General features: G+C 72.6%; 217 protein-coding genes, 2 tRNA genes and 1 riboswitch (2 of these 220 running past the window's edge). Of the genes, 133 read left to right on the plus strand and 86 right to left on the minus strand.

Annotated features, from left to right (window positions below):
* The 3 genes from OG989_RS08405 to OG989_RS08415 form a co-directional block, all read right to left on the minus strand.
* On the minus strand, positions 1-215 hold the start of the coding sequence (locus OG989_RS08405; RefSeq protein WP_151456970.1) for an SAF domain-containing protein. The gene continues 445 nt to the left of window position 1, outside the view; 215 of the gene's 660 nt are visible here — the first part of the coding sequence; it begins with the start codon at positions 213-215; its stop codon lies beyond the left edge, outside the window.
* Positions 216-329: 114 nt separating this feature from the next.
* A complete protein-coding gene (locus tag OG989_RS08410) occupies positions 330-1,313 on the minus strand; it encodes a hypothetical protein (RefSeq protein ID WP_442791945.1) in 984 nt (327 codons plus the stop codon).
* Positions 1,310-1,876 (minus strand): hypothetical protein, encoded by a 567-nt coding sequence (locus OG989_RS08415; RefSeq protein WP_327030183.1) that lies wholly within the window; start codon positions 1,874-1,876, stop codon positions 1,310-1,312. Before OG989_RS08415 ends, OG989_RS08410 begins: the two co-directional genes overlap by 4 nt.
* A gap of 579 nt (positions 1,877-2,455) precedes the next feature.
* Between OG989_RS08415 and OG989_RS08420 the strand changes: the two genes are divergently transcribed.
* The gene (locus OG989_RS08420) at positions 2,456-3,232 is read left to right on the plus strand and encodes a prepilin peptidase (RefSeq protein WP_442791914.1); all 777 of its coding nucleotides are present in this window, start codon (positions 2,456-2,458) and stop codon (positions 3,230-3,232) included.
* 99 nt (positions 3,233-3,331) lie between these two features.
* Here the strand turns inward: OG989_RS08420 and OG989_RS08425 are convergent, their stop codons facing one another.
* Positions 3,332-3,970 (minus strand): phosphatase PAP2 family protein, encoded by a 639-nt coding sequence (locus tag OG989_RS08425; protein ID WP_151457589.1) that lies wholly within the window; start codon positions 3,968-3,970, stop codon positions 3,332-3,334.
* 262 nt (positions 3,971-4,232) lie between these two features.
* Between OG989_RS08425 and OG989_RS08430 the strand changes: the two genes are divergently transcribed.
* On the plus strand, positions 4,233-6,548 hold the full coding sequence (locus OG989_RS08430) for a glycoside hydrolase family 65 protein (protein WP_327030184.1): 2,316 nt from the start codon (positions 4,233-4,235) through the stop codon (positions 6,546-6,548).
* Between the two features lie 32 nt (positions 6,549-6,580).
* Positions 6,581-7,072 (plus strand): GNAT family N-acetyltransferase, encoded by a 492-nt coding sequence (locus tag OG989_RS08435; protein WP_327030185.1) that lies wholly within the window; start codon positions 6,581-6,583, stop codon positions 7,070-7,072.
* Here the strand turns inward: OG989_RS08435 and OG989_RS08440 are convergent.
* Positions 7,016-7,522 carry a hypothetical protein gene (locus tag OG989_RS08440; protein WP_132232336.1) on the minus strand — a complete coding sequence of 169 codons (507 nt, stop codon included), beginning with the start codon at positions 7,520-7,522 and terminating at the stop codon, positions 7,016-7,018. The two genes, OG989_RS08435 and OG989_RS08440, sit on opposite strands and share 57 nt — an antisense overlap.
* Before the next feature lie 115 nt (positions 7,523-7,637).
* On the minus strand, positions 7,638-8,255 hold the full coding sequence (locus OG989_RS08445; RefSeq protein WP_327030186.1) for a TetR/AcrR family transcriptional regulator: 618 nt from the start codon (positions 8,253-8,255) through the stop codon (positions 7,638-7,640).
* Between the two features lie 119 nt (positions 8,256-8,374).
* On the opposite strand from OG989_RS08445, the gene OG989_RS08450 reads away from it, so the two are divergent.
* From OG989_RS08450 to OG989_RS08465, 4 genes are all read left to right on the plus strand, one after another.
* Positions 8,375-9,241: an SDR family oxidoreductase gene (locus OG989_RS08450; RefSeq protein ID WP_327030187.1), complete on the plus strand. Its 867-nt coding sequence runs from the start codon at positions 8,375-8,377 to the stop codon at positions 9,239-9,241.
* 222 nt (positions 9,242-9,463) lie between these two features.
* Complete coding sequence (locus tag OG989_RS08455) at positions 9,464-10,963, plus strand: SulP family inorganic anion transporter (protein ID WP_151452553.1); 1,500 nt, start codon at positions 9,464-9,466, stop codon at positions 10,961-10,963.
* Positions 10,963-11,460 (plus strand): MerR family transcriptional regulator, encoded by a 498-nt coding sequence (locus OG989_RS08460; RefSeq protein WP_151452554.1) that lies wholly within the window; start codon positions 10,963-10,965, stop codon positions 11,458-11,460. Before OG989_RS08455 ends, OG989_RS08460 begins: the two co-directional genes overlap by 1 nt.
* A gap of 165 nt (positions 11,461-11,625) precedes the next feature.
* On the plus strand, positions 11,626-12,303 hold the full coding sequence (locus OG989_RS08465; RefSeq protein WP_327030188.1) for a hypothetical protein: 678 nt from the start codon (positions 11,626-11,628) through the stop codon (positions 12,301-12,303).
* 58 nt (positions 12,304-12,361) lie between these two features.
* On the opposite strand, the gene OG989_RS08470 is transcribed toward OG989_RS08465, so the two are convergent.
* Both OG989_RS08470 and OG989_RS08475 read right to left on the minus strand, forming a co-directional pair.
* Complete coding sequence (locus tag OG989_RS08470; RefSeq protein ID WP_151452556.1) at positions 12,362-13,384, minus strand: zinc-dependent alcohol dehydrogenase family protein; 1,023 nt, start codon at positions 13,382-13,384, stop codon at positions 12,362-12,364.
* Between the two features lie 119 nt (positions 13,385-13,503).
* Entirely contained in the window at positions 13,504-14,223 is a 720-nt protein-coding gene (locus OG989_RS08475; RefSeq protein WP_151452557.1) for a TetR/AcrR family transcriptional regulator, read from the minus strand.
* Between the two features lie 105 nt (positions 14,224-14,328).
* On the opposite strand from OG989_RS08475, the gene OG989_RS08480 reads away from it, so the two are divergent.
* From OG989_RS08480 to OG989_RS08495, 4 genes are all read left to right on the plus strand, one after another.
* Positions 14,329-15,312 carry an NAD(P)-dependent alcohol dehydrogenase gene (locus tag OG989_RS08480; protein ID WP_327030189.1) on the plus strand — a complete coding sequence of 328 codons (984 nt, stop codon included), beginning with the start codon at positions 14,329-14,331 and terminating at the stop codon, positions 15,310-15,312.
* Between the two features lie 87 nt (positions 15,313-15,399).
* Positions 15,400-15,756 (plus strand): hypothetical protein, encoded by a 357-nt coding sequence (locus OG989_RS08485; protein WP_151452559.1) that lies wholly within the window; start codon positions 15,400-15,402, stop codon positions 15,754-15,756.
* The gene (locus OG989_RS08490) at positions 15,753-16,202 is read left to right on the plus strand and encodes a MerR family transcriptional regulator (protein ID WP_151452560.1); all 450 of its coding nucleotides are present in this window, start codon (positions 15,753-15,755) and stop codon (positions 16,200-16,202) included. Before OG989_RS08485 ends, OG989_RS08490 begins: the two co-directional genes overlap by 4 nt.
* A gap of 28 nt (positions 16,203-16,230) precedes the next feature.
* Positions 16,231-16,503 carry a hypothetical protein gene (locus OG989_RS08495; RefSeq protein WP_151452561.1) on the plus strand — a complete coding sequence of 91 codons (273 nt, stop codon included), beginning with the start codon at positions 16,231-16,233 and terminating at the stop codon, positions 16,501-16,503.
* A 101-nt stretch (positions 16,504-16,604) separates the two neighbouring features.
* On the opposite strand, the gene argS is transcribed toward OG989_RS08495, so the two are convergent.
* The 3 genes from argS to OG989_RS08510 form a co-directional block, all read right to left on the minus strand.
* Positions 16,605-18,323, minus strand: coding sequence for an arginine--tRNA ligase (gene argS, locus OG989_RS08500; protein ID WP_327030190.1), 1,719 nt, complete (start codon positions 18,321-18,323; stop codon positions 16,605-16,607).
* 303 nt (positions 18,324-18,626) lie between these two features.
* On the minus strand, positions 18,627-19,031 hold the full coding sequence (locus OG989_RS08505; RefSeq protein WP_327030191.1) for a hypothetical protein: 405 nt from the start codon (positions 19,029-19,031) through the stop codon (positions 18,627-18,629).
* Between the two features lie 409 nt (positions 19,032-19,440).
* Positions 19,441-19,638 carry a hypothetical protein gene (locus OG989_RS08510; RefSeq protein ID WP_327030192.1) on the minus strand — a complete coding sequence of 66 codons (198 nt, stop codon included), beginning with the start codon at positions 19,636-19,638 and terminating at the stop codon, positions 19,441-19,443.
* An 80-nt stretch (positions 19,639-19,718) separates the two neighbouring features.
* On the opposite strand from OG989_RS08510, the gene OG989_RS08515 reads away from it, so the two are divergent.
* Complete coding sequence (locus tag OG989_RS08515) at positions 19,719-20,276, plus strand: SGNH/GDSL hydrolase family protein (RefSeq protein WP_327031133.1); 558 nt, start codon at positions 19,719-19,721, stop codon at positions 20,274-20,276.
* Positions 20,277-20,447: 171 nt separating this feature from the next.
* On the opposite strand, the gene OG989_RS08520 is transcribed toward OG989_RS08515, so the two are convergent.
* From OG989_RS08520 to OG989_RS08545, 6 genes are all read right to left on the minus strand, one after another.
* A complete protein-coding gene (locus tag OG989_RS08520; RefSeq protein WP_120328095.1) occupies positions 20,448-20,705 on the minus strand; it encodes a Txe/YoeB family addiction module toxin in 258 nt (85 codons plus the stop codon).
* A complete protein-coding gene (locus tag OG989_RS08525) occupies positions 20,702-20,977 on the minus strand; it encodes a type II toxin-antitoxin system Phd/YefM family antitoxin (RefSeq protein WP_327030193.1) in 276 nt (91 codons plus the stop codon). Before OG989_RS08525 ends, OG989_RS08520 begins: the two co-directional genes overlap by 4 nt.
* A gap of 807 nt (positions 20,978-21,784) precedes the next feature.
* Positions 21,785-22,171 (minus strand): hypothetical protein, encoded by a 387-nt coding sequence (locus OG989_RS08530; protein WP_327030194.1) that lies wholly within the window; start codon positions 22,169-22,171, stop codon positions 21,785-21,787.
* Positions 22,172-22,779: 608 nt separating this feature from the next.
* On the minus strand, positions 22,780-23,040 hold the full coding sequence (locus OG989_RS08535; protein ID WP_327030195.1) for a GntR family transcriptional regulator: 261 nt from the start codon (positions 23,038-23,040) through the stop codon (positions 22,780-22,782).
* Positions 23,041-23,600: 560 nt separating this feature from the next.
* A complete protein-coding gene (locus OG989_RS08540) occupies positions 23,601-23,774 on the minus strand; it encodes a hypothetical protein (protein WP_327030196.1) in 174 nt (57 codons plus the stop codon).
* Complete coding sequence (locus tag OG989_RS08545; RefSeq protein ID WP_327030197.1) at positions 23,771-23,989, minus strand: flavin reductase; 219 nt, start codon at positions 23,987-23,989, stop codon at positions 23,771-23,773. The genes OG989_RS08540 and OG989_RS08545 overlap by 4 nt, the downstream gene beginning before the upstream one ends.
* Before the next feature lie 370 nt (positions 23,990-24,359).
* On the opposite strand from OG989_RS08545, the gene OG989_RS08550 reads away from it, so the two are divergent.
* Positions 24,360-24,767: a winged helix-turn-helix domain-containing protein gene (locus tag OG989_RS08550; RefSeq protein WP_327030198.1), complete on the plus strand. Its 408-nt coding sequence runs from the start codon at positions 24,360-24,362 to the stop codon at positions 24,765-24,767.
* A 49-nt stretch (positions 24,768-24,816) separates the two neighbouring features.
* Here OG989_RS08550 and OG989_RS08555 read toward each other — a convergent pair whose 3' ends face one another.
* The 3 genes from OG989_RS08555 to OG989_RS08565 all read right to left on the minus strand — a co-directional run bounded on the left by OG989_RS08555 (position 24,817) and on the right by OG989_RS08565 (position 29,108).
* Positions 24,817-25,215: a hypothetical protein gene (locus OG989_RS08555; protein ID WP_327030199.1), complete on the minus strand. Its 399-nt coding sequence runs from the start codon at positions 25,213-25,215 to the stop codon at positions 24,817-24,819.
* A gap of 571 nt (positions 25,216-25,786) precedes the next feature.
* Positions 25,787-27,970 carry a KAP family P-loop NTPase fold protein gene (locus OG989_RS08560; protein WP_327030200.1) on the minus strand — a complete coding sequence of 728 codons (2,184 nt, stop codon included), beginning with the start codon at positions 27,968-27,970 and terminating at the stop codon, positions 25,787-25,789.
* 82 nt (positions 27,971-28,052) lie between these two features.
* Positions 28,053-29,108 carry an IS110 family transposase gene (locus OG989_RS08565; RefSeq protein ID WP_327030201.1) on the minus strand — a complete coding sequence of 352 codons (1,056 nt, stop codon included), beginning with the start codon at positions 29,106-29,108 and terminating at the stop codon, positions 28,053-28,055.
* A gap of 909 nt (positions 29,109-30,017) precedes the next feature.
* Here OG989_RS08565 and OG989_RS08570 point away from each other — a divergent pair.
* The 4 genes from OG989_RS08570 (at position 30,018) to OG989_RS08585 (ending at position 34,039) form a co-directional block, all read left to right on the plus strand.
* Complete coding sequence (locus OG989_RS08570; RefSeq protein ID WP_327030202.1) at positions 30,018-30,497, plus strand: Imm1 family immunity protein; 480 nt, start codon at positions 30,018-30,020, stop codon at positions 30,495-30,497.
* Positions 30,498-31,059: 562 nt separating this feature from the next.
* A complete protein-coding gene (locus tag OG989_RS08575; protein WP_327030203.1) occupies positions 31,060-32,628 on the plus strand; it encodes a replication initiator in 1,569 nt (522 codons plus the stop codon).
* The gene (locus OG989_RS08580; RefSeq protein ID WP_113973362.1) at positions 32,625-32,822 is read left to right on the plus strand and encodes an excisionase family DNA-binding protein; all 198 of its coding nucleotides are present in this window, start codon (positions 32,625-32,627) and stop codon (positions 32,820-32,822) included. The genes OG989_RS08575 and OG989_RS08580 overlap by 4 nt, the downstream gene beginning before the upstream one ends.
* Entirely contained in the window at positions 32,822-34,039 is a 1,218-nt protein-coding gene (locus tag OG989_RS08585; protein ID WP_327030204.1) for a tyrosine-type recombinase/integrase, read from the plus strand. Before OG989_RS08580 ends, OG989_RS08585 begins: the two co-directional genes overlap by 1 nt.
* An 86-nt stretch (positions 34,040-34,125) precedes the next feature.
* Here OG989_RS08585 and OG989_RS08590 read toward each other — a convergent pair.
* A tRNA-Lys gene (locus tag OG989_RS08590) sits at positions 34,126-34,197 on the minus strand.
* 522 nt (positions 34,198-34,719) lie between these two features.
* Between OG989_RS08590 and OG989_RS08595 the strand changes: the two genes are divergently transcribed.
* From OG989_RS08595 to OG989_RS08630, 8 genes are all read left to right on the plus strand, one after another.
* On the plus strand, positions 34,720-35,865 hold the full coding sequence (locus tag OG989_RS08595) for an ROK family transcriptional regulator (RefSeq protein ID WP_327030205.1): 1,146 nt from the start codon (positions 34,720-34,722) through the stop codon (positions 35,863-35,865).
* A gap of 73 nt (positions 35,866-35,938) precedes the next feature.
* Positions 35,939-37,459 carry an ABC transporter substrate-binding protein gene (locus OG989_RS08600; RefSeq protein WP_151452570.1) on the plus strand — a complete coding sequence of 507 codons (1,521 nt, stop codon included), beginning with the start codon at positions 35,939-35,941 and terminating at the stop codon, positions 37,457-37,459.
* 81 nt (positions 37,460-37,540) lie between these two features.
* Positions 37,541-38,482, plus strand: a complete 942-nt coding sequence (locus tag OG989_RS08605) for an ABC transporter permease (protein WP_327030206.1) — start codon at positions 37,541-37,543, stop codon at positions 38,480-38,482.
* Positions 38,479-40,260: a dipeptide/oligopeptide/nickel ABC transporter permease/ATP-binding protein gene (locus tag OG989_RS08610; RefSeq protein WP_327030207.1), complete on the plus strand. Its 1,782-nt coding sequence runs from the start codon at positions 38,479-38,481 to the stop codon at positions 40,258-40,260. The genes OG989_RS08605 and OG989_RS08610 overlap by 4 nt, the downstream gene beginning before the upstream one ends.
* The gene (locus OG989_RS08615; protein WP_327030208.1) at positions 40,257-41,099 is read left to right on the plus strand and encodes an ATP-binding cassette domain-containing protein; all 843 of its coding nucleotides are present in this window, start codon (positions 40,257-40,259) and stop codon (positions 41,097-41,099) included. Before OG989_RS08610 ends, OG989_RS08615 begins: the two co-directional genes overlap by 4 nt.
* Before the next feature lie 30 nt (positions 41,100-41,129).
* Entirely contained in the window at positions 41,130-42,017 is an 888-nt protein-coding gene (locus OG989_RS08620; protein ID WP_327030209.1) for a sugar phosphate isomerase/epimerase family protein, read from the plus strand.
* Complete coding sequence (locus tag OG989_RS08625; protein ID WP_327030210.1) at positions 42,014-43,075, plus strand: Gfo/Idh/MocA family protein; 1,062 nt, start codon at positions 42,014-42,016, stop codon at positions 43,073-43,075. Before OG989_RS08620 ends, OG989_RS08625 begins: the two co-directional genes overlap by 4 nt.
* 22 nt (positions 43,076-43,097) lie before the next feature.
* Positions 43,098-44,180 carry a Gfo/Idh/MocA family protein gene (locus OG989_RS08630; RefSeq protein ID WP_192581231.1) on the plus strand — a complete coding sequence of 361 codons (1,083 nt, stop codon included), beginning with the start codon at positions 43,098-43,100 and terminating at the stop codon, positions 44,178-44,180.
* A 118-nt stretch (positions 44,181-44,298) separates the two neighbouring features.
* Here the strand turns inward: OG989_RS08630 and OG989_RS08635 are convergent, their stop codons facing one another.
* The gene (locus OG989_RS08635; RefSeq protein WP_151452577.1) at positions 44,299-44,490 is read right to left on the minus strand and encodes a DUF397 domain-containing protein; all 192 of its coding nucleotides are present in this window, start codon (positions 44,488-44,490) and stop codon (positions 44,299-44,301) included.
* Positions 44,477-45,283: a helix-turn-helix domain-containing protein gene (locus tag OG989_RS08640; protein WP_327030211.1), complete on the minus strand. Its 807-nt coding sequence runs from the start codon at positions 45,281-45,283 to the stop codon at positions 44,477-44,479. Before OG989_RS08640 ends, OG989_RS08635 begins: the two co-directional genes overlap by 14 nt.
* A 242-nt stretch (positions 45,284-45,525) precedes the next feature.
* Between OG989_RS08640 and OG989_RS08645 the strand changes: the two genes are divergently transcribed.
* On the plus strand, positions 45,526-45,786 hold the full coding sequence (locus OG989_RS08645) for a hypothetical protein (protein WP_327030212.1): 261 nt from the start codon (positions 45,526-45,528) through the stop codon (positions 45,784-45,786).
* The gene (locus tag OG989_RS08650) at positions 45,783-46,037 is read left to right on the plus strand and encodes a flavin reductase (protein ID WP_327030213.1); all 255 of its coding nucleotides are present in this window, start codon (positions 45,783-45,785) and stop codon (positions 46,035-46,037) included. Before OG989_RS08645 ends, OG989_RS08650 begins: the two co-directional genes overlap by 4 nt.
* A gap of 30 nt (positions 46,038-46,067) precedes the next feature.
* On the opposite strand, the gene OG989_RS08655 is transcribed toward OG989_RS08650, so the two are convergent.
* The gene (locus tag OG989_RS08655) at positions 46,068-47,390 is read right to left on the minus strand and encodes a M23 family metallopeptidase (protein WP_327030214.1); all 1,323 of its coding nucleotides are present in this window, start codon (positions 47,388-47,390) and stop codon (positions 46,068-46,070) included.
* A 130-nt stretch (positions 47,391-47,520) separates the two neighbouring features.
* Here OG989_RS08655 and OG989_RS08660 point away from each other — a divergent pair, with 130 nt between their 5' ends.
* The 3 genes from OG989_RS08660 to OG989_RS08670 all read left to right on the plus strand — a co-directional run bounded on the left by OG989_RS08660 (position 47,521) and on the right by OG989_RS08670 (position 49,320).
* Complete coding sequence (locus OG989_RS08660) at positions 47,521-47,823, plus strand: DUF1772 domain-containing protein (protein WP_327030215.1); 303 nt, start codon at positions 47,521-47,523, stop codon at positions 47,821-47,823.
* On the plus strand, positions 47,820-48,122 hold the full coding sequence (locus tag OG989_RS08665) for a hypothetical protein (protein ID WP_327030216.1): 303 nt from the start codon (positions 47,820-47,822) through the stop codon (positions 48,120-48,122). Before OG989_RS08660 ends, OG989_RS08665 begins: the two co-directional genes overlap by 4 nt.
* A gap of 115 nt (positions 48,123-48,237) precedes the next feature.
* Complete coding sequence (locus OG989_RS08670; protein WP_327030217.1) at positions 48,238-49,320, plus strand: NAD-dependent epimerase/dehydratase family protein; 1,083 nt, start codon at positions 48,238-48,240, stop codon at positions 49,318-49,320.
* A 23-nt stretch (positions 49,321-49,343) separates the two neighbouring features.
* On the opposite strand, the gene OG989_RS08675 is transcribed toward OG989_RS08670, so the two are convergent.
* From OG989_RS08675 to OG989_RS08695, 5 genes are all read right to left on the minus strand, one after another.
* Positions 49,344-50,543 (minus strand): GNAT family N-acetyltransferase, encoded by a 1,200-nt coding sequence (locus tag OG989_RS08675; RefSeq protein ID WP_327030218.1) that lies wholly within the window; start codon positions 50,541-50,543, stop codon positions 49,344-49,346.
* Between the two features lie 100 nt (positions 50,544-50,643).
* Positions 50,644-51,336: a hypothetical protein gene (locus OG989_RS08680; RefSeq protein ID WP_327030219.1), complete on the minus strand. Its 693-nt coding sequence runs from the start codon at positions 51,334-51,336 to the stop codon at positions 50,644-50,646.
* A complete protein-coding gene (locus OG989_RS08685) occupies positions 51,333-52,151 on the minus strand; it encodes an ATP-binding cassette domain-containing protein (protein ID WP_311412189.1) in 819 nt (272 codons plus the stop codon). The genes OG989_RS08680 and OG989_RS08685 overlap by 4 nt, the downstream gene beginning before the upstream one ends.
* Positions 52,148-52,486 (minus strand): PadR family transcriptional regulator, encoded by a 339-nt coding sequence (locus tag OG989_RS08690; protein ID WP_151452587.1) that lies wholly within the window; start codon positions 52,484-52,486, stop codon positions 52,148-52,150. The genes OG989_RS08685 and OG989_RS08690 overlap by 4 nt, the downstream gene beginning before the upstream one ends.
* A gap of 80 nt (positions 52,487-52,566) precedes the next feature.
* Positions 52,567-53,286, minus strand: a complete 720-nt coding sequence (locus OG989_RS08695) for a PP2C family protein-serine/threonine phosphatase (protein WP_151452588.1) — start codon at positions 53,284-53,286, stop codon at positions 52,567-52,569.
* A gap of 63 nt (positions 53,287-53,349) precedes the next feature.
* Here OG989_RS08695 and OG989_RS08700 point away from each other — a divergent pair, with 63 nt between their 5' ends.
* Positions 53,350-54,387 (plus strand): helix-turn-helix domain-containing protein, encoded by a 1,038-nt coding sequence (locus tag OG989_RS08700; RefSeq protein ID WP_327030220.1) that lies wholly within the window; start codon positions 53,350-53,352, stop codon positions 54,385-54,387.
* Positions 54,388-54,442: 55 nt separating this feature from the next.
* Here the strand turns inward: OG989_RS08700 and OG989_RS08705 are convergent, their stop codons facing one another.
* On the minus strand, positions 54,443-54,910 hold the full coding sequence (locus OG989_RS08705) for a helix-turn-helix domain-containing protein (protein WP_327030221.1): 468 nt from the start codon (positions 54,908-54,910) through the stop codon (positions 54,443-54,445).
* Between the two features lie 150 nt (positions 54,911-55,060).
* Here OG989_RS08705 and OG989_RS08710 point away from each other — a divergent pair, with 150 nt between their 5' ends.
* Positions 55,061-56,320 (plus strand): benzoate/H(+) symporter BenE family transporter, encoded by a 1,260-nt coding sequence (locus OG989_RS08710; protein ID WP_327030222.1) that lies wholly within the window; start codon positions 55,061-55,063, stop codon positions 56,318-56,320.
* A 286-nt stretch (positions 56,321-56,606) separates the two neighbouring features.
* Here OG989_RS08710 and OG989_RS08715 read toward each other — a convergent pair whose 3' ends face one another.
* The 4 genes from OG989_RS08715 to OG989_RS08730 all read right to left on the minus strand — a co-directional run bounded on the left by OG989_RS08715 (position 56,607) and on the right by OG989_RS08730 (position 58,601).
* Positions 56,607-56,981 carry a hypothetical protein gene (locus OG989_RS08715; RefSeq protein WP_132232266.1) on the minus strand — a complete coding sequence of 125 codons (375 nt, stop codon included), beginning with the start codon at positions 56,979-56,981 and terminating at the stop codon, positions 56,607-56,609.
* 105 nt (positions 56,982-57,086) lie between these two features.
* Positions 57,087-57,323: a hypothetical protein gene (locus OG989_RS08720; protein WP_151452591.1), complete on the minus strand. Its 237-nt coding sequence runs from the start codon at positions 57,321-57,323 to the stop codon at positions 57,087-57,089.
* Between the two features lie 81 nt (positions 57,324-57,404).
* Positions 57,405-57,878, minus strand: a complete 474-nt coding sequence (gene mscL, locus OG989_RS08725) for a large conductance mechanosensitive channel protein MscL (RefSeq protein WP_151452592.1) — start codon at positions 57,876-57,878, stop codon at positions 57,405-57,407.
* A 39-nt stretch (positions 57,879-57,917) separates the two neighbouring features.
* Positions 57,918-58,601: a FadR/GntR family transcriptional regulator gene (locus OG989_RS08730; RefSeq protein WP_327030223.1), complete on the minus strand. Its 684-nt coding sequence runs from the start codon at positions 58,599-58,601 to the stop codon at positions 57,918-57,920.
* A 50-nt stretch (positions 58,602-58,651) separates the two neighbouring features.
* On the opposite strand from OG989_RS08730, the gene OG989_RS08735 reads away from it, so the two are divergent.
* Positions 58,652-59,989 (plus strand): MFS transporter, encoded by a 1,338-nt coding sequence (locus OG989_RS08735; RefSeq protein WP_327030224.1) that lies wholly within the window; start codon positions 58,652-58,654, stop codon positions 59,987-59,989.
* Between the two features lie 10 nt (positions 59,990-59,999).
* Here OG989_RS08735 and OG989_RS08740 read toward each other — a convergent pair whose 3' ends face one another.
* Positions 60,000-60,356 (minus strand): STAS domain-containing protein, encoded by a 357-nt coding sequence (locus OG989_RS08740; protein WP_091624489.1) that lies wholly within the window; start codon positions 60,354-60,356, stop codon positions 60,000-60,002.
* 162 nt (positions 60,357-60,518) lie between these two features.
* Between OG989_RS08740 and OG989_RS08745 the strand changes: the two genes are divergently transcribed.
* The 10 genes from OG989_RS08745 (at position 60,519) to OG989_RS08790 (ending at position 69,593) form a co-directional block, all read left to right on the plus strand.
* Positions 60,519-61,376, plus strand: a complete 858-nt coding sequence (locus tag OG989_RS08745; protein ID WP_327030225.1) for an STAS domain-containing protein — start codon at positions 60,519-60,521, stop codon at positions 61,374-61,376.
* A complete protein-coding gene (locus OG989_RS08750) occupies positions 61,376-61,789 on the plus strand; it encodes an STAS domain-containing protein (protein ID WP_101413704.1) in 414 nt (137 codons plus the stop codon). The genes OG989_RS08745 and OG989_RS08750 overlap by 1 nt, the downstream gene beginning before the upstream one ends.
* Positions 61,786-62,205: an ATP-binding protein gene (locus OG989_RS08755; RefSeq protein WP_151452596.1), complete on the plus strand. Its 420-nt coding sequence runs from the start codon at positions 61,786-61,788 to the stop codon at positions 62,203-62,205. The genes OG989_RS08750 and OG989_RS08755 overlap by 4 nt, the downstream gene beginning before the upstream one ends.
* Positions 62,193-63,221 (plus strand): SpoIIE family protein phosphatase, encoded by a 1,029-nt coding sequence (locus OG989_RS08760; RefSeq protein ID WP_442791915.1) that lies wholly within the window; start codon positions 62,193-62,195, stop codon positions 63,219-63,221. Before OG989_RS08755 ends, OG989_RS08760 begins: the two co-directional genes overlap by 13 nt.
* A complete protein-coding gene (locus tag OG989_RS08765; protein ID WP_151452597.1) occupies positions 63,212-64,579 on the plus strand; it encodes an ATP-binding protein in 1,368 nt (455 codons plus the stop codon). Before OG989_RS08760 ends, OG989_RS08765 begins: the two co-directional genes overlap by 10 nt.
* A gap of 1 nt (position 64,580) precedes the next feature.
* Entirely contained in the window at positions 64,581-66,119 is a 1,539-nt protein-coding gene (locus OG989_RS08770) for a SpoIIE family protein phosphatase (RefSeq protein WP_151452598.1), read from the plus strand.
* 52 nt (positions 66,120-66,171) lie between these two features.
* Complete coding sequence (locus OG989_RS08775; protein WP_327030227.1) at positions 66,172-66,747, plus strand: TIGR03086 family metal-binding protein; 576 nt, start codon at positions 66,172-66,174, stop codon at positions 66,745-66,747.
* 85 nt (positions 66,748-66,832) lie between these two features.
* Positions 66,833-67,369 carry a PadR family transcriptional regulator gene (locus OG989_RS08780; protein WP_327030228.1) on the plus strand — a complete coding sequence of 179 codons (537 nt, stop codon included), beginning with the start codon at positions 66,833-66,835 and terminating at the stop codon, positions 67,367-67,369.
* The gene (locus OG989_RS08785) at positions 67,366-68,067 is read left to right on the plus strand and encodes an ABC transporter ATP-binding protein (protein WP_151452601.1); all 702 of its coding nucleotides are present in this window, start codon (positions 67,366-67,368) and stop codon (positions 68,065-68,067) included. Before OG989_RS08780 ends, OG989_RS08785 begins: the two co-directional genes overlap by 4 nt.
* Complete coding sequence (locus OG989_RS08790; RefSeq protein ID WP_327030229.1) at positions 68,064-69,593, plus strand: FtsX-like permease family protein; 1,530 nt, start codon at positions 68,064-68,066, stop codon at positions 69,591-69,593. The genes OG989_RS08785 and OG989_RS08790 overlap by 4 nt, the downstream gene beginning before the upstream one ends.
* Before the next feature lie 29 nt (positions 69,594-69,622).
* Here OG989_RS08790 and OG989_RS08795 read toward each other — a convergent pair whose 3' ends face one another.
* Together OG989_RS08795 and OG989_RS08800 are read right to left on the minus strand one after the other, a co-directional pair.
* A complete protein-coding gene (locus OG989_RS08795; RefSeq protein WP_151452603.1) occupies positions 69,623-69,811 on the minus strand; it encodes a hypothetical protein in 189 nt (62 codons plus the stop codon).
* A gap of 62 nt (positions 69,812-69,873) precedes the next feature.
* Positions 69,874-70,833 carry a helix-turn-helix transcriptional regulator gene (locus tag OG989_RS08800; RefSeq protein WP_327030230.1) on the minus strand — a complete coding sequence of 320 codons (960 nt, stop codon included), beginning with the start codon at positions 70,831-70,833 and terminating at the stop codon, positions 69,874-69,876.
* A gap of 61 nt (positions 70,834-70,894) precedes the next feature.
* Between OG989_RS08800 and OG989_RS08805 the strand changes: the two genes are divergently transcribed.
* The 3 genes from OG989_RS08805 to OG989_RS08815 are packed head-to-tail and all read left to right on the plus strand — an operon-like array spanning position 70,895 to position 72,889.
* A complete protein-coding gene (locus OG989_RS08805; RefSeq protein ID WP_151452604.1) occupies positions 70,895-71,479 on the plus strand; it encodes a DinB family protein in 585 nt (194 codons plus the stop codon).
* A 1-nt stretch (position 71,480) separates the two neighbouring features.
* A complete protein-coding gene (locus OG989_RS08810; RefSeq protein ID WP_151452605.1) occupies positions 71,481-71,918 on the plus strand; it encodes a VOC family protein in 438 nt (145 codons plus the stop codon).
* 29 nt (positions 71,919-71,947) lie between these two features.
* The gene (locus OG989_RS08815) at positions 71,948-72,889 is read left to right on the plus strand and encodes a threonine ammonia-lyase (protein ID WP_327030231.1); all 942 of its coding nucleotides are present in this window, start codon (positions 71,948-71,950) and stop codon (positions 72,887-72,889) included.
* A gap of 49 nt (positions 72,890-72,938) precedes the next feature.
* On the opposite strand, the gene OG989_RS08820 is transcribed toward OG989_RS08815, so the two are convergent.
* A complete protein-coding gene (locus tag OG989_RS08820; RefSeq protein WP_151452607.1) occupies positions 72,939-75,035 on the minus strand; it encodes a S9 family peptidase in 2,097 nt (698 codons plus the stop codon).
* Positions 75,036-75,125: 90 nt separating this feature from the next.
* Here OG989_RS08820 and OG989_RS08825 point away from each other — a divergent pair, with 90 nt between their 5' ends.
* Positions 75,126-76,475 (plus strand): FAD-binding oxidoreductase, encoded by a 1,350-nt coding sequence (locus OG989_RS08825; protein WP_327030232.1) that lies wholly within the window; start codon positions 75,126-75,128, stop codon positions 76,473-76,475.
* 64 nt (positions 76,476-76,539) lie between these two features.
* On the opposite strand, the gene OG989_RS08830 is transcribed toward OG989_RS08825, so the two are convergent.
* The gene (locus OG989_RS08830; RefSeq protein ID WP_327030233.1) at positions 76,540-76,971 is read right to left on the minus strand and encodes a hypothetical protein; all 432 of its coding nucleotides are present in this window, start codon (positions 76,969-76,971) and stop codon (positions 76,540-76,542) included.
* Positions 76,972-77,132: 161 nt separating this feature from the next.
* The gene (locus tag OG989_RS08835) at positions 77,133-79,208 is read right to left on the minus strand and encodes a SpoIIE family protein phosphatase (protein ID WP_327030234.1); all 2,076 of its coding nucleotides are present in this window, start codon (positions 79,206-79,208) and stop codon (positions 77,133-77,135) included.
* A gap of 309 nt (positions 79,209-79,517) precedes the next feature.
* On the opposite strand from OG989_RS08835, the gene OG989_RS08840 reads away from it, so the two are divergent.
* Positions 79,518-83,885: a HAMP domain-containing protein gene (locus OG989_RS08840; RefSeq protein ID WP_327030235.1), complete on the plus strand. Its 4,368-nt coding sequence runs from the start codon at positions 79,518-79,520 to the stop codon at positions 83,883-83,885.
* Positions 83,882-84,436: a response regulator gene (locus OG989_RS08845; RefSeq protein WP_151455014.1), complete on the plus strand. Its 555-nt coding sequence runs from the start codon at positions 83,882-83,884 to the stop codon at positions 84,434-84,436. The genes OG989_RS08840 and OG989_RS08845 overlap by 4 nt, the downstream gene beginning before the upstream one ends.
* 125 nt (positions 84,437-84,561) lie before the next feature.
* On the opposite strand, the gene OG989_RS08850 is transcribed toward OG989_RS08845, so the two are convergent.
* Positions 84,562-84,897 carry an STAS domain-containing protein gene (locus tag OG989_RS08850; RefSeq protein WP_121397135.1) on the minus strand — a complete coding sequence of 112 codons (336 nt, stop codon included), beginning with the start codon at positions 84,895-84,897 and terminating at the stop codon, positions 84,562-84,564.
* Positions 84,898-85,121: 224 nt separating this feature from the next.
* On the opposite strand from OG989_RS08850, the gene hemL reads away from it, so the two are divergent.
* The 7 genes from hemL to OG989_RS08885 all read left to right on the plus strand — a co-directional run bounded on the left by hemL (position 85,122) and on the right by OG989_RS08885 (position 92,136).
* The gene (hemL, locus tag OG989_RS08855) at positions 85,122-86,459 is read left to right on the plus strand and encodes a glutamate-1-semialdehyde 2,1-aminomutase (protein WP_132232220.1); all 1,338 of its coding nucleotides are present in this window, start codon (positions 85,122-85,124) and stop codon (positions 86,457-86,459) included.
* Between the two features lie 6 nt (positions 86,460-86,465).
* On the plus strand, positions 86,466-87,113 hold the full coding sequence (locus tag OG989_RS08860) for a histidine phosphatase family protein (RefSeq protein ID WP_151455012.1): 648 nt from the start codon (positions 86,466-86,468) through the stop codon (positions 87,111-87,113).
* Positions 87,113-87,688 carry a TlpA family protein disulfide reductase gene (locus OG989_RS08865; protein WP_151455011.1) on the plus strand — a complete coding sequence of 192 codons (576 nt, stop codon included), beginning with the start codon at positions 87,113-87,115 and terminating at the stop codon, positions 87,686-87,688. The genes OG989_RS08860 and OG989_RS08865 overlap by 1 nt, the downstream gene beginning before the upstream one ends.
* Positions 87,688-88,554 (plus strand): cytochrome c biogenesis CcdA family protein, encoded by an 867-nt coding sequence (locus OG989_RS08870; protein WP_151455010.1) that lies wholly within the window; start codon positions 87,688-87,690, stop codon positions 88,552-88,554. The genes OG989_RS08865 and OG989_RS08870 overlap by 1 nt, the downstream gene beginning before the upstream one ends.
* A complete protein-coding gene (gene resB / locus OG989_RS08875) occupies positions 88,554-90,218 on the plus strand; it encodes a cytochrome c biogenesis protein ResB (RefSeq protein WP_151455009.1) in 1,665 nt (554 codons plus the stop codon). Before OG989_RS08870 ends, resB begins: the two co-directional genes overlap by 1 nt.
* Positions 90,218-91,195 (plus strand): c-type cytochrome biogenesis protein CcsB, encoded by a 978-nt coding sequence (gene ccsB / locus OG989_RS08880; protein ID WP_327030236.1) that lies wholly within the window; start codon positions 90,218-90,220, stop codon positions 91,193-91,195. The genes resB and ccsB overlap by 1 nt, the downstream gene beginning before the upstream one ends.
* A gap of 134 nt (positions 91,196-91,329) precedes the next feature.
* Entirely contained in the window at positions 91,330-92,136 is an 807-nt protein-coding gene (locus OG989_RS08885; RefSeq protein ID WP_327030237.1) for an AAA family ATPase, read from the plus strand.
* Positions 92,137-92,166: 30 nt separating this feature from the next.
* Here the strand turns inward: OG989_RS08885 and OG989_RS08890 are convergent, their stop codons facing one another.
* The 3 genes from OG989_RS08890 to OG989_RS08900 form a co-directional block, all read right to left on the minus strand.
* Positions 92,167-93,495 (minus strand): hypothetical protein, encoded by a 1,329-nt coding sequence (locus OG989_RS08890; protein ID WP_327030238.1) that lies wholly within the window; start codon positions 93,493-93,495, stop codon positions 92,167-92,169.
* Positions 93,495-93,866: a hypothetical protein gene (locus OG989_RS08895; RefSeq protein WP_151455005.1), complete on the minus strand. Its 372-nt coding sequence runs from the start codon at positions 93,864-93,866 to the stop codon at positions 93,495-93,497. The genes OG989_RS08890 and OG989_RS08895 overlap by 1 nt, the downstream gene beginning before the upstream one ends.
* A gap of 442 nt (positions 93,867-94,308) precedes the next feature.
* Positions 94,309-94,785: a MarR family winged helix-turn-helix transcriptional regulator gene (locus OG989_RS08900; protein WP_151455004.1), complete on the minus strand. Its 477-nt coding sequence runs from the start codon at positions 94,783-94,785 to the stop codon at positions 94,309-94,311.
* A 115-nt stretch (positions 94,786-94,900) separates the two neighbouring features.
* On the opposite strand from OG989_RS08900, the gene OG989_RS08905 reads away from it, so the two are divergent.
* The gene (locus OG989_RS08905; RefSeq protein ID WP_327030239.1) at positions 94,901-95,458 is read left to right on the plus strand and encodes a carboxymuconolactone decarboxylase family protein; all 558 of its coding nucleotides are present in this window, start codon (positions 94,901-94,903) and stop codon (positions 95,456-95,458) included.
* Positions 95,459-95,543: 85 nt separating this feature from the next.
* On the opposite strand, the gene OG989_RS08910 is transcribed toward OG989_RS08905, so the two are convergent.
* On the minus strand, positions 95,544-96,893 hold the full coding sequence (locus OG989_RS08910) for a hypothetical protein (protein WP_327030240.1): 1,350 nt from the start codon (positions 96,891-96,893) through the stop codon (positions 95,544-95,546).
* Between the two features lie 247 nt (positions 96,894-97,140).
* Between OG989_RS08910 and OG989_RS08915 the strand changes: the two genes are divergently transcribed.
* A complete protein-coding gene (locus OG989_RS08915) occupies positions 97,141-98,601 on the plus strand; it encodes a menaquinone biosynthesis decarboxylase (protein WP_327030241.1) in 1,461 nt (486 codons plus the stop codon).
* On the plus strand, positions 98,601-99,512 hold the full coding sequence (gene mqnP / locus OG989_RS08920; protein WP_151455000.1) for a menaquinone biosynthesis prenyltransferase MqnP: 912 nt from the start codon (positions 98,601-98,603) through the stop codon (positions 99,510-99,512). Before OG989_RS08915 ends, mqnP begins: the two co-directional genes overlap by 1 nt.
* A gap of 4 nt (positions 99,513-99,516) precedes the next feature.
* On the opposite strand, the gene OG989_RS08925 is transcribed toward mqnP, so the two are convergent.
* Entirely contained in the window at positions 99,517-100,521 is a 1,005-nt protein-coding gene (locus tag OG989_RS08925) for a terpene synthase family protein (RefSeq protein WP_327030242.1), read from the minus strand.
* A gap of 195 nt (positions 100,522-100,716) precedes the next feature.
* Here OG989_RS08925 and OG989_RS08930 point away from each other — a divergent pair, with 195 nt between their 5' ends.
* Positions 100,717-101,346: a UbiX family flavin prenyltransferase gene (locus tag OG989_RS08930; protein ID WP_327030243.1), complete on the plus strand. Its 630-nt coding sequence runs from the start codon at positions 100,717-100,719 to the stop codon at positions 101,344-101,346.
* Between the two features lie 66 nt (positions 101,347-101,412).
* On the opposite strand, the gene OG989_RS08935 is transcribed toward OG989_RS08930, so the two are convergent.
* On the minus strand, positions 101,413-101,679 hold the full coding sequence (locus tag OG989_RS08935) for a BldC family transcriptional regulator (RefSeq protein ID WP_132232190.1): 267 nt from the start codon (positions 101,677-101,679) through the stop codon (positions 101,413-101,415).
* Between the two features lie 268 nt (positions 101,680-101,947).
* On the opposite strand from OG989_RS08935, the gene OG989_RS08940 reads away from it, so the two are divergent.
* The 3 genes from OG989_RS08940 to OG989_RS08950 all read left to right on the plus strand — a co-directional run bounded on the left by OG989_RS08940 (position 101,948) and on the right by OG989_RS08950 (position 104,476).
* Positions 101,948-102,406, plus strand: a complete 459-nt coding sequence (locus OG989_RS08940; RefSeq protein WP_151454997.1) for an Lrp/AsnC family transcriptional regulator — start codon at positions 101,948-101,950, stop codon at positions 102,404-102,406.
* A gap of 128 nt (positions 102,407-102,534) precedes the next feature.
* Positions 102,535-103,362 carry an SDR family NAD(P)-dependent oxidoreductase gene (locus tag OG989_RS08945; RefSeq protein ID WP_327030244.1) on the plus strand — a complete coding sequence of 276 codons (828 nt, stop codon included), beginning with the start codon at positions 102,535-102,537 and terminating at the stop codon, positions 103,360-103,362.
* Positions 103,363-103,384: 22 nt separating this feature from the next.
* Positions 103,385-104,476 (plus strand): PLP-dependent cysteine synthase family protein, encoded by a 1,092-nt coding sequence (locus OG989_RS08950; RefSeq protein WP_151457415.1) that lies wholly within the window; start codon positions 103,385-103,387, stop codon positions 104,474-104,476.
* Positions 104,477-104,574: 98 nt separating this feature from the next.
* Here OG989_RS08950 and OG989_RS08955 read toward each other — a convergent pair whose 3' ends face one another.
* From OG989_RS08955 to OG989_RS08965, 3 genes are all read right to left on the minus strand, one after another.
* Positions 104,575-105,195, minus strand: coding sequence for a putative glycolipid-binding domain-containing protein (locus OG989_RS08955; protein ID WP_442791946.1), 621 nt, complete (start codon positions 105,193-105,195; stop codon positions 104,575-104,577).
* A 109-nt stretch (positions 105,196-105,304) separates the two neighbouring features.
* A complete protein-coding gene (locus OG989_RS08960; RefSeq protein WP_442791916.1) occupies positions 105,305-107,149 on the minus strand; it encodes a DEAD/DEAH box helicase in 1,845 nt (614 codons plus the stop codon).
* 196 nt (positions 107,150-107,345) lie between these two features.
* Positions 107,346-107,819, minus strand: coding sequence for a hypothetical protein (locus OG989_RS08965; RefSeq protein WP_327030247.1), 474 nt, complete (start codon positions 107,817-107,819; stop codon positions 107,346-107,348).
* Here OG989_RS08965 and OG989_RS08970 point away from each other — a divergent pair.
* The gene (locus OG989_RS08970) at positions 107,782-108,276 is read left to right on the plus strand and encodes a hypothetical protein (RefSeq protein ID WP_327030248.1); all 495 of its coding nucleotides are present in this window, start codon (positions 107,782-107,784) and stop codon (positions 108,274-108,276) included. The two genes, OG989_RS08965 and OG989_RS08970, sit on opposite strands and share 38 nt — an antisense overlap.
* A gap of 773 nt (positions 108,277-109,049) precedes the next feature.
* On the opposite strand, the gene OG989_RS08975 is transcribed toward OG989_RS08970, so the two are convergent.
* Positions 109,050-110,654 carry a C40 family peptidase gene (locus tag OG989_RS08975; protein ID WP_327030249.1) on the minus strand — a complete coding sequence of 535 codons (1,605 nt, stop codon included), beginning with the start codon at positions 110,652-110,654 and terminating at the stop codon, positions 109,050-109,052.
* Between the two features lie 241 nt (positions 110,655-110,895).
* Between OG989_RS08975 and mqnE the strand changes: the two genes are divergently transcribed.
* From mqnE to OG989_RS08990, 3 genes are read left to right on the plus strand one after another with little or no spacing between them, the layout of a single operon-like run.
* Positions 110,896-112,065: an aminofutalosine synthase MqnE gene (gene mqnE / locus OG989_RS08980; RefSeq protein ID WP_132232180.1), complete on the plus strand. Its 1,170-nt coding sequence runs from the start codon at positions 110,896-110,898 to the stop codon at positions 112,063-112,065.
* Between the two features lie 23 nt (positions 112,066-112,088).
* Complete coding sequence (locus OG989_RS08985; RefSeq protein ID WP_327030250.1) at positions 112,089-112,511, plus strand: hypothetical protein; 423 nt, start codon at positions 112,089-112,091, stop codon at positions 112,509-112,511.
* 43 nt (positions 112,512-112,554) lie between these two features.
* Complete coding sequence (locus tag OG989_RS08990; RefSeq protein ID WP_327030251.1) at positions 112,555-112,830, plus strand: DUF4229 domain-containing protein; 276 nt, start codon at positions 112,555-112,557, stop codon at positions 112,828-112,830.
* Between the two features lie 478 nt (positions 112,831-113,308).
* Here the strand turns inward: OG989_RS08990 and OG989_RS08995 are convergent, their stop codons facing one another.
* From OG989_RS08995 to OG989_RS09005, 3 genes are all read right to left on the minus strand, one after another.
* Positions 113,309-114,343, minus strand: a complete 1,035-nt coding sequence (locus OG989_RS08995; RefSeq protein WP_327030252.1) for a hypothetical protein — start codon at positions 114,341-114,343, stop codon at positions 113,309-113,311.
* Positions 114,343-114,849 carry a SigE family RNA polymerase sigma factor gene (locus OG989_RS09000; RefSeq protein ID WP_327030253.1) on the minus strand — a complete coding sequence of 169 codons (507 nt, stop codon included), beginning with the start codon at positions 114,847-114,849 and terminating at the stop codon, positions 114,343-114,345. The genes OG989_RS08995 and OG989_RS09000 overlap by 1 nt, the downstream gene beginning before the upstream one ends.
* Before the next feature lie 143 nt (positions 114,850-114,992).
* Positions 114,993-116,351: a C39 family peptidase gene (locus OG989_RS09005; protein WP_327030254.1), complete on the minus strand. Its 1,359-nt coding sequence runs from the start codon at positions 116,349-116,351 to the stop codon at positions 114,993-114,995.
* 212 nt (positions 116,352-116,563) lie between these two features.
* Here OG989_RS09005 and OG989_RS09010 point away from each other — a divergent pair, with 212 nt between their 5' ends.
* The 4 genes from OG989_RS09010 to OG989_RS09025 all read left to right on the plus strand — a co-directional run bounded on the left by OG989_RS09010 (position 116,564) and on the right by OG989_RS09025 (position 121,715).
* Positions 116,564-118,441, plus strand: coding sequence for a M14 family metallopeptidase (locus OG989_RS09010; protein WP_327030255.1), 1,878 nt, complete (start codon positions 116,564-116,566; stop codon positions 118,439-118,441).
* 167 nt (positions 118,442-118,608) lie between these two features.
* A riboswitch (cobalamin riboswitch) is annotated at positions 118,609-118,688 on the plus strand.
* Positions 118,689-118,799: 111 nt separating this feature from the next.
* Positions 118,800-119,738: an ABC transporter substrate-binding protein gene (locus OG989_RS09015; RefSeq protein WP_327030256.1), complete on the plus strand. Its 939-nt coding sequence runs from the start codon at positions 118,800-118,802 to the stop codon at positions 119,736-119,738.
* 13 nt (positions 119,739-119,751) lie between these two features.
* Positions 119,752-120,855, plus strand: a complete 1,104-nt coding sequence (locus tag OG989_RS09020) for a FecCD family ABC transporter permease (RefSeq protein ID WP_327030257.1) — start codon at positions 119,752-119,754, stop codon at positions 120,853-120,855.
* 44 nt (positions 120,856-120,899) lie between these two features.
* Entirely contained in the window at positions 120,900-121,715 is an 816-nt protein-coding gene (locus OG989_RS09025) for an ABC transporter ATP-binding protein (RefSeq protein ID WP_327030258.1), read from the plus strand.
* 84 nt (positions 121,716-121,799) lie between these two features.
* On the opposite strand, the gene OG989_RS09030 is transcribed toward OG989_RS09025, so the two are convergent.
* The 4 genes from OG989_RS09030 to OG989_RS09045 all read right to left on the minus strand — a co-directional run bounded on the left by OG989_RS09030 (position 121,800) and on the right by OG989_RS09045 (position 126,621).
* Complete coding sequence (locus OG989_RS09030) at positions 121,800-122,561, minus strand: VOC family protein (RefSeq protein ID WP_327030259.1); 762 nt, start codon at positions 122,559-122,561, stop codon at positions 121,800-121,802.
* Between the two features lie 97 nt (positions 122,562-122,658).
* Positions 122,659-123,396, minus strand: coding sequence for an ABC transporter permease (locus OG989_RS09035; protein ID WP_132232160.1), 738 nt, complete (start codon positions 123,394-123,396; stop codon positions 122,659-122,661).
* A gap of 15 nt (positions 123,397-123,411) precedes the next feature.
* A complete protein-coding gene (locus OG989_RS09040) occupies positions 123,412-124,329 on the minus strand; it encodes an ABC transporter ATP-binding protein (protein WP_327030260.1) in 918 nt (305 codons plus the stop codon).
* A 57-nt stretch (positions 124,330-124,386) separates the two neighbouring features.
* Positions 124,387-126,621, minus strand: a complete 2,235-nt coding sequence (locus tag OG989_RS09045) for a HelD family protein (RefSeq protein WP_327030261.1) — start codon at positions 126,619-126,621, stop codon at positions 124,387-124,389.
* A gap of 244 nt (positions 126,622-126,865) precedes the next feature.
* Between OG989_RS09045 and OG989_RS09050 the strand changes: the two genes are divergently transcribed.
* The 3 genes from OG989_RS09050 to OG989_RS09060 are packed head-to-tail and all read left to right on the plus strand — an operon-like array spanning position 126,866 to position 129,705.
* A complete protein-coding gene (locus tag OG989_RS09050) occupies positions 126,866-127,450 on the plus strand; it encodes a helix-turn-helix domain-containing protein (RefSeq protein WP_327030262.1) in 585 nt (194 codons plus the stop codon).
* A 41-nt stretch (positions 127,451-127,491) separates the two neighbouring features.
* Positions 127,492-128,820: an MFS transporter gene (locus OG989_RS09055; RefSeq protein ID WP_327030263.1), complete on the plus strand. Its 1,329-nt coding sequence runs from the start codon at positions 127,492-127,494 to the stop codon at positions 128,818-128,820.
* A gap of 33 nt (positions 128,821-128,853) precedes the next feature.
* Positions 128,854-129,705 (plus strand): menaquinone biosynthetic enzyme MqnA/MqnD family protein, encoded by an 852-nt coding sequence (locus OG989_RS09060; protein ID WP_132232150.1) that lies wholly within the window; start codon positions 128,854-128,856, stop codon positions 129,703-129,705.
* 31 nt (positions 129,706-129,736) lie between these two features.
* On the opposite strand, the gene OG989_RS09065 is transcribed toward OG989_RS09060, so the two are convergent.
* Positions 129,737-130,684 (minus strand): hypothetical protein, encoded by a 948-nt coding sequence (locus tag OG989_RS09065; protein WP_327030264.1) that lies wholly within the window; start codon positions 130,682-130,684, stop codon positions 129,737-129,739.
* Positions 130,684-131,640 carry a hypothetical protein gene (locus tag OG989_RS09070; RefSeq protein ID WP_327030265.1) on the minus strand — a complete coding sequence of 319 codons (957 nt, stop codon included), beginning with the start codon at positions 131,638-131,640 and terminating at the stop codon, positions 130,684-130,686. Before OG989_RS09070 ends, OG989_RS09065 begins: the two co-directional genes overlap by 1 nt.
* Before the next feature lie 360 nt (positions 131,641-132,000).
* Between OG989_RS09070 and paaA the strand changes: the two genes are divergently transcribed.
* The 5 genes from paaA to paaE all read left to right on the plus strand — a co-directional run bounded on the left by paaA (position 132,001) and on the right by paaE (position 135,813).
* Positions 132,001-133,068, plus strand: a complete 1,068-nt coding sequence (gene paaA, locus OG989_RS09075) for a 1,2-phenylacetyl-CoA epoxidase subunit PaaA (RefSeq protein WP_327030266.1) — start codon at positions 132,001-132,003, stop codon at positions 133,066-133,068.
* Complete coding sequence (paaB, locus tag OG989_RS09080) at positions 133,065-133,385, plus strand: 1,2-phenylacetyl-CoA epoxidase subunit PaaB (RefSeq protein ID WP_121397098.1); 321 nt, start codon at positions 133,065-133,067, stop codon at positions 133,383-133,385. The genes paaA and paaB overlap by 4 nt, the downstream gene beginning before the upstream one ends.
* Positions 133,386-133,452: 67 nt before the next feature.
* Positions 133,453-134,178, plus strand: a complete 726-nt coding sequence (gene paaC, locus OG989_RS09085; RefSeq protein WP_151456470.1) for a 1,2-phenylacetyl-CoA epoxidase subunit PaaC — start codon at positions 133,453-133,455, stop codon at positions 134,176-134,178.
* A 52-nt stretch (positions 134,179-134,230) separates the two neighbouring features.
* Positions 134,231-134,707: a 1,2-phenylacetyl-CoA epoxidase subunit PaaD gene (paaD, locus tag OG989_RS09090; RefSeq protein ID WP_151456469.1), complete on the plus strand. Its 477-nt coding sequence runs from the start codon at positions 134,231-134,233 to the stop codon at positions 134,705-134,707.
* A complete protein-coding gene (paaE, locus tag OG989_RS09095; RefSeq protein WP_151456468.1) occupies positions 134,704-135,813 on the plus strand; it encodes a 1,2-phenylacetyl-CoA epoxidase subunit PaaE in 1,110 nt (369 codons plus the stop codon). The genes paaD and paaE overlap by 4 nt, the downstream gene beginning before the upstream one ends.
* Before the next feature lie 86 nt (positions 135,814-135,899).
* On the opposite strand, the gene OG989_RS09100 is transcribed toward paaE, so the two are convergent.
* Positions 135,900-136,664: a peptidoglycan recognition protein family protein gene (locus OG989_RS09100; RefSeq protein WP_327030267.1), complete on the minus strand. Its 765-nt coding sequence runs from the start codon at positions 136,662-136,664 to the stop codon at positions 135,900-135,902.
* A gap of 277 nt (positions 136,665-136,941) precedes the next feature.
* Here OG989_RS09100 and OG989_RS09105 point away from each other — a divergent pair, with 277 nt between their 5' ends.
* The 22 genes from OG989_RS09105 (at position 136,942) to OG989_RS09210 (ending at position 163,515) form a co-directional block, all read left to right on the plus strand.
* On the plus strand, positions 136,942-138,789 hold the full coding sequence (locus OG989_RS09105) for an FG-GAP-like repeat-containing protein (RefSeq protein ID WP_327030268.1): 1,848 nt from the start codon (positions 136,942-136,944) through the stop codon (positions 138,787-138,789).
* 144 nt (positions 138,790-138,933) lie between these two features.
* Positions 138,934-140,124 carry a cyclic dehypoxanthinyl futalosine synthase gene (gene mqnC / locus OG989_RS09110; RefSeq protein ID WP_327030269.1) on the plus strand — a complete coding sequence of 397 codons (1,191 nt, stop codon included), beginning with the start codon at positions 138,934-138,936 and terminating at the stop codon, positions 140,122-140,124.
* A gap of 351 nt (positions 140,125-140,475) precedes the next feature.
* Positions 140,476-141,681 carry an LPXTG cell wall anchor domain-containing protein gene (locus OG989_RS09115; RefSeq protein WP_327030270.1) on the plus strand — a complete coding sequence of 402 codons (1,206 nt, stop codon included), beginning with the start codon at positions 140,476-140,478 and terminating at the stop codon, positions 141,679-141,681.
* Positions 141,682-141,904: 223 nt separating this feature from the next.
* A complete protein-coding gene (locus tag OG989_RS09120; protein WP_327030271.1) occupies positions 141,905-143,146 on the plus strand; it encodes a cell wall anchor protein in 1,242 nt (413 codons plus the stop codon).
* Between the two features lie 115 nt (positions 143,147-143,261).
* The gene (locus OG989_RS09125) at positions 143,262-143,972 is read left to right on the plus strand and encodes a demethylmenaquinone methyltransferase (protein ID WP_151454888.1); all 711 of its coding nucleotides are present in this window, start codon (positions 143,262-143,264) and stop codon (positions 143,970-143,972) included.
* Between the two features lie 65 nt (positions 143,973-144,037).
* Positions 144,038-144,268, plus strand: a complete 231-nt coding sequence (locus OG989_RS09130; protein ID WP_121397089.1) for a hypothetical protein — start codon at positions 144,038-144,040, stop codon at positions 144,266-144,268.
* A 148-nt stretch (positions 144,269-144,416) separates the two neighbouring features.
* Positions 144,417-145,694 carry a geranylgeranyl reductase family protein gene (locus OG989_RS09135; protein WP_132232124.1) on the plus strand — a complete coding sequence of 426 codons (1,278 nt, stop codon included), beginning with the start codon at positions 144,417-144,419 and terminating at the stop codon, positions 145,692-145,694.
* A 192-nt stretch (positions 145,695-145,886) separates the two neighbouring features.
* On the plus strand, positions 145,887-146,252 hold the full coding sequence (locus OG989_RS09140; RefSeq protein WP_111134310.1) for an NADH-quinone oxidoreductase subunit A: 366 nt from the start codon (positions 145,887-145,889) through the stop codon (positions 146,250-146,252).
* Between the two features lie 14 nt (positions 146,253-146,266).
* Positions 146,267-146,944 carry a NuoB/complex I 20 kDa subunit family protein gene (locus tag OG989_RS09145; RefSeq protein WP_132232122.1) on the plus strand — a complete coding sequence of 226 codons (678 nt, stop codon included), beginning with the start codon at positions 146,267-146,269 and terminating at the stop codon, positions 146,942-146,944.
* Entirely contained in the window at positions 146,941-147,678 is a 738-nt protein-coding gene (locus OG989_RS09150; RefSeq protein WP_151454889.1) for an NADH-quinone oxidoreductase subunit C, read from the plus strand. Before OG989_RS09145 ends, OG989_RS09150 begins: the two co-directional genes overlap by 4 nt.
* Positions 147,679-147,730: 52 nt before the next feature.
* On the plus strand, positions 147,731-149,056 hold the full coding sequence (locus OG989_RS09155; RefSeq protein ID WP_151454890.1) for an NADH-quinone oxidoreductase subunit D: 1,326 nt from the start codon (positions 147,731-147,733) through the stop codon (positions 149,054-149,056).
* Entirely contained in the window at positions 149,053-150,210 is a 1,158-nt protein-coding gene (gene nuoE / locus OG989_RS09160) for an NADH-quinone oxidoreductase subunit NuoE (RefSeq protein WP_327030273.1), read from the plus strand. Before OG989_RS09155 ends, nuoE begins: the two co-directional genes overlap by 4 nt.
* Entirely contained in the window at positions 150,207-151,523 is a 1,317-nt protein-coding gene (gene nuoF / locus OG989_RS09165; RefSeq protein WP_132232114.1) for an NADH-quinone oxidoreductase subunit NuoF, read from the plus strand. The genes nuoE and nuoF overlap by 4 nt, the downstream gene beginning before the upstream one ends.
* Complete coding sequence (locus OG989_RS09170; protein ID WP_151454891.1) at positions 151,523-154,039, plus strand: NADH-quinone oxidoreductase subunit G; 2,517 nt, start codon at positions 151,523-151,525, stop codon at positions 154,037-154,039. Before nuoF ends, OG989_RS09170 begins: the two co-directional genes overlap by 1 nt.
* Positions 154,036-155,391, plus strand: a complete 1,356-nt coding sequence (nuoH, locus tag OG989_RS09175; RefSeq protein WP_132232110.1) for an NADH-quinone oxidoreductase subunit NuoH — start codon at positions 154,036-154,038, stop codon at positions 155,389-155,391. Before OG989_RS09170 ends, nuoH begins: the two co-directional genes overlap by 4 nt.
* Position 155,392: 1 nt before the next feature.
* On the plus strand, positions 155,393-156,034 hold the full coding sequence (gene nuoI, locus OG989_RS09180; protein WP_089002426.1) for an NADH-quinone oxidoreductase subunit NuoI: 642 nt from the start codon (positions 155,393-155,395) through the stop codon (positions 156,032-156,034).
* Entirely contained in the window at positions 156,031-156,801 is a 771-nt protein-coding gene (locus tag OG989_RS09185) for an NADH-quinone oxidoreductase subunit J (protein WP_327030274.1), read from the plus strand. Before nuoI ends, OG989_RS09185 begins: the two co-directional genes overlap by 4 nt.
* Entirely contained in the window at positions 156,798-157,097 is a 300-nt protein-coding gene (gene nuoK / locus OG989_RS09190) for an NADH-quinone oxidoreductase subunit NuoK (RefSeq protein ID WP_132232104.1), read from the plus strand. Before OG989_RS09185 ends, nuoK begins: the two co-directional genes overlap by 4 nt.
* Positions 157,098-157,108: 11 nt before the next feature.
* Positions 157,109-159,067: an NADH-quinone oxidoreductase subunit L gene (gene nuoL, locus OG989_RS09195; RefSeq protein ID WP_192581415.1), complete on the plus strand. Its 1,959-nt coding sequence runs from the start codon at positions 157,109-157,111 to the stop codon at positions 159,065-159,067.
* 64 nt (positions 159,068-159,131) lie between these two features.
* Entirely contained in the window at positions 159,132-160,667 is a 1,536-nt protein-coding gene (locus OG989_RS09200) for an NADH-quinone oxidoreductase subunit M (protein WP_132232102.1), read from the plus strand.
* Between the two features lie 118 nt (positions 160,668-160,785).
* Positions 160,786-162,339, plus strand: coding sequence for an NADH-quinone oxidoreductase subunit NuoN (nuoN, locus tag OG989_RS09205; RefSeq protein WP_151454893.1), 1,554 nt, complete (start codon positions 160,786-160,788; stop codon positions 162,337-162,339).
* 90 nt (positions 162,340-162,429) lie between these two features.
* Positions 162,430-163,515 (plus strand): polyprenyl synthetase family protein, encoded by a 1,086-nt coding sequence (locus tag OG989_RS09210; protein WP_132232098.1) that lies wholly within the window; start codon positions 162,430-162,432, stop codon positions 163,513-163,515.
* Positions 163,516-163,526: 11 nt separating this feature from the next.
* Here the strand turns inward: OG989_RS09210 and OG989_RS09215 are convergent, their stop codons facing one another.
* The gene (locus OG989_RS09215) at positions 163,527-164,708 is read right to left on the minus strand and encodes an MFS transporter (RefSeq protein ID WP_327030275.1); all 1,182 of its coding nucleotides are present in this window, start codon (positions 164,706-164,708) and stop codon (positions 163,527-163,529) included.
* Positions 164,709-164,862: 154 nt separating this feature from the next.
* Here OG989_RS09215 and OG989_RS09220 point away from each other — a divergent pair, with 154 nt between their 5' ends.
* Entirely contained in the window at positions 164,863-165,645 is a 783-nt protein-coding gene (locus OG989_RS09220; protein ID WP_151454895.1) for an IclR family transcriptional regulator, read from the plus strand.
* A 128-nt stretch (positions 165,646-165,773) separates the two neighbouring features.
* On the opposite strand, the gene OG989_RS09225 is transcribed toward OG989_RS09220, so the two are convergent.
* Positions 165,774-167,885, minus strand: a complete 2,112-nt coding sequence (locus OG989_RS09225) for a PhoX family protein (protein WP_327030276.1) — start codon at positions 167,883-167,885, stop codon at positions 165,774-165,776.
* Positions 167,886-168,135: 250 nt separating this feature from the next.
* On the opposite strand from OG989_RS09225, the gene OG989_RS09230 reads away from it, so the two are divergent.
* Positions 168,136-168,630: a sigma-70 family RNA polymerase sigma factor gene (locus OG989_RS09230; RefSeq protein WP_255474788.1), complete on the plus strand. Its 495-nt coding sequence runs from the start codon at positions 168,136-168,138 to the stop codon at positions 168,628-168,630.
* Complete coding sequence (locus OG989_RS09235; protein ID WP_327030277.1) at positions 168,627-169,319, plus strand: anti-sigma factor family protein; 693 nt, start codon at positions 168,627-168,629, stop codon at positions 169,317-169,319. The genes OG989_RS09230 and OG989_RS09235 overlap by 4 nt, the downstream gene beginning before the upstream one ends.
* Before the next feature lie 10 nt (positions 169,320-169,329).
* On the opposite strand, the gene rarD is transcribed toward OG989_RS09235, so the two are convergent.
* The 4 genes from rarD to eccE form a co-directional block, all read right to left on the minus strand.
* Positions 169,330-170,259 (minus strand): EamA family transporter RarD, encoded by a 930-nt coding sequence (gene rarD / locus OG989_RS09240; RefSeq protein ID WP_327030278.1) that lies wholly within the window; start codon positions 170,257-170,259, stop codon positions 169,330-169,332.
* Positions 170,256-170,756, minus strand: a complete 501-nt coding sequence (locus OG989_RS09245; RefSeq protein ID WP_327030279.1) for a GNAT family N-acetyltransferase — start codon at positions 170,754-170,756, stop codon at positions 170,256-170,258. Before OG989_RS09245 ends, rarD begins: the two co-directional genes overlap by 4 nt.
* 67 nt (positions 170,757-170,823) lie before the next feature.
* Positions 170,824-171,210 carry a phage holin family protein gene (locus OG989_RS09250; RefSeq protein ID WP_151457240.1) on the minus strand — a complete coding sequence of 129 codons (387 nt, stop codon included), beginning with the start codon at positions 171,208-171,210 and terminating at the stop codon, positions 170,824-170,826.
* A gap of 54 nt (positions 171,211-171,264) precedes the next feature.
* On the minus strand, positions 171,265-173,244 hold the full coding sequence (gene eccE, locus OG989_RS09255) for a type VII secretion protein EccE (protein WP_442791917.1): 1,980 nt from the start codon (positions 173,242-173,244) through the stop codon (positions 171,265-171,267).
* A gap of 225 nt (positions 173,245-173,469) precedes the next feature.
* On the opposite strand from eccE, the gene OG989_RS09260 reads away from it, so the two are divergent.
* Together OG989_RS09260 and OG989_RS09265 are read left to right on the plus strand one after the other, a co-directional pair.
* A complete protein-coding gene (locus OG989_RS09260; RefSeq protein ID WP_132232452.1) occupies positions 173,470-173,790 on the plus strand; it encodes a WXG100 family type VII secretion target in 321 nt (106 codons plus the stop codon).
* 26 nt (positions 173,791-173,816) lie between these two features.
* A complete protein-coding gene (locus OG989_RS09265; protein WP_132232078.1) occupies positions 173,817-174,107 on the plus strand; it encodes a WXG100 family type VII secretion target in 291 nt (96 codons plus the stop codon).
* Between the two features lie 149 nt (positions 174,108-174,256).
* On the opposite strand, the gene mycP is transcribed toward OG989_RS09265, so the two are convergent.
* A complete protein-coding gene (mycP, locus tag OG989_RS09270) occupies positions 174,257-175,534 on the minus strand; it encodes a type VII secretion-associated serine protease mycosin (protein ID WP_327030280.1) in 1,278 nt (425 codons plus the stop codon).
* A gap of 152 nt (positions 175,535-175,686) precedes the next feature.
* Here mycP and OG989_RS09275 point away from each other — a divergent pair, with 152 nt between their 5' ends.
* Both OG989_RS09275 and OG989_RS09280 read left to right on the plus strand, forming a co-directional pair.
* Positions 175,687-179,040 carry an SseB family protein gene (locus OG989_RS09275; protein ID WP_327030281.1) on the plus strand — a complete coding sequence of 1,118 codons (3,354 nt, stop codon included), beginning with the start codon at positions 175,687-175,689 and terminating at the stop codon, positions 179,038-179,040.
* Entirely contained in the window at positions 179,037-179,402 is a 366-nt protein-coding gene (locus OG989_RS09280; RefSeq protein WP_101413782.1) for a hypothetical protein, read from the plus strand. Before OG989_RS09275 ends, OG989_RS09280 begins: the two co-directional genes overlap by 4 nt.
* A gap of 1 nt (position 179,403) precedes the next feature.
* Here the strand turns inward: OG989_RS09280 and OG989_RS09285 are convergent, their stop codons facing one another.
* The 4 genes from OG989_RS09285 to acs form a co-directional block, all read right to left on the minus strand.
* On the minus strand, positions 179,404-180,336 hold the full coding sequence (locus OG989_RS09285) for an alpha/beta fold hydrolase (protein ID WP_327030282.1): 933 nt from the start codon (positions 180,334-180,336) through the stop codon (positions 179,404-179,406).
* Between the two features lie 207 nt (positions 180,337-180,543).
* Complete coding sequence (locus tag OG989_RS09290) at positions 180,544-182,940, minus strand: immune inhibitor A domain-containing protein (RefSeq protein WP_151454934.1); 2,397 nt, start codon at positions 182,938-182,940, stop codon at positions 180,544-180,546.
* A 423-nt stretch (positions 182,941-183,363) separates the two neighbouring features.
* The gene (locus tag OG989_RS09295; protein WP_327030283.1) at positions 183,364-186,153 is read right to left on the minus strand and encodes an immune inhibitor A domain-containing protein; all 2,790 of its coding nucleotides are present in this window, start codon (positions 186,151-186,153) and stop codon (positions 183,364-183,366) included.
* Between the two features lie 266 nt (positions 186,154-186,419).
* Entirely contained in the window at positions 186,420-188,384 is a 1,965-nt protein-coding gene (acs, locus tag OG989_RS09300) for an acetate--CoA ligase (RefSeq protein ID WP_327030284.1), read from the minus strand.
* Between the two features lie 255 nt (positions 188,385-188,639).
* On the opposite strand from acs, the gene OG989_RS09305 reads away from it, so the two are divergent.
* Positions 188,640-189,386 carry an oxidoreductase gene (locus tag OG989_RS09305; protein ID WP_327030285.1) on the plus strand — a complete coding sequence of 249 codons (747 nt, stop codon included), beginning with the start codon at positions 188,640-188,642 and terminating at the stop codon, positions 189,384-189,386.
* A 116-nt stretch (positions 189,387-189,502) separates the two neighbouring features.
* Here OG989_RS09305 and OG989_RS09310 read toward each other — a convergent pair whose 3' ends face one another.
* From OG989_RS09310 to OG989_RS09330, 5 genes are all read right to left on the minus strand, one after another.
* The gene (locus OG989_RS09310) at positions 189,503-190,309 is read right to left on the minus strand and encodes an HAD family hydrolase (RefSeq protein ID WP_151454927.1); all 807 of its coding nucleotides are present in this window, start codon (positions 190,307-190,309) and stop codon (positions 189,503-189,505) included.
* A 108-nt stretch (positions 190,310-190,417) separates the two neighbouring features.
* Positions 190,418-190,837: a hypothetical protein gene (locus tag OG989_RS09315; RefSeq protein WP_327030286.1), complete on the minus strand. Its 420-nt coding sequence runs from the start codon at positions 190,835-190,837 to the stop codon at positions 190,418-190,420.
* Between the two features lie 41 nt (positions 190,838-190,878).
* Positions 190,879-191,283, minus strand: coding sequence for a hypothetical protein (locus OG989_RS09320; RefSeq protein WP_327030287.1), 405 nt, complete (start codon positions 191,281-191,283; stop codon positions 190,879-190,881).
* Between the two features lie 100 nt (positions 191,284-191,383).
* Complete coding sequence (locus OG989_RS09325) at positions 191,384-191,632, minus strand: hypothetical protein (protein ID WP_327030288.1); 249 nt, start codon at positions 191,630-191,632, stop codon at positions 191,384-191,386.
* A gap of 69 nt (positions 191,633-191,701) precedes the next feature.
* Complete coding sequence (locus tag OG989_RS09330) at positions 191,702-192,274, minus strand: hypothetical protein (protein ID WP_327030289.1); 573 nt, start codon at positions 192,272-192,274, stop codon at positions 191,702-191,704.
* A 148-nt stretch (positions 192,275-192,422) separates the two neighbouring features.
* Between OG989_RS09330 and OG989_RS09335 the strand changes: the two genes are divergently transcribed.
* The gene (locus OG989_RS09335; protein ID WP_225852023.1) at positions 192,423-192,680 is read left to right on the plus strand and encodes a hypothetical protein; all 258 of its coding nucleotides are present in this window, start codon (positions 192,423-192,425) and stop codon (positions 192,678-192,680) included.
* A 103-nt stretch (positions 192,681-192,783) separates the two neighbouring features.
* On the opposite strand, the gene OG989_RS09340 is transcribed toward OG989_RS09335, so the two are convergent.
* Entirely contained in the window at positions 192,784-194,082 is a 1,299-nt protein-coding gene (locus OG989_RS09340; protein ID WP_327030290.1) for an MFS transporter, read from the minus strand.
* A gap of 528 nt (positions 194,083-194,610) precedes the next feature.
* Between OG989_RS09340 and ssd the strand changes: the two genes are divergently transcribed.
* From ssd to OG989_RS09380, 8 genes are all read left to right on the plus strand, one after another.
* Positions 194,611-195,714, plus strand: a complete 1,104-nt coding sequence (gene ssd, locus OG989_RS09345; RefSeq protein ID WP_327030291.1) for a septum site-determining protein Ssd — start codon at positions 194,611-194,613, stop codon at positions 195,712-195,714.
* Positions 195,711-196,922, plus strand: coding sequence for a TadA family conjugal transfer-associated ATPase (locus OG989_RS09350; RefSeq protein WP_151453419.1), 1,212 nt, complete (start codon positions 195,711-195,713; stop codon positions 196,920-196,922). Before ssd ends, OG989_RS09350 begins: the two co-directional genes overlap by 4 nt.
* A 422-nt stretch (positions 196,923-197,344) precedes the next feature.
* Entirely contained in the window at positions 197,345-198,319 is a 975-nt protein-coding gene (locus OG989_RS09355; RefSeq protein WP_442791947.1) for a hypothetical protein, read from the plus strand.
* Positions 198,319-199,107, plus strand: coding sequence for a type II secretion system F family protein (locus OG989_RS09360; RefSeq protein ID WP_442791918.1), 789 nt, complete (start codon positions 198,319-198,321; stop codon positions 199,105-199,107). The genes OG989_RS09355 and OG989_RS09360 overlap by 1 nt, the downstream gene beginning before the upstream one ends.
* 63 nt (positions 199,108-199,170) lie before the next feature.
* Positions 199,171-199,299 (plus strand): DUF4244 domain-containing protein, encoded by a 129-nt coding sequence (locus OG989_RS09365; protein WP_208418639.1) that lies wholly within the window; start codon positions 199,171-199,173, stop codon positions 199,297-199,299.
* Entirely contained in the window at positions 199,296-199,694 is a 399-nt protein-coding gene (locus OG989_RS09370) for a TadE family type IV pilus minor pilin (protein WP_327030292.1), read from the plus strand. Before OG989_RS09365 ends, OG989_RS09370 begins: the two co-directional genes overlap by 4 nt.
* On the plus strand, positions 199,691-200,089 hold the full coding sequence (locus OG989_RS09375) for an Rv3654c family TadE-like protein (RefSeq protein WP_151453421.1): 399 nt from the start codon (positions 199,691-199,693) through the stop codon (positions 200,087-200,089). The genes OG989_RS09370 and OG989_RS09375 overlap by 4 nt, the downstream gene beginning before the upstream one ends.
* 324 nt (positions 200,090-200,413) lie before the next feature.
* A complete protein-coding gene (locus OG989_RS09380) occupies positions 200,414-200,869 on the plus strand; it encodes a DivIVA domain-containing protein (protein ID WP_327030293.1) in 456 nt (151 codons plus the stop codon).
* 79 nt (positions 200,870-200,948) lie between these two features.
* Here OG989_RS09380 and OG989_RS09385 read toward each other — a convergent pair whose 3' ends face one another.
* The 4 genes from OG989_RS09385 to OG989_RS09400 form a co-directional block, all read right to left on the minus strand.
* Positions 200,949-201,503, minus strand: coding sequence for a hypothetical protein (locus OG989_RS09385; protein ID WP_151453423.1), 555 nt, complete (start codon positions 201,501-201,503; stop codon positions 200,949-200,951).
* A gap of 87 nt (positions 201,504-201,590) precedes the next feature.
* Complete coding sequence (locus OG989_RS09390) at positions 201,591-202,169, minus strand: hypothetical protein (protein ID WP_151453424.1); 579 nt, start codon at positions 202,167-202,169, stop codon at positions 201,591-201,593.
* A 242-nt stretch (positions 202,170-202,411) separates the two neighbouring features.
* Positions 202,412-202,618 carry a hypothetical protein gene (locus OG989_RS09395; protein WP_151453425.1) on the minus strand — a complete coding sequence of 69 codons (207 nt, stop codon included), beginning with the start codon at positions 202,616-202,618 and terminating at the stop codon, positions 202,412-202,414.
* 90 nt (positions 202,619-202,708) lie between these two features.
* On the minus strand, positions 202,709-205,276 hold the full coding sequence (locus OG989_RS09400) for a DEAD/DEAH box helicase (protein ID WP_442791919.1): 2,568 nt from the start codon (positions 205,274-205,276) through the stop codon (positions 202,709-202,711).
* 132 nt (positions 205,277-205,408) lie between these two features.
* Here OG989_RS09400 and OG989_RS09405 point away from each other — a divergent pair, with 132 nt between their 5' ends.
* From OG989_RS09405 to OG989_RS09435, 7 genes are all read left to right on the plus strand, one after another.
* Positions 205,409-205,765 (plus strand): STAS domain-containing protein, encoded by a 357-nt coding sequence (locus OG989_RS09405; RefSeq protein WP_151453426.1) that lies wholly within the window; start codon positions 205,409-205,411, stop codon positions 205,763-205,765.
* Entirely contained in the window at positions 205,765-206,199 is a 435-nt protein-coding gene (locus OG989_RS09410) for an ATP-binding protein (RefSeq protein ID WP_151453427.1), read from the plus strand. Before OG989_RS09405 ends, OG989_RS09410 begins: the two co-directional genes overlap by 1 nt.
* 345 nt (positions 206,200-206,544) lie before the next feature.
* Entirely contained in the window at positions 206,545-208,899 is a 2,355-nt protein-coding gene (locus OG989_RS09415; protein ID WP_151453428.1) for a sodium-translocating pyrophosphatase, read from the plus strand.
* A 114-nt stretch (positions 208,900-209,013) separates the two neighbouring features.
* Positions 209,014-209,556, plus strand: a complete 543-nt coding sequence (locus OG989_RS09420) for a hypothetical protein (protein ID WP_151453429.1) — start codon at positions 209,014-209,016, stop codon at positions 209,554-209,556.
* A complete protein-coding gene (locus tag OG989_RS09425) occupies positions 209,547-210,257 on the plus strand; it encodes a hypothetical protein (protein WP_370518914.1) in 711 nt (236 codons plus the stop codon). The genes OG989_RS09420 and OG989_RS09425 overlap by 10 nt, the downstream gene beginning before the upstream one ends.
* A gap of 343 nt (positions 210,258-210,600) precedes the next feature.
* On the plus strand, positions 210,601-213,432 hold the full coding sequence (gene topA / locus OG989_RS09430) for a type I DNA topoisomerase (RefSeq protein WP_151453430.1): 2,832 nt from the start codon (positions 210,601-210,603) through the stop codon (positions 213,430-213,432).
* A gap of 138 nt (positions 213,433-213,570) precedes the next feature.
* Positions 213,571-214,533: an endonuclease domain-containing protein gene (locus OG989_RS09435; protein ID WP_327030295.1), complete on the plus strand. Its 963-nt coding sequence runs from the start codon at positions 213,571-213,573 to the stop codon at positions 214,531-214,533.
* Positions 214,534-214,638: 105 nt separating this feature from the next.
* Here OG989_RS09435 and OG989_RS09440 read toward each other — a convergent pair whose 3' ends face one another.
* A complete protein-coding gene (locus OG989_RS09440) occupies positions 214,639-215,955 on the minus strand; it encodes a D-arabinono-1,4-lactone oxidase (RefSeq protein ID WP_327030296.1) in 1,317 nt (438 codons plus the stop codon).
* 222 nt (positions 215,956-216,177) lie between these two features.
* Between OG989_RS09440 and OG989_RS09445 the strand changes: the two genes are divergently transcribed.
* Entirely contained in the window at positions 216,178-216,750 is a 573-nt protein-coding gene (locus OG989_RS09445) for a TetR/AcrR family transcriptional regulator (RefSeq protein ID WP_151453433.1), read from the plus strand.
* Positions 216,751-216,892: 142 nt separating this feature from the next.
* Here the strand turns inward: OG989_RS09445 and OG989_RS09450 are convergent, their stop codons facing one another.
* The gene (locus OG989_RS09450) at positions 216,893-218,101 is read right to left on the minus strand and encodes an amino acid deaminase/aldolase (protein WP_327030297.1); all 1,209 of its coding nucleotides are present in this window, start codon (positions 218,099-218,101) and stop codon (positions 216,893-216,895) included.
* Between the two features lie 334 nt (positions 218,102-218,435).
* Between OG989_RS09450 and tmk the strand changes: the two genes are divergently transcribed.
* The 6 genes from tmk to OG989_RS09480 all read left to right on the plus strand — a co-directional run bounded on the left by tmk (position 218,436) and on the right by OG989_RS09480 (position 224,195).
* Positions 218,436-220,499: a dTMP kinase gene (tmk, locus tag OG989_RS09455; RefSeq protein WP_370518917.1), complete on the plus strand. Its 2,064-nt coding sequence runs from the start codon at positions 218,436-218,438 to the stop codon at positions 220,497-220,499.
* Positions 220,499-221,770: a DNA polymerase III subunit delta' gene (locus OG989_RS09460; protein WP_151453435.1), complete on the plus strand. Its 1,272-nt coding sequence runs from the start codon at positions 220,499-220,501 to the stop codon at positions 221,768-221,770. Before tmk ends, OG989_RS09460 begins: the two co-directional genes overlap by 1 nt.
* A gap of 181 nt (positions 221,771-221,951) precedes the next feature.
* Complete coding sequence (locus tag OG989_RS09465; protein ID WP_121397041.1) at positions 221,952-222,281, plus strand: YbaB/EbfC family nucleoid-associated protein; 330 nt, start codon at positions 221,952-221,954, stop codon at positions 222,279-222,281.
* Position 222,282: 1 nt separating this feature from the next.
* On the plus strand, positions 222,283-222,588 hold the full coding sequence (locus OG989_RS09470) for a hypothetical protein (protein WP_132232038.1): 306 nt from the start codon (positions 222,283-222,285) through the stop codon (positions 222,586-222,588).
* Complete coding sequence (locus OG989_RS09475; RefSeq protein ID WP_151453436.1) at positions 222,588-223,274, plus strand: hypothetical protein; 687 nt, start codon at positions 222,588-222,590, stop codon at positions 223,272-223,274. The genes OG989_RS09470 and OG989_RS09475 overlap by 1 nt, the downstream gene beginning before the upstream one ends.
* An 81-nt stretch (positions 223,275-223,355) precedes the next feature.
* Positions 223,356-224,195, plus strand: a complete 840-nt coding sequence (locus tag OG989_RS09480) for a PSP1 domain-containing protein (protein WP_151453437.1) — start codon at positions 223,356-223,358, stop codon at positions 224,193-224,195.
* Positions 224,196-224,238: 43 nt separating this feature from the next.
* Here OG989_RS09480 and OG989_RS09485 read toward each other — a convergent pair whose 3' ends face one another.
* Positions 224,239-225,972, minus strand: a complete 1,734-nt coding sequence (locus tag OG989_RS09485) for a metallophosphoesterase family protein (protein WP_327031137.1) — start codon at positions 225,970-225,972, stop codon at positions 224,239-224,241.
* Positions 225,973-226,120: 148 nt separating this feature from the next.
* Here OG989_RS09485 and OG989_RS09490 point away from each other — a divergent pair.
* Positions 226,121-226,194: transfer RNA gene (locus OG989_RS09490), tRNA-Thr, on the plus strand.
* Positions 226,195-226,382: 188 nt separating this feature from the next.
* Here the strand turns inward: OG989_RS09490 and OG989_RS09495 are convergent.
* On the minus strand, positions 226,383-226,614 hold the 3' portion of the coding sequence (locus tag OG989_RS09495; protein WP_327030298.1) for a multicopper oxidase family protein. Its footprint extends 1,232 nt past the window's final position; 232 of the gene's 1,464 nt are visible here — the last part of the coding sequence; the start codon falls outside the window, past its right edge; its stop codon occupies positions 226,383-226,385.

Here is a 226,614-nt window from a genome sequence, read left to right on the forward strand (position 1 = left end):
ACCTGCCGGCCGACCTCGACCGGCCGGGCCACCGCCAGGTAGCTGCCGGTGGCGCGTACGGAGGTGACCGCGAACGCCGCCCCCAGGCCGCCGAGGGCGATCAGCAGCACGGCCAGGCCGAGCAGCCCGGGCCGCATCCGCCGCTGCCGCACCACCCGGGGCGGGGCGACCGGCGCGTCCACCGGCCCGGTTCCGTTCCGGGTCGCCACACTCACCGGACCATCTCCGTTCGCGACTGCGGGGCTCGCAAGATCGGCTCACTCCTCGCGCTCACCGGACCATCTCCGTTCGCGACTGCGGGGCTCGCAAGATCGGCTCACTCCTCGCGCTCATTGGGCCACCACCTGTAGTTCGTTGATTCGGACCGGGACCGTTCCCGTGGTCCGGTTGACCGGGATGACGCCGCTCTGGCCGCCGCCCTGCCAGGTCACCGTCCAGTAGGTCGTGGCCCGCACCCGGTAGTCGCCGGCCTTCGGGTAGCCCTGGTAGCCGCAGTCGGGGGAGGGGCGGCCGGCGAGCGGGCCGTCGGCCCGGTACGGCGTACCGGCGCCGGAGCAGGTGACCTTGCGGCCGTTGCCCATGTTCCAGACGATCCGGTCGAACTTCGCCGTGATCCGTACGGTCAGGCCCCGCTCGCTCTCCGAGGCCCGCTGGGTCGGCCCGAAGTACTTCCGGTCGTCGTTGCGGCCCCACATCCAGACCGGCAGCCCGACCAGGCCGGGGCCGTTGCTGCGGCGGGGGGCGACCGCGATCCGGGGCGCCGCGATGGTGATCTTGGCCAGCGCCCGCCGGGCGAGTTCCTCCGGGTCGGGCGGCGCGCCGAAGCCGGGCGGTGGGGCGTCGCGCAGGACCGTGGTCTGGGAGCCGAGGTGGCCGCCGTTGCAGGTGCGCACGTACCACTGCTGGCCCTCCGGGGCCTCGGGCTGCGGTTCGGCGAGCTTGTAGTAGCAGCCGTCGCCGTTGTTGAACCAGCCGAGCACGCTGTCGTAGCACTTGACGGTGCGGCCGTTCCACTGGCACTTGGCGGCGCCGCCCCCGCCGCCCGAGTCGCCGCCCCCGCCGTCGTCCCCGCCGCCGCCGGGGTCGCCCGGGGTGCCGGGATCGTCGTCCCAGACGCTGCAGTCGCTCTGCCCCGGCGGGCACTCCGCGCCGGGGTCCGCGCGTCCTGCGGCGATCGCGGGCACGGCCGCCCCGAGCGTCAGCAGCAGGGCCAGGGCGGCGCCCGCGAGCGACCGGCGGGCCGTTCCATCCCGGCCGCCACCGTCGGCGGTACGGGCGTGGGCCGCCCCGGCGTCCCGTCCCGCCCGCGTCAGCACGGCTGGTCCTCGTGGGCGGCGCCGGCGCTGATCAGCCAGCGGCCGTCCGGGTAGCGGGTGGCGGTGGCGGTGGCCAGGTGCCGCGTCCCGCCGGTGCCGGGCACGACCCGCTTGTCCCTGGCGTAGACCAGCCGGTAGCCGGTGGCGTCCAGGCAGTCCTGGATCTCCACGGCGGGTGGGCTCGAATCCAGGCTCACCGAGGTCACGGTCGGGTCGGAGACCAACGTGCCGGTACGCATCGCGCCGTGCTCCTTCGCCTTGCGGATGGTCAGCCGGACCCGGGTCAGCAGTGGGTCGGCGAGGAACCGGGACAGCTCCGGATGGTGGGGGTCGCCGCGCCCGCTCGCCTTGCGGGATGCGGCGAGATATCCGGCGTACGCGGCCAGCGCCGCCTTCCTCGCCGCCTGCTCGTCGGCGGCCCGGTGGGTGGGGGCGGGGGCGTCCCCGGGGGTCGCCGCCCGGGGGGTCGGTCCGGGCTCGGCGCCGCAGGCCGGCGCCGCGCCGAGCGTCGCGATGGCGAGCAGGCAGGTTGCCCATCGGCTGAACCGCCGTCCGCGCACGTCGTGCCTCCTCGGTGGCGACCCGGGGCCGGTTTCGGCGGCCTCCGGGCATGCGGCGGCGTGACCGGACGGGGTCGTCCGGACCTGTCGGAAAGCGCCGACGCATTTGCCGTTACGGATCTCTACAAAAGCGTTGTCCCGCGTCGTCCCTGTCTTTTCGCTGTGGGTTGCACCACACCCAAGGGGCGAGCATAGGCTGACGCTCGCCGATGCAACAGAGGCAATTCGTTCGAACACGCTGAGTGATGACAGGTGGTGGCAGCGGGTGGTCGGGGCCGGTGCGGGCGGGTCGGGCGGCGGGGATCGGTGGGGCACAGGCGTGGGAAGCGCGCGCGGCGGGCGAGGCGTCGTCGAGGCGGCCGGTGCGTGTCCCGGACGTGGTGTCTGGTCCGATCCGTCCCCCGCGCCGACGTGTCGCTATTTCGCCATGGTGGGATTCCCGCCTATTCGGATGCGCCATTTCCGCGCCCAACGCCGCGCATTGCGGGGGAGGGGTGCGGGCCGTTTCGCCCGTTACCGGAAGTCGTCCATGGCGCTACCCTGCGTGGTTGTCGTCGGTGCGGGCCTCCGGGGGCGGTCATGGCGATGACCGGGCCGCCGGCGGTGGCGGAGCCGGCCGCATCGAAGGTCGCCGCGCGCGGGCCGCGGCTGCTGGCCGTACTTGTGCTCGCCCCGGTGCTCCGGCTCGCCGTGCTCCGGCACGCCGTACCGCCGGGGGTGGCGACCCGGACCGGGTGCGACGCGTGCGGCGCCCCGGTCGGGCTGGCCCGGCCGTGGCCGGCGCTGGGCCCGACGGCGCGGTGCGGGCGGTGCGGGGCGCGCGTCGGCCCGCCGCCCGGCACGGTGGAACTCGCCCTCGCGGCGGCCGTCGGGGCGTTGGTGCTGCTCGGGCCGCCCCCCGCCGTGCTGGTCGCCACGGCCTGGTGGCTGGGCTGGGCGATCCCGCTGGTCCTCGTCGACGCGGCCGTGTGCCGGCTGCCGGACCGGCTCACCTGGCCCGCCGCGGCCGGGACCTGGCTGCTGCTGGGGCTGGCCGCCCTTGCCGGGGCCGGCCCGGCGCCGTGGCTGCGCGCCACCGTGGCCGGCGTCGCGCTGGCGCTCTTCTTCGCCACCACCACGCTGCTGCTCGGCCGGCGCGGCTTCGGCCTCGGCGACGCCAAGCTGGCGCTCGGCGTCGGCGCGCTGCTGGGCTGGTACGGCTGGGCGGTCCCGGTGGCCGGGCTGGTGCTCGCCCTGCTGCTCTCCGGGGCGGTCGGCGTCGCGCTGCTGGCCGCCCGCCGCGTCGGCTGGCGCAGCCACCTCCCCTTCGGCCCGTTCCTCGTCCTCGGCGCCCTCGCCGCCCTCGTCCTGCTCTGATCCTGCGGGCGCAGGCCGCCCGCGCTGGCCCTCCTGTCCGGGCCGGCCTCCCGTCCGCGCTGGCCCTCCGTGCGGGCGGGTTCCGCCTTCCGCGAGCGGTCAGCGGCGGGACGTCGGGGTGGCCGGATCGCGGACGGGGCGCTCGGCCTGGCGGGCGCGGCGGTGCAGCAGCCCGGCGGCGGGGCGGGCGAACAGCGGGGTGAGCAGCGCGGCGAACAGGGCGCCGAGCAGGACACCGGCGACCACGTCGTGCGGGTAGTGCACGCCGACGAAGGTGCGGGAGAACGCGGCCAGCGCCGCCAGCGGCAGCGCCACCAGGCCGACCCGGCGGGACAGCAGCAGCGTCGCCACCGCCAGGCCGCCCGCGATCGTGGAGTGGTTGCTGGGGAACGACCAGTCGCCCGTCGGCGGGCACTCGCCGGCGATGATGGCGAGTTCGGTGGCGATCGCCCGGCAGGGGCGTTCCTGGTCCACCACGGTCTTCAGCAGCTCGCTGCACCCGTACGCGAGCACCACCGGCGCCGGCGACACCAGGGCGTACGCGCGGTCGCGCGGCCCGCCCCCGAGCCGGGACACGGCCGCGATCAGCCACAGCGCGCCGAGCAGCAGGATTGCGCCCTCGGTGAAGTGCTCGGCGAACCACTGCACCGGTTGCGGGGTGTCGGCGGCGAAGTCGACGATGTCCTGGTACCACTCGACACTGATCTTCGGAACGTCCGACGTGTCCGCATCAATCATGATTCACCTCACGGATCGTTCATACCTCGTTTAGCTCCCAGACAACCCTGGAATACCTGGAAGTCGGGCGCAGTGTGCATTGGTCGGGTGGTGGCCCCGACTTTCGTCTCAGCGACCTCTCAGCCCCATCTGCTTCGATTGACCCGGTACGTCGGACTTCCCTGGAGGCGCTGTGCACGAAACCCCCATCACCGATCGGCCGCCGACCGGGCAGGTCACAGGGGGCGACGAGGCCTGGCGGATTCGGCGTACGGAGGCGGACATGGACCGCCTCGCCGAGACCGAGTCGATCTTCGCGTTGGGCAACGGCTGGGTCGGCTGGCGCGGCAACCTGGACGAGGGCACTCCCTACGGCATGCCCGGCACCTACCTCAACGGCTTCCACGAGCGGCGCGAGCTCGACTATCCCGAGGACGGGTACGCCTTCCCGCAGTTCAGCGACACGGTGATCAGCGCGCCGAACGCGGCCCTGATCCGCCTCTGGGTCGACGGCGAGCCGCTGGACGTGCGCACCGGCACCCTGCGCACCCACGAGCGGGTGCTCGACCTGCGTGCCGGGGTGGTCGAGCGGCACACCGAGTGGATCTCGCCGGCCGGCCACGGCGTACGCGTCCGCAGCGTCCGACTGGTCTCCCTGCCCCGCCGTCCGGTGGCCGCCGTCCGGTGGTCCGTCGAGCCGTTGGACGGCACGGTCGAGGTGCGGGTCTGCGCCGACCTGCTCGCCAACGAGCGGGTGCCGGAGCGCGCCGACGACCCCCGCGCCGCCTCCGTGATCACCGACCCGCTGGCCGCCGAGTACCGGCACTCCGACGGGCACGACGGCGTCCTCGTCCACCGCACCGGGCACAGCGGCCAGCGGGTCGCCGTCGCCGTCGCGCACGACGTGCACGCCCCGGACGGCTTCGCCCCCGGCGTCGACTGCACCCCCGACCGGCTGCGCCTCACGCTGACCGGGACGCTGCGCGCCGGCGAGCGGCTGCGACTGACCAAGTTCGCCGCGTACGAGTGCACCCCGGTGGATGGCCTGCCCCCGGAGGAACTGGCCCGACTGGTCGTCGCGGAGGCCGACGCGGCCCGCGCGGAGGGCTTCGGGGCCCTGCTGACCGGCCAGCGCGCGGCGCTGGACGCCGCCTGGCAGACCGCCGACGTCCAGCTCGACGGCGACGACGAGCTCCAGCAGGCCATCCGGTTCTCGGTGTTCCACCTGCTCCAGGCGGGCCGGGCGGACGGCGACCGGACCATTCCCGCCAAGGGCCTGACCGGCAACGGCTACGACGGGCACGTGCTCTGGGACACGGAGGGCTACGTCCTGCCCGTGCTGACCTACCTCGACCCGCCGCTGGCCCGCTCGGCGCTGCGCTGGCGGCACGCCCACCTGCCGGAGGCCCGCGAGCGCGCGGCGGAGCTGCGGCTGACCGGCGCGACCTTCCCGTGGCGGACCCTCGGCGGGCGGGAGTGCTCCGGCTACTGGCCGGCCGGCACGGCCGGGCTGCACCTCAACGCCGACATCGCCGACGCGGTGCTGCGCTACGCCGCCGCCACGGGCGACGAGGAGTTCCTCGCCGGGCCCGGGCTGGAACTGCTGGTCGAGACGGCCCGGCTCTGGCACGGCTTCGGCCACTGGTCCGACACCGGCACCTTCCACCTGCACGGCGTGACCGGCCCCGACGAGTACAGCGCCCTGGCCAACGACAACGTCTTCACCAACCTGATGGCCCGGCGCAACCTGCGCGGGGCCGCCGACGCCGCCGAGCGGCACCCCGGGGCGGCGGCCCGGCTCGGGGTCGAGGCGGCCGAGGTGTCGGCCTGGCGCGCCGCAGCCGACGCGGTCTACGTCCCGTACGACCGCAAGCGGGGGGTGCACCAGCAGTCGGCCGGCTTCACCGAGCAGCCGGAGTGGGACTTCGCGGACACCTCGGACGACGACTACCCGCTGCTGCTGCACTTCCCCTACCTGGAGCTGTACCGCAGGCAGGTGGTCAAGCAGGCCGACCTGGTGCTCGCCATGCAGCGCTGCCCGGGGGAGTTCACGGCCGACGAGAAGGCCCGCAACTTCGCCTACTACGAGGCGCGGACCGTCCGGGACTCGTCGCTGTCGGCCTCCCCGCAGGCCGTGCTCGCCGCCGAGGTCGGGCACCTCGACCTGGCGTACGACCTGTTCGCCGAGTCGGTGCTCCAGGACCTGGCGGACCTCGGCGACAAGACCGGCGACGGGCTGCACCTGGCGTCGCTGGGCGGGGCGTGGCTGGCCCTGGTGCAGGGCTTCGGGGGGCTGCGCGACGACCGCGGGGTGCTCTCCTTCGACCCCCGGCTGCCGGCGGCGATCGACCGGCTCGCGTTCCACCTGCGCTGGCACGGCCACCGGCTGCGGGTCACCCTCACCGCCGACGAGGCCCGCTACGAGCTGCCGGACGCCGACCCGGAGACCGGCATCGAGGTGTGGCACCACGGCGAGCCGCTCCGGGTCACCGGAGCCGGGCCGGTCACCCGGCCGATGCCCGAGGTGCCCGACCCGGGGCCGGAGCCGCCCTCCCCGCCCGGCCGCCGCCCCACCCGCCGCTCCGCCGGCGACCACTGAGGCGTATGGGCGCAGCTCGGTAGGGTGGCGCGGTGTCCGATCTTCAGCGGCTCGCCGCCCACCACGCCGACGCGCTGCTGCGCTTCGAGCGGGAGAACCGGGGGTGGTTCGCGCGGTCGGTGCCGGACCGGGGCGACGCGTACTTCGCCGACTTCGCCGCGCGGCACGCGGGGCTGCTCGCCGAGCAGGAGAGCGGCACCTGCCACTTCCACGTCCTGGTCGACGCCGACGGGGAAGTGCTGGGCCGGTTCAACCTGGTCGACGTCGCCGACGGCGAGGCCGAGCTGGGCTACCGGGTGGCCGAGCGGGCCGCCGGGCGCGGGGTGGCGACCGACGGCGTCCGCCGCGTCGTGGCACTGGCCCGCCGGGCGTACGGGCTGCGCCGGCTGACCGCCGGAACCACGCTGGACAACGCGGGCTCGCTCGCGGTGCTCCGGCGTACCCGGTTCACGCCGGTGGGCGAGGCGTCACTCGACGGGCGCCCCGGGCTGCGGTTCGCCCGCGGGCTGACGGCCGACGACTGACGCGCCCGACATCCGCTGCCGGACGGTCTCCAGCGCCTCGAAGGCGTACGCCCAGTTGTGGCACTTGAAGCTGCGCAGCCCCTCGATCGCGGTGCGGCAGTCGGTGCAGCGCACCCCGGCGATCGCGTCCGGGACCTCGGTGTTGACGTACCTGCGGTCGCCGAGGATGACCGTCGCGATCATCATCCGGTCGTGTACGCCGGAGAGGGCGGAGGAGACGATGTCGTACCAGTTCACCCGGCGGCCGCACTTCGGGCAGTCCGGCTCGTCGCCGCTGACCCAGAGCGGGGCGCCGATGCTGCGCAGCGGCATGCCGAGCAGCTTCTCGATCCGGCGTACGTCCGACTCCGGGGTCGTCCACCGGTGCCTGCCGGGCAGCGAGGCGGGCGAGTCGTAGACGGCACGGAACAGGACCGGGTCGACCTCCACGGTCTCGCGCTGACTGGTCATCGGCGTGCCTCCTCCACGGTCGGTGCCCGCGCCCGGTGGGGCGGGTACGACCGGATCAACGACGACCGGGGGTCGGGTGTTGTCCGCCCGGTGCCGCGGGATCCCCCGCGGGGGCCTACGGGTGGTGGGGCCCCAGGCCGCGCAGCGCCGTGTCCACCAGCTGGTCGGCGTACCCGTGCGTCAGCGGGCCGGTGCGCTGGAGCCACCGGTTGAGGACCGGCCCGAAGATCAGGTCGACGGCCACGTCGAGGTCGACGTCCTCGGCGAGCTGGCCCGCACGCCGGGCGGCGCGCAGGCGTTCCTTCTTCAGCTCCCGCATGGGCCCGTCCAGCCGCTCCGCGTAGTCGGCGGCGAGGGCGGGGTCGTGGACGATCTCGGTGTGCAGGGCGCGCATGGGCAGGTCGTAGCGCGGGTCGTTCAGCTCGTCGACGACGGCCCGCAGGACCAGCTTCAGGTCGGCGGCCAGGTCGCCGGTGTCCGGTAGGGCGCCGCCCTGGCCGTCCTGCCCGCCGTCGGTCGTGAGCGCGAGGAAGGCGTCGAACAGCAGGGCGCCCTTCGAGGGCCACCAGCGGTAGATCGTCTGCTTGCCGACGCCGGCGGCGGCGGCGATGCCCTCGATGCTGAGCTTCGCGTAGCCCACGTCGCCGACGAGGTCGAAGGCGGCGGCGAGGATGGCGCGGCGTGCCGTCTCGCTGCGACGGCTGGAGTCGGGGGCGACCTTCTGCGTGGGCACGGGCCCAATCTAGCAAGAGGATGAGACGAGACGGTCCGTCTTGACAGCGGGGCCCGGTCGGGTAGGGTCACTCCCGTCAACAAGACGAGACGGTCCGTCTCGTTAGGGAGGGAGTCCCCATGGAAGCCTCAGTCACCGCCGCACCGCGGGTCTGGTTCGTCACCGGGGCCAGCCGTGGTCTCGGCCGCGCCTTCACCGAGGCCGCGCTCGCCGCCGGCGACCGGGTCGTCGGCGCGGCCCGGGACGTCTCGCCGCTCGACGACCTCGCCGCCCGGCACCCCGACCGCCTGCTGGCGCTGCGCCTCGACGTCACGGACCGCGCGGCGGTGCTCGGCGTCGTCGACGAGGCGGTACGGCACTTCGGCCGGCTCGACGTCGTCGTGAACAACGCCGGGGCGCTCTACATGGGCATGATCGAGGAGTTCACCGAGGCCGAGGCGCGCGCCCAGCTGGACCTCAACTTCTTCGGCGCGCTCTGGGTCAGCCAGGCCGTCCTGCCGCACCTGCGCGCCCAGGGCGCCGGGCACGTCGTGCAGGTCTCCAGCATCGGTGCGCTCGGGGGCTTCCCCAGTACGGGGCTCTACAGCGCGAGCAAGTTCGCGCTGGAGGGCATGAGCGAGGCGCTGGCCGCCGAGGCCGCCGGCTTCGGCGTCAAGGTCACCATCGTCCAGCCGGGCGGCTACTGGACCGACCTCTACACCAGCAGCACAGCGGCCGCCCCGAACCCCGCTTACGACCCGCTGCGGGAGGAGTTGGCGCGGCAGTGGGCGGAAGGGTCGATCGACAGCGAACCCCGGCTGGCCGCCGAGGCGCTGATGAAGCTCGTCGCCAGCGACGACCCGCCGCTGCGGCTGCTGCTGGGCAGCATGGTCTACGACCTCGCCTTCGACATCTCCAAGCGACGCATGGACGTCTGGGCCGGCTGGGAAGAGGTGAGCCGCGCCGCCGAGCAGGCGGTCCCCGCCCCGGGCGCCGGGCCGGCCTGACCGCCGCCGGGCGCGGGAGGGCGGGGCGCACGGTCGCCCACGGTCGTGACGCTCACCACGCGCGTGGGAACTCTTCCGTGGCGGAAGAGTAGGGTTCGCCGCGCCGTGCGACCCTGGTGACCGGGCGACGACGGCGCTCCTGCGTCCGTACGCGATGCGACCCCGACCGACCCGTCTCCGCCGGGTGGGCGTGGTGCGCGCCCCCCGAGTGGAAATGGCTGTATGTCCTCTGTGTCGTCCCTGGTCGGCCGCCCGCGCCTGCCCCGCCCGTCCTGGCTGTCGCCGAGGGTGTTCCGCACCGAGGTCCTCGCCGGCCTGGTCGTCGCCCTGGCGTTGATCCCGGAGGCGATCTCCTTCTCGATCCTGGCCGGGGTCGATCCCCGGGTGGGCCTCTTCGCCTCGTTCACGATGGCGGTGACCATCGCGATCTGCGGCGGGCGGCCGGCGATGATCTCCGCCGCCACCGGCGCGGTCGCCCTGGTCGTGGCGCCCCTCGCCAAGGAGCACGGCCTCGACCACCTCGTGGCGGCGGTGATCCTCGGCGGCACGATCCAGATCCTGCTGGCGGTGCTCGGGGTGGCGAAGCTGATGCGGTTCATCCCGCGCAGCGTGATGGTCGGCTTCGTCAACGCCCTGGCCATCCTGATCTTCGTCGCCCAGGTGCCGCACCTGATCGGGGTGCCGTGGCTGGTGTACCCGCTCGCGGCGGTCGCGCTGGCGATCATGGTGGGGCTGCCCCGCCTCACCCGGGCCGTCCCGGCGCCGCTGGTCGCCATCGTGGTGCTGACCGTGGTCACGGTGGCCACCCACGCGGCGGTGCCGACCGTGGGCGACGAGGGGGCGTTGCCGGACAGCCTGCCCACGCTCGGCCTGCCACAGGTCCCCTGGACCATGGACACCCTGACCCTGATCGCCCCGTACGCCCTGGGCATCGCGCTGGTCGGGCTGATGGAGTCGTTGATGACCGCGAAGCTGGTCGACGACATCACCGACACCCCCTCCAGCAAGACCCGGGAGTCGTGGGGGCAGGGGGTGGCGAACATCGTCACCGGGTTCTTCGGCGGCATGGGCGGCTGCGCGATGATCGGTCAGACGATGATCAACGTGAAGGCGTCCGGCGCCCGTACGCGGCTGTCGACCTTCCTGGCCGGCGTCTTCCTGCTGATCCTGGTGGTCGCGCTCGGCGACGTGGTCGCGGTGATCCCGATGGCCGCCCTGGTCGCCGTGATGGTCATCGTCGCGGTGTCGACGTTCGACTGGCACTCGGTCGCCCCGGCCACGCTCAGGCGGATGCCGTACGGCGAGACGATCGTCATGGTGACCACCGTCGTCACCACGCTGGCCACCCACAACCTCGCCGTCGGCGTCGTCGCCGGCGTGCTCACCGCGATGGTCGTCTTCGCCCGGCGGGTCGCCCACCTGGTGGAGGTGACAAGCGTCCTCGACCCCGACGGGACGACCCGGATCTACTCGGTGCACGGCGAGCTGTTCTTCGCCTCCAGCAACGACCTGGTCGGGCAGTTCGACTACGCCAACGATCCCGACAGCGTGGTCATCGACATGACGCACGCCCACGTCTGGGACGCCTCCTCCGTGGCCGCCCTCGACGCCGTCACCACCAGGTACGCCGCCCGCGGCAAGACCGTGGAGATAGTCGAGCTGAACCGCCCCAGCGCGGAGATCCACGGCACCCTCGCCGGCCGGCTCGGCGTCGGCCACTGATGGCCCCCGACCGCCGTACGGCCGGGCCGGCACCCGCCCCCGGCCCGGCTGCCGAGTCCGCCCCCGGCCCGGCTTCGGCGCCCGCCCCCGGCCCGGTCGGAGGGCGGCTGATGCAGATCGGCGAGGTTGCCGAGCGGGTCGGGTTGAGCATCCGCACCATCCGGCACTACGAGGACGTCGGCCTGATCGTCCCGTCGGCCCGTAGCGACGGGGGCTTCCGCCTCTACACCGCACCCGACCTCGACCGGCTCGCCGTGGTCAAGCGGATGAAGCCGCTCGGCTTCACCCTCGACGAGATGCGCGACCTGCTCGGCGTCCTCGACGCCCTCGACACGGCCGAGGGCGCCGACCGGGTCGCCCTGCTCGACCGGCTCGGCATGTTTCACACCGCCGCCACCGCACGCGTCAGCGCGCTGCGCGACCAGCTCGCCACGGCCGAGGGCTTCGCCGGCACGCTCCGCGACAGGCTCGACCAGCACGGCGGTCCGTCCACCTGAGCCGGTTGCCGGCCCCGGGGGCGGGAGTGGCGACGCGGGCAGCTTCCCTTGCTGCCCGATCCGGCTGGCCCTCGTCGCTCCACTGAGGACGGTCTGCCATCCGCCGGCTGCCGGCCGTGGCGGAGGCGCACTACGCTCCGGGCCACACAAGGAGAGGGAAGATCAATGCGTAGGACCCTGCTGCCCGTCGCGGCACTCGCCCTGGTGGCGGCGCTGAGCGGATGCGTCACGATCAACACGCCGGCGGACGACCTGGACCCGGCCGCCTCGGCGCAGCCGACAGGCAGCACCGTCAGCGTGAACGACGAGACAGCGGACCCGGACAAGCCGGCGCCCTCGGCCGTACCCGACACGTCCGGAGCGCCCGCCACGCTCAAGGCGCTCACCTGCGCGCAGCTCAAGACCGCCGTGCTCGGAAACGGATCCGAGCGGTACAACGGCTACCCGGATCCGATCCCGCTGGTCGACGGCATGTGGTCCGGCGAGGACGGCACCGTCGTCCACATGCAACAGCCGTGCGCCGTCGGCGACCTGACCGGCGACGACGCGGCCGACGCGGTGGTCCCGGTGCTGATGGACGGCGGCGGGACCGGCAAGTTCTGGCAGATCGTGATGTACGGCAACATCGACGGTAAGCCCGTCTACGTCACCATGGTCGACATCGGCGACCGTACGCCTGTCGAGTCGGTCTCGATCACGTCGCGCCGGGCGACGGTGGTCTACCTGACCCGCCCCGAGGACGCGTCCTCGGCGGAGGTCGCCGTGCGGCGTACGGCCGTCTACGAACTCAGCGGCAGCCGGCTCGTCGAGATCAGCCACACGGACGCGCCGTACACCCCCTGAGCGGTCGGCCCCACGCGGTGGGCCGTTCCGGCGCGGAACGGCCCACCGGTCCAGTTGCTCAGGGATTGAGCAGGACCTTGATGGCCCGGCGCTCGTCCATGGCCCGGTACCCCTCGGCGGCCTGGTCGAGGGGGAGGGTGAGGTCGAAGACCCGGCCGGGGTCGATCTCACGCTTGTAGATCAGGTCGATCAGCTCGGGCAGGAAGCGACGCACCGGGGCGGGGCCGCCGTGCAGGTGCACGTGGGAGAAGAACAGCTCCTCGCCGGGCAGTTCGACGCCGTGGGCCACGCCGACGTAGCCGACGTGACCTCCCGCCCGGGTGGAGCGGATGGCCTGCAACATCGACTCCTGGGTGCCGACCGCCTCGATGACCGAGTGCGCGCCGAGGCCGTCGGTCAGGTCCTTGATCCGGGCCACGCCGTCGTCGCCGCGCTCGGTGACGATGTCGGTGGCGCCGTAGTGGGTCGCCAGCTTCTGGCGGGGCTCGTGCCGGCTGACCGCGATGACGCGTTCCGCGCCGAGCTGCCGGGCCGCCAGCACGGCGAGCAGACCCACCGCACCGTCGCCGACGACCGCGACGGTCTTGCCCGGGCCCGCCTCGGCGGCCACCGCGCCGAACCAGCCGGTGCCGAGCACGTCGGAGGCCGCGAGCAGGGCCGGGACCAGGTCGTCGGGAGGGAGGTCGGGCGTGGCGACCAGGGTGCCGTCGGCCAGCGGTACCCGCAGGTACTCCGCCTGGGAACCCAGCCCGCCCACCGGCTCCCGATGGACGCACGAGGACTGGTAGCCCGCGCGGCAGATGGGGCAGGTGTTGTCGGAGGCGAAGAAGGAGCCGACGACGAACTGGCCGGGCTTGATCTCCCTGACCTCGCCGCCGACCTCCTGGACGACGCCGACGTACTCGTGGCCCATGGGGGACGGCCCGTGGACCGTCTCGATGCCGCGATACGGCCACAGGTCCGAACCGCAGACGCAGGTGGCGGACAGGCGGATGATCGCGTCGGTCGGGAGGAGGATCCGCGGATCCTCGCGCTCCTCCACCCGTACGTCTCGGGGGGCGTGCAGGACGACACCACGCATCAGGCTCTTCCCTTCGGTCCGGTCCGGCTGCGACGAGGCGGCTAGCCTCTCGGCTTACCCAGTCCGGGCGTGGGATTGCCGCCGTGGGGCGAACAACACCGGGTGCCGCTACGGCGTGGTCATCGGACAGCCGATCGCGACGACGTCCAGTTCTGCTGTCGGAGCCGTTCGATGCCGTCCAGCAGCAGGTCCAGCGCGAACTCGAACTCGAACTGGTCGTCGCAGCCCTGTCCCACGACCGACGCGTCGTCGTGGGAAGCGGCCGTGGAGATCTCCGCGAGGTGCGGGAACCGGGCCGCGACCTCCGGCGGGAAGGCCTGCGGTGGTTCTGAGCTGGCCGTGCCGGAGCGGCCGGCGCGCCGGGAGGCGTCGAACAGCTCCTGACTGAAGCCCAGGATCCGGCTGCCCATCGCGTGCATCACGTGGTGGGCGAGGTCGGCGGAGAACCCGCCGGCCCGGAGGGTCCCGACCATCGAGTCGAGGTACGCGAGGACGGCCGGCGTCGCCATGTTCCGCGACTCGATCGCGAGCGGCGCCCAGGGGTGGCGCCGCAGCACCTGCCGCGCCGAGAGGATGCGGCTGCGGACGGCGTGCTTCCAGTCGGCATCGGGCACCGGCGGGTCGATCTCGCCGACGACGACGTCGATCATGCCGTCGAGCAGTTCGTCCTTGTTGGCCACGTGCTTGTAGAGGGCCATCGGCACGACGCCCAGATCCTGGGCGAGATTGCGCATGCTGAGGGACTCGATGCCGGCCCCGTCGGCGAGCGCGACGGCGGCGTGCAGGATCCGGTCCCTGCTCAGCGGCGCCCGGCGCAGCGTCTCAGCCTGCTCAGCCATCTCGGTCCTCGTCTTCTGGCGGCGGTTGAAACCATAACCGCCTTGACCGGTGTACGGCGTACACCTACATTGGGTGTACGGCGTACACCTAGAGGGAGGGCAAAGATGAAGGCGATAGTCCAGGACCGGTACGGCCCGCCGGAGACGCTCACGCTCGCGGACGTCGACGTGCCGGTGCCCGCCCCCGACGAAGTGCTCGTGCGGGTCGAGGCCGCCGCGCTCAACGCGTACGACTGGCATGCCATGCGTGGCGATCCGCGGATGGCGCGGTTGACGATGGGCCGGACGCGGCCCCGCGCGCGCATCCGGGGCCGCGACTTCGCCGGCCGGGTCGAGGCCGTCGGCAGCCACGTCCGACAGGTGCGCCCGGGCGACGCCGTCTTCGGCGACCTCGGCGACGCCAACGGCGCGTTCGCCGATTACGTGTGCGTGCCCGCGACCCTGGTCGCGCCGAAGCCGGCGAACCTGACCCCGCAGCAGGCCGCCGCGCTGCCGCTGGCCGGGGTCACCGCGCTCATGGGGCTGCGCGACGTCGGGCAGGTCGAGCCCGGCCACCGCGTCCTCGTCAACGGCGCCTCCGGCGGCGTCGGCACCCTGGCCGTCCAACTGGTCAAGGCGCTCGGCGCGACCGTGACCGCAGTGTGCAGCACCCGCAACGTCGACCTGGTCCGCTCCCTCGGCGCCGACCACGTCGTCGACTACACCCGCGACGACTTCACCCGCGGCGACCGCCGTCACGACGTCGTGTTCGACCTGGTCGGCAACCGCTCACTCACCGCGCTCCGGCGGGCGCTGACCCCCACCGGGACGCTGGTGCTCTCCGGCGGCGGCGTGTACGGCGGCGGCAGCCTCGTCGGACCGGTCTGGCTCCTCGCGCGCGGACGGCTGCTGGCGCCCCTCGTCCGCCAGCGCATCGTCACCCTCACCGCGACGCCCAGCCGGCAACACCTCGACACGCTCCGCGCCCACGCCGAGGCCGGCCGCCTCACCCCGGTCATCGACCGGACCTATCCGCTGCGCGAGGTGCCCCAGGCCGTCCGGTACCTCGAAGGTGAACACGCGCGGGCGAAGGTGGTCATCACCCTCTGAACTGCTGCGTTCTTCCGGGCTTGCAGATCGCCCGGGACAACCGTCAGGCTTGCATCCGGTACCTGGGTACAGGCTTACCGTCGGGGTATGAGTGACCACCAGAGCACGACGGACGGCGCCTGGGCGCCGGATTCCTGCACCCTGCCGACGGCCGAACGGCCACTGCGAGTCGCTGAGTTCGACCAGTTCTTCGCCGCCGCCGTACGGGGCGTCGACCGGCCGTCGGCACAGCATCTGCGGTTGCAGCTCGACGGCTCTGCGCAGGTCGAGGAGACGGCCCGGGACCTGACGGCCCGTGAGTCGTCCTGCTGCTCGTTCTTCGCCTTCGACCTCTCCCGCTCCGGCCCGGATGCGCTGGCGTTGGACGTCCGGGTACCGGCCGCACACGTCGACGTGCTCGATGCCCTCGCCGACCGGGCGGTATCCGTTCGGGATCAGGGATGACCGGGTCGGGACTGCGCAGCGGCCAACTGGCCGACGCGGCCGGGGTCAACCAGCAGACGCTGCGCTACTACGAGCGCCGGGGCCTGCTCGCCTCACCACGGCGGTCGCCAGGCGGGCACCGGCTCTACCCGGCCGAGTCAGTCACCCTGCTGCGGGTCATCAAGACCGCGCAACGCCTCGGCTTCACCCTCAACGAGGTTGCCGACCTGCTCGACGCCGGCCGGCACCAGCACGACCGTCGACCCGACAGCGGCCTCCAGGCACGGGCCAGGGAGAAGCTCATCGAGGTGGAGCAGAAGCTCGCTGACCTCACCATCATCCGTGACACCCTGCGGGCCGCCATCTCAGCCGGCTGCGACGACCTGGTCGCCTGCGCCGGAAGCTCCTGCTGCCCCCTGCCCTTCGCTGGACTGGTCGAGAGGACCGATCGTGCCGACACCTGCTGACCGGCTCCGCCGCCTACTCCCCTCCGGAATGACGGGACTCGCGGGAGCCGCCTGCGCTGCCTGCTGCCTGCTGCCGCTCCTGCTCGCCGCCGGGATCCTCGGTGGTGCCGGCTGGGCCGCGGTCAACCGCTTCCTTCCCGGCGCCGCCGTCGCCCTGGCCGTGCTCGCCGGCCTGTCCTGGTGGTGGGCCACCAAACGCCGCCACGCCACCGGCTGCGTAGGCGGCACCTGCTCCTGCGGCCAGCCCGACCAGCACGACCAGCACGACCGCGAGGTGATCACGCTACGGGCCGACGCATGACGGTTGCCGGACCGGGACGCGAATCGCTGGCTCTGCCTCGCGAACAGGGCGGCTTCGAGGTCGAGTGGGTTCGCCCGAGAGATGCGGCCACCCAGTTCCGATCACATGCGTTCGGGAGTCCTGATGCCGAGCAGGTACAACCCCTGCCGGAGCACCCGGGCGGTGAGGTCGCAGAGCGCCAGCCGGCTCTCCCGGACCGGCTCGTCGGCGCGCAGCACCGGGCAGCGCTCGTAGAACGCGCTGAACGCGACGGCCAGCCGGTACAGGTGTCCGGACAGGTGGTGGAACTCCAGGCTGTCCGCCACCTCGCCGACCACCGTCCCGAAGCCGACCAGTTCGAAGGCGAGCGCCCGTTCGGCCGGATCGGCCAGCGAGATCGCCGCCTCCGGCCGGGCCGCCATCCCGGCCCGCCGGAAGATCGACCGGATCCGCGAGTACGCGTACTGGAGATAGGGCGCGGTGTTGCCGTCCAGCGACAGCATCCGCTCCCAGTCGAGCACGTAGTCCTTGTGCCGGTCGCTGGACAGGTCGGCGTACTTGATCGCGCCGATGCCGACCGCCCGGCCCACCTCGGCCGCCTCCACCTCGCCCAGGTCCGGGTTCCGCTCCCGGGCCAGCGCCGTAGCTCGGACGATCGCCTCCTCCAGCAGCCCTACCAGCTTCACCGAGCCGCCGGCCCGGCTGCGCAGCATCCGCCCGTCCGGCCCGAGGATCGAGCCGAACCCGACGTGCTCGGCCCGGGCCGGCGGGGCCAGCCAGCCGGCCTGCGTGGCGGCGGCGTACACCATCTCGAAATGCCGCCGCTGCGGCAGGCCGACCACGTAGAGCAACCGGGTCGCGGCCAGCGTGCCGGTGCGGTGCCGGATCGCCGCCAGGTCGGTTGCCGGATAGCCGTACCCGCCGTCGGACTTGCGGACGATCAGCGGCAGCGGCTCGCCGTCCCGGCCCACCGAGCCGGGCGGAAACACGCAGGCCGCACCCTCGCTCTCCCGCAGCAGCCCCAGGCGGTCCAGCTCCTCGGTCACCGGTTCGAGCAGGTCGTTGTAGCTGCTCTCACCGTGGAAGTCCCGCTCGGTGAGGGTCACGTCGAGCAGGTCGTAGACGGTCATGAAGTACCGCTCGGACTGCTCCACCAGCAACCGCCACAGCCGCAGCGTCGCCGGATCGCCGCTCTGCAGGGCCACCACCCGCCGCCGGGACCGCTCCCGGAACGCCTCATCCGCGTCGAACGTGACCCGGGCCGTCTTGTAGAACGAGTCCAGGTCACCCATGGACAGCTCGCGCGCCGCCTCGGCCCCGCCCAGGTCGACCAGGTGCTCGATCAGCATGCCGAACGGCGTGCCCCAGTCACCCAGGTGGTTGGCCCGCAGCACCCGGTGCCCCAGCCACTCCAGCAGCCGGGCCGCCGCGTCGCCGATCACCGTCGACCGCAGGTGCCCGACGTGCATCTCCTTCGCCACGTTCGGCGCCGAGTAGTCGACCACCACCGTCTCCGGTTCGACGGCCACCGGCACCCCGAGCCGCGGGTCGGTGGCCAGCGCGGAGACCAGCCCGCCCAGGGCTTCGTCGGCGACGGTCAGGTTGAGGAAGCCCGGCCCGGAGACCTCCGCCGCGCTGCACACGTCGGCCAGTGCCGCGAGGTCCAGCACCTCGGCGGCGATCGCGCGCGGCGGCCGGCCGAGCCGCCGGGCCAGCGCCAGCGCCGCGTCGGACTGGAAGTCCGCGCGCTGGGAGCGCCGCACGATCGGATCCACCGGCCCGCCGGCCACCGTCGCGAACGCCGGCGCCAGCCGGTCGGCCAGCAGTTTCTCAAGGTCCATGGGTACGCCGATCTCGCTCGGATCCGCCGCGCGGATCACCGGATGGGGATGCGGGCGGACCGAGACGATCGACGATGACCGGCGGCTCGATCCGCCGGTCGCAGGAGAAGAAGAACTCAGCGCAGGCGGTCGCGGAACCGCCGGCGTCGCCGCGCGCCGATCTGGACGTCGGGGGACGTCATCGGGTACGCGGGCGAGCTGGTCATGGCAGCAGCCTAACCGGCCGGTCCGGGGGTTGCGCAACGCCGTTCCCGTAGCGAGCGGGCACACCTGGACGCAAGTACGCCCAGGTCACGACTTGTGTCAGTCGAATTTCGGGCGCAGCGCTTCGCGCATCTCCCGGTAGTTCGCCGGCTTCACCGCCCAGCGTTCCTCGTCTGTTTCCTCGAACGTCACCTGGTACCTGCCGGTCGTCCGGTCGAACTGCACGAGGATCTTCACGGGCAGCAGATCCCCGGGCTTGTAGTGGCTCCCCAGGTACGCCTGGACCGCCGATTCGATGCTCGACCAGCCACAGGACACGGCCGTGATGACGCCATCCGGCGAGTACGCGTACCCGTGCGCACTGCGATAGCCCTCGCCGAACTCCAGGATCATCGCCAGCGACTCCCAGCCCTCCACGGGCCCGCGCATCTCCCTGGCCAACGACGGTCCGTTCATGGCCTCGATCAACGACCGGATGAGGTCGACGGTGACGTCCTTCGACATGGTTCTCCCCGGATTCAGGTTCAGACGGTGAGCAAGACCCTGCCACGAGGTCACGCGTTCCTGACGCTCCGGTCGGCCAGGTGCGTCAACGACTCGCCCGCCTCGCGGAGCCGTCCTGCCAGTGGACCGGCTCTGTATCGCGGAGATCGACCACCGGGGGCACCGGGGTCACCGCCGGTCCAGCCCGTTCGGCTCACCCGTGACCAGTCCGAGGAAGCCGACGGCCGGGGCGGGACACGCCCGGTCGGCGTCGTTTCCGTAACACGACCCAACGATCGCCATCGACTGCTGGCAGCGATGATCGTCTAGTTCTACGCTCGCGGGTGACAATCGCTGCCCGCCCCGGACCAGCGGTTCGGCCGACGGCGGCAAGCCTTTTCGACCCACCTTCCGGAGCCCATGTGATCTCTCACCGGACCCTCCTCTCCAGTGTCGCGGCAGTGGTGACCGCCGCGGTCCTGGCCCCGTCGACCGCGGTGGCGGCAGTGCCCTCGAGCGCGCGGATGGTCGCGCTCGGCGACTCCATCACCCGGGCGGCCGTCGCCGACGGGACCCAGAACGCCCAGCCGCAGAACTCCTGGTCCACCGGCACCAGTACGGCGGTCAACTCGCACCTGCGGCGCCTGGAGGCGTACGGGGTCGACATGACCGGCGGCAACTACGCCAAGGGCGGCGAACGCTCGGTCCATCTGGCCACCCAGGCGACCAACGCCCTCGCCAAACGCCAACGCCGACTACGTGACCATCCTGATCGGCGGGAACGACATCTGCTACGCCTCGACCCCGTCGGGCACCACCCCGCCGGACGCCTTCGAGGCGAACGTGCGCAAGGCGCTCGACATCATCAGGGCCAAGAACCCGAACACCCGGGTGCTGTTGGCCTCGGTGCCGAGCATGATGTCGCTCTACCGGATCGGCCAGCAGAACTTCCTGATCCGGACGCGCTGGAACCTGATCGGCATCTGCGAGGTCATGCTGGCCAACCCGACCGACACCTCGTCCGCCGCGAACGCGCGGCGCGCCGCAGTGGAGGCACGGGTCGACGAGTACAACCAGCGGCTGGCCAAGCTCGCCGCGGAGCGGGCCAACGTGTTCTACGACAACGGCGCGGTGCACAACGCCGCGTTCACGGCGTCGGACCTGTCGGTCCTCGACGGCTTCCACCCGTCGATCAGTGGGCAGAACAAGATCGCCCAGGTCGCCTGGGACGAGGCCGTCCGACAGGGCGTCTTCGACGTCGACTGAGTCGCGTGATCCGTGGGTGTCGGCTGGCCGGCACCCACGGGTCGGCCAGCAGCCCCGGAACGGTCGGTTCGTGTCGGAAACGTAAGGCGCTAGACCCGGCAGTGCGCTCGACCGGTAGGACGTACGGACTCGGTCGGATAACGGCCGACGTTCCTAATTCCGCCTAGTCCGTTACCGGTCGCCGTAGTGGTACCGGCAGGCGATGATCTCGACGTCGTCCTTGGTGATCCGATAGACCAGCCGGTGTTCGCGATCGATCCGGCGGGACCAGAAGCCGGACAGCTCTCCCCGAAGGGGCTCCGGCTTGCCGATGCCCTCATATCCGTTGCGCATCACGTCCGCGATGAGGTCGTTGATGCGCTTGACCAACTTGCGGTCGGTGTGGCTGAGGTACTGGTTCCAGGCCGTGGCGGTGAAGACCAGCCTCACGCGACGTCCCGCACGGTGGCCGGGTCGACCAGGTCCCGCTCGGCCGCGTCGCCCTCCTCAAGCTCCGAGATCGAGCGGCGCAGGGCTGCGGCGTTGGCCGGGTTGCGAAGGAGGTACTCGGTCTCCTTCATCGCCTCGTACTCCGCAAGCGGCACGATGACCACCGGTTCGTGGCCCGACCGGGTCACCACCACTTCCTCCGCGTCGTTGATGACGCTGTCGAGTTCGGCGGCCAGGTTCTGCCGTAGCTGGGTGAAGTTCACGGTTCGCATGACCACCTCCGGGGTAGGTACAGAAAATTGTACCTCGGGTGGACCTGCGGCTCGCCCCTGGTCGACCCAGCGGTTGATCACGGGTGCTGCTGGACTTCGCTGCTGCACCGGCCGAGATCACGGCAACAGCGGCCCCAAAAGGGCCGCTGACCTGAGGAGGAGCGGGCCGCCAGAAACTCGAACCCTGAATGCCGGACGTCGCCGATAGATCATCCTGTATCGGGCAGATCCGGCCCCTGGCCAGGGCGGCAACCCTCATCGCTTCTCGACGTTTTACACACGTTTTCGGTCTCAGTTGTGCCGGATCTGTGCCCGACGATCATGGTCGAGCATCGAACTTGATCAAGGCACTCCAAGATCACTAGAGTGCTTGGCGTGGAGCGGGAAGCCCTCTCCAAACGGTGGCCCTGGGTTCTCCTGTCCCTCATCGTCATGGCGTGCACAGGTGTGCTGGCCGTTCAGGCCGCCGCCAGCCACACCGGAGCAATGGTCAACCTGGGTGTTCTGCTGGCCCTGCGTGGTGATGGCGAGGAGGCCGGGAGGTGGCACCACCCTTGCCCATCGACGAGCGAATGCCAGCGCTCGGATGCCTGGTCTCGGAAGTGGTTCAGAGTTTCTGTACGTGTCTTTTTCGAAGCAGCCCCCGGCAGTGCCGGGGGCTGCTCCTTGCTAGGTCGTCAGGGCGCGCGGCCGGTCGTTCCGCTCGTGCTTCAAACCGGCCGCGCCGATGCCCGACGACGGGCCCGCAGCGAGCTCCATCAGAGCATTATCGAATGCCTCCGAGTTGCCGGGGAGCCTCACATCGCGTCAGGAGTCAATATCTCGGCCGGTGCAGTTTTTCTGCACGCGCATTCCGCCGAAGTCTGGAATCCAGACCCAGTCGCAGACCGAGATCCGGAGCCGCTGACCATCGCCGACCCCGCCGGCTGCCTCGCAGCCGTTGAAGGCAGTCCGATCGACAATCACTTGCAGGTTGGCCGTGCTAACCACGCCCTTCGCCCCTTTTCCGTCACCGCTGACCACGTCGCATGTCACGAAGCGATTGTTGGCGTCGTCGTACCAGCCGTAGGAATCTCCGCTCTGCGACCACACATACTGGTCCGCGGCATGGGCTGGCCCTGCCACCATCACCGCGGCTGTAGATGCTGCGGCTGTGGCCACGGCCACCGAGACAAACCTCGAAGCCAATTTCATCGAGACCTCCTGCCGAGTGCGGGGTGCGAAGGCGCACCTCGTGAAGGATCGAAAGCGGGCGCACGAACGGCGGTGAGCCCTGACGGGACCCTACCTGTCCCTTGTAGCCCCCGCTAGTTTCGGGACTAGAAACAACTCCAACGCTGGTCAATGTGCGATGAAGATCCGAGTTACCGAGCGCTCGTCGGTGCCGCTACCAGGGATGACGTTATCTTCGGTCGGGAAACTACGGCGAGGCTGAGTCGTAGGGAGGACGGCGGGCTGCGCCGAGTGCTTGCCTCGGTTCGCCGTGACGAGCTGGTGAGTCAGTGGCGCGCCGACCGGGCCCAGATGTCAGGGGCCGCCATGCTGCCCAACAAGCTGGAATCGGGTCCGTTGCAGGTCGACCACGTCCGCGGCGGCGTGGTCCTAGTGGTCACCGAGGTCTACGCGGTTTGGTGGCACGACAAGCTATCGCAGTCGAGCAGCCAGCATCCGTGGCGCTTTGAGGTCCGAGAAGATCGGGGCGGGTGGCGGGTCTGGACGGTCACGGCTCCGGCTTGGTGTGGCGACTACATCCGGCCGGACCGGTGCTGACGGTTGGCGTCCCAGGGTGACAGGTTGATCAGTTACGCCTTGCTCGTCGGCTTCACGAAGGTTCCCCGCTGCGGCACCACGAACAACACGCCTTGGTCCACCAGTACCGCGATCGCTCGCCGCACGGTCGCCCGCGCGAGGCCATACTCCTGCACCAACTGAGACTCGGACGGGATCGCCCGGTTGGGCTGCCAGTCGCCACGCTCGATCCGGGCGGCAAGGATGCCGGCCAGTTGCCGATACGGCGGCAGCGGCGCCCCGTGGTCAATGCGGGCCTCCGGATCGATCTCCATGACTCGACGCTAGAAGTCCCCGGATGACCGCTCTCGACCTTCTACGTACCTAGACGTATGGCGGCCCATTCTGACGCCGGGGTACACGAGGGTTAACCCGGTCGGCCGGGGAGCTGTACTGCGGCTGTCAAGCGCTCCCCCTGATGCGCCGTGCGCCATGCTTCAGCAGGGTGTAGTCCCCGGTGCGCGACTTGCCTTCGCCAACTGATTTGCGCCGAACTCAACGTGCCGGGTGTGGGATCAACAGGTATCCGAGAAGGACCGGCCGCGCGGCCTGGTCGGCGGCCTCCTGCGGGACGCGGACAGCACCCGGCGGGAACCTCGCGCGGACCAAGATCGGAGTTGAGTTGTGCCCTGGTTGTGACCGATGATCTTCGTCCGGCGTTCTCGCAGCTCACAGGCGGTTTGTGGTGGGCCGCCAGGGACTCGAACCCTGAACCTATGGATTGCCGGCGAGCCGGCCTTCTGCGGTGTGGTCCGAGGTCATCCGGGCTGCTGGCGCGCTTCTCGACCGGGTTCGGCTGGCACGGTTGCTGTACTTCGCTGCTGTACTGCTGGCGTCAGATGAGGCGCTGGATGCGGACCTTGGGGTGCTCGTTCCTGAGGTGGCCTTCCTTGTGTTGGCGGACCTGCTCGTCCCAGACCTCTTGGTCGTAGTCGGGGTCGGGCGGGATCCACTTGTGGGAGCCGTCGCTGTAGTGGAACTTCTCGTCGCCGGGTCGCAGGATGCTCATCGGGTCCAGCCGAGGAATCGGTGGTGCAGGTGGTTGGCGGGGATGTGGGCCAGGTCCTGGGCGGCGTCGACGAGCTGGGCGGCCAGGTAGAGGGCCAACGACACCGGGGCGCGTTCGTACTCGGCTCGCAGCTCGCGCCGCCGGGGCTGGCAGGGCCAGTCGGCACCGCAGTCGCCGCACGCCCAAGCCGGTGTGACCGGAAGGTGTGTCGTCATCGCAGCGTCTTCCGCGCTGCCCGCCACTTCGATGCCGGGGCGCCTTGCCGGTCGTGGTCTGACGGCCAGTGCCCTCTGTTGATCGGGATTCGATGCCTGGTGTGGCAGGGCAGCTCGCCTCCACATCGGCAGACCTTCCGCCATCGCCGCCATGACCAGACCGGCCGGTGCCGCCTGGCGAGAGTGAGCGCGGCGGCTACCAAGTACTCGTCGTACGAGACGCGAGGCACCAGGTCTCTCCTGGGGTGTCGGTCAACATCGCGGACAGCACGTCGGGGCGGGCCCTCGGTGCAATGCCGCAGCTCACGCCACCATAATGACGTAGGACTGTAGATACAATAGGATGTAGGGCTGTTGGACGCATAGCGTCATGTTCGTGATCGACCCCAGTGCGGATCGTGCCGTGTTCCGGCAGCTCGCGGACCTCCTGCGGGACCGGATCACGTCTGGCGACCTCGCGCCTGGGGCATCGCTGCCCAGCGAGCTGCGGTTGGCTCAGGAGTACGGGCTGAGCCGCACGAGCGTCCGACAGGCGGTAGCGCTACTCCGGTCGGAAGGGCTCGTGATCGTGGAACCACCGCGCGGCACGTTCGTCCGTGCCGTCGAGCCGACCGAGACGGTGACTCTTCTCAAGGGCGACACCGCCACCGCTCGGATGCCTACACCCGTCGAGCGACGCGAGCTGGAGATGGGCGAGGGCATCCCGGTAATCGTGATCTTTCGCGCTGACGGCTCCCGCGAACTGTACGCGGCCGATCGCATCCGCGTAGGAAGGTAGAGGCGGCGACGGCCCATTGCGCCTTCGCGCCGTCGCGCTGGGCAGTCGGTCAGGCCTTGCCTGCAAACTGCCCGGCAACGCTGATTGCCGTCGCTACGATCGTCGAGAGCATCCCCACGATCGCGCCTAGGGTCGTCAGCCCCTCCCTGGGCGATGCCCAAAGCCCGAGGTTCATCTGACGCCACGCGTGCGGAACGAAGGTCATCCTGAGCTTCTGCCACTTGTGTTGCCGCTTGCTGCATCCAAGCAGCAGGCCAGCCGAGTTGTTTCGGCACAAGGTCCCGTCGCGGTTCACGGCGCAGCACCAGACAGGGGCCTGGAACAGGAAGAAGCCTGTCACCAGCAGCGACAGCACGAGCAGCGCCACTGGCCCCACGGAGCGAGTCCACCAAGCCGTGACGAGGATGACGAACGCCAGATAGCCCCAGTACCGCCCCAGACCCTTCATGGAGATCGACCGTAGTGGAGTGCATGCGGTCAGTAAGGGGTATCTGTCCGGCACCCGACAAGTGGTCTCGCAGCTTGGACGTGTAATCGTCCGTCGCAACTCGAACCGACTCACTCGTCGGGGGCCCCGGGGCTAGCCGCTGACTAGCTGAACCACCGCTACGAGGGCGTAGACCAACACCACCCACGCGGCCACTTGCCCGGCGCGAAAGAACCCCGTCCCGGCGAGGAGGAACCTGATCCTCGCCTGTTGCTCAGCCTCGTCTGGGGTCATAGTGATGCCTCCGCGTCTCCGGTGTTCCGGTCCGATGGCTGATCTTGCCGGTTCCGCCTAGCGGAGGTAACCACCGATCGTCCCGAGCCCTCTGCTGTGGCCTGACGGTCTCGCCCTAGGAACTGTCGGCGCACTGTCAGCTTGGGAATCAGATGAAAGACTCGGTCGGCCTCGGTCTTTCACTGTCGCTACAGCTCTTCCGCCCGGTCGCAGAGCGCCCATTATTTACCACTGTTGACCCTCGTAGGGGCACGCCACGGGCGCGACGTAGAGCTGCGGCATGGCCAGTTGCGTCCCTCTAAGCCTCCGCCTCGGGCTGCATGCTCGCCCTCCGTTCTTTCTCCAGCCTTAGCGTCCATAGTGCGTATGCCCGCCGGTTGTCCATGGTTGACGGTAAAGATAAGTGATCCTCAACCGGCTCTGCTCCATCTATCTCTGACCCGATTTCGTCAAGGACCCTCTCAATACCAAAAACCTCGTCAACAACCCCGAGGCTGAAGTCGCTAACGATTTCCCTACCGCCACTTCTGGTGACGCCCACCGTGACCAACCGCACCAAGGATTCCAATAGACCCCATCGGCCTGAGGTGACCTGATCCCTAAGCCAACTACTCGCCTCTTTAGGTTGAATCCTACGCCAGTACCAGAACAACCGAAACTCAAAGTCATTGACCTGATTGAGAGGCCTTCTAGACACTAATTCGAATTCACTTGCAATCGAATTCGCAGCTACCGTCACGACCGGATCAATCCAATCAGGGGTATCGACGTTGCTTTCCACCCTTCCAGCGACCTTCTTCGCTATTCGAGCAACACCAGCAGCGAATCGGAGACCGTAGCCGTTTTTGGCTAGGCTATTCAAGATGAGGGCTCTACTCGCCGGCGGGTCTATGTCAGATAGAAGGTCGAAAGCCAAGTACTCCGCATCAGAGCGTGGGTCGCCGAGGAAGGTTCCCGGCGAGGGTTCGAGATTCGGATACTCCAAAGCAACCAGTCGTAGGAGGAGTTCGGGTTCTTGCACCTCCCCGCTCGCCCTGCGCGCTCGCAGTTTGCGCATAACGCGCTCTGGCTGCTCCCGTAGGGCCTGCGCGAGTGCCCTAACATTAGGCGACTCCGAGAAGTGATGTAGTTCTTGGAGCCCTCGCGACACCAGACTGTCAGGCACGTCTTCCGCTGGTACCCCAAAAGCGAAGTAGCGGTCGAAATAGTCGACATGCCCAACGCCTTGGCGTGCTGCGAGATCCTCAGAGAATGAGCCGCTATACGTCCAACCCTCAACCGCCGATCGGATCGGGAGGAATAGCAGCGCAAGCAAATCCAAGACTCCATCCGCATGAGGGGGCGCGACGCCCGCCCCCCTCAGGCGCTCAACCCACGACTCCCGCTGCTCCTTGTGGTTCTCACGACGGCCCGGAGCCTTGGGCCAAGCGGTGCCGGTCAATTCGGACCGCGAGCGCTGGATTAAGGAGTAGAGCCGAGGCTCTGAGGTCCGCAGCCAGGTAACGCAAAGGAAGTCTACAAAATCGACCTCCTTGTCAACCAGGGAGTGAAAGGCGTCGACTTGCGCCAGGAAGCGATTAATTGCTCGCGGCGTCGTAAGCCGGTCGCGCAAAACGGAGGTGTATGCCTTACTCAGGCGCCCCTTCGCCTCGCTACCGAGGTGCACACGCCCGCGTTCCAGTACCTTGGACAGTCCCTCGTCCATGAGTTGCATAATCTGATGTTCTCGTAACGCCGGCAGGTCAAGTCGGATCTGGACAATTTTCTCCAGATAGTCGCGCGCCCGAGCCTCGCCTTCATTGCCAACGAGATCCGTCCTCTTCAAGACATCTAGAAGTGTCTGTTCATCGTAACAAAGCAGGTAGTAGAGATTCGGAAGCCGGCCGACATGCCTGACCAGCTTCATTACGAGCAGCAACTCATCGGGAGTAAGTCTGTCCAGATCGTCCAATACCAGCAGGATTGGTCGCCCCAGCTGCCTCAATGCCTCTTGCGCCTTCTGCTTAGTGCCGTTAGCGCTTACGTCACCGGCAAGGAAATCGCTTAGTCGCTGCATTGCAGACTCGGCGTCTACTCCGACTAGGCCGCCAATCTTGCCGAGAGGGCTTACTGCGCGGCTAAAGTCGCCAATCTTCTTGCGAGTCTCGCGCCATTGTCCATCCTCAGGCAACGCCGCGCGAAGCTCGGCAAAAAATCCCAACTGAAGGGATTCGATATCGCTATACGCCCAGGGATTGAACTCGGCCACCAGCCAGGTATCGTCTTGGCGCAACTCTCGCATCATCATTGCGAGCACACTCGACTTTCCCGACCCCCATGGTCCAATCATCGCTAGGACGCTCGACTCACTCTGTGCCCGAACTCGTTCGAGTAGAGGCAGTAGCTGAACAGCATACTTTCCGCGGTCTAAGCGGTCAGGGTGCTCATGACTACCATCGATTGGGTCATCCCCGAGTAGATGGTCCCCAAGCTCACCGGTCACCGCGCCCCCTCACCTCGACTTCAACCAAAGAGAAGTCAAGCAGCCAAGGGCAACTTCTGCCATCCCGATGCTCCTATGGAGGTCAAGGGGTGAGGGCGGCGAAGTCTGCGCGTAGGGCGGTGTAGACGTCGCGGACGATGTAGCGCTTGAGGCAGCGGAGGATCTCTTGCTTGCTGAGGCCTTCGGTGATGCGTCGTTGCTGGTAGGCGCGGGTGCGTGGGTCGTAGCGCAGGCGGCAGAGGGCGATGGTGTGTAGGGCGTGGTTGGCGTCGCGGTCGCCTCCTCGGTGGAGGCGGTGGCGGCGCACTCGTCCGGAGCTGGCGGGTATGGGTGCTGCGCCGCAGAGGTGGGCCAGGGCGGCTTCGGAGTGCAGCCGGTCGGGGTTGTCGCCGGCGGTGGTGAGCAGTTGCGCGGCGACGTCGGTGCCGACGCCGAACAGGGCGCTGGTGTGTGGTGCGGCTTGGCGGACCAGGGGTGCCAGCTGCCGGTCGAGAGTGGTGATCTCCTCGGTGAGTGCGACGACCCGTCGGGCGAGTCCGGCCAACGCGGCTGCGGTGGCGTGTTCCGGGTCGTTGAGGCGGGTCGGGTCGATGGTGAGGGCGGTGCAGCGTGTGACCAGGACGGCTCCGCTGAGCTTGGTCAGCTTCGCCCGCAGAACTTCCGGTGCGGCGGCGACCAGGCCGCGCATCTGGTTGATCGCCGCTGTGCGGGCCTTGACTGCCCCTTGGCGGGCTACTCGCAGGGCGCGGATGGCTTCGACCGGGCCGGTGCGGGTCTTGGGCGTGCCCATGGCGGTGCCCGCGAGGGTGGCCCGGGCGGCGGCGATGGCGTCGATCGGGTCGGACTTGCCTTTGGTCCGGCGGGTCCTGCGATCCGGGCGGTCGACCTCGACAACGGTGATCTTTTGGCTGTTCAGGTGGCGGGCCAGGCCGGCGCCGTAGCTGCCGGTGCCCTCGACCCCGACGGCTTTCAGCCGGCCGAACGAGCGCATCCAGGCCAGTAGGTCGGCATAGCCGGCGGCGGTCGCCGGGAACTCAGCGTCGCCCAGGAGCCCGCCCGTGCTGTCGATGACCGCCGCGTGGTGGGTGTCGCGGTGGGTGTCAACACCGCCGATGACCGATCGCTTCTTCGCTGCCATGCTGGTGAGGTCCGCCCTTCTCGGTCGCGTCGAGAACACGTGGACACGTCACCGGTCAGGCGATGCGGACAACACAGTGGTGGGCGCCTCTCGCACAGGCTCCTATCAAGTCACGACGCCTGGCCGGTGACATGCAGTTGTCGGGGTCACCGAGTCGGCCGACGAATCGGGATAAGGACAGCAAGCGTCGGTCTGCCGGTGAGTCAGACCAACCCGGCGACCCACCCCACCATCCTCACTGTCTGCCGTCGACCCGCCCGTTTGGGGAGCGGGCCGCCGCCCGGTCCGCCACGTCAAGCGGACCTTGACGGCTCGTACGGACGCTGGCGGGCCGGGCAGGGGTTTGCTCGGCTCGCCCGGGTCGATGGCAGGCGGGATGGCCTACCGCAACCACCCACGGACCGCGAGCCGCCGGCGGTGCCCCGGCCATCCTGGAGCCGGAGCGCCCCCGCCGGAGGCGCGGTAGCCGCAACCCCGGCGACCGCCGCCAGCTCGCCGACGCGGCCGGCGTGCGCTGTCCTACGCCGCGCGGGTCGTGGCCGCGCGGCCCGGCCGGCTGCCGGCCCACCACCACCCGGTCAACGGCCCTGTCGTGCTGCGGCGGCCCCTTGGGCTCCCCGCTCTCCGCGCCAGCCGCCGGGCGTTGTTGCGTGGCCGGAGCGGAGCGACAGCGGAGCGACGGACGCGCGCCCAGGCGGCGGCGCGTGCGGCCCGTTCAGGGCCGCCTTGATGGACGTACAGAAAGTCCTCCCACACCGGCCGGCAGCCGGCCCGTCGTGTTCGGCAGATACTTGACATGATCCTCAGAGTCCTTCGGGAGGATTCACGGTCCGCGACAGTGCGCGCATCACGGCAGACGGTGTTGGCCTACCTTTCGAGGGGCCTGGCTGGATCGCTACGGTGTCGGGCGTGATTCTGTCTGTGAGCAGTCGGGTGATCGCTGAGCCCTGGCGCCACGCGACGACGTTGGAGGAGAAGGCTCGGCTGGTTGGGCTCACGATGGAACGGCTCCCGTCTGATGATCTCGCCTGGTTCGGCGTCGCCGACCGGCCAGTCAGTTACGACGATCTGGCGTCGGACACCTGGCTCGCCGTCGCTGTCAACAAGACGGCTGGCTACGGGGCCTTGATGTGGTGTGTCGATTCCAGTAGCCCGAGACGCGGCGGCATCTATGAGCACGTCTGGCTGACCGACAATCCAAGCCCGCCGCAGGTCGACCCACAGGTCGTGGCGAACCCCGACTCCGGACTGATCCATAGCCCTCGCAGCACGCTGCCCGTACCCCAGATTCGGCTGGCCGTCGAGGAGTTCTGCTACGGGGTCACCGGCGACCGGCCGGAGCGAGTCAGTTGGGCACGCGGCGACCTGATCGGCCGCCGCCACGACTGAACGGCAGCGGATCGCCCTCGTTCCACCAGCGTTTCGAGCCGCGTCTACATCAGGTCCTGGTTATTTACGGCGGGTTGACGTGTCGGCACGCGGTGCTACTCTGGCGCTCGTCGAGGACGCCAGCGCGGCCTTCCCTCCGGATCGCTGGACTCGACTTCGGAGATGTCGGGCGGCCTTCCTGCCGCTGATGCGGGCCACGTCCCGCCGGCTCTCGATCTCGCCGGCCGCCGTGCCGGTTTCCCGAGTCCGCTGAGCGGCCCAGAACGGCCTTGCCTGCCGTCCATGGTGGCCCGGACTCGTACTCCACGGGTGGGGGCAGCCTGCGGCAACCCGCCGGATGCCGACATCCCAGGCTCCCCACCCGTGCCGGCCCACTCACCAGGTTCACGAGCGCGAAAGGACATGACCCATCGGCGGGACGTGGCACCACCACGAATCCGCCCTCCGGCGTCAGCCGCCCTTCCGGCGGTGCCAGGAGACACGACGAACACCACCACCGGACAGGCGTCCACGGCTGGTGGTGCTTCGTCTTTCGTCCCTGCCACCCCGTGAGGAGAGAGTCGTGTCCACACCCCTCGACCTGCACCGTCCTGGTCCCGCCGTCGGCCGTGACGCCCAAGCCCTGCACCGCGCTGCCATGCCGGAGTTCTCCGGCTGGCTGGAGCACACCCGTACCGCCGGCGGCTGCGCCCGCCCTGTTCGCCTCACCGGCACGATCGCCGCTGTCGAGCGGCAGACCGGCCGGGTCCTGGGCGAGCAGCACACCGACGAGCTGCCCGACCAGGTGCTCTACAAGGCGTGCGGCAACCGTCGCGAATCGCACTGCCCCGACTGCGCCTGGGTCTACCAGGGTGACGCCTACCAACTCGTCCGCTGCGGCCTGACCGGCGGCAAGGGCATCCCCGCCTCGGTAGGCCGGCACCCGGTCGCCTTCGCCACCTTCACCGCCCCGTCCTTCGGTGCGGTCCACCACCGCCACGTCCCACGCCACACCTGCCGCAACCGGCAGCGCTGCGACTGCCGCCCGGCTCCCTGCCGTGCCCGCCACACCACCGGCACCTGCCAGCACGGACAGCCCGCGGCGTGCTTCGCCCGTCATGACGCCGACGATCCGCGGCTCGGGCAGCCGTTGTGCCTGGACTGCTACGACCACGGCCACCAGGTCGTCTGGAACTACTTCTCGGGCGAACTGTGGCGGCGCACGAAGCAGGCCATCGAACGCCACCTCGCCGGCCTCTGCCGCAGACGCGGCATCCCCTTCGTCCAGGTCGTCACGGACTCCGGCAAGGTGCGCCGGCTGCCGCCGGTTCGGGTGTCGCACGGGAAGGTTGCCGAGATGCAGCGGCGGGCAGCCGTGCACTTCCATGTCCTGCTACGCCTCGACGGCGTCGACCCCGACGACCCGGACGCACTCGTGCCGCCGCCGGCCGGCATCACCGTCGACGACTTGGAGGCAGCCGTCCACGCCGCCGCCCGACAGATCACCGTCACCACGCCTTCGCACCCCGACCAGCAATGCGGCTGGGTCGTGACCTGGGGCGAGCAGGTCGACGTCCGGCGCATCAACAGCGCCAGCGGCGAGTTGACCGACGGCAAGGTGGCCGCCTACCTCGCCAAGTACGCCACCAAGGCAACCGAAGCCACCGGCCACCAATCGACCCGCCTCACCCCCGCCACCGTCGACAACTACGCCGATCCGGAAGGGGACCACCTCGCCCGCCTCATCGACGCCTGCTGGCACCTTGGACGGCCCACCCGCACCGACACCGCCAGCGGCGCCGCAACGGCCGGCGACCGTCAAGGCAGCCTTGACGCCAAACCGAACGCCTACGCCGGACTGCGCCGCTGGGCGCACATGCTCGGCTTCGGCGGTCACTTCCTCACTAAGGCCCGCCGCTACTCCGTCACCTTCGGCCTGCTTCGGGACACCCGCGCGACCTTCCGCCGCGCCGTGGACGACGACCCCACCGACACCGTGACGGTTGGCATTCTCACCTACGCCGGCTCCGGGTGGCTCACCGAAGGCGATGCGCTCCTGGCCAACACCGCAGCCGCCCAGCGCCGGCAGGCCAGAGGCATCGGCCGGGAAGAACTCGCCCACGAAGCCTGGCTCGTCGGGGCCGCCGCATGAGCAGAGACCTCACCCCGCGCTGGTACTCGCCCGCCGAGGTCGCCGTCCTGCTCGGTTTCGGCATCTCCAAGGTCAAGATGAAGATCGCCACCGGCGAGCTGCGCTCCATCAAGGATGGCAAGTACCGCCGCATCCTCCCCGAATGGGTCGACGACTACATCCGTGACCAGGTCGAGCGGCAGGAGGCGGCCTGATGCCGGGACGCAGTCGAGCCAACGGCGAAGGCTCGATCTTCCCGTACCGCAACGGCTTCGCCGCGTACGTCTGGGTGGAGAAGCCCGACGGCAAGCGGGGCCGGAAGTGGGTCTACGGCAAGACCCGCGAGGAGGTCCACGACAAGTGGATCAAGCTGCACGGGCAGGCCAAAGCTGGCCCGGTGGCGACGCGCTCTCCGACGGTGGGGGAGTACGCCAGCTACTGGCTGCGCGAGATCGTCAAGCCCAACCTCGCCCCGGGCAGTTACGTCACCTACGAGGTGGTGGTCCGGCTCTACCTCGTCCCGGGGCTCGGCCGAAAGCGCCTCGACAAGCTCCGGGTCAGCGACGTGCAGACCTGGATCAACGAGGTTGGGCGAACCTGCCAGTGCTGCGCCCAGGGCAAGGACGAGCGGCGCAAACCCGCCCAGCGTCGCTGCTGTGCCCTCGGCCGCTGCTGCCGGGATCTGCCCTCGGCAACGAGCGTCACCCACCTGCGGACTGTGCTCCGGACGCTGCTCTCCCAGGCGATCACCGAAGGGCTGATCACCCGCAACGTCGCGTCCCTGGTGAAGCTGCCACCGGTACGCAGGCGCAAGCGGAAGGCGTGGACGAGTGACGAGGCGCGGCGCTTCCTGGAGTCGGCCCGCGCCGACGACCCGCTCTACGCCGCGTACGTCCTGGTCCTGGTGCTCGGCCTGCGCAAGGGTGAGATGTTGGGGCTCACCTGGGCTGACGTCGACCTCGACGCGGGGGAGTTGACCATCGATCGGCAGCTTCAGCGGGTCGGTGCGGAACTGCTGCACCGGGAGACGAAGACGGCCGCCTCGGACGCCACCCTGCCGCTGCCGGACATCTGCACCGTGGCGCTCGACCGTCGTCGCACCGCGCAGAACGCTGCCCGGGACGCCGCCGGCCCGGCCTGGCAGCCGTCAGACCTGATCTTCACCACTCGCTACGGTCGGCCGCTCGAACCACGGAACTTCAACCGTTTCTGGGACCGGCGCTGCGATGCTGCCGGAGTCCGGCGGATCACCGTCCGGGACGCCCGGCGGACCTGCGCCTCGCTCCTGGCCGACCTGGACGTCCATCCCCGGGTGGCGATGCAGATCCTTCGGCACGCCCAGTTCGCCATCACGATGGAGATCTACACGGTGGTGTCGTCGGCGGCCACCCGCGACGCGCTCAAGCGGCTCGGTCAGGCGCTCGACCGGTGAAGGGGCCCACTGCTGTACTTCGCTGCTGTATCGGCCCGGAGCATGGCAAGAGCGACCCCCTAAAGGGCCGCTGACCTGCGGAGGAGTGGGCCGCCAGGGACTCGAACCCTGAACCTATGGATTAAAAGTCCACAGCTCTGCCATTGAGCTAGCGGCCCGCGCGCTCAGGTTACCGGAAGGCGGCCGGTTGCGACTCTCGGCTTTCGTGCCGTAGGCGGAACCGGCAGCTCAGGCGAGGAGCGCCCGTCCGCGACGGCGCTTCCGGGCGTACAGGAGGAATCAGGCCGGGCGGCGCGGAGGCCGCCGGAAGGTCAACTGCCCGGCCCTCGGGGGGATTTGATCTAGGCAGGCGGGGGCCGGTCGTGGTCCGACGATCGATCCTGAAGAAGGCTGGCGAGCCTCCGGTCGGACCTTATCGGAGAGCCGGCGCCCATGGTGTCCCTCCTCGTCGCCGTGTCGGCTCGCCGGCGTGCTGTCAGGCCCGTCCAGCGCCGTGGTCGGCGGCTCTACCAGGGGTGTTAACTGGCCGAAGCCGCCGCGAAAAGCGGGCCATGGGAATGTAACAACTTGGGAACAACGCGAGCCGCGTTCTTGTCCGCAGTTTGTTAGCCGCCTGTACTAACCGGGTGACCTGCATTGATGAGACGGGAACCACACCGCCGGAGCCCCAGGACCGCGCGGTGGGGGCCCTGCGGCGAGACCGGGTTCCGGCCCGGGTCCGCTCCGGCGAGAAGGTGCTCCCGGAGCAGGCCCGCGTGCACAACCGCGAGTTGCTGCTGCGCACGCTCTACCGGGAAGGGCCGCACAGCCGGGCGGATCTGGCGCGACGCACGGGGCTGACGAGAGTCTCGGTCTCGGACGTCGTGAGCGACCTCCTCGCGGACGACCTCGTGGTCGAGGTCGGTACGCGGGCGGGGACGCGGCCCGGGAAGCCGGCCATGATGCTCGAGTTCAACGAGCACGCCTGCCAGTCGGTCGCCGTGGACCTGAGCCACTCGACGCTCTACCGGGGGGCCGTGCTCGACCTCGGCGGCTCGGTGGTGGCACGCCAGCAGGTCGAGAACGAGGGCAGCACCGGAGCCGACGCGTTGGCGAAGGTCGTCGGTCTCGTCGGGGCGTTGCGCGAACAGGTGACGGCGCCGCTGCTCGGCATCGGCATCGGCATCCCGGGGATCGTGGACCTCGGCGGCGTCGTCCTCAGCGCACCCAACCTCGGCTGGAAGGACCTCAACCTCCGGTCGGTGCTGGCCGAGCAGTTCGGCTGCCCCGTGGTCGTGTCGAACGACGCCAACGCCACCGCGCTCGCCGAGCGCAGTTACGGCGAGAGCGCGGCGGACACCCTCCTCGTCCGGGTCGGTGTCGGCGTGGGGGCGGGTCTGCTGCTCGGCGGCACGCCCGTCCTGGGCAGCAGGTTCGCGGCCGGCGAGATCGGCCACGTGGTCGTGGACACCGGCAGCGAGCGGGCCTGTGTCTGTGGAAAGTTCGGCTGCCTCGAGACCTGGCTGTCGACCCGGCGTATCCAGGAAGACCTCTCGGAAGCGGGTACCGACGCGGAGCACACCCGGGTCCTCGCCGCCGCGGGCGAGGCACTCGGTTCGGTGCTGGCCCCGATCGTGGCCGCCATCAACGTCTCGGAAATCGTCCTCAGCGGGCCGCACCGGGTGCTGGAAGGACCGCTGGCCGCCGCGGCGATGGAAACCATCCGGCAGCGCGCCCTGACCGAGGTTCACGGCGACATCGTCCTGCGGCTCTCGGAGCTCGGCGACGACATCGTCCTGCGCGGCGCGACCGCCATGGTCATGAGCCAACAACTCGGGATCGCCTGATCCGCTGATCCGATCCCCGTCACTTACAGCGACGCCGACCGGCGCTGGCTTTGCAGCAATAGAAGGGAACACGGTGCAACTGACACGCACGCTGACGGCAGCGTTTGCCGTTGTCGCTCTCGCCCTCGCCGGTTGTAGCGGTGGCGGGCAGGCGAATGAAGCAGGCTCGTCCCAGCTCGTCCTGGGCAACAACGGCGACCTGCTGACCTGGGACCCCGCCGAGATGAAGGAAGGCGCGGTCATCCACTACGCGGAGGCTGTCTACGACCCGCTGCTCCGCAAGACGTCCGAGTCGAAGATCGAGGGCAACCTGGCCACCTCGTACGAGTACAACGCCGACCTCACCGAGCTCACCCTGAAGCTGCGCGACGGTGTCACCTTCAGTGACGGCGCCGCCTTCGACGCCGACGTGGTGAAGGTCAACCTTGAGGCGCGCAAGAAGGGGGCGGGCAGCGCCTCCGAGGGGGCCCGGGCGATCGAGCGCGTCGAGGTCGTGGACAAGGCCACGGTGCGCCTGCACCTCAGCGAGCCCAGCCCCGGCCTCCTGGCCGCCCTGGCGACGTACACGGGGTACATGGCGAGCCCCAAGGCGCTCAGCGCGGGCACCATCGCCTCGAACCCGGTGGGCTCCGGGCCCTACACGTACGACGCGGGCGCCTCCGAGAAGGGCGTCAAGTACACGTTCAAGGCGCGCGACGGCTACTGGAACCGCGAGGCGTTCCCCTTCGAGAACGTCGTGATCCGCCCGTACGAGGAGTTCACCGCCCGGTACAACGCGCTCGCCACCGGCCAGATCCAGTTCATGTACGGCACCCCCGACATGGTGCCGAAGGCCAAGACCGACGGGCTCACTGTCAAGACGGTGCCCGGCGAGTGGCAGGGCATCATCCTCCAGGACCGCGCCGGCAAGGCGTCGGCGGCACTCGGCGACGTGCGGGTGCGGCAGGCGATCAACCACGCGCTCGACCGCAAGGCCATCCTCGAGACCCACTACGGCGGCTTCGGCCAGGTCTCCACGCAGACCTTCAACCCGTCCAGCGAGGCGTGGGTGCCGGAGCTGAACGCGCGTTACCCGTACGACCCGGCGAAGGCGCGCGAGCTGCTGGCCTCGGCGGGCTACGGCAGCGGCTTCAAGATCAAGGTCTCGTACAGCGAGGGCTTCATGTCTCCGCTGGTGCCGATCGTCACCCAGTACCTGGGCGACGTGGGCATCACGGTCGAGCAGGTGCCGGTCAACGGCTTCGCCAACGGCGGGCTGGAGACCCTGAAGGGCCAGCCGGCCTTCATGCTCTCGTTCTCCACGAACATCCCGGCGTGGACGGACGTGCTGAACAAGCTCACCCCGACGTCGCTGTGGAACAACTTCAAGTACACCGACGAGACCGTCACCCGGCTGCTCAAGGAGATCCCGGCCGCGCAGGGTGACAAGCAGGCCGCCCTCTACAAGGAGCTGAACACCCACCTCGTCGAGCAGGCCTGGTTCGCGCCGATCGTCACGCAGGAGAACGTCTACCTGTTCAAGTCCGACATCGACGTGACCATGCAGCAGGCGCAGCTCATGCCGAGCCTCCGCTTCTTCGCCCCGGCGAAGTAACCGCCGATCGACCCCGGATGGGTCGGGCAACGGTCCGGCCCATCCGGTGGATCACTACAGCTCATCTAGGAGGTAGCAGGCATGCTGGGCTTCATCGGTCGGCGGTTGGCCACGGGCCTGCTGCTGGCGTTCTCCGTCGTGACGGGGATGTTCTTCTTCCTCATGCTCACCGGCTCCGATCCGGCCCGGGGCGCGCTCGGCCTCTACGCCACGGAGGAACAGGTCGCGGTCAAGCGGGAGCAGCTCGGCCTCGACCGGCCGCTCGTCGAGCAGTACCTGAGCTGGCTGGGCGGGGTCGTACGCGGTGACCTGGGGGTCTCGTCCGCGCAGAACACCGACGTGAGCGACCTCATCGTGACGAGGTTGCCGGTTACCGTCTCCCTGGCGTTGGGCGCCGTCCTGGTGGCCGCCGTCCTCGGCGTCGTGCTCGGACTGCTCGCGGCGACCCGGCCCGGGACGTTCGACCGCGTGCTCCAGGTGTTCATGGTGTTCGGCTTCAGCCTGCCGAACTTCTGGGTCGCGATCATCCTGGCCCTGGTCTTCGCCGTGCAGCTGGGCTGGTTCCCCGCCACGGGCTACGTGCACCTGAACGACTCACCCGGCGGTTGGATCTGGTCCATCACCCTGCCGATCGTCGCGCTGTCGATCGGGTCGATCGCCGCCATCGCCCAGCAGTTGCGGAACTCCGTGATCACCGTCAACAGCCAGGACTACGTCCGTACGCTGCGCAGCCGGGGCCTCTCGCAGCGCGAGATCCTGCTCACCCACGTCCTGCGCAACGCGGCTCCGCCGGCGCTGACGATGCTCTCCCTCCAGTTCATCGCGGCGATGAGCGGCGCCGCCATCATCGAGCGCGTGTTCGGCCTCCAGGGCATCGGCGCCGTCGCCATCAACGCCTCGGGCAACAGCGACATCCCCGTCATCATGGGCGTCCTGCTCTTCACCGTGCTCGTCGTCGTACTCGTCAATCTCGCGGTCGACATCCTCTACGCCGCACTGAACCCGAAGGTACGGAACGCATGAGCGCCGACGTGACGCCCCGCGCGGGCCTGACAGCCAGGAGATTCCGCTCGTTCCTGCGTAACCCCATGGGCGTGGTGGCGGGCGGCGTCCTGCTGGCCATCGTCGCGGCGAGCATCCTCGCGCCGCTGCTCGCCCCGCAGGACCCGAACCTGGTGGTGCTCTCGGAGGCGCTCCGCCCGCCGAGCGGCGACCACCCGCTCGGCACGGACGGCAACGGGCGGGACATCCTCAGCCGCCTCCTGTGGGGCGGCCGGGTGAGCCTCCAGGCGGGCGCGATCATGGTCGCCGTCGCCCTTCTGTGCGGGATTCCCGCAGGTCTGCTCGCCGGCTACCGCGCGAAGCGGTTCGACGGGGTGTCGAGCTGGATCTTCAACATGCTGATGTCGCTGCCGGAGATCCTCATCATCATCGTGGTGATCGCCTCCCTCGGCAGCGGCCTTGCCCCGACGATGATCACCCTTGGCGTGCTGGCGTCGCCGGACATCTTCCGGCTGACCCGGAGCGCCGTGATCGCGGTGCGCGAGGAGCTCTACCTCGACGCCGCCCGCGTCGCGGGGCTCTCCGACCTGCGCATCATCTTCCGCCACGTGCTCTCCGTGGTGCTGGGGCCGGTCCTCGTGCGGTCGTCGTTCATCTTCGGCATGGCGATCATCGTCCAGTCCGGCCTGGAGTTCCTCGGCTTCGGCGACCCGCAGCGCCCCAGCTGGGGTGGCGAGCTCAGCAACGCCTTCCAGAACTTCCACCGCGCGCCCGAGCTGGTCATCGCGCCCGGCGTCGCCATCGGCCTCACGGTCATGGCACTCGTGCTCTTCGGCACGGCCCTGGCGGATTCGCTGGGGGTCAGCCGCAAGCCCAAGGCCAAGCGGGCCGCGCGGTCCGCCGGCCGGGACGACACGACGGTCGTCCAGGGCGAAGCCGACCGTACGCCCGCGACCGCCCTCCCCGCGGACACCCTGCTCCGCGTCGAGGACCTGTCGGTGCGGTACGTGGCCGAGGACGGAGCCACCAAAGACGTGGTGCGGGGCGTGTCGCTGCACGTCGCGCGGGGAGAGGTGCTCGGCCTGGTCGGGGAGTCCGGCTCCGGGAAGTCCCAGACGTCCTTCGCGATCCTCGGACTCCTGCCACCCGACGCCTCCGTGTCCGCCCGGCACCTCTCCCTCGACGAGCGGTCCCTGATCGGGCTGCGCGAGGGCGAGTTGCAGAAGCTGCGCGGGCCGCAGATGGCCTACGTGCCGCAGGAGCCAATGTCCAACCTGGACCCGTCCTTCACCGTCGGCGCCCAGCTGACGAAGCCGATGCGGCGCAAGCTCAACCTGTCCAGGAAGGCCGCGCACGAGCGGGCCCTGCACCTGCTCGAACGCGTCGGCATTCCCGACCCCGCCCGCACGCTCGCCGCCTACCCCCATCAGCTCAGCGGCGGAATGGCGCAGCGGGTGCTCATCGCGGGCGCCGTCTCCTGCGATCCCGAGCTGCTCATCGCGGACGAGCCGACCACCGCCCTCGACGTCACGGTCCAGGTGGAGGTCCTCGAACTCCTCCGCGACCTGCAACGGGAGCGCAACATGGGCCTCATCCTGGTCACCCACAACCTGGGTGTGGTCGCCGACCTCTGCGACCGGGTCGCGGTGATGCGGGACGGCCTCGTCGTCGAGCAGCAACCCGTCGCCGAACTCTTCGCCAACCCGCAGCACGAGTACACCCGCATGCTCTTGGACGCGACCCTGGAGGACGCCCCTCCCCGGCGGTCGCGCGACGACCTTCAGGAGGTGCAGTCATGAGCACCCGCAACGATTCCGACGCTCCGCTGCTCGACGTCCGCGACGTCAACGTCGTCTATCGCGGGTCCGGGTGGCGCAGTCCGTCCTTCCACGCGCTGCACGACGTCTCGATGCAGATCCGGGCGGGAGAGACGGTCGGCCTGGTCGGCGAGTCCGGCTCGGGAAAGACGACCCTGGGCCGCGCGCTCCTGGGGCTCGCCCCGATCAGCGCCGGCACGGTCACGTTCGACGGCGCCGACATCACCCACGCGAACCGGCGCGCCCGCCGGGCCCTGAGCCGGGACATCCAGGTCGTCTTCCAGGATCCGTACTCGTCGCTCAACCCGGCGATGTCCGTCGAGAGCATCCTCGCCGAGCCGCTCAGGGCGCAGGGAATGCCCGGGGCTGAAGCCTCCGCGCGGATCGGTCAGCTGCTGGGCCAGATCGGCCTGGAAGCCGACGCCGGGCGGCGGTACCCGCGCGAGTTCTCCGGCGGGCAACGGCAGCGGATCGCCATCGCCCGCGCCCTCGCGCTGAAGCCCCGACTCATCGTCTGCGACGAACCGGTCAGCGCCCTCGACCTCTCCACCCAGGCACGCATCCTCGACCTGCTCATCGACATCCAGGAGCAGACCGGCGTCGCGTACCTCTTCATCTCCCACGACCTGTCGGTGGTCCGCTACATCTGCCACCGGGTCGCGGTCATGCTCAAGGGCCGCATCGTGGAGACCGGTGACGGTGACACCGTCACGTCACGACCGCGCCATGCGTACACGAACCGGCTGCTCATGGCGTCGCCCATCCCTGACCCGGCGCGGCAGGCGGAACGCCGCCGCCAGTACGCCGCGCTCTCCTCCTGACCCCGCCAACCCCGACCGAAGGAAGTACCCGTGCAGTTCGGCTTCAGCTCCTACTCCTTCTACCAGCACCTGCGCACCAACCGGATGAGCCTCTTCGAGGTCATCGACTGGATCGGCGCCAGCGACGCCACCCACATGGAGATCGCGACGGTGTCGCTCTCCCCGGAGATCTCCAACGACACCTCCACCCTCGACCAGGACCCCGGGTTCGTCCAGGAGATCAAGACCCGCGCGGCCGACCAGGGCGTCACCCTGTCCAACCTCGTCGTCCCGGCCGACCTCCTCGGCGAGGGCGCGGAGAAGAGCATGCAGCGGGTCAAGCGGCACATCGAGGTGGCTGCCGCCCTGGACATCAAGCTCTTCCGCCACGACGTCGCCAAGTGGGCCCACCGGGCGAAGGACATCGCCGAGTTCGAGGCGCTGCTGCCCCGCATGGTGGAGGCGTGCAAGGAGATCGCCCAGTACGCCGCCCCGTACGGCATCACCACCAGCGTGGAGAACCACGGGCTGCTCATGAACGGCGGTGAGCGCGTACGCCGGCTCATCCACCTCGTCGACGAGCCGAACTTCAAGACGACCCTCGACGTCGGCAACTTCATGTCGGTCGACGACAACCCGGTGGTGTCGGTCGCCGAGAACGCCCCGTACGCCAGCATCGTGCACCTGAAGGACTTCTACGTCCGCTCGCAGTACCCCGGCGACGGCTGGCACCACACCCCCGGCGGCACCTACCTGCTCGGCTCCATCGTCGGCTACGGCGACCTCGACATGCGCAGGATCGTGCGGGGCATCGTCGACGCCGGCTACGACGGCTTCGTGTCCATCGAGTTCGAGGGCATCGAGGAGTGCCTGATGGCCAACCCGATCGGTCTGGCCAACGCGAAGCGGCTCTTCGCCGAGGCGGAGGCGGCGAAGTGAGCCGGCTCGGTGTGGGCGTGATCGGCGTCGGGAGCATCGCGGAGATGCACCTGGGCGCGTACGCCGCCAACCCGGACGTCCACCTCGTCGGGGTGTTCGACGTCAACCAGGAGCGGAGCGCGCAGAAGGCCGAGACCTTCGGCGTGACCCGCGTGCACCCGACGCTCGACAGCCTGCTCGCCGACCCCGAGATCGACGCGGTGAGCATCTGCACGTGGAACGACAGCCACGCGGAGATCGCCACGGCGGCGCTCGACGCCGGCAAGCACGTGCTGGTGGAGAAGCCCTTGAGCCGTACGGCCGGCGAGGCCGAGGCGCTCGTCGAGGCCGTCGAGCGCAGCGGCAGGCACCTGGAGATCGGCTTCGTCCGGCGCTTCGGCGCGAACGCCAAGGTCCTCAAGTCGTTCGTCGACGCCGGGCTGCTGGGCGACGTCTACCACGCGCGCGCGACGAACATCCGACGGCTCGGCAACCCCGGTGGCTGGTTCGCGGACCACAAGCGGTCCGGCGGGGGACCGCTCATCGACATCGGCGTGCACGTGCTGGACCTCTGCTGGTACTTCATGGGCACCCCGAAGGCCGTCACGGTCAGCGCGGTCACCCACACCCGGCTGGGCAACCGGGCCAACGTCACGTCGCTGTCGCGGTACAAGGTCGCGGACTACGACCCGACCCAGAGCGACGTCGAGGACTTCGCCACGGCCCTCATCCGGTTCGACAACGGGGCGTCCCTGACGCTGGAGACCAGCTACTCCCTGCACGCCCTCGAGGACCGCCTCGAAGTGGCGGTCTTCGGCGAGCGCGGTGGCGCGGAACTCGAACCGAAGCTTCGGATCGCCACCGAGATGCACGACACCATCCTCAACGTGGGACCCCAGATCGACCACCTCAGCTTCGACTTCGCCGAGGGGTTCGCCAACGAGATCGCGCACTTCGTCTCGCTGTGCCTGGGAGAGGCCGAGCAGGTGGCCCCCGTCTCCCACGGCACGGAGGTCATGCGCATGCTCGACGGGATCTACGAGTCGGCGCGTGCCGGCCACGAGATCAGGCTCTCCTGACATGGTCCACGACGGAGGGTCCGTGCGGGTGGGGGTCGTGGGGTGCGGAAACGTCAGTTCCCGCTATCTGGCCAACCTCGCCGGGGACCCGGCGGTCACCGTCGTCGCCTGCGCCGACGCCGACCCGGCGCGCGCGCGGGCGCTCGGCGCTGCCCACGCGGTGCCGGAGGTGCACCCGGTCGACGCCCTGTTGACCCATCCGGACATCGACCTGGTCCTCAACCTGACCCCGCCCAGGGCGCACGCCGAGGTGACCCTGCGCGCCCTGGAGCACGGCAAGCACGTCTACACGGAGAAGCCCCTGGCGACCACCATGGCCGACGGGCACCGCATCGTCGAGGCCGCCCGGGCGCGGTCGTTGCAGGTCGGCACCGCGCCGGACACCTTCCTGGGCGTCGGGGCGCAGACCTGCGCGGCACTGCTCGCCGAAGGCGCGATCGGCACCCCGACCTCGGTGAACGCCGCCATGATGAACGCCGGGCCGGAACGGTTCCACCCCGAGCCGGAGTTCCTCTACCAGGAGGGCGCTGGACCCCTGTTCGACATCGGTCCGTACTACCTCACGGTGCTGACCGAACTCATGGGTTCCATCGTCCGGGTGGGGGCGCTGGGCGCGACCGCGCGTACCGAACGCGTCGTGTTGGCCGGGCCCCGCGCGGGGGCGACCTTCAGCGTGCAGACACCCACCCACATCAACAGCGTCCTGGAGTTCGCCAGCGGGGCCATGGGCATGCTGGTGACCAGCTTCGACGTCGTGGCGACGCGTACGCCGCACCTCGAGATCCACGGCACCGAGGGCACGATCGTCGCGGCGCAGGCCAACTCGTGGGGCGGCCCCGTGCTGCTCAGGGCGGCGGGCAGCACCGACTTCGTCGAGGTGCTCCCCGGCCCACGCGACTCCGACGGGTTCATGGGGATGGGTCTGGTCGAGATGGCCAGGGCCATCCTGGCGGGGCAGCCCGCGCTGGCCGCGGCGACACGGGGGCTCCACGTCCTCGAGGTGCTCACGGCCATCGCCGACGCCGCCCGCTCCGGCGGAGGCTTCACGACGATCAGTTCGAGGCTGGAGACCCCCGGTCGACGTGACACGGGTGTCGTCGGGTGAGGGCCGGCCGAGCGCAGGCAACCGCCGCCGGAGACGCCGGCCCGTCGTGGGCGGGCGTCTCCGGGCGTACGGGATGAGGCAGGCCCGGTGCGGGCACCTCCGGGCGTACGGGAGGAGGTCAGGCCCGACCGGCGGTGCGGGCGACGAACGCGCGCCACGCCGTGGGGGCGAAGGTCAGGGCGGGGCCGGTCGGGTCCTTCGAGTCGCGGACGGCGACCACGCCGGGCAGGTTGTCGGCCACCTCGACACAGTTCCCGCCGCTCGAACCGCTGCGGCTGGACTTGCGCCACTGAGCGCTACTGAGGTCCATGATGGCTCCACACTTCCTTCATGAGGTCAATGGACTGCCGACGCGGGAGCGCTTCGTTCCGCACGCCTTCCCACTTCGCCAGAAGACTAGCCACATCATCCTTACTGTCCGCAACAACTCCGCCCAGTTGGTTTTCCAGATGCCCGACCCAGCCGCCGTCGGCGGACCGAGCCAGCGCGAAGGGGCCGGACAGCCCGATGTGCAGGCCGGTCGTCGCTGGAATCACGTGCACGTGAACGTGCGGTAGTTCCGCCATCGCGACGAGGTGCGACACCTGCTCGGCCATGATGCCGCTGAATCCGTCGCCGGTCCGGCTCAGTGCCGACTCGTCCAGGACCGCGACCAGTTGCGGCGGGTTCTCGCCGGTCAAGATTCTCTGCCGGTCCATCCGGGCGCTGACCTGCTGGTCGACCTCCGTCGCTGACATGAGGTCGTTGAGGCGCATGACCACGCGGGCGTAGTTCTCGGTTTGCAGCAGCCCGGGAACCAACAGCGGCTCGAACAGCCGTAGTTGTCGTGCGGCGCGTTCGGCGTCGAGCCAGGGGAGGAACCAGGACGGGGCGCCGACGCTGGCGACGAGTCGTTCGAAGAGCCCGCCGGTCCTGAGGGCCCGGTCGGCTCCCTTGATGAAGTCCATCGTCAGCGCCCGGGTGCCGCCCTCGACGGCGCTGACGTGCGACGCGCTGAAGCCCGCGCCCCGGCCGAAGGTCTCCTGCGTCATGCCGGCGCCGCCTCGGGCGCGGCGGATCTCGCCCACGATGAAGGCGGCGAGCGGGCTCGGCACGTCGGCCATTCAGGGCCTCCCAATTTGAAGATCGACTACCCGCGGCGCCACCCGTCGGGCGCGGGCTCGGCCAGCCCGGCCCGAACGCGCGCGGAGCCTTCCGAGCGTAGTCGCCTCCACAGCAGAGTGTCACCAGCGAGGGCCGCTCGTGGAGCGTTGGCCGGGGGCGGTCCTCGCGGGGGCCGCCCCGGGCGGGCGTCCGTGGGCGGCCCCCTTCCACGTGACGGCCGGCCGACGGGCGGGAGGAAGACGTGACGGTCGACAGGCCGCGCGGGGAGCGCGCGATCGCGCCGGGCGAGGTGATCCGAGTCCCGGAGGACTCCTACCGGTTCGGGGTCGGGGCCCTCACGATGTACGTCACCGAGGTCCTCGACCGGGGCCCGTTCCAGGGCGCGGAGTGGGTCGAGCTGCGCGGCCGGGAGCTGAACCCGGACGGCACGCTTCGACCGCGCGAGCGGTACGCCTCCGTCCGGCTGGACCGGGCGACCGTCGTCGGGGTGCCGTCGCGGTGACCCGGCGACGCGACCACGTACCGTCCCGCCCGACCTGGCGCTGCGTGGCCTGCGGGATCGCCTGGCCCTGCTCGGCGGCGAAGCTGCGCCTGCTCGGCGAGTACCGGACCGACCGGACCGCCCTGCTGGTCCACCTCGCCACCCTCCAGGTCGAGGCCGCCGCCCAGCTCGCCGAGCTGGACGGCGGCGGTTCCCGCGTCGACCTGGCCGACCGCTTCACCGCTTGGGCCCGCCCCCGTCCCGCCTCCTGACCACCTGCGCGCTCTCCCTCAGGTAAGGCGTCACTGGTTGGCGAGGGCCACCTGCCGGGCGTTGACGACGACGTCCACCCAGTACGAGTTCAGGTTCGGTTCCTTCACCCGGGCCCAGCCGCCGGACACCACGGCGATCCGGTTGCCGGCGACGTCGAGATCCGTGGCGCCGGTGGCGACGTGGTCCCAGCTCCCGTTGAGCGGGCCGGCCTTCACGTAGGCGTTGCCGCTGTCGTCCCGTACGGCGATCCGGTAGCCCTCGACGACGACCTGCCGGCCCGCGGCCTGGTTCACCCAGGCCGCGTTGAGCGGCCCTTCCTTGACCTTGGCCGTGCCGCCCTCGACGACGCCGATCCGGGCCCCGTCGAGGGAGAGGTCGGTCGCGCTGGCCGCGACGGTGTGCCAGGACGCGTTGATCGGCCCCTCCTTGACCTTCGCGACGCCGTTCTCGATGACCCCGATCCGACCGTCGGCCGCGTCGATCACGGTCGTGTTGCTCGAGATGTGGGCCCAGTTGGCGCTGTAGAGGCCGTCCTTGGCCCAGGCCCTGCCGTCGGTGCCGAGCACGACGTAGCGGTCACCGTCGACGACGACGTCCCTGGCGTTGTGGAACAGCGTCACCCAGCCGGCGGTGAGGCCGCCGGCCTTCACCTCGGCGGCCCCGTTCGTGCTGATCACGGCGACGCGGTCGCGGTCGGCGGAGACCCTGGTGACGTTGGTCTTGAGTTCGTGCACGGTCCCGTTCAGCGACTCCTTGGCCGCGAGCGTCCCGTCGGTGCACACCACCAGGACCCGGTCGGGAACGGCGTTGACCGGCGTCAGGTCGGCGAACGGGAGGTTGATCGGGGCGCCCTTGGTGACCGTGCCGCCGCAGACGTACGCCGGGCGGATGTCGTACACCGCGCCGTGGCGGCGGATCTCGAAGTGCAGGTGCGGGCCCGTGGAGTTGCCCGTGCTGCCGACGTGCCCGAGCACCTGCCCCTGCCCGACCTGCTGCCCCACGGCGACCGACGCCGCCCCCACCATGTGCAGGTACCGGGTCTGGTAACCACCGGCGTGCGACAGCGTCACCATGTTGCCCCCACCCGAGGTCCAACCCGCGAAGGCCACCGTGCCCGGATACGCCGCACCGATCGCCATCCCGCTGTTGCCCGCGATGTCCACCCCGTAGTGATCGCTGTCGGTGGCACCACACCTGTTCGCGAGCACCCCCGTGACCCGCCCACCCACCGGCTGGATCATCGCCCCGGTCTGCGCGGACGCCGGCTGCGCCGGAACGACCGCGATTCCGAGCAGGACTCCTGCCGCTACTCCGATCGCCCGCAGTCGACCCCACGCGCTCACTCTGGTCACGTCTCCGCCCTCTCGCCGATATCGATCAACATCGGCATGGTGTGGCATCGCGCAGATGTTCACAAGGTCACGTCGACGAATCCGCGCCCGTTCAGCCGGGCACCGGCAGCGGTCGAACTCCCCGTCTCGGGTGACAGCCCGGTGGACGGGTGCTCATGGGGGCGAGCGGCTCGGCCATGGGCCGGAGGGGCAGCGCCCGGTTGACTGGTGGGACGACACGGGCGGCCCCGTCCTCGTCTGGACCGTCGCCGTGCTGGCCTGCTACCTGGTCACCGTCGGGGTGACCACGCGCCTCAACGTGCCGCTGAACGACCGGCTGGAGGCCGCCGGCCCGGCGCGGCTGACCGCCGGCCGGGCCGGGCCGGCCGTGTCGCCGCCCGCACCGACGCGGCAGGCATGGGCGGGTCGGCGTGGGGGAACCGTGCCCGTATGAGGATGAGCAGCACCCCGGCCGTGGCGGCCTCCAGCGAGGAGACGGACCCGGAGGGCGTACGGGAGCCGGCCGGCGAGGTGCACGCCTGGTTGCCGGGGCAGAACCAGACCGTCTGCGGGCTCCCGCTCAGCCGGACCCGGCTGCGCCGCTTCCCGCACGTGCGGTTCGAGTACACGTCGACGGACGTGCTCACCGAGGCGGACCCCGTCGGCCGGATCTGCCCGCGCTGCCTCGCCGCCTCGCAGGGCCGCCGCCGGGGCGGGCAGAAGAACTGGGTCCGCCACTCGCCCCGCCCCTGACGGCCCCTGACGGGTGTGCCGCTCGCCCCGCCCCTGACGGGCGCGCCGCTCGCCGTGCTCCCGACGGTGGGCGTGATCGGCGATTGAGCCGGGGCTGACCGGGTACGGGACGGGCATGCGGATCGTGGTGGTGGGGGCGACCGGCAACGCGGGCACCGCCCTGTTGCGCCGGCTGCGGCGGGAACGCGGAGTGGAACTCGCCGGGGTGGCCCGCCGGCTGCCCGGGCCGGACTGCGGCGAGCCGTACGATCAGGTGGAGTGGCACTCCTGCGACGTCGGCCTGCCCGGCGCGGCCGACCAGCTCGCCGAGGTCTTCGCCGGCGCCGACGCGGTGGTGCACCTGGCCTGGCAGATCCAGCCCAGCCACGACCAGCGGGTGCTGCACCGGACCAACGTGGGCGGCAGCGCGGCCGTGATCGACGCCGTGGTCCGCGCCGGCGTGCCGGCCCTGGTGTACGCGTCGTCGGTAGGCGTCTACGCGCCCGGCCCGAAGGACCACCCGGTCTCCGAGCGCTGGCCGGCGACCGGGGTGCCCGGCTCGTCGTACAGCCGGGACAAGGCCGAGGTGGAGGCGCTGCTCGACCGGGCCGAGCGCGAGCACCCGGGGCTGCGGGTGGTGCGGCTGCGGCCCGGCCTGAACTTCCAGCGGGCGGCGGCCACCGAGATCACCCGCTACTTCCTCGGCCCGTTCGCGCCCGTCCGGCTGCTGCGCTTCGGCCGGATCCCGCTCGTGCCGACGAACCCTCGGCTGCGGATGCAGGCGGTGCACACCGACGACGTCGCCGACGCGTACGCCCGGGCGGTCCTGGGCGACGCGCGCGGCGCGTTCAACGTCGCCGCGGACCCGGTGCTGACCCCGGAGCTGGTGGCCCGGCACTTCCACGGCTGGACGGTGCCCGTCGCCGCCCCGGTGCTGCGCGTCGCCGCCGCCCTGACCTGGCGGGCGCGGCTGCAACCGATCGACGCCGGCTGGGTGGAGCTGGCGCTGCACGCGCCGCTGATGTCGAGCGAGCGCGCCGAGACGGAGCTGGGCTGGCATCCGCGCCACGACGCGCTCAGCGCGCTGAAGGAACTCTTCGCCGGCATGGCCGACCGGGCGCACACCGCCAGCCCGCCGATGTCGGCGGCGCGCCACCTCCCGGGCCGCCCCACCGCCCTGCTCCGCGGTCGCGCCGCCGGCCACGGCAACCCCTACTGACCCACGCCCGCGGGAGGCGGGGGTCAGAAGTCGGCGAAGACGTACGGGTTCTGGCGGGGGAAGAGGCGGCGCAGTTCCGCCGCCGCGTCCGTCGACACGTCGCCCAGCCCTCGCAGGCCCACCTCGACCGGATCCAGGACCCCGTACGCCAGGGCGGAGAGGCCGGCGGCCGTCAGCGTGGCGGTCGGCGGCGAGCCGGCGGTGGCGGCGGCCCCGGTGACCAGCTCCAGCGCGCCGGTCGTGCCGTCCAGCAGGTACGACCCGGTCAGCCACCGGTCGCCGGTCAGCTCCACCCGCACCCGGCCCGGCCCGACGGGCAGCCCGGCCAGCGCGTCGATCGACAGCAGCCGGGCCATCGGCGCGGCGTAACTCGGTCGGGCCACCCGCGCCTCGACGTGCACGGCCAGATCGGTCAGCCACAGCTCCGGCACCTCGTCGACGGGCACCTGCACAGTCACCCGCTCCACCTGGTCGACGTGCCGCCCGAAGAACTGCAACATGAGTGCCCGGGCGAGCGGATCGGCGGCGAGCAGGTCGCCGGCGGCGAGCGTGCCGCCGTGGTCGTCGATGCGGTAGAGCACCGCGCCGGTGACCGTACCGCCCGTGCGGGCCGTCAGCAGCCAGTGCTCGTCGCGGTCGCGCAACCCCACGTCCCGGTAGCCGGGGAAGATCGCGAAGCCGTGCCGCTCGTTCAGGCACCGCTCGGTGAACGCGCGCCAGTCCCGGTAACCCTCGCCGATCCGCTCCCAGCCCACCTCGCCGGGCAGGTCGGCGCCGAGCAGCTCGCCCAGGTCGGCCGGCGAGAACGTGACCGTACGCGGCTTCGGCAGCCCCACGTAGCCGAACCGGGCGTAGAACGACGGCCGGAACGGGTAGAGCGCGCTCAACTGGTGCCCCTCGTCGCGCATCTCGTCGAGGAGTTGGTGCATCAGCGTGCGTACGTGCCCCTGCCGGCGGGCCAGCGGATGGCTCGCCACCCCGGCGACGCCGGCCATCGGCAGCACCTCGCCGCGCAGGTTCTGCCGCATCGGGATGGCCGAGGCGGCGGCCAGCGTGGTGCCGCCCTCCTCGACGACCAGCGTCCGGTTGCCCTTGTTGTAGGGCAGGTAGCCGCGGAACTCCTCCGCCCGGGCCACGCTGCGCGGCGACGCCTCGAAGGCGTACGCGCCGAGCGCGAAGCTGGTGGACAGTCTTTCTTCGGCGTTCACCCGGCGGACGGTCATCCGCCCATCCCATCCCGGCCCGGCGGTCGCCGCAACCGCAATCGCCGGTGACCCAGCGACGCCCGGTCAGCCGATCGGCAGGTGTGACGGCGACGCCCGGTCAGCCGATCGGCAGGTGTCGAAGGTGCCGGCGGCGGCGCAGCCGGACGCTGAACACGGCTGCCACGGCGCCGATCAGCAGCGCGGTGACGGCCAGCCCGTGCAGCGAACCCCGCGCCAGGTAGCCGGAGTCGGTGTGGTCCACCGCCCACGTGGCGATCTCCCGGCTGGACCAGAACGGGGTCAGCTTCGCGCCGGTGCCGGCCGGGTTGATCAGCATCTGCACCGCCACCACGGTGAGCAGCAGCAGCGTCCCCTCCAGCTCGCGGGGGAGCAGCGCGCCGATCAGCATCCCGAACGGCGCGGCCACCCCCACGCAGCAGAGCATCGCCACCGCCACCCCGCCGTGCCGCAGCTCGGGCGCGTCCACGACGGTGAGCACGAAGAACGGCACGGACAGGATGAGCCCGGCCGCCCACAGGCCGAGCAGCCGGCCGAGGTAGAGGTCGTGCGGGCGGTAGCCGGCCAGCCGCAGCCGGGGCTCCAGCTCGCGGGCCGCGCCGGTGGCGAAGAGGGCGGCGGTGCTGACGGCCCAGCTGATGCCGAGCAGCAGCGAGCGTACGGACTGCCCGACGTGCGAGTCCCGCCGGATCAGCCAGAACGCCAGCGGCATCAACAGCAGCAGCAGGAGCACGCCCCGACGGCGCAGCAGCTCCCGCAGGGTCATCTCGGCGACGGTGACGAGGCGGTTCACGCACGCCCTCCCTGGGTGGCCGGGGTCAGGTCGAGCACCAGGTCGACCCGGTCGAGCTGGTTGAGCAGGTGGGTCACCACGACGATCGCCCGGCCCTCGTCGCGCAGCCGGGCGAGCTGGTCCCAGAAGTTGACGTACGTGCCCTGGTCGAAGCCCTGGTAGGGCTCGTCGAGCAGCAGCACGTCCGGCTCGCTGAGGGTGGACATGGTCAGGTTCAGCTTCTGCCGGGTGCCGCCGGAGAGGTTGCGGGCGAGGACGTCGCCGTCGGCCTCCCAGCCGAGGTGGCGGGCCGCCGCCCGACCGGCGCGGCGGGCCGGCCCCCGGGCCACGCCCCGGCCGGCGCCGACCAGCACGAAGTGCTCGTCGGGCAGCAGGAAGTCGGCGGTGCCGCCCTGCTGGGGGCAGTAGCCGACCCGGCCGGAGACGGTCACGTCCCCGGCGTCGGGGGAGACCAGCCCGGCGCAGACGCGCAGGAAGGTGCTCTTGCCGCAGCCGTTCGCCCCGATCACGGCGGCGATCTGTCCGGCCCGGACGGTCAGGGACGCGTCGCGCAGGACGGTGCGTCGCCCGTACCGCTTGGTGATGCCCCGGGCGTGCAGCCGGACCGGTCCGGGACGCGCGGCGGGCGAGGTGCCGATGGTCTCGACGATCGCGGCGGCGTAGTCCTGCGGCCGGCCGAAGACGGCCCACGGGTCGCCCCCGCTGTCGCGCAGGTGCGTGGCGGCCTCGGCGACCACGTGCCGGGCGGCGTCCGCCCGGACCCGGCGCCGGTCCAACTCGGCCGCGAACACCCGCAGCCACTCGTCGGCGTTCATCCGTCGACCCCCTTCGTGACGAGGCCGGTCACCGGGGCGACGAACGCGAGCCAGGCGCTGCCGCCCTGGCGCAGGGTCGCCCGCCCGCTGTCGGTGATCCGGTAGTACTTGCGGGCCGGACCGGACGCGCCCTCCCGCCACTCGGCGGTGACCAGGCCGGTGCGTTGCAGGCGCAGCAGCACCGGATAGAGCGTGCCGCCCTGGATCGGCCCGATGCCGGCGGCCTCCAGCGCCTGGGCGAGCTGGTAGCCGTAGGACTCGCCCTCGCGCAGCAGGGCCAGGACGCAGAGGTCGAGCACCCCGCGCAGCCACTGCCCGCGCCGGTCGGAATCCACCCGAGGAACATAGCGGCACTACCTAGATGGCACAACTACCTAGCTGGCGGCGGCTGCCCGTGGCAGGAGCCGGGACGCGCTCAGCCGGCGACGACGTCCGAGACCACGACGGTCACGTTGTCCGGCGCGCCGGCCTGGTGGGCGAGCTTGACGAGCTGCTCGCCGCAGTGGTGACGGTCACCGTACGTGATCAGCGTCGCGGCGATCGTCCCGTCCTCGACGTAGTCGGAGAGCCCGTCGCTGCACAGCAGCAGCCGGTCGCCGGCGACCACCGTGAGCACCCCGACCGCCGGGGGAGTGTCCGAGCCCTGCACCGCCCGGGTCACCAGGGACCGCTGCGGGTGGTGCCGTGCCTGCTCCGGCGAGAGCGCCCCCTGGTCCACCAGCGCCTGGACGAAGGTGTCGTCGCGGGTGAGCTGGGTCAGCTCCCCGTTGCGCAGCAGGTAGCAGCGGGAGTCACCCACCTGGGCCAGCACCAGCGCGTCCCCGGCGAGCAGGGCGGCGGTCAGCGTCGTACCCATGCCGTCGCGCGCCGGGTCGACGGTGATGGCGGCGTGGATGCGCCGGTTGGCGGTGCTCACCACGGCGCGCAGCGCCGCGGCCGCCTCGTCGGGGGCGGTCGGCGGGCTCAGCTCGTCCAGGATGCGGATGACGATCTCGCTCGCCACCTCGCCCGCGGGCAGGCCGCCCATGCCGTCCGCGACCGCGACGAGGCGGTCACCGGCGAGGGCGGAGTCCTCGTTGTTGGTGCGAACCAGGCCGATGTCGTTGAGGATGGCCGAGCGGAGGATCAGCGTCATGGGGTCAAGCTTGCCAAGAACACCCTCCCGTCGTCTCTACGCACTACTGCGTAGGGTTGGGGAATGATGCCGGTGTCGATGGTCGGACGCACCGGCGAGCTGGTCGAGCTCGACCGGGCGTGGTCCACCGTGGTCGCCGGCCGACGGTCCGCGCCGACCGTCGCGGTGATCACCGGAGCCGCCGGGGTGGGCAAGTCCCTGCTGGTCGCGGCCGCCCTCGACGCGTTCGCCCCCCGACCGGCGGTGGTGCTCTCCGGCGCCGCCCGCGTGCACAGCCCCGCCCCGTACGACTGGCTGGCCGCCGTTCTCACGGGCCGGGACACGAGCCGGCTCGACCTGCCGGCGGACGCGCTGGCCTGGCTCGCCCAGCAGCCGACCGCGCCGCGCGAGCGCTACGCGCCGGGCACCCTGCTCCGCCTCGCGGTGCGGGTCGTCCGGCTGCTCGTCGGCGCCGGCCCGGCCGTACTGGTGGTGGAGGACCTGCACGCCCTCGACCCGGCCAGCCTGAACCTGGTCGGCGAGCTGGCGACCGCCGCCGACCTGCCGGCGCTGCTGGTGGTGGCGAGCCGGCCCGCCGAGGACGCCGTCGCGCCGGACCTCGCGGTCCGCGCCCTGGCCCGGCTCTGCGGCGTCCGGGGCGCCGTCCGCCAACACCTCGGACCGCTGCTCCCGGCCGAGGTCGCCGAGGTGCTGACCCAGGTGTACGCGGACCCGCGCCCGTCCGGCCGGCTGGTGCGCGCCGTCTGGCAGCGCACCGGCGGCAACCCGTACGCGCTGACCGAACTGCTCGCCGCCCACGCCGGCCGAGGGCCCGAGGCGCTGCTCCGCCCGCCACCCGCCCCGCGCCCGCCGAGGACGGCGTCGCAGTGGCCGGTGGATCCGGTGGACGCCGAGCTGACCGGGCGGGAGATCGAGGTGCTGGGCTGCCTGGTCGCCGGGATGTCCAACAAGCAGGCGGCGCGGGCCCTCGGCATCTCGGTGCGGACGGTCACCGTGCACGTGTCCAACCTGCTGCGCAAGACCGGGTCGGCGTCGCGTACGGAGGCGGCGATCTGGGCGGTGCAGCGGCGGCTGCCGGTGCCGACCCCCGTCGACGGCTGAGCCGACGCCCGACGGGGCCGGTGCGGGCCACGCGCGCGGTCCGGCCGGCGGGTGCTCAGGGGCGGGGGTAGCGCAGCAGGAGGCTGGCGGCGACCTCCTCGTCGCCGACGGCGGCGTACACGTGCGGCACGTCGGACGTCCAGCGCAGGTGCCCGCCGGCGGCGGCGGTCAGCGGCGCGTCGACCGGGCCGGCGCGCAGCACGCCCGAGAAGACGGTGACGTGCTCGGTGACCCCCCTCTGGTGGGCGGGGGAGAGCTGCTCCGGACCGGGCGCGACCAGCATCCGGTACAGCTCGTAGGTGGCGTCGCTGTCCTCGAAGACCTCCAGCAGGATGGCGCTGACCGCGGCGCCGCGGACGACCGGCCCGGCCGCCGGGCCGGAGAGCACGGCCGTCAGCGGTACGCCGAGCTGCGCGGTGATCGCGTAGAGCGTCTCCAGGGTCGGGTTGCGGGTGCCGTTCTCCAGGCCGGAGAGGGTCGCCTTGCCCACCCCGGCGAGCCGGGCGAGGGCGGACAGCGACATCCCGCGCTCCTCGCGCAGGGCGCGTACCCGGCGACCGACGGCCTCGGCGCCCGGATCGGGGGCCGATCGGTGGACTGGTGACGTCTGCGGCACCCCGCTATGGTGCTACAGGTTCCTGTTCCATAAACGGAACGGTCGGGGGAGGCGGGGATGGCGGGACGGTCGCAACCGGTGCTGGCGGGTGTGGTGACCGCGCTGGTCGGGTTCGCCAGCTCGTTCACGGTGGTGCTGGCCGGCCTGCGGGCCGTCGGCGCCTCGGACGCACAGGCCGCCTCCGGGCTGCTGGCGGTGTGCGTGGCCGCCGGGATCTCCGCCGTCTGGCTGGGCCTGCGGCACCGGATCCCGATGAGTGTCGCGTGGTCCACCCCCGGCGCGGCGCTGCTGGTCGCCACCGGCACGGTGCCCGGCGGTTGGCCCGTCGCCGTCGGGGCGTTCCTCGTCTCGGGCGCGCTGATCGTGGCCGCCGGGCTGTTCCCCGCCCTCGGGCGGGCCGTCGCGGCGATCCCCCGGCCGATCGCGGGCGCGATGCTCGCCGGGGTCCTGCTGCCGCTCTGCACCGCCCCCGTCCGCGCGCTGGTCGAGGTGCCCCGGCTGGCCGTCCCCGTGGTGCTGGCCTGGCTGCTGCTGCACCGGTTCGCCCGCCGGTGGGCGGTGCCGGGCGCGCTGGTCGTCGCGGTGGCGGCGATCGCGCTGACCACCCCGGTCTCCGGGCTCGGTGGCGCGCGGCTGCTGCCCGCGGTCGAGCTGACCGCGCCGGCCTGGAACCTCTCCGCGATGGTGGGCCTCGCGTTGCCGCTCTTCCTGGTCACCATGGCCGCGCAGAACGTACCGGGGATGGCGGTGCTGGTCGGCTACGGCTACCGGCCGCCCTTCGGCGCCGCGCTGCGCGCCACGGGACTGACCACCGTGCTCGCCGCGCCCGCCGGCGGGCACGCGGTCAACCTCGCCGCGATCACCGCCGCCCTGGCCGCCGGCCCGGACGCCCACCCCGACCCGGAGCGCCGCTGGATCGCCTCGGTCACCGCCGGGACCGGGCTGGCCCTGCTGGGGCTGGGCGCCGGTGCGGCCACCGCGCTGGTCGCGCTCGCCCCGCCGGTGCTGATCGAGGCGGTCGCCGGGCTGGCGCTGCTCGGCGCGCTGGCCACCGCGCTCACCTCGGCGCTGGCGGAACCGGCGGACCGGGAGGCCGCCGTGGTCACCTTCGTGGTCACCGCCTCCGGGGTGACCCTGCTCGGCGTGGGCGGCGCGTTCTGGGGCCTGGTCGCGGGCGGGGTGATGCTCCTGCTCTTCCGCCACCGCTCCGGCGGGCTGGCTGCGGCCGAACCGGGTGCGGCTGGGCCGGCTTCGACAGGACCGGATTCCGTCGCGGTCGCCTCGTCGCCGAGTGGCGGCCGGGCCGGCGGCACCTGACCCTCCACGCGCTGTCGAACTGAGTCGTTTACGACATCACGGCCTCGCCACTGTTGGCTGGCCGATCGGCACGTGGCTCGGCGACCGGAATCCGGCGTTTCGGAACCTGTCGTTCGGCACCCGCACGTCCGGCAGCCCGCTTCGGGCCGGCAGCGCGGGAGTTTGAATCGTCTACGACATCAGCTCGACAGCGTGCGGCGGATGTGTCCGGTGCTGACGCTGTGCCGCGCTGGACGGGCGCGCCCCGGCAGTGTGTTCGGGCGGGCACGCTGCGGCGGTGCGTCGCTCACTCCTCGGGCGGCAGGTCGCGGGCCGGGACGTCGAGGCGTACCTGGTCGTCGGTGACGGCGGCGATCTGCTCGGCGAGCACGTAGACCGCGCCGGTGCGGACCAGGTCGGTGGAGACCTTCAGGTAGCCGCTGTGCAGCAGCCGGGCCGCCAGGTCGGCCGGCACGTCCGGCTCCTCGACGGCCGTCGACTCGATCAGCTCGTCCAGGCTGCTGCCCGGGTCGGCGGTCGGCGCCTGCACTGTCACCGCGTTGGGATCACCCCGCTGGACCAGGTCGACGGTGCCGAACTCGGTGCCGTCGACGTCGATCACCCGCATGCCCGTGGTGACCCGGGAAACTGTCGCCTGCCGCTCGGTGCCCTGCTGCTCCATCCCGGGGCGGTTCCCGGCCCCCGCTTCGGCTAAACCACCGTCGAGATCTTGGACAGTTGTCGCTCGGGCCGAACGCCAACTGTCCAAGATCTCGGGCGGGGTCCCTCACCAGGACGTTGGAGGGCGGGGGGAGAGTTCGCGCCACGTGTCGGTGCCCTGGAGCAGCGCCCGGACCGTCTCCTCGGCCTCCTCGGCGGTGCCGTACTCGTAGAACCGGGAGACGCCCTCGGAGCCGCCGGCGCGCTGCTCGACGTGCCACCGGTCCGCGTCCACCCGGAGGAAGACGTCGCGCCGGGCCAGCCGGCCCCATTTCCCGTTCCACCAGTGCTTCCGCTGCTCCATGGCGGGACTCTATCGAACAGGCGTACGAAAATGTGTGGCCCCTGCGGGATTCCCGCAGGGGCCGATGTGCGTGCGCCGGGTTCAGCGCCCGGTGGGCGGTTCCTCCCGGCGGCCGAGCACGTCGTCGAGCGCGCCGCGCCGCTGCCCGGGGGTGGTGTGGCCGGCGGCGACCAGGGCGTCACGGATCTCGGTGAGCAGCCGGACCTCCTCGCTCGGCGCCTTCGGCGGCGGCTCCTCGCCCCGCTTGCGCCGCTCGGCCAGCTTGTTCATCGGGTAGACGACCAGGAAGTAGAGCGCCCCCGCGGTGAGCAGGAACGTGATCAGCGCGTTCACGAACGCGATCCAGTCGAAGGCGATGCCGCGGAACATCGGGGCAGTGCCGGCCAGGCCCTTGTCGCTGCCCGTGATGAGCAGCACGAAGACCCGGATCAGCGGTTCCAGGAACGACTTGGTGAGCTGGGTGACCACGCCCGTGAACGCGGCGCCGATGACGACACCGACCGCCAGGTCGACGACGTTGCCGCGCATGATGAAGTCTTTGAAGCCCTTGAGCATCCGTACTCCCGAGGTGTCCGGTCTTCCGTCCGGCACAACCTATGCCCCGGGCGAGGGCTCCAGAAAAGCGCCGGCCTCGATCGCCGCGCGGCCCGGGTCGCCGGCCCGGATCGCCTCGACCAGCCGGGAGTGGTCGACGTAGCGTTCCGGCTCCAGCGCGCCGCCCATCGACTGGGCGATCGTGCTGTGCAGCGCGGCCCCGACCGAGGCGTACAGCTCGGCGAGCATGCCGTTGTGCGCCGCCGCGACCACGGCGGTGTGCAGCGCCGCGTCGGCCGCCACGAACTCGTCGAACCGGCCGTCGCGCCAGGCCGCCTCGCGGGCGGCGAGCGCGCCGTCCAGGGCCGCCAGGTCCTCGGCCGTACGCCTCAACGCGGCGAGCCGGGCGGCCTCCACCTCGAAGGCGCGGCGCACCTCGACCACCTCGGCCATCCGGTCGGCGGTGAGTCGGCGGGCCACCACCGGGGCCAGCTCGTCGGTCGACACCACGTACGTCCCGGAGCCCTGCCGGCACTCCAGCACCCCGGCGTGCACCAGCGCCCGCACCGCCTCGCGGACCGTGTTGCGGCCCACGCCGAGCGCCGCGACCAGCTGCGGCTCGGTGGGGATCCGCCCGCCGACCGGCCACTCGCCGCCGAGGATCCGCTCCCTGAGCTGGGCGATGGTCTGCCGCACCCGGTGGCCCCTGGGCGGCGCGGCGGCGGAATCAACCGACGGTGGCACTGGTTACAACACCTGCCTGAAATTCATCCCATGATTGTAGGTTCGGACACATGACCCCGCCAACCACCGCTGCCGTCGACGCCGGAACCTCACCGCGTTCCGTGCGGGAGGCGATCGCCGGGCCGGACGACGTGCCCGCACCGACGGATGCGACGGCTCCTGCCGCCGGTCCCGTCGGCGCCACCCCCAAGCCGGCCGGACCGGTCGCCGGTGGACTGCTCGTGCTCGTCGGCATGCTGCTCGTGGCGCTCAACCTGCGGGCCGCGATCACCAGCCTCGGCGCCCTGCTCGACGAGGTACGCGGCGGCCTGGCCCTCTCCGGGGCGCTGGCCGGGGTCGTGACCACCCTGCCCGCGGTGGCCTTCGCCGTCTTCGGGTCCCTCACCCCCCGGCTGGTCCGCCGGAACTCCCCGGCCCGGGTGCTGGTGGTGGCGATGCTGATCCTCGCCGCTGGGCAGCTCGTCCGGGTCGGCACGGACTCCGCACTGGTCTTCATCGCCGGCAGCGCCCTCGCGCTGGCCGGGATCGCGGTGGCGAACGTCCTGCTCCCGCTGCTGGTCAAGCAGTACTTCCCGCACCGCATCGGACTGGTCACCGGGGCGTACTCGATGACGTTGACGGTGGGTGCGACGGTGGCCGCCGCGGCGGCGGTGCCGGTGGCGCACCTCTTCGGCACCTGGCGGGCCGGGCTCGCCGTGTGGGCCGGGCTGGCCCTGGTGGCCGTACTCCCGTGGGTGCCGCTGGCGCTGCGGGCGCGTGCGGCCCGACGGGCGGCGACCCCGGCGGCGGTGGCGCCCCGTCCCCGCCGGATCCGGCCGGGGCGGACCCGGCTCGGCTGGGCGATGGCGGTCTACTTCGGGACGCAGTCGCTGGGCGCCTACGCGATCATGGGTTGGCTGGCCCAGCTCTTCCGCGACGCCGGCTACCGGCCGCAGGACGCCGGCCTGCTGCTCGCCGGGGTGACGGCGCTGGGCGTGCCGATCGCCCTGCTGATGCCGACCCTGGCCGGGCGGCTGCGCACCCTGCACCCGCTGGTGCTGGCGCTCTCCGCCGCGATGGCCCTCGCCTACGTCGGGATGGCCGTCGCGCCGCACGACGGGGCGCTGCTCTGGGTGGTGCTGCTCGCGATCGGGCAGAGCGCCTTCCCGATGATCCTGGCCACCATCGGGCTGCGGGCCCGGACCACCGAGGGGACGGTGGCGCTCTCCGCGTTCAGCCAGAGCGTCGGCTACCTCATCGCCGCGCTGGGGCCACTGCTGGTGGGCATCCTCTACGGGACGACCGGCGGCTGGACCGTCCCGCTCGGGTTCCTGCTGGCGGCACTCGCCGTGCAGACCGGCGCGGGCATGGTGATCGCCCGTCCCCGACACATCGAGGACGAGGCGTGAGGAGGAACCGTCAGGAGGTGGCCGGCGTGGGATCGCCGGCCACGGCCTGGTCGACCGTCGGGTAGGTGTGCAGCACCTCGACGAGCCCGCTCACCTCGAGGATGCGCAGCACGCCGCGCTGCGGGGCGGCCAGTCGCACCACGCCGCCGGCCTCGTCGCAGCTGTTCTTGGCCCGGACGAACACCGACAGCCCCGTGGAGTCGCAGAACGAGACGTTCGCCAGGTCGAAGACGAGCCGGCTGCGGCCCTTGTCGAGCAGGTCGGTGATCTGGTCCTGAAGCTGCGGTGCGGTCGCCATGTCCAGCTCGCCCGCGACCGATACGACGACCACGTCGCCGCGCTGTTCCGTGTGCACCGTCAAGGACATTCGCCAGACCTCCTGTTATCGGGGAAACGGTATCCCACGATCGGGGTGGTACGCAGAACGGGAGGCGGTATCCGGTGGCCGTCCTCATTCGTTTGCCCTGCGACAAGTAGCGCTCCGACCTCCGGTGATAGAGTCCGCCGTCGAGGTCGAAGGGGGTCCACCATGGCGTTGAGCGCCGAGGAAAGCGGCCGGCTGGCCGGTCTGCTGACCGGTCACGCCGAGCGGATCATACAGCGCTGGACGGAGATCGCCGCGGGGTCACTGCGCGGGCGACTCAGTCAGGGCGAACTGCGCCGGCAGATGCAGGAGCTGCACTCCAGCATGATCACTGCCAGTGGGCAGGGGGCTGTCGACCTCGACTCCGAGCAGGCCACCGAGCTGCGCGCCGTGCTCTCCGAGCTGTCCCGGGGACGCGCCCGGCAGGGCTTCTCCGCCTCCGAGACCGCGGTCAGCGTGTTCTCGCTCAAGGAGGTGCTGCTGGAGCTGCTGGAGGCCGAGGGCGGCGCCGACACGCTCCGCGACTACGTCGCCTTCTCCGGCCTGATCGACCAGATGGGCCTGTTCACCTTCGAGAGCTTCGTGCGCACCCGCGAGAGCCTCATCGCCGACCAGGCGGAGCAGCTGCTGGAGCTGTCCACCCCGGTGGTGAAGCTCTGGGAGGGCGTGGTCGCCGTGCCGCTGGTCGGCACCCTCGACTCGGCCCGGGCCCAGGTGGTGATGGAGCGGCTGCTCCAGACCCTGGTCGACACCGGCTCGCCCTACGCGATCATCGACATCACCGGCGTGCCGGCGGTGGACACCCAGGTCGCCCAGCACATCCTCAAGACCGTGGTGGCCGCCCGGCTGATGGGCGCCGACTGCATCATCTCCGGCATCCGGCCGCAGATCGCGCAGACCATCGTGGCCCTGGGCATCGAGTTCGGCGACATCGCCACCAAGGCCAGCCTCGCCGACGCGCTGCGGCACGTGCTCCGGCTCACCGGGGTCGAGACCGGCCGCCGCCAGCGCCGGGAGGCCTGATGGAGCGGGTGCCGATCCTCAAGATCGGCGACATCCTGCTGGTCTCCATCCAGGTCGACATGTCCGACCAGACGGCCGTCCAGCTCCAGGAGGACCTCGCGGAGCGGATCGTCGCCACCGGCTGCCACGGCGTGATCATCGACATCACCGCCCTGGACATCGTCGACTCCTTCGTCGGGCGGATGCTGTCGACCATCGCGTCGATCTCCAAGGTGCTCGACGCGGAGACGGTCGTGGTCGGGATGCGTCCCGCCGTCGCCATCACCCTGGTCGAGCTGGGCCTGTCGCTCAACGGCATCCGGACGGCGCTCAACGTCGAGCGGGGCATGGAGCTGATCGCGGCGGCCCACGCCGACGAGCACGAGCTCGCGTTCGACGACGAACCGGACGCCGAGACGACGGCGTTGTCATGACCGCCGGAGTCGACCTGGGCCAGCCGCAGGCGCAGGCGATCCGCAGCGACGAGGACGTGGTACGCGTCCGGCAGTTGGTGCGTACGGTGTCGGTGGCGGTCAAGCTCTCGCTGGTCGACCAGACCAAGGTCGTCACCGCGGCGAGCGAACTGGCCCGCAACACCCTGGTGTACGGCGGCGGCGGCTCGGTCGAGGTGGCCACGGTGGACAACGGCCGGCGGCGGGGCGTGCGGATCGTCTTCGCCGACTCCGGCCCGGGCATCGCCGACCTCGACCTGGCGCTGACCGACGGCTACACCACCGGCGGCGGGCTCGGCCTCGGGCTCAGCGGCGCACGCCGGCTGGTCGACGAGTTCGACATCCAGACCGCCCCGGGTGAGGGAACCCGGATCACGGTCACCAAATGGTCCCGATGAACGACGACGCGGTCCCCGACCGTGGAGTCTGGTACCGGGTCGAGAACGGCAGCGCGGCCAGCACGGCGCGTCGGGCCGCCGAGCGGCTCGGCGCCCAGCTCGCCCTGGGCGACGCCCGGATCGCCGACCTGTCCATCGTCGCCGCCGAGCTGACCAGCAACCTGGTCAAGCACGCCGACGACGGTGTCCTGCTGCTGCGGCCGGTCCGGCGCGACGGGGAGGCCGGCGTGGAGCTGGTCGCCCTCGACACCGGGCCGGGAATGGCCGACCTCACCGCCTCCTCGCAGGACGGGCACTCCACCGTCGGGACCCTCGGCATCGGCCTCGGCGCGATCGTCCGACAGGCCAGCTGGTTCGACGGCTACTCCCGGCCGGAGCGCGGCACGGTCCTCGCCGTACAGGTCTGGCCGAAGCCCGACGGCGGGCACGAGCGGCCCTGGGTCGGCGCGCTCAGCCGGCCGCTGGCCGGGGAGTCGGTCAGTGGCGACGGGTACGCGTGGCGGATCGTCGAGGGCCGGCGCCAGGTGCTGGTCTGCGACGGCCTGGGACACGGGCCGCTCGCCTCCGCCGCCACCGACGCCGCGCTCGACGCGTTCCGCAAGGCGCCGGTGGGGGCGCCGTCGGCGGTCGTCGCCCACCTGCACCGCTCGATGTCGCACACCCGGGGCGCGGCGCTGGCCGTGGCCGAGCCAAACCCGTCGGCCGGGGTGCTGCGCTACTCGGGGCTGGGCAACATCTCCGCCGCCGTGATCGGCGCCGACGGCAAGCGGCGGGGTCTGGTCTCGCTGCCCGGCATCGCCGGGCACCAGCGCCCCTCGGTCCGGCAGTACGACTACCCCTTCGAGGCCGACGCCCTGCTGGTCATGCACAGTGACGGGGTGGTCGACCGCTGGCAGTTCGCCGACTATCCCGGTCTCGCCGACCGGTCGCCCCTGGTGGTGGCCGCGACGGTGCTGCGTGACGCCGGCACGCGCCGCGACGACGCCTGCGTCCTGGCCGTCCGGGCATGGTCGTGACCGGACCCACCGGGGCGCCGCTGCTGACGATGGCGCTGCGGGTCGAACACGACATCTTCGTCGTCCGGCAGCGGGGCCGTGAGGTCGCCGCCGTGGTGGGCCTGGAGCACCAGGACCAGGTACGCATCGCCACGGCGCTCAGCGAGGTCGCCCGGGACCTGCTGCACTCGGTCGGCGGGGCGGAGGTGGCATTCGTCCTCGTCGACGACGCCGTCGACGGCAGGCGTCACCTGCGGGTGGACCTCGTCCCGGTGCGCCCGCTGCCCGGCGGGCGGTACGAGCCGCAGTCCGGCGCGGTGGCGCGGTTGGTGGACAAGTTGGGCGTGGTGACCGGGGAGGGGGTTACGGTCGTGAGGATGTCCCGACGTGTCCCGGTCACCGCAGAGGTGCTGACCCCCGAGCGTCTCGCCGAGCTGCGCTCCGAGCTCGACCGGAACGCCCCGGGCAGCGCCCTGGACGAGCTGACCGCCCAGAACGCCCAACTGATCGCCGCCCTCGACGAGGTACGCAGCCAGCGCGACGAGCTGGCCGTCCTGAACGAGGAACTGGAGGAGACCAACCGCGGGGTGATGGCGCTCTACAACCAGCTCACCGAGGAGCTGGAGGAGACCAACCGCGGGGTGGTGGCCCTCTACGCCGAGCTCGACGAGAAGTCCGCCCAGCTGCGCGCGGCCAGCGAGTCGAAGAGCCGCTTCCTGGCGAACGTCAGCCACGAGCTGCGGGCGCCGGTCACCGCGATCATGGGCCTGGGCCGGCTGCTCGGCGACTCCGCCTCCGACCCGCTCACGGCCGAGCAGGCCCGCCAGGTCGGGCTGATCCGTTCCTCGGCGGGCGACCTCCTCACGCTCGTCAACGAGCTGCTCGACCTGGCCAAGGCCGAGTCGGGCCGGATCGAGCCCGACTGGACCGAGGTCGACCTGCGGCCGGTCTTCGGCCAGTTGCGCGGCACGCTACGGGCCCTGGCCACCCGGCCCGACGTGGAGCTGGTGGTGGAGGAGCCGCCCGTTCCGGCGACGCTGCGTACGGACGAGGTGCTGCTCGCCCAGGTCCTGCGCAACCTGCTGCACAACGGGCTCAAGTTCACCGAGCGCGGGGAGGTCCGGCTGCGGGCGGAGCGGCGGGACGAGCGCTGGTCGCTCATCGTCTCCGACACCGGCGCGGGCATCCCCCCGGAGCTGCACGAGCGGATCTTCGAGGAGTTCTACCAGGTGCCCGGCGCGACCCGGGTCGGCGGCACGGGCCTCGGCCTGCCGTACGCCCGACGGCTGGTGACCCTGCTCGGCGGCAGCCTCGTGGTGTCCAGCGAGCCGGGCCGGGGCAGCACGTTCACCGTCACCCTGCCCGTGGGAGGAGCGTGACGTGGAGGGCGGCCCGGCGACGGTCCTGGTGGTCGACGACAGCCCCACCAAGCGCTACCTCCTGGTGAGCTGGCTCTCCCGGGCGGGCTTCGCGGTGCTGGAGGCCGAGAACGGCGCCGAGGCGCTGGCCCGGGTCGGGGTGGACCCGATCGACCTCGTGGTGCTCGACGTGCGGCTGCCGGACCTGAACGGCTTCGAGGTCTGCGAGCGGATCAAGGCGGCGCATCCGGCGATGCCGGTGATCCACGTGTCCGCGCACGCGGTGGATGTGGTGGACCGGGCGCAGGGGCTCACCCGGGGCGCGGACGCGTACCTGGCGGAGCCGATCGAGCCGGAGGAACTGGTCGCCACCTCCCACGCGGTGCTGCGTTACTACCGGGCCCGACAGCGCGCGGAACTGCTCGCCGAACGGCTCCTCGGCCTGGCCGACACCACCGTGGCGGTGCACTCCGCGCCGAACTTCGCGCGGCTGCTGGAGGCGGCGGCGGCCGGGGCCGCGCAGATCTTCAGGAGCCCGGCCGCCGTGATCGCCGAGACGTTCGACGGCGACTGTCTCGCCGGGACCGCGGACGGCCCCGACGGCACGGCCACGATCGTCCCGTGGGTCGTCGACGACACCGGGGTGCCGACCGGGACGACGGTCCGGGTGGACGATCCGGCCGCCTGGGGCCTGGTCGACTGGCCGGCGGACGACACGGTCACGGTGGCCGCCACCCGGCTGCGCGAGGACCGGGCGCCGCTCTACGTCGTCGTGCCCACCGCCACGCAGACCGCCCACACCCCCGTGCTGCGGCAGCTCGCCCAGGCCGTGGCGGCGGCCGTGGAGGCGCAGCGCTCCTTCGACGAGGAGCACCGCATCGCGGTCACCCTCCAGCGCAGCCTGCTGCCCCGCCGGATACCGCAGGTCAACGGGCTCGACCTGGCCGTGCGCTACGAGCCGGCGAGCGCGCAGACCGAGGTGGGGGGCGACTTCTACGAGCTGGTGATGCTCGACGGTCACCTGCTGCTGGCGATCGGCGACGTGGCCGGGCACTCGCTGCACGCCGCGACGGTGATGGCCGAGCTGCGGCACGCGGTGCGGGCGTACGCGGTGGAGGGGCACCAGCCGGGCGAGATCCTGCACCGGGTCAACGAACTCATGCGCACCCTGCTCCCCAACGAGCTGGCCACGATCTGCGTGCTGCTGCTGCACCCGCCCAGCGGCCGGGTGCGGCTGGCCAGCGCCGGGCACCTGCCGCCGGCGCTCAGCCTCGACGGCAAGGTGGAGTTCGTGCAGCACTCGGCCCCGCTGCTCGGGGTCCGCGCCCCCCGGCCGCCCGACCTGGAGTTCGTGCTGCCGGCCGGGGCGACGCTGGTGTTCTACACCGACGGACTGATCGAGCGGCGGGACAACACCATCGACGACGGGCTGGCCGCCCTGGCCGTGGCCGCCACCCGGGTCGACGACGACCTGGACCGGTTCTGCGAACGGCTCCTGGTCGAGCTGGCTCCGTCGGAGATCCACGACGACGTCGCCGTGGTGGCCCTCCGCCGCAACTGAGCCGGCCTCGCGCGGGGCGGCGACGTCGGGGCCACCCTCGTACCCTGAGCTGATGGCCACGAAGACTGGTGATCTGCTCGCAGCCGCGGCACCCCGTGCCGTCGCGGTGGTCCGGGGCGTCTCGGACGACCAACTGGACCTGCCGACCCCGTGCAGCGACTACGCCGTGCGCGACCTGCTCAACCACCTCTACGACGTGGTGGTCAACTTCCAGGCCCTCGCCGGCAGGGGGCAACCGGAGTGGGCGGAGAAGCCCGACCACCTGGCCGAGGGCTGGCGGGACCGGTTCGAGGCGGAGACCGCGAAACTGGTCGAGGCGTGGTCGGACCCGGCCGCGCTGGAGGGCGTCTCGCCCGGGATGGGGCTGCCGCAGGAGACGGTCGGCACCATGGTGCTGCTCGACCTGACGGTGCACGCCTGGGACCTGGCCGTCGCCACCGGGCAGCCGTTCCGCCCCGCGCCGGAGGCGCTGCCCCCGCTGTACGCCCTGACCGAGCAGATGGGCCCGATGGCCCGGAAGCAGGGCGTCTTCGGGGAGTTGGTGGGGACGTCGTCGTCGGACGCCCCGGAGATCGACCGTCTGCTCGCCCTGACCGGCCGGGACCCGGGCTGGTCGGCGGGCGCCTGACCTCGAAGCGCCACCAGGCCCGCGCGGCACCCCCGCCGCGCGGGCCTCCTTGACAGTCACTATTCACCGGGTGAATAGTGACGCGGTGTCCACACCGCACGTGTTGCTGGGCCTGCTGGCCGCCGGCAACCGGCACGGCTACGAGCTGAAGCGCGCCCACGACGAGCGCCTGCCCCGCGCCAAGCCGCTGGCCTTCGGGCAGGTCTACTCGACCCTCGGCCGGTTGCAGCGGGACGGCCTGGTGGCACCCGCCGGGCAGGAACGCGAAGGCGGTCCCGACCGCACCGCGTACTCGCTGACCGCCGACGGCCGGGCCGCGCTCCAGCGGTGGCTCGCCGAGGTCGAGCCACCGATGCCGTACGTCACCAGCACGCTCTTCGCCAAGGTGGTCGTGGCGCTGCTGGTGGCCGACGCGGAGCGGGCCCGGACCTACCTCGTCGCCCAGCGGCAGGCCCACACCGAGCGGCTGCGCGAGCTGACCGCGGTGAAGACGGCGCCCTCGGCCAGCCTCGACGACATCGTCGCGGCCGACTTCGCCATCGCCCATCTCGACGCCGACCTGCGGTGGTTGCAGACCACCCTGGGCCGCGTCGCCGACTGGCACCGGGAGGTGCACTCGTGACGCAACTTCAGGCTCGCGGCGTGGTCAAGGCCTACGGGCGGACACCCGCGCTGCGCGGCGTCACCGTCGACGTCGCCGAGGGGGAGATCGTCGCCGTCACCGGCCCGAGCGGCTGCGGCAAGTCCACCCTCCTGCACTGCCTCGCCGGCATCCTGCGTCCGGACGCCGGCGAGGTGAGCTGGAATGGGCACCGGATCGACACCTGGTCCGAGGCGGCACGATCCAGGCTGCGGCGCACGGAGTTCGGGGTGCTCTTCCAGTTCGGCCAGCTCGTCGCCGAACTGACCGCCGCCGAGAACGTCGCCCTTCCGCTGCTCCTCGCCGGCACCCGGCGGCGGGAGGCGCGGACGGCGGCGCTGTCCTGGATGGACCGGCTCGGCGTGGCCGACCTGGCCGACGTCCGGCCGGGCGAGATGTCCGGCGGGCAGCAGCAGCGCTGCGCGATGGCACGGGCGCTGGTCACCGAGCCCCGGGTGCTCTTCGCCGACGAGCCGACCGGCGCGCTGGACACGCTCACCGGCGAGCAGGTGCTCATCCAACTGGTCCGGCTCGCCCGCGAGCAGCGGACGTCGGTCGTCCTGGTCACCCACGAGCCGCAGATCGCCGCGTACGCCGACCGCGAGGTCATCCTCCGCGACGGCATGGTCGACCACACCGGGCTCGGCCTCGACACCCCGCTGCCGGGCAGCCGCCGGTGAGACCGTCGACGCTGGTACGCCTCGCCCTGGCCGGCACCCGCACCGACACCGCCCGGGTGGCGCTGACCGCGCTCAGCGCCGCCCTGGCCACCCTCGTCGCCCTCGCCGCGTTCACCGTGCTGGCCATCCCCACCCCGCCCGCCACCGACGGCAACGGCAACGGCAGCCGTTGGTCCCACCAGTACGCCAACCAGCTGCTCGTCGAGCCGGGGCTGCGCGGCGGCACGGCCTTCGCCCTGCTGCTGCTCATGATTCCCGTGCTGGCGTTGGCCGGGCAGTGCGCCCGGCTCGGCGCCCCGGCGCGGGACCGCCGACTGGCCGCGTTCCGGCTGGCCGGCGCCACCCCCGGCCAGGTGACCCGGATCGCCGTGCTGGAGGCCGGCCTGGCGAGCCTGCTCGGCACGCTGGCCGGCGCGTCGGTCCACTTCGTCGGCCGGGAGCTGCTCGACCGGCCCGACGCCCGGGGCCGGCTCGTCCTCCCCACCGACGTGCTGCCCACCCCCGGCGTGCTGGTGGCGGTGCTGGCGGGGCTGCCGGTCGTGGCGGCACTGGCCACCGCGCTGATGCTGCGCCGGGTGAGCACGACCCCGTTCGGCGTGCTGCGTACGCACCGCCGGGAACGCGGCCCCCGACCCTGGGCGGGCGTCCTCATCGGCGCCGGGCTGGCCGCCTTCGTCGCCGTCGAACCGGTCACCCGCCTCTACGACCGGCGCGACACCGACCCGCCGTCCTGGCTGGTGCCGGCGCTGCTGGTCAGCGGCGGGCTGGCCGCGATGATCGGGGTGGTCGTCGGCACCGGCTGGATCTCCTGGACGGTCGGGCGGATGCTGCACCGCTACGCCCGAGGGCCGGCCGCGCTGCTCGCCGCCCGCCGGTTGACGGCCGACCCGTGGGCGGGCAGCCGCACCTTCGCCGCCCTGCTGGCCGCGGTGCTCCTCGGCGCGGGCGCGGCCGGGCTGCGGGAGTACTTCGTCGCGGCGGGCGAGCTGAGCCGCCGGACCGGTGGCGGACTGGCCGGCGACGACGGCTTCTACCTGCGGACCATGGACCTGGTGGACCTGGCGGTGGCGGTGGCCATGCTGGTCGCCGCCGGTGGGCTGGTCGTCGCGATGGTGGAGGGGATCACCGCCCGGCGGCGCGCGTACGCGGCCCTGGTGGCGACCGGGGTGCCCCGGCCCACGCTCGGCCGGTCCATCGCCTGGCAGTCGCTGGCCCCCGCCGTGCCGGCGGTGGCCGTCGCGCTGGCCGTGGGCCTGCTGCTGGCCCGGGGGCTGTTCCGCACGCCGACCGCAGAGCACTACAACGAGGTCTGCGACGCCACCGCGCAGCTCTGCGCCGACCCCGCCACCCGGGCGCGCCACACCCGGGTCGTGGCGATGCCGGACGTGACCGTGCCGCCCGACGTACCGCTGGAACAGCTGGCCCTGCTCGGGGCCGGCGCCCTGGCGGGGGTGCTGGCGACGGTCGGCGTCGGCCTGCTCTTCCTGCGCGCGAGCACGGCCGTCGAGGAACTGCGGGTGACCTGAGCCGGGCGCGGGACGGCCCCGGTGCCGCGTCAGGCGGCGAACAGGCCGGCGGAGAGCGCGAGCAGTGTCCCGGCGGCGGCGGAACAGCAGCACACCAGCAGGAACGCGACCACCGCGAGGATCGCCCAGACGCGCCGGTCGCGCGCCGCCGCCCGCCACCCCGACGCCGGTACGCCCTCGGCCGGCTCGTCGTCGTCCACCTCGCCGGCCCCGGTCACCCGGGCAGTCTAGGTGCTGCGGGGCCGGCGGTCCTGGCCATCGCCGTGCGGCGGCGGGCGGGTCAGCCGGTGCCGGCCATCGCCGCGAGGCGGCGGGCGAGCACGACGACGGACTCCCGCAGCTCCGGAGGCTCCAGCACCTCCGCCTCGAAGCCCAGCCGGGCCGCGTGCATGGCCAGCCAGTCCAGGTCGTCCCCGCCGATGGCGAGCACGCACCACCCGTCGCGATCGTCCTCGACGCGCCCCACCTGGGGCGGCACCAGCTTCCGCACCTGGTCGGGGTGGGCGCGCAACCGCACCCGGGCGAGATAGCGGTACGGCGCCCCGGTCACGGACCGCTGCACGTAGGCGACCGGATCCGGATGCTCCCTCGCGTGGAAGCGCCAGGTCGTCGCCGCCACCTCGCGCATCCGGTCCAGCCGGAAGGTGCGCCAGTCGGCGCGGTCGACGTCCCAGGCCATGAGGTACCAGCGGCGGCCGGTCGTGACCATCCGCACCGGCTCGACCGTGCGCTCGTGCTCCCCGCCGTCGCGGCCGGCGTACCGGAACCGGACCCGCACGGCGTCGCGGCAGGCCCGCGCGAGCGTCACCAGCAGCTCCGCGTCGATCTCGACCGCCGGGCCGACGAGGGTCTCGGTGGCGCCGTGCACGGCCCGCACCTCGGCGCGCAGCCGGGCCGGCATCACCTGGTCGAGCTTCGTGAGGGCCCGCAGGGCCGCCTCGCCCGACCCGGTGACCGTGCCTCCCGAGGCCAGCCGCAGGGAGACCGCCGTCGCGATCGCCTCCTCGTCGTCGAGGAGCAGCGGCGGCAGCCGGGTGCCCGCGCCGAGCTGGTAGCCGCCGCCGACGCCCGCCGTCGCGTGCACGGGGTAGCCGATCGCGCGCAGCCGCTCCACGTCGCGGCGTACGCAGCGGTCGGTGACCCCCAGCTCGGCGGCCAGCTCGGTGGCGGTCCAGGACGGCCGTCGCTGCAACAGCGCCAGCAGGCGCAGCACCCGCTCGGTCGTCGCTTCCACGGTCACCGGCTCATCGTTGCACGGATAACGGAACGATCCTGTCCGCTATCCACGGGAGGCTGGGGCCATGACCGACCAGACCTGGAACCCCCTGCTCCGTGACCAGCTCGCCTGGCACTGGGCCAACCAGTTGCGCGACCGCCTCGACGGGCTCACCGACGACGAGTACTTCTGGGAGCCGGCACCCGGCTGCTGGAACGTGCGCCCGCGCGGCACCAGCGCCGCGCCGGTGCAGGCGGGGGCCGGCGCGATGACCATCGACTTCGCGATGCCGACACCCGACCCGGCACCGTTCACGACGATCGCCTGGCGACTCGGGCACGTGATCGTCGGCGTGCTCGCCGTACGCAACGCCACGCACTTCGGCCGCCCGCCCACCGACTACCAGTCGTTCGAGTACGCCCCGACCGCGACCGAGGCGCTCGACCAGCTCGACACCGAGTACGCCGCGTGGCAGACCGGGGTCGAGTCCCTCGGCGAGAGCGGCCTCGCCCGGCGCTGCGGGGAGGCCGAGGGCCCGTACGCCGAGCGTTCCCTGGCGGAGCTGGTGCTGCACATCAACCGCGAGATGATCCACCATCTGTCCGAAGTGTGCCTGCTGCGCGACCTCCACCTGCACACTCATGGGCAGACCCGACAGGAGGCGAGCTGAGATGGCGCGCGACGTCCAGATCACTTTCGACTGCGCCGACCCGGCCGGGTTGGCAACGTTCTGGGCCGATGTCCTCGGCTACCAGTTGCAGGCCCCGCCCGGCGGCTTCGAGACGTGGGAGCAGGCACTGGAGGCGATGGGCGTGCCGCCCGAGAACCGCAACGACGCCTCGGGGTTGGTCGACCCTGAGGGCGCCCGGCCGCGGCTGTTCTTCCAACGGGTACCGGAGGGCAAGCAGGCCAAGAACCGCGTACACCTCGACGTGCGGGCCGCCCCCGGGCTGGAGGGTGACGCGCGGATGGCGGCCCTGGAGGCCGAGGCCGAGCGGCTCGTGTCCCGCGGCGCCACCCGGCTCCGGCGCCACGAGCCCGAACCCCCGCTCGGCGCCGGCCACATCGTGATGGCCGATCCCGAGGGCAACGAGTTCTGCCTCGACTGATCGGCCGCGCGATCGGGCAGGATGGGCCGATGGAGCTGGTCTCGATCGACGACGTCCGAAACGCCGCCGCCGACATCGTGGGCATCGTGTCGCGTACCCCGCTGCTGCGCACCGGATGGGACCCGGAGCTGTGGCTCAAGCCGGAGAGCCTGCAACCGGTGGGGTCGTTCAAGCTGCGCGGCGCGACCCACGCGGTCGCCCGGCTGACGCCCGAGGAGCGGGCGCGCGGGGTGGTCACCCACTCCTCCGGCAACCACGGCCTGGCCCTGGCGTACGCGGCCCGCGCGGCCGGCGTGCCGTGCCGGATCGTGGTGCCCGAGGGCGCCCCGGCCGCGAAGGTGGACCGGATCCGGGCGCTGGGCGTCGAGGTGCTGCTGGTGCCGCCGCCGCAACGCGGGCCGGAGGCGGAGCGGATCGCCGCGACGACGGGTGCGGTGCTGGTGCCGCCCTTCGACGACCGGCGTGTCATCGCCGGGCAGGGCACGGTCGGGCTGGAGATCGTCGAGGACCTGCCCGACGTCGACGTGGTGCTGGTGCCCGTGGGCGGCGGCGGGCTCTCCTCCGGCGTCGCGACCGCGGTCACCGCCCTGCGCCCGGCGGCGACGGTGATCGGCGTCGAGCCGGAACTCGCCGCCGACGCGCGGGAGTCGCTGGCGGCCGGGTCGGTGGTGGCGTGGGGCGAGGAGCGCACCTACCGGACGATGGCCGACGGGCTGCGCCTGCCGCCGTCCGAGCTGACCCTCGCCCACCTGCGGGCACGGCTCGACCGCATCGTCACGGTGACCGAGGAGGAGATCCGCGCCGCGATGGGCCGGCTGGTCTCCGACGCCCGCCTGGTGGTGGAGCCGAGCGGCGCGGTGGCGGTGGCCGCCCGGCTGTTCCGCGCCGCCGAGCTGCCGCCCGGCCGTACGGTCGCCGTGGTCACCGGCGGCAACGTCGACCCGGCGGTGCTGGCGGGCGTCCTGCGCTGAGCGGGCGTCGGGGAGGGCCCTCGTCGGTGCTGGCCCTCCCCGACCCCGTTCAGGCGCGGGCGAGGCGGTCGAGGATCCAGGCGTTGACGAACGCCTCCTCGCGCCAGGAGTCGTAACGGCCGCTGGGACCGCCGTGGCCGGCGCCCATCTCGGTCTTCAGCAGGTAGTCGCCCTGCGGGGCGACCGCCCGCAGCCGGGCGATCCACTTCGCCGGCTCGTGGTAGAGCACCCGGGTGTCGTTGAGGCTGGTCACCGCGAGGATCGCCGGATAGTCCACCGCCCGCACGTTCTCGTACGGCGTGTAGGACTTCATGTAGGCGTAGACCTCCGGGTCGGCCAGCGGGTTGCCCCACTCCTCCCACTCGGTGACGGTCAGCGGCAGCGACGGGTCGAGGATCGAGGTGAGCGCGTCCACGAAGGGCACCTGCGCGACGATCCCGGCGAACGCGTCCGGGGCGATGTTGGCGACCGCCCCCATCAGCAGCCCGCCGGCCGAGGCGCCCCGGGCCACGAGCCGGTCGCTGGTCGTCCAGCCCGCCTTGACCAGGTGCCGGGCGCAGGCCACGAAGTCGGTGAACGTGTTCTTCTTGGCCAGCAGCTTGCCCTGGTCGTACCAGCTGCGGCCCAGCTCGCCGCCGCCCCGGGTGTGCGCGACGGCGAAGATGACGCCCCGGTCCAGCAGGGAGAGCCGGGCGACGGAGAACCACGGGTCCATGCTCGCCTCGTACGAGCCGTAGCCGTAGATCACGCAGGGGGCGGAGCCGTCCTTCGGCGTGCCGGCCCGGCAGACCAGCGAGACCGGCACCCGGGTCCCGTCGTCGGCGAGCGCCCAGTCGCGGTGCTGCTCGTAGTCGGCCGGGTCGTACGCCCGCCCGTCCGGCCCGGGCTTCACCGGCTTCTGCCGGCGCAGCACCATCTGCCGGGTGACCAGGTCGTAGTCGTAGACCGAGTCGGGGGTGACCAGCGAGGCGTAGCGGAGCCGGATCTGCCCGGTGCGGTATTCCGGGTTGTCGTGCAGGCCGACGCTGTAGAGCGGCTCCGGGAAGTCGATGTCGAAGGCGTCGCCGCCGCCGACGGGCAGCACCCGCAGCCCGGTCAGCCCGTTGGTGCGCAGCGAGACGACCAGGTGGTCGGCGAAGGCGTCGACCGCCTCCAGTCGGGTGCCGGGCGAGTGCTCGATGAGCGGCACCCAGTCGCCGGGCGCGTCCGCCGACGTGTACGCCAGCGCGAAGTCCTCCGCGCCGTCGTTGTGCAGGATCAGGAAGCGGTGCCCGTGGTGCTCGACGGTGTATTCGACGCCCTGCCGCCGGGGCGCCACGGAGGCCGGCGCGCCGGTCGGGTTGCCGGCCGGGATCACCAGCACCTCGCTGGTGATCTTGCTGTGCACGTCGATGAGGACGAACCGCTCCGAGCGGCTCAGCTCCACGCCGACCCAGAACCGCTCGTCGTCCTCCTGGTAGACCACCACGTCCTCGGTGGACGCCGTGCCCAGGGTGTGCCGCCAGACCCGGTTGGGGCGCCACGTCTCGTCCACCGTCACGTAGAACAGCACGGAGGCGTCGGTGGACCAGGCGGTGCCGTAGAACGTGTCGGGCACCTCGTCGGGCAGCAGCTCGCCGGTGGACAGGTCCTTGACCCGCAGCGTGAACCGCTCGTCGCCGGAGAAGTCCGTGGAGTAGGCCAGCCACCGCCCGTCCGGGCTGACGTCGAACGCGCCGAGCGCGAAGAAGTCGTGCCCCTCGGCGAGCAGGTTGCCGTCGAGCAGCACCTCCTCGCCGTCGAGCGGCGCGCCGTCCGCGCTGACCGGCGGCTCGGTCTCGCCGTCCCGGACCGCCCGGCGGCACTGCACGCCGTACTGCTGGCCCTCGACCGTCCTGGTGTAGTACCAGTAGCCGCCCTTGCGGCCGGGCACCGACAGGTCGGTCTCCTGGGTGCGCCGGCGGATCTCCTCGAACAGGTCGGCGCGCAGCCCTTCGAGGTGCGCCGTCCGGGCCTCGGTGTACGCGTTCTCGGCGGTCAGGTAGGCGATCGTCTCCGGGTCGTCCTTGCCGGTGAGCCAGGCGTACTCGTCGACGACGGTGTCGCCGTGGTGGGTGCGCTCGCTGGGCACCCGCTTCGCCGTGGGCACGGGGGTCTCGGTGGTCACGGCGCCACGTTACCGGCCGCCCGCCGCCCGCCGCGCGGCCTCGTCGGCGACCCGCCGCCCCATCTTTCGAACATGTGTACGATGGCCGGCATGGCGGCTGCAGCGAGTTCCACCGACCGGCCCGGAGCCCTCGACATCACGCGGCGGTTGACGGAGATCTGCGGCCCGCCGTTCGCCCGCTTCGCCGGCCCCGCCGACGAGGTGGCCGGCTGCCCGGCCCGCTGGGTGGCCGTCCCGGGCGGCACGCGCGCGGCGGCGGAGGTGCTGCGGCTCGCCGCCCGGCACGACCTGACGGTGGTGCCGCGCGGCGCCGGCACGAAGATCGACTGGGGTGCCGCCCCCGACCGGGTGGACATCATGCTCGACACCGGCCGGCTCGCCGGGATCGGGCACGAGCCGGTCGGCGCGCCCACGACCGAGGTCGGGGCGGGCACCCCGCTGCGCGCGGTGCAGGCCACTCTGGACCGCACCGGGCAGCGCCTGGCGCTCGACGCCCCCTCGCCCGGGGCCACCCTCGGCGGCGTGCTCGCCGCCGGCGAGGCGGGACCGCTGCGGCACCGCCACGGCAGCCCCTGCGACCAGCTCGTCCGGGTGCGCTACCTCGACGGTGACGGCGAGCTCGTCGACGCCGGGGGCGGCGTGGCCGGGCTGGAGCTGGCCCGGCTGCTCTGCGGCTCGCAGGGGGCGCTCGGCGTGCTGGTCTCCGCGACCCTGCGGGTGCAGGCCGTCCCGGCCGGCCGGATCTGGGTCAGCCGACCGGTGTGGACCCCGCTGGAGGTGCACGACCTGGTCCGCACCGTGCTCGCCGCGCGCCTCGACCCGGCGGCGGTCGAGCTGGACCTGCCGGCCGGCGCGGGACCCCGGCCGCGCCAGGGCAGCCGGGCCGCCGCGATGGCCGCGCACCCGTCCATGGCGGGGCGCGCCGGCGGCGGCCCGGCCGGCGCCGGTCGGCTGGTGGTGTTGCTGGAGGGCGGCCCGGCCGATGTCGCCGAGCGCGCAGACCGGCTCGTCGCGCTCCTCGGCCCGGGCGCGGGCGCCAGCCACGCCGCGCCCGAGTGGTGGCGGCGCTATCCGTTCGGCCCGGGCGACACGGCGCTGCGCATCGAGGTGCCGATCGCCGACCTGCACGCCGCCGTCTACGCGCTGCGGGACGCCGCCGGCGGCCCCGTCCCGGTGCGCGGCTCCGCCGGCCTCGGCGTGGTGCACGCGGCCCTGCCCGCTGCCATGTCCCCCGACCGGGTGGCGTCGATCCTGGCCGCCGTCCGGGGCGTGCTCCTCGCCCGGCAGGGCCGGTGCGTGGTGGTCTCCGCGCCGGCGGCCGTCCGGCGGGCCGTCGACCTGTGGGGCGAGCTGGCCGGGCTGGCCCGACTGCGCGCGGCCAAGGAGCACCTCGATCCCCACCGCCGCCTCGCCCCGGGCCGCCTCCCGGGCGGCCTCTGACCACTCCGGCCAGCTCCCGGCGCGAGCGGGGCGGGACGGCGGCGCGGCCGGGGTCGCGCGCGGCTCAGTCCAACCACCATCGGTGCAGGTCGGCGCCGACCGGCGTGAAACGGCTCGCGGCCACGACCACCGCGCCGACGGTCAGGGCGAGCAGCACCCGCCACGTGCGGCGGGACATGGCCGACCGGTCCCGGGCCAGCAGGACCACGGCGTGGACCGCCAGCAGCGGCCCGGCAACCAGGCCGGCGAGGTAGAGCAGCGACACCGCGCCGTACAGCCAGGTGAGGGGGTTCGCTCCGCTCAGGCCGAACGGCACCAGGTCCTTCGGGTCGTACGCCCCGCTGCGCATCTCCTCGGGGCCGACCCCGGCGGCGGCCATCCGGCCGACCCAGAGCGCGAGGACGACGACGAAGGCGGCGGTGAGCGCCGACTGGGCGGCGAGGACGCTGCGCAGCAGCGGCGGCCGCTCGGCAGATGCATGGACGGTGCTCGACATGCGGTCAACCTAGCGAACTCCTCCGGCGGCGTCGGCCGGTCCGCCTGCTCGACCGGCCGTCCGTACCGGTGCCCACCGCCGCGATCGCCCGGCCCGATGGCGGCGTGCCGGCCCGTTGACGCCGTACGTGCCGCGACCCGTGCCGGCCCGGCGACCGCTGCTCAGGTCGCGTCGTTGCGGAGCACCAGAATGGCGATGTCGTCGCGGGGCGCCTCGGCCGAGAAGCCGATCGCCGTCGAGCGGAGCCGGGCCGCGATCACGTCGGCCGGGTAGCCGGCCAGCGGGGCGGCGGCGTCACGCAGCCGCTCGGTGCCGAACAGCTCCCGGCCGCGCCGCCGCTCGGTGACACCGTCGGTGTAGAAGACCAGCGAGTCCCCCGGGGCGAGCGGCACCTCGGCCGTCGGGGAGGCGATCGAGTCGAGCAGGCCGAGCGCGGTGCCGCCGATGCCGACGAAACGCGCCCCGCCGCCGGCGGGCAGCAGCACCGGCCGGTCGTGGCCGGCGAGGTGCAGGGAGACGTCGAGCCGGTCGCCGTCGCCGGGGCCGACCGCCGCCAGGGCCAACGTGCAGTAGCGCCCGCCGCCCCGCTCGAGCAGCGTCTCGTTGACCCGGGCCAGCGCCTCCGGCAGCGGCTTGCCGTCGCCCACCAGCACCCGGATGACGTCGCGGACCAGGCCGGTGACCGTCGCCGCCTGCACCCCCTTGCCCGAGACGTCGCCGATCACCACCAGCCAGCGGCCGTCCGGCAGGGGCACCACGTCGTAGAAGTCGCCGCCGACGTCGACGTCACCGCCGGTCGGGACGTACTCGGCGGCGAAGCCGATGCTCTCGACCACGGGAAGCACCGGCGGCAGCAGCGACTGCTGGAGGGTGTGCGCGACGCGCCGGCGCTCGGCGTGGATCCGGGCGTTCTCGATCGCCAGCGCCGACCGCCGGGCGACGTCCTCCAGCACGGCGACCTCGTCCGGGTCGTGCCGGTGTCGCTGGTGCCGGCCGACGGCCAGGGTGCCCAGCCGCTGACCCCGCGCGATCAACGGGACGGCGAAGCCCTCCATCGGCGCGCCGAGTGGCACCTGGGTGCCGTTGCGGGACGCCTCGCGCAGCCGGGCCTGGACCGAGTCCGGGCCGGTCTCCGCGAGCACCTGGTGCAGCTGGGGCAGCACCGACTCGTCGGCGTGGCTGGCCGCCGCGAGGCGGAGCCGGCCCCACTCGTCGGTCGTGTGGACCGCGCACCACTGCCCGAGCCGGGGCACCACGAGCTGGGGGACGAGCGCCATGGTCAACTCGACGTCCAGCGACTGCGCGAGCAGCTCGCTAGCCTCGGCGAGGAAGGTCAGCCAGGCCTGCCGGCGGACGTCCGCCCGGCGCAGCCGGTCGTTCTCCAGGTGCAGCGAGAGCCGCTCGGCCATCAGCACGGCCAGCGGTCGCGCGTACGCCGACGGTGCCGCGTCCAGCACCAGTTCACCGGTGTACGGCCGGTGCACGGCCAGCGCCACCCGGAGCAGCTCGTTGCCGGGCCGGGGCTGGCGGCCGTACCGGGCCAGCACCTGGGTGCCCTGCCCGTCCCCCCGGTCCAGCCGCACGACCCCGCCCGCCGCGCCGACCATCTCCGCCACCCGGGTGAGCAGGCTGGTCGCGAAGTCGGGCAGCGGATCCTCGGCGTACGGGTCGGGGGTGGTCTGCATCAGCTCGCTCATGGCCCCGGCGCTCGGCGCGGAGCTCTCCGGGGTCGCCGGTGCGCCGCCTCCGGCGGTCGCCGCGGCGGGTACCCGCGCGTGCCGGGTGCCCGTGGCCGGGCCGGGCAGGTCCAGCCGGAACCACACCCCCTTGCCGGTGGGCAGGTAGGTGGTGCCCCAGCGGCTGGCGAAGTGGTCGACCAGCAGCAGCCCCCGGCCGCGCTCGGAGACCTCGTCGATGTCGGTGGCGTCGTTGCGGACCCCGACGGTCAGCTCCTCCACCGGGCCGGCGGCGAAATCGGACACGGTGACGGTGATCCCGACCGGGTCGGCGACCACCTCGACGTCCAGTTCGGTGCGGGCGTGCTCCACCGCGTTGGTGGAGAGTTCGGTGGTGAGCAGCATGGCCTCGTTGGCCAGTTGGTCCAGGTGGGCCTCGGTGAGGACGGACCGCACGAGGGCCCGAGCCGCGGCCGGCGTACGCCGGTCTGCGGGGAGCCGGACGCGCCGGACGTGCTCGTCTCGGCCCCCGGTCGCCGCGGGCCCCGCCTCCGCTGACACCCCCGTATCCTCCACCGCCACCCGTGCGGGTGCCAAGCCGATCCCCGTACGCGCGCCCCCCGCCCCCGCCTCCCGCCTCGTCGATCATGCACTTGTGGTGGGCGATCGATGACGTTCGACCCGATTCGTCAGGCCCCACAACTGCATGATCGGCCCCTCGGGCGGGGCCCGGCGGGGCGGGGGCGGTGGGGGTGGGGGCGGTGGGGGTGGGGCGGGTCGGGCGCGTGGACGTGGCGCGGACGAGGCCACGGGCACAATGGGGGCATGGCCGGTGTCGGCAGGAGCCGGTGGCCCCGAGCTGAGCGAGGAATGATGACCACGAAACAGTCGGCGACCGTGGACCAGTCCGCGCCCGACCACGAGGCGCTCCTCGGCGAGCTGACCGAGGCGCTGCGGCGGGTGCGCGGGGGCGACCTGAAGGTGCGGCTGCCCCGCCGGGCCGGCCGCGCCGGTGAGGTCGCGGACGCCTTCAACGAGGTCGTGTCGCTCCAGGAGCAGCAGTACCTCGACCTGCGGCGGATCAGCCGGATCGTCGGCCGGGACGGCCGGCTCACCGAGCGCCTGGACGACGAGGGGCTGGACGGCTCCTGGGCGGAGGGGCAGCGGGCGGTCAACTCGCTGATCGACGACCTGGGCCGGCCGACCACCGAGATCGCCCGGGTCATCGTCGCGGTCGCCGACGGCGACCTCTCCCAGCACATGGCCCTGGAGATCGACGGCCGGCCGCTGCGCGGTGAGTACCTGCGCATCGGCCGCACGGTCAACACGATGGTCGACCAGCTCTCGTCCTTCTCGAACGAGGTCACCCGGGTCGCCCGTGAGGTGGGCACCGAGGGCAAGCTCGGCGGCCAGGCCGACGTGCGCGGCGTAGCCGGCACCTGGAAGGACCTCACCGACTCGGTGAACACCATGGCGTCGAACCTGACCGGCCAGGTGCGGTCGATCTCCCAGGTGGCGACGGCGGTGGCCAAGGGCGACCTGTCGCAGAAGATCACGGTCAGCGCGCGCGGCGAGGTCGCCGAGCTGGCCGACACGATGAACTACCTCACCGACACCCTGCGGCTCTTCGCCGAGCAGGTGACCCGGGTGGCCCGCGAGGTGGGCACCGAGGGCAAGCTCGGCGGGCAGGCCGACGTGCCGAACGTGGCCGGCACGTGGAAGGACCTGACCGACAGCGTCAACTCGATGGCGTCGAACCTGACCGCCCAGGTCCGCAACATCGCCCAGGTCTCCACGGCGGTGGCCCGGGGCGACCTGTCGCAGAAGATCACCGTGGCGGCGCAGGGCGAGATCCTGGAGCTGAAGGACACCGTCAACACGATGGTGGACCAGCTGTCGTCGTTCGCCGACGAGGTCACGCGCGTCGCGCGCGAGGTGGGCATCGAGGGCAAGCTGGGCGGCCAGGCCCAGGTGCGCGGCGTCTCCGGCACCTGGCGCGACCTCACCGAGAACGTCAACCAGCTCGCCGGCAACCTGACCAGCCAGGTCCGCAACATCTCCCAGGTCTCCACCGCCGTGGCGAAGGGTGACCTGTCGCAGAAGATCACGGTCGACGCGCAGGGCGAGATCCTGGAGCTGAAGAACACCGTCAACACGATGGTGGACCAGCTGTCGTCGTTCGCCGACGAGGTCACGCGCGTCGCGCGCGAGGTGGGCACGGAGGGCAAGCTGGGCGGTCAGGCCCAGGTGAAGGGCGTCTCGGGTACGTGGCGGGACCTGACCGACAACGTGAACTCGATGGCGTCGAACCTGACGTCGCAGGTGCGCAACATCGCCTCGGTCACCACGGCCGTGGCGAAGGGCGACCTGTCGCAGAAGATCACCGTGGACGCCCGGGGCGAGATCCTGGAGCTGAAGTCGACGGTGAACACGATGGTGGACCAGCTGTCGTCGTTCGCCGACGAGGTGACGCGGGTGGCCCGCGAGGTGGGCACGGAGGGCAAGCTGGGCGGCCAGGCCCAGGTGCGGGGCGTCGCCGGCACCTGGCGGGACCTGACCGACAACGTGAACTCGATGGCCTCCAACCTCACCGCCCAGGTGCGGAACATCGCCCAGGTCTCCACCGCCGTGGCGAAGGGCGACCTGTCGCAGAAGATCACCGTGGACGCCCGGGGCGAGATCCTGGAGCTGAAGTCGACGGTCAACACGATGGTGGACCAGCTGTCGTCGTTCGCCGACGAGGTGACGCGCGTCGCGCGCGAGGTGGGCACGGAGGGCAAGCTCGGCGGCCAGGCCCAGGTCAAGGGCGTCTCGGGTACGTGGCGGGACCTGACCGACAACGTGAACTCGATGGCGTCGAACCTGACGTCGCAGGTGCGCAACATCGCCTCGGTCACCACGGCCGTGGCGAAGGGCGACCTGTCGCAGAAGATCACGGTCGACGCCCAGGGCGAGATCCTGGAGCTGAAGTCGACGGTCAACACGATGGTGGACCAGCTGTCGTCGTTCGCCGACGAGGTCACCCGGGTCGCGCGCGAGGTGGGCAGCGAGGGCAAGCTCGGCGGTCAGGCCCAGGTCAAGGGCGTCTCCGGCACGTGGCGCGACCTCACCGAGAACGTCAACCAGCTCGCTTTGACCCTCACCACCCAGCTGCGCGCCATCGCGCAGGTCTCCACCTCGGTGACCCGGGGCGACCTGACCCAGCGGATCGCGGTCAAGGCGCAGGGCGAGGTCGCCGAGTTGAAGGACAACATCAACCAGATGATCGTCACCCTCCGGGAGACGACCAAGAAGAACGCCGAGCAGGGCTGGCTCGACTCGAACCTGGCCCGGATCGGCGGCCTCCTCCAGGGGCAGCGCGACCTCGGCGAGGTCTGCCGCATGATCATGATGGAGGTGACCCCGCTGGTCGACGCGCAGCTCGGCGCGTTCTTCCTGGCGGACACGTCCGAGGGCGTGATGCGGCTGCGGTTGACCGCCTCCTACGGCTACGTCGCCCGGGGGCACGAGGTCACCTTCGGCCCCGGCGAGGGGCTGGTCGGGCAGGCCGCCCTGTCCCGCCGCACCATCCGGATGGGTGGGGCGCCGGACGGCAAGCTGATGCTCCGCTCCGGGCTCGCCGATACCCCGCCGGCCGACCTGGTCGTACTGCCCGTGCTCTTCGAGGGCGAGCTGCTCGGGGTCATCGAGTTCGCCAGCGTGGCGGCCTTCTCCGAGCTGCACCTGTCGTTCCTGGAGCGGCTCGTGCTCACCACCGGCGTCGCCGTCAACACCATCCAGGCCAACCGGCGTACGGAGGAACTGCTCGCGCAGTCGCAGCGGCTCGCCCACGAGATGCAGGAGCAGTCGGCGGAACTCCAGCGCACCAACGCCGAGCTGGAGGACAAGGCGCAGCTGCTCTCGGAGCAGAAGGGCAACATCGAGACGAAGAACCGGGAGATCGAGCTGGCCCGGCTCGGCCTGGAGGAGAAGGCCCAGCAGCTCACGCGGGCGTCGGCATACAAGTCGGAGTTCCTGGCCAACATGAGCCACGAGCTGCGTACGCCGCTGAACTCGCTGCTGCTGCTGGCCCGGCTGCTGGCCGAGAACTCGGAGCAGAACCTCACGCCGAAGCAGATCGAGTTCGCCCGGACCATCCACGGCGCCGGCTCCGACCTGCTGTCGCTGATCGACGACATCCTGGACCTGTCCAAGATCGAGGCGGGGCGGATGGACGTCGAGCCCACCGCCGTCCGGTTCGACGAGATCCGCGGGTACGTGGAGCAGGCGTTCGCGCCGCAGGCCGAGGAGAAGGGCCTGGACTTCCAGGTGCGGATCAGCAAGGACCTGCCGGAGGCGCTGGTCACCGACGCCCAGCGACTCCAGCAGATCCTGCGCAACCTGCTCTCCAACGCGGTCAAGTTCACCGACAACGGGGCGGTGACGCTGCGGATCGCGCCGGCGCCCGACAACACGATCTTCGACGTGCCGGCCCTGACCAACGCGCAGCAGGTCATCGCGTTCACCGTGGTCGACACCGGCATCGGCATCTCCGACGACAAGCTGTCGCTGATCTTCGAGGCGTTCCAGCAGGCCGACGGCACCACCAGCCGTCGCTACGGCGGCACGGGGCTGGGGCTGTCGATCAGCCGGGACCTGGCCCGGCTGCTGGGCGGCAGCATCGTGGTGGCGTCGGCGCCCGGCCAGGGCTCGACGTTCACCCTCTTCGTACCGGACGTGCTCGCCCCGGACGCGGTGGTCGCGCCGCTGCCGCCGTCACCGGCGCGGGCCGGGCTGCCGTCCTCGCTGCTCATGCCCCCGCCGGAGCTGCCCGAGCCGGCCTCCACGCCGGCCACCCGGCGGCTGGAGGGCACCACCGTGCTGATCGTCGACGACGACGTCCGGAACGTCTTCGCGCTGACCAGCGCGTTGGAACTGCACGGCCTGACCGTGTTGTACTCGGACAACGGGGCGGACGGCGTCCGCCTGCTGGCCGAGCATCCGGAGGTGGACATCGTCCTGATGGATGCGATGATGCCCGATCAGGACGGGTACGAGACGACCCGACAGATCAGGCGCAACCACCGGTTCGCCGACCTGCCGATCGTCTTCCTGACCGCCAAGGCCATGCCCGGCGACCGCGAGTCGGCGCTGGCGGCCGGGGGAAGTGACTACATCACCAAGCCCGTCGACCTGGACGAGTTGATCGAACTCATGTCGTCCTGGATCAGCGGCAGCCGAACCGAGGAGAGTTCGTGACCCAGATGGCAAAGGCGCTGCTGGTGGACGACCGCCGGGAGAACCTGATGGCACTGGAGGCGATTCTCCAGGGCCTGCCGGTCCAGTCCGTCGCCGTGGAGAGCGGCGAGGCGGCCCTGAAGCAGCTGCTGGTCGACGACTTCGCGGTGATCCTGCTGGACGCCCAGATGCCGGACATGGACGGCTTCGAGACGGCCAGCCACATCAAGCGCCGCGAGCGTACGCGGCACGTGCCGATCATCTTCCTCACCGCCGCCGACCGGGACGCCCAGCTCGCGCTGCGCGGTTACGCGGTCGGCGCGGTCGACTACCTGACCAAGCCGTTCGACCCGTGGGTGCTGCGGGCCAAGGTGTCGGTCTTCGTCGAGCTGTGGGTGAAGACCCGGCAGCTCGCCGCCCAGTCGGATCTGGTGCGGGACCGGGACGCGCAGCTGCGGGTGCTGACCGACGCGGTCGACGAGGCCACCGCGATGCTGCGCCTCGACGATCAGGATTCCCGCGACCGCGCGGTGCAGCTCCTGGAGCAGGCCCGCTGGGGCAACACCCCCTGACCCAGGTATCGGAACCACGCCGGGCGGGCTGACGTGCGCAGGCGAGATCTTGGTAGCTGGCGGCCCCGGAAGGGGCCGTAACTCGCCAAGATCGCGCCGCGCCTGTGCCGCGGGTGGGCGGGGAGTCAGCCCGTGGTCTGGTCGTTGCGGATCATCAGGGCGCTGCGCAGGCCGGTGATGTCCAGGACGCGGAGCAGGAAATCGCCGACGTTGGTCAGGATCAGCAGGCTCTGCGCGTGGCTGGCCTTGCGGCTGAGTACGACGAGGGTGCCCAGGCCCTGTGAGTCGCAGAAGGTGACCCCGCCGAGGTCGAGCACGATGCGCGGCGGCGGGTCGGCGAGGACCTCGTTGACGACGGTCGACAGCTGGGCGGCCGTGAGCATGTCGATCTCACCGGCCAGGCGAAGCACAGCTTCGTCGCCCGTCCGGTGTAGCGTGATGGACAGTTCGGCACGATCCACCGGGTCAGCCTAGCGCGATCCGGGCCACCCGGCCCGTCGAGCGGTGGCGACCGAGCCGACCGGGCGCGGCGACCACGCTCCCGAGGAGGTCGGGAACGGGGACGTCCCGCGCCGCGGACGTGACGCCGCCGGGACGGCGGTGAGGGCCGACCCGGGTGAGCCTGGTAACCCCGGTACGGGGTGCCTGCCGATTCGCCGCCCGACGCTGACACAATGGCGGCATCGTGACCGATATGTTTCCCGCCGGATCCGGCCGCTACCCGGCCGAAGCACCGGCCTCCGAGGCCCTGTTCGACCGCGCCAAGGCCATCGTGCCCGGCGGGGTGAACTCTCCCGTGCGCGCGTTCCGTGCCGTCGGTGGCACGCCGCGCTTCATGGTCCGGGGGGAGGGGCCCTGGCTCTACGACGCCGACGACCGGCGCTACGTCGACCTGGTCTCCTCCTGGGGCCCGCTGATCCTCGGCCACGCGCACCCGGAGGTCGTGGACGCGATCCGGTCGGCCGCGACCCGGGGCACCAGCTTCGGCACCCCCACCCCGGGCGAGGTCGAGCTGGCCGCCGAGATCGTCGATCGCACGCCGGTCGAGCAGGTCCGGCTGGTCAACTCCGGCACCGAGGCCACCATGTCGGCGATCCGGCTGGCACGCGGCTTCACCGGCCGCCCCCGGATCATCAAGTTCTCCGGCTGCTACCACGGGCACTCCGACGGCCTGCTGGCCGCCGCCGGCTCGGGCGTGGCCACCCTCGGCCTGCCCGACTCGCCGGGCGTGACGGGCGCGGCGGCCGGTGACACGATCGTGCTGCCGTACAACGACGTCGCCGCCGTGGAGCAGGCGTTCGCCGCCGAGGGCCAGCACATCGCCGCGATCATCACCGAGGCCGCCGCCGGCAACATGGGCGTGGTCGCCCCACGCGACGGCTTCAACTCCCAGCTCGCCCGGATCGCGCACGCGCACGGGGCGCTGCTCATCGTCGACGAGGTGATGACCGGTTTCCGGGTCTCCCGCGCCGGCTGGCACGGCCTCGACCCCTCCGACGCCGACCTGTGGACGTACGGCAAGGTCATGGGTGGTGGGCTGCCCGCCGCGGCGTTCGGCGGGCGCGCGGAGATCATGGAGCGACTGGCCCCCGCCGGCCCGGTCTACCAGGCCGGCACCCTCTCCGGTAACCCGCTGGCCTGCGCCGCCGGTCTGGCCACCCTGCGGCTGGCCGACGACGCGCTCTACCGCAAGCTCGACGACACGGCCGCCGTCGTGGGCAGGCTCGCCGCGGACGCGCTCGCCGCCGCCGGGGTCCCGCACCGGCTGTCGTACGCGGGAAACATGTTCTCGGTCTTCTTCACCGACGCCGACGTGGTCGACTACGACAGCGCCCGCACCCAGCAGGTGCCGGCGTTCAAGGCGTTCTTCCACGCGATGCTCGCGGGCGGCGTCTACCTGCCGCCGAGCGCGTTCGAGGCGTGGTTCGTGTCTGCGGCGCTGGACGACGCCGCTCTGGAGCAGATCGCCGCCGCCCTGCCGGTGGCGGCCAACGCTGCGGCAGCGGCCGGTCACGGGGGGTAGCGTACTTTGAGCAAGACGGTGGTCCACGTGCTGCGGCACGGCGAGGTACACAACCCGGACGGCATTCTCTACGGCCGGCTGCCGGGCTTCCGGCTCTCCGAGCTCGGCGTGCAGATGGCCAAGGCCGCCGCGCAGGGGCTGGCCGAGCGGGAGGTCGTGCACGTGGTGGCCAGCCCGCTGGAGCGCGCCCAGCAAACGGCCGAGCCGATCGCCGCGCAGTTCGGGCTGCCGGTCGGCGCGGACGAGCGGCTCATCGAGAGCGCCAACTGGTTCGAGGGCAAGAAGGTCTCGCCCGGCGACGGCTCGTTCCGCGACCCGCGTAACTGGTGGGTGCTGCGGGACCCGGTCACCCCGTCCTGGGGCGAGGCCTACCGGGCCATCGCGGAGCGGATGTTCGCCGCCCTGCACGCCGCCCGGGTGGCGGCCGAGGGGCGCGAGGCCGTGCTGGTCTCCCACCAGCTGCCGATCTGGACGCTGCGCCGCCACGTCGAGCGCAAGCGGCTCTGGCACGACCCGCGCAAGCGCCAGTGCGGGCTGGCCAGCCTCACCTCCTTCCACTTCGACGGCGCCAAGGTGGTCGGCATCGGCTACTCCGAGCCGGCCGCGCACCTGATCGCGATGTCGCCGACAGCCAGGACGGCCAAGGGGGCCTGATGAACGCCCGGAGGTTGACCGCGGGTCTGCTCGCCGCCGTCGTGACGGTGGCGCTGGCCGGCTGCTCGTCGCGCGACCGCGAGGAGGCGTGTGACAACTCCGGCGGCATCATCGAGTGCGCCCCCGACCAGCGCTCGGCCGCCCCGAAGCTCGCCGGTGAGCTGCTCACCGGCGGCAGCCACGACGTGGCGAGGGACCGGGGCCAGGTCGTGGTGGTCAACTTCTGGGGCTCGTGGTGCGCGCCGTGCCGGGCGGAGGCGGACGACCTGGAGAACACGTACCAGGCCACGAAGGCCTCCGGGGTGACCTTCCTGGGCATCAACATCCAGGACCAGCGGGACAAGGCGCTCGCCTTCGAGGAGAGCTTCAAGGTCACCTACCCGAGCCTCTTCGACCCGCCGAGCCGGCTGGCGCTCGCCCTGGACATCCCGCCGAACACCATCCCGGCCACCGTCGTGCTGGACCGCGACGGCCGGATCGCCGTGGTGATCCGCGCGGCGGTGAAGCAGGAGGGCCTCCAGCCCATCGTCGAGCGGATCGCGGCCGAGAAACCCGCCCCCAACGGTTCCCGCTGATGGGCGAGACGTTCTCCGAACTCGCCCAGTCGGGTCCGCTGCTGCTCGCCATCGGCGCGGCGGCGCTCGCGGGGCTGGTCAGCTTCCTCTCCCCGTGCGTGCTCCCGCTGGTGCCGGGCTACCTGTCGTACGTCACCGGCCTCGCCGGCGCCGACCTCGAAACCCGCCGCCCGCAGGTCAGGAAGGACCCCCCGTCAACGGATCCGGTAGCGGAAGGGTCCCTTCCTGACACCGAGGGCGGCGGCGGGGTGGCGGTGCGGGAGCGCGCCGAACCGACGAGGGCCGCGGTCAAGGGCCGGGTGCTCGCCGGCACGCTGCTCTTCATCGCCGGCTTCACCGTCGTCTTCACCGCCACCGCGATCCTCTTCGCCAGCGTCGGCCGGGTCTTCTTCGAGTACGAGCGGACGCTGGAGATCGTCATCGGCGCGCTGATCGTCGTGCTCGGGCTGAGCTACCTCGGGCTGGTCCCCGGGTTGCAGCGGGAGTTCCGGATCCAGCGGCTGCCCGCCGCCGGGCTGCTCGGCGCGCCGGTGTTCGGCGCGGTCTTCGCGCTCAGCTGGGTGCCCTGCGCCGGCCCGACGATCGGCGCGGTGTTGGGCATGGCCGGCGTCGGCGGGCAGACCGACCGGGCCGTGGTGCTCGCCCTGGCGTACTGCCTGGGGCTGGGGGTGCCGTTCGTCGTCTTCGGGCTGGGCTTCGAGCGGCTGCTCGGGGTGTTCCGCGCGGTCCGGCGCAACAGCCGGTGGGTCACCCGGTTGGGCGGGGCGCTGCTGATCCTGATCGGCCTCGCGCTGGTCACCGGCGGCTGGACGAACTTCGTGATCTGGTTGCAGACCACCGTCGGGGCGGGCGAGGTGAGCATCTGATGACTGCCGTCGACGAGCGGCCGGCACCGCCGGCCGAGGCTCCCCGGCGCCGACCCAACCGCCTGCTGGCCCTGCTGCGCAACTCGTGGCGGCAGCTCACCAGCATGCGTACGGCCCTGGTGTTGCTCTTCCTGCTCGCGGTGGCCGCCATTCCCGGCTCGGTGCTGCCGCAGCGCGGGGTCAACCCGGAGGACGTGCGGGACTACTTCACCGCGCACCCCGACCTGGCCCCGGTGCTGGACCGGATCGGCGCCTTCGAGGCGTTCGGCTCGGTCTGGTTCTCCGCGATCTACCTGCTGCTCTTCACCTCGCTGATCGGCTGCATCACGCCCCGGCTGCGCGACCACGTGCGGGCGCTGCGGGCGAAGCCGCCGGCCGCGCCGAGGCGGCTGGACCGGCTGCCGCAGCACACCGTGCTGTCCGCGCCCGAGGGGGGCGCGGCGGCGATCGCGGAGGTGCTGCGCCGGCGGCGCTGGCGGGTGGTGGTCCGCGGCGACGAGGTCTCCGCCGAGAAGGGCTACCTCAAGGAGACCGGCAACCTGCTCTTCCACAGCTCGTTGGTGCTCGTGCTGGTCGGCGTCGCGCTCGGCTCCTGGTACGGCTGGAGCGGCAACAAGCTGCTGGTGGCCGGCAAGGACAACGCGTTCTGCAACACCCGCCAGCAGTACGCCGAGAGCAAGCTCGGCCCCCGCGTCAGCAGCGCCGACCTGCCGGGCTTCTGCATCCAGCTCGACGACTTCGACGCCCGGTTCCTGGAGTCCGGTCAGCCGGACTTCTACGAGGCCAAGGTGACCGTGGACGAGGTCGGCGGCGAGCGGGGGCCGGCCGAATTCTCGGTCAACTCCCCGCTGCGCCTCGACGGCGCGAACGTCTACCTGCTGGGCCACGGCTATGCCCCGGTGATCCGCTACACCGACAAGTTCGGCCAGTCCCAGACCAGCAACTTCCCGTTCCTGACGACCGGCGATGTCGGGTTGACCAGCGAGGGGCTGGCGGCGTTCCCGGACATCAACGTGGATCCGGCCACGGGGGAGCGGGATGCGAACACGCAGATGGCCTTCTCCGGTCTCTACCTGCCGACGGCGCCGGCCGCCGCGCCCTTCGCCCGCTCCGAGTACCCGACGGAGCGGAATCCCGCGCTGAACCTCGTCGCCTACCGGGGCAACCTGGGCATGGACGCCGGCATCCCCGGCTCGGTCTACAAGCTTGACCAGCGGCAGGTGGATGCCGGCAAGGTCAAGGAGGTCGGCACGAAGCTGCTCCGCAAGGGCGAGACCTGGAAGCTGGACGACGGCACCACGCTCGAGTTTTTGGGCACCGTGCCGTACATCACGCTGTCGGTCCGGTACGACCCCGGCTCGACGTTGCTGCTGGTCAGCTCCGCCGTCCTGCTGGTCGGGCTGATGGGCTCGCTGTTCGGGCGGCGTCGCCGGGTCTTCTTCCGGGTGCTGCCGGCCGGTGCCGCCGACCCCACGAGTGGATCTCCGACGAGCGGTAGTAGTTTGGTCGAGGCCGGTGGCCTGCCGCGCACCGACCATCCCGGGTTCGCCGACGAGTTCGCGCAGCTCGTGGCCGCCGTCGGCGGCGACGGGCGGTCGGACGAGGAGGCCGGTGTCGACCGCGACGGCGGCGACCGGGCCGGAGCGCGAGAAGGAGCCGAGTGATGTCCGCACTCTCCGACCAGCTGGTGTCGTTCGCGATCCTGGCGTACCTGATCGCGATGATCAGCCACGCCGTCGAGTACGCGCTGGGCAACTCCCGCGCCCGGGTCGCCGCGGCACCCGCCCGCGAGCTGGTCGGCGCCGGCGTCGGCGCGGCCGGGGGCAGCACCCCCGACGCGCCCGCCGAAACCGGCGCGGCGGCGGCCGAGCGTACGGCCCGACGCGCCCGGCTGGGCGGCCTGGTCGCCGTCGCGGCCACCGCGCTCGGGGCGCTGCTGCACCTCGGGGCGCTGGTCACGCGCGGTCTCGCCGCGGACCGGATGCCCTGGGGCAACATGTACGAGTTCGTGCTCACGGGCACCTGGATCGGGGTCGCCGCCTGGCTGGTGGTGCTCTGGAAGCGGCCGCAGCTGCGCCGCCTCGGGCTGTTCATGTCGCTGGTGATGGTGCTGCTGGTGGCGACCGCCGAGCTGGTGCTCTACACCCCGATCGTGCCGCTGGTGCCGGCGCTCAACTCGTACTGGTTCGTCATCCACGTCTCGACGATCGTCTTCGCCTCCGGCATCTTCCTGCTGGGCGCGGTGCCGGCGGTGGCGTTCCTGATGCGCTCCGGCTACGAGCAGGGTCGCCGCAGCTTCCCGTACACGCTGGCGAAGCGGCTGCCGGCGGCGGCGGCGCTGGAGCGGCTGACCTTCGTGCTGCACGCCTTCGCGTTCCCGGTCTTCACCTTCGCGGTGATCGCCGGGGCGATCTGGGCCGAGGCGGCCTGGGGGCGGCCGTGGGGCTGGGACCCGAAGGAGACCTGGTCGTTCATCTCCTGGGTGATCTACGCCGGCTACCTGCACGCCCGGGCCACCCCGAGCATGAAGCGGAACGTCGCGACCTGGCTCGCCGTCGTCGGCTTCCTCACCATGCTGATGAACCTCTTCGGCGTGAACATCTTCTTCGAGGGCCTGCACTCCTACGGCGGCCTGGACTGAGCCAGTCCCTGCAAGACGTATAACGCGTCGCGAGCGGCCGTCGGCGTCAGGGCAAGACCCTGCTGCTGTACGAGCTGGCCCGCGCCACGGAGGGCTTCTACTTCGGGGCGACCGAGGCGACGCAGGCGGACTCGTTGCGGCGTCTGGGCGAGGCGCTCGGTCGGCACACGGGCGCTCCCGGGCCGGTGCACCTCGCGGACTGGGCGAGCGCGGTCGACGCACTGCTGGCCCTCGGCCGGGACCGCCCGGTCACGGTGGTGGTCGACGAGTTCCCCTACCTGGCTCGGGCGAGCCGGGACCTGCCGTCGGTGATCCAGCACGCGCTCACCCCCGGCCGGGCCGAGCGCACCGCCTCCCGTACCCGTCTCCTGCTGTGTGGTTCGGCGCTCTCGTTCATGGGCGGGCTGCTGGCCGGCTCCGCGCCGCTGCGCGGGCGAGCCGGGCTGGAGTTGCCCGTCGCGCCCCTGGACTACCGGTCGGCCGCGGCGTTCTGGGGATTCGACGATCCGTTGCTCGCCGCCCAGGTGTTCGCCATCGTCGGAGGCACGCCGGCCTACCGCCGCGAGTACGTGCAGGACGACACGCCCGACGGGCGGGACGACTTCGACGACTGGGTCGTGCGGGCGGTCCTCAATCCTGCCCGCCCGCTGTTCCGCGAGGCGCGCTACCTCGTCGCCCTCGGCGAGTCGCCGCTCGGGGACGGTCCGCGTCCCCTGCTCGCCATCGGCGCAGTCAAGTGGGGCCGGCTGCTCGGCCGGCCCCACCTGGATCGACTGGAGCGGGCGCGCGAGCTGCTCGTCGCCCGCCCCGGGCTCGACGCGCGCGGCGCGCGGCTGCTGCTGGCCAGCGCCGAGGGATTCACCGCCGAACTGCGGCAGCTCGCCGCCCACCGACCCGATGTGGTGCTGGTCGATCCTGACCGGCTCTACTCCGGCGCGTAGGCGCGAGACCGAGAAGCCGCGACCGGGCGGTCAGGCCACGTCGTCCAACTGCCGCCGGACGAGCCGTTCGGTGGCGGTGGCCCCCGTCGGTTGCAACCCGGCGCCGGCGTTCTGCGCCTGGACGTCGATGGTCACCGCGATGCGGTCCGTACCCGCGATGATCATCTCGAAGATCTTGGCGAACCGTACCTCCATCTCCTTGCCGTCGTCGCCGGTCATCACCAGTCGGCTGCCGTGCGTCGCCTCGTGCAACTGCCGCATACGCAGGCCGGTGATGTCCTTGTAGCGGAAGTCGAAGGCGTCGGCGTTCGACACGATGCACTTGACGAAGTCCCACTCGCAGGAGAAGACCGAGATGCGGGTCTGTCCGAGGAGCAGGATGACGAACTTGTACCGCGAGAACCGACGGATGCCGTCCTTTCCCACCGCCTGTTCGGTGGGCGAGGCGGGACCGATGACGAGTTGCGGCTCGCAGATCAAATCGTCCAGTTCGCGGTCGAGGTGCCGGAGGGCGTGATCGAGAACGCCGAACTTGTCGAAGTGCAGCCACACGTCCATCTGCTCGTCGCTGGGCTTCGGCTCGGCCGCCGCCAGGTCACGCTCGTACGTCGACGTGAGCGCGTTGTACTGGCCGTATCCCTTGACCAGCAGGACGAGGCCGCCCACACCCACGAGCACCGCGAGGCAGAGGTAACCCGACTCCGACAACGACGCGAGCACGAGGATCAGCGCGAGGGCCAACCCGATGCCGCCGGCGACCATCATGGCCTGCGCGCCACCGGTCGCGGGCGGCACGGGCGTGCGGACGAAGTACTTGCGTACGTTCGGCTTGCGTTCCTCGATGCCGGCCTGCGCCACGGCGACGGTGGCCTGCCACAGCCGGTTCTCGCGGTTGCCGAGGAAGGGGGCGATCTCGGCCGCGTGCACCGGGTCGATGTCGCCGGCTCCGGCCTCGATGTCGGCGACGGACGGGCCGGGGTCGTGGCGGTCGGCGTAGTGGTCGCGCTTGACGGCCACCCAGAGGGCGCGGACGTGCGCCGCAGCGGGGTCGATCTGGAGTGCCCTGCCCAGGTGCTCCTCCACCCGGGCCATCACCTGCTGCGCCTCGCGACCCATCCGGCTGGGCCGTCTGCCGCCGAGGAGCGCGAGGGCCAGGTAGTAGTGCGGGTCGGCGCCCTTCGCCCCCTTGGCGATCGCCTCGGTGAAGTATTCGGCCGCCCTCTTGTACAGCCGTTCGGCGACGGCCCGCCGCCCGTAGGCCATCAGCTGCTGCGGCCCGTCGGACTTGTTGATGTGCACGTTGTCGGCGTTGATCTGGGCGCCGAAGACGCGCTGGCCGTGCTGGTCGAAGGTGGTCATCAGGAAGCCCCGCCCAACGAGTTCCAGATGGTCGCCATCGCCCCGCCGATCACCGCCAGCGGTGCCGCCGCCTGCAACACCTCGATGGCCCGCCGCAGCCGTCGCGAGGCCTCGCGTTGGTCGTCGCGGGTCAGGCTCCGGCGGGCGCCGTGCAGGTCGTCGACGACGGTGCGGCCGACCTGCGGGTCGAGGGCGCCGCTGGCCGTGGCCTGCTCCACCGCCCTCAGGACGGCCTCCAGTCGAGGGACGAGCTCCGTCTGGCCGGCGTTGTCGGGCAGACGTTCGAAGGTGCTGTTCCGCAGATCGATGGTTTCGGCGTTGAACTGCTGATCCACGCGCTGGTTCTGCTGATTGAAGGTGGCCATCGCCAACCGTCACCCCGATCTTGCTCCGATGGAAAATGTTTCGGATGGTGGTGACGGAACCATTGGAATTGTCTGCGGGCAATGTCGGAAGATTTACGGTGCCGGGCGGATCCGGCGGAGCCCGACTGAACGGCGGGCAATTCCGCATGGACGGTGCTGGCCGCGTTCGCACGCGGTGTGTTAGCGGGTGGCCGAAAGGCCTATGACCGGCTCGGGCGTCCCGGGAAAGGCGCCTGTCGGCGGGTGGGCCGGGTCGGTCCGCAGGGCCGCGGGGGCGCACCGTTCGGGCTTCGACCGTTCGGGCGACGGCGACCGGGGGTCTTGACGGCGGGCGGCCGTGCTGCTGCCGGCCCCACCCGACGCCTGCCCGCTCCCGGCTCCGGGCGGGGTGCTACCCGGGAACGGGTCGGTGGAGCCCCGCCCCGGCCGCGAACGCCAGGGGACGGGGTCAGCCGCCGAACCAGCCGGGCACGTCGAGGCGGAACGGGTTGGCCGGGGTGACCGCGCGCAGATCGTCCTCCAGGGCGGCGACCCGGTCGGGGCCGAGCGTGGCGGCCCACCGCTGCCGGAGCTGGTCGAAGACGGCCGCCGAGCGGCGCAGGCCGTCCAGGCCGTGCGGGGTCGCCCGGACCAGCTTGCGCCGGGCGTCGCGCGGGTCGTCGGCGCGCTCCAGGTAGCCGAGGGCGACGAGCCGGTCCACCGTCTTGCCGGCCGCCTGCTTGGAGACGCCGAGCCGCTGGCCCAGCTCGGTGGCGGTGGTGCCGTCGGCGCCGACGGCCTGGAGGACGAAGCCGTGCAGCGGTCGCAGCTCCGGGTGCCCCTGCCGGGCCAGCTCCGCGTGCAGGTCGTCGATGAGCGTACGGAAGCCGGCCAGCAGCAGCAGGGGCAGCAGGAAGCCGGGCCGGTCGGGGTCAGCCGTTGCCACGTTCGACAACCTCGTTTACTATTTCGACAACCACGTTGACGATCCTACGTCACGCGCGGCGCGTCGCCGATCGGGCCGCGCCGGCCGCCCCCGAACCCCCGAGAGCAGGTCTCCCGTGCCCCCGTTCACCGCGCACACCGCCGACACCGCACCCGCCGCCGCCCGGCCGACCATCGAGGGCGTACGCCGCAGGCTCGGGCACCTGCCCGCCGCCGTCGGCCTGATGGCCGAGTCCCCGGAGCTGCTCACCGGCTTCCTCACCGTCAACGGCATCTTCGAGAAGTGCGCCCTCGACCCGGTCGAGCGGGAGGTCGTCGTCATGACGGTCGCCACCCGCAACGAGTGCCACCTCTGCGTCGCCATGCACACCGCCGCCCTCACCCGGCACGGCGCGACGCCCGAGCTGGTCGACGCGCTGCGCGCCGGCACGCCGCTGCCCGACGACCGGCTGGAGGCGCTGCGGTGCTTCACCCTCGCCGTGCTCGACCACCGGGGCGCGGTGCCCGAGGACGGGACCGCCGCCTTCCTGGCCGCCGGCTACCAGCCCCGGCACGCCCTGGACGTGGTGCTCGGCGTCGGCACGTACACCATCTCCACTCTCGCCAACCGGCTCACCAGCGCCCCGCTCGACGAGCCCCTGGCCGCGTACGCCTGGAAGCCGGCCGCCCGCTGACGCACCTGGGCAGCCGAGGGCGGGGGTAGGCCGGCCACGGCTTGCCCGAGGCCGGCCCACCTCCGTCGAAGGCGCGGTCGTCCGGTCAGCCGAGGGTGACCGGGGCGGTGTTGTCGGCCGGATCGTCGTCCGGACGCGGGTAGTCGTAGTACGACCTGACTTCGCCGGGGGTGCCGGCGGGCCCGTCGATCCGCAGGTCGAACGGGACCGTGAAGCTCTGCCCGACGGGGAACACGGCCCCCAGCCAGCAGACCCAGGACGTCGGAGCGCCGCCCTCGTCGTCGCCGGTCGGCGAGCAGCCGGGCGGGGTGGCCAGCACGGTCACGCCGGCCGGTGGGGTGAAGCGGAACCCGCCGGCGTTGCCACCGGAGACGGTGCCGTCCGGCACACCCGGACCGTCGTTGCGGATTCCCACGCTCACCCGCACGGTGGCACCGACGGCACCGGTGACGGTGGCGCCCACGGCGACGACGTCGAAGGCGCCGTGGATGTCGCGCAGGTAGGTCCCGCCGCCGGGGCCGGTGGCGGTGACCGGATCGAGCGTCCCACCGACCGGCCGCAGCCGGAGCGCGCGGTCGGCCTCCCGGCGGGTCAGCCGCACGTTGCCGGGCAGCGGCCCCGCGGTGGCCAGCGGCTCCACGAACTGGGTGATGCGCTTGTCGCCGAGGGCGGCCGGGCCGACCGTGGTGGCGAAGCCGTTGCGCAGTTCGTGCCGGATCCCGGGCGCGAACGTGCCCCGCACGGTGCAGACCACCACCGTGGCGAGCACGGGATCGGTGCCGTACCGGCAGTTCCGGTAGCTGGCCGGGTGCAGGCCGACCGGAAAGCGGAAAGTCACCCGCAGATCCTCGGCCGGCTGGTCACCGGCGTTGACCACGGCCACGGGCACGGCGTGGACGTCACCGACCTCGGCGCCCGAGACGTACTCGTCGACCAGGTCGAGAACGTCGGCACCGGAGCGCACGCTGACGGTCGCCTGCTGGGTGTACGGCTCCAGCCCGTCGGCCCGCACCGTGTAGTCCAGCGTGCCGGTCGCGCCGCCGACGGCGCCCGGGGCGGCGCGGAACACCACCGGCACCGTGCCGTTGACGGTGCCGTACTCGTCCGGGGTCGCCTCCGGCGGCATCGGGCAGGTCACCGAGGTGCCCTCGGTGACGCACCAGCTGGGGAAGCTGGCCGTGGCGACACCGGCGAGACCGCTCAGGTCGACGGTGACCCGGGGGGCGGTCGCGCCGCTGCTGCTCAGGTCCAGCGGTGCCGACCGGCCGGGCGCGCCGGCCGCGCCGACGGTGAGGTCGTTGAGCCAGCCGCTGACCCAACCGGGGTCGGTTTGCGCGGCGGCCGGGCCGGCCACCGTGCCGGCGCCCGCCGTGACCACGGCCAGCACCGTCAGGGCGCGCAGCACGCTGCGGCGCGGGAAGCGCACAGTTGTCATCGATCTCCTTCGTGGGGTGGGCCGGTCCGCGGAGCCGCGGCGGGGCGTCACCGCCGGCCCGGTCGGCGGACCTGATCCTAGTGACCGCCGGCCGCCCGATCCGGCCCGCCGGAGCGACAACGTTCGATGGCGCGGGCTCCGCCGGCAGAATCGGCCCGGCCGTTTCCGCGCTTCCTCACGGGTGGATCGCCGGTGTCACACCACCCGGCGTGGTCGCCGCCCAGGTCGGTGCGGGAGACTGGCAGGCATGGCGGCTCGTGGCTTCCCGTACACCGATCTCAAGGACTTCCTCGCGGCGCTGGAGCGCGCGGGCGAGCTGCGGCGGGTGAGCGCGCCGGTCGATCCCACCCTGGAGATCAGCGAGATCGTCACCCGGACGGTCCGCGCGGACGGGCCGGCGCTGCTCTTCGAGCGGCCCACCCGGGGCGAGATGCCGGTGGTGATCAACCTCTTCGGCACCGAGAAGCGGATGGCGATGGCGCTCGGCGTCGAGTCGCTGGACGAGGTCGGCGAGCGGATCGGCAACATGCTCAAGCCGGAGCTGCCGGTGGGTCTCTCCGGGATGATGGACGGCCTCGGCAAGGTCAGGCAGCTCACGTCGATGCCACCGAAGAAGGTCAGGACCGCCCCCTGCCAGCAGGTGGTCTACCGGGGCGACGACGTCGACCTGGACCGGCTGCCGGGGTTGCAGGTCTGGCCGGGTGACGGCGGGATCTTCCACAACTTCGGGCTGACCCACACGAAGCACCCGGAGACCGGCAAGCGCAACCTGGGGCTGTACCGGTTGCAGCAGCACTCGCGGAACAGCATCGGCATGCACTGGCAGATCCACAAGAACTCCACGGCGCACCACGCGGTCGCCGAGCGGCTCGGCCAGCGCCTGCCGGTGGCGATCGCCATCGGCACCGACCCGGCGGTGGCGTACTCGGCCAGCGCGCCGCTCCCCGCCGACATCGACGAATACCTGTTCGCCGGGTACCTGCGCGGCGAGCGGGTCGAGATGGTGGACTGCCTGACCGTCCCGTTGCAGGTGCCGGCGCACGCGCAGATCGTCCTGGAGGGCTACATCGAGCCGGGTGAGCGGCTCCCGGAGGGTCCGTTCGGCGACCACACCGGCTTCTACACCCCGGTGGAGCCCTTCCCGGTGATGCACATCGAGTGCATGACCACGCAGCGCGACCCGGTCTACCACACGATCGTCACGTCGCAGCCGCCCCAGGAGGACCACGGCCTCGGCAAGGCCACCGAGCGGATCTTCGCGCCGCTGCTGCGCTTCCTGATCCCGGACATCGTCGACTACGACCTGCCCGCCGCCGGGGTCTTCCACAACTGTGCGATCGTGTCGATCCGCAAGCGCTACCCGAAGCACGCCCAGAAGGTCATGAACGCGATCTGGGGCGCGCACATGATGTCGCTGACCAAGCTGATCGTGATCGTCGACGAGGACTGCGACGTGCACGACTACAACGAGGTCGCCTTCCGCGCCTTCGGCAACGTCGACTACGCCCGGGACCTGCTGCTCACCGAGGGCCCGGTGGACCACCTCGACCACGCTTCCTACCAGCAGTTCTGGGGCGGCAAGGCGGGCGTCGACGCGACCCGCAAGCTGCCCGCGGAGGGCTACACCCGGGGCTGGCCGGAGGAGATGCGGATGGCCCCCGAGGTCGTCTCCCTGGTCGACAAGCGCTGGAAGGAGTACGGCATCTGATGGCCACCGCCGTCGAACCGGTGCAGCGACCGGGCCGGGTGAAGTCCTTCCTCAAGCTGGTGGCGATCGAGCACTCCGTGTTCGCGCTGCCGTTCGCGTACCTGTCGGCGCTCACCGCCATGCAGGTCGACGGCGGGCGGGTCCGGTGGCTGGACCTGCTGCTGATCACCGTGGCGATGGTCGGCGCGCGGACGTTCGCGATGGCCGCCAACCGGATCCTGGACCGGCGGATCGACGCGCGGAACCCGCGTACCGCCTCCCGGGAGCTGGTCACCGGGGCGGTCAGCGTGCGGACGGCCTGGACCGGCGCGGCGGTCGCGCTCGTGGTCTTCCTCGCCGCCGCCGCCCTGCTCAACCCGCTCTGCCTGGTGCTCGCGCCGCTCGCCGTGGTGCCGCTGGTCGTCTACCCGTACGGCAAGCGGTTCACCAACTGGCCGCACGCGATCCTGGCCGTCGCCCAGGCCGTCGGCCCGGTCGGCGCCTGGCTGGGCGTCACCGGCACCCTCGACGGCTCCTGGCCGGCGTGGCTGCTGGGCGTGGCCGTCGGCCTCTGGATCGGCGGGTTCGACCTGATCTACGCCTGCCAGGACGCCGAGGTGGACCGGCAGATCGGTGTGCACAGCGTGCCGGCCCGCTACGGGCTGCGGTTCGCGCTGCACGCCTCCACCGTCGCGCACGTGGTGACGTTCGCGCTGTTCGTCTGGTTCGGGGCGCTGGTCGGCTTCGGCTGGCTCTGGTGGGTGGGTCTGGCGCTGACCGCCGTCGCCTTCGGCTACCAGCACCTGGTGGTCAGCCCGACCGACCTGAGCAAGGTCAACCGGGCCTTCTTCACCGCCAACGGCTTCGTCGGCATCGCGCTGTTCGTCTTCGCCCTGCTCGACCTGGTCGTCCGCCTCGGCCTGCGCGCCTGACCGGTCAGGAAGGGGCCCCTCCGCCGGCGGCAGCGTCGACGAGGCCGCCTCCTCCGCCGCCGTAGCGGGTGCTCTCCAGGGTCCAGTCGACGGTGGCCCGGACGGCGTTCGCCACCCCGTCGAGGTGGTCGGTGACCGCCTGGTCCAGCGCCGGGCCGAACGACGGCACCCCGGCGCGCAGCTCGACGAAGCGCCGCATCGACGCCCGCCAGCGCTCGGCCGTCAGGCCGACCGCGGTCTCCACCGGCACCCGCTGCTCGGCCGCCGTCGCGAGCACCAGGTTGTGCCCGCCGGAGGTGGCCTCGTCACGCTCCAGCGAGGCGAGGTCGTTGTACCAGGAGAGCAGGTCGTTGCCGGTGTCGGCGATCTCCCGCAGCAGCGGGTGGTGGTGGACCGGGTCGGGCAGCGGGCGGCCGGTGACGAACTCCACCAGCGGATACGACACGTACGCGGCGGAGGTGGCGCGCCGCAGCGCGACGTACTCGGCGACGCCGGGGCGACGGCCGGCCGCCTTGTTCGCCGCCTCCCGCCACGTGCCGTCGAGATGGTCGGCGACGGCCTCGGTGAAGCGCAGCCGCCAGCGAGCCGGCATCCGACGGCGCGGCTCCCGCCACGCGTGCACCAGCAGCCGCCTCAGCGGCCCGGTCAGGCCGGCGTGCCGGAGCCGGGGACCGGCGTGCAGCAGGGTGAGCGCGCCGGCGCGCAGCGCCCGGATCTGGTCGGCGTCGAGCCGGCCCGGCCGGTCGCACGCGTCGTCGACCAGGAAGAACCAGGTGAACAGGGCCGTCAGCGCCCGCAGGTCGGCCTCGGTGGCGCCGGGGTAGAGCCGGCCGGCGTACCGGGCGACGCCGGCGTGCGCCAGCCGTTGCGGCGCCGCGTCGTCAGTCGCCAGGCCGAGGCCCGGCAGCAGGTCGCCGACCAGCCACTTCTGCACCCGGTCGGCGTGCGGCGAGAGCCGGGGCGGGATGGGGCACTCCGACCGTAGCGACCAGAGGACCTCGCCGGTCATCACCGATTCCTCCCCGGTGCGATCCCGCTTCGCGTGGGAATCGCCACCGGCAGCATGTCAGGCGGGCGGGATGGTCGCGCTCCCGACCCGACATCGCGCCCGTCGGCGCACAACCGACACCTGAGCGGGACATCACGGACGCTCCGGACGGGGGTGCCCGGCATCGGGAGGGGACGACCAGGCAGGCTGGAGGGCATGCGCGAACCATGGGTGGTCGGAGTCTCCGGGGCGTCCGGCACGCCGTACGCGGCGGCCGTCGTGCGGGCGCTGCTCGACGCCGGCGAGCCGGTGGACCTGATCGTCTCCCGGGCCGCCCGGCTGACCGTCCTCGACGAGACCGGACGCCCGTTCCGGGACGCACACTGGGCCGACGACCTCGCCGCCTGGCTGGGCCGCGACCTCGCGGGAGCCGACGTGCGGCACTGGCCCGCCGGCGACCTGGCCGCCGGCCCGAGCAGCGGCTCCTACCGGGTACGCGGGATGGCGGTGGTCCCGGCGAGCACGGCGGCCTGCGCCGGCATCGCGATCGGGCTCTCCAAGGACCTGTTGCAGCGGGCCGCCGAGGTCAACCTCAAGGAGCGCCGGCCGGTGGTGGTGGTGCCCCGGGAGACGCCGGTGACCCGCAGCCACCTGGAGCATCTGATCGCGCTGCACGACGCCGGAGCGGTGGTGCTGCCGGCCAGTCCCGGCTTCTACGGCGCCGGGGCGGCGGCCTCCGCCCCGCAGCTCGTCGACTTCGTGGCCGGCAAGGTGCTGGACGCCCTCGGCGTACCGCACACGCTGTTCCGTCGCTGGTCGGGTGAGCTGGGCGCGGTGCGGGAGTGACCCGGGCCCGGCTCACCGCGACGCGGACCGGAGCTCTCGTCCGGCCCGCGTGATGATCCGCACCATTCAGTACATGCCGGCGTTGGCCGGGCCCGGCCCGGTCGAGGTGGCCGGCCCCGCGTTACGCGGCTTGCCGACGTCTTCCGCCTCGTCCAACATGCCCTCCCCCTCAAGCAGGGCCCGCACCTCGGATTCCCGAAACCGGCGATGCCCGCCTGGAGTCCGGATGCTGCCTATCCGGCCCGCCGCTGCCCATCGCGTCACAGTCTTCGGGTCAACCCGAAACAGCGCGGCAACTTCACCCGGTGTCAGCAGGCGATCTCCAGTGTCCACAGCCCCCTCCTCGCGTCGACGAAGCCCCCGGCTGAACACACTGCCCCCGGCCGGTGCGAGCCCAGAGCCGTCATGAGGGACGTATGGCAATTACAGCACCAGCGACCTGGCCTGTCCGCCAAACGCGAAAAACGCACTGAGTGGGAAGTTAGGAAATATTACCTGCGTGCGGCTCCCTTGACTGTCAGTTTGCAAGCGACTACACCCTGTCATGTCCAACGCGCGCCGGATGCCCGACGTTACGCCCGGACCGCTAGGGTCACAGTCCGTGGACGCCATCGACCTGAGCCTCGTGGAGCTGCTACGCGGCAACGCCCGCCTGTCCTACGCCGAGCTGGCCCGGCAGGTCGGCCTCTCCGCGCCCGCCGTGCACGAGCGGGTCGGCAAGCTGGAGTCCAGCGGCGTGATCCGGGCCTACCGGGCGGAGGTGGAGCCCGAGGCGATCGGCTTCGCCGTCACCGCACTCATCGGGATCGTCGAGGACTCCGGCGGCGACACCGACGACGTGCTGGAGGCCTTCCGGCAGATGCCCGAGATCGAGTCCTGCTACTTCATGGCCGGCGTCGAGTCGTTCCTGCTCAAGGCCAGGGTCGGCACCATCGCCGAGCTGGAGCGGCTCATCGTGCGGCTGAACCGGACCCCGGGCGTCGCCTCCACCCGGACCGGCATCGCCCTCTCCACGAAGTGGGAGAACCGGCCACAGGCCCCGGTGCCTCCCGCCACCTGACCCCGCCACCCGCCCCCCGCCCCCGCCGCCCCGACGGCCGCGTCCGGTCACCCCCGGCCGTCGGCCTCCGGACGGCCGCGTCCGGCCGGCTCTGGCGCCCGGTCGCCGGGCGGCGATAGCGTGCGCCGATGACGAAGCCAGCCCCTGGGACGGCGGTGGTCACCGGCGCGACCGGCGGCCTCGGCCGCGCCATCGCCGCCGCGCTGCACGCCGACGGCTGGCCGGTGCTCCTCACCGACCACGACGACCAGGCGGTGGCCCGTGCCGCCGCCCCGCTGGGCGGCTGGTCGCGCCGGCTGGACGTACGCGACTCCGACGCCTGCGCCGCCGTCGCCGCCGAGGCCGCCGGCCGGGGCGGGCTCGGCCTCTGGGTGAACAACGCGGGGATCCTCGTCACCGGCCCCTCGTGGGAGCACGACGCGGCGACCCGTCGCCGGGTGGTCGAGGTCAACGCCCTCGGCGCGATGAACGGCACCCTTGCCGCCCTGGCCGTCATGCGGGGACAGGGGCACGGGCACGTGGTCAACGTCGTGTCGCTGGCCGGCCTGGTGGCCGCGCCCGGCGAGACCGTCTATGCGGCCAGCAAGCACGCCCTCGTCGCGTTCAGCATCGGCACCCTCGCCGACCTGCGGCTGGCCGGGCACCGGGGCGTACACGTGTCGTGCCTGTGCCCGGACGGGATCTGGACGCCGATGCTGCACGACCGGCTCGACGACCCGGGCGCTGCGGCCTCCTTCACCGGGACGCTGCTGACCCCCGAGCGGGTGGCCCGGCGGGCCGCGCGGCTGGCCCGGCGGCCCCGCCCGGTGGTCAGCGTCCCCCGCTGGCGCGGCGCGCAGGTCCGGCTCCTCGACGCGCTGCCCGGCGTCGCCGTGCGCCTCGCCCCGCTGATCCTCGCGGCCGGCAGGGCCGGGCAGCGCCGCCAGCGCCGGCGGATCGGGGCCGGTCCGCAGTGAGCGGGCTTGCTAAGTTTCGAACGTGACTCACATCGACCGGTGCGACGAGGCCAGCCGGCGCTGGGTGACCGAGGCGATCGCCGCCGTGGAGGCGGACGCCAACCGCTCCGCCGACACCCACCTGCTGCCGTTCCCGCTGCCCCGGTCGTGGGGGATCGACCTCTACCTCAAGGACGAGTCGGTGCACCCGACCGGCTCGCTGAAGCACCGGCTGGCCCGTTCGCTCTTCCTCTACGGGCTGTGCAACGGCTGGATCGGCCCGGAGACCACGATCGTGGAGGCGTCGTCCGGCTCGACGGCGGTCTCCGAGGCGTACTTCGCGCGGATGCTGGGGCTGCCGTTCATCGCGGTGATGCCCGCCTCCACCTCGCCGGAGAAGATCGTCCAGATCGAGTTCCAGGGTGGCCGCTGCCACCTCGTCGACGACCCGGCCAAGGTGGTCGTGGAGGCCCGCTGGCTGGCGGAGGACTCCGGCGGGCACTTCATGGACCAGTTCACCTACGCCGAGCGCGCCACCGACTGGCGGGGCAACAACAACATCGCCGAGTCGATCTACGCGCAGCTCGCCCTGGAACGGCACCCGGTGCCGGCGTGGGTCGTGGTGGGCGCCGGCACGGGCGGCACCAGCGCCACCATCGGCCGGTACGCCCGCTACCAGCGGCTGCCCACCAAGTTGTGCGTGGTCGACCCGGAGAACTCCGCGTTCTATCCCGCCTGGCAGGCCGCCGACTGGTCGGTGCGCACCGGGCGGGGCTCCCGCATCGAGGGCATCGGCCGGCCGACCGTCGAGGCGTCGTTCGTGCCGTCGGTGGTGGACCGGATGGTCCAGGTCCCCGACGCCGCCTCGCTGGCCGCCATGCGCGCCGGCTCGGCCGTGCTCGGCCGCCGGGTGGGCGGCTCGACCGGCACCAACCTGTGGGGCGCCTTCGGGCTGATCGCGGAGCTGCTCGCCGAGGGCCGCACCGGCTCGGTGGTCACCCTGATCTGCGACGCCGGCGACCGCTACGCCGACACCTACTACTCCGACGACTGGCTGGCCGCCCAGGGACTGGACCTCACCCCGCACCTGGCGACCGTCGAGCGCTTCCTCAGCACGGGCACCTGGCCGGCCTGAGCCGCCTCGCTGACCTGCGCCGCCTGCCTGGCTGAGCCGCGGGGCGGCCGAGCCAGCCTGGCCGGCCCGGGCCGTCGGGGGAGGCGCCCGCAACCCGGTCAGCGCGGGTCGACGCGCTCGGCCAGCCCGGGGTAGCGCACCACGTAGCCGTCGCCGTCGAGGTCGATGTCGGCGGTGAAGGTGTCGCTGGTGAAGCGGACCCGGCCGGGGCCGAGCGGGGTGTAGACCTGCTCGGCGGGCACCACCAGCAGACTGGGCACCAGCACCCAGGCGACGTCGATCCGGTGCGGGGTGTCGGCCGCGGCGCGGGGCAGCCCGAGCCGGCGCACCGGTAGCGCGTTGAACAGCGCCGCCCCGCCGAGGTCGACGTCCACCGCCCCGGCCAGCCGGTCCGGGTCGTCGGTGCCGGGAAGCCCGACCGGCGGGTGGCCGGCCGCCCGCAGCGCCGCGTCCAGGTCACCCTGCTCGGCGGTGGTCACCCGCCACCCGTCGGTCGCCCGCTCCAGGCGTACGCTCCGCAGCCACCCGGTGCCCTCCGCCTCGACCTCGACGCGGAGGGTGGCCCACTCGGGGTCGGTGGCGAGCTGGTAGCGGCAGGTGTAGGGGATCGGGTCGACGGCCGTGAGCGTGCCCCGCGCCGTCAGTCCACGGCCGTCGTCGAACAGCGCGTGCTCCGCGCCGGCGGTGTCCGTCCGGGTCCAGAAGAGCGACTTCGGCATGGTCGGCATGAGCCGGACGTTACGCGACCCGGCCGGCACCGGCAGCGGATGCGCGAACGCCGCCGCGGAGCCTGGGCCCCGCGACGGCGTTCGTGGATGACGCTGTCGGTCAGTGGGTACGCGCCGGCGGACGCCCGCCGAAGCCCCGCCGGTCGTCGCGCGGCCGGTCGTCGCGCCCCCGGCCCTCGGGCCGGAAGCCGCCCCGGTCGCCGAAGCGCCGCTCGCCCTGCGGCCGGTCACCGTAGCCACGGCCGTCGGTCGGGCGGTCGGAGTAGCCACGGCCGTCGGTCGGCCGGTCGCCGTAGCGGCGTTCGCCCTGCGGGCGGTCACCATAGCCACGGCTGTCGGTGGGCCGGTCGGAGTAGCGGCGTTCGCCCTGCGGGCGGTCGCCGTAGCCACGGCTGTCGGCGGGCCGGTCGGAGTAGCGGCGCTCGCCCTGGGGGCGGTCGCCGTAGCCACGGCTGTCGGCGGGCCGGTCGCTGTAGCGGCGTTCGCCCTGCGGGCGGTCGCCGTAGCCACGGCCGTCGGTCGGCCGGTCGGAGTAGCGGCGCTCGCCCTGGGGCCGGTCGCCGTAGCGGCGCTCGCCCCGGGTGTCACGGTCGCCGTAGCGGCGCGGGCCGCCCGGCCGGTCGCCGTGCCGGCGCGGCTCCTCGGCCTCGATGCGCACCGGGACGCCGCTCGGCTCACGGGCGCCGGTCAGCTCGGCGAGCGCCGGGTCACCGACCCGCACCCGGGTCTCGGCCGGTGCCACGCCGGCCTTCTCCAGCATGGCGAGCGTGGTCCGCCGCTGCTTCGGCAGCACCAGCGTGGCCACCGCGCCGGACTCGCCGGCCCGGGCGGTACGCCCCGCACGGTGCAGGTAGTCCTTCGGGTCCTTCGGCGGGTCGACGTGCAGCACCAGCGAGACACCGTCGACGTGGATGCCCCGGGCCGCCACGTCCGTGGCGACCAGGACGTTCACCCGTCCCTCACGGAACTCGGCCAGCGTGCGGGTACGCATCCGCTGGGTCTTGCCGCCGTGCAGCCCGCCCGCCCGTACGCCGACGGCGGCCAGCTGCTCGACCAGCCGGTCGACGCCGAGCTGGGTGCGGGCGAAGACCATCGTCCGACCGTCCCGGGCCGCGATGGACGCGGCGACCGGGAACTTGTCGTGCGGCGGGATCAGCAGCATGTGGTGGTCCATGGTGGACACCGAGGCGGTGGACGGGGCGGTGGAGTGCGTCACCGGGTCGGTCATGAACCGCTTGACCAGCGCGTCGACGTCGCCGTCCAGGGTGGCCGAGAAGAGCAGCCGCTGGGTGCCGGCCGGCGTCTTCGCCAGCAGTTCGGTGACCTCGGGCAGGAAGCCCATGTCGGCCATCTGGTCGGCCTCGTCGAGGACCGTGACCTCGATGTCGTCCAGGTGGCAGACGCCCCGGGCGATCAGGTCGCCCAACCGGCCCGGGGTGGCCACGATGATCTCCACCCCGCGCCGCAGCGCGTCGATCTGCCGGTCGTACGGCACGCCGCCGACGGCGGTCTTCAGGAACACGCCGACGGCCTTGCCGAGCGGCATCAGCGCGTCGTTGACCTGCATCGCGAGTTCCCGGGTCGGCACCAGGACCAGGGCCCGGGGGCGCAACGGCCGGGCCCGGTTGCGGTCGGCCACCAGGGCCAGCAGGGGCAGGCCGAAGGCCAGGGTCTTGCCGGAGCCGGTCTGGCCACGGCCGAGGACGTCGCGGCCGGCGAGCGCGTCGGGCATGGTGGCGCGCTGGATCTCGAACGGGGTGGTGATGCCCTGCCGGGCGAGCGCCTGGACCAGCGGCTGGGGCAGCCCCAGCGCGGCGAAGTCGGTGGCCTCGGGCGTCACCGGGGCGGCCGGGTCCTGGACGGTGCCGTCCCGCTCGACGGCGGTCTGCGCGTCGGCGGTGTCGAGGGCGGGCAGGAACGTGCTGGGTTCAGCAAAGGTCGTCAAGAAATGCCTTTCGAGCGGGGCGCATCTTCGCGATGGCCTGCCGCAGCTGAACGCCGCCGAATCGCCCGCAAGATCGCCCATGGGCGCGCAGGGCGCGCCGGGTCAGTGATCCCCACCAGTGTACGGCGACAGGGCGAACCCGCCACCCGACCACGGACGGGTAGTGGGCGGGCTCACCATCGACGTCGTACGCGGCTCACTTGTTCAGGACGCCGCCCACCAGCCCACCCACCGTGTCGTTGGCGAGCAGCACGACCAGCACGCTGATCGCCACGAGCAGGCCCAGCGAGGCGGCCAGGACGACCACCACCTTGGCGGTGCTGGAGCGCTGCTCGGTGGGGGTCTCCGTCCAGCCCTGGGCCAGGATGTGCCCGGTCAACGAGCCGGAGTTCTCCACCGGATTGTTCGGGAACGACACGGTGCTGAAGCCCGGGCCCTCGGTGCCGGCTCCGGCGCCCGCGCCGTAGATGGTGCCCAGGTCGGGTCCGCCGTCGTAGCGGCCCGCGGGGGCGCCCCCGGCCTGCCCGACGCGCGTGGCCGAGCCGCCGCCGTCGACGCGACCGCTCAGCCGGCGTGCCTCCCGGGGCGCGGCGGCCGGCTCGGCACCACCGGGCCGGCGGTCACCCGGGTTGGTGGGCGGCGGCCAGCCCGGCAGTGCGGGAGCGGGCACCACCGGCGGCCCGGACACCGGAGGTGCGGAGAACGGCGGCGCCGACGCCGGGGGCGCGGAGAACGGCGGCGCGGATGCCGGGGGCGCGGAGAACGGCGGCGCCGACGCCGGGGGTGCGGAGAACGGCGGCGCCGACGCCGGAGGTGCGGAGAACGAGGGCGCGACCGCCGGGGGCGCGGAGAACGGCGGCGCGGATGCCGGCGGTGCGGAGAACGACGGCGTGACCACCGGCGGCGCGGAGAACGGCGGCGCGCCCGCGACGGGGCCCGGTGCCGGTCCGGCGCTCGCGGCGGCCGTGAGGGGCGGCGGCGGGAACGGTGGCGCCGGCGTCGGGCCGGGCGGGGGCGGCGGGGCGGGCACCGGCGGCCCGGGTGGCGGCGTGGGCGGCGCCGGCACGGGCGGTACCGGTGCCGGCGGCCTGGGCCCCGGTCCCGGGGGCACCGGGCCGGGCGGGTAGGGACCGGGGACCGGCGGCGTCGGGGCCGGGACGGGAGGGGCCGGCGACGGCGGGTTCGGACCAGGTACTGGCGGAGTGGGGGCCGGCGCCGGCTCGGGCTCCGGGACGGGCGGGGTCGGCGGCTGCGCCGGCTCCGGCGGCTGGGCGGGCTCCGGCGGCTCCGGGTTGACCGGCGCCGCCCGGTAGATCCGGGCCTCGCCCGTCCGGGAACGGATGGCCCCGGCCTCGTCCGCCGAGATCCGCCGCATGCCCGGTACGGCGGCGCTGGCCCGCGCCCCCGCCGTGCCCCGCTGACCGGGGACCGGGGTGGCCGCCGGGGCACCCGTCCCGGCGGCCCGGTAGGTGGTGCCGGCGCTCGGGCCGGGCGGCGGTACCGCCTCGCTCCCGCCGGGCGCGGCGGCGGTGGCCACGGACACCCGGCCGCGGGCCGGCGCGTCGGGCTGTCGGCGTACGTCGTCGGAGGGCGGCTCGGTCGACGACCCGGACGGCCCCGCCGCGCCGTCGGCTGTGGCCGGCGTCGGTGCGCCGACGGACGTCAGGGGATGCGGTGCCCCGGCACCGCTCCGGTCGGGCGCGGATCCGTGGTCGACCGGCTCCGCCGGAACCTCTTGCTCGGCCATGCTCGCCCTCCGCGCACGCTCGCGCCCGGATCCGCGACATCGGACCGGGCGTGCCTGTCTGTCACCGTGCCACATTCCGGCCCGACGGCACAGCCGGAGCGTGTTCCGGGGGCGATGTCGGGCCGATCCCGTCGGTCGGCCCGGGGACCGTGGTCAGCTGCCGGAGCTCGCCGAGGCGGTGGCCGACGTGCTGGCCGAGGTGCTGGCCGCCGGATCGGAACTGCTCTGCGCCGTGGTCGGCGCCACACTGCCCCCCGAGGGGCTCGGCGACGAGGCGTCCGAGCTGCTCGGGGACGGCGACGGCGAGGTCGACGTGTCGGGCGTGGGCGTGGGCGAGGGGGTGCCGGTCGGCGTCGGGGACGGCGAGGTCGACGGTGACGTCGACGGGCTCGGCGACGGCGAGGTCGGCGAGGTCGGCGAGGTCGGCTTCGGGCTGGTCGGCGGCTTCGTCGCGGGCGGCTTGCTCGGCGTCGGCGTCGGCGATGGGGTGCTGACCGGTGCGGGCACCGCCCCGATGACGCGGGTGGCGGCGTAGAGGCGCGACCAGCGCACGGTGGAGATCTTCACCACGTCGCCGGTGGTCGGCGCGTGGATCATCTTGCCGCCGCCGACGTACATGCCCATGTGGTGGATCGTCGTCCAGCTGGTGCCGGAGGCGAAGAAGAGCAGGTCACCGGGGAGCAGCGCGGTGCGGGACACGGTGCGGGACCGGGTGGCGTAGTACTGGTCCCGGGAGACCCGGGGCAGCCCGTAGTAGCCCGCCGACCGGTAGGCGGCGTAGATGAGGCCGGAGCAGTCGAACCGGTCCGGCCCCTCGGCGGCCCACAGGTAGGGGTCGCCGAGCTGCGCCTTGGCGTACGCCAGGGCCTTCAGCGCCGTCGGGTGGGCGGCCAGCCCGCTGGCGGTCTCGTTGCCGAGGTAGCCGGCGCCGAGGCGCTGCTCGGCGGCCTCCTGCTGGCGTTCGATCTCGACGAGCTGGGCGGCGTTGTCCCGCTTCAGCTTGTCCAGCTTCTTCTCGGCCGCGCGCAGGGCCTTCTCGCCGGCGGAGTATTCCGTCCTGGCGCCCGTGAGGCGGGAGTCGGCCGAGACCATCGCCTGGCTGGCGGCCTGCTCGCCGGTGCGGGCCCGGGACACCTCGCCCTGGGCGGCGGTGGTGCCGCCCTCGGCCTTCTCGCCCCGGATGATCCGGGAGAGCCGGCTCAGTTCGTGCAGGTCGTTGGCGAACTCGCCCGGCGGGAGGGCGGCGGCGGCCTTGAAGGCGCCTGCGGCGGCGGCGTCGGCGCCCTCCTGGGCGCGCGCCACCGCGTCCCGGGCGAGGGCGAGGTTGCGCTCGGCGGTGGCACGCTGCGTCTCGGCCTCGGTGCGCTTCTGCTGGAGCAGGAGCAGCTGGTCACGGAGCTGCCCGACCTGGGCCTCGGCGGCGTAGATCTGGGCGGCGAGCGGGCCGTTGCCGACGTTGCCGCCCGGCACGCCGGGGACCGTGCCCGGCAGCCCGGGGACCGTGCCCGGCAACCCCGGGACCGTGCCCGGCAACCCCGGGACCGGCGTGCCGCCGGGGAGCTGGAGCTGGCCGCTGTAGGACGGCCGGGACCCGGTGTCGGGGACGCTGGTGGGCAGCGACGGGTCGGCCTGGACCGGGTTGGCGAGGACCGTGGCGGCGACGGCGCCGAGCAGGGCGGACCAGAGCGCCGGGCGCAGCACCGGCGAGATCACCGGACTCCGCCGTCGCTGCCGTCGCCCGTGCCTGCTGTCGCCCATTCCGCTCCCCGTCCGGCCTGCGTCGCCGCGCCGGGTGGGCGCGGCCGTCGGGACGCTACCAGTGTGTGGCGAACGTCCCACCCTGTCTTACCGCACCCAGGCAACGATGTCGATGCGTCGGCAGGTAACAGGAGCCTGAGAGTTCGGTGAACCGGCGCACGGGGGCCGACCATGCTGCGGCGGCGTCGGCGGGCCGACGTACGCTCGATTCCTACCGCAGGTGGAAGGGACGTGGCTTTCGATGGACGCCGGACTCAAGCGTGAGCTCGAAGCGAAGGTGTACGCCGGCGAGCGGCTGACCCGTGAGGACGGGATCGCCCTCTACGACAGCGACGACCTCGCGTGGCTCGGCCGGCTGGCGCACCACCGGCGCACCGAGCTCAACGGCGACCGGGTGATGTTCAACGTCAACCGGCACCTCAACCTGACCAACGTCTGCTCCGCCTCGTGCGCGTACTGCTCGTTCCAGCGCAAGCCGGGCGAGAAGGACGCCTACACGATGCGCATCGACGAGGCGGTCCGCAAGGCCAAGGAGATGGAGGACGAGCAGCTCACCGAGCTGCACATCGTCAACGGCCTGCACCCGACCCTGCCCTGGCGCTACTACCCGAAGGTGCTGCGCGAGCTGAAGGCGGCGCTGCCGAACGTGAAGCTCAAGTGCTTCACCGCGACCGAGGTGCAGTGGTTCGAGAAGATCAGCGGGCTGAGCGCCGACGAGATCCTCGACGAGCTGATGGACGCCGGCCTGGAGTCGCTGACCGGCGGCGGCGCGGAGATCTTCGACTGGGAGGTCCGCCAGCACATCGTCGACCACGCCTGTCACTGGGAGGACTGGTCGCGGATCCACGCCCTGGCGCACAGCAAGGGCATGAAGACCCCGGCGACGATGCTCTACGGCCACATCGAGGAGCCCCGGCACCGGGTGGACCACGTGCTGCGGCTGCGCGAGCTCCAGGACGAGACCGGCGGCTTCGCGGTCTTCATCCCGCTGCGCTACCAGCACGACTTCGTCGACTCGGCGGACGGCAAGATCCGTAACCGGATCCAGGCCCGGACGACGATGGCGTCGCCGGCCGAGTCGCTGAAGACCTTCGCGGTCTCCCGGCTGCTCTTCGACAACGTCCCGCACGTGAAGTGCTTCTGGGTCATGCACGGGCTGTCGGTGGCCCAGCTCTCGCTCAACTTCGGCGTCGACGACCTGGACGGCTCGGTCGTCGAATACAAGATCACCCACGACGCCGACTCGTACGGCACCCCGAACACGATGCACCGGGACGACCTGCTGCACCTGATCTGGGACGCCGGCTTCCGTCCCGTCGAGCGGAACACCCGCTACGAGGTGGTCCGCGAGTACGACGCCCCCGCGTCCCTGGCCGAGCGCCGCGCCGAGCCGCAGCAGGTCTGGGCCTGAGTCGGCACGTACCCTTCCAGACCATGACCGAGCAGCGGAGCGGATTCCCCCGGCGGGACGCCGAGGGGCGCATCCTCACCCTGGGCGACCTGCTCGGGGTGAGCCTGGCCGGCCTGGTCATCGGCGTGCTGGCGGTGGTGCTGTTCGACTGGGCGTTCGCGCTCATCGGCAGCGGCGAATTCGGGCGGTCGAGCGGCTGGCTGGCGATCATCCTGCCGGCCTGGCTGTTCTGGGACGACTTCCGCGCCTGGGAGTTCGGCGCGGCCCGGGTGGTGTCGGCGCTGGCGGCCGCCGCCGTGGGCGTGGTCGCCGGGCTGGTGGTGGCCGGCCTCGCCGCCGGTCTCCCGCCGCTGCTCTCCGGTGGGCTGGGGGCGGCGACCTTCACCCTCGGGTACGCGGTGGTCTGGTTCCACGGCGTCCACTGGCTGGCCCGCCGGACGGGCTGAACCTGCCGCCGGAACCCCGGCGGCGGAGAACGGAGTGCGGAACGTGAGCGCGGCGGTCAAGTACACGCTGGGCCGGCTCGGCCTGTTCGTCGCCGTGCTGGCGGCCCTCTGGCTGGTCGAGATGAACATCTTCATCAAGCTGATGGTGGCGCTGGCCTTCTCGGCCGCCCTGTCGTTCTTCCTGCTCAAGGGCTGGCGGGACGAGATGGCCGAGGAGATGGCCACCGCCGCCGAGCGTCGTCGCGCCGAGAAGGAGCGGCTCCGCTCCGCCCTCGCCGGCGAGGACCAGGACCGGGAGGCGCCGGGGCCCTCCAACTAGCGCCTCGGCGATGATCCCCGCCTGCTCCGGGCCGACGTCGGCGGGCGCATCACGGCCGCGCTGGCGGATCCTGGCCAGGGGCGGCCGGCGGCCGGACCGTCAGACTGTCAGGTGCCACATCAGCAGCACGCCGGGGATCAGCCCGGACAGCGACAGTGTGAGCACGGCGAGCACGAGGCAACCGGAACTCTTCGGGTGGTAGGTCTGCCCGGTGTTTATGTCGCGCCTCGAATCGGAGTTCGGAAGGCGCATGGTCTTCCCGGCGTTAATGTCGTCTCCCGCCTCCCGCCCCCAGCAGTACATGCATTCGCCCGCGTAGTTCTTTGATCGCCCGCACCTCGAGCAGTCCGCCACATTCGCCTCCTTCGATGAGGCTGCAAATGTAGTCCACTGTTGCCATCGCTTCCGGCCTGATCTCCAATCGCACAGCCGCAGGACGAGCGACGGTGGAATCCGCCCTGTCGGCGCTGCGGTGGTGTCACCAGGTGTCGGGGTTGTCGAGGTCGCGGACCGGCTGGTACCCGCTAAGAATCGTCAGGCCTTCCGGCTCGGTGTAGCCGTTCCCCCAACCCTTGAGGAACGCCTCGACGACGCACGGCTCGACGAACATCTCCAGCACGTCGCTGCCCTGCCGGCGAGCCCGGTAGGGCCCTGCGACGAGGTCGGCTTCCCTGGCGTCGCGCCCCGGCACGGGTTGCGCCCGAACCGTCAGCCAGCGCCCGGAATCGTCCCCTACCGTCAGCGAGGCCTCATCGAAGGAGCCGTGCTCCGACCGGGAAAGCGTGACCGAGCATCCGAGCAGCCGCCCACCCGGCGGCAGTGACCGCAGGCGGAACGGCACCACGCAGCGGTGGGCGCCGTCGAACCGGACGCGACTCGCCGCGTCCGTCGCCTCGTCGCGGCCGGTCGCGTAGATGTCGAGCTGAGCCCAGAGCCCGTCAACGGGTTGCCAACGGACGAACCACAGCTTCGTATCGAGCCAAGCGACCCCCGGGCGGCCTCCGACTCGCACATCGGTCGGCGGCTGCGGTCGCCCCGCCGACGACAGCGTCTGCTGTAGCCCGTCGAGCGTCGCGACGCTGCGCGCCAACGCGAACCGGGCCTGCCCGGTCGGGCCCCGGAACTCGACGCTCTCGACCCCACGGCCGGCGCTCCAGGTCGCGGACGAGGCGCCGCTGACCAGGCTGTCGGTCGTGAAGTGCACCACGCCGGGATCGGCCCCCACGACCTCGGGCCGTGCGATGGCGCCGGGCTGGCCCGGTGCGTCCGGCAGCACGAGTGCCGTGGCCGACATGGTCCCGCCATCGGGTGCCCGACCGGACGGAATCACCATGACCGCCGCGGCCAGGACGACGCACGCCGCTGCCGTCCCCCCGGCGGTCAACCAGCGGCGGCGCAGTCGGAGGCGGTGGCCGCGACGCCGGGCGTGTTCCACGATCGGCGCGGGGTCGATGTCGCCGCCCGCGTGGTGCTTGAGCGTCGTGGCGAGCTGCTGATCGAGGTTGCTGGACATCAGAACTCTCCTCCTGTCCGGGCGGAGGCGGATGCGGTTGCTTCCTGCCGCTCGCGGAGTGCCGTCAGGGCCCGCTTCGCGTGGGTACGGACTGTGCCGGTGGAGCAGTCCATGATCTCGGCGATCGACGCGTCGTCGAGATCCTCGTAGTAGCGCAGGACGATCACGGTGCGTTGACGCGCCGGCAGGGTGCGGACGAGCCGCCACAGAGCGTCGCGTTCGGCGACACCGGCGGCCTCGTCCGTGGCGCCCGGCCGATCGTGCACGTCGGCGACGGAGATCTCCTGGCTGCTGCGCCGGCGCCACCACGAGTGGTGGGCGTTGACGAGCATCCGTCGGACGTACGCATCGGGCCGATCCGTCCGGGAGATGCGCGCCCAGCGGGCGTACGCCCTGGCGAGGACATCCTGAACCAGGTCCTCGGCCCGATGCTCGTCACCGGTCAGCAACCGGGCGAGCCGCACCAGCGCCGAAGTGCGGGCGAACGCGTACTCCTCGAACGTCACGCCCTATCAACGTCGCAAGTCGGCCAACCCGTAGACATCCGGCCAGCATCTCTCGAAGGACGGGACTCGTCCGGAACGGCCGAGGGGCCCGGTCGCCGGCCTGAGCCGGGCGACGCGGACCCCTCGATCGGGTCGGTGTCAGGTCACCAGTTGGTGGAGCCGGCCACCTTCGGCCACGGCTTCGTCGTGGGCTTGATCAGGTAGACGACGCCGCCGGGGCCGCCGGACACCCCGCCGCTGGCGTTGATCCGCTTGGTCCGCAGCCAGATCTGCTCGAACTGCTCACGCTTGTAGACGTTGCGCACCACGTCGTTGCTCGACGAGGCCGGGTCGTTGACGATCACGTCGCCCTCGGCGGTGAAGCCGACGATGACGAACAGGTGCCCGGAGGTGCCGTAGTTCGCCCCGTCCAGCTCGCTGGCGAGGAAGGACTGGCTGGTCACGACCGGGATCCCGGCGGCGATGAAGCGCTCCACCTCGTCCAGCGAGTGCAGCCGGGTGACCCGTCCCTCCAGGCCGGGGAAGCTGGCGGCGTACGCGGTGTTGAAGGGCCAGTTGCCCGCGCCGTCGTACTGGTAGTCGTAGACCATCCGGGCGGCGTGGTTGACCGTCGGGTCCGGGTAGGTCGGGTCGACCCAGGAGGTCTCCTCCTCGGACGCCTTGCGGCCCCAGTACTCGATCACCATCGTGGTGGACGTGGGGGAGCACCAGGCCTGGCCGCCGCCGTCGTACTCGGGGTAGTGGCCGGCGTGGACGTTCTGCGAGTAGCGGGGGACGCGGAGTTCCTTGCCCCAGGCGATGCCGCCCTTGCTCGGCTCGACGGTGAACCGGTCGGGGACGTTCGAGCTCATCGCCCCCAGGGTGTGGACCACCGGCGCGGCCTGCTGGCCCGGCGCCCGGTAGAGGGTCAGCCGCAGCTGGTACCCCCGCAGCAGCACCCCGACGGAGGCGTCGTCGATGCTGAAGGTGTCGGTCCAGATGGTCGACCAGGGGTCGCCCTGCCGGTTGACGCTGGTGCGCTTGATGTCGGCGTCACCGGAGGCCCACCGGCCCATCACGTACCACTTGGTCTGGACGCCGGTGTTGTACGTGCCCTGCATCTCCACCTGGATCCAGGTGCCGGCCGGGGTCTTCGCGTTCCACGAGGCGATCAGCTCGGTGGCGTCGAACCCGACCTGGGTGACCGGGGAGGTCCAGGTCGCGTACTCCCAGCTCTTGGTGACGCCGGTGTGCGGGTCGGTGTAGTCGGTGGTGCCGAGCGGCCGGGCCAGCGTCACGCCCGGCCGGAGGCCGGGGACGGCCTTGGTGCCGGCGTGGGTGCCGCGACGCCAGTCGGGGTAGCGGGACCAGTCCTGGAAGGTGATCTGTTCGTCGTGGACCACCGGTCGTTTGGTCGACGGGGCCGCGACGGGTGCGGCAGCGACGGCGGGTGCCGCGGTGCCGAGAAGGGAGAGTGCGGTGGCGGCCGCGAGGGCGGCCGTACGCAGGCGTGTTCTGGCCATGGGTCCTCCGCAGGGACGGACGATCGTTGCGGGTCAGTGTCCCGCTCGGAAGGAACTTTCGCCAGAGGTCGACAGTTGGAAAATCATTGCCGATGTGAGGATCAGGATGACATGCAAAGTGGGCAACGATGGATGTTGATATGACCATGTGAGCGGTGGTGAAGTGTCCTCCACCGAGCGGGATCTCCTCCCGCCCCCCGAGGAGGTTGTCCATGGCCTTCCGCAACACCACCCTCCGCCGTCGCCTGGCGGTCGCCGTAGCAGCCGGGTTCGCCCTGCTCACGGTCGCCGCCGCGCCGGCCACAGCCCGGCCGGCCCCGGACCGGGCCGACTCCGCGGCGGCGTCGTACCGGGTGCTCGGCCCGCGTACGGTCGACGACCGCACCGCCGTCGCCGGCACCGGCGCCGCCATCGACTTCGTCGAGCACGGCGTGCTGAACGTCTCGGCCACGCCCGCCGAGGCGGCGGCCATCACCCGGCTCGGCTTCCGGCTGGAGGCGGTCCCCGCCCCGTCGGCCGACGGGCACGACCACGCCGAGGGGGACGTCGGCACGGCCGCCTTCCCGCCCGCCGACTCCAACTACCACGACTACGCCGAGCTGACCGCCCTGGTGAACAAGGTGGTCGCGGACCACCCCTCGATCGCCCGGAAGATCAGCATCGGCTCCTCGTACGAGGGCCGGGACCTGATGGCGGTGAAGATCTCCGACAACGTCGCCACCGACGAGAACGAGCCGGAGATCCTGTTCAACTCCCAGCAGCACGCCCGCGAGCACCTGACCGTCGAGATGGCGGTCTACCTGCTCAACCTCTTCACCGACAGCTACGGCAGCGACTCCCGGATCACCAGCATCGTGAACAGCCGGGAGATCTGGATCGTGCCGACGGTCAACCCGGACGGCAGCGAGTACGACATCGCCACCGGCTCCTACCGCTCCTGGCGCAAGAACCGGCAGCCGAACAGCGGCTCGACGGCCGTCGGCACCGACCTGAACCGGAACTGGTCCTACCAGTGGGGCTGCTGCGGCGGCTCGTCCGGTACGACCTCGTCGGACACCTACCGGGGCCCGTCGGCGTTCTCCGCGCCGGAGACGCAGGCGCTGCGGAACTTCGTGAACAGCCGGGTCGTCGGCGGCACCCAGCAGATCAAGGCGAACATCGACTTCCACACGTACTCGGAGCTGGTGCTCTGGCCGTTCGGCTACACGTACAACAACACCGCTCCCGGGATGTCGACGGACCAGTACAACACCTTCGCCACGCTGGGCCAGCAGATGGCCAACACCAACGGTTACACCCCGCAGCAGTCCAGCGACCTCTACATCACCGACGGGGACAGCATCGACTGGATGTGGGGCCAGCACGGCATCTGGGCGTACACCTTCGAGATGTACCCCGGCTCGGCCGGCGGTGGCGGCTTCTACCCGCCCGACGAGGTGATCCCCGCCCAGACCTCGCGCAACCGGGAGGCGGTTCTCCTGATCAGCGAGTACGCCGACTGCCCGTACCGGGTCATCGGCAAGCAGGACCAGTACTGCGGCGGTGGTGGCGGCACCACGGTCTGGTCGGACACCTTCGAGACGGCCACCGGCTGGACCATCAACCCGAACGGCACCGACACCGCGACCGCCGGGGCGTTTGAGCGGGGCGCCGCCCAGGCGACCAACTCCAGCGGGGCGAAGCAGCTCGCCCCGTACGCCGGCGCCAACGACCTCGTCACCGGTCGGCTGGCCGGCACGGCGGCCGGTGACTACGACCTCGACGGCGGCGTGACCAGCGCCCGGTCGCCGGCGGTGACCCTGCCGTCGAGCGGCACGCTGACGCTCTCCCTCGCCTGGTACCTGGCCCACGGCTCGAACGCCTCGTCGGCCGACTACCTCCGGGTGAGCGTGGTGCACAACGGCGGCACCACGGCCCTGTTCACCCAGTCCGGGGCGGCCACCAACCGCAACGGCGCCTGGGCGGTGGCCAACGCCAACCTCACCCCGTACGCCGGTCAGTCGGTGCGGATCCTCGTCGAGGCGGCGGACGCCTCGGGCGCGAGCCTGGTCGAGGCGGCTGTGGACAACGTCACCATCACCAGTTCCTGACCCGGCGGGGCCCCGTTCCGCCCCCGGCGGGGCCCCACCACCCCGTTCCGCAGACGTCGATCCAGGGCGTGTCGCCGCCGTTGGTGATCAACGAGCGCCGATGCGCCCTGGATCGTCGAGGCACGTCCGGGGCGTGCGCTACGGTTCTACCGACCACGCGCAGCGAAGCCGGTGCGAAACCGGCGCTGTCCCGCAACTGTGATGACCCGCCACCGGCCGCACCCGGGCGTGGCGGGGACGAGCCAGGTCGCCTGCGTCCGTGGTCGCGACACGCGCTCTCGAGGAAGGGCGCCTCGCGGACGGGCGCCACCGCTCCCTGTCGGCGAAGCACCACGCTCCTCGACCGACAGGAGGACCCGTGCTCAGACGTACCCCCCGGCTCTTCGCCGCGACCCTCGCGGTGGCCGCGCTCGCCCTCGGCGCCTGCGCCGAGAAGAGCTCCGACGACACCCCCGCCGCCGGCGCCAGCTCGGCCGGCGCCGCCTTCCCCGTGACCGTGGGCACGGTGACGCTGGAGAAGCGGCCCGAGAAGATCGTCTCGCTCTCCCCGTCGGCCACCGAGATGCTCTTCGCCATCGGCGCCGGCAAGCAGGTCACCGCCGTCGACGACCAGTCGAACTTCCCGGCCGACGCGCCGAAGAGCGACCTCTCGGGCTTCACCCCGAACGCCGAGGCGATCGCCGGCAAGAGCCCCGACCTGGTGGTCCTCTCCGACGACCGCAACAAGATCGTCGATCAGCTCACCGCGCTGAAGATCCCGGTCTACCAGACCCCGGCCGCGACCACGCTCGACGACAGCTACCGGCAGATCACCGAGCTGGGCGCCCTCACCGGCCACGCGGACGAGGCCGCCGACGTGACGAAGCGGATGAAGGACGACATCACCAAGCTGGTCGCCGACCTGCCGAAGCGCGCCGAGAAGCTCACCTACTACCACGAGCTGGGCCCGGAGCTCTACACGGCCACCAGCAAGACCTTCATCGGCTCGCTCTACACCATGGTGGGCCTGGAGAACATCGCCGACGCGTCCGACGCCGACGGCAAGCAGGGCGGCTACCCGCAGCTCTCCCAGGAGGTCATCGTCAAGGCCGACCCGGACTTCGTCTTCCTCGCCGACACCAAGTGCTGCAAGCAGAGCGCGGAGACGGTCAAGGCGCGCGCCGGCTGGTCGGGCGTCACGGCGGTCAAGAACAACCAGGTCGTCGGCCTCGACGACGACGTCGCCTCCCGCTGGGGACCGCGCGTGGTGGACCTGCTCCGCGTGATCGTCGACGCCACCGCCAAGGTCCCCGCGTGACCCGCACCCGTCGATGACCGGTTCGCCCGCGCAGGCGCCGCCCGCCCGGCGGGCCGGGACGCTCCCCGCGTCCCGGCCCGCCGGGCTGCGGCCCCGCTGGCTCGCCGCCGGGGTCGCCGCGGTGCTCGTCGCCCTGGTCGCCGGTGTGTCCCTCGGCCCGGTCAGCCTGCCGCCGGGCAGCGTCGCGGCCGAGCTGCTGAACCTCATCCCGGGGGTACGCCTCGACAGCGGGCTCTCCGAGCGCGAGATCGCCATCGTCACCGAGCTGCGGCTGCCCCGGGTGGTGCTCGGGCTGCTGGTCGGCGGGCTGCTGGCCCTGGCCGGCGGCTGCTACCAGGGCGTGTTCCGCAACCCGCTGGCCGACCCGTACCTGCTCGGGGTGGCGGCCGGGGCCGGGCTCGCGGTCACGGCGGTCATCACCCTCGGCGCCGGGGTGGGCGGCGCGCTGACCGGGCTGCCGCTCACCATCCCGCTGGCCGCGTTCGTCGGCTCAATCGGCGCGGTGGCGATGACCTACCTGCTGGGCGTCTCCGGCGGGCGCGGCCGCTCCACCGCCACGCTGATCCTCGCTGGCGTGGCCGTCTCCGCGTTCCTCTCGGCCGGGCAGACCTACCTGCTGCAACGCAACTCCGACAGCATCCAGCAGGTCTACTCCTGGCTGCTCGGGCGGCTCGCCACCGCCGGCTGGCACGACGTGCGGCTGGTGCTGCCGTACTTCCTGCTCACCGCGTTCGTGGTGCTGCTGCACCGGCGGGAGCTCGACGTGCTCTCCGTCGGCGACGACGAGGCCACGAGCCTCGGGCTGCACCCGCAGCGGTCCCGCTACCTGCTCATCGCCGCCGCCTCGCTCGGCACCGCCGCCGCCGTCTCCGCGTCCGGCCTGATCGGCTTCGTCGGGATCATCGTGCCGCACACCGTCCGGCTGCTCGCCGGGTCGAGCTACCGGGTGATCCTGCCGCTCTCGCTGCTCTTCGGCGGGGCCTTCCTGGCCCTGACCGACGTGGTGGCCCGTACCGCCGCCGCCCCGTCGGAGATCCCGATCGGCGTGGTCACCGCACTGCTCGGCGGCCCGTTCTTCGTGCTGGTGCTGCGTACCTCCCGCCGGATGCTCGGGTGAGCGCGCGGCGGGGGCCGGCCGCGCGGCCGGCGGACGATGGGGCCGTGGGGGCCGCCGACGTGGCCGACGTGCCCGCCGTCGAGGTGCGCGACCTGCACGTGCGCCTGGACGGCACGCCGATCCTGGCCGGCGTCGACCTGACCGTCGCCGCCGGCGAGTGGGTCACCGTGATCGGCCCGAACGGCGCCGGGAAGTCGACCCTGCTGCGCGCCGTCGGCGGCCTGCTGCCCGCGCCGGGCGCCGTCTCCCTCTTCGGTACGCCGAGCGAGGCGCTGCGCCGCCGCGACCGCGCCCGGGTGGTCGCCACGGTCGCCCAGTCCCCGGTCGTGCCGGCCGGCATGACGGTGCTCGACTACGTGCTGCTGGGCCGCACCCCCTACATCCCGACGCTGGGCCGGGAGTCGGCCGCCGACCTGGCCGCCGTCCACGAGGTGCTCGACGGGCTGGACCTGGCCGGGTTCCACGACCGGGAGCTGGCCACCCTCTCCGGCGGCGAGCGGCAGCGGGTCTTCCTGGCCCGGGCGCTGGCCCAGGGCGCGACCCTGCTGCTGCTGGACGAGCCGACCAGCGCCCTGGACATCGGCCACCAGCAGGAGGTGCTGGAGCTGGTCGACCGGCTGCGCCGCGAGCACGGCCTGACCGTGCTCGCCACCATGCACGACCTCTCCATCGCCGGCGAGTACGCCGACCGCATGGTGCTGCTGGCCGACGGCCGGGTGGTCGCCGCCGGCACCCCCCGCGAGGTGCTCACCGAGCAACTCCTCGCCACCTGGTACCGCGCCACGGTCCGCGTCATCCCCGGCGCCCAAGGCCCCCTGGTGGTCCCCATCCGCCCCCGCCCACCGAGCTCCTCCCGTTGATCATGAAGTTGTTGCCGCTCCGTTCGGCGTGTCGCCGCAACAACTTCATGATCAACGGGGTGTGGGGGTGGGTGGGGGCGGGGGTCAGGGGCGGGTGAGGATGTTGAAGAGGGCGCCGTGGGGGTCGCGGAGGGCGGCGTAGCGGCCCGCCGGGGTGGTCTGGGGCGGGACGAGGATGGTGCCGCCGAGTTCGGCGGCGCGGGCGGCGGCCGCGTCGGCGTCGGTCACGGCGAAGTACACCGACCAGTACGCGGGCGTGTCCGCGGGAAATCCGTCGCCGAGCGGTGGCACCATGCCGGCCACGATCCGGGTGCCGAGCCGCCAGCCGGTGTACGTGACCGGGCCCGCCTGCTGGTCGTCCGGTTGCCAGCCGAAGACCAGCTCGTAGAAGACCTTCGCGCCCTCCGGATCGGGGGTCACCAGTTCGGTCCAGGTCAGCGCCCCCGGGACGTCGAAGACCTCGGCCCCGGGCATCGACATCGGCTGCCAGACGCTGAACGACGCCCCGGCGGGGTCGGCGAAGACCGCCATCCGTCCCTGGTCGAAGACCTCGAACGGGGGCACCACGACCTGCCCGCCGGCCCGCTCGACCCGGCCGGCCACCAGGTCCGCGTCGTCGGTCGCCAGGTACGTCGACCAGATCGGCACCTGGTCGGGGATGGCCGGCGGACCCGCGCCCGCCACCGCCCGCCCGCCGAGCAGGAAGACCGTGTAGCCGCCCGCCTCGGGCTCCGGGTCGATCCGGCCGGTCCAACCGAACAGCTCGGGGTAGAACCGTCGCGCCTCGGCGAGGCCCGGGGTGGCGAGGTCGACCCAGCAGGGTGTGCCCGGCGGGACGATGCTCACGTCGACCCCCCTCTCGGCGGGGGACGGCCACGCCGGCACGCCCCTGCCGGAATCGTGGCACCGACCCGCCGCGCCACGTGGCGGATCGGCCGAAACGTCAGCTGAACCGTCGACCCTCGTCGCGCCGGTACGCCCACCCGGCCAGCAGCGCCAGCAGCACCACCCAGACCCCGAGCATGACCATCGACAGCGGGTTGACCGGGTAGTCGCCGACCGCCGCCCACATCAGCTCCACCGCGCCGCGGGTCGGCAGGAACGGCGCGACGGCCTCGACGAAGCCGGGCGCCTGGTCCGGTGCGGAGAGCAGCCCGCCCCCGAAGGCGAGCGGGAAGAAGACGACCTGCGCCACCACGATCGCCGCCTTGCTGGGCATCGAGTAGCCGATGGCGAGACCCAGCAGCGTGAACGGCACCGAGATCACCGTGACGATCGCCAGGGCCAGCAGGAACGCCGGTGCGCTGACCCGCGCCTCGGTGAGCGCCGCCCCGATCGCCACCACCGGCACCAGGGAGAGGTAGGTGAGTGCCAGCCCGGCCAGCACCCGCCCGGCGAAGCGGGGCGCCGGCCCGGCCGGCAGGGTCCGGGTGTACGGGTTCCAGGGCTGGTCGCGGTCCTCGGCGACCCCGACGCCGTACTGGAAGATGTTCGCGCTCATCACCGAGAAGGTGACCATGGCGGCGGTGGCGTAGGTGGCGCCGACCGGGTCCTTCCCGGCGAACGGCACCACGAAGAAGAGCATCGCGACGGCCGGGAAGAAGGCGCTGCCGACGACGGCGACCGGGATGCGGACCGTCTCCAGGAGCTGGTAGCGGGCGTGGACCAGGGCGAGGCGCATGGGAGATCCGTCCCCTCAGGCGGTGGCCGGCGGGCCGGCCACGGCGGTCGTCGGACGGTCGGCTCCGGAGCCGGGCGCGGTGATGGCGAGGAACGCCTCCTCCAGCGAGGTGGGGCGGACCTCCAGGTCGGCGAACGCCACTCCGGCGGTGACCAGGGCCCGCACCAGCTCGTCGGCGTCGGTGGTGAGCAGGTGCGTGCGGCCGTCGATCCGCTCGGTGCGGACGACGTCGGGCAGCGCGGGCAGCGCGTCGGCGACCAGGCTGACCCGGCGTACGCCGACGATGCCCCGGATCGCGTCGACCGTGTCGTCGGCCAGCACCCGGCCCTGCCCGATGACCACCACCCGCCGGGCCAGCGCCTCGACCTCCTCCAGGTAGTGGCTGCTCAGCAGCACGGTGCCGCCGTCGTCGTGGAACGCCCGGATCGCCTCCCACAGGGTGTGCCGCGCCGCGACGTCCAGGCCGGTGGTCGGCTCGTCGAGCAGCACCAGCCGGGGCCGGCCGACGAAGGCGAGCGCCACCGCGAGCCGGCGGCGCTGCCCGCCGGAGAGGCCCCCGGTCTGCCGCCGGGCCAGCTCGCCCAGGCCGAAGCGGTCGAGCAACTCGCCCCGGGGGACCGGGTCGGGGTGGTGGGCGGCGACGAAGTCCACCACCTCGCCGACCCGCAGCGTGCCGGGCAGGCCCGTCTCCTGCGGGGTGACCCCGATCTGCCGCCGGCTCGCCGGGTCGCGCGGGTCGCCGCCGAACAGCTCGACCCGGCCGGTGGTGGGCCGGCGCAGCCCGACGAGCAGGTTCAGCAAGGTGCTCTTGCCGGCCCCGTTCGGGCCGAGCAGGCCGACCAGCTCGCCGGCGGAGACCTCCAGGTCGACCCGGTCGAGGGCGAGCACGTCGCCGTAGCGGCGGCTGACCGCCTCGGCGCGGGCGAGGATCACGGGAGACTCGTCGTGGGTGTCACGGACCCTGTCTACCTTCCCTGCGCAAGTGGCCGGTCAGCCCAGCGGCGCGGGCAGCGGGCGGGCGTGCAGCACGGCGAGTCGGGACACCGCCCGGGTGAGCACCACGTAGAGCCGGTGCAGGCCGCGCGGTTCGGCGGCCACGATCGCCGCCGGCTCGACGACGATGACGTGGTCGTACTCCAGGCCCTTGACCAGGGTCGCGGGCACCACCGTGACGCGCGCCGCGGCGGCCGGCTCGTCGACGGTCGCGGTGTCGACGCCGGCGGCCTCCAGGGCCGCCCGCAGCCCGCCGACCGCGTCGTCGGCGGCGATCACCGCCACCGAGCCGTCGAACGCCAGCGCCGCGCGCACCTCGGCCACCGTCGCGGCGACCAGGTCGTCGACGGTACGCACGTCGAGCGCGCCGTCGCGGCGCAGCGACTCGGCCGGGGGGACGTCGACGGCGAGCGCCGGCAGCAGCCGGTTGGCGAACGCCACCACGGCGGCGGGCACCCGGAAGCCGACCGTCAGCGGCACCACGACGGCGTCCGGCTTGCCGAGGTGTCGCAGGGACTCCCGCCAGTCGGCGGCGGCCCACGGGGCGGTGCCCTGGGCCAGGTCGCCGAGGAGGGTGATGGACCCGTGCTCGCTGCGCCGGGCGATCACCCGGCACTGCATCGGGGAGAGGTCCTGCGCCTCGTCGACGACGACGTGCCCGAAGCCGCCCGGCCGCTCGATCAGCCCGGCCGCCTCGTCGATCAGCACGGCGTCGGCCGCCGTCCACTTCGTGGCCTTCGGCGTACGCCCGAGCTTCGTGCCGGCCGGGGCAGGACTCCGCGCCGGGGCCCGCGTGGTGCCGGCCGTCAGAGCCGGGGCCTCGGCTGCCGTGGTCGGGCCGGCCGCCGGGGCCGGGGTGCCGGCCGCCGCCGTCGGGTCGGCAGCGAGGGTCGGGGCGGCGAGCCCGCACAGCCGCGCCTGCTCCTCGGCGTCGAGCAGCCCGTCCGCCGCCGCGGCGAGCCGCTGCGGGTCGCCGAGCAGGGCGTGCACCAGCCCTTCCGGGGTGAGCGCCGGCCAGACCGCGTCGAGGAAGGCGGTGACCGGGGTGGCCTTGCCCATCCGGCGCAGCCAGGCGTCGCTCGGCGACTCGGCGCGCCGCGCCTCGGCCTGCCGTTGCAGCAGCGCCACCACCCGGGCCCGGACGCGCTCGCGCCCCGTGGCGTACGGCAGCCGCTCCCGGCGGGTCTCCTGGACCACCCGGTGCAGCGGGTCCAGACCGATCCGCCAGCGGAACGAGCCGTCCGAGACCATGATCGGCTCGATCGGCTCGCCGATGTGCGCGTCGACGGCCCGGCGCAGCACCTCGGCCATCCGGGCGTCGTGCTTGACCGCGGCCACCGCCGGGTCCTCGACGGCCCGCACCGGCACCCGGGCGACCAGGTCCTCCACGGTGGCCTGCTCGACCTCGACCTCGCCGAGCGCCGGCAGCACCGCCGCGATGTACGACAGGAAGGCCCGGTTCGGCCCCACGATCAGCACGCCGGAGCGGCGCAGCCGTTCCCGGTGCAGGTAGAGCAGGTACGCGGCCCGGTGCAGGCCGACGGCCGTCTTGCCGGTGCCCGGGGCGCCCTGCACGCAGATCGAGTCGGCGAGGTCGGCCCGGACCAGTTCGTCCTGCTCGGGCTGGATGGTGGCGACGATGTCGCGCATCGGCCCGACGCGCGGCCGTTCGATCTCGGCGGTCAGGATCCGACTGGTCGTGCCCAGTTCCTCGCCCCGGTCGAGGCGCTCGTCCTCGAAGCTGGTCAGCGCCCCGTTGCTGAAGCCGAAGCGGCGCCGTACCGCCACGCCCTGCGGGTCGCGCGCGCTCGCCCGGTAGAACGACCGGGACACCGGGGCCCGCCAGTCCAGCACCAGCGGCTCGCCCCGGTCGTCGGTGACGTGCCGCCGGCCGACGTGGTAGCGCCGCCCGGCGTGGTCCGCGTGCCACCCGTCCGGCCCGTCGCCGGGGTCGCCGGGCGGGTCGGCGGCGGGCGGGGCCCCGGTCGCCGAACCGAAGTCGAGGCGCCCGAAGAAGAGCGGCGTGGTGGGGTCGTCGGCGAGTTCGGCGACCCGGCGGGCCAGGGTGCGCCCGAGGGTCTCGGCCGCGTACGCGTCGCCGGCCACCTGGTCGCCGGTGGAGAAGAGGGCCTGGGCGCGTTCCCGCATCTGGGTCAGGGCGGCCCGGGAGGTGGCGAGGTGCTCGCGTTCGGCGGTGAGGTCGGCGTCGAGGTCGGGGTCGATTGCGGTCACGGTGGATCCCATCGGGTCATCTGCCGGTCGCTCGCGTGTCCGGCGGGCGGATGGGCCGGCCCCCGGCGCGGGACGTCCGATGCGGTGGTCACCTCACCCTGGCCGTCAAGCGACCTGACAGCCTACGCGCCGGGCGCGTGACGCTCCACCGGATTTCGACCGTGGCGCCGCCGCCCGCCGCTGTACCTCCGGTGCCGGTCGACCGGCGACCCGCGGTGGGCGGGCGACCAGGAATCATGGACACATGACGGAGGCGCGTCCCGAACAGCGCCGGATCACGATCAGCGACCCGCAGGTGATGCGGGCGCTGGCCCATCCGGCCCGAATCGCGATCATGGAACACCTGGGCGTGGTGGAGGGCGGCGCGACCGCCACGGAGTGTGCGGAGGTGGCCGGGCTGTCGCCGAGCGCGACCAGCTACCACCTCCGGGCGCTGGCGAAGTCGGGCCTGGTGGAGCAGGCGCCGAGCCGGGGGGACGCGCGCGAGCGGCTGTGGCGCACGGTCGGCCGGGGCCTGATGGTCGACGCGGGACAGTCCGCCGGCCCGGAGGCGCGCGCGGCCGAGGAGGCGCTGGTGGAGGCGCACGCGGCCCGGGACATGGAGCGGACCCGGGAATGGCTGCGCCGCGCCGGCGACGAGCCCGCCGAGTGGTACGACGTCGCGCTGTTCAGCGACACGCTGCTGCTGCTCACCGCCGACGAGCTGGCGGGGCTGAACGAGGCGGTGAGCGCGTTGTTCGAGCCGTACCGGCAACGGAACCGCCAGGCGGATCCGCCGGCCGGGGCGCGCACGGTGGCGGTGCAGTACCGGGCGGTGCCGCTGGTGTAAGGGGGTTGCTTCGGTCAGTTGTGAAGGATTATTTTCGAAGTATGTCCTTCGCAACTGACGGGTCGCGCTGGTCCGACGTCTGGCTCGCCGCCACCGCGCGCGGCACCTCGATGTGCGGTGACTTCCTCGCCGCCACGGCCCTGGCGCTTGCCCTCCAGTCCGCCGGCGCCAGCGGCATCGCCGTGTCCGGACTGCTGTTGGCGGCCACCCTGCCGCTGGTGGTGCTCGCCCCGCTCACCGGGCGGCTCGCCGACCGGGTGGACAGCCGGAAGCTGCTGGTCGCCGCCGGCCTGGGGCAGGCCGCCGTCTGCGCCCTGCTCGCCTTCGCCACCCACCCGGCCTTGATCATCGGGCTCGTCGCGCTGCTCGCCTGCGGGCTGGCCGTGACCCACCCCTGCCTGGCGGCGCTGCTGCCGGCGATGGTGCGCCCCGCCGACCTGCCCCGGGCGAGCGCGATCAGCCAGACGGCCAGCAGCCTGGGCGCGCTCGGCGGCCCGGTACTCGCCGGGCTGCTGGTCGGGCAGTTCGGCGCGCGCGTACCCCTGCTCATCGACGCCGGGAGCTACCTCGCCCTGGTGGCCGCGGGCCTGCTGCTGCGCACCCGCAGGGGCGGCCGGCGGACCACGGCCGCACCCGCGTCCGGGACGGAACGGACCCCGGCGTGGCGGCTGCGCGGCGACCCGCTGCTGCTGGCCGTCGTCGTCAGCACGGCTGCGGTCATCACCGCCGTCGGCGGCATCAACGTGGTCGAGGTCTTCTTCATCCGCGAGACCCTCGACAGCTCGCCCACGGTGTACGGGCTGGTCGGTGCCGCCTGGATGGCGGGGATGCTGCCCGGCAGTTGGCTCTGCGCCCGGCTGGCCCACCGGCTCACCGACGACGGCGCCCTGGTGTACGGGGTGCTGGCGACGCTCGGCGGCATCTGCCTCATGGTGATGGTTGCCGCCGCCGTGCCCACGGCCGCGCTGCTGGTCCCGCTCTGGCTGGTCGCGGGCGCGGCGAACGGCGGGGAGAACGTCTTCGCCAACCTGCTCACCGCCCGGCGCGTGCCGGAGGCGTCGCGCGGCCGGGCGTACGCCCTCTACGGCGCGGCCGTGCAGGGCGGCTCGATGGGGGGCTACCTGATCGGGGGCGCCCTGCTGGCGCTGCTGTCGCCGCGACCCCTGATCGCGGCGGCCGGCGCGGTCGGCCTGCTGGTCGTGGTGGCGTTCGTGCCCGCCGTCGTCCGGTCCGTCCGACGGGTCCGGGCGGCCGGCGCCGGGTCGACGGCGGCGACCCGGGCGGGCGGTACGGACGGCGTGCCGGGAGAGGCGAGGGACGGCGACCACCCGGCGGATGCGGGGTTGGCCACTCCCACCCCGGCCCACTGAGCCACGCAACGGTGGCGGGGATACGGTCGGGGCATGGCTGAGCACGTCGCACGCCCCCGGGTCGGGCACATCCAGTTCCTGAACTGCCTGCCGATCTACTGGGGGCTGATGCGCTCCGGCGCCCTGATCGACGTCGACCTGCACAAGGACTCCCCGGACCGGCTCAGCGCCGCCCTGGTCGCCGGTGACCTGGACATCGGTCCGATCTCCCAGGTGGAGTACCTGCGGCACGCCGACGAGCTGCTGCTCCTGCCCGACCTGGCGGTCGGCAGCGACGGCCCGGTGCTGTCCGTCAACGTCGTCTCCACCCGCCCGCTGGCCGAGCTCGGCCACGGCAAGGTGGCGCTGGGCTCGACCTCGCGGACCGGGGTGCTGCTGGCCCAGTTGCTGCTCGGCGAGCGGTACGGGGTGAACCCCGAGTACTTCCGCTGCCCGCCCGACCTGACCCAGATGCTGCTGGAGGCCGACGCCGGGGTGCTGATCGGCGACGTGGCGCTACGCGCCCTCTACGAGGCGCCGAAGCGCGGGCTGGAGGTCACCGACCTCGGGCAGGCGTGGCGGGAGTGGACGGGCCTGCCGATGGTCTTCGCCGTCTGGGCGGTACGCCGCGACTTCGCCGCCGCTCACCCCGGCCTGGTCAAGGAGGTGCACGAGGCGTTCCTGCGCTCCCGGGACCTCTGCCTGGCCGAGCTGGACCAGGTGGCCGAGGCGGCCGCGCGCTGGGAGCCGTTCGACGCGGCGACCCTGGCGACGTACTTCCGGGCGCTGGACTTCTCCCTCGGCGAGCGCCAGGTGGCCGGCCTGCGCGAGTTCGCGCGTCGCGCCGCCGCCATCGACGCCGCCCCGCCCCTGCCCGCCTCCGGCCCGGCCTTCTTCACGGGCTGAACCTCTGGCCGGCCCGGGGCGGTGGGCGGGGCTAGGTGGTGGGGCGGAGGAGGGCTTCGGTGATCTTCTGGCAGTTTTTCATGCCGTACTCGTAGCCCTTGCCGATCGGGTAGCGGACCATCACGCCCATCGTCCAGGTGTCGCCGATGGCCAGGCAGTTGATGTGCATCTCCTGCTCCTTGGTCCGGTCGATCCAGCCGTTCTTGATGGCGATGGTCTTGCGTTCGGCGGCCGGGAACGCCTTGCGGATGCCGAAGTCGCCGCCGCCCCTGACCAGACGCATCTCGTTGATCAGCCACTTGGTCCACTTCGGGCCCGCGGCGCGGCCGTCGGCGATGCAGGCGCCCATCCGGGCGGTGTCCCGGGGGGAGAGTTTCGTCCGGCTCCAGCCGCCGTCGCTGGCGACGCTGCTGTCGGTCAGCTCGCACTTGGAGAGCAGCCGCTTGATCGAGGCGGACCCGCCCAGCGCGTTGTAGAACTGCTGGGTCCGGGTGTTGTCGCTGTCCCGGATGATCTTCGTGGCGTCGGCCAGCTTGGCGGCGCTCGGGGTCTGGCCGTTCTCGTCGGCGCGGCGCAGGTGGTCGGCGACGATCCATGCCTTGATCAGCGACGCGGTGGTGCTGGTCTCGTCCATGTTGTCGGAGCCGATGATCTCCCCGGTGCGGCGGTCGAGGACGCTCCAGGAGTACCAGCCCTCGATGTCCAGGTCGAGTTCCTTGGCCTCGAACGGCAGCGGCTCCGGCTCCGGCGTCGGGCTCGGCGACGGCGAGGGTCGGGAGCTGCGGTCGCTGGGGGCGGTCGTGGCGCGGTCGGCCGGGCCGGCGGGGGTGCCCCACTCGGCGGCGGCGCGGGACTCGAACGGCGAGCCCGGCAGCAGCCGCAGCGAGACGAGCACCAGGCAGATGAGGACCACCGCGATGGCGATGAGCCTGCGGGGGGAGGCGTCGGCGGGCTCGTCGGCCCGACGCCGTCGCGTCATCAGAGCTTCCCGGCGGGCTGCTGAGGCACCTTGAGGGCGGCGCCCGGCTGCGGAGTCACGAGCTGGCTGGCGACCGAGGCGCAGACCTGCGCGCCGTAGTTCAGCCCGCTCTTCTGCGGGTAGCGGAGCATCACCGCGAGGCTCCACCTGTCGGTCACCGCGAGGCAGTTCACGTGCCAGTTGCCGTCGTAGTTGAGCGGGGTCCAGCCGTTCTTCATGCTGACCGGGCCCTGGCTGACGATCGACTGGGGGAGGCCGTCGATGATGCCCCAACGGCCGCCGCCGAAGCGGGGATTCTGGTCCTTGGCGGCCGTGCTGCCCCTGACCTTGCTCATCTCGTCCAGCAGGAGCTTCGTCCACTTGGGGCCGGCGGCCGTGCCGTCGGCGATGCAGTCGCCGAGCCGGACGGCGTCACGCGGGGACATCCGCGTGAAGCTCCACCAGCCCACGTAACCGGGCACGTTGCCCGGCTTGGTGTCGGTGAGCTTGCAGGTGCTGACCATCCGCCTGATCGTGCCGGCCCGGCCCGCCGCGCTGTAGAGGGCGTTGGCGGCGTCGTCGTTGCTGTCCCGGATGGCGGTGGTGATCTGCTTCTTCCGCTCGGCCGGCAGCGGCTTGTCGCCGAGCTGGTTGAGGTAGTCCGCCGCGAACCAGGCCTTGATCATCGACTCGGTGGAGCTGGTCGAGGCCAGGTTCTTCGACCCGGAGATCTCGCCGGTCTCCCGGTCCATCAGCGCCCACGAGAAGAACTCGCCCTTGAAGTTCACCGTGACCGGGCCGGCGGCCAGGGTCGGCGGCGGGGGCGGGGTGGGCGCGGGGGCCGCGACGCTTCCGCCGCCGCTCCCGCCGCTCGCGGCGTCGTCGCCGGCGAGTCGGGCGTACGCGGCCGGAACGAGCAGGCCGCCACCGAGGAGGACCGCCACGACGGCGAGCACCAGGGTCACGCGGGATCGCATGAGTGGGTGAGCTCCAGATGTCAGGCCGGGGGGACCGGCTGGTTGTCGGACGGATCGGCGGCTGGCCGAGGGCCGGGGGGATCCGCCCTCCGTGTTTCTCGGGCGATCGTCGGCAGCCGATCGGTGTGACGGGGGAAGTCTACGTGCGGATCGGCGGCGCGCCAGGACCCGACACCTGGCAACTTGCCATGTAGGCGGGATATCGAGCCGCTATGCGGCTGTTGAGAGGATTCACCTTCTCATCGTGACCCAAGTCATAGTTTGCCCGGCTGCCGGAGTCCCCGCCCCGTGCCGAAACAGTCTCCGGAAACCTGTTACACCCTCTGGTGTCCCGAGAGGCGAGCTGTAACACTTGACCTCATGTATGGCAACGACTTCTCCGCCGAGGACGCACCCGGCGGTGGCCTGCTCGGCGAGGTCGAGGCGGCGGAGGCGGCCCTGCGGGAGGCCGCCGCACGTGGCCGCCGGGGCGGCGCCCCCGGCGCGGACGATGACCTCGAGGCGTACTTCGCCGAGGTCATCGACGCCGACCAGAAGATCGAGCCGCGCGACTGGATGCCCGAGGCGTACCGCAAGACGCTGATCCGGCAGATCGCGCAGCACGCGCACTCCGAGATCATCGGCATGCAGCCGGAGGGCAACTGGATCAGCCGCGCCCCCTCGCTCAAGCGCAAGGCGATCCTGCTGGCCAAGGTGCAGGACGAGGCCGGCCACGGCCTCTACCTCTACGCCGCCGCCGAGACCCTCGGGATCAGCCGGGACGAGCTGGTCGAGCTGCTGCTCAACGGCCGGCAGAAGTACAGCTCGATCTTCAACTACCCCACCCTGACCTGGGCCGACGTGGGCGCCATCGGCTGGCTGGTGGACGGCGCCGCCATCGTCAACCAGGTCCCGCTCTGCCGCTGCTCCTACGGGCCGTACGCGCGGGCGATGATCCGGGTCTGCAAGGAGGAGTCGTTCCACCAGCGGCAGGGCTACGAGATCCTGCACACGCTCGCGCACGGCACGCCGGCGCAGAAGGCGATGGCGCAGGACGCCCTCGACCGCTGGTGGTACCCGTCGCTGGCGATGTTCGGCCCGCCGGACACCGACTCCACCCACTCGGCGCAGTCCATGGCCTGGAAGATCAAGCGCTTCTCCAACGACGAGCTGCGCCAGCGCTTCGTGGACATGTGCGTGCAGCAGGCGGAGATCCTCGGCCTGACGATCCCGGATCCCGACCTGCGCTGGAACGAGTCCCGGCAGTCGTACGACTTCACCCAGCCCGACTACGACGAGCTGATGCGGGTGATCAAGGGCAACGGCCCGTGCAACCGGCAGCGGATGGAGCACCGGCGCCGCGCCCACGACGACGGCGCGTGGGTGCGGGAGGCCGCCGCGGCGTACGCCGCCAAGCGGGTGGAGCAGAAGGAGAAGGTAGCGGCGTGAGCGAGCGTAGCGAGCGGACGGACCAGCGCGGCGTGAGCGGTCCTTCGCCCTTGTGGGAGGTCTTCGTGCGGGCGCGGCGCGGGTTGTCGCACACCCACGTCGGCAGCCTGCACGCCCCCGACGCCGAGCTGGCCCTGCGCAACGCGCGGGACCTCTACACCCGCCGCCAGGAGGGCGTCTCCATCTGGGTGGTGCCGGCGGGCGCGATCACCGCGTCCAGCCCCGACGAGAAGGACGCCTTCTTCGACCCGGCGGCCGACAAGGTCTACCGGCATCCCACCTTCTACGACGTGCCGGACGGGGTGGCCCACCTGTGAGCGAGCGAACCGTTCGGCCCAGCACCGGGGCGCGTCGCGCCGCCGCCGAGCGGAGCGAGGTGGCGGCGTGAACGGCCCCTTCGACTTCGCCCTCGCCCTCGGCGACGACGCGCTCGTCGCGGCGCAGCGGCTGGCCGAGTGGACCACCCGCGCGCCGGAGATGGAGGAGGACATCGCGCTGGCCAACATCGCCCTCGACCAGCTCGGCGCGGCCCGGCTCCTGCTGTCGTACGCGGGCGAGGTGGAGAGCGCCGGCCGGGACGAGGACGCGCTGGCGTTCCTCCGCGACGACCGGGAGTTCCGCAACTGCCTGCTCGTGGAGCTGCCCAACGGCGACTTCGCGGTCACCATGGCGAAGCTGCTCTTCCTGGCGGCCTACCAGCTTCCGCTCTACACCGCGCTGGCCGGCTGCGCCGACGAGCGGCTGGCCGCGATCGGGGCCAAGGCCCGCAAGGAGTCGGCCTACCACCTCGACCACGCCTCGACGTGGGTGCGGCGGCTCGGCGACGGCACCGAGGAGTCGCACCGGCGCATGCAGGCGGCGGTCGACCAGGTCTGGCCGTACGTGCACGAGCTGTTCGCCCCCGACCCGGCGGCGCCGGTCGACCCGGCCACCCTGCGGGCCGACTTCGACGCCACCGTCGGCGCCGTGCTGGACGAGGCCACGCTGACCCGGCCGGAGTCCGGCTGGGCGCCGGGCGGCGGGCGGGACGGCGTGCACACCGAGCACCTGTCCTTCCTGCTCGCCGAGATGCAGGTGCTGCACCGCGCCCACCCCGGAGCGCACTGGTGAGCGTGAGGAGTGCAGCGCAGCGGAGCCCCGCAGTCGCGAACGGAAGGCGGCACTGGTGACTCCGCGGGAGGCTGTGGCGGCGGTGGTGGATCCGGAGATCCGGGTGGTCACCATCGACGACCTCGGCATCCTGCGGGCGGTCGACGAGGACCCGGCGACCGGCCGGGTGGTCGTGACCATCACCCCCACCTACACCGGCTGCCCGGCGATGGACGTGATCCGCGCCGACATCCGGCGGGCGCTGGCCGCCGCCGGGCGTCCCGAGGCCGACGTGCGGACCGTCTACAGCCCGGCGTGGAGCACCGACTGGATCTCCGACGCCGGCCGGGCCAAGCTCGCCGCCGCCGGCATCGCCCCGCCGTCGCCCGTACGCGCCGACAACGTGGTGCCGCTGACCCTCGCCGTCCGCTGCCCGCGCTGCGGCTCGCCCGAGACCGAGCAGGTCAGCCGCTTCGGCTCGACCGCGTGCAAGGCGCTCTGGCGCTGCCGTTCCTGCCGTGAACCCTTCGACCACCTGAAGGCGCTGTGACTGTCACCATCACCCGCCCGGTCCGTCGCCGGCCGGTCTTCCACCCGCTGTCCGTCGCCGCCGTCGACCGGCTCACCGACGACGCCGTGGCGGTCACCTTCGCCGTGCCGGCGGAGCTGCGCGAGACGTTCGCGTTCTCCGCCGGCCAGCACCTCACCGTCCGCCGCCCCGGCGCCGCCGGTGAGGACGTGCGGCGGTCGTACTCCATCTGCTCCACGCCCGACGACCTGGCCCGGCACGGCCGGTTGCGGATCGGCGTGCGGGAGATTCCCGGCGGCGCGTTCTCCGCCTTCGCCTGCGGCGCGCTGCGCGGCGGCGACACGATCGAGGTGCTGCCGCCGCTCGGGCACTTCACCACGGCCCTCGCGCCGGACCGGGCCCGCCACTACGGCGCGGTGGTCGCCGGCTCGGGCATCACCCCGGTGCTCGCGCTGGTCGCGACGGCGCTCGCCGTCGAGCCGGCCAGCACGTTCACGCTGGTGTACGGCAACCGCACGGCGAACACGGTGATGTTCGCCGAGGAGTTGGCCGACCTGAAGGACCGGTGGCCCACCCGGCTGCACCTGGTGCACGTGCTCTCCCGGGAACAGGGCGAGTCGGCGCTGCTCTCCGGCCGGATCGACGCCGACCGGCTGGGCCGGCTGCTGGACACCGTCGTGCCCGGTGACACCGTCGACGAGTGGTTCCTCTGTGGCCCGTACGACATGGTGGTGGACGCCCGGGAGGTGCTCGCCGCGCGCGGCGTGCCGGAGTCGGCGGTGCACACGGAGCTGTTCCACGTCGCCGAGGCCCCGGCACCACCGCGACGCCCGGCCGACGAGCCGGGGGGCGGCGCCGAGGTGACCATCCTGCTCGACGGCCGGTCGTCGCGTTTCACGATGCGGCGCGACGAGCGGGTGCTGGACGCGGCGCTGAAGGTGCGCGGCGAGCTGCCCTACGCCTGCAAGGGCGGGGTCTGCTCCACCTGCAAGGCCAAGGTGGTCGACGGCGCGGTCACGATGGCCCGCAACTACGCGCTGGAGCCGGACGAGGTGGCCGCCGGCTACGTCCTCACCTGCCAGTCCAGCCCGACGACCGACCGGCTCACCGTCGACTACGACGCCTGACCGGTCCGCCCGCCGCTCGGCGGGCGCAGCCGGGTCGGCGGGTCGGCGCAGGCACCGCGTCGCACCCGCCGACCCCCTGCGTGCGGTCAGCTCGGGGCCTTGACCTGGCCGTCGTAGGCGATGCTGCGCCACAGGTCGAACTGGCGGTCGTTGCCGACCAGCGGGTTGCCGGCCAGCGCGACGGCGGCGTGCACCTCCTCGTCGTTGCGGAGCTGGCGGAAGTAGCCGGGTCCGACGAGGGCGATGCCGCGGCCGGGTGACTGGATGAGCTTCATGTCGTTCTCCGTGAGGTCGAGGGGTGGGTTGCCGGCGAGCTGGCGGGCCACGTCGGCGCGCATCGAGTCCAGGTCGATGAACGACGGGTCGATCTTGCCGCTGGTGCTGGTCTCCCGGTGGCCCCGGGCGTGGCTGGCGTCGCGGCCGAGCCGCCGCAGCACGGCGGCGGTGGCGAGCACCGAGGCGCTGTACTGGGCGCCGGTCATGGCCTGGTTGACCCCGTTGTAGTCGATCTCCCAGCCGACCATCAGGGTGTTGCCGTCGCCGGCCGGGATGGGGCCGCTGCCGCGGCTGACGCCGGCGTGGTTGGCCCGCCCGCCGGAGATGACGTGGAAGACGCCGTGGTGGTCGACCAGGGCCTGGCAGAGCGGGCCGGGCAGGTCGGAGCGGCCGTTGATGCAGATGTTCAGGGCGGGGTGCGGGTTGCCGGCGCTGGAGGTGGCGGCGGTGTGGTGCCAGAGCACGCCGATCGGATTGAACGAGCTGCCGGAGACCCGGCCGAGCCAGTTGCCGTGCTCCACCACCGTGACGCCGGCGGCGCGGAGCACGTCGGCGAGCCAGGGGATGGTCGCCATCAGGTTGCCATCAGGTCGGCGAGGCGACGTAGGGGAGGACGGGTGGGGGAAGACGTCTTCACGATCATTCACGAATGTTAATGGTTCGATGGGTGCGTCGGGAGGGACTGATCGCGGCGGTCGAGCGGGGCGGTGCGGCGACCGCCCAACATCTATATTCCAGTCCGTCACCGACAGGTGACGCGGCCGACCGTGCGCCCCGGGCAGACCGGCGGGTCGAGCCGGCCGGTGCCGGAGCGCGGGTGGCCGGCCGCCGTGCCCGAGGAACGGAGAGTCGATGGATCAGCAGGTACGACGACGGCGAAGAGCCCTCGTCATCGGTGTCGCCGCCGCGTTGACGGCAGGGGCCGTCGCAGGTGCGCCGGCCCGGGCGGTAAGCGGGGGCAGCCCGGTCACGGACAGCGCGTACGCCTTCGCGGCGAAGGTCACCTTCGGTGAGGTGGGCGCCTGCTCCGGGGCGCTGGTCGCGCCCCAGTGGGTGTTGACGGCCCATTCATGCCTTCCCCCCACCCCGGGCCCGCGCTCGACTGCGAGCGCGCCCGCGTGGCCCACCACGGTCACCGTGGGCCGGCTGGATCTGACCACGAACGACGGCCGGGTGCAGCGTGCCAATCTCGTGGTGTCGCACCCGGATCGGAACCTCGCGCTGCTCCGGCTCACGCTGCCGGTGGTCGGCGTCACCCCGGTCGCGCTCGCCACCGGGGCACCCGTGCCGGGCGAGACGTTGCAGGCGCTCGGCTTCGGTCGTACCGCCACCGAGTGGGTGCCCGACAAGCTGCACGGTGCGCCGGTCACGGTCGGCGCCGTCTCGGCCACCTCGGTCGCGATCAGCAACGGGCAGGGTGGGCCGACCACCTGCAAGGGCGACGCCGGAGGGCCGGCGGTGCGGGTGGTGGACGGGCGTCCCGAACTGGTTGCCGTGCATGCCACCTCCTGGCAGGGCGGCTGTCTCGCCGAGACGGAGACCCGGCGGGACGCCATCGAGACCCGCACGGACGACCTGGCCGGCTGGATCCGCCAGAACACGCCCAACAACTGCAGTGCCGGTGGCGCGAGTCACGGCCCGGCCGACCAGGCGGGTGTGGTGATCCTGGGCGACTGGACCGGCGACTGCCGCACCGACGCGCTTGTCCAGCTCGCCGACGGCAGGCTGCGGGCGTACCCGTCGAGCGGCGACCTCTCGGGCACCGCCCCGCTCTTCCCGTCGCCCTACCGCTACGTGGGGACGAACTGGGGCGGGGCGAACCGGCCGCGGGCGCTCACCGGGGACTTCACCGGGGACGGCCGGACGGACATCATCGCGCAGAGCGGCGACGGCACCCTGACCGCCTGGGAGTCGACCGGCGACCTCTCCGCCGACTACCGGCTCTTCGCCGGGGCGTCCGCGATCGTCGGCACCGCCTTCACCAGCGGCTCGATCCCCCGCCTGATCCCGGGCGACTTCAACGGCGACGGCCGCACCGACCTCCTCGGCCAGCTGCTCAACGGCACGCTACGGGTCTGGACGTCCACGGGCGACCTGTCGGCCGACGCCCAGCTGTTCGCCGGGACGACGAGGGACGTCGGCACGGGTTTCACCACCACGGAGGTGCCGCGCATCCTGACCGGCGACTTCAACGGCGACGGGCGGACCGATCTGATCGCCCAGCACGCCGACGGCACCATGAAGGGCTACCCGTCCAGCGGGAATCTTTCCATGGACATGAGGCTCTTCCCGACGACTCTCGTGGCGAAGGTGGTCGGCACCGGTTGGCGGAGTTCCTCGATTCCTCGGATCCTGCCGGCCGACTTCGACGGTGACGGCACCACCGACCTGGTCGCCCAGCTCGCGGACGGACGGCTGCGGGCGTACCGGTCGTCGGGGGCGATGACCGGCGAGGGGCTGCTGTTCTCCGGGCCCTACCCGTACGTGGGCACGAACTGGGGCACGACGAACCGGCCCCGCATCCTGGTGGGGGACCTCACCGGCGACGGACGCACCGACCTGATCGGCCAGGACTCCGCCGGCGTCATGCTCGGCTTCCAGTCGACCGGAGACCTGAGCGCCGACTTCAAGCTCTACGCCACCAGCACCAGTGCCGTGGGCAGCGGCTGGACGCCCAGCAGCATCCCGCGCGTCTTCTGACCGGAGGGTGCGGCGTCGTCCGTCGTCGGACGGGCGGCGCCGCACCACCGGCGAGGGTGAACACCGTCACACCCGACGCGCCGCCGGGCGGGCTGTTCGGCGGCCATCGACCGGTCCCCTGAGCGGGCGACGTAGGCTCGGGGGGTGAGTGTGAGCCGGGAGATCGACGACATCCTGCAGCGTGGCGCGGACAGCGGGCGGATCACGCCCGAGGAGGCCCTGCTGCTCTACACCGAGGCGCCGTTGCACGCCCTGGGCGAGGCCGCCGACGCGGTGCGCCGACGCCGCTACCCGGACAACGTCGTCACGTACCTGATCGACCGCAACATCAACTACACGAACGTCTGCGTGACGGCGTGCAAGTTCTGCGCGTTCTACCGGGCCCCCAAGCACAAGGAGGGCTGGACCCACCCGACCGAGGAGATCCTGCGCCGCTGCGGCGAGGCGGTCGAGCTGGGCGCCACCCAGGTCATGCTCCAGGGCGGGCACCACCCGGACTACGGCGTGGAGTACTACGAGGAGCTGTTCTCCTCGGTCAAGAAGGCGTACCCGCAGCTGGCGATCCACTCGATCGGCCCCAGCGAGATCCTGCACATGGCCAAGGTCTCCGGCGTCAGCCTCGACGAGGCCATCGCCCGGATCAAGGCGGCCGGGCTGGACTCGATCGCCGGCGCCGGCGCGGAGATGCTGCCCGCCCGCCCGCGCAAGGCCATCGCGCCGCTGAAGGAGTCGGGCGAGCGCTGGCTGGAGGTCATGGAGCTGGCGCACCGGCAGGGCGTCGAGTCGACCGCCACCATGATGATGGGCACCGGCGAGACCGCCGCCGAGCGGATCGAGCACCTGCGGATGATCCGCGACGTGCAGGACCGCACGAAGGGCTTCCGGGCGTTCATCCCCTGGACGTACCAGCCGGAGAACAACCACCTCAAGGGCCGGACCCAGGCCACCACCCTGGAGTACCTGCGGCTGGTCGCGGTGGCCCGGCTCTTCTTCGAGACGGTGCCGCACCTCCAGGCGTCCTGGCTGACCACCGGCAAGGACGTCGGGCAGCTCGCCCTGCACATGGGCGTGGACGACCTCGGCTCGATCATGCTGGAGGAGAACGTCATCTCCTCGGCCGGCGCGCGGCACCGCTCCAACCTGCACGAGCTGATCGGCATGATCCGCTCGGCGGACCGGATCCCCGCCCAGCGCGACACCCTCTACAACCGGCTGGCCGTGCACCGCACCCCGGCCGACGACCCGACCGACGAGCGGGTCGTCTCGCACTTCTCCTCGATCGCCATGCCGGGCGGTGGCGCCGGGAAGTCCCTGCCGCTGGTCGACGCCCGCTGAGCGGGGCGTCCGCAGGCACCCGCACCACCGACACCCCACCGCCGTCCGGCGGTGGGGTGTCGTCGTACGTGGACCACTGCGTGGATCATGGGAATACGGAAAGTGACGGTAAATGAGTCGCTCGGCTGTCCGATCGGGTGAATTCCCGTCGGCCGTTGATCTCAATTAGATTGCCGTTCGGAGTCGGTGTCGGGGTGGCCGGGGCAGCAAGACATATCAATCCGGGCATTCCTTAAGTGATTCTTAGCCAGGCTGTTCAACGCGCCCGTCCTGCGGGGTGGCGGGCGTGATCGCTTACCGCTAACGTCCCCGGCCGTACCTTTCCTTCACCCCAACGGGGGGAACTCTTCCATGATCTTCCGTAACCGTTCGCTGGCGCGTATCGGCGCCGGCGCGCTGCTCGCCTCCGGCGCGTTGACCGTCCTCGGTAGCCCGGCTCACGCCTCGGGCACGGAGACGGACCTCGCGATCGAGGTGGCCGGCACGCGGGTCGCCGCCAACGCGCAGGGCAAGTTCGCCTACGCCAAGGTGACCAACACCGGCAAGAACACCCCGAGCGAACTGTCGGTGCGGGTGGACGTGTCCAAGGTCGACTTCGACAAGGTCGCCGCCGTGCCGGCCGTCGAGGACGGCTGCGACATCGAGCTCGTCGGGGAGAAGCCGACCGCGTTCATCTGCCACGCGACGGAGAAGGGCCTGCCGGGCCCGGGTGAGACCACCGACCTGCCGATCGTCCTGTTCAAGTTCGAGGCCGAGGGCACCTACAAGGCCCCGCTCTCCTTCAAGCTCATCTCGAAGGACGACACCAACGCGGCGAACAACACCAAGACCGCCACGTTGGACTTCTCCGACGCCAGCGGGCCGGACCTCTCGGTCGTCGCCGAGGACGTCAAGCAGGCCGTGAAGATCGTCGACGGCAACCCGGTCTACTCCGGCGACCTGCACGCGGGCGGCCGCTCGGCGCTGACGTACTTCATCACCAACCAGGGTGACAAGGCCGCCGCCGGTCTGAAGATCAGCGTCAAGCTGCCCAAGGGCGTCACCCCGACCGAGGTGGAGCCGGGCTGCGAGTACGCGGCCGACAAGTCCACCTTCACCTGCACCTACGCCAACTTCGGCCTGATCCCGCAGGACGAGGACACCAACCCCGAGGACAAGCTCTACTCGGCCTACGGCTTCTACCACGTGTTCGACGTGGCGACGGACGTGAAGCCGGGTGCCCTCAAGGGTGGTCTGGTCAGCGTCGAGCCGGTCGGGTCCGCGCCCAGCCGGATGCGGGCGGCTGCGGTCACCCTGCCGGAGAACGTCACCGGCCTGCGGGCGACCGACGTGGACGCCACCGACAACTCCGACGCGTACGCCGTGATCGTCGCGGCCAAGGGCGGCGCGGGCGGCGGCGGTGACGACGACGGCGGCCTGCCGGTCACCGGCGCGCAGACCACGCTGATCGGCGGCATCGGCGGCGCGGTGCTGATCGCGGGCGCGGCCATGTTCATGGTGGCGCGGCGGCGCCGGGTCGTCCTGGTGACCCCGGGCGACGAGAAGCCGACGGCCTGACGGTCGTCCTCCATCGACCCGCGAGGGTCGTTCACATAACGCACGGCAGCGGGGGCGGGATGGGTGACCATCCCGCCCCCGCTGTGCGTCGGGCCGTCCCGTCCGACCGGATCGGCCGGACGGATGAAACACGATCTCCCTGCTGGCGTGCCGCTTCGACCTTCGATAGCGTCCGCCCGGGTTCCGCAACCATCCGTTTCTTCCCTAACCCCCCGGGGGACCGATGACCCTGTTCCATCGCTCGGCCCTGGCCCGCGCCGGTGCCGTGGCACTCCTCGCGGCGGGTGGCCTGACCACCGTCGCCGTTCCCGCCCAGGCCGCCGACGGGCCGGACCTCGCCCTGATCCCGATCAGCACTCAGCTCGCGAAGGGTGTCGACGCGGCCCGGAGCAAGCCGTTCAAGTTCACCGTCACCAACGCCGGCACGGCCACGGCGGAGGACGTCTCGTTGCGGGTCAACACCCAGCAGCTCAAGGAGAAGCGCGTCGGCTTCCTGGTGCCCGAGGGTTGCCGCGCCATCGAGAGCCACCTCTACCAGTGCTCCCTCGGCGACCTGCCCGCCGGCACCAGCAAGGACTTCGGCGTCCCGCTGTTCAGCACGGGCGGCCGGGGCGACGGCGGCAAGTTGGTCGTCCACGTCGTCACCGCGACGCCCGGGGGCAAGGTTCGCGACAAGGTCGTCGTGCCGGTGACCGTGACGAAGCCCGGCTACGACCTCACCGCCTGGGCGCAGGACGTCCAGGCAGGCGTCGTGGTCAACGGCGCGGTGGCCGACGAGCCGGACCTCAGGCCGGTGCGCCGGGGCGAGACCGTCCCGCTGGACTGGGCGGTCTACAACGACGGCAGCCGGCCCGCGACCGGCGTCTTCTACGGCATCACCCTCCCGGCGGGTGTGAGCTTCGTGACGGTGCCGCAGGGCTGCGTCACGCAGGTGTACCTCGGCAAGGAGCAGGCGTTCTGCGAGGACGCCGGCGCGACCATCCGCCGGGGGCAGTACTACACCGCCGACGTGACGGTGAAGGTCGGCGACGACGTGACCGAGCCGGTGCTGCGGGAGGGCGACCTCTTCGCGTACGGGCTGGACGTCGCCGAGGGCGAGCCGGAGGAGGAGCCGCGGATCGCCGGCCAGGCGCAGCGGAAGGCCTTCTCCGAGGCCGACATGGGGGACAACCACACGTTCTTCGAGGCCTTCGTCGACCTGTCGGCGCAGCCGACCCCGACCCCGACCGGTGAGCCGACGCCGACCCCGACGGCGACCCCGACCGGCGTACCCACGGCGGCCCCGACCACCACCCCCGGTGGCGGTGGCGGCGGCGACGGCGGGCTGCCGGTGACCGGCGTGCAGGCCGGGCTGATCGGAGGCATCGGCGCGGCCGTGCTGCTGGCCGGCGGCGCGCTGCTGCTGCTCTCCCGGCGGCGCAGGGTCGTCCTGGTGGCGCCCGGCGACGAGAAGTCGACCGACTGACGTACGACGACGCGGGGGCGGGGTGGGCGACCATCCCGCCCCCGCGGCGTGTCCGGGGTGGTGGGGCGGCCGACCCACCGGCCGCCCGCGTGGGCCGGACTGGCAGAGTGGAGGGGTGAGCCGTACCCCGCAGGGCCAGCGCGCCAACCTGGACAAGCAGCCGCACGAGGTCGCCGCGATGTTCGACGGCGTGGCGGCTCGCTACGACCTGACCAACACCGTCCTCTCCTTCGGGCAGGACCGGTTCTGGCGCCGGGCCACCCGGGCCGCGCTCGACCTGCGGCCTGGTGAGCGGGTGCTCGACGTGGGCGCCGGCACCGGCGTGTCCACCGAGGAACTGGCCCAGTCGGGCGCGTACGCGGTGGGCGCCGACCTGTCCCTCGGCATGCTGCGCGTCGGCAAGCGCACCCGTCCCCAGGTGCCGCTGCTGGCCGGGGACGCGTTGAAGCTGCCCTTCGCCGACGCCAGCTTCGACGCGGTGACCATCTCGTTCGCGCTGCGCAACGTGAACGACACCGACGCCGCCCTGCGGGAGTTGGCCCGGGTCACCAGGCCGGGCGGCCGGCTGGTGGTGTGCGAGTTCAGCACCCCGGTGAACCCGGCGTTCCGCACGGTCTACCTGTCGTACCTGATGCGTTCGCTGCCGAGCGTGGCCCGCACCGTCTCCAGCAACCCCGACGCGTACGTCTACCTGGCGGAGTCGATCCGGGCGTGGCCCGACCAGCCGGCCCTGGCCGCGCGGATCGGCGCGGCGGGCTGGGGCAGGGTGGCCTGGCGCAACCTGACCGGCGGGATCGCGGCGTTGCACCGCGCGGTGCGCGTCTAGACCTGTTCGGCGCCCTTTCCCTGAATATCCGTTTTTGCTCCACTTTGTTCCGTAAGCTCGCCCCCATGACGGGACGACACCAGGCGGTCGGCGCGGAGGCCACCGACGACGACGCGACCGAGCTCATCGCCCAGCTCAAGGAGCTGGCCGGCGCGGATCCCGCCGACGTCCGTCAGGTCGTGGCCGAGGTGCTGGCCGCCCTGGACCGCGCCGCCGGCGGCGCGCTGCGCGAGCACCTGCCGGAGACGATCCGGCACGACGCCGGCCTGGATCCGGCCGCCTCCGCCCGGCACTGAGGCCCGCCCCGGCGCCCCGCCTCCGACCTCGGCCGACGTGTCTCCGGCAAGTTAGGTACCCCTGGTCCGGCGTGGTCATGACGTCGGTCATAGACTCCCACCGTCTGGCTTGTGAAGCATTTCACGAGCATGCGGGAGGAGGCGCGGGATGGCCGCGGTGGAGCATGACGCCGACGTGATCGTCGTGGGCGCCGGTCCCGGTGGGTCGGCTACCGCATACCACCTGGCTCGGCACGGCGTACGGGTGCTGCTGCTGGAGAAGACCGAGTTCCCCCGGGAGAAGGTCTGCGGCGACGGGCTGACCCCGCGCGCGGTGCGGCAGCTCATCCGGATGGGCGTGGACACCTCGCCCGAGGCGGGCTGGCTGCACAACCGGGGCCTGCGGGTCATCGGCGGCGGCGTCCGGCTGGAGCTGGACTGGCCCGACCTGGCGAGCTTCCCCAACTACGGCCTGGTGCGCACCCGGCTCGACTTCGACGACCTGCTCGCCCGGCGCGCCGTCGAGGCCGGCGCCGAGCTGCGTACCGGCGTGAACGTCACCGGCCCGGTGCTGGGCCCGGACGGCCGGGTCACCGGCGTCGAGGCGGAGGTCGGCCCGGGCAAGGAGCCCGCCACCTTCCACGCGCCGCTGGTCGTCGCGGCCGACGGGGTCTCCGGCCGCTTCCCGCTCGCCCTCGGGCTGGCCAAGCGCGAGGACCGGCCGATCGGCGTCGCCGTCCGGCGCTACTACCGCTCGCCCGCCAAGCACGACGACAACTACCTGGAGTCCTGGCTCGAGCTGCGCAGCAAGGACAGCGGCGACAACCTGCTGCCCGGGTACGGCTGGATCTTCGGGCTAGGCGACGGCCGGGTCAACGTCGGCCTCGGGGTGCTCAACTCCTCGTCCGCGTTCGGCAAGACCAACTACCGCCGGCTGCTCACCGACTGGCTGGCCAACACGCCCGCCGACTGGGGCATGACCGACGAGGCGAACGCGGAGGGGCCGATCCTCGGCGCCGCGCTCCCCATGGGCTTCAACCGGGTGCCGCACTACACCCGGGGCGTGATGCTGGTCGGCGACTCCGGCGGCATGGTCAACCCGTTCAACGGCGAGGGCATCGCGTACGCGATGGAGTCCGGCGAGCTGGCCGCGGAGGTCGCCGTGCAGGCGCTCGCGCGCCCGGCCGGCGCGGACCGGGAGCGTGCGCTGACGGCGTACTCGACGGAGCTGAAGCTCCGCTTCGGCGGCTACTACCGGCTCGGCGGCATCTTCGTGAAGCTCATCGGCCGCCCCGAGATCATGCGGATGGCCACGAAGCACGGGATGCCGCACCCGATGCTGATGCGCTTCGTGCTCAAGCTGCTGGCCAACCTGACCGACCCCCGCGACGGGGACGCGATGGACCGCGTCATCAACACGATGACGAGAGTGGCGCCCGCCGTGTAGCCCGAGGAACGAGCCTGCGAGCGCCCGCGGTCGCGACGAAGGCAGCCCCGTGTGACGGCCCCGTCCACGGTCTGCGATGACCGCAGGTGCGGACAGGGGAGATCGACCCCCGCCGACGACCGTCGCGAGGGACGTGAATAGTGTGATTTTTGACAAGGACCAGGGGCAGGGAAGGACGAGCAGGAGAAAACGATGTCGCTCTCGCCTTATGCACCGATCATCGGGCTGTTCGCCCTCGCCGCGGGGTTCGCGCTGTTCTCCGTGGCCGCTGCCCGCTTCGCCGGTCCCCGGCGCTACAACAAGGCCAAGCTCGAGGCGTACGAGTGCGGCATCGAGCCCAGCCCGCAGCCGGTCGGCGGCGGCCGGTTCCCGATCAAGTTCTACCTGACGGCGATGCTCTTCATCGTCTTCGACATCGAGATCATCTTCCTCTACCCCTGGGCGGTCTCGTTCGACGCCCTGCCGATCTTCGGCTTCGTGGAGATGGTCCTGTTCATCGTCGCTGTCTTCGTCGCCTACGCCTACGTCTGGCGGCGTGGCGGCCTGGACTGGGACTGAGGGAGGAACCTCAGATGGGTATCGAGGAGAAGCTTCCCGCCGGTGTCCTGCTCACCTCGGTGGAGAAGCTGGTCAACTGGTCGCGGAAGACGTCGGTCTGGGGGGCCACCTTCGGTCTGGCCTGCTGCGCGATCGAGATGATGGCCGCCGGTGGTCCGCACTACGACATGGGCCGCTGGGGCATGGAGGTCTTCCGGGCCTCGCCCCGGCAGGCCGACCTGATGATCGTGGCCGGCCGGGTGAGCCAGAAGATGGCCCCCGTGCTGCGCCAGATCTACGACCAGATGGCGGAGCCCCGCTGGGTCATCTCGATGGGCGTCTGCGCCAGCAGCGGCGGCATGTTCAACAACTACGCCATCGTGCAGGGCGTCGACCACATCGTCCCGGTCGACATGTACCTGCCCGGTTGCCCGCCCCGGCCCGAGATGCTCATCGACGCGGTCCTCAAGCTGCGCGAGAAGATCGGGCACGAGCCGCTCGGCCCGAACGGCCGCAAGATGCTCGAGGCGCGCAAGGCCCGCGGCGACGTCCCGGTCGTCCCCTACGGCTCGATGCCGTCGTCGTACCGCAGCGACAAGGCCCGGCGGGCCGAGTGGACCAAGGCGGTCCGTGAGGGTCGCGAGGAGCAGCTGCGGATCGAGAACTGGATGAAGGCCCAGAACCACCTGCAGCACGGGGGTGTCCAGAAGTGACCGCGCCTCAGGACAGGCAAGACGACGGCGGCGTGCCGGTGCCGGTCACGCCGGCCGGTGCCAGCAGCACCGCACCCGCCGAGTACCCCCCGGCCAGCCCGGCCGGCCGGGGCATGTTCGGCAACCAGGGCTCCGGCGACGTGTCCGGCTTCGGCGGCCTCGTCCGCCAGCGCCGGACCATCGAGGATGCGCCCCGGCCGTACGGGGGCTACTTCGACGAGGTCCGCGACGCGCTGGAGGAGGCGTACCCGGACTTCGCCGACGCCGTCGAGAAGGTCGTGGTCGACCGGGGCGAGCTGACCCTGCACATCCGCCCCGAGCGGATCGCCGAGGTCTGCCAGGTGATGCGCGACGACATGGCGCTCCGCTTCGAGCTCTGCTCCTCGGTCTCCGGGGTCGACTACCTCGGCGCCGACGCCCGCCGCCTGCACGTCGTCTACCAGCTCACCTCGATGACCTACCGCCGCACGGTGCGGCTGGAGGCCGCGGTCTCCGCCGAGGACCCGCACCTGCCGAGCGTCACGTCGATCTACCCGACGGCGGACTGGCAGGAGCGCGAGGCGTACGACATGTTCGGCATCGTCTTCGACGGTCACCCCAACCTGACCCGGATCCTCATGCCGGACGACTGGGAGGGGCACCCGCAGCGCAAGGACTACCCGCTCGGCGGCGTACCCGTCGAGTACAAGGGCGCTGAGATCCCGCCGCCGGACCGGAGGAGGTCCTACCAGTGAGCGCGAGGAGTGAGCTTGCGAGCCCCGCAGTCGTGAACGGAGGGCCGGCACTGTGACCACGTCGAACTACGCCACCGAGCGCGACACCACCGAGGGGAAGGTCTTCACCGTCACCGGTGGGGACTGGGACAGCGTCGTCTCGGGGACCGACCCGATCAACGACGAGCGGATCGTCGTCAACATGGGTCCGCAGCACCCGTCGACGCACGGCGTGCTCCGGCTGGTCCTGGAGCTGGAGGGCGAGACGGTCCGCGAGGCCCGCTCGGTCGTCGGCTACCTGCACACCGGCATCGAGAAGAACCTCGAATACCGCAACTGGGTCCAGGGCAGCACCTTCGTGACCCGGATGGACTACCTCGCCCCGATCTTCAACGAGACGGGGTACGCGCTGGCGGTGGAGAAGCTGCTCGGGATCTCCGACCAGATCACCGAGCGGGCGAACACCATCCGGGTCCTGATGATGGAGCTGAACCGGATCTCCTCGCACCTGGTCTGGGTGGCCACCACCGCCATGGAGCTGGGCGCGATCAACATGATGCTCTACGGCTTCCGCGAGCGTGAGTACATCCTGGAGATCTTCGAGATCATCACCGGCCTGCGGATGAACCACGCGTACGTCCGGCCGGGCGGTGTGGCCCAGGACGTGCCGGACGAGGCGATCGTCAAGATCCGCGAGTTCCTGAAGCTGCTGCCGAAGCGGCTCAAGGAGTACGAGAACCTCCTCTCCGGGCAGCCCATCTGGCTCGAGCGGACGAAGAACGTCGCGGTGCTCGACGTGACGGGCTGCCTCGCGCTCGGCGTGACCGGTCCGGTGCTGCGTTCGGCCGGCCTCGCCTGGGACCTGCGCAAGACCATGCCGTACTGCGGCTACGAGACGTACGAGTTCGACGTGCCGACGCACACCGACGGCGACGTGTGGGGCCGCTACCTGGTCCGGCTCGCCGAGATCCGGGAGTCGCTCAAGCTCGTCGAGCAGGCGTTGGACCGGCTCAAGCCGGGCCCGGTGATGGTGGCCGACAAGAAGATCGCCTGGCCGGCGCAGCTCGCCATCGGCGTCGACGGCATGGGCAACTCGCTGGAGCACGTCGCGAAGATCATGGGTCAGTCGATGGAGTCGCTGATCCACCACTTCAAGCTCGTCACCGAGGGCTTCCGGGTGCCGCCGGGCCAGGTCTACGTCGGCATCGAGTCGCCCCGCGGCGAGCTGGGCGTGCACGCCGTCTCCGACGGTGGCACCCGGCCCTACCGGGTGCACTACCGGGAGCCGAGCTTCGTCAACCTCCAGGCGCTCCCGGCGATGGCCGAGGGCGGCCTGATCGCCGACGTGATCGCCGGTGGGGCATCGCTGGACCCCGTGATGGGTGGTTGTGACCGATGAGTGTGTTCACTGACGAGACCCGCGAACGGGCGCGGGAGATCATCGCCCGCTATCCGGCCGATCGGTCCCGGTCGGCGCTGCTGCCGCTGCTGCACCTGGTGCAGTCCGAGGAGGGCTACGTCTCCCCGGCCGGCGTGGCGTTCTGCGCCGAGGTGCTGGGCCTGAACAAGGCCCAGGTCGGGGCGGTCGCCACCTTCTACACCATGTACAAGCGCCGGCCGACCGGCGACTACCTGGTGAGCGTCTGCACCAACACGATGTGCAACGTGCTCGGCGGCCAGGAGGTCTACGACACCCTCGCCGAGCATCTCGGCGTGGGGCACGACGAGACCACCGCCGACGGCAAGATCACCCTGGAGCACGCCGAGTGCCTGGCGGCGTGCGACTACGGCCCGGTGATGACCGTCAACTACGACTTCTTCGACGGGGTGGACCCGCAGACCGCACGCGGCGTCGTCGACGAGCTGCGCGCCGGTGGCCGGCCGATGCCGACCCGGGGCGCCCGGCTCTGCACCCTCAAGGAGATGGCGGTGCAGCTCGCCGGCTTCGCCGACGAGCGGGAGGGCGCGGTCGCCGACGGCGGGCCGGGAGAGCCCACCCTGCGGGGGCTGCGGCTGGCGCAGGAGCACGGCATCTCGGTGCCGGGCTTCGACCCGAACACCCCGATCCGCAGCAAGGCCGAGGCCGACAAGGCCGCCGCCGAGGCGAAGGCCCGGAGCGAGGCCGCGAAGCCGGCGCCGGAGCCGGCCAAGGCCGCGCCGGCCCCGAGCGGCAACGGCACCCGGCCCGCCAAGGGCAACGCGGGCACCGGCGAGCCCGCACCCGCCGCCGAGGCGGCCGGCAGCACCACCCGTGACGTCAAGGCGCCGGACGCCAAGTCGCCCGAGGTGCGTACCGCCGAGACCCGCCAGCCCGACGCGGCGACCGCCGTGCCGGACGCCCCGGGCACCAAGGTTCCGGTGGACGGCGCCCCGCCGGCTCCCCGCGACGCGCAGGAGGCGGAGGCCGCCGGGGCGGCGGCCAACGCGCCGGCCGGCGACGGCAAGCCCGCCGGCGACGCGGCCGGTGCGCAGCAGCGCAACCTCAAGGAAGCCGAGGCGGGCGCCGGTGGCGCGGGCTCCGCCGTCGCGAGCGAGACGGGGGTCCAGAAGTGACCACTCCCCGGCCGGAGACCCTGGCCAAGCTGACGCCGGTACTCACCAAGCGCTGGCTGTCGCCGGACGCCTGGCGGATCGGCACCTACGAGAAGCTCGACGGCTACGCGGCCCTGCGCAAGGCGCTCAAGGCGCACCCGGACGACCTGATCCAGCTGATCAAGGACTCCGGCCTGCGCGGTCGCGGCGGCGCCGGCTTCCCGACCGGTCTCAAGTGGGGGTTCATCCCGCAGGGCGACGGCAAGCCGCACTACCTCGTCGTCAACGCCGACGAGGGGGAGCCGGGCACCTGCAAGGACCTCCCGCTGATGACGCACGACCCGCACGCCCTCGTCGAGGGCGTGATCATCGCGTCGTACGCGATCCGGGCCAGCCGCGCCTACATCTACATCCGGGGCGAGGCGGTACACGCCGCGCGCCGGCTGCGCAACGCCGTGCGGGAGGCGACCGCCAAGGGCTACCTGGGCCGGAACATCCTCGGCTCCGGGTACGACCTGGAGCTGGTGGTGCACTCGGGCGCCGGGGCGTACATCTGCGGCGAGGAGACCGCGCTGCTGGACTCGCTGGAGGGCTTCCGGGGCCAGCCCCGGCTGCGCCCGCCGTTCCCGGCCACCCACGGCCTGTACGCGAGCCCGACGGTGGTCAACAACGTCGGCACCATCGCCAGCGTCCCCTACATCGTGCTGGGCGGCGCCGACTGGTGGAAGACCATGGGCACGGAGAAGTCGTCCGGCCCGATGATCTACTCGCTCTCCGGCCGGATCGCCAACCCCGGCCAGTTCGAGTGCGGCATGGGCGTCACCCTGCGGGAGCTGATCGAGCTGGCCGGCGGCATGCAGCCCGGTCACAACCTGCGGTTCTGGACGCCGGGTGGCTCGTCGACGCCGCTGCTCACCGCCGAGCACCTGGACGTGCCGCTGGACTTCGAGGGGGTGGCGGCGGCCGGCTCGATCCTCGGCACCACGGCCACCCAGATCTTCTCCGACCAGGACTGCCCGGTCTACGCGACGTACCGGTGGCTGGAGTTCTACCACCACGAGTCGTGCGGCAAGTGCACCCCGTGCCGCGAGGGCAACTACTGGATGGTCCGGGTCTACCGGCGGATCCTCGCCGGTCAGGGCACCCACGAGGACCTGGACACCCTGCTGGACACCTGCGACAACATCCTCGGCCGCTCGTTCTGCGGCCTGGGTGACGGCGCGACCAGCTCGGTGACCTCGTCGCTGAAGTACTTCAAGCAGGACTACCTCGACTACATCGAGGGACGTACCGCGCCGAAGCTGTCGGACAAGCAGCTGGTGGGAGCCCACTAATGACCGACGTAGCGAAGCAGACCGAGACCGTCACGCTCACCATCGACGGCGTCGAGGTCACCGCCCCGAAGGGGGCGCTGCTGATCCGGGTCGCCGAGCAGTTGGGCACCGAGATCCCCCGGTTCTGCGACCACCCGCTGCTGGCCCCGGCCGGCGCGTGCCGGCAGTGCCTGGTCGAGGTGGAGGGGCAGCGCAAGCCCGTCGCCTCCTGCACCCAGACCGTCGCCGACGGCATGGTGGTACGCACCCAGCTCACCTCTCCGGTCGCCAAGAAGGCGCAGGAGGGGGTCATGGAGCTGCTGCTGCTGAACCACCCGCTCGACTGCCCGATGTGCGACAAGGGCGGCGAGTGCCCGCTGCAGAACCAGGCGATGTCCACCGGACGCTCCGACTCGCGGTTCCACGAGCACAAGCGGGAGTACCCGAAGCCGCTGCCGATCAGCACGCAGGTGCTGCTCGACCGCGAGCGCTGCGTGCTCTGCCAGCGCTGCACCCGGTTCTCCGAGGAGATCGCCGGCGACAAGTTCATCGACCTGATGGGCCGGTCGTCCGCCGAAGAGATCAACATCTACCGGGACGAGGACTACGGCGTGGAGACGGGCGCGGGCTGCCCCGGCGCCGACGCCGGGGCCGACTCCGGCGACGTTCCCTTCAACTCGTACTTCTCCGGGAACACGGTGCAGATCTGCCCGGTCGGCGCGCTGACCGGCACCCAGTACCGGTTCCGGGCCCGGCCGTTCGACCTGGTCTCCTCCCCGAGCGTCTGCGAGCACTGCTCGGCCGGGTGCGCCCAGCGCACCGACTGGCGGCGGGGCAAGGTGCTGCGCCGGCTGGCCGGCGACGACCCGGCGGTGAACGAGGAGTGGAACTGCGACAAGGGGCGGTGGGGCTTCCAGTACACCCGTGCCTTCGACCGGCTCACCACCCCGCTGGTCCGCGACCCGCAGACCGGCGAGCTGCGTGAGGCGGCGTGGAGCGAGGCGCTGGCCGTCGCCGCCGAGGGGCTGCGCGCGGCGCGGGACGGCGGACGGGGCACGGCGGTGCTCACCGGCGGTCGGCTGACCGTCGAGGACGCCTACGCGTACGCGAAGTTCGCCCGGGTCGCGCTGAACACCAACGACGTCGACTTCCGGGCCCGGCCGGTCTCCCGCGAGGAGACGGACTTCCTGGCCAGCTCGGTCGCCGGGGTCACCGACGTCACGTACGCCGACGTCGAGAAGGCGCCGGCCGTGGTGCTGGTCGGGCTGGAGCCGGAGGAGGAGTGCCCGATCCTCTTCCTGCGGCTGCGCAAGGCGTACCTGAAGAAGAAGCTGACGGTCTACGCGATCGCGCCGTTCGCCACCCGCGGCCTGGAGAAGCTCGGGGCCAAGCTGGCCCGGGTGGTGCCAGGCGAGGAGGCGACCGTGCTCGCCGAGCACGCGACGGTCGCCGAGGCGCTCAGCGCCGAGGGCGCGATCCTGATCGTCGGCGAGCGGCTGGCCAGCGTGCCGGGCGGCCTCTCCGCGGCGGCCGACGTGGCCCGGCGTACCGGCGCGAAGCTGGCCTGGGTGCCGCGGCGCGCGGGTGACCGCGGCGCGGTCGACGCGGGCTGCCTGCCCAACCTGCTTCCCGGCGGCCGCCTGGTCAACGAGCCGGCCGCCCGGGCCGAGCTGGGTGAGGCGTGGGACATCCCCGCCGGGGTGATCCCGAGCCAGGCCGGCCGGGACACCGACGCGATCCTCGCCGCCGCCGCCGGCGGTCAGCTCGGCGCGCTGGTGGTGGCCGGGGTCGACCCGGCCGACCTGGCCGACCCGCGGCTGGCCGAGAAGGCCCTGGACGAGGTGCCGTTCCTGGTCAGCCTGGAGCTACGGATGAGCGCGGTGGCCCGGCGGGCCGACGTGGTCTTCCCCGTCGCCCCGGTGGTCGAGAAGGCCGGCAGCTTCCTGGACTGGGAGGGCCGGCTGCGCACCTTCGAGGCGGTTCTGCGCACCGCCGCGATGACCGACGGCCGCGTGCTGGACGCGCTCGCCGCGCAGCTCGACGTGCAGCTCGGCACCGGTGACGTGCTCAGCGTCCGCCGCGAGCTGGGCGCGCTGCCGCGGACCCGGACCGACCGTCCCGCCACCCCGTCGGTGGAGCCGGCCGCGGTGCGGGAGCCGGGCGCCGGTGAGGCGGTGCTCGCCACCTGGCACCAGCTGATCGACCTGGGCAGCCTCACCGACGGCGACGAGCACCTCGCCGGCACCGCCCGCCCGCCGGTGGTCCGGCTGGGCAAGGGCACCGCGGAGGCGCTCGGCGTCGCCGACGGCGACCCGGTGACGGTGGGCACCGACCGGGGGGCGCTGACCCTGCCGGCGGCGATCACCGAGATGCCGGACGGCGTCGTCTGGCTGCCGACCAACTCGCCCGGCTCGACCGTGCGACGCAGCCTCGGCGCGACGTCCGGAGCGCTCGTGCGGATCTCCGCCGCCGCGGTCGCCGCCGACGCGGCGGACCGCCCGGGCCCGCTCCTCAACGCAGGAGGTGTACAGCAGTGAACGCGGTCTACCTGGCCCAGGATCCGACGCTGGCCGACTTCGGCCGGGATCCCTGGTGGCTGGTCCTCGGCAAGATCGTCTTCGCGTTCGTCGTCGCCGTGCTGGCCACGCTGCTCGGCGTCTGGTTCGAGCGCCGGGTCGTGGGCCGCATGGCCGTGCGACCCGGCCCCAACCAGGCCGGCCCGTTCGGTCTGCTGCAGACCCTCGCCGACGGCCTGAAGCTCGCCTTCAAGGAGGACCTCCTCCCGCGGACCGCCGACAAGGTCGTCTTCTTCTTCGCCCCGGTGATCTCGGTGGTCTGCGCGATCACCGCGCTGTCGGTGATCCCGTTCGGGCCGATGGTCAGCATCTTCGGGCACCGGACGCCGCTACAGGTCACCGACGTGCCGGTGGCGGTGCTGGTGGTGCTGGCACTCTCCTCGCTGGCCGTCTACGGCATCGTGCTCGGCGGCTGGGCCAGCGGCTCCACGTACCCGCTGCTCGGCGGCCTGCGCTCCGCCGCCCAGCTGGTCTCGTACGAGGTCACGATGGGCCTGAGCGTCGTCGCGGTCTTCATGACCGCCGGCACCATGTCGACCAGCGGGATCGTCGCCGCCCAGGGCGACGGCACCCGGCTGAGCATCGGGGGCTTCGAGATCCCGGCCCCCGGCTGGTACGCGCTCCTGCTGCTCCCCAGCTTCATCATGTTCTTCATCGCCATCGTCGGTGAGACGAACCGGGCGCCGTTCGACCTGCCCGAGGCGGAGTCGGAGCTGGTGGCGGGCTTCCAGACGGAGTACAGCTCCCTGAAGTTCGCGCTCTTCATGCTCAGCGAGTACGTCGCGATGGTGACCATGTCGGCCTTCACCGTGACGCTCTTCCTCGGCGGCTGGCACGCGCCGTGGCCGATCACCAGCATCTGGGCGGGCGCCAACTCCGGCTGGTGGCCGATGCTGTGGTTCTTCGGCAAGGTCGTCATGCTGGTGTTCGTCTTCGTCTGGCTGCGGGGCACCCTGCCCCGGCTGCGCTACGACCAGTTCATGCGCTTCGGCTGGAAGGTCCTGCTCCCGATCAACCTGGTCTGGATCCTGGTCCTGGCCGGCCTGCGCTCGATCGAGGACTGGGACTCGCGCAGCAAGCTGATCGCCGTCGGCATCCCCGCCGGCATCCTGCTGCTCGCCACGCTGCTCTGGCCGAGCCGGAAGCAGCAGCCGAAGCCGACGGTCCAGGAGCAGGTCAACGACCGGCCGCACGGCAGCTTCCCGCTGCCCCCGATGGACCTGCAGGTACCACCGAGCCCGCGCACGAGGCGCGTGGTCGCCGAGCGGGAACCGGCCAACATCGCCGCCGGCCCGGACTCCAGGGAGGTGTGACGTGGGCGCGATCACCGGAACGTTCAAGGGATTCGGTGTCACCTTCTCGCACATGTTCAAGAAGGTCATCACCACCGACTACCCGTTCAAGCCGCCGGTGTCGGCGCCGCGCTACCACGGGCGGCACATCCTCAACCGGCACCCGGACGGGCTGGAGAAGTGCATCGGCTGCGAGCTGTGCGCCTGGGCCTGCCCGGCGGACGCGATCTACGTCGAGGGCGGCGACAACACCGACGAGCAGCGCTTCTCGCCGGGTGAGCGGTACGCCAGCATCTACCAGATCAACTACGCCCGCTGCATCTTCTGCGGGCTCTGCATCGAGGCCTGCCCGACCCGCTCGCTCACCATGAGCAACGAGTACGAGCTGGCCCGGGACAACCGGCAGGATCTGATCTTCACGAAGGAGCAGCTGCTCGCGCCGCTGCTGCCGGGCATGGAGCAGCCGCCGCACCCGATGCGACTCGGCGACAGCGAGAAGGACTACTACGTCGGCGCGCTGACCAACCCGGGCACCTCGGCCGGCGCGGAGCACTCGGCCAACAACCCGGGCCGGTACCAGGTGGAGGAGCACCCCGGTGTGACCTTCCCGGGCGCCGAGCAGCACGCCCAGCGGGCGGCAGCCGCCAAGGGAGACGGAGCATGACCACGCAGACGGTGCTCGCCGCGGCGGGCGAGGTCTCCAGCGGGGAGCAGGTGACCTTCTACATCCTGGCTCCGCTGGCGCTGATCGGCGCGATCGGTATGGTCGCGGCGCGCAACGCCGTGCACTCGGCCCTCTGGCTGGTGCTGACGATGCTCTGCCTGGGCGTCTTCTACGTCCTGCAGGCCGGGCCGTTCATCGGCATGGTGCAGATCATCGTCTACACCGGCGCGATCATGATGCTCTTCCTGTTCGTGCTGATGCTGGTGGGTCGCGACGCCTCGGACTCGTTGATCGAGACGCTGCGCGGCCAACGGGTCGCGGCGGTGGTGCTCGGGCTCGGCTTCGCCGGCCTGGCCGGCGGCGGGCTGTGGCGCGCGCTGGAGGGCACCACGGCGGTCGGCCTGGAGCAGGCCAACGCCGAGGGCAACGTGCAGGGCATCGCCCGGCTGCTCTTCACCAAGTACGTCTTCGCGTTCGAGCTCACCTCGGCGCTGCTCATCACGGCCGCCATCGGCGCGATGGTCCTGGCCCACATCGAGCGGCGCAAGGAGGACAGGCTGGACCAGCCGAAGACGATGCGGGCGCGCTTCGCCCCGGGCAACTACCCGGGCCCGAAGCCCGGCCCGGGCGTCTACGCGACCTCCTCCTCCGTGGCCACCCCGGCCCGTCTGCCGGACGGCCGGCTGACCGAGCGGAGCACCCCGGAGATCCTGCCGGTGCGCGAGCTGGACGCCCGGGAGACGACCCTGAAGGGGACGGAAAAGTGACGCCGGACTACTACCTGGTGCTGGCCGCGGTGCTCTTCACCATCGGCGCGGTCGGTGTGCTCATCCGGCGCAACGCGATCGTGCTCTTCATGTGCATCGAGCTGATGCTCAACGCGGCCAACCTGACGCTGGTCACCTTCAGCCGGATCAACGGTGACCTCAACGGCCAGATCATGGCGTTCTTCGTGATGGTGGTGGCGGCGGCCGAGGTCGTGGTCGGGCTCGCGATCATCATGGCGATCTTCCGGACCCGACGCTCCGCGAGTGTCGACGACGCCAACCTGCTGAAGTACTGAGGGGTCCTGCGGTGGGAACGATTCTGACGAACGCCCCGGCTGAGCCGGTGGGCACCGTCGCCTACGCGACGGCGGACGGGCTGCTGGGCAGCGTCTGGCTGCTGGTGGCGATTCCGCTGCTCAGCGCGGCGGTCCTGCTGCTGCTCGGCCGGCGGGCGGACCGCTGGGGGCACTGGCTCGGGGTGGCCGCCATCGGCGCCGCGTTCGTGCTGGGCCTGACCTACTTCCTCCAGTTGCGTGGCCTGGAGAACAAGTCGGTCGAGCTGAGCCTGTGGGACTTCATCACGGTCGGCGACCTGCGGGTGGACTTCGGTCTGCTCTTCGACCCGCTGGCCGCCGTCTTCGTGCTGCTGATCACCGGGGTGGGCTTCCTGATCCACCTCTACGCGGTCGAGTACATGTCGCACGACGCGGGGCGTAGGCGGTTCTTCGCCTACTTCAACCTGTTCGTCGCCGCCATGCTGCTGCTGGTGCTCGGCAACAACTACGTGATGCTCTACTTCGGCTGGGAGGGCGTCGGTCTGGCGTCGTACCTGCTGATCTCCTTCTGGTACGAGCGGCCCAGCGCCGCCACCGCCGGCAAGAAGGCGTTCCTGATGAACCGGGTCGGCGACGCCGGCCTGGCGATCGGCATCTTCATCATGTTCGCCAGCCTCGGCACCACCCAGTACGACGAGGTCTTCAACGGGGTCGGCTCGCTGACCGCGACCACGGTGCTGGTGCTCGGCCTGCTGCTGCTGCTCGGCGCGACCGGCAAGTCCGGCCAGTTCCCGCTCCAGGCGTGGCTGCCGGACGCGATGGAGGGCCCGACCCCCGTGTCGGCGCTCATCCACGCCGCGACCATGGTCACCGCCGGCGTCTACCTGATCGCCCGGTCCAACCCGATCTTCTCGGCCAACTCCACCCTCCAGCTGGTGGTGGTGAGCGTCGGCGCACTGACGCTGCTGATCGGCTGCATCATCGGCGCGGCCAAGGACGACATCAAGCGCGTGCTGGCCTGGTCGACCGTGAGCCAGATCGGCTACATGTTCCTCGGCGTCGGCCTCGGCGGTGGCGCCTACGCGCTGGCGATCGTGCACCTGCTGGCGCACGGCTTCTTCAAGGCCAACATGTTCCTCGGCGCCGGCTCGGTCATGCACGGTATGAACGACCAGGTCGACATCCGCCGGTTCGGTGGGCTGTCGAAGTACATGAAGGTCACCTGGATCACCTTCATGACGGGCTGGCTCGCGATCATCGGCATCCCGCCGCTGTCCGGCTTCTTCTCCAAGGAGCCGATCATCGTGGCGGCGTTCGAGCGGGAGGACTGGACCGCCTGGCTCTTCGGTGGCGCGGCCCTGCTCGGTGCCGGGCTCACCGCGTTCTACATGACCCGGCTCTTCGTGCTCACCTTCCACGGGCCGAAGCGCTGGACCGAGGACATCGGGCAGCCGCACGAGTCGCCGAAGCTGATGACCATCCCGCTGATCCTGCTGGCGGTCGGCTCGGTGGGGGCGGGCTGGCTGCTCTCCACCTCGGTGCCGGACTGGCTCACCGCCACGGCCGGACTCGGTGCGGCAGAGGGGGAGCACCACCCGGTGCTCTCGCACACCGTGATCACGATCCTGTCGATCCTGGTCACCGTGCTCGGTGCCGGGCTGGCCTGGTTCCTGTTCCGGAGCGGCACGGCCACCGCGCCGCAGCCGGCCGGGGTGCTGGTCACCGCCGCCCGCCGCAACCTCTACACGGACGCGGTCAACGAGGCGATCTTCGAGAAGCCGGGCATCTTCCTCACCCGGGCACTGGTCTACCTCGACAACCGGGGCGTCGACGGGCTGGTCAACGGCCTCGCGGCGGGGATCGGTGGCGGCTCGGGTCGACTCCGGCGGCTCCAGACGGGCTTCGTCCGGTCGTACGCCACCTCGATCCTGACCGGCGCGCTGCTGGTCCTGGCGGCGTTCCTGGCCGTCGAGGCGGGGTGGCTGGCGTGATCGACCTCTTCCAGGCGGCCGTCTCCGGCGGACCGCGCAGTGACGACGGAGGTAAGGCCGCATAATGTCCGACTTCCCGTTCCTCTCGGTGCTCACCGTGGCACCGCTGGTCGGCGCCCTGGTGGTGGCCTTCCTGCCGCGCAGCCGGCCGGAGTTGGCCAAGCAGGTGGCGCTCGGCTGGTCGCTGCTGGTGCTGGTGCTGTCGGTGGTCATGTGGGTGACCTTCGAGGTTGGTGGCGACCGCTTCCAGTTCCGTGAGTCCTACACCTGGATTCCGAACTGGGGCGTCAGCTTCACCTTCGCCGCCGACGGCATCGCGCTGGTGATGCTGATGCTGATCGCGGTGCTCGTACCGCTGGTGATCCTGGCGTCCTGGCACGACGCCGAGTCGTCCAAGCGGTCGGTGCCGGTCTACTTCGCCCTGCTGCTCGTCCTCGAGTGCACGATGATCGGCGTCTTCGCCGCCGCCGACGTGTTCCTGTTCTACGTGTTCTTCGAGGTCATGCTGGTGCCGATGTACTTCCTCATCGGCAGCTACGGCGGCCACCAGCGGCAGTACGCGGCCGTTAAGTTCTTCCTCTACTCGCTGGTCGGCGGTCTGTTCATGCTCGCCGCGGTGATCGGCCTCTGGGTCGTCGGCGGGAAGACCTTCGACTGGCAGGCGCTGTCCCAGGTGGACATCTCCACCGGCACGGAGCGTTGGCTGTTCCTCGGTTTCTTCCTGGCGTTCGCGATCAAGGCGCCGTTCTTCCCGTTCCACACCTGGCTGCCGGACGCCGGTGGCGCGGCCCCGGCGGGTGCGGCGGCGCTGCTCGTCGGCGTGCTCGACAAGGTCGGCACGTTCGGCATCCTGCGCTACTGCCTGCCGCTGTTCCCGGACGCGGCCAAGTGGTTCGCCCCGTGGGCGCTGGCGCTGGGCGTGATCGGCATCATCTACGCCGCGCTGCTGGCGGTCGGCCAGAACGACCTGAAGCGGCTGGTGTCGTACACCTCGATCGCGCACTTCGGCTTCATCGGGGTGGGCATCTTCGCCTTCACCACGCAGGCCGGCACCGGCGCGGTGCTCTACATGGTCAACCACGGGCTCGCCACCGGCCTGCTCTTCCTGGTGGTGGGCATGCTCATCGCCCGGCGGGGCTCGGCGCTGATCAGCGACTTCGGCGGCGCAGGCAAGCTGGTGCCGATCCTGGCCGGAGTGCTCTTCTTCGCCGGTCTGGCCTCGCTCGCGCTGCCCGGCACCGCGCCGTTCGTCTCCGAGTTCCTGGTGCTGATCGGCACGTTCACGGTGAACAAGCCGGTCGCGGTGATCGCGACGCTCGGCATCATCCTGGCCGCCGCGTACGTGCTGTGGATGGTGCAGCGCACCACCCAGGGCACGCTCAACCCGGCGCTCACCCAGATCGACGGCATGAAGCGTGACCTGAACCTGCGCGAGAAGTTCGTGGTCGCGCCGCTGATCGCGCTGATCGTGCTGCTCGGCTTCTACCCGAAGCCGGTCACCGATGTGATCAACCCGGCCGTGCAGGCGACCATGCAGGACGTCGGCCGGACCGACCCCGCCCCGACGTCGGGCGGAACCGTCCAGGAGGCGGCAAAGTGAGCGCGAGGAGCGAGCTTGCGAGCCCCGCAGTCGCGAACGAAAGGTTTGCAGCGGTGAGCGCGAGGAGTGAACGAGCGGAGCGAGTGAGCCCCGCAGTCGCGAACGAAAGGTTTGCGCAGTGACCGAGCTCAAGTTGCCGTCGATCGACTACGCGGCGCTCGCTCCGACCCTGATCATGCTGGGCGCCGCTCTGCTGGGCGTGCTGGTCGAGGCGTTCGTGCCCCGCCGGCTCCGGCACGTGGTCCAGCTGTCGATGGCCCTGCTGGCGGTGCTCGCCGCGCTGACCATGGTGGTGCTGGCGGCCGACGAGCGGAAGATCACGATCGGCGGGGCGATCGCGGTAGACGGGCCGACGCTCTTCCTCCAGGGCGCGATCCTGGTCCTCGCCGCGATGGCGCTGCTGCTCATCGGCGAGCGTTCGGTGGAGCGGGGCGGGGCGTTCGTCGCCCAGGCCGCCGTCACCGCCGAGTCGGCCGACGACCGGCGGCAGGCCGAGGGCAAGAACGGCCTCACCGAGGTCTACCCGCTGACGACGTTCGCGATCGGCGGCATGCTGATCTTCGTGGCGGCGAACGACCTGCTGACCATGTTCATCGCGCTCGAGGTCTTCTCGCTGCCGCTCTACCTGCTCTGCGCGCTGGCCCGCCGCCGGCGGCTGCTGAGCCAGGAGGCCGCGCTGAAGTACTTCATGCTCGGCGCGTACGCCTCGGCCTTCTTCCTGTTCGGCGTGGCCCTGATCTACGGCTTCACGGCGGGCATCCCGGGTCGGCAGGCGGGTGTCGACTTCGCCACCATCGACGCCGCGGTCGAGAACTCCCCGGCCAGCCCGGTGCTGCTCTTCGCCGGCATGGCGCTGCTCGCCATCGGGCTGCTCTTCAAGGCGGCGGCGGCCCCCTTCCACGTCTGGACCCCGGACGTCTACCAGGGCGCGCCGACCCCGGTCACCGGTCTCATGGCCGCCTGCACGAAGGTCGCCGCGTTCGGCGCCCTGCTGCGGGTGTTCCACGTCGCGTTCGACGGGGCCCGGTGGGACTTCACCCCGGTCCTCGGCGTCGTGGCGGTGCTGACCATGCTGGTCGGCGCGGTGCTGGCTGTCACGCAGACCGACATCAAGCGGCTGCTGGCGTACTCCTCCATCGCCAACGCCGGTTACCTGCTGGTCGGCGTGCTGGCGCCGGGCGCCGACGGGATCTCCGGGACGATGTTCTACCTGGTCGCGTACGGCTTCTCGGTGCTCGCCGCGTTCGCCGTGGTGACCCTGGTGCGCGACGCCGACGGGGAGGCCACCCACCTGTCCCGCTGGGCCGGGCTGGGACGGCGTTCGCCGTTCTACGCGGGGATCTTCACCTTCATCCTGCTGGCCTTCGCCGGAATCCCGCTGACCAGCGGCTTCACGAGCAAGTTCGCGGTCTTCGGCCCGGCGCTCGAGGGCGGGCAGGCGTGGCTGGTGATCGCCGGCGTGCTGACCAGCATGGTGCTGGCCTTCCCGTACCTGCGGGTCGTGGTGATGATGTGGCTCTCCGAGCCCGGCGAGTCGACGCCGACCGTCGCCGTGCCCGGCGGGCTGACCTCGGCCGCGCTGATGATCGGCGTGCTCGCCACGCTGGTGCTCGGTGTGGCGCCCGCGCCGCTGCTCGACCTGGCAACCGGCGCCGCCGAATTTGTCAGATGACCGACGCTCACGCCCGCGGGGGCCGGTACGCCACGGCGTGCCGGCCCCCGCGCCGTATCCCCCGTCCCTGGCAGGTCGGAGGGGTGTGGCATGGTTGATGGCGTGGTGAATCCGGCTGGCGAGCGTTCAGGTGCCTCCGGGTCCGGCGGCCGTCGGACCAGGGTGAGCACGAGTCAGTTCGGCGCGCTCGGCCTCTATCTCGCCGATCCCCGCGTCGAGGCGTCCGTGCTGGGCCTGTTGGAGGGCGTCGAGTCCGAGCTGCGGGCGAGCGTGGCCAGCGCCGACCCGTTCGTGACGGAGGCCGCCCGGCACCTCGTGGAGGCCGGCGGCAAGCGGTTCCGCCCGCTGCTGGTGGCGCTGGGCGCCCAGTTCGGCGATCCCACAGGGCCACAGGTCGTGCCGGCCGCCGTGGTGATGGAGCTCACCCACCTGGCGACGCTCTACCACGACGACGTGATGGACGAGGCCGCCGTGCGCCGGGGCGCGCCGAGCGCCAACTCCCGGTGGACCAACTCGGTCGCCATCCTCGTCGGCGACTACCTCTTCGCTCGCGCCGCCGACATCGCCGCCGACCTGGGCATCGAGGCCGTACGCCTCCAGGCGCGCACCTTCGCGCGGCTGGTGCACGGTCAGATCGCCGAGACCGTCGGTCCCCGCCCCGGCGACGACCCGGTGGCCCACTACCTCGACGTGATCGCGGGCAAGACCGGTTCGCTGATCGCCACGTCGGCCCGCTTCGGCGGCATGTTCGGCGGTGCCGCCCCGGAGCACACCGAGGCGCTGGCCGGCTACGGCGAGACCATCGGCGTGGCCTTCCAGCTCTCCGACGACCTGCTCGACATCGCCTCGGAGTCGGTGGAGTCGGGCAAGACGCCCGGCACCGACCTGCGCGAGGGCGTGCCGACCCTGCCGGTGCTCTACGCGCTCGGCTCGGACGACGCCGACGCCGCCTCGGTGCGGCTGCGGGAGATCCTGGCCACCGGGCCGCTGACCGACGACGACCTGCACGCCGAGGCGCTCGGTCTGCTGCGCGAGAGCCCGGCGCTCAAGCGGGCCCGGGAGACGGTCCGCAGCTACGCCGAGGACGCCCGGGAGCAGCTCTCGCCGCTCCCGCAGGGCCCGGCCCGCCGCGCCCTCGAATCCCTCTGCGACTACATCGCCGACCGCACCAGCTGACGCCCGGTCCGCTAGTGGCGGGCGAGCAGGCGACTGCCGGCGAGCATCAGGGCGGCGGCCAGCAGCATCGACCCGGCGGCCACGAGCCACATCACCGGGTAGCCGGCGTGCGCGGCCACGGCACCGAGGCCGAGTGGGCCGAGACAGCCGCCCGCGTACACCCCGGTCTGGGTGACCGAGGTGGCGGCGGCCGGGGCCTGCGGGTGCAGCCGGACCACCGCGAAGGTCATCAGGCCCGGCCACGCCCAGCCCAGGCCGAAGCCGAGCAGCACGCCGGCCACCAGCGGCACCGGCCCGGCCGTCGCGAGCAGGCCGAGCCCGGCCGCGCCGACCACGAGCATGCCGGCGATGAGGGCGACGTGCCCGGTGGCGCGGCGGTCCGCGAGCCAGCCGACGACGACCCGGGCCGCCACGCAGACCGCGCTGCCCAGCGTCAGGGTCAGCCCGGCCAGCCCGGGTGACAGCCCCCGGTCGGCGGAGGAGTCGACGACGAAGGTGCCGAGCGCGTTCGCGGCGGCCGCGGCGAAGGTTCCGGCGGCCCCGACCACCACCAGGGCAGCGGTGGCGCGGCCGCCGCGGGTCGGGGTGGCCGTCCGGGCGGGGCGCGGCTCCCGCGCGGGTACGGCCGGCAGCGCCGCCAGGGCCGCCACGGCGGCCGCGACGAACGCCCAGCGCCAGCCGGCCGTCAGCGCCACGGTCGGCACCGCCGCCCCGGCCAGCAGGGTGGCGACGGGGATGGCGGCCTGCTTCACCCCGAACGACAACCCCTGCCTGCGGGTCGGCACGTGCCGGGCGAGCGTGGCGTTGCTGGCGAGCTGACCGAGGGCGTTGGCGGTGCCGGCGAGCGCGAGCAGCCCGAGCAGGACCGGGTACGACCGGGCCAGCCCCGCCACGGCCAGCAGGCAGGCGGCGGAGAGCAGGATGCCGGCACGGGCCACCACGGTCGGCCCGTGCCGCTCGGCGAGGACGCCGGAGGGCACCGAGGCCAGCGCCCCCACGCCGAAGTAGACCGACACGGCCAGGCCCAGCCCGGCCGGCGAGAAGCCGAGGTCCTCGCCCATCTGCACGGCGAGACCGCCGAGCAGGAAGACCGGCAGGACGCAGGCGATGGTGACGGCGACGGCCCCGGTCACGGCCCGCGCGGGCCGGGGCGGGGTGATGCCCGGGGCGGGCTGGAGCGCGGTGTCGGTCATGGTCCGGCAAACCTACGCGAGCGGGGTTTTCGTCACGGAACGTGCCTGTCGAGCAACGCGACGTTCATGACGATCTGGCATCCTCCACCCGAACGGGCATTTCGATCCGGGCCTGTTTTTCATATGGTGTAAGTCCCCGGCGGCGGAGGTGGTTGTGCGCGACCCCTTGGCGGAACCTTCGGATCTCATCCGGAGCGTGTCCCGCGCGCTACGAGTGCTCGAGTCGGTCGGTCGCGCCCCGAAGGGGCTCACCGTCAAACAGATCGCCCGGCGCTGCGAGCTGACCGTGGCGACGACCTACCACCTGGTCCGCACCCTGGCCTACGAGGGCTACGTGATCCGTCGCGAGGACGGCACGTACATCGTGGGCCTGGAGGTGGCCGACCGCTACCGCGAGCTGGTGACGGCGTTCCGGGGGCCGCCCGCGGTCGGGGAGAGCCTGCGCCGGGCCGCCATGGACACCGGCTACAGCCACTACCTCGGCCGGTTCGTGGGCGGCCAGGTGGCGGTCACGGCCGTGGCCGAGGGCCCGCGCTCGCCGTACCTGGAGGACCTGGTGCCCGGGTTCGACGAGGGAGCGCACGCGACCGCCCTCGGCAAGGCGCTGCTCGCCACGATGACCGCCGAGCAGCGCTTCCGCTACCTGCGCGACTACGGCATGCGTCCCTTCACCACCGCCACCCTGACCACCTCCGAGGCGTTCGAGGTCGACCTGGCCGCCGGGGACCGGCGGGGCATGCAACTGGAGCTGGGGCAGTTCCGGCAGGGCGTGGCCTGCGCCGCGGTGCTGGTCAGCCCCGACAAGGACATGGAGCGCCGGGTCGTGCTGGCCTGCGCGCTGCCGGCCGGCGAGATGATGACCTCCGCCCGCGTGGTCCGGGCGAAGCTGCTCACCGTCGCCCGGACGATCGCCGACGGCCTGGCCGCCGACAGCTGACCCGGCCGTCCGGGGCACGCTTGCGTGTCCCGCCTGCCGCCCGGGCGCGGGCCGCGACGACCGTGGCCCTCTCCCCGGCTGGGAGAGGGCCACGGTGGCGGTCCGGCGGCGGACCGCCCGAAGGGTGGTCAGCTGCCGATCGGCCCGCCGTCCAGGCGCCAGGCGACCACCACGCCCGGCTTGGCGTAGTCGCCGTCCGGCCAGTTCGAGGCCGGCTTCTCGACCGAGGCGCCGCTGAGCTCGCCCGGGTGCTGCACCGCCACGAAGACCGAGCGGTTGTCCCCGGTGATGAACGGGCCGCAGGCCTCCGCGCCCACCGGCACGGTGAGGAACTGCTTCAGGTGGCCCCGCTCCGGCCCCTCGACGGCCGTGGCGAAGAGGCCGTCGTTGCTGCCCAGCGCGTTGCCGTCCGTGGAGATCCAGAGGTTCCCGGTGGCGTCGAACGCCACGTTGTCCGGGCAGGAGATCGGGGAGACCTTCGTCCTGTCGTACCCGGCGAAGAAGGTCGACGGGTCCGCCGGGTCACCGGCGACGATCGGCAGCGACCAGGCGAAGGTCTCGCCCGCGTTGTCGCCACGGTCCTCGACCAGCTCCAGCACCTGGCCGTGCTTGTTGAGGTTGCGCGGGTTCGCCTCGTCGGCGGCCGGCTTGCCGGCCCTGCCCCGGTCGGTGTTGTTGGTCAGCGCCACGTACACCTTGCCGGTGAGCAGGCTCGGCTCGACGTCCTCCGGGCGGTCCATCTTGGTCGCGCCGACCTTGTCGCCGGCCAGCCGGGTGAAGGTGAGCACGTCGGCGGCCGTCATCCCGTCGACGTACGAGCGGTTGCCGCTGACCAGCTTGATCCACCGGCCCCGGCCGTCGAACGCCCCGTCGGAGGGGAGCTTGCCGGAACCGTCGATCTCGCCGGCGCTGCTCTGCTTCAGCTCGGCGACGTAGAGGGTGCCCGACTCCAGCAGGGTCAGGTTGTGCCGGCGGGCCACCCAGGAGTTGCCCTTCATGAACTTCTTGTCGGAGACGAACTTGTACAGGTAGTCGAACCGTTCGTCGTCGCCCATGTACGCGACCACGTGCCCGCTCCTGGCGACGATGACGTTCGCGCCCTCGTGCTTGAACCGGCCCAGCGCGGTGTGCTTGCGTGGGCGGCTCTCCGGGTCGTACGGGTCGATCTCGACGATCCAGCCGTGCCGGTTTGCCTCGTTCGGGTGCTTCGCCAGGTCGAACCGCTCGTCGGCGCGCTCCCACTTGCGGCTGCCGCTCGGGTAGCGGGTCGTGGTGGTGATGCCGTACCGGGCCAGCTTCGGCTTGGCCTCCTCGGCCACCGCGTCGCCGCCGACGAAGTACTGGTTGAAGTTCTCCTCGCCGGAGAGCACCGTGCCCCACGGGGTCACCCCGCCGGCGCAGTTGTTCAGCGTGCCGACGACCGTACGGCCCTTCGGGTCGGCGGCCGTCCGCAGGTGGACCGAGCCGGCGGCCGGCCCGGTCAGCTCGAACTTCGTGGCCAGCGCCGTGACCCGCCGGTTGTACGGCCGCCGGCCCTTGGTGACCGGCCGCCACTGCCCGGTGCCGTCGACCCGCTCCAGCTCCACCACCGACATGCCGTGCGCCGCCATCGCGATCCGCAGCTGCTCGACGCTCAGCGCGTCCTGGCTGGTGAAGCCGGGGAACATCAGGTCTTCGTTTGTGTACTCGTGGTTGACCACGAGCAGCGCGCGGCGGCGCCCGTCCAGCGGCAGCACCCCGACGAAGTCGTTGTTGTAGCCGAACTGCCGGGCCTGGGCGGCGGCGCTCTGGGCGCGCACGTCGAACTCGGGGGCGCCCGGCACCACCGGGTCGCCCCAGCGCAGGACGACCGCGTGGTCGTACCCGTTCGGCACGACGAGGCTGTCGAGGGTGTTCGGCGGGACGGGCTTGAAGGTCAGCGCGCCGCTGCCGACGCCGCCGGCGGGGCGGTCGAAGCCGGCGGCACCGGGGACCACGGGGGTGGCGGGGGCCGCCGCGGCGGGGGCGGCGCCGGCCACCGCGCCGCCGAAGCCCAGGACCAGCGCGCCGACCGCGCCGGCCCGGACCACGCCGCGCCGGGACACCTCCGCGTTCACCACGTCCCCGAAGTACGCGTTGTCGGACGTGTTGGGCACCGGGTGGTCGCACGCGTTGCCGCACCGGTAGAGACAGGTCATGGCGTCGCGGCTGCCGTGGCGGGTGGCGCCCAGCAACGGGAGCAGCCGGGGACGGTCGCTCATGGAAGGAGCCTCCTGATGGGGGTCGGTGCACGCCGGACCAGCCGCTGGCGTGCGTACCCGCCGGACGCTAGGAGGGCGCGGTGAGCGACCGTCGGCGGCGGCATGAACCGGGCGTGAACACCTCGGCCGGGGGTGCCACGGTGACCTGCGGCTGAACCGTTCGGGGCGGCGGCACGTATTCCCGTGCGAACGCCACCGCCGGACTCGCGCCGACAGCGAGGAGACCGCCATCAGCGACCACGACGCCCAACTGCTCCGCGCGCTGCACGACGAGCACGCGGAGGCGCTGTACGCGCACGCCCTGCGGCTGGTCAACGGCGACCGGCAGCGGGCCGAGGACCTGGTGCAGGAGACGCTGCTGCGGGCCTGGCGGCACCCGGAGGCGCTCGACCCGACGCGCGGCTCGATCCGTTCCTGGCTCTTCACCACCGCCCGCAACCTGGCCATCGACGCCTGGCGGCGCCGCTCCGCCCGGGTCGGCGAGGTCTACACCGACGAGCTGCCCGAGCCTCCCGAGGCCGTGGACGAGGCGGAACGCGCGGTGGAGGCGTGGACCGTCGCCGAGGCGCTGAACCGGCTCAGCCCCACCCACCGGGAGGTGCTGGTCGAGTGCTTCTACCAGGGGCGGTCGGTGGCGGAGGCGGCCTCCCGGCTGGGCGTGCCGCCCGGCACGGTCAAGTCCCGGACCCACTACGCCCTGCGCTCACTACGGTTGGTCCTGGCCGAGATGGGGGTGACGGAATGACCCGGTGCGAGTTCGCGCACGACGACGGCGCGTACGTGCTGGGTGCGCTGGCTCCCGCCGACCGGGTGGCCTACGAGCGGCACCTCGCCGGCTGCGCCGCCTGCCGGGAGGCGGTCGCCGAGATCGCCGTCCTGCCCGGGCTGCTCGGCCGGCTCGACCCGGCCGGGCTGGAACAGTTCCTGCCGCCACCGGAGAACCCCCGGGTGCCCGAACTGCTCGCCGCCGCGCGGGAGCGCCGCCGCCGCGATCGGTCGGCCACCCGCCGCCGGTACGCCCTCACCACGCTCGCGGCCGCCGTGGCGGCCCTGGTCGTCGGCGTCGGCACCGCCGCCCTGCTGCCCCGGGAGGCGGTCGGCCCAACGCCGGTCGAGGTGCGGATGGTCGCCATGCAGCCGGTCGCCGGCGCGGTGCCGGTGCACGCCGAGATCGCCCTCAACGGCACCGACTGGGGCACCGAGGTGCGGATGCGCTGCGGGTACGACGCGAAGGCCGGCTACGCCAAGGCGTACACCTTCCGGCTGGTGGCGCACGGCCCGGACGGCGCGACGGAGCAGATCGGTTCCTGGCTCGCCGCTCCCGGCGACGACCTGCGGATCACCGGCGCGACCCGGTTCACCGACGCGGAGCTGGTCCGGCTGGAGCTGCTGCGCGCCGACGGCACCCCCGTCCTCGTCTACGACGTCCGCTGACCCGCGCCGGTCAGTGGGGCGCGGCGACGGCCTCGGCCCGGCGGGCGGCGAGGGTGGCGGCGCGGGTACGGCGGGAGTTGCGGACGGCGTCGACGGTGAAGACGATCAGCGCGGCCCAGACCAGGGCGAAGCCGGCGATCCGGGCCGGCGGCATCGGCTCGTGGAAGATCAGCACCCCGCAGCCGAGCTGGAGGATCGGGGCGAGGTACTGGATCATGCCGAGACCGGTCAGCGGCAGCCGGTTCGCCGCCCCGGCGAAGAGCAGCAGCGGGATCGCGGTCGCCGCCCCCGCCGACACCAGCAGCAGGGTGTGCCCGACCGACACCTCCCCGAAGGTGCCCTCGCCGCGGGCGGCGAGCCAACCCACGTACCCCAGCGCGGGCAGCGCCAGCACCGCCGACTCGACGAAGAGCCCCTCGGCGGCGGGCAGCCCGAGCTGCTTCTTGGCCAGGCCGTATCCGGCGAAGCTGAACGCCAGCACCAGCGCCAGGTACGGCAGCCGGCCGTAGTCGACGGTCAGCACGGCCACGGCCAGCCCGCCGATGCCGAGCGCCACCCACTGCGTGGGCCGCATCCGCTCGCGCAGCACGGTGACGCCCAGCAGCACCACCACCAGCGGGTTGATGAAGTAGCCGAGGGCGGTCTCCACCACCCGCTCGGAGGTCACGCCGTAGATGTACGTGCCCCAGTTCACCGCGATCAGCGCGGCGGCGACGCCGATGCCGGCCAGTGCCCGGGGCCGGCGCAGCAGTGCCCGCAGGAAACCGACGTTGCGCATCGCCGCCAGCAGCAGGGCGACGAACACCACCGACCAGACGATGCGGTGGGCCAGGATCTCCAGTGGCCCCGCCGGGCGCATCAGCCGCAGGTAGAGCGGGAAGAACCCCCAGAGCAGGTACGCGACGAAGCCGTAGAGGTAGCCGAGGCGGAGTGGCGTCACGTCTCCACCGTAAGGGCCGGGAGGTCGCCCGGTTCCTTTCCGGTGACCGGACTCACCGGCTGGTTCCGCTGGTCGAGCTGCATCCAGCGGTGCGGATCGGTCATCGGGGCGAACCCGACCTTGGCGTACACCGCGTGGGCGTCGGCGGTGGCCAGCAGGATCCGGCGTACGCCCAACTCGGCGAGGTGGTCGCGGATCGCCCCGGCCAGCCAGGTGCCCAGTCCCCGGCCGCGCTCGCCGGGGTCGACGTAGACGTCGCAGAGCCAGGCGAAGGTGGTGTGGTCGGTGACCACCCGGGCGACCGCGACCTGGCGGCCGTCACCCGGGCGGTAGACGCCGAACGGCACCGACCCGGCGAACGCCCGCGCCACCGTCTCCCGGTCCCGCCCGAGCGCCCAATAGGCGTCGGTGCAGAGCCAGTGGTGCACCAGGCCCAGGTCGATCCGGGCCGGGTCGGTGCTGAGCAGGTAGCCGTCGTCGCGCGTCAGGGTGAACATGCCCGCGACGCTAACCCGGCCACCCGGCCCGATCAGCGGCCAATTCCCGCCCTCTGGTCGAGGCGGGTCAGTCCCGGTCCAGGACGGCCCCGAGGATCCACGTGACGATGCCGACGAAGAGCGCGCCGAGCACCGCCTCCGGCCAGAAGCCGTCGACGTGGAAGGGCAGCCCGGCCTGGTCGGCGATCCAGCTCGTGAGCAGGAACAGCAGCCCGTTGACCACCAGCGCGATCAACCCGAGGGTCAGCAGGTAGAAGCCGCAGCCGACGGTCTTGATGATCGGCTGGAGCACCGCGTTGACCACGCCGAAGATCACCGCGACGAGGACCAGCGTGACGACCGTCTCGCCGGCGGACGCCGACTCCAGCGTGATGCCCGGGATGAGCAGCGTGGCCAGCCAGAAGGCGAGCGCCGTGCTGCCCAGCCGGATCAGCAGCCCTTTGAGGAAACCCATGGCCGGATCGTGCCACGGACGGACAAGCTGCGGAAGCCGCGACCGTCGTCCCGCTCAGCGGCGGGACGGGCGGCCGATCAGCTGCGACTCGATCGGGGTGGGGGAGAGCAGCGCCCAGCGCAGCGCCCGCCGGTTGACCACCGCGACCATGTCGTCCCGGATCCGGGTCAGCCACTCCGCCGACCCGCCGAGGCCCAGCGCGGCGCCCGCCACGGCGGCCTCGGCCGGGTCGAGCGGTTGCAGCACGGCCAGGTCGGCGCGGCCCAACGCGTCGGCGTCGGCGGGGGTCAACTCGTCGCGCACCAGCAGCGTGGTCCGCCACGGGGACCCCTGCTCCGGCTCGGCGGGCGTGGGACCGGCGTCCACCACCACCAGCAGCGGGCACAGCGGCGACCCCGGCTCGCCCACCGGACGGCCCGGCGGCACCACCGGGATCATTGCGCCGGGGGTGCCGACGCCCCGGACGAACGGCTCCCACCCGCGCGGGCGGGCGGTCTGCACCACCACCCGGGCCCCGAGCGCCATGGCCCGCACCGCCACCAGCTGCGCCGCGCGTATCCCGCCGACCAGCATCACCCGGGTGCTCTCCGGCCGGAACAGCCGGACGGTCACCGCGCCGCCGTGCCGGTTCGTGCCGACCATCAGCCCCGCCTCGCCGAGGGTCAGCTCCAAACCGTCGGGCGCCGGACCCGGACCCGCCGCGCCCGCCGCCGCGAGCGGCAGCGTGCCGGCCAACCCGGCGAGCTGCGCGCCGTCGAGCCGGTGCACCTCGCCGCCCACCTCGGCCACCAGCCGGCGCAGCGCCTGCGCCGCGATCGAGAGCTCCGCCGGGGTGGCGGCAGCCAGCCGTACGGCCAGCTCGGTCGGCGCCGACGCGGGATCGGTGCCGGCCCACGGCCCGACGCCGAGCGAGACGGTGGTCGCCGTCGCGGGCAGCGCGAGCAGCCGGGTCACCAGCCGCCTGCCGGCGTCGGTACGCGGGTCGGGCCAGCGGCGCAGCCGGAACGTGGTCTGGAGCAGGTCGCCCGCCCGGACCGCCTGCCAGGACTCCTGCGCGGGACGGTCGTCGTGGTGGGCCAGCTCCGCCAGCACCCGCAGCGTCGCGTGCTCGCCCAGCGGGCGGGCGGTGACGGGCCCGACCCGGCGTGCGATGCGGCGCACCGTTCCGGCGAGCGCCCGCCGCAGCTCCTCTGCCGTCCAGCCCTCGGCACGCAGCACCCGCACGGCGAGCACGGCCCGTTCCCGGCCGGCGAGCCGCCCGTCGGTGAGCTGCCGGTACGAGGTGGCGACGGCACCGCCACCCGCGCCGACGGTCGGCGCCGGAGAGCCCGTCAGCAGGAGCTGGAGCCGCACCGGGGGGCCGTCCGGCGCGGCTGCCGGCAGCAGGGACGCCGGGACGGGCAGCGCGCGGGGAGCGTCGCCGAGCAGGTCGGCCGGATCGCCGACCTCCAGCACGGCCACCATCCCGGCGGCGTCGTCCAGCACGGCGGCCGGCGTGCCGGCCAGCTCGGCGGGACGCACGACCGCGCCGGGGTCGACGAGGTCCAGCAGGGCCGCCGGGCCGGCGGCCGGAGGCAGGGCGCGGCGGCGGATGGCGTAGCCCAGGCCCGTGGCCAGCCACTCGAAGAGCCACCGCCCCCGCAGCCGCACCCAGGCCAGGGGCAGCAGCAGCGCGGCCACCCCCACGGCGGCCAACGTCACCAGCACGCCCCGGCCGGCGGCCGCGACCACGGCGGCCACCGCCACCTGCGTGGCGACGACCTGACCGGCCCGGACACCGGCGCCCCTCCGCCGGCCGGCCGGCTTCCGCGACGGCGGCAGGGCGGCCGGCGGTGCCGGCGCGCCGGCCACGGTGCCGGACGGGCCAGGCGAGCCGATCGGGCCAGCCAGGCCGGACAGACCGGCCGACCCGGGCGGTGCCGGCACGAGCGGCGCGGCGGTCGGGGCGGGATCGTGGCCCGGGGCCGGCCGGTGCGGGCCCGGGCCGGTGGTCACCGTCACCGTGCCTCCTCGACCGGTCACTCGCCGCGACATCGACGCCGCCCATCGTAAGGGGAGCGTCCGGCGGGATGGGGGCCGCAGTCGTCCACAGGGGATGGCCACGGGGTAGCAGAACCGCGACGGTACCGCTACCGTCAGCGACGAGTTTCGCTGACCCCGCGCCCGCCACGCTCGATGTCCGGGCGGCGCGAGCGGCGCGCCCGGTGGGCGGGTGCGCTCACGGCCAGCCACGACCGAGGAGACGAGGTGACGTCCCGGGTGTCCCAGACCCAGGCAGAAGCAGCGGTGATGCAGCAGACCGCCGCGAAGTTCGAGCAGGTCGACCAGTCCCTGCAGTCCATGCTGAGCAGCCTGATGGCCGAGTTGGAGGTGTTGCAGCAGGCCTGGCGGGGTGCCGGCGGGCGCTCGTTCGAGCAGGTCAAGCAGCAGTGGGCACAGGACCAGGCGGCGCTTCAGCGGGCGCTGCGGGAGACCGCCGGCGCCGTCCGCACGGCCGGCCGGCACTACGACGTCTCGGACGCCGAGGCCGCCAGCCGGGTGTCCACCACCAACCGCGGCGGCATCCAGCTGCCGCTCTGACCCGGTCCCGGGGGAGGAGACATCCGATGGACGGTGTACTGGTCGTCAACTTCGCCGCCCTGCAACAGGCGAGCGCGGACATCCAGAAGGCGCTGAACGCGCTCGACTCGCAGCTCGGGCAGCTCGAACGGGACGCCGCCCCGCTCGTGGCGAGCTGGTCCGGCGAGGCCCTCCAGGCCTACGAGCAGCGGCAGCGCCGCTGGCGGTCGGCCTCGCAGGACCTCCAGGTCATGCTGCGCGACATCAAGCTCGCGGTGGACGACTCCGCCGCCGACTACCTCGACACGGAGAAGAAGAACGTCGGCCTGTTCCAGTAGGCCCCGCCCGGTGGTGGCGTCGATCGTGAGCCGGTCGACGCCACCATCGGCCGTTCCGGGCGACCGCCGACGGTGGACGACCCCGGACGCGACGGCCGTAGACCGCAGGCCGGGTCAGGCGGGGCGACGGCCGTAGGCCGCCGGCCGGGTCAGGCGGGGTCGGCCGGCCGCCAGCGGCGGCGGGTCCCGCGCGGCACGACGAGCGCCAGCAGTGCCGCCAGTGCCACCACCGCCCCGCTGGCCCCCGCCACCAGCAGCGCCCGGTCCCGGGCCGCCGCCCGGCGGGCCCGCTGCGCCAGCACCGCCGGTTCGGCCCGGTCGTCCGCGAGCGCGCTGACCTGGCGCGTCAGCTCCGACGTGCCCCCGGTCTCGGTGACCGCCCGGTACGGGTTCAGCACCCCCGCGCCGTACCCGCCGCCCCGACCGTCGCCCGGGGCAGGATCGGCGGTCGCCACGATCCGCTGCGCCACCTGCGCCGCGGTCAGCTCCGGCCGGTACTGGCGCAGCAGCGCGGCGGTGGCCGCCACGAAGGGCGCCGCATAGCTGGTGCCCTCGGCCCGGTGGTGGCCCTCGCCGGGGGCGGCCATCAGCACGTCGCTGCCCGGGGCGACCAGGTCGACGTACGAGCCGGTCTGGGAGAACGGTGCCCGTGTCCCGTCCGCCCCGATCGCGCCCACCCCGAGCACCCCCTCGTACGCGGCCGGGTAGGGCCGGGGGTCACCGGCGTCGTGCAGGTTCCCGGCGGCGGCCACCACGACCACGTCCCGGTCGACCGCGTAGCCGATCGCGGCCCGCACCGCCGGGTCGTCCGCGTACAGGACGACGGAGAGATTGAGCACGTCGGCGTCGTGGTCGACCGCCCAGCGGACGGCACGGGCGAAGTCCCCGGCGCTGACCGTGCGCCCCGACTCCCGCCCCTCGACCACCTGCTGCTCGCTGACCCGTACCGGCAGGATCCGGGCGCCCGGGGCCAGCCCCCGGAACGCCGTCCCGTCGCGGGGAGCGGCGGCGATGATGCTCGCCACGCCGGTGCCGTGGCCGGCGCAGTCCCGGCTGCCGTCGCTACCCGGGTCGAGCAGGTCGGTGCCGTCGAGCACCCGGCCGGTCAGCTGCGGGTGCCGCCGGTCCACCCCCGAGTCGATCACCGCCACCGTCACCCCGGTGCCGGTGGCGAGCGGTGCCAGCCGCTCCGGGGCGTACCGCTGCTGGGGCCAGGGGCGCGCGGACACCGGCCGAACCGGGGCGAGGGGCGAGGCGCAGCCGGGGGCCGCACGCGCGGCGGTCGGCGCGGATGCGGACCAGCCGGCCGGCACCGGGCCGGGGGCGGGCCCGGCCGGGCGGCCGGCGATCGTGGGGGCGGCCGGGACGGCCGTCAGCAACGCCGTCGTGAGGGCGGCGAGGAGCGGGCGTGAGGGGGACCGGGACATCGACCGCCTCCGTATCGTGTCGACTCCGGAACGGGATGTTAGCGCTTGTGGCGGCCCCGGGCGCACCGCTGCCGGCCAGCGATTGTGATCTTGCTTCTACCTTGTAGGTTGTACGCGATACCTATGGCCTGTGCGCGGGAGGAGGGGTGGCCGTGACCGAGTGGGAGCCGGCCACCGACGCCGAAGCGGCGATGCGGGACGCGCTACGCGCCAACGACCAACAGCTCTACTTCCGCGTCCTGGCCCGGACCGAACTGCTGTTGCCGGTCTCCGCCGAGGCGCTCGCGGGGACGGCACCTGTGGGCTGGGGCACCTGGAGCACAGGTGGCCGTACCCACGTGCTGGCGTTCACCTCCGGTGCGGCGGTGCGCGCCTGCCTCGGCGAGCACGGCGGTGCCGTCCGGCGCATCTCGTACGCCGATCTGTCCGACAGCTGGCCCGACCACGAGTGGTGGCTGGCGGTCAATCCCGGGCTGCCCATCGAGGGTTACCTGCCGGCCTGGTTCGTCGCCCAACTCTCCCGGGGCGACGTCCGGCTGCCCGGCCGCACCATGGGTGCGCGGGCCCGGCTGGAACGCGTGGAGACGGCCGCCCGGGCGCGGGCCCAGGCCACCGGTCAGGACACGTCGGGCGGGCCGGCGACCGGGCCGACCACCGGTGTGGCCCGGCCCGACGGCACGCTCCGGCCCGAGCCCACGGCCGCGTCGGCCACCGGCCGGATCCCCGCACCCGCCCGACCCGGCCCGGCCCACCCGCTCGTCCCGCCCACGCCCCCGGCGGACCACCTGGATGCGCGGCGCGGCGACCCGACGGCCGGCGGACCCGCCCGGTTCGACGCCGTGGCGGCCCCCGACCGGCTCCCGCCGCCGCGCCCCGCGCCGCTCACCGAGCGCCCGAGGGGCCTGCCGACGCCCGACGCCCACCCCTCGCCGTCGACAAACGGTCGCCCGGCCGGGGAGGCCCCGGAGCGGCCGAACCGGTCGTTCTTCGAGCCGGCCTCCGGTCGCGCGGCCGCCCACCGGCAGGAGGCGCTGCGCTCGGGCGAGCGGGCGGTTCCGCCGTCCCGCCTCGCACCCGGCAGCCAGCCGTTCCCCCGCCGCCGGCCGCTCGGGGAGCCGGTACCGGGGGAGGCGACCCACCCGATCCCGAGCGCCCCGGCCGGAGCGGAACCGACGCACGCCTTCACGTCGCCGACTGCGGAACCGACCCACGCCTTCACGGCGCCTGCCGGCGAGCCGACCCACCCCTTCACGTCGCCGACCGCGGAAGAGACCCGCGCCTTCGCGGTGCCGACCGCGGAACCGACCCACGCGTTCACGGTGCCCGCCGGTGAGCCGACCCACGCCTTCACGTCGCCGACCGCGGAACCGACCCATGCCTTCGCGGCGCCCGGCGGGGAGCCCACCCGGGCCTTCGCGATGCCCGGAGGCGAGGCCACGCAGGTGCTGCCGCCGCGCGGGCCCGGCGAGGACGCCACCCGGGACCTCCGGGCCCCCGCCTCGGATCCCGGCCCGCCATCACCGGCGTACGGCGCAGACCGACCGCAGCCGGCCGAGGACCTCACCCAGGCGCTGCCGCGCCGGCAGACCACCCCCGAGCCGGTCGGGCCGGAGCCGGTGGCGGACGCGGAACCGGTCTCCGGGCCACCCGCCCCCCGTCGCGGGTTCACGCCCATCGTCATAGAGGGCACCGTCATCGAGTCGCGGGACCTCACCGGACCGCCTGCCCCCGAGTCGGCCCCACCCGCCGAGGAGACCGTCTCGCTGTTCGAGCCGGTCCGGCGCCGCCGGGAACCGGTGACCGCCGCCACCGCCGAACCCGCACCGCCCGCGCCCGCCCACCCGTCGTCGCCCGCCGACACCGTGCGGTCCGCCGCCCCGTCGTGGTCCGGCGACGCCACCGCTTCCCTGGATCCGACCGTGTCCCTCGATCGGACGCAGCCGGTCGTGTCGTCGGGCGACGCGACGGTTTCCCTGGATCCGACGGTGTCCCTGGACCGGACGCAGCCGGTCGTGTCGTCGGGCGATGCGACGGTTCCCCTGGATCCGACGGTGTCCCTGGACCGGACGCAGCCAGTTGTGTCGTCGGGTGACGCGACCGTGTCCCTGGATCCGACGGTGTCTCTCGATCGGACGCAGCCGGTCGTGTCGTCGGGCGATGCCACGGTGTCTCTGGACCCGACGGTGTCCCTGGACCGGACGCAGCCGGTCGTGTCGTCGGGCGACGCGACCGTGTCTCTGGACCCGACCGTGTCCCTCGATCCGGGGCCGCCTGCCGACGCGGCGTGGCCCGGAGACCCGACCGTTTCCCTCGGATCCGGGCCGCCCGCCGACGCGTGGTCCGGGGATCCGACGGTGCCGACCAGCGTCGCCGCGCCCGCACCGGCGACGGACGGCGCCGCCCGACAGGGGGACGCGACCGACGAGGGCGTTCCCGACGCCGGGCCGGCGGAGGACCCCGGTCCGCCGGTCGCCGAGGAGCCGGTCACCGCTCCCCTGACCGGAAGCGCGGACGTGTCGTCGGGTGCCGGTCCCGTGCCGGTCGCCTTCGAGCCGGCCAACGAGGTCGAGGAGAACCTGCTCGACGCCGCCGGCGCCGGCAGCACCGACACCTTCCTGTCCACCCTGCTGCTGGCCCGCGTGCTGCTGCCGGTGGCGGCAGACTCCGCGCCGGGCAGCCGGCCCGGCGAGCCCGGCTTCGTCTGGCGTACGGAGGAACTGGACGGCGAGAAGTTCGTGGTGGTGCACACCTCGCCGGAGCGGCTCGCCGACCACACCGACGCGACCGTCGAGACCATCGAGGTGAAGTTCGTCCAGTTGATCCGTCGCTGGCCGGACGAGTCCTGGTCGTTCGCGGTCAACCCGGGCACCCCGGTCGGGGCGAAGCTGCCCGGTGAGCAGATCGTCGGGCTGGCCAACTGGGCGGCGGAGGTGGGACTCGGCGACGACATCGAGACCGAGCCGCCCGCCGCCGAGGAACCGGTGAGCCGCCCCCGCTACGCCCCGCCCGCGCCCGACCCGGCGCGGCCGATCGTGATGCAGAAGGCGGTCGCGCCCAGCCAGCTCGCGTACTACCTGGAGCGGGGCTACGACCGGGTCTCCGGCTTCGTGCACCGGGCCGGCGAGCTGGCCCACCTCAACACCCCGGCCCAGTTGCACGACGCGCTCGGCCTGGGCTACCCGGATTCCCCCTTCGCCCGCGACGCCGGCGAGATCTACGTGCTGCGCTGGCCCGCGCACCGGCCGAGCCTCTACCGCATCCCGTACGGCGGGCAGAACGAGGCCGCCATGCGGGCTATGGAGGGCTGGGTCATCGAGCGCCCGCCGTTCCGGGGCAACGGGTTCGCGCCGGGCGAGAGCAGCGACGTGGTGGCCGAGTTCAAGGTGGACAGCGCCCGGCTGCCGCACGGCGCGCAGCTGTGGCGGATCGGCGCGGACGGCACCGAACGGGTGGTCGCCATCCTCGACACGGACGCGCTGCGGTGGCGACAGGTCGGTGAGCAGTGACGCGCGACGGCTACGTGGCCCGCTGGAAGGGCCGGGAGTACCAGGCGAGCCCGGACGGCGACGACGTCCGGCTCTACCAGCCGGAGCCGGGCGAGGGCTTCGAGGAGATCCGCCCCGGCCGCTACGTCCGGGTGCTGCCGGCCACCGAGCTCGACGACCTGGCGTACGTGCGGACCACCTGCACCTGGCAGGGGCAGCCGTTCATCGTCCTCGGCGAGCACGACGGCTGGCTGCGGGTGGAGTACACGGGCGGACGCTGGCCGGTGGCCCGGGCGATGGGGCTGGAGGTCTTCGACTTCGGCGTCTACCAGGGCTGGGCGCCCGCCGCCGAGGTCGCCGACCTGCGCGAGCAGCGGGTCTGACTCAGGACTTCGCCCAGCGCAGGACCTCGCCCAGCACCAGGTCGCCGGCCTCCATGTGCGGGAAGTGCCCGATGTCGTCCAGGAGCCGCCACTCGTAGGGCGCGACCACGTACCGGCCGGAGCCCTGGGCGGTACGCGGCAGGGAAGCCTCGTCGAGCGCGCCGTGCAGCTGGAGGGTCGGCGTGATCAGCGGCTTCTGCATCAGCCGGACGAAGCGGTAGCCGTGCAGGCGGAGCACCGAGCGGAACGCCCAGCGGTAGCCCTCCAGGGCGCAGAACGCGGCCTGCGGGATGCGCATGGCCTCCCGGCACCGCTGGGCGTACGCCTCGAAGCCCGGCCCGTCGACCCAGCGCGGCCCGCCCCAGCGGCGCAGCATCTCCTCGACGGCCGCCGCGTCGTCGCGGGTCAGCACGTGCTCGTAGCGGGGCAGCTGGAACTTCAGGGTGGGCGTGGCGGCGGCGAACTGCCCGCGCGGGTCGGCGAAGATCGCGGCCCGCAGCCGCAGCGGGTGGGGGGCGCCGAGCACCACCAGCCGGCGGACCAACGACGGGTGGAACGAGGCCACCGTCCACGCGATCATGCCGCCGACGCCGGTGCCCACCACGGTGGCGGAGCGTTCGCCGAGGGCCCGGATCAGGCCGGCGACGTCGGCCGCGAGGGTGTAGCCGTCGTACCCCCGGGGCGGCTTGTCGCTGGCGCCGTAGCCGCGCAGGTCGACCGCGACGGCCCGGAAGCCGGCGTCGGCGATCGCCGGCAGCATCTCGTGCCAGGCCCACCAGTGCTCGGGGAAGCCGTGCAGGAAGAGCACCATCGGGCCGGTGCCGGCCTCCACGACGTGGAAGCGACTGCCGTTGGCGCCGACGAACCGGTGCGTCCACGGCCCCTCGGTGAGGACGCAGGACTCGTCGACGGGCCCGCCGCGCTGCTCGGTCATGGCAGACAGCCTAGGACCCCGGTGCCGGTCACCCCCGACGCCGACCCACGTCGTGGTCGGGATCGCTCGCGGGACTCCCCGCCCCGGCTGGCGGCGCTGGGGCCACCGTGCCGCCTGGCCGTCGGGTCGGTGGGTGGCGGAAAGGGCGATGCCCGGGCAGGTGACCTGCCCGGGCATCGCGTGGTGCTGGTGGTGCGGGATCAGCGATCAGGAGATGCGGATCTTGGTGTTGTTGCCGTCCTTCTCCAGGACCTTGATCTTGGTGCCGGTGGCCGGGAGCTTGACGCCGTGGTTCGGCAGCTCCGGGAACCAGTACTGCTGGGTGTCGTCGAACAGCGGCTGCGCCGCCTGGCCACGGATGTACTGCGGCTGGCTGTTGAGGTGCAGCGTGAACGAGTCGGCCTTCTTCAGGCTGAACGGCGCGTCGTAGACCTGGACGCGGGACCGCCAGGGCTGGCCGGTCAGGTTGTAGATCGGCCGCGGGTGCGCGTCGATGATCAGGTTGCGACCCTCACCCGGGTGCGCGAACGTGTCGTTGTCCGCCCAGCGGGTGTTCCAGTAGGAGATCAGCAGACCCTCCTGGTACGCGTAGTGGTCCACGTAGTCCGGGCGGGTGTTCGAGTAGCCGAAGAAGTACGGGCCGGTCTTCAGGTACTTGTCGTACGAGATGTACTGCCGGGTGCCCGCGATGTAGTAGTTGTCGTACGCCTTGGTGTAGCTCTTCTCGGCGGTCTCGAAGCCACCGGCGAGCGTCCAGCCCGCGGCACCGGTCTCGGCGCCGTCGGAGAGGACGGTCTGGCCGTCGGCGGTCACGGTGATCGCGTCACCGTAGAAGCCACCCTCGGAGACGCCGCCGTCGGTCTGGTAGCGCAGCCGGAACTGCGCGACCTTGCCCGCCGCCACGTCCATGGGGATGTTGACGTCGACCCACTCGCCGCCGCTGCTGCCGTCCAGCGCGTAGCGACCGGCGGAGATCTCCTTGAGCGGCTGGCCGTTGGCCGTGCCGGGCAGGGTCACCCAGGACTGGCCGCCGTCCAGCGACGCCTCGAAGAACAGGTAGTCGTAGTCGGCCTCGATGTTGTAGCGGCCCTTCATCGACAGGGCCGCCGACGACTTCCCGGTGAAGTCCAGGGTCCGGGTCATCGTGCTGTTGAGGTCGTCCGCGTTGCCGGAGAAGAACTGCTTGCTGCCCTCGAAGGGCGCGCCGTGCTCGAACGTGTAGTCACGCTTCGGGAGCACCACGACGACGGCCTGCGCCTCGTCGCTGTTGTACTCCTGCGGGCCGAGGGTCATGGTCCGCTTCTGCCCCGCGACGACCACCTCGTAGTCGAGCCAGCCGAGCTGGAGCTTGTTCCACGCGCCGAGGTCGCCGCCACGGTCACCGATGCCGGCGTCGGTCTTGGCACCGAGCCGGCTCTGGGCCATCAGGGTCCAGTGCTCGTTGTTGTTGTCCCCACCACTGGTGACGTTGTAGTCGTCCGGCAGACCGAGGTCGTGCGCGTACTCGTGGTAGAAGACGCTCCGGCCGCCGTTCTCCGGCTGGATGGTGTAGTCGCCGATCCAGATGCCGGTGTTGCCGATCTGGGTGCCGCCGGCCAGGTTGCCGACCGGGCCGGTCGAGTTCTGGTCGGACGCGAAGGCGTACCAGCGGTGGCTCCAGATGGCGTCCTCGCCCTGGTGCGGGTCACCGTCGGCCTCGTCGCCACCGGAGTGGACGATCTGGAAGTGGTCGATGTAGCCGTCCGGCTCGTTGAAGTTGGCGTCGCCGTCGTGGTCGTACCGGTCCCACTGGTCCATCGCCTTGAGGTCGGCGGTGATCTGGGCGTCGGTGCGGCCGGCGGCCTTCTGGTCGGCGACCCACTGGTTGGCGGCGTCGCGGACCAGCGCCCAGGTGTTGGTGCAGACGTTCGAGGCGCACGGGTAGCCGCCGGAGCGACCGTAGCGGGCCTCGTTGTACTTCACCTTCACCCAGTCGGTGACGGTGCCGTCGACGCTGTAGCGACCCGAGGACTGGGCCTCGTAGTACTGCTTCACCGACTCGTCACCGGGGTTGGTGCCGAAGTAGAGCTTGCGGTAGTAGTCGGCGTTGTAGTCCGCCTGCCACACCGTGGAGTTGTCCACCGCCCGGTTGGGCTGGGGGATCTCGTTGTGCAGCGGCCCGTCGAACCGGGTCGGACCCGCGGTGTCCGGGTCGGTGTCCTGGTCCGGGTAGCTCGGGTGCCGCTCGTTGCCGAACTCGGCGAGGATGACGAAGATCCGGTCCGTCTTCTCCCGGGAGAGCTCGACGTACTGGTCCTCGGTCTGGGTGGCGGCGTTGGCCCGGGTCGAGCGGGCGGCAGCCCCCTCGGCCTGGGTCTTGCCGACCTTGACGACCGTGCTGCCGTTGACCTTCTGCGGCTTGGCCCGGCCGGAGAGGACGTCGCTCAGGCCCTCCTGGCGCAGGGCGCGACGCTTGTCCTCCAGCGGGTTCGGCAGGTCGTGGTCGACATGGGCTGGCTCGGCGACCGACGGAGCGGCCGTCGGCAACTTCGGCTGCGGCGCGGCGGTGGCGGACGAACCGAACGCCAGTCCCGTCGCCGTCAGCGAAAGCCCGAGCAGACCCACTGCGACTTTGCGCACGTGGTACCTCCGGTTTGAGGGAACCGGCCCAACGGGGGTACGGGCCGGTGCTACCGATCCCACTAGTGGGACCAATGGTGAACATAGACACTCGTGTGACCGGTGGGAAGATGCGTGCGTCGATTTGTTGCAAAGTTTTGTTGGGAATGCTTTTCACCGTCACATCCCGGCCGTTCACCAACACGGTGAGCAGCGCGAACGGCCCCACCTGGGGACAAAGAGACGGTTTTCGATAAGCGTGATCGCGTAACGGAAAAGTGGGCGGCGACGTGCCCGTCGGCCGTCCCACGGGTGGTCCGGTGGGCCTTTACGACCGTCGGCGACGTGTACACGCGGCGGGGCCCGCCCGGCGAGCACGGATGCTCTCCGGACGGGCCCCGCCCGTTTTCCGTTCGGCCGACCCTGGGGTCAGTTCCTCGCGGGGGTGACGTACACCGTGGCGTACGAGTTGTCCCGGGCGGCGCGCTTGATGGTGATGGTGACGCCGTAGGACACACCCTGGTCGCCGGGGTTCCCGGTGCCCAGCACGATGCCGCTGCCCAGGCTGACCCCGTAGTAGGACGTCGCCGGCGTACCGTCCGGGTTGGTGACCCGGGTCGTGTACGGCGCGTTGCCCTTCGACGGGATGACCACGGAGGCGTCGTTGTCCCGCGCGTACGGCGAGCCGTCACGCATCTCGATGCCCGGGTACCAGGTCTTCGCGTCGGTGAAGCCCTTCACGGGCGCCTGCGGACCGAAGCTGGTGCAGTACTCGCTGTACGGCTCGTCCGCCGCCTCCAGGCACTCCTTGAAGGGGTACGTGGGCTTCAGCGAGAAGGCCGCGTTCGCGGACTGCGGGCGGCTGGGCAGGTTGTCCAGCACCGACGGGTCCTTCACGGCCGCCTCGCCCTTGCGGCGGTACGGGTCGAAGTGCGAGTCGACGATCAGCAGACCGCCCTTGGCGCCGTAGCTGGGCAGCGCGGTCATCTGCGCCGTGGTGTGGTTGACGTCGCCCCGCTCCGTGTCCCGGTACCAGACCAGCATGCCCGGGGCGTTGTAGGAGACCCGGTCGACCTTCCACGCGTCGCGCGAGTAGATCGTGTCGTAGGTGTACTTGAGGCCCTTGTCGAAGCCGTCGAAGTTGCGCCACTCGGCCAGGTAGTAGTGCGCCTGGGTCGAGGTGCCGGTGTCGATGTGCCAGCCCTGGCCGGTGGTGTCGACGAAGCTGCCGCCGGTCGCCGTCCAGCCGTTCGCCCCGCCCTCGACGTCGTCGCTCCACGTGGTGGCGCCGCCGCCGGTCACCGAGAAGTCGTCGGCGAACCAGCCGCGCTCCGCGAACGCCTCGTCCGTGGCGTAGCGGAGCCGGACCTGCACGGTCTGCCCGGCGTACGCCGACAGGTCGACGTAGTCGTGCCGCCAGCCGTGCGTGTCACCGGTGAGGCCGTACTTCTTGTTGCCGAAGTCCACCATCCGGCCGTTCGGGTCGGCGTAGCCGTCGTTGGTGGTGACGAGGTTGCCGGCCGCGTCGTAGACCTTCTGCTCGGTCCAGGTGGCGCCGCCGTCGGTGGAGAGCTCGACGAAGCCGAAGTCCCAGTCGGCCTCGATGACGTAGTTGTTCCACATCCAGAACTTCGAGTCGGCCGCCGCCGGCACGGCCACCTGACGGGTGATCTTGACGTCCGCCCAGTCCTGGTCGGCGCCCGAGTACCACATGTTCGCGCCGCTGTGCGGCGTCGCCAGCGTGATCACCTTGTCCGGCAGGTCGACCTTGATGCCGTCCTCGGTGCCGCGCGGGGTCCGCGAGGTCTGGCCGAGCTGGACGGCACGCGGCTTCGAGCCGGGCGCGAAGGTCAGCGGGTCGGCCCAGCCGAGCACCCACTTGTCCCACAGGCCCATGTGCGTCGGCAGCGCCTGGAAGATCTCACCCGAGTGTGAGCCCGAGGCCATCAGGTCCCAGAAGTCGACGTCGGAGTCGGCGTTGCCGGAGGTGTCGTAGAGGTCCGGCAGGCCCAGGTCGTGGCCGAACTCGTGGGCGAAGACGCCGACGCCGGCGTCCTCCGGCTGCACGATGTAGTTCGAGACCTGGAGGTTGGTACCGGGGATGGTGTAGCCGCCGGTGACCGTCGACGAGTGCGCCCAGACGGCGTACGTGCCCTCGGCGCCGCCGCCGCGGGACTTGCCCTGCCCGGCGTGCACCAGCACCAGGTGGTCGATCACGCCGTCCGGCTCGAAGAGGTTGCCGTCGCCGTCGCGGTCGCCCTGGTCCTCGATGTCGTAGTCGGCCCACGGGAAGTTCGGGTCCGCCTGCGCGAGGGCGCCGATCGCGTCGGTGGCGAGCCGGCCCGCGCCCTGCGGGTTGTCCGGGTGGCCGTTCATCGACTGCTGGCGGCCGGGGACCCAGTTGCCGTTCTCGTCCTGGAAGCAGCGCGAGGCCGCGTACCAGCCCTCGGAGTGCGGCACGGTGACCCACGGGCTGGCCTGCCCGTCGACCGTGTACGCGCCCTTGGACATCTCCAGGTACATGTTGTGCATCGTGCGGCCGGTCAGGTCGACGCCCCGCTTGCCGTCGGGGCCCTTCAGGTCCTTGCGGACCCGCTCGGTGATGCCCTTCTTCGAATAGAGCATCTTGTCGTAGTGGGTGGGCGAGAAGTCCGGCACCCACATCGAGTTGTTGTCCTCGTGCGGCAGGTTCGCCGGGTTCGGGATCTTGTTGTGCTTCGGCCCGTTCTGCACGGTGCCGGGGACGCAGGTCCGGTCCTCGAAGACCGTCCTGGGAACCATGACGCCGGTGAAGTCGTCGTTGGCCTGGTCGTTGAACTCCACCAGCAGGGTCAGCAGCTTGGCGGTCTGGGTGCTCGGGGCCTTCTTGATCTGCCGCGGGCTCTTGCCCGTCATGATCGACTTGGCCTCGTGCTTCGCGAGCTGCCCGGCGGCGACCGGATTGCCGCGGGCGTACTTGCGGTCGAAGGCGCGCGCGTCCTCGACCGCCGGGGCGTAGACGCCGCCCTTGCCCTTGACCTCGCGGCCGCTGCTGTCCGGTTGGACGGCGGGCTCGGCGTAGTTGATGTAGTGCTCGTCCGCCCCGATCGTGGCTCGGGCGGGGCCGGGTTCCGCCGCCGCCGCGCCGCCGGTCACGGTCAGTGACGAGGCGGCGAGGGCGATGGCGGGCAGCGCGACGAGCAGGCGTCGACGCGACCCGGATTGCGGATTTCTGTTCATGCCGCTCCGTTTCTCGGGCATGGGGAGGAGGGAGCCGGTCGGCCTTCATCGATGCGACGTCCATCGAACCGACCCGACGAGCGTGAACCTAGAACAGAAAACAGGGGAACGACAGGGGTCGACGTCTCCCTGTGGCCGTTCAGCTTCACCCGGCTCACCCGACCGACCGATGTGACAGCACGCATCCGGTCGGTCGCACACCCGTAAGAAACGACGATGGGTGACGGTCCGCGTGGGACCGTCACCCATCGGGGCGTACGCCTGCGTCAGTCCTCGTCGGACTTGCCGCCGCCCATGCCGGACGAGATCAGGTCCATCACGGACGAATCCTGGAGCGTGGTGACGTCGCCGAGCGAGCGGTTCTCCGCCACGTCGCGCAGCAGCCGGCGCATGATCTTGCCCGAGCGGGTCTTCGGCAGCTCCGGCACCAGCATGATCTGCCGGGGCTTGGCGATCGGGCCGAGCGTCTTCGCCACGTGGTTGCGCAGCTCGGCGATCAGCTTCTCGCCAGCGTCGCCAGCGATGTCCGTGGTGCCGCGCGGGATGGCGAACGCGACGATGGCCTGCCCGGTGGTCGGGTCGGTCGCGCCGACCACCGCCGCCTCGGCCACCGACGGGTGGGAGACCAGCGCCGACTCCACCTCGGTGGTGGAGATGTTGTGCCCGGACACCAGCATCACGTCGTCGACGCGGCCCAGCAGCCAGATGTGCCCGTCGTCGTCCTTCTTCGCCCCGTCCCCGGCGAAGTACATGCCCTCGAACCGCGACCAGTACGTCTCGATGAACCGGTCGTCGTCGCCCCAGATGGTGCGCAGCATCGACGGCCACGGCTCGCGCAGCACCAGGTAGCCACCGCCGCCGTTCGGCACCGACTGGCCCTGGTCGTCGACCACGTCGGCGACGATCCCGGGCAGCGGCGTCATCGCGGAGCCGGGCTTGGTCGCCGTCACGCCCGGCAGCGGCGAGATCATGATCGCCCCGGTCTCGGTCTGCCACCAGGTGTCCACGATGGGCAGCTCACCCCCGCCGACGTGCTGCCGGTACCACATCCACGCCTCGGGGTTGATCGGCTCACCCACGCTGCCCAGCAGCCGCAGCGAGGACAGGTCGTAACCGGCCGGGATGTCCTCGCCCCACTTCATCATCGTGCGGATGAGCGTCGGGGCGGTGTAGAGGATGCTGACCTTGTACTTGTCGACGATCTCCCAGAACCGGCCCTTGTGCGGGGTGTCCGGGGTGCCCTCGTACATGACCTGGGTGGCGCCGTTGGAGAGCGGGCCGTAGACGATGTAGGAGTGCCCCGTCACCCAGCCGATGTCGGCGGTGCACCAGTAGACGTCGGTCTCCGGCTTCAGGTCGAAGACCGCGTGCTGCGTGTACGACGTCTGGGTCAGGTAGCCGCCGGTGGTGTGCAGGATGCCCTTCGGGCGGGCCGTGGTGCCGCTGGTGTAGAGGATGAACAGCGGGTGCTCGGCGTCGAACGGCTGCGCGGCGTGCTCGGCCGGGGCGGTCTCGACCGTCTCGTGCCACCAGCGGTCCCTGCCCGACCAGGCCACCTCCTCGCCGGTGCGGCGCACCACCAGCACGTGCTCGACCGACGGGCAGTTCGCCACCGCCTCGTCCACGGTCGGCTTCAGCGCCGACGGCTTGCCCCGGCGGTAGCCGCCGTCGGCGGTGATCACCACCTTCGCGCTGGCGTCCTGGATCCGGTTGGTCAGGGCGTCGGCCGAGAAGCCGCCGAAGACCACGCTGTGCGTGGCGCCGATCCGCGCGCAGGCCAGCATCGCGACCGCCGCCTCCGGCACCATCGGCAGGTAGATCGCCACCCGGTCGCCGGCGGTGACGCCCAGCTCGGTGAGCGCGTTCGCCGCCTGACAGGTCAGCCGGTGCAGGTCGGCGTACGTGATGGTCCGGGTGTCGCCCGGCTCGCCCTCCCAGTGGATCGCGACCTTGTCGCCCAGCCCGGCCTCGACGTGCCGGTCCAGGCAGTTGTACGCCACGTTGAGCTGCCCGCCGACGAACCACCTCGCGAACGGCGGCTTCGACCAGTCGAGCACCTGGTCCCACTGCTTCGCCCAGGTCAGCCGCCCGGCCTGCCGCTCCCAGAACGCCAACCGGTCGGCGTCCGCGTCCGCGTACGCGTCGGCGGTGACGTTGGCGTTCGCGGCGAGTTCGGCTGGCGGGGGGAACTGGCGCGTCTCGTTCAGCAGATTGGCCAATGCCTCGCTCATGCCGTACTCCCTCGTCGCTCGGGTGACCTGCGTCTCTCTAGGGCACGAGGTTAGTCGGGGCCGCCGGCACGGGCGACCGCCGGTCCGGCCGACACGCGCCGAGCGGCCCCCACCGCGCGCCGGACGGCGACGCGGGCCGCCGCCTCGGCGCCATTTGTGCGGGCAGGCTCGCCGGCCGGACGCTCGCGGGGTGGCACCGGTCGCTTCCGGGCGGCTCGTCGGCGGGTCGCGCCGGGCAGTCGATAGCGTGACGGGGTGACCGCTGACCCGCTCGCCCCGCTGCTCGCGCTCGCCGACGTCGCCCCCGCCGTGGAGCGGGCCCGCGAGCGGTTCGACCAGGCACTGGGGCACCGCGCGCTGCGCCGGCACGGCGGCCAGGTCGCGGCCGAGGTCAGCCTCCGGTCCGCGGTGGCCAGCGCCGCCCTGGAGGGGTACGCCCGCGAGCGCGAGGCGGTCCGCGCCGGGACGGTGACCGAGCCGGTGGTGCAGGGCGCGCTGCGGGTCGCCGGGGCGCTGCCCGGGCTGTCCGAGCTCTGGCCGAAGGCGCCCCGGCAGGCGCTGGCCAGGCTGCACGTGCTCGCCGCCCGCGACGTCGTCGACGAGGCCGAGCTGGGCCGTCCGGTGGCCGACCCGGTCGTCGCCGCCCGGCTGGACGGGCTGGCGGGGCTCGTCGCTGGCGGCACGAAGGTCTCGCCGCTGGTGCTGGCCGCCGTCGTGCACGGCGAGCTGCTGAACCTGCGCCCCTTCGCCGGGCCGTCCGGCGTGGTGGCCCGGGGCGCCGCCCGCCTGGTGCTGCTGTCCAGCGGGCTGGACCCACGCGGCCTGCTCGCCGTGGACGTCGGTCACCACGAGCGCGAACCGGAGTACGTCGGCTCGGCCGGCGCCTTCGCCACCGGCACCCCGGACGGACTGCGCTCCTGGCTGCGCCACTACATGGCGGCGGTGGAGGTCGGCGCCGACCAGCTCACCACCATCGGCGACGAGGTCCTCGCGGCGGCCTGAGCTGGCCCGTCCATGCCTTGCGGGTTGCGCGCGGTCGTCGGGTCGGGGCGGGTGTCGGACTCATGGCTCGGCGGACGGGCTCAGGTGGTCGTGCTCGGTCGCCGGGCCGGGCGGGCTCAGGCGGGTGCGGGGGCGGTGCGGGTGCGGCGGTGCCGGCCGTACCAGGCGATGCCGATGGCCACGCCCACACCCACGCCCAGCGCCGCGGCAGCGACCGGGACGGCCGGGCGCTCGCGCAGCCGCCGCCCCAGCGGGATCGGGTGCCGGAACTCCAGCACCGGCCAGGAGTTCTCGACCGCGAGCCGGCGCAGCTGCCGGTCCGGGTTGACCACCGAGGGATGGCCGACGCACTCCAGCAGCGGCCGATCGCTGTACGAGTCGGAGTAGGCGTACGAGTCGGCCAGGTCGTAGCCGCGCTCGGCGGCCAGCTCGCCGACCGCGTCGACCTTGCTTGAGCCGGCCGCGTAGAACTCGACCTCGCCGCTGTAGCGGCCGTCGACCACGCCCATCCGGGTGGCGATCACGTCGGTGATCCCGAGCAGCACGCCGATCGGGCGGACCATCTCCTCGCCGGAGGCGGAGACCAGGACGACGTCCCGGCCGGCGGCCTGGTGCTGCTCGATCAGGGCGGCGGCCTCGGCGTACACGTAAGGGTTGATCAGCTCGTGCAGCGTCTCCGCGACGATCTGGCGGACCTGTTCCACCTGCCAGCCCTTGCAGAGCGCGGCGAGGTAGTCCCTGGTCCTGGCCATGGTCTGCGCGTCGGTGCCGCCCAGCCGGAACATCAGCTGGGCGTACGCCGACTTGACCACGTCACGCCGGGTGATCAGGCCGTCCCGGTAGAACGGCCGACCGAACGCCAGGGCGCTCGACTTGGCGATGACGGTCTTGTCCAGATCGAAGAAAGCGGCACTTCGGCCCACGGCGCGAAAGTCTAGCCGGATGGTCTATGGTCGGCGGGTGCCCGGGGCCCGGCGACCCCTCGGACCTGCGGGCCGACCCTCCGCCACCCTCGCTCATCGTGATGATGGTCACACTCTGCGAACATTATTTCGCGCGGAGTGGAGGAGACGCCACTCGACGTATACAGGTTCGCTCAGGCAGACTTGCTGATGCGACGAGTGTTCACATCTCGTACGACAGGCAGACCCTCGGCGGTTGCACCCCCCGTGACCGCTGAGTGGGTTCGGCTCGACCCCCCCGGAGCCGAACCTTCGACGACCCCCGTCTCCCCCCGACGGGGGTCGTCCCTTTCCCGGAAGCGCTCCCGACCAGGTGGAAGCACTTCTCCGAGGTCGGTCGGCCGGGGCGCCGGGCGGAAAGTCAGCGAACGTCAGCCGGACCCGGTCGACGTAGTCGTCGGGGGTGTGCGTATAACGATTGAGCGTCGTTGACGCCTTCTCGTGCCCCACGACCCGCCGCACCACGTTGACCGGCACCCCGTCGGTCACCAGCCACGTGATGTACGAGTGCCGCCGCCGCAGCGCGTTGGCTACCAGTCACGCCACCGATCAGTAATCCCCCATGGCTGTAGGCCGTGTCTGGCGGCCAGTGCTGGTACGTCGACGCCAGCGCTCGTGAGTGCCTCGTCGATGTACCCGCAGAGATCCTCACGCCCATCGGTGTCATAGGTGGGGCTCGCCGGATCCTCGTTGACCGCGTTGAGAGCGAGGACGACTTGCTGCACCACAGCGAGGACGACGGCATCAGACTCCGGGTCGATCTGCACCAGTCGCCGCTCGAAGTCGGACAACGCTGCATCTGTCGCCGTGATAAGCGGCCTTGGGAAGTCGGACAAGGCCCAGGCCTCCTCTGGCTCCTGCAAAGTTCCCGCTTGGAGTTGGGCGGTCTGCTCCTCGACATAGCGCAGCCACCGGGCTGTCGGTCGCTCAGGCATGACGAGAGCGTGACAGAGCCATACGACGGAGTCCGGGCCGTATCGATTGCGAGGGCACTCCGCCGCCGTCGTGGTTCGGGCAATCGCTGCCGCCAACGGCTTACAGGAACTGGTTCCCTGCGGCCTGATCACCAAGTGCGTCAATTTGCACTGTGGGAACGCCGTGGCTCCGCATGGTCCGCAACACGGCGGCGGCCAGGAGGTCGTCGCAGATGAGTTCGACCATTCCGGCCCGGCGGTTGTAAGGCGAGCCGGCATCGTCGTCGGTGTCGGAGATTGACAGGACGACCCAGTTCGGGTCGCTGCCATCCCAGAGGTGTGTGTACGGGCCGAGGCTTGCAGGGTCCACCAGCTCATAGTGGCAGGACCGGTTGGTTGACCTACGCAGGCAGCGCGTCATCCGAGAGTCAGCGGATCGTCAGCGAACGCCGTACCGCGTGGCAGCGCCGGCCGCTTCCTTTACTCCCGTCTCGGCAACGTATCCGGGAGATCGGACCGCTGGTCCGATCCAGCCCCTGACGGTGGCGGCCACCGCGGCCCGTGGCGGTTTGACCGGGACCAGGTGGCGGCCCTTCGACCAGACCAGCAGCATTCCTTCAGTGGTGCTGATCCTGGTGGTGACCATGGTGATTCGTCGGCCCTTCTGATCCCAGGTGTGCCACAACGCCCACCCCTGCGGCCGGGCCTCAACGCCCAGCCGTTCGCAGACGTCGATGTACTCCTGCTCGCTCATGATGGTCGTGGGACGGACCAGGAGGGCCCCGGCCAGGCCGACGAGCGGGGCGTCCGGATCGACGCAGCCGTCATGCTCGAAGTGGTGGTCCTGGAGTTGGCGTCCCAGCGCGTTGACGGCGCGCTGCAAGGGCGTCGCATCGTCAGGATCGGGATCAAAGCTGAGCCAGCCCTCGTCCAGTGCCCGATTGACGACGTCGTTGGCAAGGAGCTCTATCTCGTGGAGGTACTCCGCCTCACTGGGGTCGATATCCGGCACCAGCTCACACTGCCAGGCCTTCCCACGGTCGTCCTTCGCATTACACGAACAGGCGGAGTGCAACGCCCGTCCTGATGCCGATCTGTCCCGAAGGTCCCGAGGCCGTACGCCGCGGGTGCCGAGCCTCGTTGGCTCTACCATCGCCCGCGTGCAGGAGGACGACATCAGTGGGCACATCTGGCGGGATGAGGCGGCGAGGAGGTCGCCGCTGGCGCATGACGCCCAGGCGCTCGGCGAACTGATTGAGCACGACCACGACCCGGCCGAGATCTCCTACTACGAAGAGTTTGCCGACCCGGACGCGCAGGCGCTGGACGATGCGCAGCGCTCCCACGCCGGGCAGTACCTCCGCAGGCTGCGGCGCCTCCAGGAGCGAAGCAGGCACGCCGGGACCGATCGAGGCTGATAGCTGTACGGCATTCGTACGGCCAAGCCGACGTCCCTTTCCGGCGGGAGCGCTTCCCCACGGGTCGCAGGTCGCTTCCGTCCGTCACGGATGGACAGGTCCGCTAGGCGGGTTGTTCAACGTTGGGGCGGGTCCGCTCCGCCCACCGCACCACGTACGGCATCACGAGGCCCGCCACGATGAACACCCCGCCGAGCACAAGCCAACCAGGCACTCCCCAGGTGATGCAGAACAGCGCCAGTACGGTGGGAGCCACCATGTTCGCCAGGCCGGCTCCGAACCCGAACAGCCCCATGTACTGCCCCTGGGCATGGGCGGGAGCGAGGTTGAATCGCAGTTCCAGCGAGCCCGCCGTGTGCCAGAGTTCACCGATCGTGTGGACGAAGATGCCAGCGACGATGCCGGTGAGCGCAAGCCACGAGGGAAGTCCTGCCGCTGCGGCGGTCAGGGCCATGCCGATGAAGAACGCCACTCCGGATCGGCGTATGGCTTTCCCGGCGGCGACGCTGTCATCGACCCCTCGACTGGCCTTGACCTGGAGCAGTACCACCAGGGCGGTATTTGTCAGCGCTGCTGCGCCAACCAGCCACCGAGGTGCGCTGGTGTGCCCGATGATCCAGAGTGGCAGGGCGAAGAGCAGGACCTGGTGGTGAATCGACAGGATGCCGTCGAGCACGGTTATGGCGACGTACCCTCGGTCCTTCAACACCTCCCAGCGGTTGGCCGTCGGCAGCGCGGGCACGGGCGGTAGCGGCGGCAGCGTGGCGATGATGGCGGCACTGGCCACGAAGCTGAGCGCATTGGCCAGCACCAGGGTCAGGTAGGCCGGACGCGTGTCAAGTTGCACGGCGAAGCCGGCAGCCACGGCGGCACAGCTCCCCGCGAGATTGGCGACCGAGCGTAGGTATGCGCGGTAGCTGGTGAGGTGCGCACCGCCGATCCCGCGAACCAACGGACCGCGCGCCGCTCCGCCCGCTGAACGGGCGAGTTCCCCGATGCACAGCGCCACCAGGACCAGCCAGAACGACTGAACCAGTACCAGCGCCGCCATCGCCACACCCTGAACGACGAGCATCGACAGGTAGACCCCTCGCGGACCTCGCCGGTCAGCCAGATGCCCCACTGGCACGCCAGCGAAAAGGCCAATGCCAGCCGCGACGCCCATTCCCAGGCCGACCTGGGTCAATGGGAGCCCGACGACCCGAGTGAAGTAGAGCGCGGCGCTGACCATGAAGACGCCGCTGCCAAGCATGTTGACGAACGTCGCCAACGCGAGAATCTGCTGAGGACGCGTTTCAGGAATCAGCCCGCGTCGGAACAGCCTCGACCGTTCTCGCCCGTCATCGTCGACCGCGTGGCGCTTGGAAAGTTTACTGGTCCGCTGATTCTGCAGAACATGCACGGAATTGGGATCCTTCCCTTTTGTTGGCTCGGTCAACCTAGCGGGAATGCCCCGGAACTCGTTATCGCTTTTTCACCCGATTCCGAGGACTATCAGCGCGTGCTAGGTTTATTGGCGTCGGCAAGAGGGCGTGTGAGTGCCGCCCCAGGCGCTCGATGCGCGGCAGCACCCGTAGCGGCCCGAGTGAAGACCAGCAGCCTCCGTTGACCTGGCTCGGCCGCCGTATACCGAACAGAAACGAGACCCTCGCCTGTCCGGTGTGGCGCTATTCGAGGCTGGCCAACTCGTCCCCGGGACAGACGAAGCGCCCCGGCGGTGACGGTCTCGACCAGGCGATCCGGGTTGCCCGTACCCGCATGGCCGAAGCGGAAGGTGGTCCACCCGGGCCATAGCAGATCGACTCGCCCGGCGGGCGTTGTCCACAGGGCGTGCGGTTGTCCACAGGCTGTGGGGACGGGGCGGCGTTCGGGGTGGCGTCGGAGCAGGGTCTCGGGTCAGCAACCCCGAGCCCGACCGCTGGAGGCCGCGATGCCACCCCGTACCTCCGTCCCGCCGCACCGGCCCCGGCCGCTGCTCGTCACCTCGGACGGCGACCTGCTCGACGACCTGCTGCGGCTCGCCGCGGCGGGCGGAGTCGAGGTGGAACTCGCCGCCGACCCCGCCGCGGCCCGCACCCGCTGGCTGCCGGCCCCGCTCGTGCTGGTCGGCGCCGACCAGGCCCAGCCCTGCCTGCGGGCGCGGCTGCCGCAGCGGCCACGGATGGTGCTGGTCGGGCGGTCCGGGGAGCTCGATCCCGGCTGGCAGGTCGCCGAACTGATCGGCGCGGAGCACGTGGCGACGCTGCCCGCCGCCGAGCCCTGGCTGGTCGACCGGTTCGCCGAGTGCGGGCCGGAGGGCGCCGAGCGTCGCGGCGCCCGGATCGTCGCGGTCCTGGGCGGGCGGGGCGGCGCCGGGGCGAGCATCCTGGCGGGCGGGCTCGCTGTCACCGGCGCCCGGGCCCGGCTGCGCACCCTGCTCGTCGACGCCGACCCGCTCGGCGGCGGGCTCGATCTGGTGCTCGGCTGGGAGCAGTTGGAAGGGCTGCGCTGGCCGGCGCTGACCGGCGCCGACGGCCGGGTGGACGCGCCGGCGCTGGTACGGGCCCTGCCGAGCCGGGGCGACCTGGTGGTGCTCTCCTGGGACCGCGGCGACCTGCTCGCCCTCCCCGCCCAGGCGATGGCGGCGACCGTCGACGCCGCCCGGCGGGGCCGGGACCTCGTGGTGGTCGATCTGCCCCGGCAACTGGACGACGCGGCCGTGACGGCGCTGCAGGCGGCGGACCAGGTCTACGTGGTGGTCCCGGCCGAGCTGCGGGCCACCGCCGCGGCGGCCCGGGTGGTGGCCGCCGCCGCCCCGCACTGCGCCGCGATGTCGGTGATCGTGCGCGGCCCGGCACCGGGCCGCCTGGGAGCGGCGGAGGTGGCCCGGGCGCTCGGGCTGCCGCTGGCCGGCACGCTGCGCCCGGAACCGGCGCTGGCTCGCGGGTTGGAGCGGGGCGAGGCGCCGGCCGCGCACGGCCGAGGCCCGCTGGCGGCGCTCTGCCAGCGGATCGTCGCCGAACTGACCGGCGCGCCGGCGGCGGGTGCGGCATGACCGGGCCGTCCGAGGGCGACACCCTCGCCGCGCGGGTGCGACAGCGCATGGCCGCCGCGGCGACGCCGGTCACCGCCGCCGCGATCGTGTCTGCCGTACGGGCGGAGCCCACCGCCGCAGTCCTCGGCGACACCGCCGTGCTGCGGATGGCCGACCAGGTGCACGACGATCTGGTGGGAGCCGGTCCGCTCGCCCCGCTGCTGGCCGATCCGGAGGTCACCGACGTACTGGTCAACGGCGTCCGGGTCTGGGTCGACCGGGGGCGGGGCCTGCATCAGGTCGCGGTGCCGATCGGCACGGTGGACGACGTACGCCGGCTCGCGCAGCGGCTCGCCGCCAGCGCCGGTCGGCGGCTCGACGACGGTTCCCCGTACGCGGACGCCCGGCTTCCCGACGGCACCCGGTTGCACGCCGTGCTGCCGCCGGTGGCGACTGACGGGCCCTACCTGTCCCTGCGGACCTTCCGGCAGCGGCCCTTCACCCTCGACGAGCTGGTGAGCCGGGGGACGGTTCCCCGACCGGTGGCGCCGGTGCTCTCCGCCGTGGTGGCGGCCCGGCTGGCGTACCTGGTGACCGGTGGCACCGGCTCCGGCAAGACGACGCTGCTCAACACGCTGCTCGGACTGGTTCCCGCCACCGAACGGATCGTGTTGGTGGAGGACGCGGCCGAGCTGCATCCCCGGCACCCGCACGTCGTCGGGTTGCAGGCGAGGACGGCCAACGTGGAGGGCTCCGGCGCGGTCGGGCTGACCGACCTCGTGCGGCAGGCCCTGCGGATGCGGCCCGACCGACTGGTGGTCGGCGAGTGCCGGGGCGGGGAGGTGGTCGACCTGCTCGCCGCCCTGAACACCGGCCACGACGGCGGAGCCGGCACCCTGCACGCCAACGCCCCGTCGGACGTGCCGGCGCGGCTGGAGGCCCTCGGGATGCTCGGCGGGCTGCCCCGTCCCGCGCTCCACGCCCAGGTGGCCGCCGCACTCCAGGTACTGCTCCAGGTGCGCCGGAACACCGAGGGGCGCGTACTGGAATCGGTCTGCCTGCTCCTGCCGGAGGGCCCGGACCGGCTGGTCACGGCAGTTCCCGCCTGGGTACGCGGGCGAGGGCCGGACCGCGCCGCCCGGGCGCTCGCCGACCTGCTGCGGGAGCGGGCCGTACCGGTTCCGCCGGTCCTGACCGAGCCGTGGCCCGGATCGGCGGGCCCGAGGTGACCGCCCCGTACGCGCTGGTGGCGCTGCTCTCGGTCCTGGTGACGGCGGTGCTGGTGGCGGGGGCGGTGCGTGGTGGCCGGATGCGGCGGGGCGTGCTGGCCGCCGGCGTCGGCGGGAGCGCGCGTGCCGGCGGGGAGGACCCGCTCGTCGCCTGGGTCACCGAGCTGCGCCAGACACCCGGTCGGGAGGTGGACGGTACGGCGGCGCGCACCGGCGAGGGTGTTCCTCGCCCGCCGGCCGTCGGTCGCCGCGACCCGTGCGACGAGTCCCGGGTTCGCCTCCGGCAGTCGCCGGCAGGCCCGGACGTCCCGGCCAGCGGCGCTCCCGGAAGTGGGCGCGAGCCGGAGGCCTCGGCCACCGACCTTGACCTTCGCCTTGACGACCACCCGAGCGCCGACGCGTTCGGCGGGAATCGGTGGGCGTTGCGGGACGTGGCCGACCGGTCGCCCTGGCCCTGGCCGGCCGGTGACGACCGTGGCCCGGGGCGAGGAGGGGATGGCGGTCCTCGGCTGACGCGACCCGCGGGCCCGACCCGACCCGTGCGCCACCTCGACCACCGGGACACGCCGCGCGGTGGCGGAGACCCCGGACGGCTCCGGCCACCCGGTCGGCGGGACGCCCGGCGACCCGGCGGAACGCCCGCCCCGGCGGCCACCCCGCCGCGCGGGCCCGGTGCGGTGACCGATCCGCCCGGCGAGGGCCGGCGACCGGGGTGGCTCCGGCCGGACGCGCTGGCGGCGTCCCCCAGGCGCACCCTGCTGCTCGCCGCGTCGGCCGGTACCGGAGCCGGGCTGCTGCTGGCCGGTCCGGTCGCGGCGGTGGCCGTCGGCGCCTACGGCACGCTGGCCGCTCGCGCGCTGCTCCGACGCAAGGACGGCCGGAACGCCGTCCGGGCCCGGCGGCGCCGGCTGGATCAGCTCTGCGGGCTGGCCGCGGACCTCCGGGCCGGCCTGCCGGTACCGGTCGCCGCCGAGCGGCTCACCCCTGGCCCGGTGGGAACCGATCGCGGATCCCCGGGCGGCGACGCGGCGGCCCGCGACGAGCGGGGCGGGGCACGACGCCTGGATCGACTGGCCCGCGCAGCCGTACGCCTCGCCGACCAGACGGGCGCGCCGCTGGCGGAGTTGCTGGAGCGGATCGAGGCGGACGCCCGCTCGACCGACCGTGGACTGGCTGCGGCGGAGGCCCAGGCGGCCGGGGCGCGGGCCACCGCTCTGCTGCTCGCCGCCCTGCCGCTCGGCGGTATCGGGCTCGGCTACGGCATCGGCGTCGATCCGGTGGCGGTGCTGCTGCACACCCCCGTCGGTGGTGCGTGCGCGGTCGTCGCCATCGCGCTCCAGGTCGCGGGACTGTTCTGGGCCGAGCGGCTCGGCGCGTCGCCGGGACGGTTGAGCTGATGCCCCGGATGGCGCTGGCAGCGGGCTTCGTGGCGGCAGCGGTCCTGCTCGCCGCGATGCTCGCGGCGGGCCGGCGGCCCCTGCGCCGGCTGCGCGCGCTGCGCCGGGCGCCGGTCGGCGTGCACCCGGCCGCCTCGCTGCGCCGACCGGTCGGTCCCGACGACGACCCGACCGGTGACGTCCCGCCTCGGCGGCGGCCGGACGCCATCCGCGTCGCCGCCGGTCTGGCCGGCGTGGCCGTGGCCGTCATCGTCGGCGGCTGGCCCGGGGTGGTGGCGGCCCTGCCGACGACGCTGCTGCTCGACCGGCTGCTTCGTCGGATCGAGCCCCCGGCCGTGCGGAACCGGCGGCTGCGCGAGGCGGCCGATCTTCCGCTCGCCGCCGACCTGCTGGCGGCGGCCATGCGGGCGGGAGCGTCCGTGGACAGGTCGATCCTGGCCGTGGCCGGGGCGCTCGACGGTCCGCTCGCCGACCGGCTCGCCCGGGTCGGCCGATTGCTGCGGCTCGGCGGTGGCCCCGAGGAGGCATGGGCTCCGCTCGCGGCGGTGCCGGGGGCCGAGCGGCTGACCGCCGCCGTGCTTCGTAGCGCGAACAGCGGAGCCGCGCTGGCCGGCGCGCTGACCCGGCTCGCCGACGACCTCCGCGCCGACCGCTCCACGGCCGCGGAGGCGGCCGCCCGCCGCGCCGGCGTGCTCATCGTCCTGCCGCTGGGGCTCTGCTTCCTGCCGGCCTTCATTCTCGCCGGCCTGGTGCCGGTGATCGTCGCCGTCCTCGGTGACGTGCTCTGACCATCGTCGAGAAAGGACAGGAACGTGCGCAAACTTCTCGCCCGTCTACGCGGGGACGCCGGAATGAACACCGCCGAGTACGCCGTCGGCACCCTCGCCGCGGTCGCCTTCGCCGGGATCCTGCTGAAGGTGCTGACCTCCGGCAACGTGCAGTCCGCGTTGACCGCCGTCATCGACCGGGCGCTCAAGTGACCGGGCGCCGGCCGGCCGGCCGTGACCGGGGTTCCTTCACCGCCGAACTGGCGGCCGGCCTGCCGGCGCTCCTGCTGCTCCTGCTCGCCGGCCTGTCGGCGGTCAACGCCGTCGGCACGAGGGCGGGTTGCCTGCACGCGGCCCGGGAGGCGGCACTGGCTGCCTCCCGGGGCGCCGACGGGGCGGCCGCTGCCAGCGGGGCGGCGCCGCCGGGAGCGGAGGTGACCGTCACCGTCGACGGACAGCGGGTCGTCGCCACCGTCCGGGCGCCCGTACGCGCGCTCGGCTCCCGACTGCCCCGGATCGCCGTGACCGCCACGGCGGTCGCGGCCCTCGAACCCGGGGTCGCGGGAGCTGCCATACCTGCCCCGGGTGCCCCGGCGGGTGGACGGTGAGCGGGCGCCGGTGCTTCGGAGACCGGTCGGCCCGAGGCTCAGGCGGCAGCGCGGGGGAGCGTGGTGGGGCGACCGTCTGTCTGCTCGCGGTGGGGCTGGTGTTCGTCCTGGTCGGGTCGCTCGGTGCCGCCGTCGGCGCGGCCCGGGTCGCCCGGCAACAGGCCCGGGTGGCGGCGGATTTCGCCGCGCTGGCCGGTGCGGGCCGCGGGCTGTGGGGCGAGGCGGGCGCCTGCGGGCGGGCGGCCGACATCGCCGCCGCCAACGGTGGCCGGCTGCTCGCCTGTCGGCTCGACGGTCTCGATGTCCTGGTGACCGTGGAGGTTGCCGTCAAACCACTGTCGAGGGTGGCGCGGGTGGCGACGGCCAGTGCCCGTGCCGGCCCGGTGCGCGGCTGAACCCCTGCTGCGTATCAGGCCCAGGCCGCCGGGCTGGGCAGAGCGGAGGCTTACCGTCCCAGCAGCCGAGCTTCGTTGATCGTGGATGCCAAGGGGGCGGCAACGGCACGACGGGCGATCTTCGTACGACCAGCGGGGTTGGTGATCAATCCGCCAACGGGAGGGACGGTCGCACAGACGGCACGGAAATTGGCTCTCACCTGCCTCGGGATGGCCCCTACCTCACTCGCTGGCTCGTGCGGAGGGGTGTCGTTCGGGGTGGACGTCGCTCGCCATGCTGGGAACAGGAAGCTCAGCTCCGACCGCACCGCTGGAGGAGGCTCCATGAGAAAGCCGGTCAGGACTGCTGGGATCCTTTTCGGGCTGGGTGTCGGCGTCGCCGTCGGCTCGTCCCTCGGCGCGGACGCCGCCTGGCCCGGCGTCGCGGTCGCCGTGCTCGGTGTCGGCCTGTCCCTGGTCGGCACAGCGGGATCCGCTCCAACGGGGGACAACATGGTCGACCCTGACGGGGACGCCTGGTTGACCACTTCCATGACGGCCGCGGAGAGAGCGGCTGCCGCGGAGCAACGGTGGCAGGATCAGACGCGGCCCACGCTCAGTGGTCTCGGCAACCGGGTGGAACAGATCCTCAGGCTCGCAGAGAAACAGGGGGAAGACCACCGCAACGCGGCGCGGCGTGAGTCCGAGGAACTCGTCGACACCGCGCGGCGGGAGGCGGAGACGATCGTCAACCGGGCGCGCGAAGAGGCGGCCCGGATCGCTGGCGCCGAGGGCGGGTAGCGCGGCGGCGAGGGCGGGTAGCGCGGCGGCGAGGGCGGGTAGCGCGGCGGCGAGGGCGGGTAGCGCGGCGGCGAGTGTTTCAGGCCCGGGTGGGCGGCGTCCCGCTGCGCCCGCGACCCCGGCGCAGCAGCCGGGCGGCGATCACGGGCAGCAGGTTCAGCACGACAATGAGCGCGACCACCAACGAGACGATCTGGCCGGTGGCGAGCCCGTGCAGCGCCAGCACCAGCCAGGCGCAGGCGCCGGTGAGCAGCGCCTGGGCCGCCACGCGCAGCAGAACCCGCTGAATTGGCTGTGCCGTGCCGTCCGGGCCGGGCTTGGGGTCGCGCTGCCAGATCGTGCTGACCGACGCCGCGATCGCGATCAGCAGGGCGATGTCCAGCGCCCAGATCGCTGCCGTACCGACGCCAGCGTCGTTGGTCTGCGAAGGCACGGCGACTGTCGCGGCCACAAGCACGACGAGGGTCGGCGGCCAGGTGAAAAGGAAGGCCCATACCGCTGTCGTGATCGGGTTCCGGTTCGGGTTCGGCAGGCCTGGCGGTGACTGCACCTGTTGCGTGATGCCGTCGATCACGTCGTCGGAGGCTCGCACCAACTGACGAGCCGAACGAGTGTCGGGCATCGGATCTGACATGCGAGCAAGCCTAATAACCTCTCGCTATGCCGGGCTCGGGCCGTGCCCGGGCCGGGTGCCGGAAGTCGACACCTCGGCCCGGACGGATCAGCGTCCCTGGAGTGCGTCGAGGGCGATGGCCATCGCGATCACGAGGCGGCGGTCGACCTGCGGCTGGTGGATCTGGACGATGTACCGGTCGCGCAGGCCCCACTTCTTGATGACGGAGAAGACCGGCTGACCGCCAGCGACGAAGTCGAAGTGGTAGGGCAGCCAGGACAGCGAGTCGACGAACCGGCGGAGCAGGGCCACCGGCATGCTGCGTTCCTGGCCGGTGACCTGCGGCAGGCCGGGCTGCTCGACGTGCCAGGTGGACCGCAGCAGGGACTGGGCGAAGTCCTTGCGGAACAGGCCGATCGGGCTGCCGGCGTGGTCGGTCACGTCGTACGTGGCGCCGAGGTCGAGACGCTGGCGGGCCTTGAAGCCGAGCAGGGGCTGCTGCTTCGAGTCGTCGGTGTAGATCGTCACCTGCTCCTTGAAGGCGAGCCGCTTCTGCTGGGCGAACGCCAGCAGCCCACCTTCCGAGCCGTCCGGTGCGACGGAGTGCACCTCGTACTGGTTGACCATCATCCGGATTCGCTGCCGGATGTGGAACTGCTGCTGGGCCTGCAAGTTGTCGGGCTGCATGGGTTCTCCTTCGAGGGGTCGCCGGAGTGTCGCACAGCTTCAACCGCGCTGCCGCCCACAGGTCACGCGGCCCCACCCGCAGCCCGCCCGGCTCCGCCACTCGCAACCCGGTCAGTCACGCACCGGCACCGCAACCCGGTCAGTCAGGCACCGGCACCGGCACCCGGTCAGTCACGCACCGGCACCGCAACCCGGCCAGCCACGCACCGGCAGCCGCAACGGTCGGCCCGCGTGCACCGGTCTCAGCGCCCGCCGTCGACGGTCGCCTTCAGCGCCCACGCGTTGAGGACCTGGTGGATGCTGCGCAGCCGCTCGTTGATCTGCTCCAGGCGCTCGGCCTGCGCCAGCCCGGCGAGCGCGGAGCCCAGGGCGATCTGCTGGTCGAGGGTGAGTTTCTCCTGGTCGATCGTGTAGAGCAGGTCGACGGTCTCGGCGATGGTGTCGGCCACGACTCCTCCTTCGGGCGGGAAGGGCAGCTGGGGATCCGCGAGCTTGCATGGAAGCGCTCCCACACCCTTGATGCCCGGGGGGAAGAGGTTCTATGCCTGCTTCCCGCGACCCGGGACGGGGGCGTCCCCGGCAGGCGGTTCCGCCACCACCGGGGAGCGGAAGCCGCCCGAGCCCTCGGGGCCGCCGGTGGCGGCATCGTCCGCAGCGGCGCGTTCCCCCGGAATGGGAAAGTGGGAGGGGCCGTCGGACTGGCGGGGTGCCGGCACGGCGTCGGGCAGGTTGGTGAGCACCACGTCCAGCACCTTGACGGCGTCCGGCTTGGAGAGCGGGTTGTTGCCGTTGCCGCACTTCGGGGACTGCACGCAGGACGGGCAGCCCGCCTCGCAGCCGCACTCCGCGATCGCGTCGCGGGTGGCCCGCAGCCAGGCTGCCGCCGTCCCGTACGCGCGCTCGGCGAAGCCCGCTCCACCCGGGTGCCCGTCGTAGACGAAGACCGTCGGGGCCTCGGTGTCCGGGTGCGCCGCCGTCGACAGTCCGCCGATGTCCCAGCGGTCGCAGGTCGCGGTGAGCGGCAGCAGGCCGATCGCGGCGTGCTCGGCGGCGTGCAGCGCGCCCGGCACGTCGGCGGGCTCCACGCCGGCGGCCGTCAGGGACTGCGGCGACAGGGTGAACCAGACCGCGACGGTACGCAGTTCCCGGGCCGGCAGGTCCAGCGGGCGGGTGTCGATGACCTCGCCGGTGGCGATCCGTCGCCGCTGGTACGACACCACCTGGCTGGTCACGTCGACCTCGCCGAGGAAGAGCCCGACGGGGCCGGCGTCCACGTACGAGCGGACCGACACCACCGACAGCGAGGTGACGTCGCGGGCGTGGGTGGACCAGTCCGGCTCCTCGGGGTGCACCAGCGCGCACCCGTCGGCCAGGTCGAGCGAGTCGACCACGTACGAGACGCCCTGGTGCAGGTAGACCGCGCCGGGGTGGAGCAGGAAGTGCGACGAGCCGCCGTCGACGGTGCCGAGCAGTCGCCCGGTCGCCGCCTCCACCACGCAGACCGGTGCGCCGCCCTCGCCGCGCAGGTCCACCTCCGGCCGCTCCCGGTGCCGCCAGTACCAGCCGGTCGGCCGCTGCCGCAGCGCCCCCGCCGCCACCAGTTGGTCCACCGCCTCCTTCGCCCCGTCGCCGAAGAGTGCCAGGTCGTCGGGGGTCAGTGGCGCCTCGGCCGCGGCGCAGGCGAGCTGCGGTGCCAGCACGTACGGGTTGGCCGGGTCGAGCACGGTCGCCTCCACCGGCCGCCCGAACACCGCCTCGGGATGGTGCACGAGATAGGTGTCGAGCGGGTCGTCCCGGGCGACCAGCACGGCGAGCGCCTCCTGCCCGGAGCGCCCCGCCCGGCCGGCCTGCTGCCACAGGGAGGCGCGGGTGCCCGGGTAGCCGCAGATCAGCACCGCGTCGAGGCCGACCAGGTCGACGCCCAGCTCCAGCGCGTTGGTCGAGGCCAGCCCGAGCAGGTCGCCGTGCAGCAGCGCCCGCTCCAGTTCGCGTCGCTCCTCGCGCAGGTAGCCGGCCCGGTAGGCGGCCACCCGGTCGCCGAGCCCGGGCACCGCCTCGTCGAGGGACCGGCGGGCGTTCGCCGCCACCACCTCGGCGCCGCGCCGGGAGCGTACGAAGGCCAGCGTGCGTACCCCCTCGGCGACCGTGTCGGCGAGCAGGTCGGCCGTCTCCCGCAGCGCCGACCGGCGGACCTGGGTGAGGTCCGCCTGCTGGTCGGCGGCGGAGTCCCGCGGCAGCAGCGGCGGCTCCCAGAGCGCGAACGTCACCCCGCCGCGGGGCGAGGTGTCCTCGGTGACGGCGGTCACGGGCACCCCGGTGAGCCGCCCCGCCGCCGTCGCCGGGTCGCCGGACGTGGCCGAGGCCAGTACGAAGACGGGCGTGCTGCGGAACCGGGCGCACTGCCGCCGCAGCCGGCGCAGCACGTGCGCGACGTGCGAGCCGAAGACCCCCCGGTAGGTGTGGCACTCGTCGATCACCACGTACGTGAGCCGGCGCAGGAAACCGGACCACTGGGCGTGCCCGGGCAGGATGCCGTGGTGCAGCATGTCGGGGTTGGTCAGCACGAACCGGGAGTGCTTGCGGATCCACTCCCGTTCGGCGCGCGGGGTGTCGCCGTCGTAGCAGGCGGGGCGTACCCCCTCCAGTTCGAGCGCGGCGACGGCGCGCAACTGGTCGGCGGCGAGCGCCTTCGTCGGCGCCAGGTAGAGCACGGTGGCCCGGGGGTCGGCGAGCAGGGTGGCCAGGGCGGGAAGCTGGTAGGCCAGGGACTTGCCGGACGCGGTGCCCGTGGCCACCACGACGTGCCGGCCGTCGTACGCCAGGGTGGCCGCCTCCGCCTGATGCCGCCAGGGCGCGACCACGCCGCGTCGGGCGAACGCCGCGCGCAGTTCCTCCGGTGCCCAGTCCGGCCACGGGGCGGGCTCGCCGGCCCGTGCCGGCACCCGCTCGACGTGGGTGACCGGGTCGGCGCCGGCGCGGGCGCGCAGCCGACCCAGCAGGTCGGCCGGCGCCGGGTGCGTCGGGCCGGAGCGGTCGGACGACGGCTTCAGGTCGTGGCGCGGCGCTGGCTGCGCCGAGCTGGAGCCGTCGGTGGTCACGTCCTGCACTCTCGCACTGGTGTTCGGAGATGGAAAGCGGGGGGCCGGGGTAAGGGGAGGCTCCGCCGGTGAGCAGAGCCGGTCTCCGGCGGGGATGGTTAGATGCCCAGGAGAGTTTACGGCTCTTGCGAGGGAGGACCGATGGAGCTGTCGCTGGCGACCCGCACCGTGGGCGAGCACACGGTGCTCGAAGTCGGCGGTGAGGTGGACGTCTACACCGCGCCCCGGCTACGGGAGCGGCTCCTCGAGCTGATCGACGGTGGGGCCCGTCACGTCGTGGTCGACCTGGGTCGGGTGGACTTCCTCGACTCCACCGGGCTGGGCGTGCTGGTCGGCGCGCTCAAGCGGCTGCGCGCGGCCGGCGGCTCGTTCGCCCTGGTCTGCGACAAGGAGCCGCTGCTCAAGATCTTCCGGATCACCGCGCTCGACCAGGTCTTCCCGCTGCATCCCACGGTCGACGCGGCGGTCGGCACCGACCCGGCCGGCACCGGCGTCTGATGGCCACGGTCAAGCTCTCCTTCTCGCCGGCCCCGGTGCACGTGCGCACCGCGCGCCTGGTCGGCGTGGCGGTCGCCCGGCGGGCCGGGGTCCGCGAGGAGCTGCTGGACGAGGTGCGGCTGGCCATCGGCGAGGCGTGCACCCGCGCGGTCGCCCTGCACCGCCAGTACGGCGTGTCCGAGCCCGTGCTCGTCGAGATGTCCGACACGGGCGCGTACGCGGTGCGCGTCGTCGACCGCGCGCCGATCGAGGCCGGTCTCGGCCTGGCGGCGCTCAACGCCGACCAGCTCGCCAACGAGTCGCTCGACGAGGACGACCTCACCACCGGCGTGGGCTTCGCGCTGCTTGCCGGTTTCGTCGAGGACCTCCAGGTGCGCCCGGTCGACGAGGGCGTCGGCACCGAGGTGCGGATGGTCTGGCCCGTCGGCCGGTGAGCTGATCTTCCACCGCCCTCGCCGAGGGCGTCGTACGCCGTGAGAGGCCGTGTCCCGCCGGGGCGCGGCCTCTTTGGCATGGATGGGCTCCTATATCAGATTTTTCCTCATAACACAGCGACGAAGATCATCGCGGCGCGGTGCCCCCTCGGTGTGACCTCCAACACTGTGGAGGGCTAGAGTACGCGAGTTGTCAGCAAGTGATCCATCCCGCGGCCAGCGGGAACGGTTGTTCATCGCTGGTCCGACCGGGGTGGAGTGGCGCGCGCTTGCGACTCCGCATCCAGGCGCCGGGTCGGTGCGTCTCCACCGGCCGGCGCGAGCGTTCGGTACAGGAGGACACAGATGTCCGACACCTTGGCCGCCGATGGCGGCGGGATCTCCCTCACCGGAAACAACGTCACGTACGTCGTCATCGCCGCGGTCATCGCGCTGGTGGCGCTCGCCTTCGCCGGCGCGCTGACGAAGGCCGTACTGGCCGCCGGCAAGGGCACCAACAAAATGCAGGAGATCTCCGGCGCGGTCCAGGAGGGCGCCTCGGCCTACCTGCTCCGGCAGTTCCGGACCCTGGCGATCTTCGTGGTCATCGCCGTGGTGCTGCTCTTCCTGCTGCCGGTGCACGGCACCGACGGCAGCGAAGTGGCGGTGAAGATCGGCCGATCCGTCTTCTTCGTCGTGGGCGCGCTGTTCAGCGCGTTCATCGGCGGCGCCGGCATGTGGCTGGCCACCCGGGCCAACCTGCGGGTCGCCGCCGCCGCCCGGGAGCGCGAAGGCGGCCGGGAGGCCGCGATGAAGATCGCCTTCCGCACCGGTGGCGTGGTCGGCTTCCTCACCGTCGGTCTCGGCCTCTTCGGCGCCGCGCTGGTCGTGCTGTTCTACCGCAGCGACGCGCCGACCGTGCTGGAGGGCTTCGGCTTCGGCGCCGCGCTGCTCGCCATGTTCATGCGGGTCGGCGGCGGCATCTTCACCAAGGCCGCCGACGTCGGCGCCGACCTGGTCGGCAAGGTCGAGCAGGGCATCCCCGAGGACGACCCGCGCAACGCCGCCACCATCGCCGACAACGTGGGCGACAACGTGGGTGACTGCGCCGGCATGGCCGCCGACCTCTTCGAGTCGTACGCGGTCACCCTGGTCGCCGCGCTGATCCTCGGCCGCGCCGCCTTCGGCGAGGAGGGCCTGGTCTTCCCGCTGATCGTCTCCACCATCGGTGTGCTCGTCGCGATCGTCGGCGTCTTCATCACCCGGCTGCGCGCCTCGGACCGCAACGGCCTGACCGCGATCAACCGGGCCTTCTACATCTCGGCGGTGCTCTCCGCGGTGCTGGTGGCGATCGCCACGTACGCGTACCTGCCGGCCACCTTCGCCGAGCTGGAGGGCGGGCTGACCGACGTCAGCGAGAACCCGCGGACGGTCGCCATCGGCGCGGTCGTCATCGGCATCGTGCTGGCGGCGGCGATCCAGGCGCTGACCGGCTACTTCACCGAGACCAACCGGCGCCCGGTGCAGGACATCGGCAAGAGCTCGCAGACGGGCGCCGCCACCGTCATCCTCGCCGGCATCAGCATCGGCCTGGAGTCGGCGGTCTACTCGGCGCTGCTGATCGGCGCCGGCGTGTTCGGCGCGTTCCTGCTCGGCGGCAGCTCCATCACGCTCTCGCTGTTCGCCGTGGCGATGGCCGGCACCGGCCTGCTCACCACGGTCGGCGTGATCGTCGCGATGGACACCTTCGGCCCGATCTCCGACAACGCCCAGGGCGTGGCGGAGATGTCCGGCGACATCGACGAGCACGGCGCCCGGACGCTCACCGAGCTGGACGCGGTCGGCAACACCACCAAGGCGATCACCAAGGGCATCGCGATCGCCACGGCGGTGCTCGCCGCGACGGCGCTGTTCGGCTCGTACACCGACACGCTGCGCACCGCGTACTCGGACGCCGGAGTGGGCGACGTCGGCACCGAGATCCTCAACTCGCTGAACGTGGCGAACCCGCGCAACCTGGTCGGCCTGATCATCGGCGCCGCGGTGGTGTTCCTCTTCTCCGGCCTGGCCATCAACGCGGTCTCCCGCTCGGCGGGCGCGGTCGTGATGGAGGTACGCCGGCAGTTCCGTGAGCTGCCCGGCATCATGGACGGCACCCAGCGCCCCGAGTACGGCAAGGTCGTCGACATCTGCACCCGGGACGCGCAGCGCGAGCTGATGACCCCCGGTCTGCTCGCCATCCTCGCGCCGATCGCGGTGGGCTTCGGCCTCGGGCCCGGCGCGCTGGCGGCGTACCTGGCCGGTGCGATCGGCGCCGGCACGCTGATGGCGGTCTTCCTGTCCAACTCCGGTGGCGCCTGGGACAACGCCAAGAAGCTCGTCGAGGACGGCGCGTACGGCGGCAAGGGCTCCGAGTCGCACGCCGCCACGGTCATCGGCGACACCGTCGGCGACCCGTTCAAGGACACCGCCGGCCCGGCGATCAACCCGCTGATCAAGGTGATGAACCTGGTCTCACTGCTGATCGCGCCGGCCGTGGTGGCCTGGAGCGTGGGCGACGAGCGGAACACCGCCCTGCGGGTGGGGATCGCCGTGGTGGCGACGCTGATCATCGCCGCGGCGGTGGTGTTCAGCAAGCGCAAGGGCGTGGCCATGTCCGACGCCGACTCCGGCACGGGTGCGGGCAGTCCGGACCAGCGGCCGGAGACGGTCAACGCCTGATCCGTCCGACATCGGAGGTCCCCGGTCGGCCCGCGCGGCCGGCTGGGGACCGCCCGTGCCACCCGGCAAACCTGTCCGGTGCCCGGACTCGACAGAGGCCGTACGCTGCAACGCATGCGCACGTGCCGGGCGGCAGCCGCCGGAAAGCTCACGGTGGTCCTGGCCACGCTCGTTCTCGTGCTGGCCGGATGCGGCGGCGGCACCAACTCCCGGGCGTGGGCGGCGTCGGTCTGCACCGCGCTCACCCCGTGGCGGGCCGAGATCAGCAAGCTGACCAGCAGCACCGACCAGCAGATGACCGCCCAGACCACCCCGGCGCAGGCGAAGGAGAACCTGGTGCGGCTCTTCGGCGGCGCGGAGCAGGCCAGCGAGACCGCCCGACGCAAGGTCGAGGAGGCCGGCGTACCGGACGCCGAGCGCGGCGAGGAGGTCTCGGCGGGCTTCCAGGCCTCGCTGGCGAAGGTGCGCGACGCGTACGGCAGGGCCCGCGACACCATCGACGGGCTGGGCACCGGCCAGCCCACCGTCTTCTACGACGGCGTCCGGGCCGCCGTGGAGACCCTGAACAAGGAGTACGACGCCAGCGCGCTCGACACCAGCCAGCTCAACTCCGAGGAGTTGAAACGCGCCTTCGACGAGGTGCCGGAGTGTCGCTGAGCGGGACCGGTGACCCGTCGGGCGGCGAAGCGCTGCCGGTGCTCTTCCCGGCCCCCACGGACCGGGTCGCGCCGGTCGCCCGCCGACCCGTACCGCCCCCGCCGGCCGACGCCGACGAGTCCGCCCGGCAGCTGACCTTCTTCGGCGCGGAGGCGGCGGACCCGTCCATCGCCGATCTCGCCGGGCTGCTGGCCGGCCCGGGCGAGGCGGTCCGGATGGGCGGCACGGCCCGGCTCTCGATCGTGGTCGACGCGGCCTGGCGGGTGCACGTCCTCGTCGCCGAGCTGGCGCTGCGCGGGGTGGCGGCCACCTGGGAGGCGACCACCGACGGGCGGCACGCGGTGCGCACCTCGTACGCCCGCACGCTGAAGCCGCTCGCGGCGGCCTGGCTGCGCGGTACGGGCAAGCGACCGCCCGCCGGCTTCCACCTCAACGGGCGGCGGCTGCGGCTCTGGCTCGCCGCGGCGGGAGCCGCCGAGCCGTCCGGCTTCCTGCTCCGGCTCGGCGCCGCCGACGAGGAGTGCTGGGGGCCGGTCGCCGGGGCCCTCGACGCGGTCGGCCTGTCCGGGGCGCTGCTCGGGCCCGGCGAGGGCGGGCCGGCGTACCGGATCACCGGCCGGCGGCGGCTCGCCCGCCTGGCCGAGCTGGTGGGCGACCCGCCGCCCGCCGCCCCCGCGACCGACTGGCCGGCCCGCTCCTGACCGCCCGTCGGCGCCCGCCTCGTCGCGCCGGTCGGGCCTGTCCGATGAGGGACAACAAGTGCGCAATTTCGCGGAAAACAGCCGGGTGGCGCCTCGACCGAGGGTCCGCCATCGTCACAGTGTCCCGCCCAGCGGCACACGCACGGTGTACGGTGGCGCCGTCCGGCACGCCCCGCCGCCGGCGGAGAAAGAGGCCGCCCCGCCGGGACGGTTTGCCGCCCGCGAAACCCGAAACGCGGACGGCGCGTTACGTTGGACATCCGGGCCGCCGGGGGTCGGCGGGCCGAGAGTGGCCCGAACCGGGCGCCGGTGGCTGCGAGCAGGAGTGAGGTCGGGGAGAGACGTGCCGAGCAACGCTGGAACCACCCGTCTGGTCATCGTCGAGTCACCGGCGAAGGCCAAGACGATCTCGGGCTATCTCGGCCCGGGGTACGTCGTGGAGGCCAGCTTCGGCCACGTCCGGGACCTCCCGCGCAACGCCGCCGACGTGCCGGCCAAGTACAAGGGCGAGTCGTGGGCCCGGCTCGGGGTGGACGTCGACAACGGCTTCCACGCCCTCTACGTGGTCTCCGCCGACCGCAAGCAGCAGATCAGCAAGCTGGTGAAGCTGGCCAAGGAGGTCGACGAGATCTTCCTGGCGACGGATGAGGACCGCGAGGGCGAGGCGATCGCCTGGCACCTGGTGGAGACGCTCAAGCCCAAGGTGCCGGTCAAGCGGATGGTCTTCCACGAGATCACCAAGCCGGCCATCCAGGCCGCGGTGGCCAACCCCCGCGAGATCGACCGGGACCTGGTCGACGCCCAGGAGGCCCGGCGCATCCTCGACCGCCTCTACGGCTACGAGGTCTCGCCCGTGCTGTGGAAGAAGGTCATGCCGAAGCTCTCGGCGGGCCGGGTGCAGTCCGTGGCGACGCGGATCGTGGTGGAGCGCGAGCGGCAGCGGATGGCCTTCCGCACGGCGGAGTACTGGGACATCCTGGCCACCCTGGCCGTGACGGACGCCAGCGAGGGGCCCCGCAACTTCAACGCCACCCTGGTCGCGCTGAACGGCGACCGGATCGCCACCGGCAAGGACTTCGAGCCGACCACCGGCCGGGTGAAGGCCGGCGCGGGCGTGGTCCACCTCGACGCCGGGGGCGCCCGGGGCCTCGCGGCCCGCCTGGAGGGCCGGCCGTTCACCGTCACCCGGGTCGAGGAGAAGCCCTACCGCCGCCGCCCGTACGCGCCGTTCATCACCTCCACCCTCCAGCAGGAGGCGGCCCGCAAGCTGCGGTTCTCGTCGCAGCAGACGATGCGCACCGCGCAGCGCCTCTACGAGAACGGCTACATCACCTACATGCGTACCGACTCGGTGAACCTGTCGGAAACCGCCATCACGGCGGCCCGCCGGCAGATCGTCGAGCTGTACGGCGAGCGCAGCGTGCCGCCGGAGCCGCGCCGCTACACCGGCAAGGTGAAGAACGCGCAGGAGGCGCACGAGGCGATCCGCCCGGCGGGGGACAACTTCCGCACCCCGGGTGACGTGGCCAAGGAGCTCTCCGCCGAGGAGTTCAAGCTCTACGAGCTGATCTGGCGGCGCACCATCGCCTCGCAGATGACCGACGCCGTCGGCTCGAGCGTCTCGGTGCGCATCCGCGCCGTCTCCTCCGCCCAGGAGGAGGCCGACTTCGGTGCCACCGGCAAGACCATCACCGACCCGGGCTTCCTGCGGGCGTACGTCGAGTCCAGCGACGACGAGAACGCCGAGGCCGAGGACGCCGAGCGTCGCCTGCCCAACCTGGTCAAGGGCCAGCCGCTCACCGCCGACGAACTGGCCGCGCAGGGCCACCACACCCAGCCGCCGTCGCGCTACACCGAGGCGTCGCTGGTGAAGGCCCTCGAGGAGCTGGGCATCGGCCGCCCGTCGACGTACGCGTCGATCATGCAGACGATCCAGGACCGCGGCTACGTGACCAAGCGCGGCCAGGCGATGATCCCGACCTTCCTGGCCTTCGCCGTGATCGGCCTGCTGGAGCGGCACTACCCGCGCCTGATCGACTACGACTTCACCGCCAGCATGGAGAACGAGCTGGACGAGATCGCCGGCGGCGACCACGCCGCCGTCGACTTCCTCACCGCGTTCTACTTCGGCGGCGCCAACGGCGCCGGCGACCGGGACATCGCCCGCTCGGGCGGGCTGAAGAAGCTGGTCACCGAGAACATCAACGAGATCGACGCGCGCAGCGTCAACTCCATCCCGCTGTTCACCGACGACGAGGGCCGCGAGGTCGTCGTGCGGGTGGGCCGCTACGGGCCGTACCTCCAGCGGGCGGTGCCGGGCGAGCAGCAGGCGCCGGCCGCCGAGGGTGAGGAGGGCGGTGGCCAGGGCGACCGGGCCCCGATCCCCGAGGGGCTGGCGCCGGACGAGCTGACCCCGGAGAAGGTGCACGAGCTGTTCCTCGGCGGCGGGGGCGAGCGCAAGCTCGGCGACGACCCGGCCACCGGTGAGCCGATCCTGCTCAAGTCGGGCCGCTTCGGCCCGTACGTGGCCAGTGGCGAGCGCAAGTCGTCGCTGCTGCGCTCGCAGTCGCCGGACTCGCTGACCTTCGACGAGGCGCTGAAGCTGCTGAGCCTGCCCCGGCTGATCGGGGTGGCCCCGGACGGCGCTGAGGTCCTGGCGAACAACGGCCGCTACGGCCCGTACGTCAAGCAGGGCGACGAGTTCCGCTCGCTGGACTCCGAAGAGAAGATGTTCACCGTCACGCTGGACGAGGCGCTGGCCCTGCTGTCCGCCCCGAAGGCCCGCCAGCGCCGCGCCGCCGCGCCGCCGCTGCGGGAGATGGGCGTCGACCCGCTGACGGAAAAGCCGCTGGTCATCAAGGACGGCCGGTTCGGCCCGTACGTCACCGACGGCGAGACGAACGCGTCGCTGCGGCGCGGCCAGACCCCGGAGGCGCTGAGCATCGAGGAAGCCTCCGAGATGCTCGCCGAGAAGCGGGCGAAGGGGCCGGCGCCGAAGAAGAAGGCCGCCGCGAAGAAGGCGCCCGCGAAGAAGGCCACGGCGGCGAAGAAGACGGCTGCGGCGACCAAGTCGACGGCGGCGAAGAAGACCACGACGGCCAAGGCCACCACCGCCAGGAAGACCCCGGCGAAGAAGGCGGCCCCGAGAAAGGCCACCACCCCCAGCCCCGACTGATCCTGGCCGCCTCGCAAGCTGGCGTCGCAAGAGATCTTGGCAGGTCCAGGCCCCTCGAAGGGCCACCGCCTGCCAAGATCTCTTGCGTTTGTCCACAGGGGCAGCGCGCGGCGGTGCCTCGTGGGCAGGGTGGAGGGCGTGAGATTGCGCTTCACGCAACCCCCGGCGGCCCTGGGCCGTGCGGTGCCCGGCGACGACGCCGACGAGTTGACCTGGCTGCTTTTCCGGCAGGACGAGGTGATCAGCCTCGACCAGGCGCTGCGACACCTGTCCCACAAGGCGATCCGGCACCGGGTGACCAGCAGACGGTGGCGACACGTCCACCGTGCCGTCTTCGTGGCCCACAGCGGGCCGATCGGTCCCGCCCAGCTTCGATGGATCGCGGTGCTGGCCGCCGGGCCGGGCGCGATGCTCGGTGGGCTCACCGCCGCCCAGGCGGGAGGGCTGCGCGGCTTTTCCGACCTGGCGATCCACCTCCTGCTGCCGGCTGGCCGGCGGCGAGAGCTGCCGCAACGTGTGGTGGCGCACCGGACGACCCATCTGCCGGAGCGGGACGTGCTCGCGGTCGGGCAGCCACGTCGGACGATGCCCGCCCGGTCGGTCGTGGACGCGGCACAGTGGGCGCGTACCGACGCGGAGGCCCGGGCGATCGTCGCGGCAGGCTTCCAGCAACGGATCGTGTGCGAGGAGGAGCTGCGCGAGGTCCTCGACCGGATGCCACGGCTGCGTCGCCGGAAACTGATCCTGAGCGTCGCCACGGACGCGGGCGGCGGGGCGCACTCCCTGGCCGAGTTGGACTTCCTGGCTCTGACGCGCCGCGCCGGGCTGCCCGAACCCACTCGACAGAAGATCAGGTACGACACCACGGGACGGCGCCGCTACCTCGACGCGTACTTCGAGGAGTGGAGAGTGCACGTCGAGATCGACGGCGGCCAGCATCTCGACCCGCGTGCGGCCTGGGCCGACATGCGCCGTCAGAACGACCTGTGGGTCGAAGGGGATCGCGTCCTTCGATTCCCGTCCTGGGCCCTCCGCGCCCACCCGGCCGAGGTCATCGCCCAACTCCGTACGGCACTGCGCAGGGCGGGCTGGCCGGGCTGACGCCCGCCACGAGATCTTGGCAGCTCCCGGCCCCTCCGAGGGCCGCTCCTTGCCAAGATCGCTCGGCGAGCGGCGCCGCCGCGCGCCAGGGCGGGGGCGGGTTTGTCAGCCGAGGGTTCGGGTCAGGTGGGGGTTGGTGAAGAGGTGGTGTGGGTCCAGGCGGGCGCGTAGCGCCTGGAAGTCCGCCCAGCGGGGGTAGGCCGTCGCGAGCGACTCCGCGTCGCGCCAGTGCAGCTTGCCCCAGTGGGGCCGGCCGCCGAGGCTCGCGGCGACCTGCTCGAAGGCCCGGAAGTACGGCTCGTACGGCATGCCGACGTACTGGTGGACGGCCACGTACGCCGACTCGCGCCCGTAGCCGTGGGAGAGCCAGATGTCGTCGGCGGCGGTGAACCGCACCTCGACCGGGAAGAGCACCTTGAACGGCAGCCCGTCGACGATGCGCCGCAGCGCGTCGAGCGCCTCGGGCAGGGCGTCGCGCGGCAGGGCGTACTCCATCTCCATGAAGCGGACCCGGCGCGGGGTGCAGAAGACCTGGTCGGAGCGGCCGGTGTAGCGGCGTTCGGTGAGCGCGCGGGCGGAGACGGCGCTGATGCCGGGGGCGAGCGCCGGCACGGCGCGGCCGAGCCGGCAGGCCCCGGCGAAGACGGTGTTGGACAGGAACTCGTCGTCCAGCCAGTTGCGCCACCGGGGCAGTGGCCGGTCGTCGTCGGCGACCCGGTCGTTGGCCTTGACCTGTACTCGGGCGGTGTACGGGAACCAGTAGAACTCGACGTGGTCGTGCCTGTCGATCAGCGCGGGCAGCTCGTCGAGCACGGCCGCCAGCGGCGCCGGCCGCTCGTGGGCGCGCAGCACGAAGGCGTCCACACAGCGCAGGGTCACCTCGACGAGGACCCCGAGCGCGCCCAGCGACACCCGGGCGGCGGCGAAGACGTCGGGGTGCTCGTCGGCGGAGCAGCGCAGCACCTCGCCGGTGCCGGTGACGAGGGTGAGCGCCTCGACGAACGTCGACAGGCAGCCGTAGGCGGCGCCGGTGCCGTGGGTGCCGGTGGAGATCGCGCCGGCGATCGTCTGTGCGTCGATGTCGCCCAGGTTGGGTAGGGCCAGGCCGTGTGCGGCGAGCAGTTCGTTGAGTGCGCGCAGGGTGATCCCGGCCGGTACGGTGACCAGTCGGCGGTCGGTGTCGACGCGTACCCCGGTGTCCAGGTGGGTCAGTTCCATGCGTCGTCCGTCGGTGATCGCGACGCCGGTGAAGGAGTGGCCGCTGCCCACCGCCCGGATCCGGTCCCCGGCCGTCGCGGCGGCGCGGACAGCCTCGGTGACGTCGGCGAGGGAGGCGGGGCGCAGGATGGTGGTGGCGGTGGCGCGTTGGTTGCCGGCCCAGTTGGACCAGGCTGCCAGGGTGGGCGGTGTGGTACCGGCCATGCGCACTCCTCCACATGAATGTGAACTGACTTCATATCAGCAACGTTGTCGCAGGTAAATACCGCAATCGAGGTTTGCTCGTTGTACCGGTAGTCACGAACCCGTGACGTGCAGATATGTTCATCCGTCGAAGGGGGGTGGCGAGTGTCCACACCAGCCGCCACAGCCGGGCCGCTGCGCCGCGTACCGGTGCAGGGTCGAAGTGTCGCACGGGTCCAGCGGATGCTGGACGCCTGTGCAGAACTCGTCGACGAGGTGGGGTACGAGGGTCTGACCACGACCCTGCTCGCCGAGCGTGCCGAGGTGGCGATCGGGTCGGTCTACCAGTTCTTCCCGGACAAGCGGGCGATCGTGCAGGCGCTGACCCTGCGCACGATGGAGTCCTACCTCCAGCGGCTCGACGAGCGGTTCGCCTCCGACGACCTGACCCACTGGTGGGACGGGGTCGACGCGGGCATCGACGAGTACATCACGATGCACCGCACCGTTCCGGGATTCCGTACCCTGCACTTCGGCGACGTGGTCGACCTGCACCTGCTCGACGAGCAGCGGGACAACAACGGCGTGATCGCGGACCAGTTGGCCCGCGTACTGGCCGAGCGCTTCGGGCTCGACGTCCCCGACCTCCGGTTCCACCTGGAGATCGCCGTGGAGGCGGCCGACGCGCTGATCAAGTTGGCGTTCCGCCGGCTGCCCGAGGGCGACGACCGGGTCCTGGCCGAGGCGAAGGCGCTGATCCGGGAGTACCTGCACCGCCAGGTCGACGCCCCGGCCGACGCCAACCAGTCCGGCTGACCCGGCCGACGGCCGACCAGCCGGGCCGCGGTCGACCAGCCCCGGCGGGCGACGGCGATCAACCCGGCCGACGGCTGACCAGCCCGACGGAGGGTCTCGCCGACGCGGGCGCAAGCTGGCGGTGCCGCGCTGGTCGGCCGGATCAGAGGAAGGCGTGGCCCTCGCCCCGGTAGGTGGGCACGGTGGCCACGACCGCGTCCCCCTCGATCAGGTGCAGCTCGTTGACGCGCTCGCACAGCTCGCCGGCCTTGGCGTGCCGGAACCAGACCCGGTCGCCGACCCGCAGCGCGCCGGCCGCCGTGCCGGCCAGCGGGGTCTGCACCTCGCCGGCCCCCTCGGTGCCGATCAGCTTGAGGCTCTCCGGCAGCCACGGCCGGGGCAGCCGGCTGTCCTCGGCCGGGCCGGAGGCGATCCAGCCGCCGCCGAGCACGGTGGCCAGGCCGGGCCCCGGGCGGCGGACCACCGCGCAGGCGAAGGCCGCCGCCGGGGTGGGGCGCCAGGCGCGGTACGCGTCGAACAGCGTCGGTCCGTACAGTCCCGATCCCGCGGTGACCTCGGTGACCGCGGGATCGGCGCTGGTCGCGGCCACGCTGCCGGTGCCGCCGCCGTTGACGAACTCCAGGTCGGCGTGTTCGCGTACGGCGGCCACCGCCGCGCCCCGGCGGGCCAGCAACTCGCGGTACGACCCGCGCTGGGCCAGCCGGATCGCGGAGCCGAGCACCGCCCGCCCGGGCGGCGCGTCGCCGAGGCCGGCGATCTGCGCCTCGTACGCCATCAGCCCGACCAGCCGGAAGCCGGCGCGGTCGGCGACGGTGGCGGCGAGCGTGCCGGCGGCCCGGGCACTGTGCACCGGCGAGCGGCGCACCCCGACGTGCACCCGCCCGCCCAGCGGTCGCCAGGAGGCGTCCAGGTCGAGGCAGACCCGCAGCTCGGGGCGGTGCCCGGGCGGGCACACGGCGTCGACGAGGTCGAGCTGGTCGGTGCCGTCGATCATCAGCGTGACGGCCGCGGCGAGCGCCGGGTCGGCGGCGAGCGCGGCGAGTGCCCCCCGGTCGGCCGTGGGGTACGCCACCAGCGCGTCGTCGGTCACGCCGGCGCGGACCAGCCAGAGCGCCTCGGGCAGGGTGAAGGCCATCACGCCCCGCCAGCCGGGACGCCCCAGCGCCCGGCCGATCAGGTCCCGGGCGCGGACCGACTTGCTGGCGATCCGGACCGGCTTGCCGTCGGCCCGTTCTGCCAGCGCGGCGGCGTTGTCGTCGAAGGCCGCGAGGTCCACGACGGCGTACGGCGGGTCGAGGTGCGCGGTCGCCCGGTCGAGGCGGTCACGAAGTTTGTCGCTTTCGATGGCCACGTGTGCACGCTAACTGTCTGGGAGCCAATGCGAAATACCCTCGCGTCTGTCCGGGCTGCGGGCGGTGGCTGCGGCGGCCTAGGCTCGACGAACAGGAGAATCTCGCGGCGGGGTGGGTCCCCGCCGGGTCTAGAGTGTTCCACCGGGACTGCCCAGCGATGGGCCGGCACGTGGAGGTACGGCCATCGAAAGCCAGTTCAACGGCGAGTCGCCCGGCGTGTCGTCGTCCTCGTCCAAGCCCAGCGGCGCCACCGAGAAGCCCGGCCCGGACCACTCCGGTTACGCCGCCATCCGCTCGGTGCTGCGGATCACCCCGTTCCGCCGGCTCTGGATCGTGCTCGGCGCGGCCTCCTTCGGCGACTGGTTCGGCCTGCTCGCCACCAGCGTCTTCGCCGCCTCCCAGGTCGAGGGCAGCACCGCCCAGGGCGCCGCGTTCGGTGGCGTGATCGCCATCCGGCTGCTGCCGGCGCTGGTGCTCGGCCCGGTCGCCGGCGTGTTCGCCGACCGGTTCGACCGGCGCTGGACCATGGTCATCTGCGACGTGCTGCGCTTCCTGCTCTTCGCCTCGATCCCGCTGGTCGCGTTGCTCGGGGCGAGCGGGCCGGTCGTGGTCGGCTGGGCGGCGATCGCCACCTTCCTGATCGAGTCGATCACGCTGCTGTGGATCCCGGCCAAGGAGGCCGCGGTCCCCAACCTGATCCCGCGCGCCCGGCTGGAGGCCGCCAACCAGCTCACGCTGATCACCACGTACGGCCTCACCCCCATCCTCGCCGCGCTGATCCTCGCCGCGCTCGACGGCATCGTGCGGGGGGCCACCGGGGGCTCGACGCCGGACTGGGCCGCGCCGGCCGACCTGGCGCTCTGGTTCAACGCGTTCTCCCGGCTGGCCACCGCGCTGGTGGTGGCGTACGGCATCAAGGAGATCAGCCAGGGGCAGTCCGCCGAGACGGACCGCACCGAGCAGAGCATGATGCGCCAGTTCAAGGAGGGCTGGCGCTACATCGGCCAGACCCCGCTGGTCCGCGGCCTGGTGCTCGGCATCTTCGGCGCGTTCGCCGGCGGCGGCATCGTGATCGGCACCGCCAAGTTCTTCGCCACCTCGCTCGGCGCCGGTGACGCCGCCTTCTACCTGCTCTTCGGCGCCATCTTCGTCGGCCTCGCGCTCGGCATCGGGCTCGGCCCGATGATCGTCAAGGAGATGTCCCGGCGGCGCTGGTTCGGCATGAGCATCGTGCTGGCCAGCGCATCGGTGATGGCCCTGGCGTTCGCCATCCACCTCTCCATGGCGATGGTCGGCGCGGTCCTGGTCGGCGCGGGCGCCGGCATGGCCTTCCTCTCCGGCACCACCCTGCTCGGCGGCGAGATCGCCGACGAGGTGCGCGGCCGGGTCTTCGCGGTGGTGCAGATCGGCACCCGGCTGGTGCTGATCCTCGCGATCGGCCTCAGCAGCCTGCTCGCCGGCGTCGGCGGCTCGCGCCGGCTGGAACTGGCCGACCTGGGCGTGTCGATCTCGTCCACCCGACTGCTGCTGCTCGCCGCCGGCGCCGCCGGCATCTTCGCCGGGATCAGCGCGTTCGGGCAGATGGACGACAAGAAGGGCGTTCCCGTCCTGGCCGACCTCTGGGGCTCGATCCGGGGACGCCCGCTGATGCCGGCCGAGCCGTTCGTCTCCGCCGGCCTCTTCGTGGTCTTCGAGGGCGGCGAGGGCGCCGGCAAGTCCACGCAGCTCGCCGCGCTCGCCGAGCGGCTGCGTGGGCAGGGGCGCGACGTGGTGGTGACCCGCGAGCCGGGGGCCACCGCCGTCGGCGAGCGGATCCGGTCGCTGCTGCTCGGCGCGCCCGGCTCCGACGTGCCGTCGCCGCGCGCCGAGGCGCTGCTCTACGCCGCCGACCGGGCGCACCACGTGGCCACCGTCGTCCGGCCGGCGCTCGTCCGGGGCGCGGTCGTGATCAGCGACCGGTACGTCGACTCGTCCCTGGCGTACCAGGGGGCGGGGCGGACGCTCCCCGTCGACGAGGTCTCCTGGCTCTCGTCGTGGGCCACCGGCGGGCTCAAGCCCGACCTGGTGGTGCTGCTGGACGTCGAACCGCACACCGGCCTGGCCCGGGTGGCGGCGCGTGCCGAGGCGGCCGACCACCTGGAGGCCGAGTCCGTCGCCTTCCACGAGCGGGTCCGCTACGCCTTCCTCGACCTCGCCGCCGCCGACCCGAAGCGCTACCTGGTGCTCGACGCGTCCCGCCCGGTCGAGGAGATCACCGGGCAGGTGGCCCGGCGGGTCGAGGAGATGTTCGGCAGCCCCGGCGGCATCGTGCACCCGCGCCCCGCGCAGGGACCGGACACCTCGGTGCAGCCGGAGTTATCCGAATCGGAGCTGGTACCGATGGAGCGCCGGACCTGATGCCCGACGTCTTCGCCGACCTGGTCGGGCAGGACGAGGCGGTCGACACGCTGCGCCGGGCCGCCGCCGCGGCGTCCGCCGTGCTGCGCGCCGCCGCCCCGCCCACGACCGACGCCGCCGGGGACGAGTTCGACGCGCTCGCCGACGAGGCCGACGGCGGCCAGCCGGCGCCCGCCGTCGACGCGGGGGCGGGGATGACGCACGCCTGGATCTTCACCGGGCCGCCCGGGTCGGGCCGGTCGGTGGCGGCGCGGGCCTTCGCCGCCGCCCTCCAGTGCGCGTACGGCACCGGCTGCGGCGGGTGCCCCGGCTGCCACACCACGATGACCGGCACCCACGCCGACGTCCGGATGGTGGTGCCGGAGGGGCTCTCCATCGGCGTCAACGAGATGCGGGCGCTGGTGCTGCGCGCCGCCAGCACCCCGTCCGGCGGGCGCTGGCAGGTGGTGGTCATCGAGGACGCGGACCGGCTCACCGAGGCGGCCGGCAACGCGCTGCTCAAGGCCATCGAGGAGCCGCCGCCGCGGACGGTCTTCCTGCTCTGCGCCCCGTCGACCCACCCGGACGACATCTCGGTGACCATCCGGTCGCGCTGCCGGGTCGTACCGCTGGTGCAGCCCGCGCCGGAGGCGGTGGCCGAGGTGCTGGCCCGCCGGGACGGCGTCGCGCCCGACGTGGCGCGCTGGGCCGCGGCGGCGGCGCAGGGGCACGTGGGACGGGCCCGCCGGCTGGCCCGCGACCCGGAGGCGCGCACGCGCCGGGAGGCGGTGCTCGCGGTGCCGCGCCGGCTGACCGGCGTGGGTGCCGCCTTCGACGCGGCGTCGGCGCTGATCGAGGCGGCCGAGGCGGAGGCCGAGGCATCCGTCGCGGAGACCGCCGCGGCCGAGCGGGCGGCGCTGGAGACCGCGCTCGGCGCCGGTGGCACCGGGCGGGGCGCGGCCGGCGCCATCCGGGGCGCCGCCGGGCAACTGAAGGACCTGGAGAAGCGGCAGAAGTCCCGGGCCACCCGGGCCCAGCGGGACGCGCTGGACCGGGCGCTGGTCGACCTGGCCGGCTTCTACCGCGACGCGCTCACCATGGCGCTGCGCGCCCCCGTCGCGCCGGTGCACACCGACACCGCCGCGCTGGCCGGGGCGGGCGCGCAGAAATGGGACGCCGAGGGGGCGCTGCGCCGCCTGGAAGCGGTGCTGGAGTGCCGGGCGGCGATCGAGGCGAACGTCAAGCCCCGGATCGCCGTCGAGGCGATGATGCTCTCGCTCTGGAAGGGCTGAGCCCGCCGACCGGACCGCCCGAGCCGGGGCTTCAGCGGCCGACCCGCCCCCGGAGTCCCGGCGGCCGGACCGGTTGTCCACAGGCATCGACAGGCGCAATTGCTGTGCGGTACGGTCCGGTGTGCCGCCGTGACGGTGGCAGCACGCACAGTGATTTTCCTGTTCCGGGAGGGGTCCGCCGATGCCGCGGGGGGAGATCGACGAGGCCTGGATCGAGGAGGCGGTGCGGCGCTACCGCCGGATCGAGTCCCTCCAGACCGAGTTCGACCAGGCGGTGTCGACCGTCGAGGTCACCGTGCGGTCGCCCGACGGGCTGGTCGAGGTGGTGGTCACCGCCGGCGGGCGGATCACCGACGTGCGCTTCCTGGGCCCGCTGCACACCCGCAACCCCCGCGACGTCGCCGGCTCGGTGCAGGCGGCGGTCACCGCGGCGGCCGACGCCGCCCAGTGGGCCCGGGAGAAGCTGCACAACGAGACCTTCGCCGCCTACCGGCCGCTGGCGGGAGCCTGAGATGGAGAGCCTGCGCGCCCTCGCCGCCCGGCTCGACGAGGCGAGCGAGACCATGACCGCCGTGTCCCGCACGGTCACCGCCGGCGACCCGGCGCAGGCCGCGTTCGGCGTCGACGCCCCCGGCCGGCCCGGGGAGATCGGGCGGGCCCTGCACCGGCAGTGGACCGCCGCCACCGGCGACCGGGCCCGGGAGGCGCACGTCGCCGCCCAGCGGCTGGCCGCCGCCGCAGCGGCGGTGCGGGCCGCCGCCGACCACTACGCGGACGTCGACCGCGCCGCTCGCCACCGGCTGACCGGGGAGGCGTGATGGACGCGCTGGACCGGCTCGCCGAGCCCGGCCTCGACCTGCTCCGCCGGGTCGACACGCTGCTCGCTGCGGGGGCCCCCGAGGGGCATCGCGTGTGGCCGCTGCTGCGCCGGATGCAGGTGCTCCCCGGCGAGGCCGTCCGCAACTTCCTCGACCTGCATCCGGCACCGCTGGCCGCCGCCGGCCACACCGCGCGCCGCCTGATGCGGGGCTACGACGACGCCTGCGCCGCGCTGACCGACCCGGTGCTCTGGTCCGGCCCGGCCGCGTCGTCCTACGGGCAGGCCCGGGCGGCCCTGCTGCGCCACCTCGACGAGGGGCCGGAGAGCCTGGTCGGCCGGCTGGAGTCGACGGCCGGCTACGCCGACGCGCTCGCCGACTGGGTGGAGGGCAGCCGGCTCGCACTGGCCCGGGCGCTCGCCGACGTCCTCCGGTGTGCCGAGGCGGTGACCGTGGTCGCCGCGACGTCGACGCCGGGCGGCGCACCGGGGCACCGGGCAGCCGCGGGTCCGGGCGCGACCGAGGCCGCCGAGATCGCCGCGCGGGTGCTGGCGGTGCTCTGCGTCGCGTACGACGGGGCCGAGACCCTGCTGCGCCAGTGGGCGCCGAGCCTCGCCGAGTCCCGCTGGCGGGCGCCCGTGGTCGACCGCCCCCGCTACGACACCCCCACCCGCGTCGGCTGGTGACGGACCCCGGATGCACGCGCGGTAGCCGGATGGCGACTGCCGGCCCGGCCGCCCCGGCCCGCGCGTCGTAGGGTGTGAGGCATGGGCATGCTCTGCGCGGTCAGCTTCCAGCGGTACGGGCGCCTCTACTACCTGGACCCGGGCGAGCTGCGTCCCCAGGTCGGCGACAAGGTGCTGGTGCCCACCGACGACGGGCCCGAGGTGGCCGAGTGCGTCTGGGCGGCGCAGTGGGTCACCGAGGAGACCGAGGGCTTCCCCCGGCTGGCCGGCCTGGCCGGCGAGGAGGACCTGCGTCGCGACGAGACGGTGCGCCGCCGCAAGGCCGAGGCCAAGGTCGCGGCGAAGCGGCTGATCCGGGAGCACGCCCTGCCGATGAAGGTGGTGGCGATCGACCACGTGCTGGGCGCCGCCGAGGGCGGTGGCGAGCGGAGCACCATCTACTTCACGGCCCCGCACCGGGTGGACTTCCGCGCGCTGGTCCGGGACCTCGGCGCCACCCTGCACTGCCGGGTCGAGCTGCGGCAGCTCTCCGCCCGGGACTCGGCGCGGGTGCAGGGCGGCATCGGCTCCTGCGGCCGGGACCTCTGCTGCGCCACCTTCCTCAACGACTTCGAGCCGGTCACCATCCGGATGGCGAAGGACCAGGACCTGCCGCTCAACCCGCTGCGCATCTCCGGCGCGTGCGGCCGGCTCATGTGCTGCCTCAAGTACGAGCACCCGCTCTACCAGCGGTTCCAGGAGTCGGCCCCGGCGATCGGCACGCGCGTGTCGACGCCGGAGGGCGACGGCCGGGTCGTCGGCCACAGCGTTCCCCGGGACTCCGTCACGGTACGTCTCGACGCTGACGGCTCCCGCTGTTCCTGCTCCCGCGCCTCGGTCTGCGGCCCCCGCCAGGCCCACGACCAGCACTACACCTCCTAGCCCACCCTTCCTCCACCCCCGCCTGCCCTGCCCCGGGGCAGGGTCAGGTGAGGGTGGTGGGGGGTTCGGCCAGGCGGGGGCGCAGCGGCCGCTTCGGAGCCAGCCAGGAGGACTCCGGGGACTGGTCGGGGTTGACCTGCCAGTCGCGGGACACCCGGTCGACGGCGATCGGGTAGATCGTCAGGGTCCCGTCGGGATCGATGCGCAGCCGCAGGAACGCCTTGGCGTCCTCGATGCCCTGCCCGGCGAAGAGCTCGTTGAGGTTCACCCCGAACGCGCCCGCCACCAGCAGGTACGCGGCCACCAACTGGCTCGCCACCAGCCCGCTCACCGGGCCGTAGAGCACCGCCGCGGCGACGGCCGGCAGCGGCCACGGCCAGTCGTAGAAGGGCAGGGCCAGCCACGCCCAGGTGCCGGCGGCGGCCAGCCCGATCTGGGCCAGGCCGTGGCCCACGCCGAGGATCCAGTGCCGGGCGTGCCGCTTGCCGCCGGAGCTGGGCGGCTTGGCGAAGAACGCCGCCGCGAGCATCGTGACGATCAGCATCGCCATCAGCGGCACGCTGAACAGCCGCTGGTCCGTCCCGCTCGGGTTGGTCGCGACGCCGGCCATCGCCAGCATCAGCAGCGTGTGCAGGGTGCCCAGCAGGGTGGTGAAGCCCGGGTTGCGCAGCGGCAGGCGGGGGAAGATCCCCCACGCGTACCGCCGGGAGCGGGCCTGCTCCGGGTAGCGGCCGGCCAGCTCGTACGGGTGGGAGGCGCTGGCCCGCCGGGCGAGGGTGTCGCGCGGCGGCACCTCGATGCGCTTTGGGAGCTGGTGCGTCGGGTAGAGGTACGCGCCGCCGCCCCCGCAGGTGATCAGCTGGCGGTCCGGGCCGGCGTAGCGGGCGTAGTGGTGCAGGTCGCCGGAGATCAGCAGCCGCGCCTGGGCCCCGGTGGGCGCGACGATCGTACGGATGAAGTAGTCGATCGAGTCGTACGCCGTGGGGTGGTCGGCGGCCTTGACCCACGTCGGCGCCGGCACGGCAAGGATCACCCGGCTCTGCGGGCCCAGCCGCTCGGCGACCCGGTCGAAGTAGGTGAGCTGCGGGTCGTCCAGGTACGAGCCGGACTGGTCGTCGAGGCCGAGCAGCCACCAGCCGGCGGGCAGCTCCACCGCGAAGTACGAGCGGGACTGCCCGGTCTCCCAGCCGCCGAAGTGCCGGTCCCGGGACCGGACGAAGAGCCGCAGGAAGGCGGTCAGGCCGTCGTACCAGTCGTGGTTGCCGGGCACCGCGAAGAGCGTGGGCCGCTCGGGCGGGGTGACCGGCAGCGCGGCCTGGTAGGGCCCCTTGCACCGGTCCTCGTACGCCTCGAAGGCCGCCGACGGGTAGACCTGGTCACCGCCCATCACCAGGGTCTGCGCGCGGGGCAACCGGTGCCCGTCCACCTCCAGTTCGGGCTGGGCGATCAGGTACGCCACCGAGTAGGTGGCGTTGAATCCGTCGCCCAGGTCGGCCACGTAGTCCAGCCAGAGCCCGCCGTCCGGCCCGACCTGCCGCGCGATGCGCGCGTCGAGGGAGTTCTGCAGCTCGCGCTTGTCCAGGTACGCCCCGAAGAGCATCGCCAGCAGCGTACGGATGCCGGTGCTGATCAGCAGGAACGGCGCGAGCCACGGCACGGGCTTGCGCGGGGTGAAGCCCAGCTCCCGGGGATCGGTGCCGCGTGGCCGGCGCGCCGCCCGCCCGCCCGCCGACTCGCTCGTGTGGGCACTCTCCGCCGCGCCATCCTGCGGATCCACGTCGGGGGCGCGATCGTCGTTCACCCGCCGCAGCGTAGTCCCGGCCGACGGCGGTCGCTGTCCGGCGGACGACGGTTCGGGGTCGGATGTCCGGATGGGGAACCCGCTCGGCCCGCCGGCGGGTCGTGCCGTACACTTGCTGATCGTTGCCGCCTTAGCTCAGTCGGCTAGAGCGACGCACTCGTAATGCGTAGGTCGACGGTTCGATTCCGTCAGGCGGCTCGGTGAAGAAGCCCAGGTCAACGACCTGGGCTTCTTCGTTTCTCCAGGTCGGTCACGCCCGTCGAGATCCCGTCCGCACATGGCCCGCACCCCCGTGCCACGCCAAGCTGCCCGCGCAACGACCCGGCCCCGGGCACCGAAGGCCCGGGGCCGGGTCCTGGCCCGTGTGACTCTCCCAGCGGGTCGGATCAGACGATCTTGAGATTGGCCATCATGCCCATCGCGCTGTGGTCGACCATGTGGCAGTGGTACGGGTAGACCCCGCGCCAGGTGTCGAAGGTGGCCTGGAGCCGTACGCTCTGCCCGGGCCAGACGATCACAGTGTCCTTCAGGCCGGACTCGGTGGGATCGGCCGGTGCGCCGTTGCGGCCGAGCACCCGGAACTGCACCAGGTGCATGTGGAAGTTGTGCGGCATGAAG

It is taken from the genome of Micromonospora sp. NBC_01740 (genome assembly GCF_035920365.1).
Classification (GTDB): domain Bacteria; phylum Actinomycetota; class Actinomycetes; order Mycobacteriales; family Micromonosporaceae; genus Micromonospora; species Micromonospora reichwaldensis.

What these genes read in the sequence shown, in the direction of transcription:
- OG989_RS08995 (WP_327030252.1), bottom strand. Translation starts at nt 114,343, where the DNA reads ATGTCCAGCAACCTCGATCAGCAGCTCGCCACGACGCTCAAGCACCAC.
- OG989_RS09390 (WP_151453424.1), bottom strand. Translation starts at nt 202,169, where the DNA reads ATGCAGCCCGACAACTTGCAGGCCCAGCAGCAGTTCCACATCCGGCAG.
- mycP (WP_327030280.1), bottom strand. Translation starts at nt 175,534, where the DNA reads ATGTCCCGGTCCCCCTCACGCCCGCTCCTCGCCGCCCTCACGACGGCG.
- OG989_RS08670 (WP_327030217.1), top strand. Translation starts at nt 48,238, where the DNA reads ATGCGGATCGTGGTGGTGGGGGCGACCGGCAACGCGGGCACCGCCCTG.
- OG989_RS09410 (WP_151453427.1), top strand. Translation starts at nt 205,765, where the DNA reads ATGGCCACGGTCAAGCTCTCCTTCTCGCCGGCCCCGGTGCACGTGCGC.
- OG989_RS08430 (WP_327030184.1), top strand. Translation starts at nt 4,233, where the DNA reads ATGGACCGCCTCGCCGAGACCGAGTCGATCTTCGCGTTGGGCAACGGC.
- OG989_RS09405 (WP_151453426.1), top strand. Translation starts at nt 205,409, where the DNA reads ATGGAGCTGTCGCTGGCGACCCGCACCGTGGGCGAGCACACGGTGCTC.
- OG989_RS08750 (WP_101413704.1), top strand. Translation starts at nt 61,376, where the DNA reads ATGGAGCGGGTGCCGATCCTCAAGATCGGCGACATCCTGCTGGTCTCC.
- OG989_RS09210 (WP_132232098.1), top strand. Translation starts at nt 162,430, where the DNA reads ATGGTTGATGGCGTGGTGAATCCGGCTGGCGAGCGTTCAGGTGCCTCC.
- OG989_RS09200 (WP_132232102.1), top strand. Translation starts at nt 159,132, where the DNA reads ATGTCCGACTTCCCGTTCCTCTCGGTGCTCACCGTGGCACCGCTGGTC.
- ccsB (WP_327030236.1), top strand. Translation starts at nt 90,218, where the DNA reads ATGTCCGCACTCTCCGACCAGCTGGTGTCGTTCGCGATCCTGGCGTAC.
- OG989_RS09050 (WP_327030262.1), top strand. Translation starts at nt 126,866, where the DNA reads ATGACGGAGGCGCGTCCCGAACAGCGCCGGATCACGATCAGCGACCCG.
- OG989_RS09055 (WP_327030263.1), top strand. Translation starts at nt 127,492, where the DNA reads ATGTCCTTCGCAACTGACGGGTCGCGCTGGTCCGACGTCTGGCTCGCC.
- OG989_RS08910 (WP_327030240.1), bottom strand. Translation starts at nt 96,893, where the DNA reads ATGACAACTGTGCGCTTCCCGCGCCGCAGCGTGCTGCGCGCCCTGACG.
- OG989_RS08635 (WP_151452577.1), bottom strand. Translation starts at nt 44,490, where the DNA reads ATGGACCTCAGTAGCGCTCAGTGGCGCAAGTCCAGCCGCAGCGGTTCG.
- OG989_RS08720 (WP_151452591.1), bottom strand. Translation starts at nt 57,323, where the DNA reads ATGGAGCAGCGGAAGCACTGGTGGAACGGGAAATGGGGCCGGCTGGCC.
- OG989_RS08475 (WP_151452557.1), bottom strand. Translation starts at nt 14,223, where the DNA reads ATGGCTGAGCAGGCTGAGACGCTGCGCCGGGCGCCGCTGAGCAGGGAC.
- OG989_RS09235 (WP_327030277.1), top strand. Translation starts at nt 168,627, where the DNA reads ATGACCCGGTGCGAGTTCGCGCACGACGACGGCGCGTACGTGCTGGGT.
- OG989_RS09285 (WP_327030282.1), bottom strand. Translation starts at nt 180,336, where the DNA reads ATGACCGAGCAGCGCGGCGGGCCCGTCGACGAGTCCTGCGTCCTCACC.
- OG989_RS08565 (WP_327030201.1), bottom strand. Translation starts at nt 29,108, where the DNA reads ATGGCAGCGAAGAAGCGATCGGTCATCGGCGGTGTTGACACCCACCGC.
- OG989_RS08685 (WP_311412189.1), bottom strand. Translation starts at nt 52,151, where the DNA reads ATGAACGCCGACGAGTGGCTGCGGGTGTTCGCGGCCGAGTTGGACCGG.
- OG989_RS08840 (WP_327030235.1), top strand. Translation starts at nt 79,518, where the DNA reads ATGATGACCACGAAACAGTCGGCGACCGTGGACCAGTCCGCGCCCGAC.
- OG989_RS08545 (WP_327030197.1), bottom strand. Translation starts at nt 23,989, where the DNA reads ATGACGACACACCTTCCGGTCACACCGGCTTGGGCGTGCGGCGACTGC.
- OG989_RS09135 (WP_132232124.1), top strand. Translation starts at nt 144,417, where the DNA reads ATGGCCGCGGTGGAGCATGACGCCGACGTGATCGTCGTGGGCGCCGGT.
- OG989_RS08740 (WP_091624489.1), bottom strand. Translation starts at nt 60,356, where the DNA reads ATGTCCTTGACGGTGCACACGGAACAGCGCGGCGACGTGGTCGTCGTA.
- OG989_RS09350 (WP_151453419.1), top strand. Translation starts at nt 195,711, where the DNA reads ATGACCGGGCCGTCCGAGGGCGACACCCTCGCCGCGCGGGTGCGACAG.
- resB (WP_151455009.1), top strand. Translation starts at nt 88,554, where the DNA reads ATGACTGCCGTCGACGAGCGGCCGGCACCGCCGGCCGAGGCTCCCCGG.
- OG989_RS09145 (WP_132232122.1), top strand. Translation starts at nt 146,267, where the DNA reads ATGGGTATCGAGGAGAAGCTTCCCGCCGGTGTCCTGCTCACCTCGGTG.
- ssd (WP_327030291.1), top strand. Translation starts at nt 194,611, where the DNA reads ATGCCACCCCGTACCTCCGTCCCGCCGCACCGGCCCCGGCCGCTGCTC.
- OG989_RS08490 (WP_151452560.1), top strand. Translation starts at nt 15,753, where the DNA reads ATGACCGGGTCGGGACTGCGCAGCGGCCAACTGGCCGACGCGGCCGGG.
- OG989_RS08735 (WP_327030224.1), top strand. Translation starts at nt 58,652, where the DNA reads ATGACCCCGCCAACCACCGCTGCCGTCGACGCCGGAACCTCACCGCGT.
- OG989_RS09295 (WP_327030283.1), bottom strand. Translation starts at nt 186,153, where the DNA reads ATGAACAGAAATCCGCAATCCGGGTCGCGTCGACGCCTGCTCGTCGCG.
- OG989_RS09120 (WP_327030271.1), top strand. Translation starts at nt 141,905, where the DNA reads ATGACCCTGTTCCATCGCTCGGCCCTGGCCCGCGCCGGTGCCGTGGCA.
- OG989_RS09140 (WP_111134310.1), top strand. Translation starts at nt 145,887, where the DNA reads ATGTCGCTCTCGCCTTATGCACCGATCATCGGGCTGTTCGCCCTCGCC.
- OG989_RS08665 (WP_327030216.1), top strand. Translation starts at nt 47,820, where the DNA reads ATGAGGATGAGCAGCACCCCGGCCGTGGCGGCCTCCAGCGAGGAGACG.
- OG989_RS08530 (WP_327030194.1), bottom strand. Translation starts at nt 22,171, where the DNA reads ATGAAATTGGCTTCGAGGTTTGTCTCGGTGGCCGTGGCCACAGCCGCA.
- OG989_RS08700 (WP_327030220.1), top strand. Translation starts at nt 53,350, where the DNA reads ATGATGCCGGTGTCGATGGTCGGACGCACCGGCGAGCTGGTCGAGCTC.
- OG989_RS08825 (WP_327030232.1), top strand. Translation starts at nt 75,126, where the DNA reads ATGGCGGCTGCAGCGAGTTCCACCGACCGGCCCGGAGCCCTCGACATC.
- OG989_RS08765 (WP_151452597.1), top strand. Translation starts at nt 63,212, where the DNA reads ATGGTCGTGACCGGACCCACCGGGGCGCCGCTGCTGACGATGGCGCTG.
- OG989_RS08715 (WP_132232266.1), bottom strand. Translation starts at nt 56,981, where the DNA reads ATGGAGCAGCAGGGCACCGAGCGGCAGGCGACAGTTTCCCGGGTCACC.
- OG989_RS08985 (WP_327030250.1), top strand. Translation starts at nt 112,089, where the DNA reads ATGACCGAGCAGCGGAGCGGATTCCCCCGGCGGGACGCCGAGGGGCGC.
- OG989_RS08640 (WP_327030211.1), bottom strand. Translation starts at nt 45,283, where the DNA reads ATGGCCGACGTGCCGAGCCCGCTCGCCGCCTTCATCGTGGGCGAGATC.
- OG989_RS08420 (WP_442791914.1), top strand. Translation starts at nt 2,456, where the DNA reads ATGGCGATGACCGGGCCGCCGGCGGTGGCGGAGCCGGCCGCATCGAAG.
- OG989_RS09470 (WP_132232038.1), top strand. Translation starts at nt 222,283, where the DNA reads ATGGAGAGCCTGCGCGCCCTCGCCGCCCGGCTCGACGAGGCGAGCGAG.
- OG989_RS08975 (WP_327030249.1), bottom strand. Translation starts at nt 110,654, where the DNA reads ATGGGCGACAGCAGGCACGGGCGACGGCAGCGACGGCGGAGTCCGGTG.
- OG989_RS08745 (WP_327030225.1), top strand. Translation starts at nt 60,519, where the DNA reads ATGGCGTTGAGCGCCGAGGAAAGCGGCCGGCTGGCCGGTCTGCTGACC.
- mqnE (WP_132232180.1), top strand. Translation starts at nt 110,896, where the DNA reads ATGGACGCCGGACTCAAGCGTGAGCTCGAAGCGAAGGTGTACGCCGGC.
- OG989_RS08525 (WP_327030193.1), bottom strand. Translation starts at nt 20,977, where the DNA reads ATGCGAACCGTGAACTTCACCCAGCTACGGCAGAACCTGGCCGCCGAA.
- OG989_RS09445 (WP_151453433.1), top strand. Translation starts at nt 216,178, where the DNA reads ATGCTGGACGCCTGTGCAGAACTCGTCGACGAGGTGGGGTACGAGGGT.
- OG989_RS08425 (WP_151457589.1), bottom strand. Translation starts at nt 3,970, where the DNA reads ATGATTGATGCGGACACGTCGGACGTTCCGAAGATCAGTGTCGAGTGG.
- OG989_RS08890 (WP_327030238.1), bottom strand. Translation starts at nt 93,495, where the DNA reads ATGACCACCTTCGACCAGCACGGCCAGCGCGTCTTCGGCGCCCAGATC.
- nuoE (WP_327030273.1), top strand. Translation starts at nt 149,053, where the DNA reads ATGAGTGTGTTCACTGACGAGACCCGCGAACGGGCGCGGGAGATCATC.
- OG989_RS08470 (WP_151452556.1), bottom strand. Translation starts at nt 13,384, where the DNA reads ATGCGTGGTGTCGTCCTGCACGCCCCCCGAGACGTACGGGTGGAGGAG.
- OG989_RS08555 (WP_327030199.1), bottom strand. Translation starts at nt 25,215, where the DNA reads ATGAAGGGTCTGGGGCGGTACTGGGGCTATCTGGCGTTCGTCATCCTC.
- OG989_RS09130 (WP_121397089.1), top strand. Translation starts at nt 144,038, where the DNA reads ATGACGGGACGACACCAGGCGGTCGGCGCGGAGGCCACCGACGACGAC.
- OG989_RS09420 (WP_151453429.1), top strand. Translation starts at nt 209,014, where the DNA reads ATGCGCACGTGCCGGGCGGCAGCCGCCGGAAAGCTCACGGTGGTCCTG.
- OG989_RS09010 (WP_327030255.1), top strand. Translation starts at nt 116,564, where the DNA reads ATGGCCTTCCGCAACACCACCCTCCGCCGTCGCCTGGCGGTCGCCGTA.
- OG989_RS08870 (WP_151455010.1), top strand. Translation starts at nt 87,688, where the DNA reads ATGGGCGAGACGTTCTCCGAACTCGCCCAGTCGGGTCCGCTGCTGCTC.
- mscL (WP_151452592.1), bottom strand. Translation starts at nt 57,878, where the DNA reads ATGCTCAAGGGCTTCAAAGACTTCATCATGCGCGGCAACGTCGTCGAC.
- OG989_RS09225 (WP_327030276.1), bottom strand. Translation starts at nt 167,885, where the DNA reads ATGAGCGACCGTCCCCGGCTGCTCCCGTTGCTGGGCGCCACCCGCCAC.
- OG989_RS08710 (WP_327030222.1), top strand. Translation starts at nt 55,061, where the DNA reads ATGGCGGGACGGTCGCAACCGGTGCTGGCGGGTGTGGTGACCGCGCTG.
- OG989_RS08460 (WP_151452554.1), top strand. Translation starts at nt 10,963, where the DNA reads ATGGCCCCCGACCGCCGTACGGCCGGGCCGGCACCCGCCCCCGGCCCG.
- OG989_RS08550 (WP_327030198.1), top strand. Translation starts at nt 24,360, where the DNA reads ATGTTCGTGATCGACCCCAGTGCGGATCGTGCCGTGTTCCGGCAGCTC.
- OG989_RS08755 (WP_151452596.1), top strand. Translation starts at nt 61,786, where the DNA reads ATGACCGCCGGAGTCGACCTGGGCCAGCCGCAGGCGCAGGCGATCCGC.
- OG989_RS08465 (WP_327030188.1), top strand. Translation starts at nt 11,626, where the DNA reads ATGCGTAGGACCCTGCTGCCCGTCGCGGCACTCGCCCTGGTGGCGGCG.
- OG989_RS09115 (WP_327030270.1), top strand. Translation starts at nt 140,476, where the DNA reads ATGATCTTCCGTAACCGTTCGCTGGCGCGTATCGGCGCCGGCGCGCTG.
- OG989_RS09065 (WP_327030264.1), bottom strand. Translation starts at nt 130,684, where the DNA reads ATGACGCGACGGCGTCGGGCCGACGAGCCCGCCGACGCCTCCCCCCGC.
- OG989_RS09460 (WP_151453435.1), top strand. Translation starts at nt 220,499, where the DNA reads ATGCCCGACGTCTTCGCCGACCTGGTCGGGCAGGACGAGGCGGTCGAC.
- OG989_RS08495 (WP_151452561.1), top strand. Translation starts at nt 16,231, where the DNA reads ATGACGGGACTCGCGGGAGCCGCCTGCGCTGCCTGCTGCCTGCTGCCG.
- OG989_RS08760 (WP_442791915.1), top strand. Translation starts at nt 62,193, where the DNA reads ATGGTCCCGATGAACGACGACGCGGTCCCCGACCGTGGAGTCTGGTAC.
- OG989_RS09415 (WP_151453428.1), top strand. Translation starts at nt 206,545, where the DNA reads ATGTCCGACACCTTGGCCGCCGATGGCGGCGGGATCTCCCTCACCGGA.
- OG989_RS09360 (WP_442791918.1), top strand. Translation starts at nt 198,319, where the DNA reads ATGCCCCGGATGGCGCTGGCAGCGGGCTTCGTGGCGGCAGCGGTCCTG.
- OG989_RS08455 (WP_151452553.1), top strand. Translation starts at nt 9,464, where the DNA reads ATGTCCTCTGTGTCGTCCCTGGTCGGCCGCCCGCGCCTGCCCCGCCCG.
- OG989_RS08440 (WP_132232336.1), bottom strand. Translation starts at nt 7,522, where the DNA reads ATGACCAGTCAGCGCGAGACCGTGGAGGTCGACCCGGTCCTGTTCCGT.
- OG989_RS08580 (WP_113973362.1), top strand. Translation starts at nt 32,625, where the DNA reads ATGAGCAGAGACCTCACCCCGCGCTGGTACTCGCCCGCCGAGGTCGCC.
- OG989_RS09100 (WP_327030267.1), bottom strand. Translation starts at nt 136,664, where the DNA reads ATGGCGACCATCCCCTGGCTCGCCGACGTGCTCCGCGCCGCCGGCGTC.
- OG989_RS08615 (WP_327030208.1), top strand. Translation starts at nt 40,257, where the DNA reads ATGAGCACCCGCAACGATTCCGACGCTCCGCTGCTCGACGTCCGCGAC.
- OG989_RS08705 (WP_327030221.1), bottom strand. Translation starts at nt 54,910, where the DNA reads ATGTCGCTGTCCGCCCTCGCCCGGCTCGCCGGGGTGGGCAAGGCGACC.
- eccE (WP_442791917.1), bottom strand. Translation starts at nt 173,244, where the DNA reads ATGTCGCGGCGAGTGACCGGTCGAGGAGGCACGGTGACGGTGACCACC.
- acs (WP_327030284.1), bottom strand. Translation starts at nt 188,384, where the DNA reads ATGAGCGAGGCATTGGCCAATCTGCTGAACGAGACGCGCCAGTTCCCC.
- OG989_RS08535 (WP_327030195.1), bottom strand. Translation starts at nt 23,040, where the DNA reads ATGGAGATCGATCCGGAGGCCCGCATTGACCACGGGGCGCCGCTGCCG.
- OG989_RS09005 (WP_327030254.1), bottom strand. Translation starts at nt 116,351, where the DNA reads ATGGCCAGAACACGCCTGCGTACGGCCGCCCTCGCGGCCGCCACCGCA.
- OG989_RS09035 (WP_132232160.1), bottom strand. Translation starts at nt 123,396, where the DNA reads ATGCGCCTCGCCCTGGTCCACGCCCGCTACCAGCTCCTGGAGACGGTC.
- OG989_RS08775 (WP_327030227.1), top strand. Translation starts at nt 66,172, where the DNA reads ATGGCCACGAAGACTGGTGATCTGCTCGCAGCCGCGGCACCCCGTGCC.
- OG989_RS09380 (WP_327030293.1), top strand. Translation starts at nt 200,414, where the DNA reads ATGAGAAAGCCGGTCAGGACTGCTGGGATCCTTTTCGGGCTGGGTGTC.
- OG989_RS09170 (WP_151454891.1), top strand. Translation starts at nt 151,523, where the DNA reads ATGACCGACGTAGCGAAGCAGACCGAGACCGTCACGCTCACCATCGAC.
- OG989_RS08485 (WP_151452559.1), top strand. Translation starts at nt 15,400, where the DNA reads ATGAGTGACCACCAGAGCACGACGGACGGCGCCTGGGCGCCGGATTCC.
- OG989_RS08675 (WP_327030218.1), bottom strand. Translation starts at nt 50,543, where the DNA reads ATGACCGTCCGCCGGGTGAACGCCGAAGAAAGACTGTCCACCAGCTTC.
- OG989_RS08865 (WP_151455011.1), top strand. Translation starts at nt 87,113, where the DNA reads ATGAACGCCCGGAGGTTGACCGCGGGTCTGCTCGCCGCCGTCGTGACG.
- OG989_RS08815 (WP_327030231.1), top strand. Translation starts at nt 71,948, where the DNA reads ATGGAGCTGGTCTCGATCGACGACGTCCGAAACGCCGCCGCCGACATC.
- OG989_RS09245 (WP_327030279.1), bottom strand. Translation starts at nt 170,756, where the DNA reads ATGTTCACCCTGACGCGCGACGACGGCTACCTGCTCAGCACCGACCCG.
- OG989_RS08505 (WP_327030191.1), bottom strand. Translation starts at nt 19,031, where the DNA reads ATGTCGAAGGACGTCACCGTCGACCTCATCCGGTCGTTGATCGAGGCC.
- OG989_RS08930 (WP_327030243.1), top strand. Translation starts at nt 100,717, where the DNA reads ATGCGCGAACCATGGGTGGTCGGAGTCTCCGGGGCGTCCGGCACGCCG.
- OG989_RS08540 (WP_327030196.1), bottom strand. Translation starts at nt 23,774, where the DNA reads ATGAGCATCCTGCGACCCGGCGACGAGAAGTTCCACTACAGCGACGGC.
- OG989_RS09215 (WP_327030275.1), bottom strand. Translation starts at nt 164,708, where the DNA reads ATGACCGACACCGCGCTCCAGCCCGCCCCGGGCATCACCCCGCCCCGG.
- OG989_RS09265 (WP_132232078.1), top strand. Translation starts at nt 173,817, where the DNA reads ATGGACGGTGTACTGGTCGTCAACTTCGCCGCCCTGCAACAGGCGAGC.
- OG989_RS08450 (WP_327030187.1), top strand. Translation starts at nt 8,375, where the DNA reads ATGGAAGCCTCAGTCACCGCCGCACCGCGGGTCTGGTTCGTCACCGGG.
- OG989_RS08945 (WP_327030244.1), top strand. Translation starts at nt 102,535, where the DNA reads ATGACGAAGCCAGCCCCTGGGACGGCGGTGGTCACCGGCGCGACCGGC.
- OG989_RS08805 (WP_151452604.1), top strand. Translation starts at nt 70,895, where the DNA reads ATGACCGACCAGACCTGGAACCCCCTGCTCCGTGACCAGCTCGCCTGG.
- OG989_RS09385 (WP_151453423.1), bottom strand. Translation starts at nt 201,503, where the DNA reads ATGTCAGATCCGATGCCCGACACTCGTTCGGCTCGTCAGTTGGTGCGA.
- OG989_RS09480 (WP_151453437.1), top strand. Translation starts at nt 223,356, where the DNA reads ATGGGCATGCTCTGCGCGGTCAGCTTCCAGCGGTACGGGCGCCTCTAC.
- OG989_RS09320 (WP_327030287.1), bottom strand. Translation starts at nt 191,283, where the DNA reads ATGCCTGAGCGACCGACAGCCCGGTGGCTGCGCTATGTCGAGGAGCAG.
- paaA (WP_327030266.1), top strand. Translation starts at nt 132,001, where the DNA reads ATGTATGGCAACGACTTCTCCGCCGAGGACGCACCCGGCGGTGGCCTG.
- OG989_RS09475 (WP_151453436.1), top strand. Translation starts at nt 222,588, where the DNA reads ATGGACGCGCTGGACCGGCTCGCCGAGCCCGGCCTCGACCTGCTCCGC.
- OG989_RS09020 (WP_327030257.1), top strand. Translation starts at nt 119,752, where the DNA reads ATGACCGGTTCGCCCGCGCAGGCGCCGCCCGCCCGGCGGGCCGGGACG.
- argS (WP_327030190.1), bottom strand. Translation starts at nt 18,323, where the DNA reads ATGGACCTTGAGAAACTGCTGGCCGACCGGCTGGCGCCGGCGTTCGCG.
- OG989_RS08925 (WP_327030242.1), bottom strand. Translation starts at nt 100,521, where the DNA reads ATGACCGGCGAGGTCCTCTGGTCGCTACGGTCGGAGTGCCCCATCCCG.
- OG989_RS09060 (WP_132232150.1), top strand. Translation starts at nt 128,854, where the DNA reads ATGGCTGAGCACGTCGCACGCCCCCGGGTCGGGCACATCCAGTTCCTG.
- OG989_RS08915 (WP_327030241.1), top strand. Translation starts at nt 97,141, where the DNA reads ATGGCGGCTCGTGGCTTCCCGTACACCGATCTCAAGGACTTCCTCGCG.
- OG989_RS08695 (WP_151452588.1), bottom strand. Translation starts at nt 53,286, where the DNA reads ATGACGCTGATCCTCCGCTCGGCCATCCTCAACGACATCGGCCTGGTT.
- OG989_RS08610 (WP_327030207.1), top strand. Translation starts at nt 38,479, where the DNA reads ATGAGCGCCGACGTGACGCCCCGCGCGGGCCTGACAGCCAGGAGATTC.
- OG989_RS09185 (WP_327030274.1), top strand. Translation starts at nt 156,031, where the DNA reads ATGACCACGCAGACGGTGCTCGCCGCGGCGGGCGAGGTCTCCAGCGGG.
- OG989_RS08955 (WP_442791946.1), bottom strand. Translation starts at nt 105,195, where the DNA reads ATGCCGAAGTCGCTCTTCTGGACCCGGACGGACACCGCCGGCGCGGAG.
- OG989_RS09250 (WP_151457240.1), bottom strand. Translation starts at nt 171,210, where the DNA reads ATGGGTTTCCTCAAAGGGCTGCTGATCCGGCTGGGCAGCACGGCGCTC.
- OG989_RS08480 (WP_327030189.1), top strand. Translation starts at nt 14,329, where the DNA reads ATGAAGGCGATAGTCCAGGACCGGTACGGCCCGCCGGAGACGCTCACG.
- OG989_RS08605 (WP_327030206.1), top strand. Translation starts at nt 37,541, where the DNA reads ATGCTGGGCTTCATCGGTCGGCGGTTGGCCACGGGCCTGCTGCTGGCG.
- OG989_RS09440 (WP_327030296.1), bottom strand. Translation starts at nt 215,955, where the DNA reads ATGGCCGGTACCACACCGCCCACCCTGGCAGCCTGGTCCAACTGGGCC.
- OG989_RS09365 (WP_208418639.1), top strand. Translation starts at nt 199,171, where the DNA reads ATGAACACCGCCGAGTACGCCGTCGGCACCCTCGCCGCGGTCGCCTTC.
- OG989_RS08830 (WP_327030233.1), bottom strand. Translation starts at nt 76,971, where the DNA reads ATGTCGAGCACCGTCCATGCATCTGCCGAGCGGCCGCCGCTGCTGCGC.
- OG989_RS08585 (WP_327030204.1), top strand. Translation starts at nt 32,822, where the DNA reads ATGCCGGGACGCAGTCGAGCCAACGGCGAAGGCTCGATCTTCCCGTAC.
- OG989_RS09105 (WP_327030268.1), top strand. Translation starts at nt 136,942, where the DNA reads ATGGATCAGCAGGTACGACGACGGCGAAGAGCCCTCGTCATCGGTGTC.
- mqnP (WP_151455000.1), top strand. Translation starts at nt 98,601, where the DNA reads ATGGCCACCGCCGTCGAACCGGTGCAGCGACCGGGCCGGGTGAAGTCC.
- OG989_RS09465 (WP_121397041.1), top strand. Translation starts at nt 221,952, where the DNA reads ATGCCGCGGGGGGAGATCGACGAGGCCTGGATCGAGGAGGCGGTGCGG.
- OG989_RS09070 (WP_327030265.1), bottom strand. Translation starts at nt 131,640, where the DNA reads ATGCGATCCCGCGTGACCCTGGTGCTCGCCGTCGTGGCGGTCCTCCTC.
- OG989_RS08810 (WP_151452605.1), top strand. Translation starts at nt 71,481, where the DNA reads ATGGCGCGCGACGTCCAGATCACTTTCGACTGCGCCGACCCGGCCGGG.